General features: G+C 63.7%; 185 protein-coding genes, 6 tRNA genes, 2 rRNA genes and 2 pseudogenes. 88 read left to right on the top strand and 107 right to left on the bottom strand.

From position 1 onward, the window contains the following. The first annotated feature begins 4 nt into the window (after positions 1-4). Positions 5-931: a LysR family transcriptional regulator gene (locus tag ACJJV2_RS01575; RefSeq protein ID WP_192839139.1), complete on the top strand. Its 927-nt coding sequence runs from the start codon at positions 5-7 to the stop codon at positions 929-931. 6 nt (positions 932-937) lie between these two features. On the opposite strand, the gene ACJJV2_RS01570 is transcribed toward ACJJV2_RS01575, so the two are convergent. Beyond that, positions 938-1,627 (bottom strand): tRNA (guanine(46)-N(7))-methyltransferase TrmB, encoded by a 690-nt coding sequence (locus ACJJV2_RS01570; RefSeq protein ID WP_405277847.1) that lies wholly within the window; start codon positions 1,625-1,627, stop codon positions 938-940. Between the two features lie 466 nt (positions 1,628-2,093). On the opposite strand from ACJJV2_RS01570, the gene ACJJV2_RS01565 reads away from it, so the two are divergent. From ACJJV2_RS01565 to ACJJV2_RS01550, 4 genes are all read left to right on the top strand, one after another. Next, positions 2,094-3,968 (top strand): beta-ketoacyl synthase, encoded by a 1,875-nt coding sequence (locus tag ACJJV2_RS01565; RefSeq protein ID WP_405277900.1) that lies wholly within the window; start codon positions 2,094-2,096, stop codon positions 3,966-3,968. A gap of 227 nt (positions 3,969-4,195) precedes the next feature. Then, complete coding sequence (coaD, locus tag ACJJV2_RS01560; protein WP_043334599.1) at positions 4,196-4,705, top strand: pantetheine-phosphate adenylyltransferase; 510 nt, start codon at positions 4,196-4,198, stop codon at positions 4,703-4,705. Positions 4,706-4,715: 10 nt separating this feature from the next. Continuing rightward, complete coding sequence (locus tag ACJJV2_RS01555; protein WP_043334597.1) at positions 4,716-4,973, top strand: YfhL family 4Fe-4S dicluster ferredoxin; 258 nt, start codon at positions 4,716-4,718, stop codon at positions 4,971-4,973. Between the two features lie 527 nt (positions 4,974-5,500). Then, positions 5,501-8,431, top strand: coding sequence for an MASE3 domain-containing protein (locus tag ACJJV2_RS01550; protein ID WP_405277844.1), 2,931 nt, complete (start codon positions 5,501-5,503; stop codon positions 8,429-8,431). A gap of 107 nt (positions 8,432-8,538) precedes the next feature. Here the strand turns inward: ACJJV2_RS01550 and ACJJV2_RS01545 are convergent, their stop codons facing one another. Next, entirely contained in the window at positions 8,539-8,820 is a 282-nt protein-coding gene (locus tag ACJJV2_RS01545; protein ID WP_234368090.1) for a hypothetical protein, read from the bottom strand. Positions 8,821-9,093: 273 nt separating this feature from the next. Here ACJJV2_RS01545 and ACJJV2_RS01540 point away from each other — a divergent pair, with 273 nt between their 5' ends. From ACJJV2_RS01540 to ACJJV2_RS01525, 4 genes are all read left to right on the top strand, one after another. Continuing rightward, positions 9,094-10,428 carry an MATE family efflux transporter gene (locus tag ACJJV2_RS01540; protein WP_303594902.1) on the top strand — a complete coding sequence of 445 codons (1,335 nt, stop codon included), beginning with the start codon at positions 9,094-9,096 and terminating at the stop codon, positions 10,426-10,428. Between the two features lie 168 nt (positions 10,429-10,596). After that, complete coding sequence (locus tag ACJJV2_RS01535) at positions 10,597-11,907, top strand: short-chain fatty acid transporter (protein ID WP_303594904.1); 1,311 nt, start codon at positions 10,597-10,599, stop codon at positions 11,905-11,907. A gap of 259 nt (positions 11,908-12,166) precedes the next feature. Further along, positions 12,167-12,691 carry an acyl-CoA thioesterase gene (locus ACJJV2_RS01530; RefSeq protein WP_043332919.1) on the top strand — a complete coding sequence of 175 codons (525 nt, stop codon included), beginning with the start codon at positions 12,167-12,169 and terminating at the stop codon, positions 12,689-12,691. A gap of 150 nt (positions 12,692-12,841) precedes the next feature. Continuing rightward, positions 12,842-14,131, top strand: coding sequence for a methylated-DNA--[protein]-cysteine S-methyltransferase (locus ACJJV2_RS01525; protein WP_405277840.1), 1,290 nt, complete (start codon positions 12,842-12,844; stop codon positions 14,129-14,131). 13 nt (positions 14,132-14,144) lie between these two features. Here the strand turns inward: ACJJV2_RS01525 and ACJJV2_RS01520 are convergent, their stop codons facing one another. Further along, positions 14,145-15,596 (bottom strand): PLP-dependent aminotransferase family protein, encoded by a 1,452-nt coding sequence (locus ACJJV2_RS01520; protein ID WP_405277838.1) that lies wholly within the window; start codon positions 15,594-15,596, stop codon positions 14,145-14,147. Positions 15,597-15,752: 156 nt separating this feature from the next. On the opposite strand from ACJJV2_RS01520, the gene ACJJV2_RS01515 reads away from it, so the two are divergent. The 6 genes from ACJJV2_RS01515 (at position 15,753) to ACJJV2_RS01490 (ending at position 19,860) form a co-directional block, all read left to right on the top strand. Continuing rightward, a complete protein-coding gene (locus ACJJV2_RS01515) occupies positions 15,753-16,355 on the top strand; it encodes a LysE family translocator (RefSeq protein WP_405277836.1) in 603 nt (200 codons plus the stop codon). Between the two features lie 133 nt (positions 16,356-16,488). After that, positions 16,489-17,094 carry a glutathione S-transferase family protein gene (locus ACJJV2_RS01510; protein ID WP_043332924.1) on the top strand — a complete coding sequence of 202 codons (606 nt, stop codon included), beginning with the start codon at positions 16,489-16,491 and terminating at the stop codon, positions 17,092-17,094. A gap of 44 nt (positions 17,095-17,138) precedes the next feature. Further along, a complete protein-coding gene (locus tag ACJJV2_RS01505) occupies positions 17,139-17,582 on the top strand; it encodes a GNAT family N-acetyltransferase (RefSeq protein ID WP_153636581.1) in 444 nt (147 codons plus the stop codon). Positions 17,583-17,705: 123 nt separating this feature from the next. Beyond that, entirely contained in the window at positions 17,706-18,110 is a 405-nt protein-coding gene (locus tag ACJJV2_RS01500) for a DoxX family protein (protein WP_043332928.1), read from the top strand. Continuing rightward, complete coding sequence (locus tag ACJJV2_RS01495; RefSeq protein ID WP_405277833.1) at positions 18,110-18,694, top strand: DNA-3-methyladenine glycosylase I; 585 nt, start codon at positions 18,110-18,112, stop codon at positions 18,692-18,694. The genes ACJJV2_RS01500 and ACJJV2_RS01495 overlap by 1 nt, the downstream gene beginning before the upstream one ends. A 50-nt stretch (positions 18,695-18,744) precedes the next feature. Continuing rightward, positions 18,745-19,860: a metal-dependent hydrolase gene (locus ACJJV2_RS01490; RefSeq protein ID WP_405277831.1), complete on the top strand. Its 1,116-nt coding sequence runs from the start codon at positions 18,745-18,747 to the stop codon at positions 19,858-19,860. An 85-nt stretch (positions 19,861-19,945) separates the two neighbouring features. Here ACJJV2_RS01490 and ACJJV2_RS01485 read toward each other — a convergent pair whose 3' ends face one another. The 3 genes from ACJJV2_RS01485 to ACJJV2_RS01475 all read right to left on the bottom strand — a co-directional run bounded on the left by ACJJV2_RS01485 (position 19,946) and on the right by ACJJV2_RS01475 (position 23,643). Then, complete coding sequence (locus ACJJV2_RS01485) at positions 19,946-21,265, bottom strand: sodium ion-translocating decarboxylase subunit beta (protein WP_166018651.1); 1,320 nt, start codon at positions 21,263-21,265, stop codon at positions 19,946-19,948. Between the two features lie 70 nt (positions 21,266-21,335). Continuing rightward, the gene (oadA, locus tag ACJJV2_RS01480; RefSeq protein ID WP_405277829.1) at positions 21,336-23,171 is read right to left on the bottom strand and encodes a sodium-extruding oxaloacetate decarboxylase subunit alpha; all 1,836 of its coding nucleotides are present in this window, start codon (positions 23,169-23,171) and stop codon (positions 21,336-21,338) included. 205 nt (positions 23,172-23,376) lie between these two features. Further along, positions 23,377-23,643: an OadG family protein gene (locus ACJJV2_RS01475; RefSeq protein ID WP_215823509.1), complete on the bottom strand. Its 267-nt coding sequence runs from the start codon at positions 23,641-23,643 to the stop codon at positions 23,377-23,379. 256 nt (positions 23,644-23,899) lie between these two features. Between ACJJV2_RS01475 and ACJJV2_RS01470 the strand changes: the two genes are divergently transcribed. Beyond that, positions 23,900-24,976: a tRNA dihydrouridine synthase gene (locus ACJJV2_RS01470; RefSeq protein ID WP_405277898.1), complete on the top strand. Its 1,077-nt coding sequence runs from the start codon at positions 23,900-23,902 to the stop codon at positions 24,974-24,976. A 333-nt stretch (positions 24,977-25,309) separates the two neighbouring features. Here the strand turns inward: ACJJV2_RS01470 and ACJJV2_RS01465 are convergent. The 9 genes from ACJJV2_RS01465 to ACJJV2_RS01425 form a co-directional block, all read right to left on the bottom strand. Then, positions 25,310-25,386: transfer RNA gene (locus tag ACJJV2_RS01465), tRNA-Arg, on the bottom strand. Positions 25,387-25,482: 96 nt separating this feature from the next. Further along, positions 25,483-25,559, bottom strand: a tRNA-Arg gene (locus ACJJV2_RS01460). 22 nt (positions 25,560-25,581) lie between these two features. After that, positions 25,582-25,674, bottom strand: a tRNA-Ser gene (locus ACJJV2_RS01455). A gap of 463 nt (positions 25,675-26,137) precedes the next feature. Next, positions 26,138-26,329 carry a carbon storage regulator CsrA gene (csrA, locus tag ACJJV2_RS01450; RefSeq protein WP_043332937.1) on the bottom strand — a complete coding sequence of 64 codons (192 nt, stop codon included), beginning with the start codon at positions 26,327-26,329 and terminating at the stop codon, positions 26,138-26,140. Between the two features lie 358 nt (positions 26,330-26,687). Further along, positions 26,688-27,935 (bottom strand): aspartate kinase, encoded by a 1,248-nt coding sequence (locus ACJJV2_RS01445; RefSeq protein WP_043332939.1) that lies wholly within the window; start codon positions 27,933-27,935, stop codon positions 26,688-26,690. A 109-nt stretch (positions 27,936-28,044) separates the two neighbouring features. Next, positions 28,045-30,648, bottom strand: a complete 2,604-nt coding sequence (alaS, locus tag ACJJV2_RS01440; protein ID WP_405277826.1) for an alanine--tRNA ligase — start codon at positions 30,646-30,648, stop codon at positions 28,045-28,047. Positions 30,649-30,890: 242 nt separating this feature from the next. Then, positions 30,891-31,535 (bottom strand): regulatory protein RecX, encoded by a 645-nt coding sequence (locus tag ACJJV2_RS01435; RefSeq protein WP_389382498.1) that lies wholly within the window; start codon positions 31,533-31,535, stop codon positions 30,891-30,893. 172 nt (positions 31,536-31,707) lie between these two features. After that, positions 31,708-32,775, bottom strand: a complete 1,068-nt coding sequence (gene recA, locus ACJJV2_RS01430; protein WP_043332943.1) for a recombinase RecA — start codon at positions 32,773-32,775, stop codon at positions 31,708-31,710. A gap of 215 nt (positions 32,776-32,990) precedes the next feature. Next, a complete protein-coding gene (locus tag ACJJV2_RS01425; RefSeq protein WP_405277823.1) occupies positions 32,991-33,527 on the bottom strand; it encodes a CinA family protein in 537 nt (178 codons plus the stop codon). A gap of 166 nt (positions 33,528-33,693) precedes the next feature. Between ACJJV2_RS01425 and mutS the strand changes: the two genes are divergently transcribed. Together mutS and fdxA are read left to right on the top strand one after the other, a co-directional pair. Then, positions 33,694-36,273: a DNA mismatch repair protein MutS gene (gene mutS / locus ACJJV2_RS01420; protein ID WP_405277821.1), complete on the top strand. Its 2,580-nt coding sequence runs from the start codon at positions 33,694-33,696 to the stop codon at positions 36,271-36,273. 279 nt (positions 36,274-36,552) lie between these two features. Further along, positions 36,553-36,876, top strand: a complete 324-nt coding sequence (gene fdxA / locus ACJJV2_RS01415) for a ferredoxin FdxA (protein WP_043333067.1) — start codon at positions 36,553-36,555, stop codon at positions 36,874-36,876. 1,182 nt (positions 36,877-38,058) lie between these two features. Here the strand turns inward: fdxA and eno are convergent. The 12 genes from eno to pilM all read right to left on the bottom strand — a co-directional run bounded on the left by eno (position 38,059) and on the right by pilM (position 55,477). Next, entirely contained in the window at positions 38,059-39,348 is a 1,290-nt protein-coding gene (eno, locus tag ACJJV2_RS01410) for a phosphopyruvate hydratase (RefSeq protein ID WP_043332946.1), read from the bottom strand. A 102-nt stretch (positions 39,349-39,450) separates the two neighbouring features. Next, positions 39,451-40,302, bottom strand: a complete 852-nt coding sequence (kdsA, locus tag ACJJV2_RS01405) for a 3-deoxy-8-phosphooctulonate synthase (RefSeq protein WP_192839151.1) — start codon at positions 40,300-40,302, stop codon at positions 39,451-39,453. Between the two features lie 131 nt (positions 40,303-40,433). Then, a complete protein-coding gene (locus tag ACJJV2_RS01400; RefSeq protein ID WP_043332948.1) occupies positions 40,434-42,074 on the bottom strand; it encodes a CTP synthase in 1,641 nt (546 codons plus the stop codon). A 194-nt stretch (positions 42,075-42,268) separates the two neighbouring features. After that, positions 42,269-43,684, bottom strand: a complete 1,416-nt coding sequence (locus ACJJV2_RS01395; protein WP_043332950.1) for an FAD-dependent oxidoreductase — start codon at positions 43,682-43,684, stop codon at positions 42,269-42,271. A gap of 77 nt (positions 43,685-43,761) precedes the next feature. Then, positions 43,762-48,213 (bottom strand): glutamate synthase large subunit, encoded by a 4,452-nt coding sequence (gene gltB / locus ACJJV2_RS01390; protein ID WP_405277817.1) that lies wholly within the window; start codon positions 48,211-48,213, stop codon positions 43,762-43,764. A 507-nt stretch (positions 48,214-48,720) separates the two neighbouring features. After that, positions 48,721-49,827, bottom strand: coding sequence for a 3-dehydroquinate synthase (aroB, locus tag ACJJV2_RS01385; protein ID WP_054556505.1), 1,107 nt, complete (start codon positions 49,825-49,827; stop codon positions 48,721-48,723). Between the two features lie 69 nt (positions 49,828-49,896). Next, positions 49,897-50,439 (bottom strand): shikimate kinase AroK, encoded by a 543-nt coding sequence (gene aroK / locus ACJJV2_RS01380; protein WP_054556506.1) that lies wholly within the window; start codon positions 50,437-50,439, stop codon positions 49,897-49,899. Continuing rightward, the gene (locus tag ACJJV2_RS01375; protein ID WP_404325432.1) at positions 50,439-52,496 is read right to left on the bottom strand and encodes a type IV pilus secretin PilQ; all 2,058 of its coding nucleotides are present in this window, start codon (positions 52,494-52,496) and stop codon (positions 50,439-50,441) included. Before ACJJV2_RS01375 ends, aroK begins: the two co-directional genes overlap by 1 nt. Positions 52,497-52,648: 152 nt before the next feature. Beyond that, positions 52,649-53,200 carry a pilus assembly protein PilP gene (locus ACJJV2_RS01370; protein WP_405277813.1) on the bottom strand — a complete coding sequence of 184 codons (552 nt, stop codon included), beginning with the start codon at positions 53,198-53,200 and terminating at the stop codon, positions 52,649-52,651. Beyond that, entirely contained in the window at positions 53,197-53,829 is a 633-nt protein-coding gene (locus tag ACJJV2_RS01365; protein WP_153636591.1) for a type 4a pilus biogenesis protein PilO, read from the bottom strand. Before ACJJV2_RS01365 ends, ACJJV2_RS01370 begins: the two co-directional genes overlap by 4 nt. Further along, positions 53,826-54,416 carry a PilN domain-containing protein gene (locus tag ACJJV2_RS01360; RefSeq protein ID WP_405277811.1) on the bottom strand — a complete coding sequence of 197 codons (591 nt, stop codon included), beginning with the start codon at positions 54,414-54,416 and terminating at the stop codon, positions 53,826-53,828. The genes ACJJV2_RS01365 and ACJJV2_RS01360 overlap by 4 nt, the downstream gene beginning before the upstream one ends. After that, on the bottom strand, positions 54,413-55,477 hold the full coding sequence (gene pilM / locus ACJJV2_RS01355) for a type IV pilus assembly protein PilM (protein ID WP_175089640.1): 1,065 nt from the start codon (positions 55,475-55,477) through the stop codon (positions 54,413-54,415). Before pilM ends, ACJJV2_RS01360 begins: the two co-directional genes overlap by 4 nt. A gap of 248 nt (positions 55,478-55,725) precedes the next feature. Between pilM and ACJJV2_RS01350 the strand changes: the two genes are divergently transcribed. Then, on the top strand, positions 55,726-58,242 hold the full coding sequence (locus ACJJV2_RS01350; RefSeq protein WP_405277808.1) for a penicillin-binding protein 1A: 2,517 nt from the start codon (positions 55,726-55,728) through the stop codon (positions 58,240-58,242). Between the two features lie 225 nt (positions 58,243-58,467). Continuing rightward, the gene (locus ACJJV2_RS01345) at positions 58,468-59,229 is read left to right on the top strand and encodes a YdiY family protein (RefSeq protein ID WP_043332961.1); all 762 of its coding nucleotides are present in this window, start codon (positions 58,468-58,470) and stop codon (positions 59,227-59,229) included. A 195-nt stretch (positions 59,230-59,424) separates the two neighbouring features. Here the strand turns inward: ACJJV2_RS01345 and ACJJV2_RS01340 are convergent, their stop codons facing one another. Continuing rightward, complete coding sequence (locus ACJJV2_RS01340; RefSeq protein WP_054556560.1) at positions 59,425-60,693, bottom strand: malic enzyme-like NAD(P)-binding protein; 1,269 nt, start codon at positions 60,691-60,693, stop codon at positions 59,425-59,427. A 555-nt stretch (positions 60,694-61,248) separates the two neighbouring features. Then, positions 61,249-61,461 carry a 50S ribosomal protein L31 gene (gene rpmE / locus ACJJV2_RS01335; protein WP_054556509.1) on the bottom strand — a complete coding sequence of 71 codons (213 nt, stop codon included), beginning with the start codon at positions 61,459-61,461 and terminating at the stop codon, positions 61,249-61,251. A gap of 240 nt (positions 61,462-61,701) precedes the next feature. Here rpmE and ACJJV2_RS01330 point away from each other — a divergent pair, with 240 nt between their 5' ends. From ACJJV2_RS01330 to tatC, 13 genes are all read left to right on the top strand, one after another. Continuing rightward, positions 61,702-63,960, top strand: a complete 2,259-nt coding sequence (locus ACJJV2_RS01330; RefSeq protein WP_405277805.1) for a primosomal protein N' — start codon at positions 61,702-61,704, stop codon at positions 63,958-63,960. A gap of 240 nt (positions 63,961-64,200) precedes the next feature. Further along, the gene (argS, locus tag ACJJV2_RS01325; protein WP_404325437.1) at positions 64,201-65,886 is read left to right on the top strand and encodes an arginine--tRNA ligase; all 1,686 of its coding nucleotides are present in this window, start codon (positions 64,201-64,203) and stop codon (positions 65,884-65,886) included. 3 nt (positions 65,887-65,889) lie between these two features. Then, positions 65,890-66,543 (top strand): SPOR domain-containing protein, encoded by a 654-nt coding sequence (locus ACJJV2_RS01320; protein ID WP_043332968.1) that lies wholly within the window; start codon positions 65,890-65,892, stop codon positions 66,541-66,543. A gap of 331 nt (positions 66,544-66,874) precedes the next feature. Further along, complete coding sequence (gene hslV / locus ACJJV2_RS01315) at positions 66,875-67,396, top strand: ATP-dependent protease subunit HslV (protein ID WP_043332970.1); 522 nt, start codon at positions 66,875-66,877, stop codon at positions 67,394-67,396. A 1-nt stretch (position 67,397) separates the two neighbouring features. Further along, positions 67,398-68,723: an ATP-dependent protease ATPase subunit HslU gene (hslU, locus tag ACJJV2_RS01310; protein ID WP_043332972.1), complete on the top strand. Its 1,326-nt coding sequence runs from the start codon at positions 67,398-67,400 to the stop codon at positions 68,721-68,723. A gap of 350 nt (positions 68,724-69,073) precedes the next feature. Continuing rightward, the gene (locus ACJJV2_RS01305; RefSeq protein WP_043333080.1) at positions 69,074-69,433 is read left to right on the top strand and encodes a gamma-butyrobetaine hydroxylase-like domain-containing protein; all 360 of its coding nucleotides are present in this window, start codon (positions 69,074-69,076) and stop codon (positions 69,431-69,433) included. 147 nt (positions 69,434-69,580) lie between these two features. After that, positions 69,581-70,327 (top strand): bifunctional demethylmenaquinone methyltransferase/2-methoxy-6-polyprenyl-1,4-benzoquinol methylase UbiE, encoded by a 747-nt coding sequence (gene ubiE, locus ACJJV2_RS01300; protein ID WP_043332974.1) that lies wholly within the window; start codon positions 69,581-69,583, stop codon positions 70,325-70,327. Between the two features lie 7 nt (positions 70,328-70,334). Further along, entirely contained in the window at positions 70,335-71,003 is a 669-nt protein-coding gene (locus ACJJV2_RS01295) for an SCP2 domain-containing protein (protein WP_131432768.1), read from the top strand. Then, positions 71,000-72,628 (top strand): ubiquinone biosynthesis regulatory protein kinase UbiB, encoded by a 1,629-nt coding sequence (gene ubiB, locus ACJJV2_RS01290; protein WP_405277800.1) that lies wholly within the window; start codon positions 71,000-71,002, stop codon positions 72,626-72,628. Before ACJJV2_RS01295 ends, ubiB begins: the two co-directional genes overlap by 4 nt. Before the next feature lie 201 nt (positions 72,629-72,829). Then, a complete protein-coding gene (locus ACJJV2_RS01285; protein ID WP_043332980.1) occupies positions 72,830-73,165 on the top strand; it encodes a phosphoribosyl-ATP diphosphatase in 336 nt (111 codons plus the stop codon). A 109-nt stretch (positions 73,166-73,274) separates the two neighbouring features. Then, complete coding sequence (gene tatA / locus ACJJV2_RS01280) at positions 73,275-73,529, top strand: Sec-independent protein translocase subunit TatA (RefSeq protein ID WP_043332981.1); 255 nt, start codon at positions 73,275-73,277, stop codon at positions 73,527-73,529. A gap of 5 nt (positions 73,530-73,534) precedes the next feature. Further along, on the top strand, positions 73,535-73,933 hold the full coding sequence (gene tatB, locus ACJJV2_RS01275) for a Sec-independent protein translocase protein TatB (protein WP_043332982.1): 399 nt from the start codon (positions 73,535-73,537) through the stop codon (positions 73,931-73,933). After that, positions 73,933-74,724, top strand: coding sequence for a twin-arginine translocase subunit TatC (tatC, locus tag ACJJV2_RS01270; protein WP_131432770.1), 792 nt, complete (start codon positions 73,933-73,935; stop codon positions 74,722-74,724). Before tatB ends, tatC begins: the two co-directional genes overlap by 1 nt. Before the next feature lie 187 nt (positions 74,725-74,911). On the opposite strand, the gene elbB is transcribed toward tatC, so the two are convergent. Next, on the bottom strand, positions 74,912-75,598 hold the full coding sequence (elbB, locus tag ACJJV2_RS01265) for an isoprenoid biosynthesis glyoxalase ElbB (RefSeq protein ID WP_284726899.1): 687 nt from the start codon (positions 75,596-75,598) through the stop codon (positions 74,912-74,914). A 665-nt stretch (positions 75,599-76,263) separates the two neighbouring features. On the opposite strand from elbB, the gene hemB reads away from it, so the two are divergent. Beyond that, positions 76,264-77,283 carry a porphobilinogen synthase gene (gene hemB / locus ACJJV2_RS01260; protein WP_405277796.1) on the top strand — a complete coding sequence of 340 codons (1,020 nt, stop codon included), beginning with the start codon at positions 76,264-76,266 and terminating at the stop codon, positions 77,281-77,283. A 48-nt stretch (positions 77,284-77,331) separates the two neighbouring features. Beyond that, a complete protein-coding gene (ppk1, locus tag ACJJV2_RS01255; protein WP_405277794.1) occupies positions 77,332-79,617 on the top strand; it encodes a polyphosphate kinase 1 in 2,286 nt (761 codons plus the stop codon). A 203-nt stretch (positions 79,618-79,820) separates the two neighbouring features. Here ppk1 and ACJJV2_RS01250 read toward each other — a convergent pair whose 3' ends face one another. Both ACJJV2_RS01250 and ACJJV2_RS01245 read right to left on the bottom strand, forming a co-directional pair. Next, positions 79,821-81,962: a PhoX family protein gene (locus tag ACJJV2_RS01250; RefSeq protein WP_405277792.1), complete on the bottom strand. Its 2,142-nt coding sequence runs from the start codon at positions 81,960-81,962 to the stop codon at positions 79,821-79,823. Positions 81,963-82,216: 254 nt separating this feature from the next. Beyond that, positions 82,217-83,377 carry a 3-deoxy-7-phosphoheptulonate synthase gene (locus ACJJV2_RS01245; RefSeq protein ID WP_405277790.1) on the bottom strand — a complete coding sequence of 387 codons (1,161 nt, stop codon included), beginning with the start codon at positions 83,375-83,377 and terminating at the stop codon, positions 82,217-82,219. 727 nt (positions 83,378-84,104) lie between these two features. On the opposite strand from ACJJV2_RS01245, the gene ACJJV2_RS01240 reads away from it, so the two are divergent. Both ACJJV2_RS01240 and ACJJV2_RS01235 read left to right on the top strand, forming a co-directional pair. Next, positions 84,105-84,659, top strand: coding sequence for a sigma-70 family RNA polymerase sigma factor (locus tag ACJJV2_RS01240; RefSeq protein ID WP_043332989.1), 555 nt, complete (start codon positions 84,105-84,107; stop codon positions 84,657-84,659). Next, complete coding sequence (locus ACJJV2_RS01235) at positions 84,638-85,348, top strand: anti-sigma factor domain-containing protein (protein WP_405277787.1); 711 nt, start codon at positions 84,638-84,640, stop codon at positions 85,346-85,348. Before ACJJV2_RS01240 ends, ACJJV2_RS01235 begins: the two co-directional genes overlap by 22 nt. A 142-nt stretch (positions 85,349-85,490) precedes the next feature. Here ACJJV2_RS01235 and folM read toward each other — a convergent pair whose 3' ends face one another. The 5 genes from folM to trxA form a co-directional block, all read right to left on the bottom strand. After that, positions 85,491-86,204 (bottom strand): dihydromonapterin reductase, encoded by a 714-nt coding sequence (gene folM / locus ACJJV2_RS01230; protein WP_405277785.1) that lies wholly within the window; start codon positions 86,202-86,204, stop codon positions 85,491-85,493. 53 nt (positions 86,205-86,257) lie between these two features. Continuing rightward, a complete protein-coding gene (locus tag ACJJV2_RS01225; RefSeq protein WP_043332993.1) occupies positions 86,258-87,052 on the bottom strand; it encodes an FAD-binding oxidoreductase in 795 nt (264 codons plus the stop codon). A gap of 86 nt (positions 87,053-87,138) precedes the next feature. After that, the gene (gene ubiD, locus ACJJV2_RS01220) at positions 87,139-88,608 is read right to left on the bottom strand and encodes a 4-hydroxy-3-polyprenylbenzoate decarboxylase (RefSeq protein WP_175089660.1); all 1,470 of its coding nucleotides are present in this window, start codon (positions 88,606-88,608) and stop codon (positions 87,139-87,141) included. Positions 88,609-88,778: 170 nt separating this feature from the next. Further along, positions 88,779-90,038 (bottom strand): transcription termination factor Rho, encoded by a 1,260-nt coding sequence (gene rho / locus ACJJV2_RS01215; protein WP_043332997.1) that lies wholly within the window; start codon positions 90,036-90,038, stop codon positions 88,779-88,781. A gap of 596 nt (positions 90,039-90,634) precedes the next feature. Next, positions 90,635-90,961, bottom strand: coding sequence for a thioredoxin (trxA, locus tag ACJJV2_RS01210; protein WP_043332999.1), 327 nt, complete (start codon positions 90,959-90,961; stop codon positions 90,635-90,637). Positions 90,962-91,367: 406 nt separating this feature from the next. Here trxA and ppx point away from each other — a divergent pair, with 406 nt between their 5' ends. After that, complete coding sequence (gene ppx / locus ACJJV2_RS01205; protein WP_405277782.1) at positions 91,368-92,927, top strand: exopolyphosphatase; 1,560 nt, start codon at positions 91,368-91,370, stop codon at positions 92,925-92,927. 41 nt (positions 92,928-92,968) lie between these two features. On the opposite strand, the gene tilS is transcribed toward ppx, so the two are convergent. From tilS to rpsB, 18 genes and pseudogenes are all read right to left on the bottom strand, one after another. Beyond that, positions 92,969-94,477, bottom strand: coding sequence for a tRNA lysidine(34) synthetase TilS (gene tilS / locus ACJJV2_RS01200; RefSeq protein ID WP_405277780.1), 1,509 nt, complete (start codon positions 94,475-94,477; stop codon positions 92,969-92,971). A gap of 159 nt (positions 94,478-94,636) precedes the next feature. Next, positions 94,637-95,590, bottom strand: a complete 954-nt coding sequence (accA, locus tag ACJJV2_RS01195) for an acetyl-CoA carboxylase carboxyl transferase subunit alpha (RefSeq protein ID WP_043333001.1) — start codon at positions 95,588-95,590, stop codon at positions 94,637-94,639. A 276-nt stretch (positions 95,591-95,866) separates the two neighbouring features. Then, positions 95,867-99,367 carry a DNA polymerase III subunit alpha gene (gene dnaE, locus ACJJV2_RS01190; RefSeq protein WP_405277777.1) on the bottom strand — a complete coding sequence of 1,167 codons (3,501 nt, stop codon included), beginning with the start codon at positions 99,365-99,367 and terminating at the stop codon, positions 95,867-95,869. Positions 99,368-99,756: 389 nt separating this feature from the next. Beyond that, positions 99,757-100,401 (bottom strand): annotated as a pseudogene (gene rnhB / locus ACJJV2_RS01185) (ribonuclease HII); the annotation flags it as partial. Positions 100,402-100,502: 101 nt separating this feature from the next. Further along, positions 100,503-101,654 (bottom strand): lipid-A-disaccharide synthase, encoded by a 1,152-nt coding sequence (lpxB, locus tag ACJJV2_RS01180; RefSeq protein WP_107335918.1) that lies wholly within the window; start codon positions 101,652-101,654, stop codon positions 100,503-100,505. A gap of 2 nt (positions 101,655-101,656) precedes the next feature. Then, complete coding sequence (gene lpxA / locus ACJJV2_RS01175; protein ID WP_043333008.1) at positions 101,657-102,424, bottom strand: acyl-ACP--UDP-N-acetylglucosamine O-acyltransferase; 768 nt, start codon at positions 102,422-102,424, stop codon at positions 101,657-101,659. Further along, positions 102,421-102,864, bottom strand: coding sequence for a 3-hydroxyacyl-ACP dehydratase FabZ (fabZ, locus tag ACJJV2_RS01170; RefSeq protein WP_043333010.1), 444 nt, complete (start codon positions 102,862-102,864; stop codon positions 102,421-102,423). The genes lpxA and fabZ overlap by 4 nt, the downstream gene beginning before the upstream one ends. Positions 102,865-103,057: 193 nt before the next feature. Further along, the gene (gene lpxD, locus ACJJV2_RS01165; RefSeq protein ID WP_043333012.1) at positions 103,058-104,095 is read right to left on the bottom strand and encodes a UDP-3-O-(3-hydroxymyristoyl)glucosamine N-acyltransferase; all 1,038 of its coding nucleotides are present in this window, start codon (positions 104,093-104,095) and stop codon (positions 103,058-103,060) included. Between the two features lie 92 nt (positions 104,096-104,187). Beyond that, the gene (locus ACJJV2_RS01160; protein ID WP_043333014.1) at positions 104,188-104,700 is read right to left on the bottom strand and encodes an OmpH family outer membrane protein; all 513 of its coding nucleotides are present in this window, start codon (positions 104,698-104,700) and stop codon (positions 104,188-104,190) included. Positions 104,701-104,845: 145 nt separating this feature from the next. Further along, a complete protein-coding gene (gene bamA, locus ACJJV2_RS01155) occupies positions 104,846-107,182 on the bottom strand; it encodes an outer membrane protein assembly factor BamA (RefSeq protein WP_192839168.1) in 2,337 nt (778 codons plus the stop codon). A gap of 245 nt (positions 107,183-107,427) precedes the next feature. Next, on the bottom strand, positions 107,428-108,783 hold the full coding sequence (rseP, locus tag ACJJV2_RS01150) for a sigma E protease regulator RseP (protein WP_043333016.1): 1,356 nt from the start codon (positions 108,781-108,783) through the stop codon (positions 107,428-107,430). 88 nt (positions 108,784-108,871) lie between these two features. Beyond that, a complete protein-coding gene (ispC, locus tag ACJJV2_RS01145) occupies positions 108,872-110,074 on the bottom strand; it encodes a 1-deoxy-D-xylulose-5-phosphate reductoisomerase (protein WP_192839201.1) in 1,203 nt (400 codons plus the stop codon). Between the two features lie 53 nt (positions 110,075-110,127). Further along, positions 110,128-110,931 (bottom strand): phosphatidate cytidylyltransferase, encoded by an 804-nt coding sequence (locus tag ACJJV2_RS01140; protein WP_054556524.1) that lies wholly within the window; start codon positions 110,929-110,931, stop codon positions 110,128-110,130. Beyond that, on the bottom strand, positions 110,931-111,674 hold the full coding sequence (uppS, locus tag ACJJV2_RS01135) for a polyprenyl diphosphate synthase (protein ID WP_043333020.1): 744 nt from the start codon (positions 111,672-111,674) through the stop codon (positions 110,931-110,933). The genes ACJJV2_RS01140 and uppS overlap by 1 nt, the downstream gene beginning before the upstream one ends. 54 nt (positions 111,675-111,728) lie before the next feature. Then, positions 111,729-112,286, bottom strand: a complete 558-nt coding sequence (frr, locus tag ACJJV2_RS01130; protein WP_043333023.1) for a ribosome recycling factor — start codon at positions 112,284-112,286, stop codon at positions 111,729-111,731. 4 nt (positions 112,287-112,290) lie between these two features. Beyond that, positions 112,291-113,028 carry a UMP kinase gene (gene pyrH, locus ACJJV2_RS01125; protein ID WP_225347344.1) on the bottom strand — a complete coding sequence of 246 codons (738 nt, stop codon included), beginning with the start codon at positions 113,026-113,028 and terminating at the stop codon, positions 112,291-112,293. Positions 113,029-113,144: 116 nt separating this feature from the next. Then, positions 113,145-114,014: a translation elongation factor Ts gene (gene tsf / locus ACJJV2_RS01120; protein ID WP_043333025.1), complete on the bottom strand. Its 870-nt coding sequence runs from the start codon at positions 114,012-114,014 to the stop codon at positions 113,145-113,147. Positions 114,015-114,192: 178 nt separating this feature from the next. After that, a complete protein-coding gene (gene rpsB, locus ACJJV2_RS01115; protein WP_043333027.1) occupies positions 114,193-114,927 on the bottom strand; it encodes a 30S ribosomal protein S2 in 735 nt (244 codons plus the stop codon). Positions 114,928-115,242: 315 nt separating this feature from the next. On the opposite strand from rpsB, the gene map reads away from it, so the two are divergent. The 7 genes from map to ACJJV2_RS01080 all read left to right on the top strand — a co-directional run bounded on the left by map (position 115,243) and on the right by ACJJV2_RS01080 (position 123,411). Then, complete coding sequence (gene map, locus ACJJV2_RS01110; RefSeq protein ID WP_043333030.1) at positions 115,243-116,034, top strand: type I methionyl aminopeptidase; 792 nt, start codon at positions 115,243-115,245, stop codon at positions 116,032-116,034. Positions 116,035-116,039: 5 nt separating this feature from the next. After that, positions 116,040-118,751, top strand: coding sequence for a [protein-PII] uridylyltransferase (locus ACJJV2_RS01105; protein ID WP_043333097.1), 2,712 nt, complete (start codon positions 116,040-116,042; stop codon positions 118,749-118,751). A 185-nt stretch (positions 118,752-118,936) separates the two neighbouring features. Beyond that, complete coding sequence (gene dapC / locus ACJJV2_RS01100) at positions 118,937-120,136, top strand: succinyldiaminopimelate transaminase (protein WP_348471231.1); 1,200 nt, start codon at positions 118,937-118,939, stop codon at positions 120,134-120,136. An 84-nt stretch (positions 120,137-120,220) separates the two neighbouring features. Next, positions 120,221-120,577 (top strand): ArsC family reductase, encoded by a 357-nt coding sequence (locus tag ACJJV2_RS01095; protein ID WP_405277768.1) that lies wholly within the window; start codon positions 120,221-120,223, stop codon positions 120,575-120,577. Positions 120,578-120,617: 40 nt separating this feature from the next. After that, entirely contained in the window at positions 120,618-121,643 is a 1,026-nt protein-coding gene (dapD, locus tag ACJJV2_RS01090; protein ID WP_225347346.1) for a 2,3,4,5-tetrahydropyridine-2,6-dicarboxylate N-succinyltransferase, read from the top strand. A 158-nt stretch (positions 121,644-121,801) separates the two neighbouring features. Then, the gene (gene dapE / locus ACJJV2_RS01085) at positions 121,802-123,001 is read left to right on the top strand and encodes a succinyl-diaminopimelate desuccinylase (RefSeq protein WP_405277766.1); all 1,200 of its coding nucleotides are present in this window, start codon (positions 121,802-121,804) and stop codon (positions 122,999-123,001) included. After that, positions 122,998-123,411 carry a hypothetical protein gene (locus ACJJV2_RS01080; protein ID WP_043333036.1) on the top strand — a complete coding sequence of 138 codons (414 nt, stop codon included), beginning with the start codon at positions 122,998-123,000 and terminating at the stop codon, positions 123,409-123,411. The genes dapE and ACJJV2_RS01080 overlap by 4 nt, the downstream gene beginning before the upstream one ends. Positions 123,412-123,507: 96 nt before the next feature. On the opposite strand, the gene ACJJV2_RS01075 is transcribed toward ACJJV2_RS01080, so the two are convergent. Continuing rightward, positions 123,508-123,972, bottom strand: a complete 465-nt coding sequence (locus ACJJV2_RS01075; protein WP_043333039.1) for a cold-shock protein — start codon at positions 123,970-123,972, stop codon at positions 123,508-123,510. 584 nt (positions 123,973-124,556) lie between these two features. Between ACJJV2_RS01075 and ACJJV2_RS01070 the strand changes: the two genes are divergently transcribed. Further along, the gene (locus tag ACJJV2_RS01070; RefSeq protein ID WP_284893202.1) at positions 124,557-124,808 is read left to right on the top strand and encodes a SlyX family protein; all 252 of its coding nucleotides are present in this window, start codon (positions 124,557-124,559) and stop codon (positions 124,806-124,808) included. Between the two features lie 145 nt (positions 124,809-124,953). Here ACJJV2_RS01070 and trxB read toward each other — a convergent pair whose 3' ends face one another. The 3 genes from trxB to ACJJV2_RS01055 form a co-directional block, all read right to left on the bottom strand. After that, a complete protein-coding gene (gene trxB / locus ACJJV2_RS01065; RefSeq protein WP_043333042.1) occupies positions 124,954-125,910 on the bottom strand; it encodes a thioredoxin-disulfide reductase in 957 nt (318 codons plus the stop codon). Between the two features lie 469 nt (positions 125,911-126,379). Beyond that, positions 126,380-126,982 (bottom strand): peroxiredoxin, encoded by a 603-nt coding sequence (locus tag ACJJV2_RS01060; RefSeq protein ID WP_043333044.1) that lies wholly within the window; start codon positions 126,980-126,982, stop codon positions 126,380-126,382. A gap of 297 nt (positions 126,983-127,279) precedes the next feature. Next, the gene (locus ACJJV2_RS01055) at positions 127,280-127,645 is read right to left on the bottom strand and encodes a CPXCG motif-containing cysteine-rich protein (protein ID WP_405277761.1); all 366 of its coding nucleotides are present in this window, start codon (positions 127,643-127,645) and stop codon (positions 127,280-127,282) included. Positions 127,646-127,992: 347 nt separating this feature from the next. Between ACJJV2_RS01055 and acnA the strand changes: the two genes are divergently transcribed. Next, on the top strand, positions 127,993-130,752 hold the full coding sequence (acnA, locus tag ACJJV2_RS01050; RefSeq protein WP_405277759.1) for an aconitate hydratase AcnA: 2,760 nt from the start codon (positions 127,993-127,995) through the stop codon (positions 130,750-130,752). Between the two features lie 146 nt (positions 130,753-130,898). On the opposite strand, the gene ACJJV2_RS01045 is transcribed toward acnA, so the two are convergent. From ACJJV2_RS01045 to radC, 11 genes are all read right to left on the bottom strand, one after another. Further along, the gene (locus tag ACJJV2_RS01045; protein ID WP_043333048.1) at positions 130,899-132,578 is read right to left on the bottom strand and encodes an NAD-dependent malic enzyme; all 1,680 of its coding nucleotides are present in this window, start codon (positions 132,576-132,578) and stop codon (positions 130,899-130,901) included. A 311-nt stretch (positions 132,579-132,889) separates the two neighbouring features. Then, positions 132,890-134,134, bottom strand: coding sequence for a YeeE/YedE family protein (locus ACJJV2_RS01040; protein ID WP_405277757.1), 1,245 nt, complete (start codon positions 134,132-134,134; stop codon positions 132,890-132,892). A 250-nt stretch (positions 134,135-134,384) separates the two neighbouring features. Further along, on the bottom strand, positions 134,385-135,398 hold the full coding sequence (locus ACJJV2_RS01035; RefSeq protein ID WP_043333050.1) for a tryptophan--tRNA ligase: 1,014 nt from the start codon (positions 135,396-135,398) through the stop codon (positions 134,385-134,387). Between the two features lie 186 nt (positions 135,399-135,584). Beyond that, positions 135,585-136,706 carry an alanine dehydrogenase gene (gene ald, locus ACJJV2_RS01030; RefSeq protein ID WP_405277754.1) on the bottom strand — a complete coding sequence of 374 codons (1,122 nt, stop codon included), beginning with the start codon at positions 136,704-136,706 and terminating at the stop codon, positions 135,585-135,587. 143 nt (positions 136,707-136,849) lie between these two features. Continuing rightward, positions 136,850-137,356: a thioesterase family protein gene (locus ACJJV2_RS01025; protein ID WP_216060563.1), complete on the bottom strand. Its 507-nt coding sequence runs from the start codon at positions 137,354-137,356 to the stop codon at positions 136,850-136,852. Further along, positions 137,353-137,709 (bottom strand): DUF2007 domain-containing protein, encoded by a 357-nt coding sequence (locus ACJJV2_RS01020; protein ID WP_405277752.1) that lies wholly within the window; start codon positions 137,707-137,709, stop codon positions 137,353-137,355. The genes ACJJV2_RS01025 and ACJJV2_RS01020 overlap by 4 nt, the downstream gene beginning before the upstream one ends. Before the next feature lie 192 nt (positions 137,710-137,901). Then, complete coding sequence (locus ACJJV2_RS01015; protein ID WP_043336266.1) at positions 137,902-139,092, bottom strand: class I SAM-dependent rRNA methyltransferase; 1,191 nt, start codon at positions 139,090-139,092, stop codon at positions 137,902-137,904. Between the two features lie 130 nt (positions 139,093-139,222). Continuing rightward, a complete protein-coding gene (gene mutM / locus ACJJV2_RS01010) occupies positions 139,223-140,038 on the bottom strand; it encodes a bifunctional DNA-formamidopyrimidine glycosylase/DNA-(apurinic or apyrimidinic site) lyase (protein ID WP_043336268.1) in 816 nt (271 codons plus the stop codon). A 156-nt stretch (positions 140,039-140,194) separates the two neighbouring features. Continuing rightward, complete coding sequence (rpmG, locus tag ACJJV2_RS01005; RefSeq protein ID WP_016417370.1) at positions 140,195-140,350, bottom strand: 50S ribosomal protein L33; 156 nt, start codon at positions 140,348-140,350, stop codon at positions 140,195-140,197. A gap of 92 nt (positions 140,351-140,442) precedes the next feature. Further along, on the bottom strand, positions 140,443-140,679 hold the full coding sequence (gene rpmB / locus ACJJV2_RS01000; RefSeq protein WP_043336270.1) for a 50S ribosomal protein L28: 237 nt from the start codon (positions 140,677-140,679) through the stop codon (positions 140,443-140,445). A gap of 441 nt (positions 140,680-141,120) precedes the next feature. Next, positions 141,121-141,795 (bottom strand): DNA repair protein RadC, encoded by a 675-nt coding sequence (radC, locus tag ACJJV2_RS00995; protein WP_043336272.1) that lies wholly within the window; start codon positions 141,793-141,795, stop codon positions 141,121-141,123. 289 nt (positions 141,796-142,084) lie between these two features. Here radC and coaBC point away from each other — a divergent pair, with 289 nt between their 5' ends. The 5 genes from coaBC (at position 142,085) to slmA (ending at position 147,354) form a co-directional block, all read left to right on the top strand. Then, the gene (gene coaBC, locus ACJJV2_RS00990; RefSeq protein WP_405277748.1) at positions 142,085-143,470 is read left to right on the top strand and encodes a bifunctional phosphopantothenoylcysteine decarboxylase/phosphopantothenate--cysteine ligase CoaBC; all 1,386 of its coding nucleotides are present in this window, start codon (positions 142,085-142,087) and stop codon (positions 143,468-143,470) included. After that, positions 143,471-143,929, top strand: coding sequence for a dUTP diphosphatase (dut, locus tag ACJJV2_RS00985; protein WP_405277746.1), 459 nt, complete (start codon positions 143,471-143,473; stop codon positions 143,927-143,929). 163 nt (positions 143,930-144,092) lie between these two features. Further along, a complete protein-coding gene (locus ACJJV2_RS00980) occupies positions 144,093-145,475 on the top strand; it encodes a phosphomannomutase/phosphoglucomutase (protein ID WP_043336277.1) in 1,383 nt (460 codons plus the stop codon). Between the two features lie 231 nt (positions 145,476-145,706). Then, positions 145,707-146,624: an acetylglutamate kinase gene (gene argB / locus ACJJV2_RS00975; RefSeq protein WP_043336279.1), complete on the top strand. Its 918-nt coding sequence runs from the start codon at positions 145,707-145,709 to the stop codon at positions 146,622-146,624. Positions 146,625-146,736: 112 nt separating this feature from the next. Next, positions 146,737-147,354 (top strand): nucleoid occlusion factor SlmA, encoded by a 618-nt coding sequence (gene slmA, locus ACJJV2_RS00970; RefSeq protein WP_043336281.1) that lies wholly within the window; start codon positions 146,737-146,739, stop codon positions 147,352-147,354. 142 nt (positions 147,355-147,496) lie between these two features. Here slmA and ACJJV2_RS00965 read toward each other — a convergent pair whose 3' ends face one another. From ACJJV2_RS00965 to ftsY, 5 genes are all read right to left on the bottom strand, one after another. Beyond that, a complete protein-coding gene (locus tag ACJJV2_RS00965) occupies positions 147,497-150,127 on the bottom strand; it encodes a putative bifunctional diguanylate cyclase/phosphodiesterase (protein ID WP_405277743.1) in 2,631 nt (876 codons plus the stop codon). Positions 150,128-150,322: 195 nt separating this feature from the next. Continuing rightward, positions 150,323-151,198, bottom strand: coding sequence for an RNA polymerase sigma factor RpoH (gene rpoH, locus ACJJV2_RS00960; RefSeq protein ID WP_043336284.1), 876 nt, complete (start codon positions 151,196-151,198; stop codon positions 150,323-150,325). Between the two features lie 258 nt (positions 151,199-151,456). Next, positions 151,457-152,539: a permease-like cell division protein FtsX gene (gene ftsX, locus ACJJV2_RS00955; RefSeq protein ID WP_405277741.1), complete on the bottom strand. Its 1,083-nt coding sequence runs from the start codon at positions 152,537-152,539 to the stop codon at positions 151,457-151,459. Beyond that, a complete protein-coding gene (ftsE, locus tag ACJJV2_RS00950) occupies positions 152,536-153,204 on the bottom strand; it encodes a cell division ATP-binding protein FtsE (RefSeq protein WP_043336289.1) in 669 nt (222 codons plus the stop codon). The genes ftsX and ftsE overlap by 4 nt, the downstream gene beginning before the upstream one ends. Then, positions 153,201-154,439 (bottom strand): signal recognition particle-docking protein FtsY, encoded by a 1,239-nt coding sequence (gene ftsY / locus ACJJV2_RS00945; protein ID WP_405277895.1) that lies wholly within the window; start codon positions 154,437-154,439, stop codon positions 153,201-153,203. The genes ftsE and ftsY overlap by 4 nt, the downstream gene beginning before the upstream one ends. A gap of 628 nt (positions 154,440-155,067) precedes the next feature. On the opposite strand from ftsY, the gene rsmD reads away from it, so the two are divergent. Together rsmD and zapB are read left to right on the top strand one after the other, a co-directional pair. Next, the gene (rsmD, locus tag ACJJV2_RS00940) at positions 155,068-155,742 is read left to right on the top strand and encodes a 16S rRNA (guanine(966)-N(2))-methyltransferase RsmD (RefSeq protein WP_405277738.1); all 675 of its coding nucleotides are present in this window, start codon (positions 155,068-155,070) and stop codon (positions 155,740-155,742) included. A 182-nt stretch (positions 155,743-155,924) separates the two neighbouring features. Next, positions 155,925-156,185, top strand: a complete 261-nt coding sequence (zapB, locus tag ACJJV2_RS00935) for a cell division protein ZapB (protein ID WP_054556544.1) — start codon at positions 155,925-155,927, stop codon at positions 156,183-156,185. A gap of 193 nt (positions 156,186-156,378) precedes the next feature. Here zapB and ACJJV2_RS00930 read toward each other — a convergent pair whose 3' ends face one another. The 6 genes from ACJJV2_RS00930 to prfB form a co-directional block, all read right to left on the bottom strand. Further along, complete coding sequence (locus tag ACJJV2_RS00930; protein WP_405277736.1) at positions 156,379-156,882, bottom strand: GNAT family N-acetyltransferase; 504 nt, start codon at positions 156,880-156,882, stop codon at positions 156,379-156,381. After that, entirely contained in the window at positions 156,879-157,850 is a 972-nt protein-coding gene (locus ACJJV2_RS00925; protein ID WP_405277734.1) for a hypothetical protein, read from the bottom strand. Before ACJJV2_RS00925 ends, ACJJV2_RS00930 begins: the two co-directional genes overlap by 4 nt. 2 nt (positions 157,851-157,852) lie before the next feature. After that, on the bottom strand, positions 157,853-158,164 hold the full coding sequence (locus ACJJV2_RS00920) for a BolA family protein (RefSeq protein ID WP_405277732.1): 312 nt from the start codon (positions 158,162-158,164) through the stop codon (positions 157,853-157,855). Positions 158,165-158,394: 230 nt separating this feature from the next. After that, the gene (locus tag ACJJV2_RS00915) at positions 158,395-158,778 is read right to left on the bottom strand and encodes a hypothetical protein (protein WP_043336300.1); all 384 of its coding nucleotides are present in this window, start codon (positions 158,776-158,778) and stop codon (positions 158,395-158,397) included. A gap of 367 nt (positions 158,779-159,145) precedes the next feature. Beyond that, a complete protein-coding gene (gene lysS / locus ACJJV2_RS00910) occupies positions 159,146-160,684 on the bottom strand; it encodes a lysine--tRNA ligase (protein WP_054556548.1) in 1,539 nt (512 codons plus the stop codon). A 164-nt stretch (positions 160,685-160,848) separates the two neighbouring features. Continuing rightward, positions 160,849-161,947, bottom strand: a protein-coding gene (prfB, locus tag ACJJV2_RS00905) for a peptide chain release factor 2 (protein ID WP_107335890.1) whose coding sequence is annotated in 2 segments (ribosomal slippage) — positions 160,849-161,871 and positions 161,873-161,947 — 1,098 coding nt in all. Because the reading frame shifts where the segments join, the coding sequence is not laid out codon by codon here. A gap of 419 nt (positions 161,948-162,366) precedes the next feature. Here prfB and ACJJV2_RS00900 point away from each other — a divergent pair. From ACJJV2_RS00900 to ACJJV2_RS00875, 6 genes are all read left to right on the top strand, one after another. After that, a complete protein-coding gene (locus tag ACJJV2_RS00900) occupies positions 162,367-163,992 on the top strand; it encodes a peptide ABC transporter substrate-binding protein (protein WP_405277729.1) in 1,626 nt (541 codons plus the stop codon). 150 nt (positions 163,993-164,142) lie between these two features. Further along, positions 164,143-165,780, top strand: a complete 1,638-nt coding sequence (locus ACJJV2_RS00895) for a peptide ABC transporter substrate-binding protein (protein ID WP_405277727.1) — start codon at positions 164,143-164,145, stop codon at positions 165,778-165,780. A gap of 59 nt (positions 165,781-165,839) precedes the next feature. Next, the gene (gene oppB, locus ACJJV2_RS00890; protein ID WP_043337152.1) at positions 165,840-166,766 is read left to right on the top strand and encodes an oligopeptide ABC transporter permease OppB; all 927 of its coding nucleotides are present in this window, start codon (positions 165,840-165,842) and stop codon (positions 166,764-166,766) included. Positions 166,767-166,780: 14 nt separating this feature from the next. Next, positions 166,781-167,704, top strand: a complete 924-nt coding sequence (locus tag ACJJV2_RS00885; RefSeq protein ID WP_405277724.1) for an ABC transporter permease — start codon at positions 166,781-166,783, stop codon at positions 167,702-167,704. Positions 167,705-167,851: 147 nt separating this feature from the next. Then, positions 167,852-169,447: an ABC transporter ATP-binding protein gene (locus ACJJV2_RS00880; protein ID WP_405277893.1), complete on the top strand. Its 1,596-nt coding sequence runs from the start codon at positions 167,852-167,854 to the stop codon at positions 169,445-169,447. Positions 169,448-169,800: 353 nt separating this feature from the next. Next, on the top strand, positions 169,801-170,883 hold the full coding sequence (locus ACJJV2_RS00875; RefSeq protein WP_347421929.1) for a porin: 1,083 nt from the start codon (positions 169,801-169,803) through the stop codon (positions 170,881-170,883). A gap of 170 nt (positions 170,884-171,053) precedes the next feature. Here ACJJV2_RS00875 and ACJJV2_RS00870 read toward each other — a convergent pair whose 3' ends face one another. Continuing rightward, entirely contained in the window at positions 171,054-172,307 is a 1,254-nt protein-coding gene (locus tag ACJJV2_RS00870) for an OmpP1/FadL family transporter (RefSeq protein WP_405277722.1), read from the bottom strand. A 444-nt stretch (positions 172,308-172,751) separates the two neighbouring features. Between ACJJV2_RS00870 and ACJJV2_RS00865 the strand changes: the two genes are divergently transcribed. Further along, positions 172,752-173,207, top strand: a complete 456-nt coding sequence (locus ACJJV2_RS00865; protein ID WP_043337156.1) for a MerR family DNA-binding protein — start codon at positions 172,752-172,754, stop codon at positions 173,205-173,207. Beyond that, complete coding sequence (locus ACJJV2_RS00860) at positions 173,204-176,050, top strand: heavy metal translocating P-type ATPase (protein ID WP_405277719.1); 2,847 nt, start codon at positions 173,204-173,206, stop codon at positions 176,048-176,050. Before ACJJV2_RS00865 ends, ACJJV2_RS00860 begins: the two co-directional genes overlap by 4 nt. Before the next feature lie 784 nt (positions 176,051-176,834). On the opposite strand, the gene rrf (ACJJV2_RS00855) is transcribed toward ACJJV2_RS00860, so the two are convergent. From rrf (ACJJV2_RS00855) to ffh, 11 genes are all read right to left on the bottom strand, one after another. Beyond that, positions 176,835-176,950 (bottom strand): 5S ribosomal RNA (gene rrf, locus ACJJV2_RS00855). A 430-nt stretch (positions 176,951-177,380) separates the two neighbouring features. After that, the gene (locus tag ACJJV2_RS00850) at positions 177,381-179,186 is read right to left on the bottom strand and encodes a single-stranded-DNA-specific exonuclease RecJ (protein ID WP_405277891.1); all 1,806 of its coding nucleotides are present in this window, start codon (positions 179,184-179,186) and stop codon (positions 177,381-177,383) included. A 159-nt stretch (positions 179,187-179,345) separates the two neighbouring features. Further along, complete coding sequence (gene thrC, locus ACJJV2_RS00845) at positions 179,346-180,737, bottom strand: threonine synthase (RefSeq protein WP_043336430.1); 1,392 nt, start codon at positions 180,735-180,737, stop codon at positions 179,346-179,348. A gap of 115 nt (positions 180,738-180,852) precedes the next feature. Beyond that, a complete protein-coding gene (locus ACJJV2_RS00840) occupies positions 180,853-182,169 on the bottom strand; it encodes a homoserine dehydrogenase (protein WP_166017814.1) in 1,317 nt (438 codons plus the stop codon). A gap of 172 nt (positions 182,170-182,341) precedes the next feature. Next, the gene (locus ACJJV2_RS00835; RefSeq protein WP_405277714.1) at positions 182,342-183,112 is read right to left on the bottom strand and encodes a DsbC family protein; all 771 of its coding nucleotides are present in this window, start codon (positions 183,110-183,112) and stop codon (positions 182,342-182,344) included. Between the two features lie 39 nt (positions 183,113-183,151). Beyond that, positions 183,152-184,057 carry a site-specific tyrosine recombinase XerD gene (gene xerD / locus ACJJV2_RS00830; protein WP_405277889.1) on the bottom strand — a complete coding sequence of 302 codons (906 nt, stop codon included), beginning with the start codon at positions 184,055-184,057 and terminating at the stop codon, positions 183,152-183,154. Positions 184,058-184,327: 270 nt separating this feature from the next. After that, on the bottom strand, positions 184,328-184,684 hold the full coding sequence (rplS, locus tag ACJJV2_RS00825; protein WP_043336437.1) for a 50S ribosomal protein L19: 357 nt from the start codon (positions 184,682-184,684) through the stop codon (positions 184,328-184,330). Between the two features lie 196 nt (positions 184,685-184,880). Continuing rightward, positions 184,881-185,633: a tRNA (guanosine(37)-N1)-methyltransferase TrmD gene (gene trmD, locus ACJJV2_RS00820; RefSeq protein WP_043336440.1), complete on the bottom strand. Its 753-nt coding sequence runs from the start codon at positions 185,631-185,633 to the stop codon at positions 184,881-184,883. Positions 185,634-185,658: 25 nt separating this feature from the next. Continuing rightward, positions 185,659-186,225, bottom strand: a complete 567-nt coding sequence (rimM, locus tag ACJJV2_RS00815) for a ribosome maturation factor RimM (protein WP_082388946.1) — start codon at positions 186,223-186,225, stop codon at positions 185,659-185,661. Between the two features lie 7 nt (positions 186,226-186,232). Next, positions 186,233-186,484 (bottom strand): 30S ribosomal protein S16, encoded by a 252-nt coding sequence (rpsP, locus tag ACJJV2_RS00810; RefSeq protein WP_043336448.1) that lies wholly within the window; start codon positions 186,482-186,484, stop codon positions 186,233-186,235. Positions 186,485-186,707: 223 nt separating this feature from the next. Next, positions 186,708-188,153 (bottom strand): signal recognition particle protein, encoded by a 1,446-nt coding sequence (gene ffh, locus ACJJV2_RS00805; RefSeq protein WP_405277708.1) that lies wholly within the window; start codon positions 188,151-188,153, stop codon positions 186,708-186,710. Between the two features lie 384 nt (positions 188,154-188,537). Between ffh and ACJJV2_RS00800 the strand changes: the two genes are divergently transcribed. The 3 genes from ACJJV2_RS00800 (at position 188,538) to ACJJV2_RS00790 (ending at position 192,265) form a co-directional block, all read left to right on the top strand. Further along, a complete protein-coding gene (locus ACJJV2_RS00800; protein WP_153636634.1) occupies positions 188,538-189,335 on the top strand; it encodes an inner membrane protein YpjD in 798 nt (265 codons plus the stop codon). A 99-nt stretch (positions 189,336-189,434) separates the two neighbouring features. Further along, positions 189,435-190,712 (top strand): HlyC/CorC family transporter, encoded by a 1,278-nt coding sequence (locus ACJJV2_RS00795; protein ID WP_043336457.1) that lies wholly within the window; start codon positions 189,435-189,437, stop codon positions 190,710-190,712. Between the two features lie 317 nt (positions 190,713-191,029). Further along, a complete protein-coding gene (locus ACJJV2_RS00790; RefSeq protein ID WP_405277703.1) occupies positions 191,030-192,265 on the top strand; it encodes a multidrug effflux MFS transporter in 1,236 nt (411 codons plus the stop codon). Between the two features lie 122 nt (positions 192,266-192,387). Here ACJJV2_RS00790 and ACJJV2_RS00785 read toward each other — a convergent pair whose 3' ends face one another. After that, entirely contained in the window at positions 192,388-194,280 is a 1,893-nt protein-coding gene (locus tag ACJJV2_RS00785) for an MFS transporter (protein WP_405277700.1), read from the bottom strand. Beyond that, positions 194,277-194,921, bottom strand: coding sequence for a TetR/AcrR family transcriptional regulator (locus ACJJV2_RS00780; RefSeq protein ID WP_043336466.1), 645 nt, complete (start codon positions 194,919-194,921; stop codon positions 194,277-194,279). The genes ACJJV2_RS00785 and ACJJV2_RS00780 overlap by 4 nt, the downstream gene beginning before the upstream one ends. Positions 194,922-195,216: 295 nt before the next feature. Between ACJJV2_RS00780 and ACJJV2_RS00775 the strand changes: the two genes are divergently transcribed. After that, on the top strand, positions 195,217-195,927 hold the full coding sequence (locus ACJJV2_RS00775) for an SOS response-associated peptidase (RefSeq protein WP_405277696.1): 711 nt from the start codon (positions 195,217-195,219) through the stop codon (positions 195,925-195,927). A gap of 140 nt (positions 195,928-196,067) precedes the next feature. Next, positions 196,068-199,052: an insulinase family protein gene (locus ACJJV2_RS00770; RefSeq protein ID WP_405277693.1), complete on the top strand. Its 2,985-nt coding sequence runs from the start codon at positions 196,068-196,070 to the stop codon at positions 199,050-199,052. Positions 199,053-199,216: 164 nt separating this feature from the next. Here ACJJV2_RS00770 and sbcB read toward each other — a convergent pair whose 3' ends face one another. The 4 genes from sbcB to minC form a co-directional block, all read right to left on the bottom strand. After that, positions 199,217-200,692 carry an exodeoxyribonuclease I gene (gene sbcB, locus ACJJV2_RS00765; RefSeq protein WP_043336470.1) on the bottom strand — a complete coding sequence of 492 codons (1,476 nt, stop codon included), beginning with the start codon at positions 200,690-200,692 and terminating at the stop codon, positions 199,217-199,219. Between the two features lie 166 nt (positions 200,693-200,858). Next, positions 200,859-201,119, bottom strand: a complete 261-nt coding sequence (gene minE / locus ACJJV2_RS00760) for a cell division topological specificity factor MinE (protein ID WP_043336475.1) — start codon at positions 201,117-201,119, stop codon at positions 200,859-200,861. Then, positions 201,116-201,934, bottom strand: a complete 819-nt coding sequence (gene minD / locus ACJJV2_RS00755; RefSeq protein WP_054557277.1) for a septum site-determining protein MinD — start codon at positions 201,932-201,934, stop codon at positions 201,116-201,118. The genes minE and minD overlap by 4 nt, the downstream gene beginning before the upstream one ends. 82 nt (positions 201,935-202,016) lie before the next feature. Next, positions 202,017-202,775: a septum site-determining protein MinC gene (minC, locus tag ACJJV2_RS00750; RefSeq protein ID WP_405277687.1), complete on the bottom strand. Its 759-nt coding sequence runs from the start codon at positions 202,773-202,775 to the stop codon at positions 202,017-202,019. Positions 202,776-203,300: 525 nt separating this feature from the next. Here minC and ACJJV2_RS00745 point away from each other — a divergent pair. Continuing rightward, a complete protein-coding gene (locus ACJJV2_RS00745; RefSeq protein ID WP_248381071.1) occupies positions 203,301-206,144 on the top strand; it encodes a DUF349 domain-containing protein in 2,844 nt (947 codons plus the stop codon). A 145-nt stretch (positions 206,145-206,289) separates the two neighbouring features. On the opposite strand, the gene phbB is transcribed toward ACJJV2_RS00745, so the two are convergent. Continuing rightward, positions 206,290-207,036: an acetoacetyl-CoA reductase gene (gene phbB, locus ACJJV2_RS00740; RefSeq protein ID WP_213114768.1), complete on the bottom strand. Its 747-nt coding sequence runs from the start codon at positions 207,034-207,036 to the stop codon at positions 206,290-206,292. A gap of 370 nt (positions 207,037-207,406) precedes the next feature. Between phbB and ACJJV2_RS00735 the strand changes: the two genes are divergently transcribed. From ACJJV2_RS00735 to ACJJV2_RS00715, 5 genes are all read left to right on the top strand, one after another. Further along, a tRNA-Met gene (locus tag ACJJV2_RS00735) sits at positions 207,407-207,483 on the top strand. A 53-nt stretch (positions 207,484-207,536) separates the two neighbouring features. After that, positions 207,537-207,613 (top strand) — tRNA-Met (locus tag ACJJV2_RS00730). A gap of 43 nt (positions 207,614-207,656) precedes the next feature. Beyond that, positions 207,657-207,733: transfer RNA gene (locus tag ACJJV2_RS00725), tRNA-Met, on the top strand. Positions 207,734-207,902: 169 nt separating this feature from the next. Then, positions 207,903-208,382: an EVE domain-containing protein gene (locus tag ACJJV2_RS00720; RefSeq protein ID WP_216059990.1), complete on the top strand. Its 480-nt coding sequence runs from the start codon at positions 207,903-207,905 to the stop codon at positions 208,380-208,382. 134 nt (positions 208,383-208,516) lie between these two features. Continuing rightward, complete coding sequence (locus ACJJV2_RS00715) at positions 208,517-209,482, top strand: tetratricopeptide repeat protein (protein ID WP_043336518.1); 966 nt, start codon at positions 208,517-208,519, stop codon at positions 209,480-209,482. A gap of 611 nt (positions 209,483-210,093) precedes the next feature. Here ACJJV2_RS00715 and ACJJV2_RS00710 read toward each other — a convergent pair. Continuing rightward, the gene (locus ACJJV2_RS00710; RefSeq protein WP_043336521.1) at positions 210,094-211,248 is read right to left on the bottom strand and encodes a MalY/PatB family protein; all 1,155 of its coding nucleotides are present in this window, start codon (positions 211,246-211,248) and stop codon (positions 210,094-210,096) included. A 120-nt stretch (positions 211,249-211,368) separates the two neighbouring features. On the opposite strand from ACJJV2_RS00710, the gene ACJJV2_RS00705 reads away from it, so the two are divergent. From ACJJV2_RS00705 to ACJJV2_RS00665, 9 genes and pseudogenes are all read left to right on the top strand, one after another. Further along, complete coding sequence (locus ACJJV2_RS00705; protein ID WP_405277680.1) at positions 211,369-211,794, top strand: hypothetical protein; 426 nt, start codon at positions 211,369-211,371, stop codon at positions 211,792-211,794. A 621-nt stretch (positions 211,795-212,415) separates the two neighbouring features. Further along, a complete protein-coding gene (locus ACJJV2_RS00700; protein WP_043336528.1) occupies positions 212,416-212,853 on the top strand; it encodes a universal stress protein in 438 nt (145 codons plus the stop codon). A gap of 80 nt (positions 212,854-212,933) precedes the next feature. Beyond that, positions 212,934-214,475, top strand: a complete 1,542-nt coding sequence (locus ACJJV2_RS00695) for a sodium:alanine symporter family protein (RefSeq protein WP_054557282.1) — start codon at positions 212,934-212,936, stop codon at positions 214,473-214,475. Between the two features lie 215 nt (positions 214,476-214,690). Beyond that, complete coding sequence (locus ACJJV2_RS00690; protein ID WP_405277675.1) at positions 214,691-215,713, top strand: zinc-binding dehydrogenase; 1,023 nt, start codon at positions 214,691-214,693, stop codon at positions 215,711-215,713. Further along, positions 215,710-216,531: a hypothetical protein gene (locus ACJJV2_RS00685; RefSeq protein WP_043336537.1), complete on the top strand. Its 822-nt coding sequence runs from the start codon at positions 215,710-215,712 to the stop codon at positions 216,529-216,531. Before ACJJV2_RS00690 ends, ACJJV2_RS00685 begins: the two co-directional genes overlap by 4 nt. A gap of 47 nt (positions 216,532-216,578) precedes the next feature. After that, a pseudogene (locus tag ACJJV2_RS00680) lies at positions 216,579-216,968 on the top strand (acyl-CoA thioesterase); the annotation flags it as partial. Between the two features lie 95 nt (positions 216,969-217,063). Continuing rightward, positions 217,064-217,543 (top strand): aminoacyl-tRNA deacylase, encoded by a 480-nt coding sequence (locus tag ACJJV2_RS00675; protein WP_107335869.1) that lies wholly within the window; start codon positions 217,064-217,066, stop codon positions 217,541-217,543. A gap of 64 nt (positions 217,544-217,607) precedes the next feature. Next, entirely contained in the window at positions 217,608-217,937 is a 330-nt protein-coding gene (locus tag ACJJV2_RS00670) for a hypothetical protein (RefSeq protein ID WP_043336543.1), read from the top strand. Beyond that, positions 217,915-218,442, top strand: coding sequence for a DUF501 domain-containing protein (locus tag ACJJV2_RS00665; protein WP_043336547.1), 528 nt, complete (start codon positions 217,915-217,917; stop codon positions 218,440-218,442). Before ACJJV2_RS00670 ends, ACJJV2_RS00665 begins: the two co-directional genes overlap by 23 nt. Before the next feature lie 97 nt (positions 218,443-218,539). Here ACJJV2_RS00665 and ACJJV2_RS00660 read toward each other — a convergent pair whose 3' ends face one another. Further along, complete coding sequence (locus ACJJV2_RS00660) at positions 218,540-219,880, bottom strand: sodium-dependent transporter (protein ID WP_192839475.1); 1,341 nt, start codon at positions 219,878-219,880, stop codon at positions 218,540-218,542. A gap of 317 nt (positions 219,881-220,197) precedes the next feature. On the opposite strand from ACJJV2_RS00660, the gene ACJJV2_RS00655 reads away from it, so the two are divergent. Further along, positions 220,198-220,740: a TIGR00730 family Rossman fold protein gene (locus ACJJV2_RS00655; protein WP_043336551.1), complete on the top strand. Its 543-nt coding sequence runs from the start codon at positions 220,198-220,200 to the stop codon at positions 220,738-220,740. Positions 220,741-220,874: 134 nt separating this feature from the next. Here the strand turns inward: ACJJV2_RS00655 and ACJJV2_RS00650 are convergent, their stop codons facing one another. After that, entirely contained in the window at positions 220,875-222,656 is a 1,782-nt protein-coding gene (locus ACJJV2_RS00650) for a GNAT family N-acyltransferase (RefSeq protein ID WP_405277667.1), read from the bottom strand. 212 nt (positions 222,657-222,868) lie between these two features. Between ACJJV2_RS00650 and ACJJV2_RS00645 the strand changes: the two genes are divergently transcribed. Continuing rightward, positions 222,869-223,837, top strand: coding sequence for an NAD(P)H-quinone oxidoreductase (locus ACJJV2_RS00645; RefSeq protein ID WP_043336555.1), 969 nt, complete (start codon positions 222,869-222,871; stop codon positions 223,835-223,837). 173 nt (positions 223,838-224,010) lie between these two features. On the opposite strand, the gene ACJJV2_RS00640 is transcribed toward ACJJV2_RS00645, so the two are convergent. Then, positions 224,011-224,511 (bottom strand): hypothetical protein, encoded by a 501-nt coding sequence (locus ACJJV2_RS00640; protein WP_043336558.1) that lies wholly within the window; start codon positions 224,509-224,511, stop codon positions 224,011-224,013. A 266-nt stretch (positions 224,512-224,777) separates the two neighbouring features. Beyond that, a complete protein-coding gene (locus tag ACJJV2_RS00635) occupies positions 224,778-225,263 on the bottom strand; it encodes a tetratricopeptide repeat protein (protein ID WP_043336560.1) in 486 nt (161 codons plus the stop codon). Positions 225,264-225,580: 317 nt separating this feature from the next. Between ACJJV2_RS00635 and ACJJV2_RS00630 the strand changes: the two genes are divergently transcribed. From ACJJV2_RS00630 to yaaA, 3 genes are all read left to right on the top strand, one after another. After that, positions 225,581-226,612: an NADP(H)-dependent aldo-keto reductase gene (locus ACJJV2_RS00630; protein WP_405277661.1), complete on the top strand. Its 1,032-nt coding sequence runs from the start codon at positions 225,581-225,583 to the stop codon at positions 226,610-226,612. Positions 226,613-226,692: 80 nt separating this feature from the next. Further along, positions 226,693-227,145, top strand: coding sequence for a DMT family transporter (locus ACJJV2_RS00625; protein WP_043336565.1), 453 nt, complete (start codon positions 226,693-226,695; stop codon positions 227,143-227,145). A 107-nt stretch (positions 227,146-227,252) separates the two neighbouring features. After that, positions 227,253-228,041: a peroxide stress protein YaaA gene (gene yaaA, locus ACJJV2_RS00620; protein WP_405277657.1), complete on the top strand. Its 789-nt coding sequence runs from the start codon at positions 227,253-227,255 to the stop codon at positions 228,039-228,041. Positions 228,042-228,068: 27 nt separating this feature from the next. Here the strand turns inward: yaaA and ACJJV2_RS00615 are convergent, their stop codons facing one another. Beyond that, positions 228,069-228,674, bottom strand: coding sequence for an isochorismatase family protein (locus tag ACJJV2_RS00615; RefSeq protein WP_235507073.1), 606 nt, complete (start codon positions 228,672-228,674; stop codon positions 228,069-228,071). A 74-nt stretch (positions 228,675-228,748) separates the two neighbouring features. Between ACJJV2_RS00615 and ACJJV2_RS00610 the strand changes: the two genes are divergently transcribed. Further along, a complete protein-coding gene (locus ACJJV2_RS00610; RefSeq protein WP_107335863.1) occupies positions 228,749-229,648 on the top strand; it encodes a Tim44 domain-containing protein in 900 nt (299 codons plus the stop codon). A gap of 919 nt (positions 229,649-230,567) precedes the next feature. Here the strand turns inward: ACJJV2_RS00610 and rrf (ACJJV2_RS00605) are convergent. After that, positions 230,568-230,683 (bottom strand): 5S ribosomal RNA (rrf, locus tag ACJJV2_RS00605). Positions 230,684-230,686 lie beyond the last annotated feature (3 nt).

Below are 230,686 nucleotides of genomic sequence, written 5' to 3'. Positions count from 1 at the left end.
GGCAATGAACTGGACACTGGAGCAACTGCAGACACTGCGCTGCGTGGCGGAGACGGGCTCGTTCTCGGCGGCGGCGCGGCGTCTGGGTCGCGCGCAGTCCGCGGTCAGCACCGCCATCGCCAATCTGGAGCTGGACCTGGGCTGCGAGCTGTTCGATCGCCGCCCTCGTACGCCGGTGCTGACGCCCGCGGGCGAGGCCATGCTGCATGAAGCCAACAGCGTGCTGATGCAGTGCCAGCGCCTGGAGGCACGCGCCCGTACCCTCAGCCAGGGGCTGGAAGCCAGCCTGACGCTGGCGATCGATGAGGCGCTGGTAGAAATGCCGCCGGTGATGGCGGTGCTGGAAAAGATGGCGGTGCAATACCCGACGCTGACGCTGAATCTGCTCAATGGCGCGCAGGATGAGGTGGCCCGCTGGGTGGAGCAGCACCAGGCCAATCTCGGCATCCTGTTCTATCAGCCGCTGGGTGTCATGGCGCTGGAGCGCGAGGCGCTGGGGCGATTGGAGCAGGTGCTGATCGTGGCACGCGATCACCCGCTGGCGCAGCTCGAGAGCCCGACCCACAGCGATCTGGCCGATCACCGCCAGCTGATGATCGGCCAACGCCAGCAACTGGAACCCGGCCACGAGGGGCCACGCTCACAGCGCTTCTGGCAGCTCAACAGCTTCTATGCCATGGCTGAGCTTACGACGCGCGGACTGGGCTGGGCGCAGGTTCCGCGCCATATCGCCCACTACCCGCCCTTCCAGCAGCGCCTGAAGATTCTGGACTTGAGCGCGCTGGGCGCCACCGCCGACATCGATATCGAACTGATCTCGCGCCGCGACAGCCCTCGTGGCCCCGCGGCCAGCTGGCTGCGCCAGTCACTGCGCGACACCTTCCACAACAGCCACGCCGCTATCGCCAACCAGAACCTGCCACCGGCGTGATTCGCGTCAGACCTGCAGCGGGTAGCGCTCGGGCGTGTGTTCCAGCTGGCATTCGAGTCGCCACAGCACCTGGCCAGACTCGTGATACTTGCGCTCGAAGTGCGTCAGATAATCGCCCTGCGGCTCGAAGCCGTGCGCCGCCACCTCGACACCGGTGGCATGCCCGATGGCCTGGGCGAATTCCCGGGCGTAGATCTCCCAGTTGGTGCGCAGCTCAAGCTGACCGCCCAGCGCCATGATGATCGGAAATACCGGGTGGCCCTGCCAGCGCATCTTGAGATGACGCGCCTTGGGATAAGGATTGGGGTACAGCAGGGTGTGATGCGCAGGTGCCCAGCCCGCGGCGAGCGCCAGGCGCCAGAAGTCGACGAGGTCTGCGCGCACCAGCAAGGCGTTGTCCGGCAGCTCGCCATGCTTGCGACTGAGACGGTCTTCGCTGCGGTCCACGCCGATGACGGCATGGTCCGGATGCGCCAGTGCCAGCTGGCGAGTCGATCGCCCGACGCCGCAGCCACTGTCCAGCCACAGGGGCTTCGCCTGAGCCGACAACCACTGTTGCGCTTGCAGGAACGCTTCGCGGGTATGTTCCGCCACGGGTTTGCGCAGCGGATGCGCCATCGCACGGCGCACGCGACGCTCGATATCCTCGTGGGGGCCGGTCTGGGGAGAATCGATCTGGCGGGAGTTGGCGTACATCAGCAGTTCCGATAGCAACGGGCAGGAAAATCACGCGCGGAGTCTAGCAGATGCGCCTGCATCGGGCTGCGCCATGTGGCGTACAGCCCATCCGGGGCCGGCGGCGCAGGAAGGTCTGGGCACAAAAAAAGGCGCCTGCCTCGCGGCACGCGCCTACACCAACTCAAACAGCCACGACAGAATGGCAGCTTGCGATTCGAAAATCAAACAAACGTTTAATCACGGTCATGCCGTGCCACGACGAGTACAAAAACAGGCCGGCGAGACTCGCACTGAGCGCAGAGATATCGCACAGTGTTCGCAGCAAGCGCTCGCGTAGAGGCAGGGGTGCATGACGCCTGTATTGAGGGGGTGTTATCATCCGCCCATCATTTGGACGAATATCCGCAGAGGTATCGCCCAGACCAACGACTCACAGTATTTTTACGAGGAAAGCGGCTTGTCACACTTACCGGTGATCGTCGGCATGGGCGGCGTCAATGCCGCCGGCAGAACTTCGGGCCATCAGGCGTTCCGACGCACGGTGCTCGACTCCCTGCCGGAGACAGACCGTCAAGAGACCCTGCTGGGTCTCGCGTCGCTCATGAACCTCGCCCGCTGCGATGATCAGGGCCAGTGGTTCGATGCCGAAGGCCAGCCCGCCGAGGCTCAGGCGCTTGCGGAGCGTCTGGCAGACCAGGTGCTGTCCCACACCCTGATTCGTCGCATTGAAGACGAGCGCTTCAACGCGACCGGCATTCCTGCCAATCGTCAGTCAAAGCTGACGCTGGGCCAGGACTTGACCTTCACGCTGCGCAGCCGCCAGCTGCCGGAACAGCCGCCCGCTGACTGGCAGATCCGCGAGCTGGACAACCGTCATGTCGAAGTCACGGTACCGGCCGGCGAATTCGATGTCCTGCTGCCCGATCATCGTCAGGCGCTGGTGCGTGCCGCGGGTCAGCTGCCCAGTGGCTTCGCGCCGGAGCAGCTCTATCGCAGCGTGCATCACCCGCGCGGCCTGTCGATGACCATCTTCGGTGCCAGCGATTGCCTCGGCGACAGCGGCCTGGACTGGGATGCGCTGCGCGATAGCCTCGATCCGGACGATATTGCCGTCTACGCCGGCAATTCCATCGGCCAGATGGACGCCGAAGGCTGGGGCGGACTGATGAAGTCCTTCGTGGCCGGCGAGCGCGCCACCTCCAAGCAGATGCCGCTGGGCTATGCCCAGATGCCCGCCGACTTCCTCAATGCCTACGTGCTGGGCAATGTCGGCGGCGCCGGTGCCGCAATGGGCGCCTGCGCAAGCTTCCTCTACAACCTGAAGCTGGGCCTGAATGACATCCGCAGCGGCCGTCGCCGTGTGGTGATGGTCGGCACCGCCGATGCGCCGATCACGCCGGAGGTCATCGAGGGCTTCCGCAGCATGGGCGCCCTGGCCGATGACGAGAGCCTCAAGGCCCTCGACGCGCTGGAAGTGCTTACCGACAGCGATTACCAGAAGGCCTGTCGCCCGTTCGCGCGCAACTGTGGCTTCACCATCGCGGAAGCGACCCAGTTCGTGATCCTGATGGCGGATGATCTGGCGCTGGACGCCGGCGCTCGCATCATCGGCAGCGTGCCGGACGTGTTCGTCAATGCCGACGGCTGGAAGCGCTCCATCTCGGCACCCGGCGTCGGCAACTACATCACGCTGAGCAAGGCGGTGGCGCTGGCGCGCGATATCGTCGGCGATGAAGGCGTGCGCCAGCGCAGCTTCGTGCACGCCCATGCCACCTCCACGCCGAAGAACCGCACCACCGAGTCCCACGTGCTCAATGAAGTGGCTCGCGCCAACGACATCCAGGCCTGGCCTGTGGTGGCGGTAAAATCCTTCGTCGGCCACAGCCAGGGCAGTGCCGCGGGCGATCAGGCGGTGTCGGCGCTCGGCAGCATGGCGACCGGCATTCTGCCGGGCATCCCGACGCTGGATGCCATCGCCGATGACGTGCATCACAGCCACCTCGACATCCGCCGCGAGGCGCGCGAGTTCACCGCAGACGTCGCCTTCATCAATGCCAAGGGCTTCGGTGGCAACAACGCCAGTGGCGTGGTGCTGTCGGCAGACGTCACGCTGAAGTTGCTGGCGGCGCGACATGGTGAGGAGGCACTGGCCGCCTGGCGTGAACGCAGCGGTCTCTGCGAGCAGCGTCGCGTCGACTATCTGGACAAGGCACAGCGCGGCGAATTCACGCCGACCTATCGCTTCGGTGAAGGTGTGCTCGAAGGTCCGGAGCTGGAGATCACGGATCGCGAGATCCGTATCCCCGGCTATGCGAAGCCCGTCTCGCTCAATGTCGACAACCCCTTCGGTTCGCTGTAAGCCAGGCTCGCTGCAAGACCGGCTCGCTACCCCTCCCGGGTTGCGCACTCGCTGACGAATCCCCTCCCGCGACTGGCAAGCCGCGCGAGGGGTTCTACACTCGGCGTACCGGGGGAGCCGGCGGCGCGACAGCCACTGCGTCCCGGCCTTCTGCGGCTCCTCATCCTTCGTCGTCCACTGCAGCCGGTCACCAGGCTGACCCGCTGCCGACAGAGCTCGAGTTCGTCATGCCCAAGAACATTGCCGTCTATCCCGGCACCTTCGACCCGATCACCAATGGCCATACCGACCTGATCGAGCGCGGCGCCCGCCTGTTCGACAAGGTGGTGGTCGCGGTGGCTTACAGCCCCAGCAAACGCCCCGCGCTGCCGCTGGAGATGCGCATCGATCTGGCGCGCCGGATTCTGGCGCATCTCGACAATGTCGAGGTCATCGGTTTCAGCTGCCTGCTGACAGAGCTGCTTGAGCAGCAGAATGCGCGTATCATTCTGCGCGGCCTGCGTGCGGTCTCCGACTTCGAGTACGAACTGCAGCTGGCCAACATGAACCGGGCCCAGGCACCGCACGTCGATAGCCTGTTCCTGACCCCGGAATTACAGAACTCCTACATTTCATCGACCATCGTGCGCGAGATATCGCGTCATGGCGGTGATGTGTCGCGTCTGGTGCATCCGCTGGTGGCCGAGACCCTCGCCCGGCATTTCTCCGCTACCGACGACGACACTGCCACAAGCTGAGGACAGCATCATGGCCCTGATCATCACTGATGAGTGCATCAACTGCGACGTCTGCGAGCCGGAATGTCCCAATGGGGCCATCTCGCCGGGGGAAGAGATCTACGTCATCGACCCGGACCTGTGCACCGAATGCGTCGGACACTTCGATGAGCCGCAATGTCAGCAGGTCTGCCCTGTCGACTGCATCCCGCTCGACCCGGCCAACAAGGAAAGCCAGGAAGAGCTGATGGACAAGTACCACATCATCACGGCCGCACTCGGCAACTGATTGCCGCCTGCTCCGGCAGCCGTCATGACGATGACATGGCCTGTACTGCGCCACATCCGTCGTGACGGCTGCTGCTTGCTTCTTGCCTGACACCTCCTGCTTTCTCCGCAAGCCCTCTCTATAAGCTCTTTCCTCAAGCTCTGCCCTGACTGACGCTTCAGCGCCTGATTCGCCAACGCGACGCCTCTTGCCGCGAGACACCAACGGGTAACGTAACCGACTGGCAGTAACACCGACTGGCAAAGACGCCGGCTGGCGACACACTTCGTTCGCGATCAAGACCTCCCGCTCTACCCGCCATTGCCAGCTCCCGCCGGCCTCCCTACTGGCCCCAGTGCTGACCCCGCTGCTGACATGGCCAGACAGATTCGTGGCTACCAACCTGCTCTCGGCCCCTGCCTAAACGGCTACGCAATTAATACCAAACGCTACGTCAGGTTATTTCCTGTTAGGATAATGTAAACAATCTATTCTATCCTGTAGTTAACCAGTCACCGGTCATCCCCTTTCACGCGCACGGATTGCCCATGTCCTCTCGCTCTCTCTCTACCGTTCTCAAGCGCCCCTTCCTGCAAACACGGACCTCCCTGCCCAATGCCGGCACGGGGATGCTGCTTGGCATGCTGGCAATCATGGCGGCCTTGATCGTGGTGCCGCGTCCGCAGCTGTTCAGCTCGATCGGTCAATACCTCGTCCCGCATTCGCTGGTGGAAATGAGCGCGATATTGGTGGCACTGATGTCTGCCGTCTCCATCTTCCAGGGGCATCGCCGAACGCTGCCGACCAGCTTTCTGGTCATGGGGTGTGCATTTCTGCTCTCCGCTTTCTTCGACGTGGTGCACATCTTCAGCTATGACGGCATGCCCGACTTCGTCAGCGAAGCCTCCGTCAGCAAGGCCATCCACTTCTGGCTGGCAGGGCGAACCGCCTTCATCATCGCATTGCTGGCTCCCTGCCTGCTGACATCCCGCCCCGTCCCGCGACGCTATCTGCCCGTGGCCTTTGGCTTGACGCTCGCCATCGGACTACTGGTGAGCTGGGCAGGCCTCTATCATCTGGAGTCTCTGCCAGAGACCTTCATCGTCGGCAGCGGCCTGACCGCCTGGAAGATCGGCTACGAGTGGGCCCTGGCGCTGAGCGCTGTGCTGGCCGCGGTACTTCTGCTCGGCGCGCGCCGACTGCCTGAAGGCACCAATGCCGGCTGGCTGGCGGTCGCGGCGCTGGCCACGGGGATTTCCGAACTGTGCTTCACGCTCTATGCCAGCGCCTTTGATGTCTTCAACCTGCTCGGCCACCTATACAAGGTGGTGGCCTACGCGATGATCTATCACGCCATCTATTCATCGCGCATGACCTACCCCTATCAGCAGCTGCAGAAGATGAGTGACGCCCTGGGCGAAGCCGAACAACGCTGGCAGTACGCGCTGGAAGGCTCAGGTGCAGGCGTCTGGGACTGGAAGCAGGATACCGATCACGTCTTCTACTCTCCGCAGTGGAAGGCGACGCTCGGCTTCCAGGAACACGAGATCGGCAGCAGCTTCGATGAGTGGAAGTCACGCATCCACCCTGATGACATGCCGCGCACCCTCGACGACCTGAAACAGCACTTTGAAGGCCACAGCGCAGAATATCGCAACGAGCACCGCATGCTGACGCGCAACGGTGAATGGAAATGGATTCTCGATCAGGGGCGCGTGGTGGAACGTGCCAAGGACGGCAGGCCCCTACGCATGATCGGTACTCACAGCGATATCGACTGGATCAAGGAGCAGCAGCAACGCCTGATCAGCAGCCGTGCCCGACTGCGCTCCATCTATCATTCCGCACCGGTCGGCATCATCGTCGCTGACCGGGATGGCACCATCGCGGATGCCAACTCGGCCATGCATGCCCTACTGGGAAAGAGTGATATCGAACTTTTCCAGCAATCTCTATGGGGTCTGTTCTCACTGGAAGAAGTCAGTCGCATGAAGCGTGCCTGGGGCCAGCTGCAGCGCGAAGGTGGTAGCTTCCAGGACGAATACCACATGCAGACTGACACGGGTCAGATGTTCTGGGCAGAAGTTACGCTCACGCCATTGGAAGGTGAGGAGCGCACCCTGGTACTGATCAACAATATCGAGGACCGCCGCCGCGCCATCGAGTTGCTCGAAGAGAATGCGACCCTGTACCAGGAAGTCTTCAGCACCGGCAACGCCATCAAGCTGCTGATCGACCCGGAGCTTGCCGAGATCATCGATGCCAACCCGGTCGCTGCCGACTTCTATGGCTACAGCATCGGCGAGATGTGCGGCATGCCACTGGGCCGTATCAACGTGCTGGCCAGCCAGTCGCTCTCCAAGCGCATCCGTGCGGTCGTCAACCGTACCGACAACCACTTCGAGGCCAGCCATCAGCTTGCCAACGGTGAATTGCGTGATGTCGAGATCTTTACCGGCCCGGTGGACCTGAACGGCCGCACCCTGCTGTTCTCCATCGTTCACGACATCACCGACCGCAAGCGTGCCCAGCGCGACCTGCAGGCCGCCAACCTCAAGCTGTCGCGACTCTCCGAGAGCCGCAGCCAGATCCATCACCTCGCGGAATGCCTGCTGACCTGCTCCCAGCTCGATGAGATCATCACCCAGCTCAATGTTCGTCTGCCCAGCCTGTTCGCCGGCTGCGAAGGCAACGTGACCCTGCATGACCCGAATGACATCAATCAGACGATGCATATCAACTGGGGGTCACCGCCCACCGACGCTCGTCACCTCAAGCAGACGCTGACGGTCGGGGATGGCCAGGTGGGGGAATTCGTGCTGCTGATCCCGCCGGAAGAGGACAGCCTGGAGCGCCTGCAGCCCCTGGCGGAAGATGTCAGCCACCTGGTGATGCTGGCACTGGCCGACCTGCAGCTGAAGCGGGGTCTGGCACATGAGGCGCGCAAGGATACGCTGACGCGCCTCTTCAATCGTCGTCACCTCGATGAGGTGCTGCCCCAGAAACTGGCCGAGGCTAGCATCGGCAACCCGCTGTCCCTGGTGGTGCTGGATCTCGACCACTTCAAGCAGGTCAACGATACCTACGGCCACGAGATGGGCGATCAGGTCCTCACGCGTCTGGCCAATCTGATACGTGAGTCGCTGCGCAGCTCCGATGAAGCCTGTCGCTACGGTGGCGAGGAGTTCGTGATCCTGATCCCCGGTGCCAGTGCAGCGGTGTCACGCGCACGCGTCGAGGCCATTCTCGAAGCCTTCCACGAAGAAGTCTTCGAGCATGAGACCCTGGGGCCGCTGACCGGCTTGAGCTTCTCCGCCGGGGTCGCCAACGCGCCGCATGACAGCCAGGCCACCGACGCGCTGTTCAACATGGCCGACAATGCGCTCTACCAGGCGAAACGCGCCGGACGCAAACGCGTGCTGTGCTTCAACTCACTGCCGCCCGCAGCCGATAGCCACGCCAGGCAACCCGCGCACTGACCGCCGCTTTCACCGCCCTTCAGACACGACAACGCCGACCCTCGAGGTCGGCGTTGTCGTGTCCAGCCATGAGCGGCGCGTGCTCACCAGCCGCGATCAGGACATCCTCAATCCCAATCGACCCGCGTGGTCTTGCAACCCAGGCAGCGAGCGAAGGTCGCCTGCGCCGGGGTCGCGACCAGTACGCGCGCCGTCTCATCGATATTCTGCCCCATGGCCGCGAAGGGAGCCGACACGACAAAGATGGCAGCACCGACGACGGTCGTGGCCAGCAACAGTGGACGCCCGATAAGGGCATCGGCCACCATCATGCCTGCGCTGGGTGTGTCGTCACCCTGCTCGCTGGGCAGCTCGATGGCCTGCACCGGCGTCGCCAGCACCAGCGTCATGCCAGCTGCTGCAAGCCCAGTGCGCAATCGCGTGCTTCGCTGAAGAATCGTGCGTTTCATAGTCAGTTCCCTTGCGTCCGGACGCTCCATGCGTCCCTGTTATGAGTCTTCGCGCCAGTGGATCTCTCGGCTGGCGCATGGCAGGCCTTGCCATCAAGTCACCAGAACTAGATTAGCGCTCCAGCGCCATTACGCCCAGCCCTGCCAGGCCTTATCCTGATCAACGCGACCGCTCCCGGCTGACGTTACCTTCACCCCTCATTCGGACCCAACATGCCCGCCCCTTCCCTGAAGACCGCCACACTGCCTTCCGCCGATCGCCATATGTGGCGCCTGGCCTGGCCCATCATCCTTTCCAACATTTCCGTGCCGTTGCTGGGGCTGGTGGATACCGCCGTGGTCGGGCATCTCGAGGATGCGGTGTATCTGGGCGCGGTCACGCTGGGCGCGGTCCTCTTCAGCTTCCTGTACTGGGGCTTCGGATTTCTGCGCATGGGCACGACCGGCATGACGGCACAGGCCCATGGCCGTGAAGACCACGATGGCCTGCGCACCTTGCTGGGCCAGGGCATCGGGCTGGCGCTGGCCATCGGGCTGGTGTTGATCATCGCCGGCTCGCCGCTGATCACCCTGGGGCTATCGCTGATGGAGGCCAGCGAGACCACGCGCGCCCTGGCCCATGACTACGCCAGCATCCGTCTGTGGTCGGCACCGGCGGTGCTGATCAACTACGTGATCCTGGGCTGGTTCCTGGGGCTGGGGAATTCGCGCGTCACGCTCGGCATCCTCGTGCTGACCAATGGCGTCAACATCCTGCTCGACCTGGCCTTCGTGCCCGGGCTGGGCATGACCAGCGATGGCGTGGCGCTGGCCAGCGTGATCGCCGACTACTGTGCGCTGGCCACGGGCCTGTGGCTGGTCGCCCGCCAGCTCAGACGCATGCCGGGGCGCAGTGATCGCGCAGCGCTGCTGTCTCTCCCCGCCTGGGGCGCGCTGATTCGCGTCAATCAGCATCTGTTCGTGCGCACCCTGTGCCTGCTGGGCGCGACGGCCTATTTCACCTCGCAGGGTGCCAGCTTCGGCGATGACGTTCTGGCGGCCAATGCTGTGCTGCTGCAGTTCGTGATGATGACGTCCTATGCACTGGATGGCTTCGCCCAGGCGGCGGAGTCAGAAGTCGGGCGAGCCGTCGGCCAGAACGACTGGCAACGCTTCGCGCGCAGCGTGGGGGCGGCAACCCGTTTCTCCTTGATCACCGCGACAGCGGCCAGCGGCCTGCTCTGGCTCTGCGGGCCGGCGTTGATCCACCTGCTGACCGACATTCCCGAAGTGCGCACGCTGGCCACCCTCTATCTGCCCTGGATGGTCGCCATGCCCCTGGTCGCGGTGTGGAGCTACCTGCTGGACGGCATCTTCATCGGTGCCACGGCGACGCGTGAAATGCGCAATACGCTGGTGGTATCCCTGCTGGCCTTCATCGGCCTGTGGCCGCTTCTCGAAGGCTTCGGCAATCATGGACTGTGGCTGGCCTTCCTGCTGTTCACCAGCGTGCGCTCTGCCGTACTCGGCGGCTACTACCTGCATCATCGCCGCCATCATTGGCGCTGATGCCATGCCAGTTGAAGCCTCCAGCAGGTTGATGCAGCGCTGAAAGGCTTGCCGCTAGCATTGGCGTGCCACTCGACCATCGCGCGATATTCTCCTGATAGTGAATGGACTAATGTGAGCGTGCCAACCCGTTTCCCATACTGATAAAAAGCCGACAGGGACTCTCACATGCTGCAATCGCTATCACGGCCAGCCGTCAAGCTGGTTGAGCGCTATCTGCCTGACCCCTATATCTTCGTCTTGTTGCTGACCGTCGTTGCAGCGGCAGCCGCCATGCTCATCGAACAGCGCTCCCCCACCGAGGTGATGCGCTATTGGGGCGATGGCTTCTGGAATCTGCTGACCTTCTCGATGCAGATGCTGCTGGTGTTGATCTCGGGCTTCATGCTCGCCAACACTCCGCCGGTGAAGAAAGGCCTGGCCAGCATCGCCTCGCTGGCCAGAACGCCCGGCAGCGCCATCATGCTGGTCACCTTCGTGTCGCTGATCGCCAGCTGGATCAACTGGGGCTTTGGGCTGGTCATCGGGGCACTGTTCGCCAAGCAGCTGGCCAAAATGATCAAGGTCGATTACCGCCTGCTGATCGCCAGTGCCTACTCCGGTTTCGTGATCTGGCATGCGGGCATCTCGGGCTCGATTCCGCTGACCATCGCCACCGCGGGCCACTTCACCGAGGACAGCATCGGCATCGTGCCCACCTCGGACACCATCTTCGCCTTCTTCAATATCGCCATCGTCGCGGCGCTCTTGATCATCATGCCGCTGGTCAATCGCGCCATGATGCCCTTCGAGAAGGAAAGCGTGTACGTGGACCCGGCCATGCTCGAGGAGAAGCACACCGAGATCAGCGACCAGCCTCGTCCCGCCGAGCGTCTCGAGAACTCGCCGATTCTCGCCTGGGTCGTCGGGCTGTTCGGCCTCGCCTGGCTGGTGGATCACTTCGTGATTCGTGGCGGCGGACTGAACCTGAACGTGATCAACTTCAGCTTCCTGTTCCTGGCCATCGTGCTGCATGGCACGCCGCGCAAGCTGCTGGACAGCCTGAATGAAGCCATCAAGGGTGGCGCAGGCATCGTCATCCAGTTCCCCTTCTACGCCGGCATCATGGCGATCATGGTGCAGTCGGGACTGGCCGCCACGCTGTCCGAAGGCTTCGTGTCGATTGCCACCGCCGACAGCCTGCCGTTCTGGTCCTTCATCAGTGCCGGCATCGTCAATCTGTTCGTGCCCTCCGGTGGCGGCCAGTGGGCCGTGCAAGCACCGGTCATGATTCCCGCCGCCCAGGCATTGGGTGCCGACCTGTCACGCGTCGCCATGGCCGTCGCCTGGGGCGATGCCTGGACCAACATGCTGCAGCCCTTCTGGGCATTGCCGGTGCTCGCCATCGCCGGCCTCAAGGCCAAGGACATCATGGGCTTCTGCCTGGTGCAGCTGCTGGTGACCGGCATCATCATCTCGCTGGGTCTGACGCTGCTCTGATACCCACCTGACGGCGGCGTCAGCTAGCCATTCAGATAGCCTTACCGATAACCCCGCAAGCTCCTTGCCCCCACAGGCGACTGTGGGGGCAAGGTCGTTTATAGATAGCTGATATGCCGCTCACGGGGTGCCAAGACGTCACGAATCCCGCAGACTAGCCATTATCCCTCTCTGCGCGGCATGCCAGAGCCATTGCTTCACCTGAGAGCCCCTGACAGCTCCCACTCACCTGACAGGCCCGTGCCTGAAGGACGCCCCCATGAGCGAGAACCAGCCAGAACAGACCGCCCTCAACGAAGCTCTGCCCGGCCAGCATCAGTTGATCATGACCGAGCTGATGACCCCCGACATGGCCAACTTCAGTGGCAAGGTGCACGGTGGCGCCATCCTCAAGAAGCTGGATGAAGTCGCCTACGCCTGTGCCAGTCGCTACAGCGGCAGCTACGTCGTCACCCTCTCGGTCGACCAGGTGCGCTTCAAGCAGCCGATCCACGTCGGCGAGCTGGTGACCTTCCTGGCCTCGGTCAATCACGTCGGCCGCTCCTCGATGGAGATCGGCATCAAGGTGGTCGCCGAATCCATCCAAGGTCGCCTGATTCGCCATACCAACAGCTGCTATCTGACCATGGTCGCGGTCGATTCCAACGGCCAGCCGGTGCCGGTGCCGCCACTCAACCTGGAAACCCAGGAACAGAAGCTGCGCTTCCACAAGGCCGCCATCCGCAAGAAGCTGCGCAAGCAGGCCGAGGAAGAAGAGAAGCGCCAGGAATCCATCGAGTTCTGAGCGACTCCCGGCAAATGCTACGAGCGCAATCCTGACAGTCAGCACAAGATACGGAGTGCACCGCCCCGAGCGGATGGCGATACTGATCGTGAACCTTGCACAGCGAGATGAACGATGACATCAGTGTCCGGCGAAAAGACAGCGGTAGGCATGACGGCACCACCTGCCGCTGGCGACGCTCAAGGGTGCGATGAGGCCATCTGGCAGCGTCTGCTGGCGCGCCAGCCGATCGCCGGGGAGGCGCTGCGCTACGGCGTGATCACCACTGGCATCTTCTGTCGCATCGGCTGCCCATCCCCGGCGCCACGCCGCGACAACCTGCGCCTGTTTGCCGATTGCCACGCGGCGCGAGCCGCGGGCATGCGCGCCTGTCGGCGCTGTCATCCTGAGCAGCCCGACAAGCCTGATCGCCCTCACGCCGACAAGCAGACCCGCCATCCCGTCAGGGCCACGCCTGGAGCACCGATGATGCCGGAATCGAACGCCCCACTTTCACACACCTCCACTGCCGCCCGCTCGACACCTGCAGATACTGTCTCAGCCCCCGCCTCGCCCTGGCCGCTGGCGGTATGTCGGCAGCTGGAGCGGGCCGTCGCCGCAGGCGAGCCCACCCCGACACTCGCAAGCCTGGCGGCGGAGCACGGGATAAGTGCCTCGCATCTTCAGCGCCGCTTCACGGCGCTGCTGGGCCTGTCACCTTCCGAGTACTCGGCGGGTCTGCGCCAGATGCAGTTCCATGCGCTGCTGGAGGAAGGCCATGGCGTGACCGAGGCGATCATCGCCGCCGGCTATCGTTCCAGCAGTCGCGCCTATGCGCGCAGGGACGGCATCACGCCCAGTGCCCGCCGCTCCGGCGGCAAGGGAGAAGACCTGCTGGCCCTGCATTGGCCGTGTCGCTTCGGGATACCGGAGCAGTCCTGCTGGCTGAGCGCAGGACTCAGCGCGCGTGGCGTGGTCGTCATTCAGCTCAGCGACAGTCGTGAGGCGGGCCAGCAGGCGCTGGAAGCACGTCTGCCCAAAGCCAATTGGCAGCAGATGGAGGCAGACGAGCAGGACGGCAGCGGTCACGCGGCCAGTCGCCTGCTGCATGCCTCACTGGGGGCACGGTTGCTCGCGCTGTGTGAGCAACCGGAGACCAGCCATGCGCTGCTGCTCGAACTGCCGCTGGATGTGCGTGGCACCGCCTTTCAATTGAGCGTCTGGCAGCAGCTCAACGCCACCATGAGTGGCGATACCCTTACCTACCGCCAGCTGGCCGAGGCGCTCGAGCGGCCGACCGCCAGCCGCGCCGTCGCCAATGCCTGTGGTGCCAATCCGCTGGCTCTGCTGACGCCTTGCCATCGTGTGGTACGCGGCGATGGCGGGCTCGGCGGCTATCGCTGGGGCGTGCCGCTCAAGCAGGCCAGATTGGCGCAGGAGTCCGGCACCCGCCGGGAGTGAGAGCGGCGATGTGCTAGAGCGTCATGGGGCGCAGCGCAGGCGGCGCCTGCAGCTGCTCGCGCACGATTTCCAGCGCGTGGGTCAGCGCCTCACGGCTCTCGGCGGCGCTCAGGCACAGCCGGATGGCCTGCGGTGGAGGCTCATTGCCGACACAGAAGGGCTCGGCGCTGGTGACGTGCACCCCCCGCTCGGCCAATGACGCGACCATCGCCTGACTGCGCTGCCCTTCGGGCAACTCGAGCCACAGATCGAACGAGGACGGCCGCGCCGCCGGCGACCACTCCGCCAGCAGCGTGCGGGCCAGTCGCTGGCGCGCGCGCATCTCCTCCATCTGCCACTCCACCAGCTGTCTCGCGTTGCCGCTGGTCAGCCAGGCACAGACCGTCTCCATCAACAGCGGCGCCACCATCCAGCTGTGGCTGCGCAGCACTGCGCCGATGCGGGTCAGTACCTCCACCGGCGCTCGCAATACGCCCAGGCGCAGGCCGCCGGCCAGCAACTTGGAGGTACTGAAGACATACAGGGTGCGCTCCGGCGCCATCTGATAGAGCCGCGTGCCGCACTCCTCGTCGGGCAGATATTGCACCCCATCTTCCAGAATCCAGAAGTCATGTTGGCGTGCGAGGGCGACCAGGGCCTCGCGCCGTGTATGAGACAACTGCGCCGCGCCCGGATTGTTCTGCTCGGCCATCACATAGACCATTCTGGGCGCCTGCTGACGACACAGCCGCGCCAGCGCCTCGACATCCATGCCGTCCTTGTCCAGCGGCACCCGCAACAGCTTGAGGCCACGTTCGGCGCTGGCGACGATCAAGCCGGGATAGGTCAGTGCGCCGGTAACCACGGCATCCCCGGGTGCCAGCAGTGCCGACAACGCCAGCGTGATGCCATTCTGGCCGCCCTGGGTCAGCATCAGCTCCTCGGGGTCGACCGGCATGCCGAGCTCGCCCATCCAGCTCGCCAGCAACTGACGGTGGCTGCCGTCGCCGAATTCATTCTGATACTCGACACTGCGCAGCAAGGCCTCGGGTGACTGGCTGATCGCGGCCAGCGCCGCCGCCATTCCCTGCTGCCGCGCGGGGTGAGGCGGTGGCAGGCTCATGGTGAGATCGATCACGCCGGATGCCGCCGGCAGCGCTCCCTCCTGTTCTGGCGCCAATCCATAGGCCTTGCTGGCACGCAGAGCATGCCCGAAGCTTCTGAAGGATCCATGCGCGCTCCGGGTGGCGCCGTTGATGTAGGTGCCGCTCCCGACACGCGCCGACACCAGGCCACTCCGCTCGGCCTCGGCGTAGCCTCGCGTCACCGTGCCGATGGTCACGCCCAGCGCATCCGCCAGCCGCCGTTGAGGCGGCAGTCGCTCGCCTTCCTTGAGTTGGCCCGCGGCGATATCGAGGCGGATGGCCTCCGCCAGCGCACGGTAACGCGGCATGGCGGGGTCCAGGGTCGGAATCCATATTGTCATGGTGACAAAAAACCTATTGACGGTAATTGTCATCAGATTATGCTCAAAACATGCCGCCAACAAGCCACAAAACACGGGAATATGCCGGCATCGAAAATTGAACCCATACAATTAGACACGCCATCTCGACAACGCCCACCACGCTGAAGGACACCCATGGAATCCCTCGCCTTTCTGGCCCCCGCCACGCTGTTCATGCTGTCGATGACCCTGACGCCCGGCCCCAACAACGTGATGTTGACGGCCTCGGGGGCCAACTATGGTTACTGGCGCACCCTGCCGCATATCTTCGGCATCCTGATCGGCTGCCTGGTGCTGTTCATCGCCATCGCGCTGGGGCTGGGGCTGGTCTTCGAGCGATATCCCATCGTGCAGACGCTGCTGAAGGCGCTGGGCAGTGCCTACCTGCTCTACCTGGCCTGGAAGATCGCCACCGCCCCGCCCCCTGACTTCGCCAGCCAGCAGGATGCGCGTCCGATGACCTTCCTCGCGGCGTGCCTGTTCCAGTTCGCCAACCCCAAGGCCTGGGTGATGGGCATGGCGCTGATGGCAAGCTTTCTGCCCGAGGAAGGCCCGGCACTGCTCAACGCCGTATTGCTGGCAGGCTTCGCGGAACTGGTCGCGCTGCCGTGCATCTCGCTGTGGGCGGGCTTCGGAACGGCCATCGGGCGCCTGTTGAATACCGAGCGTGCCTGGAAGATCTTCAACCGCGTGATGGGCGTACTGACCGCTTCCTGCGTGGTGATGATCCTCGGCTGATCCACAGCCTGCGCCTGGAGCACGCGAATGACACCGGAGCGTCGAACACTGTTCGAATAATCACTGTTCATGCAGGCGAGGTTGGTTAGACTGTCGAGACGCCAATTCCACGCTCGCACAGGACGCTCCCTGCATGCTGACACTCTACGGTGATCGCCGCTCCGGCAACTGCTACAAGGTCGAGCTGCTGCTGCACCTGCTCGAACGCCATCATCACTACATCGAGGTCGACATTCTGGCCGGCGACACCCGCACGCCGGAATTCCTGACCCGCAACGTCAATGGCAAGATTCCGCTGCTGGAGCTGCATCGCGGCGAGACGCTGTCAGAGTCGAACGCCATCCTGAATTACCTCGCCGATGGCAGTGACTATCTGCCGAGTGACCCCTTCCTGCGCGCCAAGGTGCTGCAGTGGCAGTTCTTCGAGCAGTACAGCCATGAGCCGTACATCGCCACCGCCCGCTTCATCAATCGCTACCTCGGTCTCCCCGATGAACGCCGCGCCGAGTACGCCGCCAAGCAGGATGGCGGCAAGCGCGCCCTGCGCGTGATGGAGCACCATCTCGCCGAGCATGACTGGCTGGTCGGGGACCGATTCACGATTGCCGATATTTCCCTTTATGCTTATACGCATGTTGCCGATGAAGGCGGCTTCGCGCTGGATGACTATCCCGCCATTCAGGCGTGGCTGGCACGTGTCGCGGCGCAGCCGGGGCATTTCGATATCCCGCGGGACTGATAGGATATGGCATCCCCGACGACCGCCGTTTGCCAGGACACACGATGCCAACCTTGACCTATCGCCCGATGACACCGGAAGACCACCCTGCCTTCATCGCCATGATGGAGGCGACCCCGGGCGTGGTCATCCGCGATGCCGACCGCCATGCCCCTGTCGCCCGCTATCTGGCGCGCAACCCCGGCATGAGCCACCTGGCCTTTCTCGATGAGCGCCTGGTCGGCTGCGCCATGGCGGGCCATGACGGCAAGCGCGGCTATCTTCAGCATGTGATGACGGCGCCGGACATGCGTGGCCAGGGCATCGCCAGCACGCTGGTCGACCGCTGTCTGGCGGCCCTGGCCTGCGAAGGCATCGACAAGGTGCATCTGGATACCCTGCACGACAACCATGACGCTCATCGCTTCTGGGAGCGTCTTGGCTGGTCCAACCGCAATGCCGAGATCGTGCGCTTCTCGCGCATTCTGGTGGACAACCCCAACGCCTGAGACAACCTTCTATCCCGACGACCGCTGAGCAAGCCCGACAACCGCTGAGCAAGCCCGACGACTACTGAGCAAGCCCGACGACTACTGAGCAAGCCCGACGACTACTGAGCAAGGAGCTCTACCGTGCAATTTCTCGAAAATGACGACCTCGGCAAGCTGATACTGCGCCTGATGCTGGGCCTGCTGTTGCTGTTTCATGGCCTCTCGAAATTGCTCGGTGATGGCGGCACGCTGAGCTGGATCGCCGGCGAGCTCGAGAATCTGGGCATCCCGGGTGTGGTGGCCTATGGCGTCTACATCGGCGAGATCATCGCGCCCATCATGCTGGTGCTCGGCGTGCACTCGCGCATCGCCGGACTGATCGTGGTCGCCAACATGCTGTTCGCCTTTGCCGTGGCGCACATGGGCCAGCTGTTGAGCCTGTCGCCCTCCGGCGGCTGGGCGCTGGAGCTGCAAGGCTTCTTCCTCGCCAGCGCCCTGGCCATCGTCTTTCTCGGCAGCGGCCGCTTCGCGGTACAGGAGGACTGATGGCCGACGTCGTCACCGCCAGCACCTATTGCGAGAATGCTCCCCAGCACCCGATTCATGGCCCATATCATGATCATGAATACGGCTTTCCGGTCAGCGATGACCGGGTGCTGTTCGAACGCTTCGTGCTCGAGATCAATCAGGCCGGCCTCTCCTGGCTGACGGTGCTCAAGAAGCGCGCGGCCTTCCGCGAGGCCTTCGAGGATTACGATATCGCGCGCATCGCCGCCTACGGGGACGAGGACCGCGCGCGCCTGCTCAGCAATGCCGGCATCATTCGCAACCGACTCAAGATCAATGCCGTGATCCACAACGCAGGCGTGGTGATGCAGCTCAAGGACTCCCACGGCAGCTTCAGTGCCTGGCTGGATGCCCACCATCCACAACAGCTGTCAGCCTGGATCAAGCTGTTCAAGAAGACCTTCCGCTTCACCGGCCCCGAGATCGTCAACGAGCTGCTGATGAGCTGCGGCTATCTGCCCGGCTGTCATCGTGATGACTGTCCGGTGCAGGCACGCGTGCTGGATGCCGGCCCGCGCTGGGCCGAGCCGGGCGCCCTGGCGGCGATCCGTGCAGATGACTGACGCCTGCTCCCACGCCTCCCGCTCTCTTCTTCCTCACAGGTAGCCCACGCATGGACTCCCTTACCCAGATCTGCCTCGGGGCCGTCGTTGGCGGCGCCGTCATGGCGCCGGCCATTCGCCGCCTGCCCAGCCCGAAACGCGGCGCGGCCATCCGCTATGCACTGCTCGGCGGCGCGGCGCTCGGCACCCTGCCCGACCTCGACGTGATGATCGACTACGGCGACGCGGTCGCCAATTACACCCATCACCGCGGCTTCAGCCATTCCCTGCCGGTGCTGGCGCTTTTGGGCATCGTGCTCGGCTGGCTGCTGGCGCGCCTGCCACGTCTGGCGAGCCTCGGCCGTGGGCGGCTGATCGCCTACTGCGTGCTGTGCCTGGTCACCCACCCGCTGCTGGACAGCTTCACCACCTATGGCACCCAGCTGCTGTGGCCGTGGCCCAGCCGCCCCATCAGCCTGGCCAGCGTCTTCATCATCGACCCGCTCTACACCCTGCCGCTGCTGATCACTGGCCTGTGGGTGGCGATTCGTGGTCGCGCCGGGCACCTGTTGAGCGCGGGCCTCATGCTCTCGAGCCTCTATCTGGGTTGGGGACTGGCCGCCAAGAGCTGGGTCGAACATCGCGTGGCGCCGCTGCTGGCCAGCCAAGGCTTCGCCGACGCCCCGCGTATGGTGCAGCCGACTCCCTTCAACAGCCTGCTGTGGCGTGTCAGCGCAACCACGCCGCAGGCGGATCACGAGTGGATGGTCAGCGTGTTCGACTCCGACGCGCAGCTGGCGTCTCTCGCACGCCGTGATTTTCCGCGCCATCCGACGCTGGATGGCGAGGTCGCGAAGCTGGAGGACGGCCAGCGTCTGCGCTGGTTCGCGGCGCCCTATCTGCGCGCGAGCCGTGAGCAGACCCCGGAAGGTGAGACGCTGCTGGCAGTGACCGATACACGCCTGGGCTCACCCGGCTACCGCCCCTTCCGCTTTGCCCTCGCACGCCAGAACGCCGCGGGAAAATGGCAAGGGCTCGAGGACAGCCAGCGGCTGCCCAGCCGGCCTGTCGATCGCGCCGCCCTGCTAAGCCTCTGGCAGGCCGTCCACGACCCGCATACGCGCATGCAGCCGAATCAGCGCACCGTCTCTGCCACGCCCTCAAATCCCTCGGCCGAGACAAGATAAAGCGCCGCTGATGAAGGCCCGAGATACGACAACGCCCGCCATGGTAGCCATGGCGGGCGTTGTCGTATCAGTGCTGCAAAGACGATCAGCCGAGGTACTTGATCATCACCCCCGCGGCAACCGCCGAGCCGATCACACCGGCCACGTTCGGCCCCATGGCATGCATCAGCAGGAAGTTGTGCGGGTTGTACTCGAGCCCGACCTTGTTGGAGACACGTGCCGCCATCGGCACCGCCGAGACACCGGCCGACCCGATCAGCGGATTGATCGGTGTCTTGGAGACCTTGTTCATCAGCTTGGCCATCAGTACCCCGCAGGCCGTGCCGATACCGAAGGCGACCACGCCGAGGGCCAGAATGCCCAGCGTCTCCACCGCCAAGAACTTGTCGGCCTGCAGCTTGGAGCCCACTGACAGTCCCAGGAAGATGGTGGTGATGTTGATCAGTGCGTTCTGAGCGGTATCCGACAGACGCTCCACCACACCACACTCGCGCATCAGGTTACCGAAGCAGAACATGCCCAGCAGCGGTGCGGCGTCCGGCAGCAGCATCGCCACCATGATCAGCAGCACCAGCGGGAACAGGATCTTCTCGGTCTTGGACACCGGCCGCAGCTGGGTCATGACCAGGCTGCGTTCCTTGGCGGTGGTCAGCGCGCGCATGATCGGCGGCTGGATCATCGGCACCAGTGCCATGTAGGAGTAGGACGCCACGGCGATCGCGCCCAGCAGCTCCGGCGCCAACAGGCTGGCGACATAGATGGAAGTCGGACCGTCCGCACCACCGATGATGCCGATGGCCGCCGACTGCTGCAGGCTGAAGTCCATCAGGCCCATCGAGGTCAACGCCACCGCGCCCAGCAAGGTCGCGAAGATGCCGAACTGCGCCGCCGCGCCGAGGAACAGGGTCTTGGGATTGGCCAGCAGCGGGCCGAAGTCCGTCATCGCGCCCACGCCCATGAAGATCACCAGCGGCGCGATGCCGGAGGCGATCGCCACGCTGTAGAAGCTGTAGAGCATGCCGTTGGAGAAGCCGCCATCCAGCGCCATGTTGCTGGCCTGCTGCTTGAGCGCGGCGGGAATCTCGCCATGCAGCGCCTGCTCCACCGCGTGGCGTGCCTCATCCAGCGGCAGGCTGGCGATGTTGACGTTGAGCAGATTGGCCATCGCAGCCAGCAGCTCCGGCTTGCCGAGATGGGCCGCCTGCTCGGCTGCAGACAGCGCCAGCCCCGCTTCCGGGATGTTGGCCAGAATGCCGCCGAAGCCGATCGGCACCAGCAGCAGGGGTTCGAAGTTCTTGCGGATCGCCAGATAAAGCAGGCCAAGGCCGATGACGATCATCGCCAGCTGGCCGAAGCTCATGTTGTAGAGCCCCGAGCCGTGCCAGAGGTTGAGTATCTTGTCCATGTCGTGTCGCCTTGCAGAGGAGCATCACCGACCGGCCCGCCGCGCATGACGACGGGCCGGACACACCGGCTCAGAGGGTGATCAGAACGTCGCCGACACTGACACTGTCGCCTTCCTTGACCTTCACCGCGGAGACGGTACCGGCCTGGTGGGCACGGATCTCGGTCTCCATCTTCATCGCCTCGAGGATGATGACCACATCCCCTTCGGCCACGCTGTCACCGACACTGACATTGACCTTGAAGATGTTGCCCGCCAGCGGCGCACTCACCGGCTCACCGGAGGCGGCCTGTGCGGCAGGTGCCGCCGCTGCGGCTGCCGGAGCAGGCGCCGCTGGCTCGCTGGCCTGCACCTGGGTGATGTCTCCGCCTTCGGCGACCTCGACCACATACTGCTTGCCGTTGACGTTCAGGGTGTAGGTCTGTGGACCGCTGGACGCGGCTGGAGCACTGACGGCTGGAGCACTGGAGACCGGCGCTGCGGCAGCCTTGGACGCCTTGTCATCGACAGCCTGCGGGGCGGGCTCGAAGGCATCCGGGTTGCCACGGTTGCGCAGGAACTTGAGGCCGATCTGCGGGAACAGCGCGTAGGTCAGCACGTCATCGGTCTCGCGCTCGCCGCCTTCCAGCGTGACGCCCTCTTCACTGGCCTTGCCCTTGAGCTCCTCACGCAGACGCTCCATCTCCGGCGTCAGGTTGTCGGCCGGGCGGCAGGTGATCGGCTCGCCGCCTTCCAGCACGCGGGACTGAAGCTCGCTGTCGAAGGGCGCCGGTGCCGCGCCATATTCGCCCTTGAGCAGCGCCTGCACTTCCTTGGAGATCGACTTGTAGCGCTCGCCCATCATCACGTTCATCACCGACTGGGTGCCGACGATCTGTGAGGTCGGGGTCACCAGCGGGATATAGCCCAGGTCCTTGCGCACCCGCGGAATCTCGGCGAGCACGTCATCCAGCTTGTCACCGGCGCCCTGCTCCTTGAGCTGGCTTTCCATGTTGGTGAGCATGCCACCCGGCACCTGCGCGACCAGGATGCGCGAGTCGATACCGCGCAGACTGCCCTCGAAGGCCGAGTACTTCTTGCGCACTTCGCGGAAATAGCCGGCGATATCCTCGAGCTTCTCGAGATCGAGCCCGGTATCGCGCTCGGTCCCCGCCAGCATCGCGACCACGGATTCCGTCGGGCTATGGCCGTAGGTCATCGACATGGAAGAGATGGAGGTGTCGACGTTGTCGATGCCCGCCTCGATGGCCTTGAGGGCCGTGGCGGTGGAAAGCCCGGTGGTGGCGTGGCACTGCATGTGGATCGGGATCGACAGGCTCGCCTTGAGGCGCGAGACCAGTTCAAAGGCGGTGTACGGGGTCAGCAGGCCTGCCATGTCCTTGATCGCCAGTGACTGGGCACCCATGGACTCGATCTTCTGCGCCAGCTCGACCCACATCTCCAGGGTGTGCACGGGGCTCACGGTGTAGGAGATGGTGCCCTGGGCATGCTTGCCCTGATCCAGCACCGCCTTGAGCGGACGCTCTAGGTTGCGCGGGTCATTCATGGCATCGAAGACACGGAAGACATCGACACCGCTGGTCGCGGCACGCTTGACGAAGGTATCCACCACATCATCGGCGTAATGACGATAGCCGAGCAGGTTCTGGGCGCGCAGCAGCATCTGCTGCTGGGTCTTGGGCATCGCTTCCTTCAGGGCACGAATGCGCGCCCAGGGGTCTTCGCCCAGGTAGCGAATGCAGGCGTCGAAGGTCGCGCCGCCCCAGCTCTCCAGCGACCAGAAGCCGATGTCGTCCAGCTTGGCGGCGATCGGCAGCATGTCATCGAGGCGCATGCGCGTGGCCAGCAATGACTGATGCGCGTCGCGCAGTACCACATCCGTGATGCCCAGCGGTTGCTTGTCCATGAGTGATCCCTTGTTCTTTATATTGTGGATATCGAGTTCTGCACGCGCTGCAGGCAGCCTGTTGCGTCAGCCTGCAACACAGAATATTGCACTCGGGGGGAGGTCTACCCACCGTACTGCTCGTGATAGAATCGCCGCCTGCTACTCTCGGCAGTGGTCAGACGCTCGGCAGAGCCCAGACGCTAACGGCGAAGCCGCGAAAGCGTCAGTGCTTGTGCTGGTCCTGCCGGAAGCGGTGAATCGCCGCGGCCATGACGGCCGTCAGTTCGCTGTCGTCCTCTGCCGCAGGGGCCGGGGCAGCCGGCGCCCGCGCAGCACCTGGCGCAGCGGGCACTGGTGCAGGCGCGAAGCGATCCACCAGCCTGGCCATCGCCATCATGGCGACCACCAGCAGACTTAGAAACACGAACACGAACCCCATCCCGAACACCATCAGGTTCAAGCCTTCACCGAGCAGATCATTCTCTTGCATGCCAGTGTCCTCGAGTCTTTCTCGTTATCGAGCCGCACTACGGCGCAGCGCCTGCGCTGAACGCCAATGTCTTCGGTCACGCCGGACACGGCACGACGGATAGGCTCCGCCGCCGATAGCCTCTGTCGGTATGCCCATGCAGCTGCATTCAATGCTTGTTGGTCGCTCTAAAGTGCCTGATTCCACGGCAATTGCAATGACACCATCGTTGACCCCACAGGCCCTCGCGCGGGCCGGCCGCATCGGCATCGCGCCGATGGAAGGCGTGATAGATGACATCACGCGCGAATGTCTCACCGGCCTTGGCGGCTACGACTGGTGCGTGACGGAATTCGTGCGCGTGACCCACGTCAAGTTACCGCCGCGCGTCTTCAAGCGCATCTGTCCGGAGCTGCTCGACGCCCCCCCGACACAGACGGCACGAACACGACACGAGACCCCGGTCGCCCTGCAGCTGCTGGGGGCCGACCCCGAGGCACTGGGCATCAATGCCCGGGTCGCTGCGCGTCTGGGTGCGCCAAGCGTCGATATCAATTTCGGCTGCCCGGCCAAGACCGTCAACCGACATGATGGTGGCGCGGCACTGCTACGCTCGCCGGAACGCGTCTTCCGCGCGGTGGAAGGCGTGCGCAAGGCACTCGAGGGGACGGGCGTACCGGTCACCGCCAAGATTCGTCTCGGCTTCAATGATCGGCGCCTGGCGCTGGCCTGCGCTCAGGCGGCCGAGGCAGGCGGCGCGACTCAGCTGGTGGTACATGGGCGTACCAAACAGGAAGGCTATCGCCCGCCGGCGCACTGGGAATGGATCGGCAAGATCACCTCTGAGCTCTCCATTCCGGTGGTCGCCAATGGCGATATCTGGGATATGCACTGCTACTGGCGGGCGCGCTCCCTGTCCGGCTGTCGCGATGTCATGCTGGGGCGTGCCGCCCTGGCTGACCCCTTCCTGGCGGCGCGCATCAAGCATTGGCAGGCGACCGGAGAGCTGCTGCCCGAGACGGACTGGACGCAGCGTGCGCAGGTGCTGCTCTCCCATGCTGAGCGCTGCGCTCACCTCCCCGACAAGGTGATGGTGCCGCTGCTCAAGCAGTGGATGAACATGATGCGCCAGAGCGGCAACGCGGAAGCCGAAAGCCGTTTCCAGGCCATCAAGCGCCACAAGGGGCGTGCCGAGTTCTTCACCGGCCTGGTGGCCGGCACTGCGCTGGAGCTGGCGCCGAGTCTTCTCACCTCAGTGACTCGCATGCCGGAACCGGCTCAGGTACCAGAATCGCCTCAGACATCGGAATCGACCCAGGCATCAGAAACGGAAGCCGTGAACACCCTGGCCTGAGCCTGCACCTGAATATCAGCACCGGCCAACACCCGATCCGGTCGCGGCCTCGATCAGCGAACCAAAAAAAGGGCGCCCCTCGCGAAAAGGGCGCCCTGGCGATCGTCCGCCCGAAGGCGTGACATCACAGTCAATGAAAGCGGTAGAACACTCAGATCGTCAGCAATGCGGGGATCGGGGCCGTGCAGGCGGCGATCACTCGGCGCTGACCTTGCCTCATAGACTTGCTTCAGAGCCTTGTTTCAGGACCTGGCCTCAAAGCCTGGCTTCTTTCATTGCCTGACTTTTCTTCAGACGAAGAAAAACCCGCTTCAGTGAAGCGGGTTTTTCAATTGGCGCGCCCTGGAGGATTCGAACCTCCGACCGCCTGATTCGTAGTCAGGTACTCTATCCAGCTGAGCTAAGGGCGCATAAACCTTGAAATCTGTGGCCTGAGCATTTCAAATGACTTCAGGGCTTTATCGTGCGAGTACTGCGTCTTTCCAACTTCATGTCTTTCGTTGCAGTGGCGCGCCCTGGAGGATTCGAACCTCCGACCGCCTGATTCGTAGTCAGGTACTCTATCCAGCTGAGCTAAGGGCGCATCTTACTGCATTTGTACCTAATGGCGGAGAGAGAGGGATTCGAACCCTCGATAGGGCTATAAACCCTATACTCCCTTAGCAGGGGAGCGCCTTCAGCCACTCGGCCACCTCTCCTCATCAGGTACGGCGCATATCTTACTCATTTGATTGGGCTTTGTCCAGCCCCTGTGTCGATTTTTTGGCTTCGATGCTGAACATCTCATCACCACTCGACAACAGGCTCGAGGCTGCGCGCCCCCAAGCAATCTCCCCGCATGAACCAGAACATGACGATGGCTAGCCTGTCGTCGCGTCTCGTTCGAGGGAGCGGGCATATTACCGAACCAGAATCGACTTGTCTCCCCCTTTTTGAGAAAAAAGCCAAATTTTTCCCTTACGGAACACAGACTTGAACAAGCCACCCTCTCATCACCCCGCATGAGCCGCTGCTCATGGAGGTAAGTACGCCGTTGTTCATGAGCTAGGCGGGCCACCCTCGCCTGCGCCAGGCCCACACACGCGAACGCCAGCCATGGGGACAATGGCTGGCGTTCATCGGGTCGTGCAGGGTTGTGCGACGTGCAGGCGCAGCATGCCGTCAGGCGATGGCATCGCCATTGTCTTCTTTCTCACGCTGGATGCGCTGATAGATCTCTTCTCGATGGACGGCAACGTCCTTGGGCGCGTTCACACCGATACGCACCTGATTACCTTTCACTCCGAGAACGGTGACAGTGATGTCGTCTCCGATCATCAGAGTTTCACCCACTCTACGGGTCAGGATGAGCATGACTGATCTCCTTGTCAGAAATTCAAAACAGCTGGGACTTCAACGGGATGTGGAGGCGGCGATCGACCGGGACAAGTCGACCACCCTGATGCATGAAGCTCGAATTATGCGCTATGCATGCTCCGACGGCCAATGCCATACCTTCATCACACCCGATAGACACGTTGAATGAAAGCGCCCGATGCACAGACTGACATTCAGAAGAATGACAGAAAATGCATCGGGCGCTATCGACTTCACGTGCCGCACGTCTGCCAGACCAATATCCCCGGTCTGGGCACCGACGCTTCACGACTTGGGCAAGTCATTGATTGTCGGTGTCTTTACGACTTCCTTGCTGCACGCTCCGTGGTGAGACTCAGGCAGTCTCGTCGCTGATCGCTTCTGCATCCAGCCCGAAAGCGGTGTGCAGGGAGCGAACCGCCAGCTCCATGAATTTCTCGTCGATCAGGACGGAAATCTTGATCTCTGAAGTGGAGACCATGCGGATATTGATGCCTTCTTCCGCCAGTACGCGGAACATCTTGGAGGCGACACCGGCGTGAGAACGCATGCCGACACCGACCAGCGAGACCTTGGCGATGTTGTCATCACCGCGCATCTCGCCACCACCGACGGACGGAATCACCGTCTCGGTCAGGATGCGCTGGGTCGCCTTGAAGTCGGTCTTGGCGACGGTGAAGGAGAAGTCAGTGGTATTGCCGTCCGGAGAGACGTTCTGGACGATCATGTCGATTTCGATGTTGGAATCGGCGATCGGGCCCAGAATCTTGGAAGCGACACCCGGGATATCCGGCGTGTTGAGCAGAGTCAGCTTGGCTTCGTTGACATTGAAGGCGATGCCGGAGATCAGCGGTTCTTCCATGTTGTCTTCTTCCTCAGCGACGATCAGGGTACCCGGGCCATCCTCGAAGGAAGACAGCACACGCAGGGGAACATTGTACTTGCCGGCGAATTCCACCGAACGGATCTGCAGGATCTTGGAGCCCAGGCTCGCCATTTCCAGCATTTCCTCGACGGTCACCGTTTCCAGACGACGTGCCTTGGAGCACACGCGCGGGTCAGTGGTATAGACACCATCGACATCGGTGTAGATCTGGCACTCATCCGCCTTCAGTGCGGCAGCCAGCGCGACACCGGTGGTGTCAGAGCCACCACGACCCAGCGTCGTGATGTTGCCCTCTTCATCGACACCCTGGAAGCCTGCCACCACGACCACCTTGCCATCGTCGAGGTCTTCACGCAGGTCATCGGTATCGATGTGCTGGATACGCGCCTTGGTGTGCGCGCTATCGGTGCGGATTCCCACCTGCGCCCCTGTGTAGGAGGTCGCGTCGACGCCGATCTTCTGCAGCGCCATGGCCAGCAGGGAAATGGTGACCTGCTCGCCAGTGGAGACCAGCATGTCCATCTCGCGCGGTGTCGGGTCATCATTGATCTCGCTGGCGAGACCGATCAGTCGGTTGGTCTCGCCACTCATGGCAGAGACGACCACGACAATCTGATGGCCTTCATCGCGGAATCGCTTGACCTTCTCGGCGACGGCCTTGATCCGCTCCACCGAGCCGACCGAAGTGCCTCCGAACTTCTGAACGTATAGCGCCATGTGCGTTTCCGTTATCCGTGTCCGTTTGCGTTGTCCCCACATGAAGCTCATGTGAGCCCAAAAAGAGGCCGGGTCTCCCCAAGAGGAGCCCGGCCTTCATCTTGTACTGTCAGCCCAGCTGGGCGTCTACCCATGATGGCACACCGGCCAGTGCGCCCGGAAGCGAGGCGGCGTCACTGCCACCGGCCTGGGCCATGTCAGCACGACCGCCACCCTTGCCACCGACCTGCTCGGCCACGTGACGCACCAGGTCACCCGCCTTGACGCGCGAGGTCAGGTCGTCGGTGACACCGGCGATCAGACTGACCTTGTCACCGTCCGCGACGCCGAGCACCAGGATGCCGGAGCCGAGCTTGGACTTGAGGTCATCCATCAGGCCGCGCAGCTCCTTGCCGGAGACGCCTTCGACCTGCTTGGCCAGCACCTTGATGCCCTGGACATTGGCGATGTCGCTGAGCATGTCGCTGGCCGAAGCGGAGGCCAGCTTGGCCTTGAGGCGCTCAAGCTCCTTCTCGAGGCCGCGGTTGCGCTCCAGCAGGCTGCCGACGCGCTCCTCGACCTGCTCCGGCTTGGCCTTGAGACGCTCACCGAGGCGAGCCAGAGTCGCTTCCTGCGCGAGCAGGAAGTCACGCGCGGCGCGACCGGTGATGGCCTCGATACGACGCACGCCGGACGCGATGCCGGTCTCGGCGAGAATGTGCATCTGGCCGATGTCGCCGCTGCGCTTGACGTGAGTCCCGCCGCACAGCTCGATGGAGAAGGCATCCTGACCGATGGTCAGCACGCGGACTTCCTCACCATACTTGGCATCGAAGAGTGCCGCTGCGCCGCGCGCCTTGGCCTCATCGAGGCTCATGAACTCGATGGTGGTCTCGGCGTTGGCCAGGATCTGCGCGTTGACGATGCGCTCGACCTCGGACAGCTGCTCGGCCGTCATCGCCTCAAAGTGGCTGAAGTCGAAGCGCAGACGCTCGGCCGTGACCAGCGAGCCCTTCTGCTGAACGTGCTCACCCAGCACCAGACGCAGCGCTTCGTGCAGCAGGTGCGTGGCGGAGTGGTTGCGCACGGAAGCCGCGCGCAGCTCGGCATCGACCTGCGGACGCACCTTGTCACCGACCTTGAGAGCGCCTTCGATCAGCACACCGTGGTGCAGGTGATGGCCGGTCTGCTTCTGGGTATCGCTGACCTGGAAGCGGCCGCCATCCAGATGCAGATAACCGGTGTCACCGGCCTGGCCACCTGATTCGCCGTAGAACGGGGTGGTATCGAGCACCACGATGCCCTTGGTGTCCACCTCGAGCTGCTCGACGGCATTGCCTTCGGCGTCGAACAGCGAGGTGACGGTGGCTTCCCCTTCCAGCTGGTCGTAACCGGTGAAGACGGTCTCGCCTTCCAGCACCAGGTTGGCGGAGTAGTCGCCGCCGAAGTTGCTGGCCGCACGGGCGCGATCACGCTGTGCTTCCAGGGCCGCCTGGAAACCTGCCTCATCGAGGATCAGCTCGCGCTCGCGGCAGATGTCGGCAGTCAGGTCATAGGGGAAGCCGTAGGTATCGTAGAGCTTGAAGATGGTCTCGCCGTCGAGGGTGTTGCCCTCGAGGCCAGCGATGGCTTCTTCCAGAAGCTTCATGCCATGTTCCAGCGTACGCGCGAACTGTTCCTCTTCCTTGAGCAGCACACGTTCGATCTGCTCGCGTGCGGTGCGCAGTTCCGGATAGGCATCGCCCATCTCGCTGTCCAGAGCCGCGACCAGCTTGTAGAAGAAGCTGCCACGCGCCCCCAGCTTGTGGCCGTGACGCACGGCGCGACGGATGATGCGACGCAGCACGTAGCCACGGCCTTCGTTGGACGGCAGCACGCCATCGGCGATCAGGAAGGCACACGAGCGGATGTGGTCAGCCACCACGCGCAGTGACGGCGTGGCGATGTTGTCGTGACCGATGATCTCGGCCGCGGCGGCCAGCAGATTCTGGAACAGGTCGATCTCGTAGTTGGAGTGCACGCCCTGCATCACGGCCGCGACACGCTCCAGGCCCATGCCGGTATCGATGGACGGCTTGGGCAGCGGGTGCAGCGTGCCCTCGGCGTCACGGTCGAACTGCATGAAGACCAGGTTCCAGATCTCGATGTAGCGATCGCCATCTTCGTCCGGGCTGCCCGGCGGGCCACCGGCGACATCTTCGCCGTGGTCATAGAAGATCTCGGAGGACGGGCCGCACGGGCCGGTGTCGCCCATCTGCCAGAAGTTGTCCTCGTCGAGACGCGAGAAGCGGTTCTGATCGATGCCGACCTCGTTGAACCAGATGTCACGGGCTTCGTCATCGCTGACGTGCACGGTGACCCACAGCTTCTCCTTCGGCAGGCCGAGTTCTTCGGTCAGAAACTTCCAGGCGAACTGGATGGCTTCGCGCTTGAAGTAGTCGCCGAAGCTGAAGTTGCCCAGCATCTCGAAGAAGGTGTGGTGACGGGCGGTATAGCCGACGTTGTCCAGATCATTGTGCTTGCCACCGGCGCGCACGCAGCGCTGCGCGGAGGTCGCACGGCTGTAGCCACGCGGATCACGGCCCAGGAAGACATCCTTGAAGGGCACCATGCCGGCGTTGGTGAACAGCAGAGTCGGGTCGTTGTTCGGCACCAGGGAGCTGGTGGGAACGATGGTATGGCCCTGCTTCTCGAAATAGGTCAGGAAGGCGTTTCTGATTTCTGCGCTTTTCATAGAGGTTCCGTAGCGATGTGCGTAAAGACGCTCCGGGGGTCTTCTGCATGACTTCCGCATGGTTTCTGCATATTCATCCATGTGGGTATGCATGGAGGTGCAATGAAAAGCATGAAAGAAGGCGCCTGCCCCGTGCCGTCGCAAGACGACCTAGTATAACGCCTGTTCGCGCAAGCTAAAGGGGGGGAAATGTCTTGAAGCGCCGGTTTGCGCGTCATGAGAGCCAAACAGTTGCCCGCCAGCTAGCCTTCTTCGCCCTCATCACTCCAAGCGGACTCCATGGCATAGCGCAGCTGCTCATAGTCGAAGCCGCGCTGGAGCAGAAAGCGCTCGCGCCGTGCGCGCTCCTTGTGCCCCTCGCCGGGGCCGGAAAAGCGCCTGGCCAGCGTCTCGCGCGCCAGTTCGAAGAAATCCACCGCCTCGACATGACCGAAGGCATCCGGCGTCGGGTCACTGGCGGCACGCATCACGGCATTGAGCGTCTCGCTATCGATACCACGCTGGCGCAGCTCCTGCTGGATACGCCTCGGCCCCTGCCCGCGCAGCACTCGCGTCCGCAGGAAGCTGGCGGCAAAGCGCTCATCGGATTGCAGGCCCTCCTCGGCCATGCGCTCCAGCACCTCCTCGATCAGCAGCTCGACCTCATCGCGACTCAAGGCCGCCTGTGCGCCCTCCTCGCCCGCGGCTTGCCGCTGTGCCAACTCGTCATCGCTGACCGCCCGCAGGTAGTCACGCTCCTTGAGATAGTCGTGCAGCTCGCGGCGGCTATGCTCGCGACGTGCCAGACGCGCGATGGCATCATTGCGCGCACGCCGTTGCGGCGTCATCGCGCCTGAGTCGAGCGGTTGATACTCAGGCCCACCCATTTCAGCGCTGTCATCGTGCATGGTCATGCTCCCCGGGGTTGAGCAGAAGGACATCGATGGACGTGAACGCAAGGCGCCCGCCTCCGAGTCATCGGGGCGGGCGCCTTGGGATCATCTCACCGGGTCGGAAACGACACGGTGCGATGACGCCAGCCTGGCGGCTGGCGCTCTTGCTCTTTCTTCTGGACGAACCTCAATCGAGATCGATATCCAGGTCGTCTTCACTCTCGGCGGCCGCGGTCTCTTTCGGCTCTTCCTTGGCTTCCGGTGCTGCCAGCAACTGGGCACGGATCTGGGTTTCAATCTCCTCCATGATGGCGGGATTGTCTTCCAGGTACTGGGCGGAATTGGCCTTGCCCTGACCGATCTTGCTGCCCTGATAGCTGTACCAGGCGCCAGACTTGCCGACCAGACCACACTGTACACCCAGGTCGATCACCTCACCGGCGTGATAGATGCCCTTGCCGTAGAGAATCTGGAACTCGGCCTGACGGAACGGCGGCGCGACCTTGTTCTTGACGACCTTGACGCGGGTCTCGTTACCGGTGACTTCATCACCGGACTTCACGGAACCGGTGCGACGGATATCCAGACGCACACTGGAGTAGAACTTCAGTGCGTTACCGCCAGTCGTGGTTTCAGGGCTGCCGAACATCACGCCGATCTTCATGCGGATCTGGTTGATGAACACCACCATGCAGTTGGCGTTCTTGATGTGACCGGTCACCTTGCGCAGTGCCTGGGACATCAGACGCGCCTGCAGGCCGACGTGAGAGTCGCCCATCTCGCCTTCGATCTCGGCACGCGGCGTCAGTGCCGCCACGGAGTCGACGATGATGACGTCAACACCGCCGGAGCGTACCAGCATGTCGACGATCTCGAGCGCCTGCTCACCGGTGTCCGGCTGGGAGACCAGCATCTCGTCCAGATTGACGCCCAGCTTCTCGGCGTAGGACGGATCCAGTGCGTGCTCGGCATCGATGAAGGCACAGACCTTGCCCTGCTTCTGCGCCTGGGCGATGACCGAGAGGGTCAGTGTCGTCTTGCCCGAGGATTCCGGGCCATAGATCTCGACCACGCGCCCGAAGGGCAGGCCACCGATGCCGAGTGCGATATCCAGCCCCAGAGAACCGGTGGAAACCGACGGGATGGCCACACGCGGGGCATCGCCCATGCGCATGACGGCGCCCTTGCCGAACTGGCGCTCGATCTGGGACAGCGCCGCGTTCAGCGCCTTGGTACGATTGTCGTCCTTTGCCATGTGGCCTCCTGTCGAACGGCGGAGCCACACGGGCTGCCACCTGGAATAGAGAATTCTGTCACTGAGAGCTGAGCAGACACCGTCAGACTAGCGGCTGAGGTGTCGTGGCAAAACCCTGTATACATGGACAGTATAATGCCGCAAGTTGCGTCACTCTGCCAGTCCGGTGATGCGCTTTTTCAGGCAGCACCCTCAACGCGGGGCTTGCATCGGGCTCACGAGTCTTCGGTGCCGATCTGCAAGGCCTCCACGCGCTCGATCAAGCCCTGCAACGCTTCCCGCACGGCGGCGTCACGCACGGCCTGCCGGTCGCCGGGAAAGTGACAGCAGCGTGCCTGCTGGCGCGCCTCGCTCCCCCACGCCAGCCACACGGTGCCGACGGGCTTCTCGTCACTTCCCCCGCCGGGGCCGGCCACACCGCTGATCGCCACCCCCAGCTCAGCGCCGCTTTCGCGACAGGCGCCCCGCACCATCTCGCACACGACCGCCTCTGAGACGGCACCGAACTCTTCAAGCGATGCCTCACTGACCCCCAGCAGGCGCTGCTTGGTGGCATTGGAATAGGTCACGTAGCCCGCATCGAAATAGCTGGAGCTGCCGGCAATCGCCGTGATCGCCGCGCTCACCCCGCCCCCGGTGCACGACTCGGCGGTGGTGACGCGCACCCCGCGCGCGACCGCCAGCGCCTGCAACTGCTCAGCCAGGGCATTCGCGCACTCAGCCTCAGGGGTCGTACCAGTCAATTGGCTCACGAACTTTCTCCTTGTGGAGGTCATCGGGTGAAAAGGGCAGCGAGCATGAGACATCACAGGCATTGGAGCCGGCCGCGCCAGTCCGTAGAATATCGCGCATCCCGCATGCCGTGCTCTCGCATGTGTGCTTTTTCCCATTGCAGTGCAGTCAAGGAAGTCCATGGCCATGGCCAAGAACAGCGCGCCCCAGATGACGCCGATGATGACGCAGTACATGAAGATCAAACGCGAGCACCCCGGCGTGCTGCTGTTCTATCGCATGGGCGACTTCTATGAACTGTTTCATGAGGACGCCAAGCGCGCAGCACAACTGCTCGACATCACGTTGACGGCGCGCGGCAGCTCCGGCGGCTCACCGATTCCCATGGCAGGGGTGCCCTACCACAGCGCTGAAGGCTATCTGGCACGCCTGGTCAAGATGGGCGAATCGGTGGCCATCTGCGAGCAGATCGGCGACCCGGCGACCAGCAAGGGGCCTGTCGAGCGCAAGGTGGTACGTATCGTCACACCGGGGACGCTGCACGATGAGGCGCTGCTGGATGCCAGCCGCGACAACCTGCTGGTGGCGCTGCACCGTGATGGCGAGACCTGGGGCCTGGCCGCTCTCGAGCTCTCCTCCGGTCGCTTCAGCGTGCTCGAGGTCAGTGGTGATGACGAGCTTCTGGCCGAGATCCAGCGTCTGTCGCCTGCCGAAGTCATGGTCGGCGAAAGCCGTACCCTCCCCGCCAGCCTGGCCTCGCGCCCGGGCCTGACCCGCCAGAGCGATTGGCACTTCGATCACGAGACTGCCTTGCGCCTGCTGTGCGATCAGTTCGGCGTCCAGGACCTCAACGGCTTCGGCTGCAGCCACCTGACGCGCGCCGTCACGGCAGCCGGCGCTCTGCTCGACTACGCTCGCGACACCCAGCGTACCGGCCTGCCCCACGTGACCGCGCTGGCCGTCGAGAGCCGCGATGACTCGGTGGTGATCGATGCCGCCAGCCGTCGCAACCTCGAGATCGATACCAACTTGGGCGGCACCAGCGACAACACGCTGGCCAGCGTGCTGGACGTCACCGCGACCGCGATGGGTTCACGCCTGCTCAAGCGCTGGCTCAACCGTCCGCTGCGCGATCAGCTCCAGATCGGCCAGCGTCAGGCGGCGGTGCAACGTCTGCTGGATGGCGACTACCCCTTCGAACTGCAAGGTCTGCTCAAGCGCATCGGCGATGTGGAGCGCATCCTCGCCCGTGTCGCACTGCGCAGCGCACGCCCCCGTGACATGGCACGCCTGCGCGATGGCCTCAACACCCTGCCCGAGCTGCGCGCCGTGCTCGCCAGCGTCGAAAAAGGCAGCGCAATCGATGACCTGCGCGATGCCATCCGCCTGTTCCCGGCACTTTCCGCGATGCTCAGCGAGGCGCTGGTCGAGAATCCGCCGGTGGTGCTGCGCGATGGTGGCGTGATCGCCGATGGCTACGACGATGAGCTGGACGAGTATCGCGGCCTGTCCGAGAACGCCGGCCAGTATCTGGTCGCACTCGAGACCCGCGAGCGCGAGCGCACCGGCCTGAGCAACCTCAAGGTCGGCTACAACCGCGTGCACGGCTACTTCATCGAGCTGCCGCGCTCGCAATCGGCCGAGGCCCCGCCGGAATACATCCGTCGCCAGACCCTCAAGAATGCCGAGCGTTTCATCATCCCCGAGCTCAAGGAATTCGAGGACAAGGCGCTGTCCGCCAAGTCCAAGTCATTGGCGCGCGAGAAGCTGCTGTACGAGCACCTGCTGGATGACCTGAATACCGAACTGGATGGCCTGCAGCAGACGGCCCGCGCGCTGGCGTCACTGGATGTGCTGACCGCCTTCGCCGATCGCGCTGCCGCGCTCGATTTCGTACGCCCCGAACTCAGCGAGACCCCGGGCATCGATATCGAAGGCGGACGCCATCCGGTGGTCGAACATGTCAGCGATCATCCCTTCGTTCCCAACGATGTGCGCTTCGATGATACGCGGCGCATGCTGGTGATCACCGGCCCCAACATGGGCGGTAAATCCACCTACATGCGCCAGACGGCACTGATCGCTCTGCTCGCGCATACCGGCAGTTTCGTGCCGGCATCGCGCGCCTGCATCGGCCCGCTGGACCGTATCTTCACGCGCATCGGCTCATCGGATGACCTGGCCGGCGGACGCTCGACCTTCATGGTCGAGATGACCGAGACCGCCAGCATCCTGCACAACGCCACTGACGAGAGCCTGGTGTTGATGGATGAAATCGGCCGTGGCACCTCGACCTTCGATGGTCTGTCACTGGCATGGGCCAGCGCCGAGCATCTGGCGCGCACGCGTGCTTTCACCCTGTTCGCGACCCATTACTTCGAGATGACGGCGCTGCCCGAGCATGCCGATGCCGTCGCCAACGTGCACCTGACGGCCGCTGAGCACGGCGATGGCATCGTCTTCATGCACCGCGTCGAGGAAGGCCCTGCCAGCCAGAGCTATGGCCTGCAGGTGGCCCAGCTGGCTGGGGTGCCGCAGAGCGTCATTCTGCGCGCGCGCGAGAAGCTGACCAGCCTGGAGCAGCAGGAAGTCGATCGTCCGCAGGTGGCGCGCGAGGATGCGCTGGGCCAGCCGGTACCGCAGCAGAATGACCTGTTCGCGGCACCGCCGCATCCGGTCGTCGAGGCCCTCAATGGCCTAGACCCGGATGATCTGAGCCCCAAGCGAGCGCTGGAGCTGATATACGAATGGCACCGTCAGCGCTGAGCGCCGTCACACCGGGCCAGCGTTGGCGCGCCTGGCTCGAGAATGAGTGGCAAGGCCCGAGAGTGAGCGGCAAGGCTCGACAGCAACCTTCGGGCATAGCACCATTCCAAAACGATCCGCCCCTGCTGATTGCGGGGGCGGCAGAGCGCCACTAGAATAACGCCTTATAACATCTGCGCCGCTTATAACCTGAAGACCATGATGTCGCCGAGACGACACATGGGGGGCGCCTGGACCACGACCTACGAGAGAGACGCCAATCCGCGTCAGGAGACCTGCATGGCATTCATCGTCACCGAGAACTGCATTCGCTGCAAATACACCGACTGCGTGGAAGTCTGCCCGGTGGATTGCTTCTACGAAGGCCCGAACTTCCTGGTGATCAACCCGGATGAGTGCATTGACTGCGCGCTGTGTGAGCCGGAATGCCCCGCCGAAGCCATCTTCTCCGAAGATGAAGTGCCGGAGAACCAGAAGGAATTCATCGAGCTGAATGCCGATCTGGCCGAAGTCTGGCCGAACATCAGCGAGAAGAAGGACGCCATGGAAGACGCCGAGAAGTGGGATGGTGTCGATGGCAAGCTTGAGTATCTGGAGCAGTAAGCCCCTCAAGCAACCCGCATTTCGCGTGGCAAGCGGCTTGCCCGCCCTGACCGGGCAAGCCCGGCTCTCACGACAGAAACGGCAGCGATTCCTCCGGGAGCCGCTGCCGTTTCTATATCTGATGCCGGAAGCCGGTGCCTCAAGCTCATGCCAGGAGCTCAGCACCCTGACATCCGGGCATAAAAAAGGGCGACCCCGTAAGGTCGCCCGCTCCAAGCGTGTCCCTGTCGATCCATCCTGGATCGCACTCCTGAGTGCTGTCCCTGCCCTTCACGACATCCTGTCATTCGGGGCGCACCGTCACGCGTGGCGGGCATTGCAGCACTGCTCGCGCAGCTGTCCCACCGCAATGCCCGTTAGTGCAGATATTTGCCTGTCCTGCTGTCCTGCCCATGCATTGCCCGGCGTCCTGCCTGTGCAGCTGACAGCCTCACGACATTCCTTGTCCGACCATCCTTGTCGTGGCTTCCTGCCACTTGATGCTGCCGCTGTCTGCCCCATCATTCCTGACTGCATATCAGAGCCTGAGGCTCTTCGACACTCCGTGTCGTTATCGTGCTTCCTGCCTGTGTGGCGCTTCCCATCGCCGACGGATCATCCTGATCCTGACACACTCCGGTGTCATGCCCGCTATCCTTGCTTCCCTGGCATCTCTCGCCTGACTCCTTCAAGCGAAGATATGCAGCTCTCTGCTACCGACGTCCATGTCAGGTCCTTTTCCGCCGAGCGTCCTGCTCAGCGGGGCGAAACGTCCTGTCTCGCCATCAAGTCTTTTCTGATCATCCCGTTGGCATCCTGCCGAGACTGCGGTGTCCCGCCGCACCCTCACGTCCATGCAGCCATTCTGGGCAGCATTCGCCGGCGAGGCAACTAGCCAAACCGCTTAACCCGCTATACCTGAACAGGCCGTCAAAGAAAATATATTCAATAAAATCAAATAGATATTGAAGAGCATACGTTCATATCCGCAGGCGACTCGCAGCCAGTGTCTCGATTGTCCTGCGGGATTTGTAAGAGATGGCTTACACGAAATCAGTACCTGAAAGCGGCCTGTTTCCTGCATCCCCCTCAAACGCACTCAATCATCGCCTGCAATGCACAACGGGGCCGTGCCAGAAGGCACGACCCCGTTGCAAGTTACCTCTGCGATGCTGGGCGTTGAGCCCCTCACATCACAGGCGATTACTGACCCTTGATCTCTTTCAGGCCGTTGTAAGCCACGTCACCCAGCTGCTGCTCGATCACCAGCAGACGGTTGTACTTGGCGACACGGTCAGAGCGGCACAGAGAGCCGGTCTTGATCTGGCCAGCACAGGTACCGACGGCGAGGTCGGCGATGGTGGTGTCTTCGGTCTCGCCACTGCGGTGGGAGATGACCGCGGTGAAGCCGGCGGCCTGCGCCATCTTGATCGCATCCAGGGTCTCGGACAGCGAGCCGATCTGGTTGAACTTGATCAGGATGGAGTTGCCGATGCCTTCATCGATACCACGGCTCAGGATGCGCGTGTTGGTGACGAACAGATCGTCGCCGACCAGCTGCACCTTGTCGCCCAGCTCGTCGGTCAGCATCTTCCAGCCTTCCCAGTCGGACTCGTCCATGCCGTCTTCGATGGAGACGATCGGATATTCCGCGGCCAGGCCGGCCAGATAGTCGACGAAACCACGTGCGTCGAAGCTCTTGCCTTCGCCGGACAGGTTGTACTGACCGTCCTTGTAGAACTCGGAAGACGCGCAATCCAGCGCCAGGGTCACATCGGTGCCCAAGGTGTAGCCTGCATCGCTGACGGCCTGCTTGATGACGGCCAGTGCTTCGGAGTTGGACGCCAGGTTCGGTGCAAAGCCACCTTCATCACCCACGGAGGTGCTCAGCTCGCGACCCTGCAGCACCTTCTTCAGCGCGTGGAAGATCTCGGCGCCGGTGCGCAGTGCTTCACGGAAGGTCGGCGCGCCGACCGGCTGGACCATGAACTCCTGGATGTCGACATTGTTGTCGGCATGCTCACCGCCGTTGATGATGTTCATCATCGGCACCGGCATGGAGTACTGGCCCGGCTGGCCGTAGAGCTCAGCGATATGAGCGTAGAGCTCGATGCCCTTGGCCTGCGCTGCCGCCTTGGCAGCCGCCAGAGAGACGGCAAGAATCGCGTTGGCACCCAGCGATTCCTTGTTCTCGGTACCGTCAAGCGCCAGCATGGCATCGTCCAGCGCGCGCTGGTCGAGTGCATCCATGCCCACGAGGCGCTCGCGGATCGCGCCATTGACGGCTTCGACTGCCTTCAGCACGCCCTTGCCCAGATAACGGCTCTTGTCGCCATCACGCAATTCCAGCGCTTCACGCGAACCGGTGGAGGCACCGGAAGGAGCGCAGGCACTGGCGCGTTGGCCACCTTCCAGCACGACCTCGGCCTGTACGGTCGGGTTACCACGGGAATCGAGCACCTCAAGGGCGCGGATTTCGACGATATTGGCCATCTTGTGTCGTCCTCTACACGGGGGATTGAAACACCACGACGGGCATCTTGCCCATAGTGCAAAAAGGCCGCTCACACAGGGGTGAACGGCCAGTAGTCCTGCTCAACGAATGTCCAGCGGCGCGAAGCCCTTGACCAGCGCATCCAGCGATTGCAGCTGGCGCAGGAAGGGTTCGAGCTGATCCAGCGGCAAGGCGCAGGGGCCGTCACACTTGGCGTTGTCCGGGTCCGGATGAGCCTCGAGGAACAGACCCGCCAGTCCCAATGCGACACCGGAGCGTGCCAGATCGAAGACCTGCTCACGACGCCCGCCAGCGGAATCGGCTCGCCCGCCCGGGCGCTGCAGCGAGTGGGTGACATCGAACAATACCGGCAGGCCGCTATCCTTCATCTCGGCCATGCCGAGCATGTCGACCACCAGGTTGTTGTAACCGAAGCTGGAGCCACGCTCGCACAGCAGAATCCGGTCATTGCCCGCTTCACCGCACTTGGCGACGATATGGCGCATCTCGTGCGGCGCGAGGAACTGCGGCTTCTTGACGTTGATGACGGCGCCGGTGCGCGCCATGGCCACGACCAGGTCCGTCTGCCGCGCCAGGAAGGCCGGCAGCTGGATGACATCGGCCACTTCCGCCACGGCTGCCGCCTGATGTGGCTCATGCACGTCCGTGATGATCGGCACACCGAAGCGCGACTTGATCTCGGCCAGAATCTCGAGCCCCTTCTCCATCCCGGGACCGCGGTAGGAGTGCATGGAGCTGCGGTTGGCCTTGTCGAAGCTGGCCTTGAAGACGTACGGCATGCCCAGGCGTGACGTCACTTCGACGTACTGCTCGGCGACTTCCAGCGCCAGCTCCCGCGATTCGAGCACGTTCATGCCACCGAAAAGCGTCATCGGACGATCGTTGGCGACTTGCAGACCCGCAAAATCGATCACGCGTTGTTCGTTGCTCATCTCTGCACCGTCCATCAAATCGTTGTCCATCGGCAGTCTGCCTGAGGATGCTCTGGCGAACATCAAGACATGCAACCACCGCGGAGAAGACCTACGGGCGCCACCCGAGGTGGCGCCCGCTCAACACCCTATCACTCGCCGCGAGTACGCGCCGCCTTGTGATTGAGCGCGGCATTCACGAAGCCGGTGAACAGCGGATGGCCATCACGCGGCGTGGAGGTGAATTCCGGGTGGAACTGACATGCCACGAACCACGGGTGATCCGGCAGCTCGACCATCTCGACCAGCGAGTTGTCGACGCTGCGACCGGAGAAGATCAGGCCCGCTTCTTCCAGGGCCGGCACGAACTGGTCGTTGACCTCATAGCGGTGACGGTGACGCTCGACGATCTCATCGCTGCCGTAGGCCTGATGCGCCTTGGAGCCGTTGAGCAGGCTGCAGGCCTGGCCGCCGAGACGCATGGTGCCGCCCAGATCAGACGCCGCGTCGCGGGTCTCGATCTTGCCTTCCGGCGTCAGCCACTCGGTGATCAGACCGACCACCGGGTGCTGGGTGTCATGGGTGAACTCGGTGGAGTTGGCATCGCTCCAGCCCGCCACGTTACGCGCGAACTCGATGACGGCAACCTGCATGCCCAGGCAGATGCCTAGATACGGCACCTTGTTCTCACGCGCGAAGCGCGCAGTGGCGATCTTGCCTTCCACGCCACGCTCGCCGAAGCCGCCCGGCACCAGCACCGCGTCCTTGCCGATCAGACGGTCGGTGCCGTTGCGCTCGATTTCCTCGGAGTCGATGAAGTCGACGTTGACCTTCACACGCCCCTGGATACCGGCATGGATCAGCGCCTCGTTCAGCGACTTGTAGGCGTCGAGCAGCTCCATGTACTTGCCGACCATCGCGATGTTGATGGTCTTGAGCGGGTTGAGCTTGGCGTCGAGCACCGCGACCCACTCGGACATGTCGGCCTCTTTGGCCTCCAGGCGGAACTTGTCGCAGACGATCTCATCGAGGCCGGCTTCGTGGAGCATCAATGGAATGCGATAGATGGTGTCGGCATCCTGCAGGGAGACGACGGCACGCTCTTCGACGTTGGTGAACAACGAGATCTTGCGACGCTCGCTTTCCTCGATCTCGACTTCGCTGCGGCAGATCAGGATATCCGGCTGGATACCGATGGAGCGCAGCTCCTTGACGCTGTGCTGGGTCGGCTTGGTCTTGGTCTCGCCGGCCGTCTTGATGTACGGCACCAGCGTCAGGTGCATGAAGAGCGCACGCTCGCCACCCAGCTGCGCACGCAGCTGACGGATGGACTCCAGGAACGGCAGCGACTCGATGTCACCCACGGTACCGCCGATCTCGACCAGTGCGACGTCATAGCCTTCACCGCCGGCGATCACGCGACGCTTGATCTCGTCGGTGATGTGCGGGATGACCTGCACCGTTCCGCCGAGGTAGTCACCGCGGCGCTCCTTGCGCAGCACGTGCTCGTAGACGCGACCGGTGGTGAAGTTGTTGCCCTGGGTCATGCGCGAGCGGATGAAACGCTCGTAGTGACCGAGGTCGAGGTCGGTTTCCGCGCCATCTTCGGTGACAAAGACTTCGCCGTGCTGGAACGGGCTCATGGTGCCCGGATCGACGTTGATGTACGGATCCAGCTTGAGGATGGTGACCTTGAGGCCACGGGCCTCGAGAATAGCCGCCAGCGAAGCGGATGCGATGCCCTTGCCAAGCGAGGACACAACGCCGCCCGTCACGAAGATAAATCGTGTCATGGAAACCTGCCGAAAACGTGAGCTGTAGGAGAGATCCGGGGGAACGGATCAGGATGGGTCGCCAGTCTAGCGGAAAGGCTGCTCCGGCTCAATTTGAATGCCACCACCTGCCCATCTCGCGTCGCCATCCGATGCACCCGCCATAACGCATCAGACCCGCCGTGGCGGGCCTGATGCGTGACGTCACATGACCTTTACACTTCCAGGAAATCAAGAATCCCTTCAGCGGCACGGCGACCTTCATCGATGGCGGTCACCACCAGATCGGAGCCGCGCACCATGTCACCGCCAGCGAACACCTTGGCATTGGTGGTCTGGAAGGCATGACGCTCGGCGCTGGTCGCGATGCGGCCACGCTCATCGACGGCGATGTCGAAGTCGGCGAACCACGGCGCAGGGCTTGCCTGGAAGCCGAAGGCCACGACCACGGCATCCGCCGGCAGAATCTCTTCAGACCCCGGCACCACTTCCGGACGCTGACGACCATTGGCATCCGGCTCACCCAGGCGGGTGCGCACGACCTTGACGCCTTCGACCTTGCCATCGCCGACCACTGCCACCGGCTGACGGTTGAAGAGGAAATCGACGCCCTCTTCGCGGGCATTGGTCACCTCACGACGTGAGCCCGGCATGTTGGCCTCGTCACGACGGTAGGCACAGGTCACGCTTTCCGCGCCCTGGCGGATGGAGGTGCGGTTGCAGTCCATCGCGGTATCACCACCGCCGAGCACCACGACCTTCTTGCCTTCCATGGAGACGTAATCCGCCGGGTCCTTCTCGAAGCCCAGGCAGTGATTGACGTTGGCGATCAGGAAGTCGAGCGCCTTGTGCACGCCCGGCAGATCCTCGCCCGGGAAGCCGCCACTCATGGCGTTGTAGGTACCCATGCCCAGGAAGACGGCATCGTATTCCTCGAGCAGCGCATCGAAGGTCACATCACGCCCCACCTCGACGTTGAGACGGAACTCCATGCCCATCTCTTCGAAGATCTCGCGGCGACGCGTCATCACGCCCTTCTCGAGCTTGAACTCCGGGATGCCGAAGGTCAGCAGACCGCCGATTTCCGGATGGCGATCATAGATCACCGGACGCACGCCATTGCGCACCAGGATATCGGCGGCACCGAGACCCGCCGGGCCTGCACCGATGATGGCGACGCGCTTGTCGGTCCAGCTGACCTTGGACATGTCGGGGCGCCAGCCCATCGCGAAGGCGGTGTCGGTGATGTACTTCTCCACCGAGCCGATGGTGACGGCACCGAAGCCGTCATTCAGGGTGCAGTCGCCCTCGCAGAGACGGTCCTGCGGGCAGACGCGACCACAGACTTCCGGCAGCGAATTGGTCTGGTGCGAAAGCTCGGCGGCTTCGAGGATATTGCCCTCGGAGACCAGCTTCAGCCAGTTGGGAATGTAGTTGTGTACCGGGCACTTCCACTCACAGTAGGGATTGCCACAGCCCAGGCAGCGATGTGCCTGGCTGGCGGCTTCTACCGGCTTGAACTCGGCATAGATCTCGTTGAACTCACGTGCGCGCACGCGAGCATCTTTCTTCTGCGGGTCCTGACGACCCACATCGATGAACTGGAAGTCGTTGGCGAGCTGATTGGCCATGATGAATCCTCCTTCAAAATCCGGGCACCGTCGCGGTGCGGGCCCTCACCCGGGACATGCTGGGGTGAGGGGTGCGATCACTCCGGCTGACGCCGTGACTGGTCCAGCAGGCCGTTGAGGCTTGCCGCCTTCGGCTTGACCAACCAGAAGTGACGCACGAAGTCAGGGAAATCACGCAGGATGTCGCGCCCGCGCTCGGAGCCGGTCTCGGCCACATATTCCTCGATGACTTCGCGCAGATGGCGACGATAGGCCTCCATGGCTTCGGTATTGATGCGGTGGATTTCCACCAGCTCGTGGTTGTACTTGTCGACGAAGTCGCGATTCTCGTCCAGCACGTAGGCGAAGCCGCCGGTCATGCCCGCACCGAAGTTGACGCCTGTCTCGCCCAGCACGCACACCAGACCGCCGGTCATGTACTCACAGCAGTGGTCACCCGCGCCTTCGATCACGGCGTGCGCACCGGAGTTGCGCACCCCGAAGCGCTCGCCGGCGGTGCCCGCGGCATACAGCCGTCCGCCGGTCGCGCCGTACAGGCAGGTGTTGCCGATGATGGCGGTCTTGTGGCTCTCGAAGCGCGAACCACGCGGCGGCACGATGGTCAGCTTGCCGCCGTTCATGCCCTTGCCGACATAGTCGTTGGCGTCGCCTTCCAGATGCATCTCGAGTCCGTGCGCGTTCCAGACACCGAAGCTCTGGCCTGCCACACCGGTCAGGCTGACCTTGAGCGGCGAGCCTGCCAGCCCGGCCTCGCCATAGCGCTTGGCGATTTCACCTGAGACACGCGCGCCCACCGAGCGATCGCAGTTGGTGACATGGAAGCTGAACTCGCCACCGCTGCGGCTGTCGATCGCCGACTCCATCGCGGCCAGCATCTCGAGGTTCTTGGCACCGGGATCATGCGGCTCGTTGCGGCTGACCTGGCAGAACTGCGGCGCGTCCTTGGGCACGAAGTCATTGCCCAGCAACGGCGTGAGGTCGAGACGACGCTGCGCGTTGGTCTCACCTTCCAGCACTTCGAGCAGATCGGCACGACCGATCAGGTCGGTGATCTGACGCACACCCAGCAGTGCCATCAGCTCGCGCACTTCCTCGGCGATGAAGCGGAAGTAGTGCTTGACCATCTCGACGGTGCCGCGGAAATGCTCGTCACGCAGCGCCTGGTGCTGGGTCGCGACACCGGTGGCACAGTTGTTCAGGTGGCAGATACGCAGGTACTTGCAGCCCAGCGCGACCATCGGCGCGGTGCCGAAGCCGAAGCTCTCGGCGCCCAGGATCGCGGCCTTGACCACGTCCAGGCCGGTCTTGAGGCCGCCATCCGTCTGCAGACGGATCTTGTGGCGCAGCTGGTTGATGCGCAGCGCCTGATGCACCTCGGGCAGCCCCAGTTCCCACGGGGAACCGGCGTGCTTGATCGAGGTGATCGGGCTGGCCGCGGTGCCACCGTCATAGCCGGAGACGGTGATCAGGTCGGCGTACGCCTTGGCGACACCGGTGGCGATGGTGCCGATCCCCGGCTCGGAGACCAGCTTGACCGAGACCTGCGCCGACGGATTGACCTGCTTGAGATCGAAGATCAGCTGCGCCAGATCCTCGATGGAATAGATATCGTGGTGCGGCGGCGGCGAGATCAGTGTCACCCCCGGCACGGCGTAGCGCAGGCGTGCGATCAGGTCGTTGACCTTGCCGCCCGGCAGCTGACCGCCTTCACCGGGCTTGGCACCCTGTGCGACCTTGATCTGCAGTACCTCGGCATTGACCAGGTACGCCGGCGTGACACCGAAGCGACCGGAGGCGATCTGCTTGATCTTGGAGGAGCGCACGGTGCCGTAACGCGCCGGGTCTTCACCGCCTTCACCGGAGTTGGAGCGCCCACCGGCCTCGTTCATGGCCTGGGCCAGCGCTTCATGTGCCTCGGGAGACAGTGCGCCAAGCGACATGCCGGCGCTGTCGAAGCGCGGCAGCAGTGACTCGACGGACTCGACTTCCTCGATCGGCAGCGGCTCGGCGACCGGCTTGAGGGTCAGCAGGTCACGAATGGTCGCCACCGGACGCTCGTTGACCAGGCGCGCGAATTCCTTCCACTTGCCGTAGTCACCCTGCTGCACGGCCTGCTGCAGCTTCACCACCACATCCGGGTTGTAGGCGTGGTATTCGCCGCCATGCACGTACTTGACCAGCCCGCCCTGCTTGATGCGCTTGCGCGGCAGCCAGGCTTCACGGGCCAGCAGCTCCTGCTGGAACTGCAGCTCGGCAAAGCCGGCGCCTTCGATGCGCGAGGCCATGCCGGTGAAGCACATGTCCATGACTTCACTGTTGAGACCGACCGCCTCGAACAGCTGCGAGCCACGGTAGGAGCCGATGTGCGAGATGCCCATCTTGGACAGGATCTTGTAGAGCCCCTTCTGCATGCCCTTGCGATAGTTCTCGCGGGCATCAGCCGGGTTGCCGGACAGCTCGCCGGTGCGATGCATGTCAGCCATGACCTGATAGGCAAGGTACGGGTAGACCGCCGTGGCGCCGACCCCGAACAGCACTGCCATCTGGTGCGCGTCACGCGCATAGCCGGTCTCGATCACCAGGTTGACGCGCGGGCGCAGGGCCAGTGCACCGAGGTGATGATGGATGGCGCCGGTCGCCAGAGCGGCGTGGATCGGCAGCTGCCCCTTCTTCAAGCCACAGTCGCTGAGTACCAGAATCACCTTGCCATTGCGCGCCGCTTCCTCGGCCTGCTGACAGAGGCCCTTGAGCGCCTGCTTGAGGGAGTCCTGCGCCGGATCGTAGTGCAGCTTGAGCGTCTGCGAGGTGAAGGCCGGATCTTCGTGATTGACCAGCGCATTGAACTTGCGCGGTGACAGCACCGGCGTGGTCAGGATCAGGCGATGCGCGTGTTCCGGCGTCGCGTCGAAGATGTTGAGCTCGGCGCCACAGCAGGTCTCCAGCGACATCACGATCGCTTCGCGCAGCGGATCGATCGGCGGGTTGGTGACCTGGGCGAACTTCTGACGGAAGTAGTCGGTCAGTACGCGGTTCTGGCGCGACAGCACGGCCATCGGCGTGTCATCGCCCATGGAGCCGACCGCCTCCTGACCGCTCTCGGCCAGCGGGCGCAGCAGCTGATCGCGCTCCTCGAAGCTGACCTGGAACATCTTCTGGTAGACGTCCAGCTGATCGGCATCCATCGGCTGGAAACGCGCCAGCTCGGTCAGTGCAGACTCGAGATAGTTGGCGTTCTCACGCAGCCAGCGCTTGTAGGGATGCGCGCCCTTGAGGCGCTCACTGACCTGATCGGTGTGCAGCACTTCACCGGTCTCGGTATCGACACCCAGCACCTGACCCGGCCCGACGCGCCCCTTGGCGACGACATCTTCCGGCTTGTAATCGTAGGTGCCGATCTCGGAGGCCAGGGTGATGAAACCATTGCGCGTGATGACCCAACGCGCCGGACGCAGGCCGTTGCGGTCCAGCATGCACACGGCGTGGCGACCGTCGGTGAGCACGATGCCCGCCGGGCCGTCCCAGGCCTCCATGTGCATGGAGTTGTATTCGTAGAAGGCACGCAGATCGGAGTCCATCTGCTCGACGTTCTGCCATGCCGGCGGCACCATCATGCGGATGGCGCGATAGATATCCATGCCACCGGTCAGCAGGACTTCCAGCATGTTGTCCATGCTGGAGGAATCGGAGCCGACAGTGTTGACGATCTCGTCCAGCTCGGCGATCTCGGGCAGCTGCTCGGAGACGAAGTTCTCCTTGCGCGCGTTGGCCCAGCCGCGGTTGGCCTCGATGGTGTTGATCTCGCCATTGTGGGCGAGGAAGCGGAACGGCTGGGCCAGCGGCCAGCGCGGCGCGGTGTTGGTCGAGAAGCGCTGGTGGAAGACACAGATCGCGGTCTCGAGGCGCGGGTCGCCCAGGTCCTTGTAGAAGCGCGGAAGATCTTCCGGCATCACCAGGCCCTTGAAGGAGATGACCTTGCCGGAAAGCGAGCAGACGTAGAAGTCCTCTTCGCTCTTCAGCGCCTGCTCGGCATAGCGACGCGCCATGAACAGATCGACATTGAAGGCGATGTCGGTGCGCTCGTCGGCGGCGCCGACGAAGACCTGACGGATGCGCGGCAGGCAGTCGCGGGCCATCGGGCCGCACACGCTGTCATCTACCGGCATGTCGCGCCAGCCCAGCACCTCGAGATTGCGCGCGCTCAGCGCCGACTCGAAGGCGTCACGCGCGGACTGTTCACGCGCGTCATCATCAGGCAGGAAAAGCGTGCCGACGGCATAGCGAGCGCCCAGTTCCAGCCCGAGGGTTTCTCGAGCGATCTGGCGCATGAAGCCGTCCGGCATCTTGAGCAGCAGGCCACAGCCATCGCCGGTCTTGCCGTCAGCGGCAATCCCGCCACGGTGGGTCATGCAGGTCAGGGATTCAATGGCGGTCTGCAGCAGTTCATGGCTCGCCTGCCCTTCCATATGGGCGATCAGACCGAAGCCGCAGTTGTCGCGGAACTCTCCCGGATGGTGGAGACCTTTGTTCATGGGGCGTGCCTCACGGAGAAATCATGTGTCCAGATGCTTTTTTTCAAGCATTTTCCCGGTTATAGTTATCGGTTATCTTTATTTTTATACCTGCCGATAGTGGCGCCATCAGTGTCGCTACACGACGCCAGATTTCCCTCGAGCATATCCCCCAGCTTCCCGCCTGCGCAATTCTCCACAGGTCGCCCATCGACCAAAAAAACCTGACAAAACCGAAGGTTAGAAGAACATTCAACCAAAAAACCCTGTAGGCTCAAGCGCTTAGCGGGTAGACATGCCTCATGAATTTCGCCTTGCAACTTTAGTATTGGTTAAATAAAAAACAGCGTTTTTATTCGATTTACCCCATACCGATTACGCATACGGCATACCAATTCAGGAATCACGCTCCACCAATGACTCCGTCACGGCGCGCTGACACCCGCCAAAAGAAAAGCCGCCACCCAGAGGGTGACGGCTTGCGTGGTCGTGCAGCGCCCATGAACCAGCCGCTGGCTGGCCGGGATGTCAGCGAGAGCTGCGTGGCCAGTGCTCCAGCATGTCGGCCAGCACACCGGCTGGCGCCTCTTCGGTAATCACCGCTCGGCCGATGCGCTCAAGCAGGATCAGGCGCAGACGACCGTCGACATTCTTCTTGTCCAGTTGCATGTGCTTGAGGAAGTCCTCGACGCCCATGTCTTCCGGAGCCGCCAGCGGCAAGCCTGCCTTGGCGATGATGTGCGAGACACGCTCCACATCCGCACTCGACAGCCAGCCCATGCGCGCCGAAAGCTCAGCCGCCATCAGCATGCCGGTGCCGACGGCTTCGCCGTGCAGCCAGACGCCATAGCCCTGGTCCGTCTCGATGGCATGCCCGAAGGTGTGGCCCAGATTGAGCAGCGCACGCACGCCCTGCTCGGTCTCATCCTGCGCCACGACATCCGCCTTGATGGCACAGCTGCGGCGAATGGCTTCACCGAGCAGGGTTTCGTCCAGCGCCATCAGGGCCGTCATGTTGTCTTCCAGCCAGCTCAGGAAGCTTTCATCCCACAGCAGACCATATTTGATGACCTCGGCCATGCCCGCTGACAGCTCACGCTGCGGCAATGTCTTGAGGCTTGCGGTATCGATCAGCACCAGGCGCGGCTGCCAGAAGGCGCCCAGCATGTTCTTGCCACGCGGATGGTTGACGCCGGTCTTGCCGCCCACCGAGGAATCCACCTGCGACAGCAGCGTGGTCGGCACCTGGATGAAGGCCGCGCCCCGCTGATAGCAGGCCGCAGCGAAGCCGGTCATGTCACCGATCACGCCACCACCGAGGGCGATCAAGGTACAGCGGCGATTGAAGCCGGCCTCGAGCAGGGCATCCCAGATCAGGCCGATGCTGGCCATGTGTTTGGTCTGCTCGCCGTCGTCGAGGATGACCTCGCGGATATCGAGCCCCTCACCCAACGAGGCCTTCAGTGCGTCCAGATACAGCGGTGCCACCACGGTGTTGGTGACGATCATCACCTGACGCCCCGCAAGGTGCTCACGAATCAGATCACCACGTGCGGTCAGGCCCGGCCCGATATGAATGGGGTAACTACGCTCGCCGAGCGCGACATCAAGACGATGAGCAGGTGCCAGGGACATCAGAATTCTCCTTGGGCGAAACAGATGACAGCGACTGATACCCGCCAGGGCCACCAGCCGCTGATGAGACTAGCCAGGGGCGTGCAACGGGTCCGCCAGCGCCTTGATGCGGCGACGGATCTCGTTGGTGACCGCCCGAGGACTGCGCCGATCGGTACGCACGATGATATCGGCCGTCTCGCGGTAGAGCGGGTCACGCAACTCGAACAGGCGCTTGAGCACCCGCCCGGGGTCATCCTGCTGCAACAGCGGACGATTGCGATCACGGCCGGCTCGCTTGAGCTGCTGTTCGACAGGCGCGTAGAGATACACGACAGTGCCGCGTTCGCGCAGTACGCGCCGATTGGCTTCCGCCATGATGGCGCCGCCACCGGTGGCCATCACGACTTCCCTGAGCGAGGTCAGCTCATCGATGACAGCCTGCTCACGCTCACGAAAGCCGGACTCGCCCTCGACGTCGAAAATCCACGGAATACTGGCTCCGCAGCGGTCTTCAATCACATGGTCGCTATCGCAAAATTCACGATGCAAGTCGGCCGCCAGCAGGCGGCCGATAGTGCTCTTGCCGGCCCCCATGGGGCCGACAAGGAATACGTTGGGAATCACATGCATCAGCGCACCGCCAGGCCGTCCTCGATGATCTTCGGGGTAATGAATACCAGCAATTCTACCTTCTCGTTGGACTCTTCGGTATAGCGGAACAGATTCCCGATCACCGGCAGGTCCCCGAGGAAGGGCGTCTTGAAGACGCTGCGAATCTGCTCAGAGGTCAGAATGCCACCCAGCACCACGGTTTCGCCGTCATTGACCAGCACCTGCGTCTCGATTTCATTGGTATCGATGGCCGGTTCGCCATTGAAGCTATCATCGGAGACATCGTCATTGTTGATCAACAGATCCATGATGATGCGGTTGTCAGGCGTTATCTGCGGCGTCACTTCCAGCGCCAGCACCGCTTCCTTGAACTCGATGTTGGTCGCACCGCTGGAGGTCGCCTCCTCGTAGGGAATTTCCTGACCCTGCTTGATGACGGCCTTCTTCTGGTTGGCGGTGATGATCTTGGGCTGGGAAATGGTCTGGCTCTTGCCTTCGCTTTCCAGCGCCGAGAGCTCCAGGTCCAGCAGGATATCGCCGGACAGGTAACCGAAACTGAAGGTGCTTCCCGGACTGCTGTCATCACCCAGATCTACGCTCAGACCACCGTTGCTGGTCGTACCGGTCGACGCGCCTTCCAGGCCGAACTTGCCGTTGCTGCTGTTGGAAAGCCCCCAGTTGACACCGATCTCGCTGGAGACGCTGCTGCGCGCGATGACGATGCGCGCCTCGATCTGCACCTGACGCACCGGGATATCGAGATATTCCAGCGTGCCGCGAATGGACTCGAGCGTATCGCGGGTATCCTGGATCAGCATGGTGTTGGTGCGCTCATCGACCATCACGCGTCCCCGCTCGGACAGCAGACCGATACCGCCTTCACCGCGCAGCAACGCCGCCAGGTCCGCCGCCTTGGCATAACGCACCTGGATGTATTCGGTGGTCATCGGCGCCAGCTCCTTGACCTGCTGGTTCGCCTCGAGCTCCTTGCGCTCCAGTGCCGCCAGCTCTTCGGCCGGCGCGACCATCAGCACGTTGCCCATGCGACGACTGGCCAGACCGTTGGACTTGAGCACCAGATCCAGCGCCTGATCCCAGGGCACTTCCTTCAGGTTCAGGGTCACGTTGCCGGTGACGTTGTCACTGGCGACCAGATTGAGCCCCGTGAAGTCAGCGATGATCTGCAGCACGGAGCGCACTTCGATGTTCTGGAAGTTGAGCGAGATCTTCTTGCCGGTGTAGGGGAACTTGTCCTTGATGCGCTCCGCCTGCTCTTCACGCGTCAGCGGCTTGACCTCGAGCACCAGCTCGTTGCCTGCCTGGGTGGCCAGCTGGGTGTAGTAGCCACTGGCGTCCACCACCATGCGCACGCCATCACGGGTACGCTGCGGATCGATACGCGTCACCGGCGTGGCGAAATCGCCGACATCCAGCACCTGATTCATCTCCGGCGGCAGCTTCACGCCCTTGATGTCGACGTAGATCTTGCGCCCGCGCTCGGTGACACGTGACTCGACGTTGGAGCGGTTGAAGTTGATCACGACGCGACCTTCACCGTCCGTGCCACGACGGAAATCGATACCACTGACGGCCGGCTCGCTGGCCACTTCCAGGGCACGGTTGTCCGGCGGCACGCTGGCGGCGTTCGCCTGGGAGGCAGCCGCAGGCTGAGCGCCCGGCGCACCACCCTGCTCGCCGATGATGACGTAGAGGCTGTTGCCCTCGGTGCGCGTGACGTACGGCTTGGACTGGTTGAGCTTCATGACCAGACGCGTGCGCGAGCCGGCCTCCAGCGCCACCAGTTCGTCCACGCCGCTGAGCCCCAGATCGAAGCGACGCTTGTCGAGCTGACTGCTGGTATCCAGGAGGTCGATGGTGATGCGCGGCGGCGTCTCGATACGGTAGCCCTTGACCTCCGGCACTCCGCCGACGAAGTCGAGCTTGAGCTCCATACGATCGCCCCCGAGGGCGGTGAAGTTGAGATCCTGCAGCGACGACGCAGCCATCGCCACATTCGCCATCAGGCTACCGACTGCCGCCAGCCCCAGCAGACTCATTCGTTGCAATCGCGTCATGTTCCCTAGTCCCCTGTCTCGCCGTGGCTCCGTTCAACCGTCGGGCTGATCGCGCCTTATTCTTATCGAAGCGTTATGGTGTCGGTCGCCATCTCTTGCGGGTCGACCGTTCGTCTTCCGTGACAATATGGCTACTGCCAACGCCAGTGATCTCAACCACCTGTCGACACGGGCTCTTTCAGCGCCATGGCGCGAGACCGCTCGATCCAACCGCCCTGACCATTGGGCACGATTTCCACCATATCGATCTGCGTATCACCGATACGGGTGATCCTGCCGAAGTTGCTGCCCATATGGTTGCCGACCCGCACACGCTGGACTTCCTGCTCCGGCGTCAGAATCAACGCCGAACGCGCGCCATCGACATCCAGCGTCCCGACCATGCTGAGCTGCTCCATCGGCCAGGCTTCCAGTGGTTCACGAGGGCGATCGAGGTCCGGTCGCACACCGTTGTCGACGGCCGTCAGCTCCTCTTCGGGCTCCGGCAGACGTGATTGGAAAGGACTGCGCGCATCCGCCATGTCATAGGTGACGGGATGATACTCGGGTTGCGGCGGCAACTCCTGCACCTTGCCGGAAGGACGTCCTCTCAAGGACTCGAGCTCCCCCTCCAGCGCGCCCAGCTGCGGATCTCCACAACCCGCCAGCAGAGTGACCAGCAACACACTTCCCATCACGGTATTTCGACGTGTCATCAGGCTCATTGCTTGCCTCCTGACGTTGCCGGGGTCTGGCGATAATTGTAGGTCTTGGCCAGTAGCGACAGCTCGAGATCATCGCTGTTGGCGACCGGCGTCAGCACGAAATCATGCAGCGTCACGATGCGTGAAAGCCCCGCGACCCCGGAGATGAAGGCTGCGATACGATGATAGTCGCCGCGCACCTTGATATCGAAAGGCTGCTCGACGTAGAAGTTGCGATTCTCCGCCGGCTTCAGACGAATGTATTCGACCGCCAGCTGGTTGTTGATCGCCGTCTCGCTGATGTCATCCAGCAGCGCCGGGACTTCCGCGTCGGTGGGCAGCATTTCCAGCAGCTGCCCCATGCGGGACTCCAGCTCCACCATCTGCTCGCGCATGGCCGGCAGGTTGGCGGCCTTGAACGCCTTGCTCTCGAATTGCTGAAGCAGCTGATTTTCCTGGGCGCGCAGACGCTCGAGGTCTTCTGCCTTGGGCGCCGCAAGGAACCAATGGGACGCCCAGAACAGGGCGCCCAGCACGATAAGCGCCAGCACGGCCTGCAGCGTGACCGGCCAGATGCCGGCTTCCTTCAGGTCAAGATCACGAAAATCCGTCGACTTGAGGCGGCGGATTTCAGCATCGATGAAACTCATCGCCGACCTCCTTTCTTGTCATTTTCCGCTTCGGCAGCGTTCAGCGCCGACCCCGTCGGGCGCTCCGGAATCATGATATTGAAGCTGCGCTGATCGTCGTCATTGCTTTGCACATCGGAGAGCGTCGGGGTGCCGAAGGAATCCGACAGGGCAATGGCGCGCATCAGGCCCGAGACCTGACGCGTGCTTTCCGCCGTGCCATTCGCCTTGAGCTGGCGCCCGCTGCGACTGATGCTCTGATACCAGGCGCCGTCCACCAGAGACGTCACCAGCTGATTGAAGACCCGCACCGTTTCCGGACGCGAGAACTGCAGACTGCGGATCAGCTCTATCTGATCGAGCATCTGGGTTCGGCGTGCCTCGATGTCCTCGACTTCCTTGATGTCACGATTGAGACGGGCCATTTCCTTCTCGATGAAGGCATGGCGCTGCTGCTGCGCCTCAAGCTGGCTCTGGTAATACTCGCTCATGCCATAGCCGCCACCGATGCCAACGACAGCCGCCAGCGCCAGTATGCCCATGAAGCGCTTGCTGCGCTTCTCACGTCGGTCTTCACGCCAGGAAAGCAGATTGATCTCGATGGTCATGAGCGCTTCCTCATCGCAAGACCGCAGGCCGTGAGCATCGCCGGGGCATCGCCCGCCAGCGCCTGGATATCGACGCGCGGATTGACGCTCATGTGAGTGAAGGGGTTGGCCATGATCACTTCAAGCCCGGTGTGCTCCGCCAGACCTTCACGCAGCCCCGCGATGGCGGCCGTACCACCCCCGAGCAGGATACGCTGCACCTCTCGACGCTTGCCGGCGGTATAATAGAGCTGTAGCGAGCGCGCGATCTGCTGGATGAGCGTCTCGCGGAACGGACCCAGTACTTCGCTGTCATAGGTATCCGGCAGACCGCCACGCTTCTTGGCCAGGCCCGCCTCATCATTGGAGAGATCAAAGCGATTCATGATCTCGTCCGTCAGCTGACGCCCCCCGAAGACGGCGTCGCGACTGTAGACGATGCGGCCATTCTGGATGACGTGGAAGGCAGTCATCGTCGCACCGATATCGACGACGGCAACGCACTCTTCGTTGTCGTAGGTCGGCGGCAACTGATGACGCAGCTCGCCGAAGGCGCGCTCGAGGGAGAAGGTCTCGACATCGACGGCAGCCGGCTCGAGGCCGGCCTGGGACAGTGCCGAGGTCAGCTGATCGACGTCCAGGCTGCGACATGCCACCAGCAGCAGATCCTGCTGATCGGGATTGCGCGGATTGACGCCCAGATGCTGGAAGTCGAACGCGACATCGTTCAGCGGAAAGGGGAAGTGCTTCTCAGACTCGAGCGCGATGCGCTGCTCGATCTCGTCATCGGCGAGATTGGCCGGGAAGCTCAGCGTCTTGGTGATGGCGGCGCTCGCGGGAACCGCGACGACAGCGCGCTTCGAGCGCGGCTGCGCCTGCTCGACGGCACGCTTGATGGCCAGCACGACTTCGTCCATGTCTCGGATACGTCGCTCGACGACTGCGCCTTCCTTGAGTGGACGCACCGCATAGCTATCGATCTGGTATCGATTTCCTTGCCTGGACAGCTCCAGGAGCTTCACCGTGGCCGACGTGATATCGACCCCGATGAGTCCCTTGCCGGCGGATTTGAGTCCCAGCAATTGGCGTTCCCCTGCTCTGATGACGATCTTGCCAGACTGGCTGGCCGCCGGTTCCCTGACGACGTTGCCGCGACACCCTCTATCATTCCAGGATGTTACATTATGTTTCCCAGAATAACACAACAGACGCGCAAGTCAGGGTTCAACGCTGGCCGCATCTGAACCCGCTACTTATAATGCCCCAGCAATGGAATTGCCAATCCCCGCGCAGCCACTCGCTTTTCTTACCCACGGACCCTGTCTTGCCCATGAAGCTATTGAGACGACTATTTTCGCCAGTGTTCTGGCTGCTGCTATCACTATGTGCCGCGGGACTTCTGGCCATCGTTGGCGCTTCGCTGTACTTCTCGCCGGGCTTGCCCGACGTCCATCAGCTTCAGGATACCAAGCTGCAGACGCCGCTGCGCATCTATACCCGCGATGGCAAGCTGATCGGCGAATACGGTGACCAGCGCCGCATCCCGGTCACCTACGACGAGATCCCCGAGACCTTCGTTGACGCCCTCCTCGCCGCCGAGGACAGCAACTTCTTCTCCCACCCGGGCATCGACCCCAAGGGGCTGGCGCGCGCGGCCGTGCAGCTGGCCTCCAGCGGCAGCATCCAGTCAGGCGGCAGCACCATCACCATGCAGGTGGCGCGCAACTATCTGCTGACACTGGACCAGACCTTCACGCGCAAGATTCGCGAGATTCTGCTGTCGCTGCAGATGGAAGAGATCCTCTCCAAGCAGGAGATCATGGAGCTCTACGTCAACAAGATCTTCTTGGGACATCGCGCCTACGGGATCGCCGCTGCTGCGCGCACCTACTACAACAAGTCCCTGGATGAACTGACCCTGGCCGAGCAGGCCATGCTGGCCGGCCTGCCCAAGGCGCCGTCGAGCTTCAACCCGCTGACCAACCCGCAGCGCGCACTGATCCGTCGCAACTGGATCCTGCTGCGCATGAAGGAGCTGGGTTACATCGAGCCGCAGGCCTATGACGAAGCCGTCAAGGCGCCGATCACCGCGGCACGCTATTACTCAAAACCGGAGGTCCAGGCACCCTACGTCGCGGAAATGGCACGCAGCTTCGCCGTCGATCGCTTCGGAGACAAGGCCTACACCGACAACGTCCGCATCACCACGACGCTGGACAGCTCACTGCAGCCGCAGGCACGTGATGCCCTGATCAAGGGGCTGATCGCCTACGATACCCGCCACGGTTGGCGCGGGGTCGAGGAATCCGACATCGCCGCCTCCCTGGCAGAAGCCCAGGACCAGACCGATCAGGCCGGCCTCGAAGAAGAGCTCTCCAAGTCGCCGGAAGTGCTGGAAACCGCCAAGCAGGCGGCTCAGAAGAGCGAGAAGCGCATCGCGGGCATCGATCGTGATGTCTCGAACTGGCTGAAAGTGCTCGACCGCACCCCAGACTACGGCCCACTGAAGGCCGCCATCGTGGTGGAAAGCACTGGCAAGCAGATGAAGGTACTGCTGGCCGACGCCACAGCCGTGACCCTCGACTGGGAGGGGCTGAAGTGGGCGCGCGAGTACAAGAGCGCCAAATGGCGTGGCGGCGTGCCGGGGTCGGCCGCCGAGATCGCCAAGGCCGGTGACCTGGTGCGCGTGATCAAGCAGGACGACGGCTACCGTCTGGGCCAGCTGCCGGACGCGCAATCCGCCATCGTCTCGCTGGACCCGGAAAGTGGCGCCATCCTCGCCCTGCAAGGTGGCTTCAGCTATTCCGCCAGCAAGTTCAACCGCGCCATTCAGGCACGCCGTCAGGCAGGCTCGATCTTCAAGCCTTTCGTCTACCTGTCCGGGCTCGAGCAGGCCGGCATGTCACCGGCGACCATCATCAACAACGCCCCTGTCGTGCTTCAGGATGGCGGCAAGGTGTGGCGTCCAGAAAATGCCGGCGGCAAGTTCACCGGCCCGACCCGCGTTCGCGTTGGCCTGTATCGTTCGCTGAACCTGGTCTCCGTGCGCCTGCTGCAGACGGTCGGCCTCGACAAGACCCTCGACTTCCTGGTCAAGCTGGGCTTCCAGCGCGACGAACTGCCCAATGGCCTGTCGCTGGCACTGGGCAGCGCCTCGCTGACCCCGCTGGAAATGGCGCGCGGCTATGCCGTGCTCTCCAATGGCGGCTTCCGTGTCGAGCCCTGGTACATCGACACCATCACGCGTGGCGATGACGAGACCGACTATGAAGCGCATCCGGCGGTTGCCTGCGCCAACTGCGCGCCGGGCATGGTCACCGTCAATCGTGACGGGCGCCAGTACCCGCTGGCCGAGCGTGTCGCCTCCCCCGAAGCCATGTATCTGATCCGTGACATGATGCAGGATGTCATCAAGCGCGGTACTGGCCGTGGCGCCCTCGCGCTGGGTCGTGATGACCTGGCCGGCAAGACCGGCACCACCAACGATCAGCGTGATGCCTGGTTCTCCGGCTTCAACAGCAAGCTGGTGGCCACGGTCTGGGTCGGCAAGGACTCCAACGACACCTTGGCCGAGTATGGCGCCCAGGCCGCTCTGCCCATCTGGGTCGACTACATGCGTGGTGCCCTCAAGGGTATGCCGTCCTCCACCATGGAACGTCCGGACAGCATCGTGACGGCGACCATCGACCCGGACACCGGCAAGCGCCTGCGCAGCGGTCAGTCCGGCGGCATCAGTGAGCTGTTCCGCAAGGATAATCTGCCGCCCTACCAGGAACGCACCATCCGCAAGGAACTGGAGCAGGAAAGCGGTTCAGAAGGTACCGGAACTTTCGAGGCCATCTTCTGATCTGATCTCCAGACCTCGCCTGCCAGCCTCATCGGCAGGGGAGAGAGCCCAAGGAAGAGCGGCCGCTGGTCGCTCTTCTGCCATCTGAGCATTCGCACGGCTCCCCCGTATCGCGATCCACTGGTAGCGTCCGGATGACGCGCCAGGCCGCCTCGCTCAGCAAGCGTCATCTCGCAAGCCATATTCCCGATGATGATGTCATGCCTCAAACATGCCGGAGTTCGCATGCTTCACCCATTGCCCACACTGCGCAGGACCGCGTTTCTGTGCCTGGCCCTGCTTCCCCTCGACACGGCTGTCGCAGACGACCTCTTCTATGCACCGCCACCCGCCAGCGAGGACTCTGAGCCCTTCAGCGGCCAGGCCGAGCTGGGCTTCACCAAGCTGTCGGGCAACTCGAACAGCGAGACCCTGCTGGGCAAGACCAGCCTGTCCTGGCACCTGAAGCCCTGGACCCACACCTTCCGTGTGGAGGCCAAGCATGTCTCCAGCAGTGGCGAGACCACGACCGACAAGTACCTGGTCGGGCAGCGCGAGCGCTATGACCTCAGCGATGACCACTACGCCTTCGGGCTGCTGCGGTGGGAGAAGGAGCGCTTCTCCGGCTACAACCACCAGGTCACCTCCATCGTCGGTGAGGGCATCACGATACTGGATGGCCCCGAGCACAACCTCTCCCTCGAGGCCGGGCCGGGCTATCGCTTCGATGACATCACGGCGGGGGATCACGAGAACTACCTGCTGGGCTATGGCGCGATGGACTACCGCTGGCAGCTGTCCGACACCTCCAAGTTCGAGCAGCAGTTCTCGGCAGAGGCCACGCGCGAGAACGTGATCAGTCGCAGCTATACCGCGCTGACGGTCGCCATCAATGCAAGCCTCGCTCTCAAGCTCTCGCATGAGATCGAGAACAACACCAACCCGCCCGACGAGTCGGATGCCAAGACCGACACCACCACGGCGGCCTCCATCCTCTACAGCTTCTGAGCAATGGTCTGACGCCTGCCTGCCCAGGCGCCAGTCGCTGGTGGCTCATGGCTCGCGGTTCATGGCTCAAGGCTCTAGGCTCAAGGCTGAAAGCAGCCACCAACAAAAAGCCCTCGCCGGAATCTCCGACGAGGGCTTTTTCATGTCTTGCGTCGCTTCAGAGACGCCGCCAACCGGCCATTCGACCGCTGACGCTTAACCGTAGACCTGATCCGTGCTGGTCAGCGGGTAGTGCGCCGGGTACGGCTTGCGTGCGACACCGGAATCGATGGCCGCTTGGGCCACGGCGGCCGGCAGACGCTCGAGCAGACGCGAGTCCATCGGCGTCGGGATGATGTAACCCGGGCCGAATTCGAGGCTGTCGATCTCGTAGGCATCCAGCACATCCTGGCTGACCGGCTCACGCGCCAGGTCTTTCAGGGCGTGAACGGCGGCCAGCTTCATCTCTTCATTGATGCGCGTCGCACGCACATCCAGCGCGCCACGGAAGATGAACGGGAAGCCCAGCACGTTGTTGACCTGGTTCGGGTAGTCGGAGCGACCTGTCGCCATGATGACGTCCGGGCGTGCTTCGCGAGCGGTATCCGGATGAATCTCCGGATCCGGGTTGGAGCAGGCGAAGACGATCGGGTTGGCGGCCATCTTCTTGAGCTGCTCTGCCTTGAGCAGGTTCGGGCCGGACAGACCGACGAAGACGTCGGCGCCATCGATGGCGTCGTCCAGCGTGCGCAGCTCGGTCTCGGTGGCGAACATCGCCTTGTACTGGTTCAGGTCGTCACGGCCGCTGTGGATCACGCCCTTGCGGTCGAGCATGAAGATGTTCTCGACCTTGGCACCACTGGCCACCAGCAGCTTCATGCAGGCGATGGCGGCAGCGCCGGCGCCCAGGCAGACGATGCGCGCGTCTTCCAGCTTCTTGCCGGCGATATCCAGGGCGTTGAGCATGCCGGCCGCGGTGACGATGGCGGTACCGTGCTGGTCGTCATGGAAGACCGGGATATTGCACTGCTCGATCAGCGCCTGTTCGACTTCGAAGCACTCCGGTGCCTTGATGTCTTCCAGGTTGATGCCACCGTAGGTGGTGTGGATGCGACGCACGGTGTCGATGAAGGCCTGTGGGCTTTCCGCATCCACTTCGACATCGACGGAGTTGATGCCAGCGAAGCGCTTGAACAGCACGCCCTTGCCTTCCATGACCGGCTTGGAAGCCAGCGGCCCCAGGTTGCCCAGGCCAAGGATGGCAGTCCCGTCAGAGATGACCGCGACCAGGTTGCCCTTGCCGGTGTACAGGTAGGCATTTTCCGGGTCGGCGGCGATTTCGCGGCACGGTTCGGCAACGCCCGGGCTGTAGGCCAGCGCCAGGTGCTTGGCGGTCTCGGTCGGCTTGGTCAGCTCGATGGAGAGCTTTCCGGGAATCGGTTCGGCGTGATATTGCAGTGCTGCTTTCTTCATGGCATCAGACATGCGTGTCATCCGGTATTTTGGCGGGGGGTTGGCTGCTCCAGAATATAGAAAAAGACACCTCTGAACAACCGACGCAACTTGCTGTTATGCATGACTTTAAAACGTTCGTTTAAAAAATATTTTAGCCATTCGTCTAACGTTATGGATGCCCTACCCAGCCATAAACCTTTCCTTATCGCTGACCGGACTTCGCGTCGATTTCGGCCCGAGATGACGCCACGATTCGCGCAAGATCCTCGATTTTCGACCGTTCGCTGACGCAACCCGCCATTCCGGCGCGCTTGATGCAGAGGCAGAGCAGAAAAAGTGCCAAATCGGAAACAATCTTTCCTTTCAGCAAGCGCAGCGCAGGGGTGAAATCTTCGCAAGGGCATCACGGCAGACCATTGCGACCAGATCATCACGACAAGGACATCCCGGGCCGGCTGCCATGGTCGCGGCTCTCTTCAGGGTGGTCTGAACGACAGGCACAAAAAAACCCGCTCGTGAGCGGGTTTTTCGTCCATGACGCTGCAAGATGCGCAGCGCCATGAAAGCGACAAGCAGCTGAAGGTATCAGCGCTTGATGGCAGCACCGAAACGCTTGTTGAAGCGCTCGACGCGACCACCGGTGGTAGCCTGCTTCTGCTTGCCGGTGTAGAACGGGTGGCACTCGGAGCACACGTCAAGCGCGAAAGTCTGCTTGGAAGTGGTACCGATTTCGTGCTGCGCGCCGCAGGAGCAAGTTGCGGTCTGGCGCTGGTAGTCCGGATGGATACCCTGTTTCATGATGTGTAACCTCAGGTCGCTGTGCACCGCCACCTGATCACTTGCCAGGCACCGTACACGGGTTTTGGATTGAACCGGTCATTCCGCCGTTTCCGACGGAAGGCCGCGCATTTTACCAGTCATCTGCCGCAAGACCAAACTTTGTGCCGTTTATTGCGGGCAACACTCTGTAGACTGCGTGCCACGGCATATCCCCGTTTTACTGAACGCCTCATATCACCTCATATCCGGATACCTTGCGTGCCTGACACTACCGACAAGACTGCGACTCACCTGCCGGGACGTGTGCTGGGCATCGCGATTCCCGGCCCGCTGCGCGATCTGTTCGACTACCTGCCATCCCGCCAGCCGCCTCGTCACGGCTGGCAGGTGGGCCTGCGCGTGCGCGTCGAATTCGGGCGTCGCCAGCTGGTCGGGGTGATCGCCGAGCTGCGCAGCGACTCAAGCTTCCCCATCGACAAGCTCAAGCCTGTCAGCGAAGTCATCGATGACGAACCGCTACCGGCCGACTGGTTGTGGATATGTCAGTTTACCGCGCGCTATTACCAGCACTCGCTCGGCGACACCTTCGCCCAGGCGATGCCCTCGCTGCTGCGTCAGGGGCGCGCCCTCGAGGCGCGTACCCGTGAGCGCTGGACGCTGACCGAGCAAGGCCGCGCCACCGAGCCGGCAAGCCTGGGGCGAGCCACCCGCCAGATCGCGTTGCTGGAGCTGCTTGCTCAGCATCGTCATGGCCTGGTGCACAGCGCCATCACCGCCCAGGGCTTCACCCGCCAGCAGCTGGAGACCCTGCGCGGCCGCGGCTATATCGAATCCCGTGAGGAGCCGGTGACCGGCGCCACGCCGGAGCAGGCCAACAAGGGCGTGCTCGCCGAACCCGGCCTGGCCCTCAATGATGAGCAGGGTCGCGCCCTCTCGCGTCTGCATGAGGGCCTGAGCCGCTTCTCGCCCACACTGCTGGAAGGCGTGACCGGTTCCGGCAAGACCGAGGTCTACCTGCAATTGATCGAGGCGGTGCTGGACCGCGGCGGCCAGGCGCTGGTGCTGGTGCCCGAGATCGGCCTGACGCCCCAGACGCTGGAGCGCTTCCGCAGACGCTTCCGCGTGCCGCAGGTGATGCTGCACTCCGGCGTCAGCGATGGTGAACGCCTGGATGGCTTCGAAGCCGCCCGCAGCGGCCGGGCGCGCATCGTGATCGGTACCCGCTCCGCCATCTTCACGCCGATGGCCAGACTCGGCGTGATCATCGTCGACGAGGAGCACGACGGCTCCTTCAAGCAACAGGACGGCCTGCGCTATCACGCCCGCGATCTGGCGCTGGTGCGCGGCAAGCAGGAAGGCATACCCGTGGTGCTCGGCAGCGCCACGCCGTCTCTGGAAAGCCTGCGTCATGCTCGCGAAGGACGCTTCACGCATCTGCACCTGCATCAGCGCGCCGGACGCAGCCAACCGGCCCGACTGCACCCGGTCGACCTGCGCGGCCGCATGACGCTGGGCGGCCTCTCGACCCAGAGTCTGGAGGCGATCGAGAAGCGCCTCGCCCAGGGCGATCAGGTGCTGGTGTTCATCAATCGGCGTGGCTTCGCGCCGACCCTGACCTGCCATGCCTGCGGCTGGATCGCCGAATGCGACAACTGCGATGCCCGCATGACCCTGCATCGTCATCCACCCCAGCTGACCTGCCACCACTGCGAGCGCACCCGCCCGCTGCCGGATGCCTGCCCGGCCTGTGGCAGCGGAGATGTTCGCCCGCAGGGCGCGGGCACCGAGCGCACCGAAGAACTGCTCGGTGAGAAATTCCCCGACGTGCCGGTGCTGCGCATCGACCGCGACAGCACCCAGCGCAAGGACGCCATGAGCGAGGCGCTGGCGGTGATCCGGCGTGGCGAGCCCTGCCTGCTGGTCGGCACCCAGATGCTGGCCAAGGGCCACCACTTTCCCCACGTCACCCTGGTGGTGGTGGTCAACGCCGACAGCGGCCTCTATGCCGCCGACTTCCGGGCGCTGGAGCAGTCCGCGCAGCTGCTGGTGCAGGTCGCGGGGCGTGCCGGACGCGCCGAGCGCCCCGGTGAGGTGTTGATCCAGACCCGCCACCCGGAAGACCCCAACCTGCTGACGCTGATTCAGGCTGGCTACCCGCAGCTGGCGGGGGAATTGCTCGAGGAGCGCCGCATCGCCCAGCTGCCACCGTTCAGCCATCTGGCGCTGCTGCGCGCCGAGGCCACTGACCAGCAGCAGGTCGAACAGTGGCTGTTGAAGGTCGGTGGCGCCCTGCGCCAGCACCTCGAGGCTGCCAATCTCAAGGTGGATTGCCTCGGCCCGGTACCCGCACCGATGGAGCGTCGCCAGAATCGCTATCACGCCCAATTGCTGTTGCGCTGTGCGAAACGCGGCCCATTGCATGAAGCGGCGGCCTGGCTGGTGACGCTCTGCGAGCAGGACCGCGACGCACGCCGCCTGCGCTGGTCGCTGGATGTCGATCCCGTCGGCATGGCCTGAGTGATACGCAAGCGGTATGGCAGCCCTTCACGCCGCTTGCGATGAACTGACCACTATCCCTGCAGGGCGCGGAATGCGGCGCGATTGATCACGACGGTTTATGCAAGCCGCAGGATCGGTGATAATGCCCGCCATCGTGCAGCGACATCCGCACTCCCCCATTGCCCGCAGGCCTGATGCCTGCAACCGCCTGCTGTATGGCACGCGGTGCGACCCGAGCCGTGAAGAGACCGATATTCCATGAAAGAGACGATCATCGAACTGCTGGGCCAGGCCCTGGAAACCCTCAAGGCCGACGGCACCCTGCCCGCCGACGCCAGCCCGCAGATCAAGGTCGACCCGACCAAGGACAAGAGTCACGGCGACTACGCCAGCAATCTGGCGATGATGACGTCCAAGGCCGCCGGCATGAAGCCGCGCGATCTGGCCGAGAAGCTGATTGCGGCGCTGCCGGCCTCCGATGCCGTCTCCAAGGTCGAGATCGCCGGCCCCGGCTTCCTGAACTTCTTCGCTGATACCGGTGCGGTAGCCGATATCGTGCGTCGCGTCTTCAGCGAAAGCGACAGCTTCGGTCACAGCGACGTGGGTGCCGGCGAGAAGGTGCAGGTCGAGTTCGTTTCCGCCAACCCGACCGGCCCGCTGCACGTCGGTCACGGCCGCGGTGCCGCGGTCGGCGACGTGCTGTGCCGCCTGCTGGCCGCCACCGGCCACGACGTCACCCGCGAGTTCTACTACAACGACGCCGGCGCCCAGATCAACAATCTGGCGCTCTCCGCCCAGGCGCGCGCCAAGGGCCTGGGCCCGGATGATGCCAGCTGGCCGGCCGATGGTTACCGCGGTGACTACATCAGCGAACTGGCCGCCTCCTACATGGCCGGTGACACCGTCGAGGCCGATGGCAAGCAGGTGACCGGCGCCGCGGACCCCGATGATCTGGACGCCATCCGCGTCTTCGCCGTCGCCTATCTGCGCCACGAGCAGGATCTCGACCTCAAGGCCTTCGGCGTCGAATTCGATGTCTACTTCCTCGAGTCCTCGCTCTACAGCGACGGCAAGGTCGAGGAGACCGTCAAGCGTCTGGTCGACAACGGCTACACCTATGAAGACGATGGCGCCCTGTGGCTGCGCACCACCGACTTCGGCGATGACAAGGACCGCGTGATGCGCAAGCGTGACGGCGGTTACACCTACTTCCTGCCCGACGTCGCCTACCACCTCGACAAGTGGCAGCGTGGCTTCACCCAGGTCATCAACGAGCAAGGTGCCGATCACCACTCCACCGTGACCCGCGTGCGTGCCGGTCTGCAGGCTCTGCAGGCGGACATCCCCAAGGGCTGGCCGGACTACGTGCTGCACCAGATGGTCACCGTGATGCGCTCCGGCGAGGAAGTGAAGCTGTCCAAGCGTGCCGGCAGCTACGTGACCCTGCGCGACCTGATCGAGGAAGTTGGCCGCGACGCGACCCGTTACTTCCTGGCGGCACGTCGCGCCGACTCCCAGCTGACCTTCGACATCGACCTGGCGCGCTCCCAGTCCAATGACAACCCGGTCTACTACATCCAGTACGCTCATGCCCGCGTGCACAGCGTGCTGCGCAAGGCCAGCCGCGAAGAGAAGCCCTTCGACGAAGCCCTGGCCATGGCGCAGCTCACCCTGCTGACCAGCGACCAGGAAAAGGCCGTGATGAATCGCATGGCGCAGTTCCCGGACGTCGTCGCCCACGCCGCCAAGGTGCGCGAGCCGCAGCAGGTCGCCCAGTACCTGCAGGACCTCTCCTCCGACTTCCACACCTGCTACAACGCGGTGAAGGTGATGGTCGAGGACGACGCGACCCGCAATGCGCGCATGGCGCTGGGTCTGGCGACCGCTCAGGTCATCCGCAACGGCCTGGCCCTGCTGGGTGTCAGCGCTCCCGAGGAGATGTAAGCCATGGCTGCTCGCCGCCCCGCCAACAAGAAGCCCGCCTCCCGCCAGGGGGCGAGCCCCCGCCGGCAACCCGCTGCCAGCCAGAGCCGTGGTCTGCCCGGCTGGCTGTGGGGCATCATCGGTCTGATCGCCGGCTTCGCTCTCGCGCAGTACTTCGAGAAACAGGCCCCGCGTCTGCCGGTCGCGGCCATCGTGCCCAAGGCCAACACGCAGCAGAACGGACAGCAGAACGGGCAGCAAGCCGCCAAACAGGGCAACCAGCAGCAGAAGGAAGCCCCCGAAGAGTCCGCCGGCAACATGCCGACCTTCGAGTTCTACACCCTGCTGCCGGAAACCGAGGTGATCGCGCCCAAGGTGGATGAGTACAAGTCCACGCCGCGTCCGGGCAGCGCCGAGAGCACCAAGAAGTCCGAGGCCTCGCTGACCAACTACATGTTGCAGGCCGCGTCCTTCCGCGAGATGAGCGATGCCAAGAAGCTGGCCGGCAAGCTCAAGGACCTTGGCCTGCTGGCCAAGGTCAGTGACGTCAACGCCTCCGGCGGCACCGTCTGGCACCGAGTGCAGGTCGGTCCCTACAAGGACACCCGCGAGCTCAATCGCGCCCAGGACCTGATGAACACCCAGGGCATCGAGCCCTTGTTGATCAAGCTGCAGTAAGCCAGGCGTGAGCCTTGCGACAGACGGGCCCGCTCATTTTTGAGCGGGCCCGTTGCATGAGGGCGCAGACCAGGGCCGATCGCAGTCAACGCTGAGTCGCCGATGACTTGAAACCCGTATCGGCGCCCCCATCTACAGCATTCCGGTGAGATATCAGGCCCGCGTGCCGCCCGTCAGGCGGTGCAGGATCGCGGCAAGCAGTGGCAAGCGCCAGGCTGACGATCACCACCCGTTTTACGCGACGAGGCCACGGCCTCGTCTGCCCAGAAATGCCATGCCCGGCCCCGTTCACCTTATTCCAATCGCCGGCATGCTCTCTCAGGAGTTATCCATGACCACGATCGTCTCCGTGCGTCGCAACGGCCAGGTCGCCCTGGCTGGTGACGGCCAGGTATCCCTTGGCAACACTGTCATGAAAGGCAACGCCGCCAAGGTGCGTCGTCTGTATCGCAATCAGGTGCTGGCCGGTTTCGCCGGTGGTACCGCCGATGCCTTCACGCTGTTCGAACGCTTCGAAGCGCAGCTCGAGAAGTATCAGGGCCAGTTGGTGAAGTCCGCCGTGGAGCTTGCCAAGGAGTGGCGCTCAGACCGCGCCCTGCGCAAGCTTGAGGCCATGCTGGTAGTCGCCGACAAGCACGCCTCCTTGATCATCACCGGCAACGGTGACGTGGTCGAGCCCGAGCACGGCGTACTGGCCATCGGCTCCGGCGGCAACTACGCCGAGGCCGCTGCCCGCGCCCTGATCGAGAATACCGAGCTTTCCGCCCGCGAGATCACCGAGAAGTCCATCTCCATCGCGGCCGATATCTGCGTCTTCACCAACCACAATGCCATCATCGAGGAGCTGTCCTGAGATGTCCCAGATGACCCCGAAGGAAATCGTCAACGCCCTCGATCAGCACATCGTCGGCCAGCCTGAAGCCAAGCGCGCCGTGGCGGTTGCCATGCGCAACCGCTGGCGCCGCATGCAGCTCGATGACGATCTGCGCCCGGAAGTCACGCCGAAGAACATCCTGATGATCGGCCCGACCGGTGTCGGCAAGACCGAGATCGCCCGTCGCCTGGCCAAGCTGGCCGGCGCGCCCTTCCTCAAGATCGAGGCGACCAAGTTCACCGAGGTCGGCTATGTCGGCCGTGACGTGGAATCCATCATCCGCGACCTGGTCGAGGTCGCGATGAAGCTGGTGCGCGAAGACGCCATGAAGGAAGTGCGCGACAAGGCCGAAGATGCCGCCGAAGAGCGCATCCTCGACGCCCTGCTGCCGCGGGTGCGTGGCGAAGAGTACGACGCTGCCGCCAACAACAGCAGCACGCGCCAGATGTTCCGCAAGAAGCTGCGCGAAGGTCAGCTGGATGACAAGGAAATCGACATCGAGCTGAGCCCGGCCAGCCAGAGTCTCGATTTCGCCACCCCGCCGGGGATGGAAGAGATGACCAGCCAGCTGCAGTCCATGTTCTCCAACATGGGCAAGCAGCAGAAAGAGAGCCGTCGCATCACCGTCAAGGAAGCGCTCAAGCTGGTTCACGAGGAAGAAGCGGCCAGAATGGTCAGCGATGAAGACCTCAAGAGCCGTGCCATCGAGGCCGTCGAACAGAACGGTATCGTCTTCCTCGACGAGATCGACAAGGTCGCCAAGCGTGGCGAATCCGGCAGTGGCGGCGACGTGTCCCGCGAAGGCGTGCAGCGCGATCTGCTGCCGTTGATCGAAGGCTCCACCGTGTCCACCAAGCACGGCATGGTCAAGACCGACCACATCCTGTTCATCGCCTCCGGTGCCTTCCACCTGTCCAAGCCGTCGGACATGATCCCGGAGCTGCAGGGTCGTCTGCCGATCCGTGTCGAACTCAACGCCCTGACGCCGGAAGACTTCAAGCGCATCCTGACCGAGCCGTCCGCCGCCCTGATCCGTCAGTACAAGGCATTGCTGGCGACCGAAGGCGTCGAGCTGAGCTTCGCGGATGACGCCATCGAGCGCATCGCCCAGATCGCCTATCAGGTCAACGAAGGCACCGAGAACATCGGCGCCCGTCGTCTGCACACCGTGATGGAGCGTCTGCTGGAAGAGATCTCCTACGAGGGTGGCGATCAGCCCGGCGAACTCAAGGTCGATGCCGCCTACGTCGATGCCCGCCTGGGTGATCTGGCGCGTGATGAAGACCTGTCGCGCTACATCCTCTGACGACACGCTCACGCGCCTGACAGCCCCTCATGGAAGCCAGTCCCGTTCCTGAGGGGACTTCTGACGCCCGATCCGGCTTGGCCCGGATCGGGCGTCAGTGCATCATGCGCACAAGACACATCGACCGGCCAAGCGCCGTGCTCGACGCCTATCTGCCTTCGCCATGCCGCCCTGCGCCCTACGCCCTACGCCGCCGCGCGGCATGCAAGCCCGAGGATGCCCCGATGAGCCACGACACTCCCAAGGACGCCGCCGCGTCCCACGACGCTGATACCAGCGGCCAGCAGCGCGACTACCGCCTCAACGAGCGCCATGCCCGCGATGGCGAAGAGGCCCCGGTACCGACGCGCGTGCACTACCACAAGTCAGAGCGCGAACTGGAGCTGGGCTACGCCGATGGCCAGAGCTTCCGCCTGAGCACCGAATTCCTGCGCGTGATGTCGCCGTCGGCGGAAGTGCGTGGCCACGGTGTCGGCCAGGAAACCCTGCAGGTCGGCATGCGCTACGTCGGGCTGACCAACATCACCCAGAGCGGCCGCTACGCGCTGAAGCTGCACTTCGATGATGGCCATGACAGCGGCCTGTATACCTGGGAATACCTGTGGGAACTGGCCAATCGCCGCGACGCCATGTGGGCCTACTACCTGCGTCAGCTGGAAGAGGCCGGCGCCTCGCGCGAGCCACTGGGCATTCCGCTCAACCAGCTGTAAGCCACTGATGCCACTGGGCGCGGCAAGATGTCCGAGTCGACGTCTTGCCAAAAGACAGCCCGCTGGCCAGCGGTTACAATCGAGCCACTGCGAAAGCTCACCATATTGTGCTGACGTCGCCACGGCGGCGTCACAACAGGGGAAGTCATGGACAAGCGTACGACTCACTTCGGTTATCAGGAAGTTGCCGTGGACGAGAAGGCAGGCCGCGTCGCGGATGTCTTCCACAGTGTCGCCGCCAAGTACGACGTGATGAATGACCTGATGTCGTTCGGCATCCACCGTCTGTGGAAGCGCATCACCCTGGAGCGTGCCGGCGCCCGTCCCGGCCAGTCGGTGCTGGACATCGCCGGCGGCACCGGTGACCTGACGCTGAAGTTCTCGCGTCTGGTCGGCCCGAAAGGCCGCGTGGTGCTCGCCGACATCAATGCCTCGATGCTCAACGTCGGCCGCGACAAGCTGCTCGACCGTGGCGTCGGCGGCAACGTCGAATACGTGCAGGCCAATGCCGAGGCCCTGCCCTTCCCGGACAACACCTTCGACATCATCACCATCGCCTTCGGGCTGCGCAACGTCACCGACCAGGCCAAGGCCCTGCGCTCCATGCAGCGCATCCTCAAGCCGGGCGGCCGTCTGCTGGTGCTGGAATTCTCCAAGCCGGTCAATCCGCTGCTCTCCACCGCCTATGACCAGTACAGCTTCCGGCTGCTGCCCAAGATGGGCGAGATGGTCGCCGGCGACGCCGACTCCTACCGCTACCTGGCCGAGTCCATCCGCATGCACCCCGACCAGAAGACGTTGGCCGGCATGATGGAAGAGGCCGGTCTCGAGCGCGTCGAGTACACCAACCTGACGGGCGGCATCGTCGCGTTGCACCGCGGTATCAAGCTCTGAGGCTGTCATGGCATTGCTGACCCCCCTGCTGTTGGCGACCGCTGAGCGGACGCTGAATCAGCTGCTTGCTCGCGACCCGGCCTCGACGTCGCGCCTGAATGCACTGGCAGGCCGACGCCTGCTGGTGCGTGTCGAACGCCCCGCCTTTGACCTGCTGGTGCACTTCGACCTGCAGGGCCTGCACCTGTTGCGCCTGCCCCAGGCCAACGAGAGCGATGGCGATGTGGTGGTGGAGCTCGACATGGAGACCGCCGCCGCCCTGCTGTCCGGTGAATCCATCGAGCGCCTGATGTTCGAGGGTCGCCTCGCCGTGCGTGGGCGCATCCATCTGCTGGAGAGCGCCCGTGACCTGGTGATGGACCTCGACCTGGATTGGGAAGGCGCGCTCAGTGAGTGGTTCGGCGAAGCCCCCGGCCATAGCCTGGCCAGCGGCCTGCGCAGCCTCGGGCGTTTCGGCCTGATCAGCCGCCGCGAGCTGGAGCTGGACCTGCGCGAGTACCTCACCGAGGAGGCGCGCTGGCTGCCCGGTCAGGCGCAGATGCGCGTCGCGCGCGACGAGCTGACCGAGCTGACCCAGTGTCTGGACCGCACCGAAGCACGTCTGGCGCGGCTGCGCCGTCATCTCGAGGCCGCCACCTCCCATCAACCTGCCGAGCGGGAGTGCCAGCCGTCGTGAGACTCTATCGCCTGCTGAGCATCCTGTGGGTCATCGCCCGCTACCGCCTCGACGACCTGGTGCCGCCGGGGCGCGTGCCGGCCCTGCTGCGCCCGCTGCTCAAGCTGTCGCCGCTGCGTCTGTTCCCCATCGGCAGACGCACGCGCGGCGAGCGTCTGCGTCTCGCGCTCGAGGCCCTCGGCCCGATCTTCATCAAGTTCGGCCAGATGCTCTCGACGCGCCGCGACCTGCTGCCGCCGGACATCGCCGACGAACTCAAGCGCCTGCAGGATCAGGTGCCACCGTTCGAGAACCAGGTCGCGCGGGAGCTGGTCGAGCAGGAACTCGAGATGTCGGTCGAGGAAGCCTTCGCCGAATTCGAGGCCCAGCCTCTGGCCTCCGCCTCCATCGCCCAGGTACATGCCGCACGACTGCACGATGGCTCGGACGTGGTGGTCAAGGTCATCCGGCCGCGCATCGAGGAAGTGATGCGCAAGGACATCGGCCTGCTCTACATGTTCGCGCGCCTGTTGATGAAGGTCTCGCCGGAAGCCCGTCGCCTGCGCCCGGTCGAGGTCGTCGCCGACTACGAGGCGACGCTGTTCGACGAGCTCGACATGCACAAGGAGGCTGCCAACACCTCCCAGCTCAAGCGCAACTTCCTCGACTCGCCGCTGCTCTACGTCCCGGCCATCCACTGGCCACTGACGCGCCGCCGCGTGATGGTGCAGGAACGCATCCGCGGCATTCCGGTCGCCGATATCGAGGAGCTGACGGCGCAGGGCACCGACCTCAGGAAGCTGGCCGAGCGCGGCGTGGAGATCTTCTTCACCCAGGTATTCCGCGACAACTTCTTCCACGCCGACATGCACCCCGGCAACATCTTCGTCTCGCGCGAGAACCCGCACGACCCGCAGTTCATCGCCATCGACTGCGGCATCGTCGGCAGCCTGACCCGCGAGGACCAGGACTACCTGGCGCGCAACCTGCTGGCCTTCTTCCGCCAGGATTACTACGAGGTCGCGGCGCTGCACATCGAGTCCGGCTGGGTCGGCGAAGGCACGCGCGCCAACGAGTTTGCCGCGGCCATCCGCGCCGTCTGCGAGCCGATTCTCGAGAAGCCGCTCAAGGACATCAGCTTCGGCCAGGTCCTGCTGGGGCTGTTCCAGACCGCGCGCCGCTTCAACATGGAAGTCCAGCCGCAGCTGGTGTTGCTGCAGAAGACCCTGCTCAACATCGAGGGCCTCGGCCGCCAGCTGTATCCGGACCTGGACCTGTGGGCCACCGCCCGCCCCTATCTGGAGCGCTGGATGAAGGAGCGCGCTGGCCCCAAGGCGTTCTGGGCCGAGATGGTCAAGCAGGCACCGGAGCTGTCGCATCAGCTGCCACAGCTGCCGGCGATGGCCTTCCAGGCCATGGAGCGCATCGAGGACGAGCATCGCGCCCGTCAACGCCAGACAGAAGCCATCACCACGCTGCGCGACCGGGTCAATCACGCCTCCAGCACCAGCTGGCGGCTGCGCGCGGGCCTGCTGCTGGTGGCCGGCGCGTTCGGTTGGCAGCCCCTGATGGCCTGGGCGGAGACCCAGTCCGTGGCGGTACTGGTGGGCGCAGGACTGGGAATCGTGTTATTGCTGTGGCGCTAGCCGCAGGCAGACATGATGGCCTGACTGGCCCGGCGCGCAACGACACTTGCCGCCCCATGGGACGCAGTGCAATATGAATGACATATAACACTTGCATCCTGAGTCGCCTGCCCACGCCGTGCCGTTTGCCGTGCAAGGTGTGACGTCAGCGCAGAACTCGATGACTTAACGCAAGACCCAAGCTTTCAGGAATGATGATTCATGAGTGATATTCTCAACCGTCTGTCAGTGGTACTGGCAGAACGGCGCGACGCTGACCCGACCTCCTCCTATGTCGCGAGCCTGCATCACAAGGGCCTCAACAAGGTACTGGAGAAGATTGGCGAAGAGGCGACCGAAACCGTACTGGCCGCCAAGGATTTCGCTCACGACGACGTGGACTCGCAGCGTGCCGTGATCGGTGAGACCGCTGACCTGTGGTTCCATTCACTGGTCATGCTGTCGCATCTGGGGCTGGATCATCAGGAAGTGCTGGATGAGCTGGCACGCCGCTTCGGTGTTTCCGGCCATGATGAAAAGGCCGCTCGCGGTCAGTGAAGGACCCGTATTCTTCCGGCGCAAGTCGGCTTTCCGGCAGCGGTGCCAGCACCCTGCAAGTCTCAAGGCCCAATGACCCGGTGTCAGCGGCCCAAATGGAGAATTTCCCATGTTAGGTGGCATCAGTATCTGGCAGCTTCTCATCGTGCTCGGCATCATCATCCTGATCTTCGGGACCAAGAAGCTGCGCAACGTCGGCTCTGATCTCGGCGGTGCCGTGAAGGGCTTCAAGGGCGCGATGAAGGAAGAAGAGAAGAAGAGCGACGAGCCGACTGCCCAGCAGAAGGTCGCGCATGAGGAAAAGCGTGGCGACACCATCGATGTCGAGGCCGAGAGCCGCGATACCGCTGACAAGCGCTCGTAACCCGCATGTTCGATATCGGCTTTTTTGAACTGGCATTGATCGCGCTGCTGGCGCTGATCGTGCTCGGCCCGGAGCGTCTGCCCCGGGCCGCCCGCACTGCGGGTCTGTGGCTGGGACGCATCAAGCGCAGTGTCTCGGGCATTCAGCAGGAAATCAGTGCCCAGCTGGAAGCCGAGGAACTGCGTCAGACGCTCAACGAGCAGAAGAAGCAGCTCGATGAGACGCTCGCTCATGCGCGCAACGAGGCACGCGATGTCGAGCGCGGCATCACCGAGTCCAGCACGTCCCGCGATGCAGGCGCCTCCGGCGCCGAGACCAGCCCCCGCCCTGCCGAGAATGGTGCGCCGGCCACCGAGCCGAGCACTGCTTCCGACACCCGTGAATCACGAGAGCCACGTTCCTGATGAGTGATCCACATGCCTCACCGTCAGGTGGTCAGGGCGACGCCGCACATGCGCCGCTCATCGAGCACCTGATCGAGCTACGCTCGCGCTTGCTGCGCGCCACCCTGGTGGTGCTGGTGGTTTTCGCCGCGCTGTACGGCTTCTCCAACCAGATCTACCTGTATGTCGCCGAACCGCTGATGGCATTGCTGCCACCGGGTTCGCAGATGATCGCCACCGAAGTGGCCTCGCCCTTCCTGGCGCCCTTCAAGCTGACATTGGTGGTGGCGCTGTTCCTGGCGATTCCCGCCGTGCTCTATCAGGCCTGGGCGTTCATCGCGCCGGGCCTCTATGAGAACGAGAAGGCGTTGGCCCTGCCGCTGCTGGCCTCCAGCATCCTGCTGTTCTATGCCGGTGCGGCCTTCGCCTACTACGTGGTGTTCCCGCTGCTGTTCCAGTTCTTCACCACCACGGGCCCCGAGAACGTGGCGATCATGACGGACATCAATCAGTACCTGAATTTTGTCCTCAAGCTGTTCTTCGCCTTCGGGGTGGCCTTCGAGATTCCCATCGCCACCTTCCTGCTGATCTGGACCGGTGCGACCACGGTGGAGGCTCTGAGCAAGAAGCGCCCCTATATCGTGATCGCCTGCTTCGTGGTCGGCATGCTGCTGACACCGCCGGACGTGATCTCGCAGTCACTGCTGGCGATCCCGATGTGGCTGCTGTTCGAGGTCGGCATTCTGGCCTCGCGCCTCTTCAAGCGCCGGCGTGCGGCCTCAGACGATGAGGCATCGCAGGACACGCCCTGAACGTGGCTGCCAGCAGTTGGGCATCAGAAACAGGGCGCCAGAAACAGTGCCTCAGAATCACAGCATCAAAACAGAAAGCCCCGCCGGGTCACCGGCGGGGCTTTCTGTTTCTGGGGGCTTTGTGTTTCCAGGGAACTTGCTCACACCAGCCACGCGCTATCACGCCAGACGCACAGGCGTGTCGAGATCAGTCCTGCTCGGCGGCGCGCGCCTTGTCGTCCTCGATCCAGCTATCGATGCGCTCGACCAGCTTGAAGATGCCCTGGGCCGCTTCGCTGATGCGCTCCGCCAGCAGGTAGGCCGGGGTGGTGACGACACGGTTGGCGGCGTCGACGACGATGTCCGTCACCTCACAGCTCTTGTGCAGGCCGCCCTGGGCGCTGATCGCCCCGGAGACACTGGCATCGTTGCCGATGGTGACCGAGATGCCCTCCCCCAGCAGCTTGGGCACCATCACCGGCGCGATGCACATCACGCCGATCGGCTTGCCGGCCGCGTGGAAGGGCTGCACCGCTTCCTGCAGGCCCGCGACGAGCTCGAGGTCCTCACCCTTGACGGCAAAGTCACACAGATTCTTGGCGGCGCCGAAGCCACCGGGCAGGATCAGTGCATCGAAGTCGTCCGCTGACAGCTCTTCCAGCGGGCGCACCTTGCCACGTGCCAGACGCGCGGACTCGACCAGCACGTTGCGGGTCTCCTCCATCTCGTCGCCAGTGCCGTGATTGATCACGTGATGCTGCGCGACATCCGGTGCAAAGCACTCATAGGCAATGCCCAGCTGATCGAGACGCAGCAGCGTCAGGGTAGTTTCATAGATCTCGGAGCCATCAAAGACACCGCAACCGGAAAGGATCAGGGCTACCTGCTTGGTCATGGGTTACTCCATTGACGATGAGCTGTGCGCGGCGATTGCCGGACAGGTCAGAAAAGACTAATACAAGCGCGTGACTGATTCGAATGCCGAGCCTCATTTCATGCCCAGCGTCATGCCCGGCGTCATGCCAGGCGCGAGACGCTTCAGCGGCACCGAAGATGCGCGACCGCCACGCGGCAGACAGTGACAGGCGTGCAGGCGAGGCATGTCACAGCGCATCCTCTCAAGACTATGGGCGGCCCTGGCACAACTCAAGTGCTGCTCCTCGTCCACTCGCATGCCATCAAGGCTCTGGTGCCGGAGGCTTGCCGCGGTGTCCGGACTCGTCTTGCAGCCCCACACACCCGCCCCATACGGGGCGTGCATGAGGCGCGACACCGCGACACATCTCCTGCGCCTGTGGCCACAAGTCAACGCTGATATACTCAATTGACCCTGCCACAGGGACGACGGCTCCCGTCACGGGCCACCCACTTGCAGGCCGCAAGCCAGGCCTTCTCGTCGCCCGACAGACGCCTTGTCGTCATGTTCAGCCCCTGCTGGCACCTCACGTGACCGGCCTTGCCCCATGACCGCTGGCATCACTGTAATATTAATGAAATATTATAGACCTAGACTGCCTGCGACCATCACGGGAGCGGACCACCCGACCCGGAGAGCATTTCTTGAGCCAACGTACCCCGCGCCAGTTTCCTGCGACTCGTATGCGCCGTATGCGCAAGGACGACTTCTCTCGCCGCCTGATGCGTGAAAACCAGCTGACGGCCGATGATCTGATCCTGCCGGTCTTCGTTCTCGAAGGCTCCCAGCGTCGTGAAGCCGTGCCCAGCATGCCGGGCGTCGAGCGCCTGTCCATCGACCTCATGGTCGAAGAATGCCGCGCCGTCCACGCACTGGGCGTGCCGGCCATCGCGCTCTTCCCGGTGGTCGATGCCGATGCCAAGACGCTGTATGCCGAAGAATCCTACAACGCCAACGGCCTGGTGCAGCGTTGCGTGCGCGCCTTGAAGGAAGCGCTGCCGGAGCTAGGCGTCATCACGGATGTCGCGCTCGACCCCTACACCGTTCACGGTCAGGACGGCATCCTCGACGAAGACGGCTACGTACTCAACGACCGCACCGTCGAGACCTTGATCAAGCAGGCGCTGTCACACGCGGAAGCCGGTGCCGATGTCATCGCGCCCTCCGACATGATGGATGGCCGCATCGGCTCCATCCGCGCCATGCTGGAACAGGAAGGCCTGATCAACACGCGCATCATGGCCTACTCGGCCAAGTACGCCTCCAACTACTACGGCCCGTTCCGTGACGCAGTCGGTTCGAGCGGCAATCTGGGCAAGGCCGACAAGCAGACCTACCAGATGGACCCCGCCAACAGCGACGAAGCCCTGCATGAGGTGGCAATGGACATCGCTGAGGGCGCTGACATGGTGATGGTCAAGCCGGGCATGCCCTATCTTGATGTGGTAACGCGTGTGAAGCGCGAGCTGGAAGTGCCGACCTTCGCCTATCAGGTCAGCGGTGAGTACGCCATGCACATGGCGGCTTTCCAGAACGGTTGGCTGGATGCCGACAAGGTCATTCTCGAGTCGCTGATGTGCTTCAAGCGTGCGGGTGCCGACGGCATCCTCACCTATTTTGCTCGCCAGGCGGCCGAATTGCTGGCGCAGAAAAACCGCCTTTGACAACCCCGGCCATTGCGGATGCGGCTGACCGGGATCATGGAGTTGATGATGGAACAGACGCCCAAGCAAGACACCGACAACAACACGGCGACCCTGCCGGAAGTCGCTGACAGTCGCGACAAGGATGCTGCCCCCAAGGCAGCATCCACCCCACGGGAAGGCGAGATCGAGCTGGCGGCGGATGAGCCGCCGGCTCAGGAACCGCTGCCCCTGCGCGTCAACCGGACGCGTACCGGTATCCATGCCAAGGCCACCCCCTCCCCCGAGGCTGATCTCGCTGATCCGGCGCTGTACTTCAATCGCGAGCTGTCCAACCTGCAGTTCAACATCCGCGTACTTGAGCAGGCCAAGGATACCTCGCATCCGCTGCTCAACCGCTTGATGTTCCTGCTGATCTTCACGTCCAACATGGACGAGTTCTTCGAGATTCGCGTGGCGGGTCTCAAGCATCAGATCGCCTTCGATCGCACCGACCCCGGCTGTGACGGCATGCTGCCGAGCAAGGTGCTCGATGAGGTGTCCCGCATCACGCATGAGCAGGTCGAACGCCAGTACCGCATGCTCAACGAGGACCTGATCCCCGCGCTGGAAGAGCAGCACATCCGCTTCCGTCGCCGCAATCAGTGGAACGATGCCCAGAAGGCCTGGGTGCGCGATTACTTCGAGGAAGAGATCCAGCCGGTCATCAGCCCGATCGGTCTCGACCCGTCGCACCCGTTCCCGCGCCTGGTCAACAAGAGCCTCAACTTCATCGTCGAGCTGGAAGGCAAGGATGCCTTCGGTCGTGAAGGTGGCCTGGCCATCCTGCCGGCCCCGCGCTCGCTGCCGCGTCTGATCCGCATCCCGGATGGCCTCGTCGAGCCGGGGTACACCGAATACGTCTTCCTGTCCTCGATGATCCACGCTCACGCCCAGGAGCTGTTCCCGGGCATGAAGATCAAGGGCTGCTATCAGTTCCGCCTGACCCGCAACGCCGACCTCTCGGTAGATGCCGAGGATGTCTCCGACCTGGCCTCCGCGCTGCGCGGCGAGCTGCTGGCGCGCCGCTACGGCGACGGGGTGCGTCTCGAGGTGGCGGACAACTGCCCGGAGGCGCTCTACACCTTCCTGCTCAAGCAGTTCGATCTGGAGACGCGCGACCTCTATCAGGTCAAGGGCCCGGTCAACCTCAACCGCCTGATGGAAGTCATCGGCGACGTCGGCCGCGAGGACCTGCTCTACGCCCCGTTCACCCCGGGCATTCCCAAGGCGCTCAAGGGCGACAACAGCCTGTTCGATGCGATCCGTCGCGAGGACATCCTGCTGCATCACCCCTTCCAGTCCTTCTCCCCGGTCGAGAACCTGCTCGCCGAGGCGGCGCGCGACCCGAACGTGCTGGCCATCAAGCAGACCCTCTATCGCACCGGCGCCGACTCCAACATCGTCTCCTCGCTGGTGGAAGCCGCACGTCAGGGCAAGGAGATCACCGTGGTGATCGAGCTGCGGGCGCGCTTCGATGAGGCCGACAACCTGCAGCTGGCCTCACGCCTGCAGGAAGCCGGCGCCATCGTCATCTACGGCGTGATGGCCTACAAGACCCACGCCAAGATGCTGCATATCGTGCGACGTGAACACGGCGAGCTGCGTCACTACGCGCACCTGGGCACCGGTAACTACCATGCCAAGACGGCGCGTCTGTATACCGATTACAGCCTGCTGACCGCCAACGAGACGCTGTGCGAGGACGTCCACAAGGTCTTCCAGCAGCTGACCGGCATGGGCAAGCAGCGCAATATCGAGAAGCTGCTGCACGCGCCCTTCACGCTGCATGAGCGCATGGTGGAGATGATCAACCGTGAAGCGCGCAACGCCGAGAAAGGCAAGCGCGCCCACATCATCATCAAATGCAACTCACTGACCGAGCCCAAGCTGATTCGTGCCCTCTACCGCGCCTCGCGGGCTGGCGTGCAGTGTGACCTGATCATCCGCGGCGTCTGCTGTCTGCGCCCGGGCGTGCCGGGGATTTCCGACAACATCCGCGTACGCTCGGTGATCGGTCGCTTCCTCGAACACACGCGCACCTTCCACTTCCACAATGCCGGTCAGCCGGAAACCTGGTGCTCCAGCGCGGATTACATGGAGCGCAACATGTTCCACCGCGTCGAGACCTGCTTCCCGCTGCTCGACAAGAAGCTGGCCCAGCGTATCCGCAAGGACCTGGACACCTATCTGGTCGACAACTGCCAGAGCTGGCGTCTGGAAAGCGATGGCCACTACACCCAGCTGGATGCCGGCGACGCGGAGCCGATCAGCGTGCAGGAAACCCTGCTGTTCGCCTACGCCGCCAAGGCCTGATCGCGCTCGACGAGGTCAGGACAGAACAAAGCTCATGAACTCTCGGCCCTCACGCTTGCGTGGGGGCCGTTGTCGTTGGCCCTCCCCACCCGCTTGATCGACCAAGCGCCCTCAAGCGAAGCGGGGCCAGGTTCAGGCGCATGAAAAAGCCCCCGTATCATCGATACGGGGTCTTCGCGTTCACACCTGACGCGCGGCTTACATCAGACGCCGATCTGGCCGCCATCTTCGCGCTGGATGACCACGGTCGCGGCGCGGGCACGCACGCTGCCATCGGTCTCGGCGGTGGCATCATCGCTCTGCGGCCAGTTGGCCGGGTGCTGGATGTTGATGAACATCGCGGTCTTGTCCGGGGTGGTGAAGATCCCGGTGACTTCACAGCCGTTCGGGCCCACCGCGAAGCGCTTGAGCTGCGCCTGGTTGTCGGCACCGATCACGGCCGCGTCTCCCTCGGCCTGCTCGAGTCCTGCCGGCACGACCGCCAGCAGCTGGTCATTGGTGACCTCGGTGATGCCTTCGTAGCCGTTGTCCGTCTGGATCCACAGGATGCTGTCCTGTCCTTCGCGGCCATCGAAGTAGAGGCCATCGGGACTGGCGAACTCGTTCATCTCGGTCAGGCCGGACAGGTTGTCGGCATCGCTGGCCGCTGCGCCGAACACGAAGATCTCCCAATCGAAGGCCTTGTGATCGCCCGCTTCACGCCAGCGGATGATCTGACCCGCCTCGTTGTTGCCACGCGGATTGGCCGCGTTGGTCGGCGCCGTCTTGTAACCGACACCCGGCTCCTCGATGGCGGTGCCATCGTTGGTGAAGGCGGCGTCAGTGCCTTCCTCGGTACGCTTGGAGTTGTTGGTCAGCGTCATGTAGACCTCACCGGACACCGGGTCCACCGCGCCCCACTCCGGGCGGTCCATCGGGGTCGCGCCCATCAGGTCAGCCGCATCGGTGGTGTGGATGATGATGCCAGCCAGGTCATCGGCCGCCAGCCCCAGTGCCTCGGCCAGGGTGCGACCATCCTTGGTCACGGCGTCCGGGGTCAGCTTGAGCCACGTGCCGGTGCCATCGGCGGAGAACTGGGCGACATACAGCGTGCCCTTGTCCAGATACTTGTCGCCGATCGCCAGACGGTCCTTGAAGTCACCGGCGCCACGGGCATCAGCGGCGTCCCACTTGGCGTCCGACACGAACTTGTAGATGTACTCGTTGCGCGAATCGTGACCGGAGTAGAAGACCACCGGCTCACCCTCGACCAGCTTGCCCGGCCAGCAACCTTCGTGACGGAAGCGGCCCAGCGCGGTGCGCTTGATGGCCTGCTCGCCGGTGTAGGGGTCGATCTCGACGATATAGCCGAAGGTGCGCGGTTCGTTGCGGTAATCCTTGTCGGCGGTGTCTGCCGTCGGCGTGTTGTCGAAACGCGCGAACTCGCCATCGACTTCACTGGCATCCCCGGCGGCGGTTTCCCAGCCATAGCGGCCACGCTCGGTCTCGATGCCGATGCGGTTGTCATCGAGCTGACGATCGCTGCGCTTGACGAAGTAACCCGGCCAGTTCTCTTCGCAGGTCAGGTAGGTGCCCCACGGGGTGTAGCCGTTGGCGCAGTTGTTGTTGGTACCACGGGTGCGCATGCCATCCGGCGAGAAGGCCGTCTTGACGTAATCGCTGCCCGCCACCGGGCCGCTCAGCTTCATTTCGCTGGCGCTGGTGTAGCGGCGGTTGTAGCGCGAATCGCCCACCACTTCCCACTTGCCGTTGCTGGCCTTCTTGACCTCGACGATGGTCACGCCATGGGCATTGATCTCGGTGCGCACTTCATCGGCCGGACGCTTGCCGGAATCCGCATTGGTCGCGCCGCCCTTGGGTGCCCACAGAGCATCCTGATCGATGTATTCGTTGTTCATGACCAGCAGGAAGTTGCTGGAGGCCGTGTCGTCACTCAAGGCGAAGTTGTGCATGCCATCGTGATGCATGCCGACGGTATTGAGCTGGATCTCCGGCGTCATCGCCAAATCCTTGCTCCACTTGGGTGCCTTGGCATTGAGCGGCGTGCCCCACGGCGCCAGCACCTGTGCGGTATACCCCTTGGGAACCACGACTGCATCCGTGCGTGAACCCTTGATCGATTCGAAGGCCAGTGCCAGAGCCGTCTTCTCGCCCGCAGCGGTGCTGGCGGCGTTGGCCGTGGTGCTCAGCCCCGCAAGACCGAAACCACCCAGCATGCTGGCAGCCGCCATGCCCAGGCCACCCTGCAGGACACGACGACGCGAGATGTGTCGTTCGATGACGGATGAGAACGTCTCGTTGCTGCTGGGATTAAGCAGGCGATGGTCTTCGATTTCCTTGCTCATGTCGCTTCCCCGTAGTCAGGTTTCGGGTTGTTCTGTTCAGGCACGCCCACTGAAGCATGCCGAAGGCAACAAGAGTGATACGCGAGCCCGATGACAATACCGTGACGAACGGGCAACAAGGACGAGAGACGACAGCGCCCAACGGCCTTTCGACCGTTGGGCGCTGGGGACTTCAGGACAAGCCGACAAATTCAGCAAACATCAGGCAAGCGCGACGCCATCCTTCCATCGAGGCGCGAGTCTGGCGTTTGATCTCAGGCCTCGCGCAGGCGCTCGGCAGCCAGGCTCAGCAGGTGCTCGGTGGTTTCCCAGCCAAGGCATGCATCGGTGACGGACACGCCATGACGCAGCTGGGAGAGCTTCTCCGCTGCCGGCAAGGTCTGCTTGCCTTCATTGAGGTGGCTCTCGAGCATCACGCCGATCAAGGCATCATCCCCCGCCAGGCGCTGAGAGAGCACATCCAGCATCACTTCGCTCTGGCGGCGGTGGTCCTTGCGGGAATTGGCGTGGCTGCAATCGACCATCAGGCGCGGCGTCAGGCCAGCGCCTTCCAGCTCACGCCGGCAGGCGGCCACCGAGGCGGCGTCATAGTTGGGCTGGCCATGGCCGCCGCGCAGCACCACATGGGTATGCGGGTTGCCCGCGGTCTCGATCAGCGCCGGACGTCCGCTGTCATCCATGCCGAAGTGGCGATGCCCATGCGCCGCCGCCCCGATGGCCTGCACGGCGACCTCGACGCCTCCATCAGTGCCGTTCTTGAAGCCCACTGCACAGCCGAGGCCGGAGGCCATCTCGCGATGGATCTGCGACTCGGTGGTGCGGGCGCCGATGGCCGCCCAGCCGAGCAGGTCTTCCAGGTAGGCGGCGGTCAGCGGCTGCAGCAGCTCCGTCGCCACCGGAAGGCCCAGCTGGTTGATCTCGCGCATCAGCTCGCGTGCCTGACGCAGGCCGGTAGCCATGTCATCGCTGCCATCCAGATGCGGATCATAGGCCAGCCCCTTCCAGCCCACCGTGGTGCGCGGCTTCTCGACATAGACACGCATCACCAGCTTGAGGCGATCACGTACCTGCGGCTCGATCACCGCCAGGCGCTGGGCGTACTCGCGCGCGGCCTTGAGATCATGGATGGAGCACGGCCCGACCACCACCAGCAGACGATCATCGTCGCCGGCGAGAATGGCGTTGATCTCATCGCGATGCTGGCGAATCTGGCCGGCCAGGGCGGCGTCCACCGGCAGCTGCTCGCGCACTTCGCTGGCGCTGGGCAGGGCTTCACGACTGATGCGTCCGGGTGTGGTCAATGTCTGGGCGGCATCAGAGCGGGTCACGGTGGCGTTCTCGGCAGTCAAGGGGTCAAAAGTGGCGTCGGCAGTGTGCGGGTTGGCGGTCAACACGCGTTCAAGGCTGGCGTTCATGGTCTTCTCTCCTGTGATGAAGCCTCTGCTCCATCACGCAATATTCATTCTGACAGACAGGGACTTCGCGAATCGTCACCCCGGTGTTGCTCGCCCTGCCCCGCGGTGACAGCGGAAAGAGGCAGGACGCCGCTAAATCGCCAGCGCCAATAACCATGCACGACCCGAGCGGAGGCAAGAGAAAAGCGGGTAGTCAGGATAGTGGTGCGCATGGTCATTCCTCTCGTCATTCATGCTGCAATCATTGTCGGCACGTTAGGGTGACATGCCTCTCGTCATGGATTTCGCAAGGCCCGAAACGCAAGAACCCCCGGCCGTGGCTGCGACCGGGGGTTCTTCAAGGTGGTGGCAGCCCGTACGAGACAGGCGCGCCGTAACCTCAGGCACGCCCCTGTGTAAACCAATACCAATAGCCGGCCGCACACGCCGCCGTCACGACCTGGCCCGAAGGGCAGGCAGCGACAGTGAACGGGCGGTGGCTGGTGGTCTGATTCATGGGTCGGGCCGGTATCCAGTAGTGACGATGAAAATGGTGATAGGCCTATCCTTGCACTCCAGATCGTCCTGCGCAAGCGTGAACCGGCAACAAACCGTTGCCCGCACGCATAAAGAAGGGCTATCAGCCTGAAGTGGCATCAGTATAATCTTTGGTTGTCGAGCAACATGATCGGCAACACGCATTCGTCCAGCGGTGCCTGACACCGCGCCCACAGCTTGGAATGCATGCATGCAGGATTCCCGAAATGATGCACTGATTGAGTATCTGTCGGGATGCGCCCGGCAGGATGCCAAGGCACTGGATCAGCTCTATCGAGCGACCAGTGCGCATCTATACGCTCAGTTGCTGCGTATCTTGAGACATGAGGCATCCGCGCAGGATTGTCTTCAGCAGGTCTACATCCGGGTATGGGCCGCCGCCGCTCAGTATGACGCCGGCCGCGCCCGCCCGATGACCTGGCTCGGCACCATGACCCGCAACATCGCCATCGACTGGATACGTCGACAGCGACCCAGCGAGCATGACAGCGATGAATTGATCGCCGCCATGCCGGGGCGGAGTGATATCGAGGCAGATGTCGACCTGGCCCAGCACAGTGGTGAACTCCACCAGTGCCTGGCCGAGCTGAATGACGATCAACGCCGCGCCCTGGAACTGGCCTACTTCGAAGGCCTCACCCACCAGGATCTGGCCAATCAACTGGACCAGCCCTTGGGCACCGTCAAGAGCTGGGTCCGTCGTGGACTCGAGAGGTTGAAGACATGCATGAGTCATTTGATCTGAGCGACCCGGAACTGCGCGAAGCCGCAGCGGGCGAATATGCGCTCGGCACATTGACACGCGACGAGCGCGCGGCATTCGAGTCACTGCTGGCCGTCAGCCACGACCTGCAACGTGATGTGGAGCGCTGGCGCGAGCATCTCAACGTGTTCAATGAACAGCTTCCCCCCGTCACGCCACCGGCCCATGTCTGGCAAGGCATCGCCGAGGCGACGGGCACCGCCCGGCAGCCCTGGTGGCGTCGCCTGGGTCTGTGGCAGGGCATGACCGCCACGGCGTTCAGCCTGGCGCTGGCAGTCACCCTGACCTTCAGCCTGGGGCACAACGCGGGCATGGAGAGCGACTACGTGTTCGTGGTCCACAACTCTGACAGCAGCCCCGGCTGGATCGTCAACGCCTCCCATTCGGGCGAGATGATGGTGCAGGCCGTCAGGCCCGAAGCACCGGCCCCCGGCAAGGTCTGCGAGCTGTGGCTGATGGCCAAGGATGGCAAGGAGCCGATGTCACTGGGCATCCTGCCGCACTCCGGCACCATGAAGGTCGAGGTGCCCAAGGAGTATCTGGCCGCCTTCCCCGACAGCGATCTGGTGATCACGCTGGAAAACCCGCAGGGCGCCCCCTCCGGCAACCAGATGGGCCCGACCCTCAAGAAGGGTCAGCTGACGCCGGTCGAAGGCCGCCACATCCTGTAAGCGCTTCGCTAGTGCAGAATGTCGCGCCAACGAAAAAAGCCCCCCGCTTCTCAGCGGGGGCTTTTTTGTGCAGTGCTCATGTGGCGCATGTCGTGTCGGGAATATCAGGAACGATAACCGAAAGACCCGCTGACCCAAGCTATCAGCGCAGGTGGCGGCCACCATCCACTGGCAGGGTCGTGCCCGTGACATAGGGACTATCCAGCAGATAGCGCAGTGCCTGCCAGATGACGCCGGGCCCCGGCACCTGCTGCATCAACGACTTGGCGCGCGCACGCTCGGCATAGTCATCATCATCGTCCGGGCGCAGCATGATCAGCGCTGGCGCGATGGTGTTGACCTGGATGCGTGGCGCGAACATCGACGCGAACGACAAGGTCAGGTTCTCGAGTCCCGCCTTGCTGGCCGCGTAGGCCGCATGCTTGCGCGAGCCCTTCTGGACCACGAAGTCACTCATGTGGACGATGTCCGCCTGCGTCTCGACTCCGGCTTCCAGCAGATCGCGCAGCGCCAGATTGATCAGGTACGGCGCCTGCATGTGGACACGGAACAGATGCTCGAACAGCTCGCCCCGCCCCTCGCCGTCGCCATCCGGCGCCCAGTCGCCGGCATTGTGCACGATGGCCCGCAATGTCGGAGTCAGCTCACGAATCGCCGCGATGAAGGCCTGGATGCCTGCCTCGCTGGAGAAATCCGCCTGCACGGTGCGAATGCCCAGCGCGCGCAAGGCGTCGAGCTCTTCCCGCTCGCGTCGATAGCTGATGATGACCGGATGACCATCATCGATCAGTCGCTCGGCACAATAGCGCCCCAGACGCTGGGCGCCACCGGTGATCAGTATCGGGGACTGACTCATTCACTCGACTCCTTCAGGCAATGTCAGGCAGCTTCAAGCAATGTCAGGCTGCTTCAGGCGGAGACCAGCGCCGGGTCCAGCAGCGGCTCGCGTGGCGCATAGCTGAACACATCGGAGCTCAGCGCGCTGGCCTCGACACCCAATGGCGTCAGCGCATCGACACAGGCATAGACCATGCCCGGCGAACCGGACAGATAGACGCGCTTGCCCGCCATGCTGCCCGCGTGCTTGCGCAGTGCCTCATCGATACGCCCCAGATGGCCATTGAAAGCGGCCTCGACACCGGCCGCTTCCAGCGCGCGATGGTGGGCATCACCGACTTCCGGCGCTTCTTCCAGCACCGGGAAATAACGGAAGTTGGGCTGACTGGCGGCCCAGTTGAGCGCCGCGCTCTCCAGGTACAGATCACGCCGCTCGCGCGCCGCCCACCACAGCTCGATGGGCTGGGTCAGGCCACGCGCAAACGCCGCCTGCAGCATGGCGTGCATCTGCGAGAACCCGGTGCCGGCACAGATCAGCACGATGGGGCTGGGGTCGTCGAGGTCCAGCACGCACTCGCCACTGGGCAGACGCAGCTCAAGTTGATTGGCCGCGACCAGCAGGCTGCGCAGACGCGCGGAATTGCTGCGCTCCGGCCAATGCTGGATATGCAGTTCGAGCACGCCATCATCACTGGCGGCATTGGCGATGGAGAACGGTACCCAGGTGGTGTCATCGAGCTTCATCTCGAGATACTGGCCCGGCGCATGCGCCAGGGCCTCGGGACGTGCGGCGAAGCGCACACGAAACACGTCCGGGGTCAGATCTTCCACACTCTCGACATGACAGGTCAGGGTCCGCGCCGTCATCGTATCCTCTTGTTATCTGATGCCTGCCGCCAGCGCGCCGCGCAACGACAGGGTAAATGCATGGGTGTTGATGGTCTGTCGCGGAATCAGTCCAGAATGCCCAGACTGTCCCAGCGTTCATCGACACGGGATGTGATCTCTTCGCTCATCACGATGGGCTCGCCCCACTCGCGGTCCGTCTCACCGGGCCACTTGTTGGTCGCGTCCATGCCCATCTTGGAGCCAAGACCCGCCGTTGGCGAGGCGAAGTCCAGATAATCGATCGGCGTATTGTCGACCAGAACGGTATCACGGCTCGGGTCCATGCGCGTGGTGATGGCCCAGATGACATCTTCCCACTTGCGGGCATCGACATCATCATCCAGCACGATCACGAACTTGGTGTACATGAACTGACGCAGGAAGCTCCAGACCCCCATCATCACGCGCTTGGCGTGACCGGGGTACTGCTTCTTCATCGTCACCACCGCCATGCGGTAGGAGCAGCCTTCCGGCGGCAGATAGAAGTCGACGATCTCCGGGAACTGCTTGCGCAGAATCGGCACGAAGACTTCATTGAGCGCCAGACCGAGAATTGCCGGCTCATCCGGCGGACGCCCGGTATAGGTGGAGTGATAGATCGGGTCGCGCCGATGGGTGATGCGCTCGATGGTGAAGACGGGGAAGGTCTCCACCTCGTTGTAATAGCCGGTGTGATCGCCGTAGGGGCCTTCCGGCGCCACGTCATCCGGATACAGATAGCCTTCCAGGATGATCTCGGCGCTGGCCGGGACTTCGAGATCCGACAGGCCGCATTTGACCAGCTCGGTGCGCGAGCCGCGCAGCAGACCGGCAAAGGCATACTCGGAGAGTGAATCCGGTACCGGCGTGACAGCGCCGAGGATGGTGGCCGGATCGGCACCCAGTGCCACCGCGACCGGGAAGGGCTCGCCCGGATGGGCCTTCTGCCACTCGCGGAAGTCCAGTGCGCCGCCACGGTGTGCCAGCCAGCGCATGATCAGGCGATTCTTGCCGAGCTTCTGCTGACGATAGATGCCGAGGTTCTGGCGCTCCTTGTGCGGACCACGGGTGATCACCAGCGGCCAGGTCACCAGCGGCGCGGCATCTCCGGGCCAGCAGTGCTGGATCGGAATCATGTCGAGATCGACATCCTCCCCTTCCAGCACGATCTCCTGACAGGGCGCACGCTTGACCTTCTTCGGCCCCATGCTCATCACCTGCTTGAAGATCGGCAGCTTGTCCCAGGCATCCCGGAAGCCCTTGGGCGGCTCCGGCTCCTTGAGGAAAGCCAGCAGCTCGCCGACTTCGCGCAGCGCCTCGACGGATTCCTGGCCCATGCCCAGCGCCACGCGCCGCGGCGTGCCGAACAGATTGCCCAGTACCGGCATGCTGTGGCCCTTGACGTTCTCGAACAGCAACGCCGGACCACCCGCCTTCAGGGTGCGATCGCAGATCTCGGTCATCTCCAGATAGGGGTCCACCTCGGCACGAATGCGCTTGAGTTCGCCCTTCTCTTCCAGCGCCGCGATGAAATCGCGTAAGTCTCGATACTGCATGGGAGTTTCCGCTCGGCTTGATCAAGTCCCGAGCATACCATTGCCAGCCGGCACTCGGCAGGTCAGCAACGCAGGACGCCCACTTCCCGAGCGGGAAGTGGGCGTCCTGGCAAGCACATGGCAAGCACCTGTCGAGAGCATGGCCAGCCAGCCGGCTGGGCCAGTGTCGATCAGCGGCGCTTCATGGCCTCGAAGAACTCGAGATTGGTCTTGGTATCTTTCAGGCGATCGATCAGGAACTCGGTGGCTGCCACGTCTTCCATCGGGTTGAGCAGCTTGCGCAGGATCCACATGCGCTGCATTTCATCCTCGGACGCGATCAGGTCTTCACGACGCGTGCCGGAGCGACGGATGTTGAGGGCCGGGAAGACACGACGCTCGGCCAGCTTGCGGTCGAGGTGAGCTTCCATGTTACCGGTGCCCTTGAATTCCTCGAAGATGACTTCGTCCATCTTGGAACCGGTATCGACCAGCGCCGTGGCGAGGATGGTCAGGCTGCCGCCTTCTTCGATGTTACGCGCGGCACCGAAGAAGCGCTTCGGCTTCTCGAGCGCGTGAGCGTCGACACCACCGGTCAGCACCTTGCCGGAAGACGGCACCACGGTGTTGTAGGCACGCGCCAGACGGGTCACGGAATCGAGCAGGATGACGACATCCTTCTTGTGCTCGACCAGACGCTTGGCCTTCTCGATCACCATCTCGGCGACCTGGACGTGACGGGCCGGCGGCTCATCGAAGGTGGAGGCCACGACTTCGCCACGCACGGTGCGCGACATCTCGGTGACTTCCTCGGGACGCTCATCGATCAGCAGCACGATGAGGTGACATTCGGGATTGTTGCGCGTGATGGAGGCGGCGATGTTCTGCAGCATCATCGTCTTGCCCGCCTTGGGCGGCGAGACGATCAGGCCACGCTGGCCCTTGCCGATCGGCGCGGTCAGATCAAGGATGCGCGAGGTGATGTCTTCGGTGGAACCGTTGCCGATTTCCATCAGCAGGCGCGACTGCGGGAACAGCGGCGTCAGGTTCTCGAACAGGATCTTGTGCTTGGCATTCTCGGGGCGGTCAAAGTTGATCTGATTGACCTTGAGCAGCGCGAAGTAACGCTCCCCTTCCTTCGGCGGACGAATCTTGCCGGAGATGGTGTCGCCCTTGCGCAGGTTGAAGCGACGGATCTGGGACGGTGAAACGTAGATGTCATCAGGACCCGCGAGGTAGGAAGAGTCTGCACTGCGAAGGAAGCCGAAGCCGTCCTGCAGGATTTCCAGAACGCCGTCGCCGTAGATGTCCTCACCGCTTTTCGCGTGCTTCTTGAGGATGGCGAAGATGATGTCCTGCTTGCGCGAACGTGCCAGATTATCGATGCCCATCGTCTGGGCAAGTTCCAGCAGTTCGGGGACAGTATTTTGCTTGAGTTGGGTAAGATTCATCGGCTTTGTTTGAACGTGGCTCAGGTCAGCAGGGCTGATAGATAAGAAGGGAATCGAGAAGACGGGCAGAAGGCAAGGACCGGCACTGCAAAGGTGCAGACAGAACTCGACAGCATTCCCGGAGGCAAGCGCCTGAGCTGGATGAAGACAGGTGCCAAAAGTTCAGGAAAGATCACTCACCACGGCCGAACAACGAATTCAGCAACGGAGTGTCGAGCTACGGATGTCCAGCGACGACGGACCGGTCGAAGGGACACGGAGCGTCATGCTTCCTGACAGAAAAGTCTTCTCGATATGGAATCTAGCGGTATGAATCGCCTGGTGGCTGGCCGGCGTGTCGCGGGCAGCATTACCAGAGGGCTGGCTGACAACTGGGGGACCGTGGGACGGTCGACATGACGCAATCAGAGAGCGTGTAATCAGGCGAACGCCTCGATGGTAGTCAAGCCGGCCCCTGAACGCAAGCCCCGGCGGCCTGGTGGCGCACCCGGCGCTGCCTGAAGCGCTCACCACCGGCCAGCCAGCGCTGCGATAGCCGCCGCTGACATGGCGCTTTCACTGGCGTCTCAAGGCACCCGACGGCGGCAAGGCCCGTCTCACAGATTGGCATCCAGAAAGGCTGCCAGCTGCGCGCGCGGCATGGCGCCCACCTTGCTGGCTTCGACATTGCCGCCCACAAACAGCATCAATGTCGGCACACCGCGCACGCCGAAGCGGGCGGCGAGTTCAGGGGCTTCATCGACATCGACCTTGACGATCTTGAGCTGCCCTTCGTATTCCTCGGCCAGGGATTCCAGCGTCGGCGCCACGCTCTTGCACGGCCCGCACCAGGAAGCCCAGAAATCCACCAGCACTGGATGCTCGCTCTCCAGCACCACGGATTCGAAGTCCCTTTCTGCAATCGGTACCACACGTTCGCTCATCGCGACGTTATCTCCCAGACCCGGTTGGTCTTGCTGATTGTGCTGCGTGATGGCTTGCGACTCATTGAGCGTGATGATGACCCGCGACTTCGTCGTTCTGTCATATCACGCCGCTAGAATAGCATGCCCCATGCGCTGAATGTGCCGCCAGCCCCTCGTGGTGATGGCGCCGTGTGTGCCACCGGTTTGACACCTCTGGCCAGTCGCCGCAATCTTGCGAGAGTCGCCGCCGCGACCTGCTGCCAGCGTCATCTTCCCGCAGCAGGCTCGCGCCCGGTGGCCGCCCACGCTCACGACAACTTCATTGCGCCATGGTCGCTATGCAAGGAAGCCGTCGCAGGAGTTGGCGTGAAGGAGGCAGTGCATGATGCCTGCCATGAATGACCCGCCGTAAAGGACTCCGCCCTTGAGTGAATCAGCACCCTCCCAGCAGCCGCAACCCACCGCCTCTGATGAAGGCAGCGCCGGCAATGAGGCCCCGCTGCTGAAGCTGGCCGCCATCGATCTGGGTTCCAACAGCTTCCACCTGCTGCTGGCCAACCATCAGGCGGGGCAATTGCAGGTCGTGGCCAAGCAGGGTGAGAAGGTCCAGCTGGCGGCAGGGCTGGACGAAGACGGCATGCTCAGCGAGGAAGCCATGGAGCGCGCCCTCAACTGCCTCGCCCAGTTCGCGCCCTTCATCGATGGCATCGAGGCCGACCATCTGCGGGTCGTGGGCACCAACGCCCTGCGCGCCGCGCATAACAGTGAAGAACTGATCGAGCGTGCCGAGGCCCTGCTGGGGCATCCCATCGAGATCATCGCCGGGCGCGAAGAAGCCCGCCTGATCTATCTGGGCGCGGCGCATGCACTGGCCGATGTGCACGGCAAGCGCCTGATCGTCGATATCGGCGGCGGTTCCACCGAGTTCATCATCGGTGAGCAGTTCGAGCCCCAGCTGCTGGAAAGCCTGCACATGGGCTGCGTCGCCTATACCAAGGCCTTCTTCCAGGACGGCGAGATCAGCGAGAAGCGCATGCGCCGCGCCGAGCTGGCCGCACGCTCGGAACTGGCCAGCATCCAGCGCACCTATCGCGAGATGGGCTGGGATGACCCGGTCGGCTCCTCCGGCACCATCAAGGCCGCCGCCAACGTGCTGGAAGCGCACGGCTGGGCCCCACATGGCGTGGTCACACGTGAAGGGCTGCACAAGCTGCGCGCGGCACTGCTGGAGTTCAAGCGCCTCGACAAGGTCAGCCTGCCGGGCCTGAAGAGCGATCGCGCCACCGTCTTCCCGGCGGGCATCGCCATCCTGTGCGGTGTCTTCGAGGCACTGGGACTGGAGCAGATGCGCTACTCCGACGGCGCGCTGCGTGAAGGCGTACTGTTCGATCTGATCGGGCGCAACACGCCGGAGGATTCACGTCTGTCGGCCATCGAGTCGCTGCAGCGTCGTTACGGCATCGATACCCGCCACGCCAGCAATGTGCGCGACACCGCCCTGCAGCTGTTCGATCAGGTCGCCGGCGACTGGGCGCTGGGGGCGACGTCACGTCAGCTGCTGAGCTGGGCCGCTGACCTCCACGAAGTCGGCCAGGCGATTTCCCACAGCCAGTTCCATCGCCATGGCGCCTACCTGCTCGAGCATTCCGACCTGCTCGGCTTCTCGCGTCCGGAACAGCGTGCGCTGGCCTTCCTGGTCCGCGCCCACCGTCGCAAGTTCCCCAAGAACGAGCTGGCGGCGCTGCCGGAGCCGCAGCAACCACGTCTGGCGCGTCTGGCACGCTTGCTGCGCATGGCGGTGATGCTCAACCATTCACGCTCGGAAGCACCGGTGCTCGGCATGCATCTCAGCGCCGAAGGCGACGACCTGACGCTCAATCTGACCGAGGAATATCGCGATCACAGCCTGATCAACGATGACCTCAGCCAAGAAAGCGAGTTGCAGAAAGCTGCCGGCATGACGCTGACACTGGCCGATGCCTGAGCGAGCACTGCGCAAGACATCGGCGAGACCGCCCGCTGGCCTCACTGCTGTGTGAGTGCGGCCAGTAGCCACCAGCCCCGCGAGGGATGCCACAGCCCCGCGATTGTCCCGTCGTGCATGCGTGCCACACGCAACTGGTCACGCTGCCACGGCGGGATGTCGGCTTCCTGCAGCAAACGCTTGAGATCGCGCCGCCCCCGCCCTGCCACTCGCAGTACATCTCCCGGCTGACGCGATGTGAAGGCAACATGCTCTTCCCCCCTCCCCAGCGCCCGCCATGCCTTGCGCGCCTCAGCATCCCACTCAGAGGAAAGCGTCTCACCGGGTTGGCGACCACTTCTCGCGTAGCCGGTATTGCCTTGTCGATGACGCACACCCTGCTCAATAACGGTATCTGACACCTGCCACCACAACTGGCCGCGCCACGCGCGCACGCTGACGGCATATTCGGCGTTGGCCCAGTGCACCTCGGCCACCGAGTCGGGCGGCGTGGCGATCAACTGCTGCAGGCTCATCAAGCGCCCCCGCGGCGGTACCGGCCAGCCACGCGACTGGCATAGATGGCGCAGGACCAGCCGCTGACGTGACTCACTCAAGCCTGCCAACTCCGCCAGTGACAGCTGCGTCTCGTGCGCCCGCCCCTGATCCAGGCCCTGATCAAGTCCCTGCTCATGTCCTTGAGCTTCGCGCTCCGCGCCTGACACCTGAACCTTCGCCAACAGCTCGGCCGCCAGCTCATCAAGCAGTGACTGCTCTTCCTGCAACTGCTGCGCCGAACGCGCCAGGCTGGCCACGGCCTGCGGCCAGCGCGCCTGCAGCAGCGGCACGACACTGTGGCGCAGGTAGTTGCGATCAAACTGCTGATCGACATTGCTGGGGTCTTCGCACCAGTCGCGCCCGGCCTGCAAGCCCTGCTGGCTCGCCAATGTCAGGATTTCATGGCGCGGGATGCCCAATAGCGGCCGGAGTAGTCGTGCCCGCCCATGGGCGAGCTGGTCTTGCCCCGGGGACGCCTCGTCCACGGCCAGCGCCCGCTCAGGCGGCATGGCCGCCAGCCCGCGCCCGCCACTGCCACGCAGCGCGTTGAGCAACAGCGTCTCGGCCTGATCATCCTGATGCTGCGCCAGCCACAGGCTATCCCCCGCCATCAGACAGGCGCTCAGTGCCGCCAGCCGCCCTTCGCGCGCTGCCGCCTCCAGCCCTCGCGACTTGAGCGCTGTCTCCGCCAGTGTCAGATGACGCACGCTCAGCGGCAGCCCAAGACGCGAGGCCAGCCTGCTCGCCAGCTGCTCGAAATCATCGTTGGCCGCCTGCAGGCCGTGATGCACGTGCACCAGCCGCAGTCGACGCGGGCAGTCCTTGACCGCGCGTGCCGCCAGCCGCGCCAGCATTACCGAATCCAGCCCGCCCGAGAGCGCGATCCACACCGTGCGCCTGGCATCGCTGGCCTCGAGCGCCTCGCGCACGGCGACGAATGCCCGCGACTCCGCCATCTCGCTCAGCGGTTGAGCACGCAGGCACAGCGAATCCAGTGAGGGGGACAGAGACATGTCGGGCTCCTGTCGCGAAGCGGATCAAGGAAGTGGTGGAGAAAAGGAAGTGGAGGAGAAAACGCCGACCCTGAACGCAAGAACGCCCCCGGAAGAATCCGGAGGCGTCCTGGTCACACGGGCATGAGCCGATCGCGCATCACGCGAGAGGGACCGGGATCATGCCGGGGCGCCGTAGCTCATCAGGCGCTGGTAACGACGCTCCAGCAGGGCATCGGTATCCAGGGCGCCAAGACGCTCCAGACCTTCGCCCAGCGCGGCCTTGATGCTGTCGGCAGCGGACTGCGGGTTGCGGTGTGCGCCACCCAGCGGCTCCTTGATCAGGTTGTCGACGAAGCCCAGCTCCTTGAGGCGCGAGGCAGTGATGCCCATCGCATCAGCGGCATCGGCGGCACGTTCGGCGCTCTTCCACAGGATGGAGGCGCAACCTTCCGGCGAGATCACCGAGTAGGTGGAGTACTGCAGCATGTTCAGCTCGTCACATACGCCGATGGCCAGTGCGCCGCCGGAACCACCCTCACCGATGACGGTGGAGATGATCGGCGTCTTCAGGCGAGACATCACCGCCAGGTTGTAGGCGATGGCCTCGGACTGACCACGCTCCTCGGCACCGATGCCCGGATAGGCACCCGGCGTGTCGATGAAGGTCAGGATCGGCATCTTGAAACGCTCGGCCATCTCCATCAGGCGGCAGGCCTTGCGGTAGCCTTCCGGACGCGGCATGCCGAAGTTGCGACGCACCTTTTCCTTCACGTCGCGGCCTTTCTGGTGACCGATCACCATCACCGGCTTGTCGTCGAGACGCGCGATACCGCCGACCAGCGCTTCGTCGTCCGCGTAGTGACGGTCGCCGTGCAGCTCATCGAAGTCCGTGAACAGGTTCTCGAGATAGTCGAGGGTATACGGGCGCTGCGGGTGACGTGCCAGCTGAGATACCTGCCAGGCGCCGAGGTCCTTGAAGATGGACTCGGTGAGCTTGGTGCTCTTTTCCTGTAGGCGAGCGATCTCGTCAGACAGGTTGACCTGGGAGTCGTTACCGACCAGACGGAGTTCCTCGATCTTGGCCTGCAGCTCGGCGATCGGCTGTTCAAAGTCCAGATAATTGGGATTCATAAGGCGTTTCGTTCGTCGTCTCGGGCAGCCAGGAAAGCGAGTCGGCCGGGTCACTCCCCCTGAGCACACGCTCAGGCGATCTGTGGCTCGCGGCGGTCACAGTCGGCATGGAATTGGGTACGGAAAAGATGGACAGGCATTATCGCACCCTGTTCGACAGGTGCAAACCTTGCCCGCCTGTTAGGCGTGGATTAACTCTGCGCCCACGCCGTTCATCTCGGTGCTGCGCCTGCCCCGCCGCTTGGCGAGGCAGGCACCATCCTGTCGGCCAGCACCTCAGTCACGGTACTTGAGGCGCACACCGCGCTGGCCTTCCACCTCACCCAGCTGGATCAACAACTCATCACTGGGCGCAACGCGCCATTGCTCGCCCAGCTCCAGCCAGGCCTCCGCCGCGGCGTTGCGATAACGCAGGCGCATCGGCAGGCCTTCACTGGCCAGGTGTGGCGTCAGCAAGGTGGTCAGCTGCTGGGTGAAGCGACCGCCGATGTCCTCGGCGGCGATACTCATCTCGACCGCCTCACCGAAGCGCGCCCGCGCATCGATGATCGGCGTGACGTCCTTGCCGCGCAGACGCAGGCCACCGGAATAGTCATCCTGGCTGACCTCGCCCTCGACGATCACCACGCTGTCAGGCACCAGCTTGTTGCGCACCTGATCATAGAGCTCACCGAACATCGAGGCCTCGATGCGCCCGGTGCGGTCATCCAGGGTCACGAAGGCCATGGTGTCGCCCCGCTTGGACTTCATGGTGCGCATGGCGATCACCAGCCCGGCGATGCGCTGCGGCTCACGCGACGGCTTGAGGTCACTGATGCGCGCATTGATGAAGCGCTTGAGCTCCCCCTCGTACTCATCGATGGGATGGCCGGTCAGATAGAGCCCCAGCGTGTCCTTCTCGCCGGTGAGGCGCTCCTTGTCGGTCCACTCGCGCGCCTTGCGATAACCGGCGTAGACATCGGTTTCCGGCTCGCTGAAGGCGTCGCCGAACATGTCAGTGATGCCGACATCGTTGTTGGCGTGGTTCTGGGAGGCGGCCTTGAGCGCATCTTCCACCGCCAGCATCAGCACCGCACGCGACGGGCCGATGTTGTCCAGCGCGCCGGAGCGGATCAGCGCTTCCAGGGTGCGCTTGTTGATCTTCTTGGCGTCGATGCGCTTGCAGAAATCGAAGATGTCGCTGAACGGGCCACCCTCGGCGCGCGCGCTGACGATGGCATCGATCGGGCCCTCGCCGACGCCACGGATGGCGCCCAGGCCGTAGACGACGCGCCCTTCCAGGTCGACGGTGAACTTGTAGCCGCCGATGTTCACATCCGGCGGCGTGACCGTCAGACCGATATGACGGCACTCCTCGATCAGCGGCACCACCTTCTCGATGGTCTGCATCTCGGTCGAGATCACCGCGGCCATGAACGGCCCCGGATAGTGCGCCTTCAGCCAGCCGGTCTGGTAGGAGACGAGACCATAGGCCGCCGAGTGCGACTTGTTGAAGCCGTAACCGGCGAATTTCTCCACCAGGTCGAAGATGTTGCCGGCCAGGTCCTTGTCGATGCCCTTGCCCGCACAGCCTTCCATGAAGCCGGCGCGCTGCTTGGCCATCTCTTCCGGCTTCTTCTTGCCCATCGCGCGGCGCAGCATGTCGGCCTGACCCAGCGTATAGCCGGCCAGCACCTGCGCGATCTGCATGACCTGCTCCTGGTACAGGATGATGCCGTAGGTCGGCTCCAGTACCGGCTTGAGCAGCTCATGCTGGTAATCCGGGTGTGGATAAGACACTTCGGAACGGCCGTGCTTGCGGTTGATGAAGTCATCCACCATGCCGGACTGCAGCGGGCCGGGACGGAACAGGGCCACCAGGGCGATCATGTCTTCCAGGCAGTCGGGCTTGAGCTTCTTGATCAGCTCCTTCATGCCGCGGGATTCCAGCTGGAAGACGGCCGTCGTCTCCGCCTTCTGCAGCATGTCGAAGGTCTTGGCGTCATCCAGCGGGATGTCATCGATATCCAGCGGCGCCAGCCCTTCCCGCTCACGGATCTTGTCGACCATCTCGGTCGCCCAGTCGATGATGGTCAGGGTGCGCAGACCCAGGAAGTCGAACTTGACCAGCCCGGCCTCCTCGACGTCGTTCTTGTCGAACTGGACCACCAGACCGCTGCCGTCTTCATCACACAGCAGCGGCGCGAAGTCGGTCAGCTTGGTCGGCGCGATCACGACGCCCCCGGCGTGCTTGCCGGTGCCGCGCGTGGTGCCCTCGAGCTTGAGCGCCATCTCCCAGATTTCCTGGGCTTCCTCGTCGTTGTCGATGAATTCCTTGAGCTGCGGCTCCTGCTCAATCGCCTTCTCGAGCGTGATGCCGACCTCGAAGGGAATCAGCTTGGAGAGCTTGTCACCCAGCGAATAGGGCTTGCCCTGGGCACGCGCCACGTCACGCACCACGGCCTTGGCGGCCATGGTGCCGAAGGTGACGATCTGCGAGACCGCGTTGCGCCCGTAGCGCTCGGCCACGTAATCGATCACGCGGTCACGCTTCTCCATGCAGAAATCGACGTCAAAGTCGGGCATGGAGACACGTTCCGGGTTCAGGAAGCGCTCGAACAGCAGGTCATATTCCAGCGGGTCCAGATCGGTGATCTTCTGGGCGTAGGCCACCAGCGAGCCGGCACCGGAACCACGCCCCGGTCCGACCGGCACGCCGTTGTCCTTGCCCCACTGGATGAAGTCCATGACGATCAGGAAGTAACCGGGGAAGCCCATCTGCAGGATGATGTCGAGCTCGAAATTCAGCCGCGTGCGGTAGCGCTGCTCGATCTCGGCCCAGGCCTCGCTGTCGCGCGGATGCCTGGCATGGGGATACAGCTTGTCGAGGCGCTCCGTCAGGCCATCATGCGAGACCTTGCGGAAGAACTGGTCCATCGTCATGCCTTCCGGCACCGGGAACTCGGGCAGGAAGTAGGTGCCCAGCTGCACGGTCACCGAGCAGCGCGCCGCGATCAGCACACTGTTCTCGAGCGCCTCGGGAATGTCGGAGAACAGCTCGCTCATCTCCTCGGCGCTCTTCAGGTACTGCTCATCGCTGTAGCGGGTCTCGCGCCGCGGGTCATCCAGCGCCTTGCCTTCACCGATGGAGACGCGCGTCTCGTGGGCCCAGTAGTCCTCGCGCTTGAGGAAGCGCACATCATTGGTGGCGACCACCGGCGTATCGGTGGCCTCGGCCAGCGCCACCGACAGGTGCAGGCACTCTTCCTCGTATTGACGCTGGGTGCGGGTCAGCTCCAGATAGAAGCGATCCCCGAACACCGCCTTCCATTCACCGAGCAGCGCCCGGGCGCTGTCTTCGTGGTCCGACAGCAGATGACGGCCGATCTCGCCTTCACGGCCACCGGACAGCACGATCAGCCCCTCGGCCTGCTCGAAGATCCACTGTTTCTCGAGGTAGGCGCGGTCCTGCTTCTGGCCATCGGTCCAGCCGCGCGAGATCAGCTCGGTGAGGTTGCGATAGCCGGTGTCGTTCATCGCCAGCAGCGTGAGGCGATACGGGCGCGTGGCATCCTGGGGATTGATCAGCCACATGTCAGCCCCGATGATCGGCTTGATGCCGGCAGCGCGCGCATTGGAGTAGAACTTGACCAGCCCGAACAGGTTGGCCTCGTCAGTCACCGCGACAGCCGGCTGGCCCGCCGCGGCGGTCGCCTTGATCAGCGGCTTGACGCCGGGCAGACCATCGACGAGGGAGAACTCGGTGTGAACGCGCAGGTGAACAAAGGGCGTGGTCATGGAATCGGCTCGTGAAGTCGGCGTGACGGTGAAGGATTCGGTTGCGGCTGGTGCTGTCGTCGCTGTGGGTGCCGGCAGCTGCGAGGCTGAAGGCTCGGGCTCGGGCTCGGGCTCGGGCTCGGGCTCGGGCTCGGGCTCGGGCTTCAAGGATAGCCTGTCAGCGCCATCGTCTGAAGGCATAGCATCTGAAGGCGCAGCATCCGCCCGGGCAGGCTCGACTGACGGGGATGCCGTGGTCTCACTGGCATCAGTCAGACCACGGCTGGCGGCTTTTTTTCCGTGGGCTGCTGGTTCGTCTCGCTTGTCGCACTCGGCTCTGTCTGCGGGGCCGGAAGCGCGATCAGCGCGTCCGGCGGCACGGCCTGTGGCACGTGCCCCGACATGAACAGTCGCTTGACCGGTCCGAAGCTCTTGCGATGCAGGGTGAGGATGCCATGTTCCTCGATGGCGGCCTGATGCTCGCGGGTCGGGTAGCCCTTGTGACGCGCGAAGCCATAGGCGGGGAAGTGTGAATCCAGCGCCGCCATCTGGGCGTCACGATGCACCTTGGCCAGAATCGAGGCCGCGCCGATGGCAGCGTGGCGCAGGTCGCCCTTCACCACCGCCATGCCGGGAATCTCGTGTCCCGGCAGGCGGTTGCCATCCACCAGCAGGTATTCCGGGCGCACGCCCAGTGCATCGATGGCGCGCCGCATGGCCAGGTGCGTGGCCTGATAGATGTTCAGCTCATCGATCTCGTCACTGGTGGCCTCGGCGATCGCCCACGCCCAGGCACGGGCCCGAATCTGCTCGTAGAGGGCCAGACGCTTCTTCTCGCTGAGCTTCTTGGAGTCGGTGATGCCCTCGATGGGGTCATTCGGGTCAAGAATCACCGCTGCCGCCACCACCGGGCCGACCAGCGGCCCACGCCCGACCTCATCGATACCGGCCAGCAACTGCCCCTGATAGGGAATCACCAGCGGCGGAAAATCATCGGCGGGTTTACGCTTGCGCGCAGAAGACGTAGTGGCGTGGCTGTCGGCAGAGTCGGTCATGATATCTCGAGGCGTAAGACAACAGGCAGAGCGCCAATGCGATCTGCCTGTCGAGGTGATTCAATCAAGGGTAGCGCAATGTCTGGCGGCGACACGCGGGATCAGCGTCCGGCCAGTTCACCGATGGCGATGGCGGCCGCGGCGCTGGCATCACAGGTCAGTTCACGATGCATGGCGGTGAAACGCTCACGCAGTTCTCGTTGGCGGGCGACGTCACCGGCGGCACGCGACAGCAATGGCGCAAGGCTTTCCTCGATGGACTCCGGCGTGGCGGCGTCCTGGATCAGCTCCGGCACCAGCGTCTCGCGGGCGATCAGATTGGGCAGGGAAATCCACTCGGTCTTGACCATATGCCGCGCGATGCGATGCGTCATCGGCGCCATGCGATAGGCCACCACCATCGGGCGATGACAGAGCAGACATTCGAGCGCCGCCGTGCCGGAAGCCAGCAGCACGGCATCGGCAGCGGTCATCGCTTCACGCGATTGGCCATCCACCAGATGGATGCGACTGCGATCCAGCCCTTCGCGCTCCGCCATCAGGGACTCGAGCTCGGTGCGCCGCAGCGGTGTGGCCGCCGGGATCACCACCTCAAGGCCGGGGTAACGCTGACAGAGACGCTCGATGGCGGCCAGGAAGGTCTCGCCGAGAAAGCGGATCTCGTTGGCGCGGGAGCCCGGCAACACCGCCAGCAGCTGCACTTCCGGGTCGATCCCCAACTGCCCACGGGCAGCAGCGCGATCATCCTCGAGCGGCAACTCATCGGCCAGCGGATGGCCGACGAAGGTCACCGGTACCTGATGCTCACGATAGAAGGCGGCCTCGAAGGGCAGGAAGGTGAGCATGCGATCGACGGCGCGGCGAATGGTCTTCACGCGCCCCTGACGCCAGGCCCACACCGAGGGACTGACGTAGTGTGCAGTGGTGATGCCCTGCTTGCGCAGGCGCAGCTCGAGCCCCAGATTGAAATCCGGGGCATCGATGCCGATCATCACGTCGGGTTGCCACTCAAGGGCGTCGCGCAACAGATGGCGACGCACCTTGATCAGCGCCGGCAGATGCTTGAGCACCTCGACCAGCCCCATCACCGACAGGGTTTCCAGCGGATAGAGGCTGTCGAAGCCCTCGGCCTGCATGCGCGGACCGCCGATGCCACGGAACTCGACATCGGGATAGCGCGCCTTGAGCGCGCGCATCAGGCTGGCACCGAGGATGTCACCGGAGAGCTCGCCGGCTACCAGGTAGATGCGCATGCTCAGCGAGTCAGGCCGCGAGTGGACGCCTTGAGCGAGGCGATGAAGACATCGCGCTCGGCCAGCGGCGGCTCGGCTTCCAGCTGCTCGAGGGCCTGGGCCAGCGTCAGACCCTGACGGAAGACCGTCTTGTAGGCCGTGTTCAGCGCGGAGATGGTCTCGCGACTGAAGCCACGACGCTTGAGGCCGACGCTGTTGAGACCATGCGCTTCCGCCGGATGGCCATTGACCATCACGAAGGCCGCGATGTCCTTGGTGATGATGGAGCCACCACCCGCCATGGCATGTTCGCCGATATGGCAGAACTGATGCACCGCCGACAGGCCACCCAGAATGACGTGGTTGCCGAGATGGACATGGCCACCCAGCGTCGCCTGATTAGCCATGATGCAGTCGTCACCGATGATGCAGTCATGGCCGACATGCGAGTAGGCCATGAACAGGTTGCGACTGCCGATACGCGTGAGGCTGGCATCCTGGACGGTGCCGCGATGCAGGGTCACGCCCTCGCGGATGACGTTGTCATCCCCGATTTCCAGGCGCGTCGGCTCACCGGCGTACTTCTTGTCCTGACAGTCCTCGCCCACTGACGCGAACTGGAAGATACGGTTGCGCTCACCGATGACGGTGGTGCCCTTGATGACGACATGCGGCCCCACCACCGTGCCAGCGCCGATCTCGACATCAGCCCCGATCACGCAGAACGGGCCGACCTCGACATCATCGGCCAGGCGGGCGCCGGGATCGACAATGGCAGTAGGATGTATCAAGCGACCTTCCTCTCGGCACAGATGATTTCGGCCTCGCAGACCAGATCGCCGTCGACCTTGGCCTGACAGGCGAATTTCCAGATGCCACGCTTCTCGCGCAACACGCGGGCGCTGATCTCGAGCTGGTCACCCGGCATCACCGGGCGCTTGAAGCGCACATTGTCGCTTCCGACGAGATAATAGATGTAGCCATCGGCGGGACGTTTGTCGACGGTCTTGAAGCCGAGAATACCCGCCGCCTGAGCCATGGCTTCCACGATCAGAACGCCCGGCATGATCGGGTGCTCCGGGAAGTGACCATTGAAGAACGGCTCATTGATGCTGACGTTCTTGCGCGCGACGATGAACTCGCCAAGGGTCAGGTCCATGACACGATCGATCAGCAGGAAAGGATAGCGGTGCGGGAGATACTCACGGATCTCGTTGACGTCCATAACCATTGGCTTGCAACCTCTGAAATAACGAAATGCCTGCCGCTCGCGGGCAGGCATGTAATGACGGTCCGGACCGCCGTTCGGGCAATGGCGCGCATTATAGCGTCCTTGCGCGTGGCTGGCAGCCGCTCATTGCCCGACAGTGCGCCAAGCAGGTGCGAGACTCTGCTCTGGACAGGTACTACCCGGGCTTGCAGTACTACTTGTCCTTCAAACTCTTCTCGACCTGATTCAAGCGTCGCGCCAACTGATCCAACTGCTTGAAACGTACGGCATTTCTGCGCCACAGGCCGTTGTCCATCGCGCCAGTGCCGGAGGAATAGACGCCCGGCTTGGTGATGGAGTTGGTCACCAGACTCATGCCGGTCACCTGCACGCCATCAGCGATTTCCAGGTGCCCCGCCAGACCCACGCCACCGCCCATCAGACAGTAGCGACCGACCTTGGTGGAGCCGGCGATGCCGACACAGCCCGCCAGCGCCGAGTGGTCACCGATCTGCACGTTGTGCGCGATCTGGACCTGGGAGTCGATCTTGACGTCATTGCCGATGATGGTGTCGCCGAGCGCGCCACGATCGATGCTGGTGCAGCTGCCGACTTCGACATCATCGCCGATCAGCACGCCGCCGAGCTGGGCGATCTTGTGCCAGCCCTTGCCATCGTGGGCGAAGCCGAAGCCATCGGCACCGATCACGCAGCTGCTGTGGAGTACCGCGCGCGCCCCGATCACCACGCCATGATAGAGCGTGACATTGGGGTGCAGCAGACAGCCCTCGCCCAACACGCTGTCAGCCCCGATCACGCAACCCGCGTGAATGCGCGTGTTGTCGCCGATGCTGACGCCCGGACCGATCACGACCTGCGGGCCGACCTCGACATTGGCCCCCAGGGTTGCGGTCTCGTCGATGACGGCACTGGCGTGCACGCTCGCCTGAGGCTCGACCGCCAGCGGATCGAACAGACGCGACAGCTCAGCGTAGGCCAGATACGGATTGTCCAGCACGAGGGCATTGCCCTTGCACTCTTCAAGATGGCTTTCATGCAGCAGCACGGCAGTCGCGGCGGTTTCCCCGAGATACTTGAGGTAGGCACGATTGGCGAGGAAGGCGATATCGCCGGGCTCAGCATCGACCAGCGTCGACAGGCCGGTGACCCGGACAGCCGGGTCACCGACGAGACGAGCGCCCAGCCGCTGAGCCAGATCCTCGAGAGTGTAAGAGAATTGTCGCTTTTTCATTCTGTCTCTGGGCGCTGAGCGCCTCTGGCTCGCATTCGCGTTGGCATGCTCGGATGCAACACATCCCGCACGCTTGCGCGCGCGGGATGCACTCAGTTGAGCGAGTTGAACACCTGAGTCACTTCATTGGTCAGGTCCATACCGTCCTTGCTGTAGACCGTCGCATTGCGGTCGACCAGCAGCTCGATGCCATGCTTGTCGACGACCTGCTGGATGGCCTTGTCGAGCTTCGGCTTGGACTGCTTGAGGAAGGTCTGCTCCGCCTGTTGCTGCTGCTGCTGGACCTGGCCACGCAGCTGCTGGAACTGGCCGCCCTTCTGGCGCAGCTGCTGCTGCACGGACTGACGCTCGGAATCGGACATCACGGCGCCGTCCTTCTGCAGCTTGGCCTGCAGGGATTCCAGTTCCTTGGCGAGTGCCTTGGCCTGGTCCTGCTTGCCGGCCAGCTGATTCTTGAGCTGGTTCATGGAAATCTTGGCCGAGTCGGAACTCAACAGCGCCTGGCGCCAGTCGAGGACCGCGACTTCGGTGGCCTGTGCCAGCATCGGAGTCGCCATGGCGGCAAGGCCACCAGCCAGACACAGGGCGCGGGTCAATTTACGCATCACACAAACTCCTTGTAGGCCTGTTGTTCAGTCACTGATGACTCAGCGACCGACGGTGCGAGGACCGGCGACGGAACAGGGACAACGCCGCCGGTGGTCGTGACGAAGGCCGCACCGGCTCAAGCGGGTGCGGCCTCGTACGGCCTTAGAAGGTCTGGCCCAGCGAGAACTGGAAGATCTCGGTGTCATCGTCGTCATCGTCACCGATCGGCTGGGCGACACTGAAGGTCAGCGGGCCTACCGGCGTGATCCACGACAGGCCGATACCGGCACTGTAATTCAGCTCGCCCAGGTCGACGCCGCTTTCACAGCTGCTGGTGTCACTGGAGCTCACGTCGTAGCACGACGTCAGATAGGTGTTACCGGCATCGACGAAGAACGACGGCTGCACAGAGCGCTTGTCCTTGATGAAGGGCATCGGGAAGATCAGGTCCACCCCACCTTCGATCAGGATGTTGCCGCCTATGGTATCGTCGTCGCCATCGTTCTGCTCAGTGGTGGACTGCCCCAGGGTATTGGAGCTGTAGCCACGCACGCTGCCCAGACCACCGGCATAGAAGTTCTTGAAGAACGGATAGGTATCGCCGGAGAACGAGTTGGCATAGCCCAGCTCGGTACGGAACTTGAGTGACCAGTCCTGACTCAGCTCGAAGTACTTGGATCCCTTGTAGCGGAGCTTGTAGTAATCCGCATCGGAGCCCGGCACCGCCACTTCCAGCGACAGCAGCTGAGAGCTGCCCGCCGTGGGCAGGATGCCACGGTTGAGGTTGTTGCGTGACCAGCTGGCCGTCAGCTTGTAGAGGTTGAAGTCTTCGCCTTCATCCTCGATGAACTGGGTGACCTCCGCCGGGCTGTCGTCGAAGTCCTTGACGCGCACGAACTCGTAACCGCCGCCGAAGTTCAGACGTGACAGCTCGTTGATCGGGTAACCGAAGTTGATCCCGCCACCGAAGCTGTCGGTCGCGTAGCTGGCGACGTCGTCATCATCGTCGTAATCCACCTTGCGGTAGAACATGTTGTAGCCGCGCGAGATGCCATCCAGCGTCCAGTACGGGTCGGTATAGCCGAAGCTGACGTTGGTGTAATCGTCCGACTTCTGGGCGTTGATGTTGACTTCGTTACCGGTGCCCAGGAAGTTCTTCTGCGACAGGCCCACCCCGTAGATGACACCGTCACCCTGGGAGAAACCGACCGACGCCGAGATCGAGCCTGACGGCTGCTCCTCGACGTTGTAGTTGACGTCCAGCTGGTCCGGCTCGCCGGCGACAGGACGCGTGTCGACATCGACCTGCTTGAAGAAGCCGAGGCGCTCAAGCTTCTGCTTGGACTGCTTGATCTTGTCAGTGGAGGCCGGTGCACCTTCCAGCTGAGTCATCTCACGACGCAGCACTTCGTCTGCGGTGGTGGTGTTGCCCTTGAAGTTGATGCGACGCACGTAGGCACGCTTGCCGGGGTCGACCGCGAAGGTCAGATCGACGGTGTCGCTCTCTTCGTTGACCTCCGGCACCGCGTTGACCTTGGCGAAGGCGAAGCCGTCGGCACCCAGTGCCTGGCGCAGCGCCTCGCTGGAAGCGGTCACATCACGCTGGGAATAGAGGGCATCCGGGGCGAGCTTGACCAGATCGCGGGCGCGCTCTTCCTTCATCTTCAGGTCACCGGCAAAGCCGATATTGCCGATCTTGTACGGCTTGCCTTCATCGACGTTGATGGTGACGAAGATCTCGGACTTGTCCGGCGAGATGGACACCTGGGTCGAGCGCACCTGGAAGTTGACGTAACCACGATCGAGATACCAGGACTTGAGGGTCTCGATATCGCCGGTCAGCTTCTCACGCGAGTATTCATCATCGGAGAACCAGCCGAAGAACCAGCTCGGCTTGTCTTCCAGCTCCAGCTGTTCGCGCAGGGTCTCGTCATCGAAGGCATCGTTGCCGACGATGTTGATCTGATGAATCTTGGCGATCGCGCCTTCCTTGACGTCGATATTGACCTGTACGCGGTTGCGCTCGAGTTCCTCGACGGAGGTCTCGATACGCGCGCTGTAGCGGCCCTGAGCCTGGTAGACACGCTCGAGCTCACGCTGCATCTCTTCCAGCGTGGAGCGCTGCAGAACCTGACCCTCGGCCAGCCCTGCTTCCTTGAGGCCCTTGCGCAGGTCTTCGTCGGGAATCTGCGAGTTGCCGTCAATCTCGATCTTGGAGATCGTCGGGCGCTCGACCACATCGATGATCAGGACATCGCCATCGCGCTTGAGGCGGATGTCGTCGAACAGGCCCGTATCGAACAGCTGACGCGCTGCCGAGGACAGGTCCTCTTCTTCCACATTCTGATCCGCGGAGACGGGGAAGGCGTTGAAGACGGTGCCCGCAGACACGCGCTGGAGGCCCTCTACCCGGATGTCCGAAATTTTAAAAGATGCGGCCAAGGCGCCCTGACTGGCCCCGAGCAGCGCAGCTGCCAATCCAATGGTCTTGAGTTTCATGCAGTCGCTTCGCTTCTCTGGATTCCGCCCGCTTGGGTGAACAGGCACCTTATACACAACCCCCTGCAACTGACAAGACAGCTACGAGTGAGGATCGGCAATCGGGGCCGAAGTCGTGTGGGCATGATGACGGGAGTTGATCGCATTGACCAGCCCGTGCAATGAATTGACCCCCATGGGCATCGACAGTTCAGATTCGGTTCATCCTGCGGGAGCCATCACGTGCTGATGACTCCCCGAATCCGTCACCAAAGACGCATGAGATCGAAGTAGATGGCCATCAGCATGAGGGAACCGACCAGCGCCATGCCGATCTTCAGCCCCGCATTCTGGACCTCTTGCGAAAGTGGTTTGCCGCGCACGGCTTCCACCAGATAGAACAGCAGGTGACCGCCATCCAGCACCGGAATCGGCAGCAGGTTGAGGACACCCAGGCTGATGGAGAGATAGGCCATGAAGCCGAGGAAGGCCTCGAGGCCGGAGCGCGCCGTGTCGCCGGCGATACGCGCGATGGTGATCGGACCAGACAGGTTGGACGGTGCGATCAGACCGACCAGCATCTTGCGGATCGAATCCAGCGTCAGCACCGTCATCTCGCCGGTCTTGCCGACGGCCTGCCCCACTGCCGCCAGCGGCCCGAAGCTGAGCTCGCGCTGATACTGCTCGGGCCAGCTGACGTTCTCGACGCCGGCACCGACCTGCCCCACCACACGCCCGTCATCGAGCGAATTGCTGGCGGGGGTCAGTGACAGCGTCTCTTCCTTGCCATCTCGCGCCACCAGTACCGACAGCGTCTCGCCCGGCGCACCGCGCACGCGCTCGACGAAATCGATCCAGTCGACCACCAGGGTGCCATCGATGCTGACGATGCGATCACCGGCCTGCAGGCCTGCCGCCTGAGCGGCGCCACCGTCCAGCACACGCCCCAGCACCGCCGGCAGCTGAGGACGCCAGGCCGTGATGCCCAGCGTCACCAGCGGACGCGGCGGATCCTGATCGACCAGGAAGCGTGTCACGTCGAGGGACTGCTCACGCGTGGCGCTGGCACCTTCGGCACGTGTGGTGAGCGTCAGGCTGTCATCGCCGATCGCACCGATCAAGCGCAGGTTGACCTCATCCCACGAGGGAGTGGCCTGACCATTGATGGCGACGATCTCGGTCTTCGGCGCAAGGCCAGCGCGGCCAGCCGGCGAGTCCGGCGCCACGGCACCGACCATCGGCACCACCGTGGTGGTACCGGCGACGAACAGCGCCCAGTAGGCGACGATGGCCAGCAGGAAGTTGGCCAGCGGGCCCGCCGAGACGACGGCGATACGCTTCCACACCGACTTGGTATTGAAGGCCAGATGACGCTCGGCCGGATCGACCGGCCCTTCGCGCTCATCCAGCATCTTGACGTAGCCACCCAGCGGGATGGCGGCGACCCCGTACTCGGTGCCGTGGCGATCGGTCCACGACCAGAAGGGTTTGCCGAAGCCGATGGAGAAGCGCAGCACCTTGATGCCGCAACGACGCGCGACCCAGAAATGACCGTACTCATGGATGGTGATCAACACCCCCAACACGACGATCACGGCAAGAATATTCTGGATCACACCCATCACGCGCTCCTGGAGATTGGTGCCCGAGATGGGCAGCCTGCCTTGCCACGCTCACGAAGAAAGTGACAAGACAGTGCAAGATAGGATTTCAGGGCCCGGCGAGGGCCAACTCGGCGGCAGCCAGCTCACGCGCCGCCGCGTCTTCGGCGAGAATCACCTCGAGGCCATCCACCGCCAGTGGCGGACGCGCCTGCATGACGGCCTGCACCACTGCCGGGATACGATCGAAGGCCAGGCGACCCTCGAGGAAGGCGGCCACTGCCACCTCGTTGGCGGCATTCATCACCGCAGGCCAGGTGCCGCCTGCCGCGATAGCCTCGCGCGCCAGCCGCAGACACGGGAAGCGCGTCTCGTCGGCGGCACGGAAATCAAGGCGCGCGACCTGAAACAGGTCCAGCGGCTCGACGCCGGCATCGATACGCTCCGGCCACGCCAGCGCATAGGCGATCGGCGTACGCATGTCCGGATTGCCCATCTGGGCCAGCACCGAGCCATCACTGTAGGCCGCCATCGAGTGAATCACGCTCTGGGGATGCACGACCACCTGAATGTCGTCCGGCCCGCAGGCGAACAGCCAGCAGGCCTCAATCAGCTCCAGGCCCTTGTTCATCAGGGTGGCGCTATCGACGGAAATCTTGCGTCCCATCGACCAGTTGGGATGCGCGCAGGCCTCGTCCGGCGTCACCGTGGCCAGTCGCTCGGCAGGCCATTCGGCATCATCGCGGAACGGGCCGCCGGAGGCGGTCAGCAACAGCTTCTCGACGCCGATCGGCGCCAGGCCATCACGATGCTGGGCCGGCAGGCACTGGAAGATGGCATTGTGCTCGGAATCGATCGGCAGCAGGGTCGCCCCGTGCTGCTTCACCGCATCCATGAACAGCTGCCCGGCACACACCAGCGCTTCCTTGTTGGCCAGCAGCACGCGCTTGCCGGCCCGCACCGCCGCCAGTGTCGGCAACAGGCCAGCCGCACCGACGATGGCGGCCATCACGCTATCGACTTCAGGTGCCTCGCTGATGTCGACCAGCGCCTGCTCACCATGGCGTACCTCGATGGGCGTGCCCTGATAGCTCTCGACGCCCTTGAGGGCCTCACTGAGCCACGCAGCCGCCTCGCGCGAGGCGATCACTGCCACCTGCGGGCGATGCGTCAGGCACAGTTCCAGCAGCGCCTCGTGACGCGTGGCAGCGCTGAGCGCATGCACCCGATAGCGCTCGGGATGGCGCGCGATCACATCCAGGGTGCTGGACCCGATGGAGCCGGTCGCGCCGAGGATGGTGATGCGCTGCAGCGCAGGCGCCTCATGAGGAGTCTCGTGGTTCACGCTCACGTTCACATTCGTGCTCACGCACCACCTCCCAGCACCCACGGCAACAGCAGGGCAAACAGCGGCACCGCTGCGGTCAGGCTGTCGATGCGGTCCATCACGCCACCATGACCGGGCAGCAGATGGCTTGAGTCCTTCATCTGACGCTGGCGCTTGAACATGCTCTCGAGCAGGTCACCCAGCACCGAGACGGCCGTCACGCCCAGCGTGACCAGCAGCAGCGGCAGCCAGTCGGCCAGCCCCGCCAGCGCATAGCCGGTCGCCAGCAGACCGGTGGCCACCAGACCACCGTAGACGCCCTCCCAGGACTTGCCCGGGCTGACGCGCGGCGCCAGCTTGCGCTTGCCGAAGCGCTTGCCGGAGAAGTAGGCACCGATATCCGCCGCCCACACCATCAGCAGCACATACAGCAGCCACTCGCCGCCACTGGCCTTGAGCTGCACGAAGCCGAACCAGGTCGGCAGCAGTGCCAGCACGCCGACGCCCAACCGCACGCCGGTCGCCTGCCATTCCTGACTGGCGGCCGGATAGCGCATCACCCAACGCAGATTGACCAGCCATGCCAGTGCGGCCAGATACAGCGGCCAACGCGCAAGAGCGCCATCGAACTGCCAGACCAGCAGCATCAGCACGCTGAGCACCAGCGGGAACAGCAGGCGCGCCATGCCGGCACGCACGCCAGACAGGTTGGACCACTCCCAGGCGGCCAGCGCGACGACAGCGCCGGTGAAGGTGGCAAAGGCAGCACCGTCGAGGCCGAACAGCCCCCACAGCGCCAGCGGCGCGAGAATGAGCGCGGTGATGATTCGTTGTCTGAGCACTAGAGCCCCTCGGCGTCGAGTTGTTCGCTGGTCATGCCATAACGACGCTGACGCAGGGCGTAGGCGCTGAGCGCTTCATCGAAGGCCGCCGCATCGAAATCAGGCCACAGCACGGGCGAGAAATAGAACTCGGCATAGGCCAGCTGCCAGATCAGGAAGTTTGAGATACGCTGCTCGCCGCTGGTGCGGATACACAGATCCACCTCCGGCAGTTCGCTCAGGCACACTTCCGCCCCGAGACGTGACTCGTCGATGTCCGCAGCCTTGAGTTCGCCGCGCTCGACCTGCTCCGCCAGACGGCGGGCGGCCTCGGCGATATCCCAACGGCCGCCATAGTTGGCGCAGATCACCACGTGCATGCCGCGATTGCCGCGCGTCATGTCTTCGGCGCTCTGGATATGCTTTTGAATCGAATTGGAAAAACGGCTGCGCTCGCCGATGACCGAGAGTCGGATATCGTGGCGATGAAGCTTCTTGACCTCGCGCTTGAGCGCCAGCAGAAACAGCTCCATCAGCGCACTGACTTCATTGGCCGGGCGCTTCCAGTTCTCACTGGAGAAGGCAAACAGGGTCAGCACTTCCACGCCCTGCTCTGCAGCGCGACGGATGGTACTGCGGACGGTTTCGGCACCGGCGCGATGGCCGCGTATGCCAGCCCAGCCGCGGGACTTCGCCCAGCGGTTGTTGCCGTCCATGATGATCGCCACATGGCGTGGCGTGGAGGGGGAATTCGGTGACGTCATGGGGTCTCGCTACGAGCACCGGATGCCGCCGGCAAGCGCCGGCGGCAGACCCGATCAGACCTGCATCAGGTCGGTTTCCTTGTGCTCCAGAGCACTGTCGACTTCCGCCACATACTTGTCGGTCAGCTTCTGGATCTCGTCTTCTCCGCGACGTGCATCGTCTTCGGAGATGTCCTTGTCCTTGAGCAGGCTCTTGATGTCGCCATTGGCGTCACGACGCACATTGCGGAGCGCCACGCGGGCGTTTTCCGCTTCTGCACGCGCCTGCTTGGTGTAACCGCGACGCGTCTCTTCCGTCAGCATCGGCATCGGGACGCGAATTACGTCACCGGCGGTGGACGGGTTGAGACCCAGGTCAGAAGTCATGATGGCCTTCTCGACCTTCGGCACCATGGGCTTTTCCCACGGCACGACAGTCAGGGTGCGCGCATCTTCGGTGGTGATGTTGGCCACCTGATTCAGCGGTACCTGGCTACCATAGTAATCGACCGTCACGGCATCCAGGATGCTGGGATGCGCACGACCCGTACGGATCTTGCCGAAGGCGGCACCGAGGGACTCGATGGTCTTCTTCATGCGTGATTCGGCGTCTTTCTTGATGTCGTTGATCACAGTCTTACCCTCTATCAATCAGCGTGCCTTCCTTGCCACCCACCACCAGGTTGAGCAGCGCGCCTGCCTTGTTCATGTTGAACACCCGCACCGGCATGTCATGGTCACGTACCAGGCAGATGGCGGTCAAATCCATCACGCCAAGCTTCTGGTCCAGCGCATCATCGTAGCTGAGACTGTCGTACTTCACGGCATCCGGGAACTTGACCGGGTCCTTGTCGTAGACACCATCCACCTTGGTTGCCTTGATGACGGCATCCGCGTCGATCTCGATACCGCGCAGACAGGCAGCGGAATCGGTGGTGAAGAACGGGTTGCCGGTACCGGCGGAGAAGATGACCACATCGCCAGACGTCAGATAACGGATGGCGGTACGGCGATCATAATGTTCTACCACGCCACTCATCGGGATGGCAGACATCACGCGTGAACGGATGTTGGAGCGTTCCAGCGCATCACGCAGCGCCAGACCATTCATCACGGTCGCCAGCATGCCCATATGGTCACCGGTCACACGCTCCATGCCGACTTCCTGCAGGGCTGCGCCACGGAACAGGTTGCCGCCACCGATGACGATGCCGACCTGGACGCCGATGCCCACCAGCTGACCGATTTCCAGCGCCATGCGATCCAGCACCTTGGGGTCGATGCCGAAATCGCCATCGCCCATCAGGGCCTCACCGGAAAGCTTGAGCAGTATGCGCTTGTACTTGGCATTGCGTTCAGCGGAAATGGTGGCCATGCGAATCTCTCCTGATACTGACATACGGGGAACGGGGCGGCCCGAAGGCGGGGGCCAGATACACGATGGCGTGCGACTATGCGCACGCCATCATGAGAAGCGAAAACAGTCAGCCCTTACGCGCGGCTGGCCTGCTCACGGACTTCAGCTGCGAAGTCGACTTCTTCCTTCTCGATACCTTCACCGACTTCCATGCGTACGAAGGATACCACTTCACCACCGGCTGCCTTGACGAACTCGGCGACGGTCTGGTTCGGATCCTTGACGAACGGCTGTTCGGTCAGGCTGTTCTCAGCCAGGTACTTCTTCAGACGACCCTGGGACATCTTCTCGGCGATTTCCGCCGGCTTGCCTGCCATGTCCGGCTGAGCAAGGATGATGGCCTTTTCAGCGTCCATCTGTTCCTGCGGCATGTCGGACGGACGTGCACAGACCGGGTTGACGGCTGCGACGTGCATGGAGACGTCCTTGGCTGCTTCACCAGTACCGCCGTTCAGCAGGGTCAGCGCAGCGATGCGGCCGCCGTGGACGTAGCCACCGACGACGCCGCCAGCCGGCGCTTCGACCAGCTCGGCACGACGAACGGAGATGTTCTCACCGATCTTCTGAACCAGCTGACCACGGGTGTCTTCCAGCTCGCCTTCCATCAGGGAAGCGATGTCGGTGTTCTTGGTAGCGAACACACGATCGGCGATCAGCTGGGTGAAGGCCTTGAAATTGTCATCACGAGCGACGAAGTCGGTCTCGGAGTTGATTTCGACCATCACGCCATAGCTGGCGTCGTCGGCGACCTTGATGACGATGGCGCCTTCAGCGGCCACGCGGCCAGCTTTCTTGGCGGCCTTCAGGCCGGAGTTCTTGCGCAGGTTCTCGATCGCCAGCTCGATGTCGCCACCGGCTTCGGTAAGAGCCTTCTTGCATTCCATCATGCCGAGCGCAGTACGCTCACGCAGTTCCTTGACCATAGATGCGCTGATAGCTGCCATGGGATGAAACCTCTGTCGTGTCGACGTCTTTGAATACGGGAATTCGGTCACGACCGCTGAACGGTCGCAAATAAGGGGGCCGTGGCCCCCTCATTGCCTGACCTGACTGCCACCTGGCTAGGCCATGCCGCACTTAGTGTAGCGCAGCGTTTGTGACAGTCAGATCAAGCCGCCAGGATCACTCTGCTGCGTCTTCTTCAGAAGCAGTTTCGACGAACTCACCGGCCAGCTCTTCTTCCTTGTTCTTGCCACAGGCGCCTGCAATTGCCTGGACATAGATCTGGATGGCGCGGATGGAGTCATCGTTACCCGGGATGACGTAGTCCACGCCGTCCGGGTTGGAGTTGGTATCGACGACGCCGATGACCGGGATGCCCAGCTTGTTGGCTTCGTTGATCGCGATGCGCTCGTGGTCAACGTCGATCACGAACATTGCGTCCGGCAGGCCGCCCATGTCCTTGATACCGCCGATGGAGCGCTCGAGCTTGTCCTGCTCACGAGTGGCCATCAGGACTTCTTTCTTGGTCAGCTTCGCGAAGGTACCGTCTTCATGCATCTGCTCGATTTCACGCAGGCGCTTGATGGACTGACGGATGGTCTTGAAGTTGGTCAGCATGCCGCCCAACCAGCGATGGTTGACGTACGGCTGGCCAGCCTTGCGAGCTTCTTCCTTGATGATCTTGCCGGCAGCGCGCTTGGTGCCCACGAACATGATCTTGTTGCCATTGGCAGCCATCTTCTCGACCACTGACACGGCTTCGTTCAGCGCCGGCAGGGTGTGCTCGAGGTTGATGATGTGGATCTTGTTGCGAGCGCCGAAGATGAACTTGGACATCTTCGGGTTCCAGTACTTGGTCTGGTGACCGAAGTGTGCGCCTGCCTTGAGCAGATCGCGCATGTTGACTTGCGCCATGTGAATATCTCCTGGATATCGGGTTGGGCCTCCACGTCCCCCATGGATCCGACCGCTTGCGCGGCACCCGGGACCATGTGACGGAACGTGTGTGGATTGGGGTTATGTACGTCAGTCCTTCAATCTCGCCTCGGCCAGGCGCCCGGAGGTGGCCGATCGAGGAGAATTTGCAGGAAAGCGCGCGGCTTTATACCATAGCTCGACCACGATATGAAGTCGCCACTGCCCGACGCGGCATGCGATGCGTCGCGCCATTCCCCCGTCACGCGCGGCCTGGCGGCGTTTCATCCCTCTTATCTCCTGCCTCGAGTCCTCATGAACATTCCCATCAAGACAGCTGAAGAAATCGACAAGATGCGCGTCGCCGGCCGTCTGGCGGCTGAAGTGCTGGAGCTGCTCGACGAGCATGTCCGTCCCGGCGTCACCACGGGCGAGCTCAACCGCATCGCGCACCACCACATCACCGAAGTTCAGGGCTGCATTCCGGCGCCGCTCAACTACCACGGCTTCCCGAAATCGATCTGCACCTCGATCAATCACGTGGTCTGTCACGGCATCCCCGATGACAACAAGAAGCTCAAGAAAGGCGACATCCTCAACATCGACATCACCGTGATCAAGGACGGCTATCACGGCGACACCTCGAAGATGTACATCGTCGGCGAGCCGAGCATCCAGGCCGAGCGTCTGTGCCGCGTCACCCAGGAATGCCTCTATAAAGGCATCGAGCTGGTACGCCCGGGCGTACGCCTGTCAGAAATCGGTCGTGCGATCCAGAAGCATGCCGAAGCGGCAGGCTACAGTGTCGTGCGTGACTTCTGCGGCCACGGCATCGGCGCCGGCTTCCATGAAGACCCGCAGGTGCTGCACTATGACGGCTACGAAGCCCGTGCCGACGCCGAGCTTCTGGAAGGCATGTGCCTGACCATCGAGCCGATGGTCAATGTCGGTGGCTACAAGGTGAAGGTCCTCAAGGACGACTGGACAGCCGTCACCAAGGACAAGAGCCTCTCGGCCCAGTGGGAGCACACCCTGCTGGTCACCGCCACCGGCGTCGAGGTACTGACACGTCGCACGGAAGAGGACCTCTCCTTCCTCGAGGGTTGATCAAGATGCTCCTGCACCACTATCACTTCGTCGAGCGTGAAGCGCTCTACGATGCCGTCACCTTCGACGGCGAGCTGGCCACGACGAAGACACCCATCCCGCTGTTCAAGCGGGCTCTGGCACAGGTACAGGAGCGCCTCGAGGCTCGCTTCAAGGCGGGTGCCGACATCCGCGACCTCATCCATGGTCGTGCCCGCGCCATCGACCGCCTGCTGGCCATCGCCTGGCAGCGTCAGACCTGGCCGGATGACGGAATCGCCCTGCTCGCCGTGGGCGGCTACGGCCGCGGCGAGCTGCACCCGCATTCCGACATCGACCTGCTGCTGTTGCTGGAGCAGGACGACGACACGCCCTATCGTGAGGCGCTGTCCGACTTCATCACCTTCCTGTGGGACATCGGTCTCGAGATCGGCCAGTCCGTGCGCTCGCTGAGTGACTGCGAGCGTGAGGCACGCGCCGATGTCACCGTGATCACCAACCTGCTGGAATCCCGCGTCATCGCCGGCCCTCAGCGGCTGCGCGAGGCCATGCGCGAACGTCTGGCCACCGACCGTCTGTGGCCGGCTGAAGCCTTCTTCGAGGCCAAGTGGCAGGAGCAGATTGCTCGCCACCACAAGTTCGCCAACACCGAATATCACCTCGAACCCAACATCAAGTCGTCGCCCGGCGGCCTGCGCGACATCCAGATGATCGGCTGGGTCGCCAAGCGTCACTTCGGGGTCGAGCGCTACGACAACCTGGTCGCGCTGGGCTTCATGAATGATGCCGAACTGCGCATTCTCAGCCAGGGTCAGGCCTTCCTGTGGCAGGTGCGCTTCGCGCTGCACATGCTGGCCGGACGCGCCGAGGACCGGCTGCTGTTCGACCACCAGCGCACCATCGCCGAGCTGTTCGGCTTCCGCGACACGCCCGAGCATCTGGCGGTCGAGCAGTTCATGAAACGCTACTACCGCCATGTCACCGCCCTGGCGGGCCTCAACGACATGCTGCTGCAGCACTTCGACGAGGCCATCCTGCGCCATGACGAGCCGGTCAACATCGTGCCGCTCAATCCGCGCTTCGAGATCCGCAGCGGCTACATCAGCCTGCGCGAGGAAGGCGTGTTCCGCCGCCGCCCCGCCGCGCTGCTGGAGCTGTTCCTGCTGATGGCGCAGCACCCGGAGATCGAGGGTGTGCGCGCCGACACCATCCGCGCGCTGCGTGATCATCGCCACCAGATCGACGATGCCTTCCGCGACGACGTGCGCCACCAGAGCCTGTTCATGGAGCTGATGCGCTGTGGCGGCAACGTGCCCCGCGTACTCAAGCGCATGGCGCGCTACGGCATTCTCGGCAAGTACCTGCCGGCCTTCGGGCGTGCCGTGGGGCTGATGCAGCACGACCTCTTCCACGTCTACACCGTCGATGCGCATACCCTGCGCCTGCTCAAGGTCGCCCAGGAATTTCGCGCCCCCGATGCCGAGGAGGAATTCCCGGTCGCCGCGACCCTGATCCGCGAGCTGCCCAAGCTGGAGCTGCTGTGGATCGCCGGGCTCTATCACGACATCGGCAAGGGCCGTGGCGGCGACCACTCCGAGATCGGTGCCGAGGAAGTCGAGGACTTCGCGCGCCGTCATGACCTCAGTCCGCGCGACACCCGCACCCTGAGCTGGCTGGTGCGCCACCACCTGCTGATGTCGATGACCGCCCAGAAGCAGGACATCGCCGACCCCGAGATCATCACGCGTTTCGCCGAGATCGTCGGCGACGAGACGCACCTCGATTATCTCTACGTGCTGACGGTGGCCGACATCAACGCCACCAACCCGTCGCTGTGGAACGGCTGGCGTGCGGCACTGCTGCGCCAGCTGCACATGGAGACGCGCCGGGCGCTGCGCCGTGGCCTCGAGCATCCGCCGGAGCGCCACGAGTGGATCACCGAGACCCGTGAGGAAGCGCTGTCCCTGCTGGCCGGCATGGGCACCACCCGCACTGACGCCGAGGCGCTGTGGGCCAGCCTCGGCGACGACTACTTCGTGCGCTATGCGCCCAGCGAGGTGGCCTGGCACACCCAGGGCATCCTCGCGCGCCAGGCAGCTCCGCAGCTCGACGAGCATGGCGAGCCGCTGCCACTGGTACTGACCAGCGCGCCCACCGAGGAGATGACCGAGGGCGGCACCAAGGTCTTCATCCACACTCGCTCGGTGGACAACCTGTTCGCGGCCACCGCCGCGGCGCTGGAGCAGCTGGGGCTCTCGATCCACGATGCACGCATCGCCACCTCCAGTCACAACTGGACGCTCAACACCTTCATCCTGCTCGACGATGACGGCGAGCCGATCCGCGACGCCGCACGCTTGGCCGATATCCGCACCCATCTGGTCGAAGAGCTGGATGACCCGGATGACTACTCGGTGATCGTCAATCGCCACACGCCGCGCCAGCTCAAGCATTTCCGCATCGCGCCGCGCATCACGCTGAGTCAGGACTACACCAACGGCCGCAGCGTGCTGGAAGTGATCGCCTCGGACCGCCCGGGCCTGCTGGCGCGCATCGGCCGCGTGTTCATGGAGCACGAGATCGCCATCGATGCCGCCAAGATCGCCACCCTCGGCGAGCGCGTCGAGGATATCTTCTTCATCACCGACCGCGCCGGCGAACCCATCACCGACCCCGAGCGCCAGACACGCCTGCGTGACGCCCTCACCGAAGTCCTCGAGGTCGGCGAGCGCGGCTGAGACGCGTGACGGCACGTGACGAGAGTACAGAGGGAAAGCGCCGGCCGGCACCCCGCGATTGAGGGGACCGGCCGGCTTCCCTATAATCGCGAGTCGACCTGCATGGCAGTCCGGTGACTCGCGGACGCCTTCCTCCCTGCTCGGCCGGCAGCCTGACTGCCACGGCCATCACCCATGGAACGTGCATGAACCCGGATCTCGACCAGCTCAAGCCCTACCCGTTTGAAACTCTGGCCAAGCTGCGCGAGGGCGTCGTGCCCAATCCCGCCCTGGACCCGATTGCACTGACCATCGGCGAACCGCGTCACGCGCCGCCCGAGTTCGTGCTCGACACCCTGCGCGAGCACATCATGGGCGTGGCCAAGTACCCCGCCACCGGCGGTCTGGGGGAATTGCGCCAGGCGATCGCCGACTGGCTCGCGAAGCGCTTCTCGCTCAACGCCACGCCGGATATCGACCAGCAGGTCCTGCCGGTCACCGGCACCCGCGAGGCACTGTTCGCCTTCATCCAGGCCTCGCTGGACAGCACGCGTCCGGCGCGCGTACTGGTGCCGAACCCCTTCTATCAGATCTATGAAGGCGCGACGCTGCTGGCCGGCGGCGAGGTCACCTACCTGCCCTGCCCCGCCGAGAATGGCTTCCGCCCCGACTACGCGGCGGTGCCGGCCGAGGTGTGGCGTGATACCCAGATCGTCTTCGTCTGCTCGCCGGGCAATCCCACCGGCGCCGTGACACCGCTGGAGGACTTCCAGCAGCTGATTCGCCTCGCCGACGAGCACGATTTCCTGATCGCCTCCGATGAGTGCTACTCGGAGCTCTATCTCGACGAGTCCACGCCGCCGCCGGGCCTGCTGCAAGCCTGTGCCGCCATGGGCCGCGATGACTACGCGCGCTGTGTGGTCTTCCACTCGCTGTCCAAGCGCTCCAACCTGCCGGGCCTGCGCTCCGGCTTCGTGGCCGGCGATGGCGAGGTGATCCGTCGCTTCCGTCACTACCGCACCTATCACGGCTGCGCGATGCCGCTGCATCACCAGCACGCCTCCATCGCTGCCTGGAATGATGAAGCCCACGTGCTGGCCAATCGCGATGCCTACCGCGAGAAGTTTGCCGCCGTGACCGAAATCCTCGCGCCGGTGATGGACTTCCCAACTCCGGAAGCCAGCTTCTACCTGTATCCCGCCGTGCCCGGCGGTGACGACGCCGCCTTCACCCGCGAGCTGCTGCGTGAAGAGGCGGTCGGCGTGCTGCCGGCAAGCTACATGGCGCGCGAGGTGGACGGCGTGAATCCGGGCGCCGGACGCATTCGTCTGGCGCTGGTGGCCGAACTGGAACAGACCGTCGAAGCCGCCCAGCGCCTGCGTCGCTTCGTCGAACGCCTGCGCTGAACGCCAGGCTCGCACGGGCTGACAGCAGCCCAACACTGGATGACAGCCCCGCCCGGCGGGGCGGATTGGCTCAAGGAGACCGCCATGCACGTGCTCTACGGCATCAAGACCTGTGATACCTGCCGCAAGGCGCGCCGCGCCCTCGACAACCGGGGCGTGCCCTATCGCTGGCATGACCTGCGCGAGGATGGCCTCTCCGCCAGCCTGCTGGAATCCTGGCTGGAGCAGACCGCCTGGAGCAGCCTGCTCAACAAGCGCAGCACCAGCTGGCGCAACCTGAGCGATGAACAACGTGACAGCCTCGATGCCAATTCGGCACGCGCATTGATGCTGGAGCACCCGACCCTGATCAAGCGTCCCATTCTCGAGCGTCATCCCGCCGACAATGAGATGGATCTGGTGATCGGCTATGACAAGGCGGTCTACGAACCGCAGGACTGAGCTACCCCTTACACCACTGGACACCCCGGAGATTGACACGATGTTGAGCCTTGCCCTCGGAATCGGCACCCAGAACACCACCGGCGACTGGCTGGAAGTCTACTATCCTGCCCCGCTGTTCAAGCCGACCGCTGCCGTTGCTGACGCCGCTCGCAAGGCACTGGACGCACCGGCTGGCACCACCGCCACCAGCTTCCTGCCGGAACACTGCGCCGCCCTGGCCAGCGCCCTGCGCGACGCCGGTGACAACGCCCAGGCCGAACTGGCCGAGAGCCTGGCCGCCAGCCAGCGCCCGCTGGTCGCCATGTTCATCGAGGAAGACGCCGCCCCGCAGAGCGTGCCGGAGGTCTACCTCAAGCTGCACCTGCTGTCTCACCGCATGGTGCGTCCGCACGGCATCGACCTGACCGGCATGTTCGGTCTGCTCAAGAATGTCGCCTGGACCAGCGAAGGCGCCATCGACATCGAGGAGCTGCCGGCGCGTCGCCTCAAGGCCCGTCTGGAAGGTCGCACCCTGTCCGTTGACTGCGTCGACAAGTTCCCGAAGATGACCGACTACGTGGTGCCGACCGGCATTCGTATCGCCGACACCGCGCGTGTGCGTCTGGGCGCCTACCTGGGCGAAGGCACCACCGTGATGCACGAAGGCTTCTGCAACTTCAATGCCGGCACCGAAGGCCCGGGCATGATCGAAGGCCGCATCTCCGCGGGCGTCTTCGTCGGCAAGGGCTCTGATCTGGGCGGCGGTTGCTCCACCATGGGCACCCTGTCCGGTGGCGGCAACATCGTCATCAAGGTCGGTGAAGGCTGCCTGATCGGCGCCAATGCCGGTATCGGCATCCCGCTGGGCGATCGCTGCACCGTGGAAGCTGGCCTGTACATCACCGCCGGCACCAAGGTCATGGTCTTCGACAACGAAGGCCAGGAAGTCGAGACGGTCGCGGCCCGTGAGCTGGCGAGCCAGGACGACCTGCTGCTGCGTCGCAACTCCGTCACCGGCCGTGTCGAATGCCGCACCAACAAGAGCGCCATCGCGCTCAACGATGCCCTGCACGCCCACAACTGAGGCGCGTGACGACGACCTGTCAGAGACTGCATCTCTGGCAGGCCGTCGTGGCATTTCCCGGCTCGGGCAGCAGTGTCCGAGCCGGCGTGAAGACACTTCGTCTCTCCCCCCGAATTTCGCGCTGTCGCTCCTCGCGATGACGCCTGCAGCGATGGCCCATGATGACTGATTCAAACGCACCGCTTCCGCCACGCCCCGCCGATCTGTCTCCGACGCTGGAGCTGGCCTTCGATCTCATCTCACGCCCCTCGGTCACGCCGGACGACCTGGACTGCCAGACCCTGATGATCGAACGCCTCGAGGCGCTGGGCTTCACCATCACGCGGCTGCCCTTCGGCGATGTCGACAACTTCTGGGCGGTGCGCGGCCATCATGGTCCGGTGCTGGCCTTCGCCGGCCACACCGATGTCGTGCCGACGGGCCCGGAAGCCAACTGGCAGTATCCGCCGTTCTCGCCGTGCATCGATGATGCCGGCTTCCTGTGTGGCCGTGGCGCCGCCGACATGAAGGGGTCGCTGGCCGCGATGCTTACCGCCACCGAGCACTTCGTGACCGCCAACCCGGACCACGAAGGCCGCATCGCCTTCTTGATCACCTCCGATGAGGAAGGCCCGGCGGTTCACGGCACCCGTGCGGTGGTCGAGTATCTGCGCGAGCATCACGAGCGCCTCGACTACTGCATCGTCGGCGAGCCGTCCTCCACCGACTACGCCGGCGACGTGATCAAGAATGGCCGTCGCGGCTCGCTGGGTGCGGTCATGCACGTCAAGGGCATCCAGGGCCATGTGGCCTACCCGCACCTGGCGCGCAACCCGATCCACGAAGCCGCCCCGGCGCTGGCCGCCCTGGCCGCCGAGCATTGGGACAACGGCAACGACTTCTTCCCGGCGACCAGCTTCCAGATCTCCAACATCCGTGGCGGTACCGGCGCGACCAACGTCATCCCCGGCGAGCTGGAAGTGGTCTTCAACTTCCGCTATTCCACCGAGCTGACCGCCGATGACCTCAAGCGTCGCACCTATGAGATCCTCGAGAAGCACGGTCTGGACGTCGAGATCGAGTGGAACCTGAGCGGCGAGCCCTTCCTGACGCCGGAAGGCGCGCTGGTCGATGCCGCCGTGCACGGCGTGGAACGCGCACTGGGGCGCAAGCCGGTGCTGTCCACCTCCGGCGGCACCTCCGATGGTCGCTTCATCGCCACGCTCGGCACTCAGGTCGTCGAGCTGGGGCCGGTCAATGCGACCATCCACAAGATCGATGAACGCGTCATGGCCAGCGATCTGGACCGACTCTCCAGCGCCTACGAGCACATCCTGGAATACCTGTTTGTCCCCGCGACCCAAGAGACCACGGCATGAGCGACACCCCGCACAATGACGCCGATGAGCAGTACCCAGACATCGAGATCTACCTCAAGCCCTTGAGCCTGGAGGCGCTGGGCGCCTGGCTGGGCGAGCAGTTCGGTCAGGTCGTCGTCTTCCAGCCGGCCGGCAAGCTGCAGCACCGTACGCGCCTCACGCGTGATGGCGCCGAGATCGCGGTGCTGGTGGTCGAGAAAGTCGCCGATGGCTTCGCCAGCCTGTGGTTCGACAGCGCCAGTACCCCCTGGGCGCGCGATGTCGACTGCGCACGCGCCGCCGCCCGGGCCCTGCAGGTCGAGACGCGCTGCTCGCTGGGCAGCTGGCAGCCCGGTGATGAGCCGGACCGCTTCTTCCGTGTCATGGCCGACGGCAGCGAAGAGGCCTTCACCTGGCCGGACAAGGGCTGAGTGACCCGTCTCTTCTGGTGAGACAGACCATGAAACGACAACGCCCCGCAGGCTAGCCTGCGGGGCGTTGTCGTCTTTCACTGAGCGAGTCAGCGATCAGGTGATGACCGTCACGTCATCCGCCTGCAGGCCACGCTCATTGCTGATGACGTGGTAACGCACTTTCTGACCTTCGGCCAAGGTACGGTGGCCCTTGCCACGAATGGCACGGAAGTGAACGAAGACATCTTCACCACTTTCACGGGTCACGAAACCGTAGCCCTTGTTGACGTTGAACCACTTGACCTCGCCGATCTCACGATCGTCGTCCTCGACTTCAGCCAGTACTGCAGAACGCGGAGACAGCACCGGAATGGCAAGCGTCGCGATCAACAGCAGGATGAACACGGCCGCGACGGCAGCCGCGTACGCCAGCTCGAAGCCCTCGACGCTAAGCGCCTGGCTCAGGGTGTCGGCCAGCTGGCCGCCGGTCAGGGTGATGAAGACGGCAATCAGCAACGGTGCCGGCAGTGCCAGCAGCAGGCTGATGATGAAACAACGGAAGAACGTCTTGGAACTCATCAAGATAAACTCTCTAGGTAATGGGTGGAGGTGTAACGCGAGGGCAGAAATGAGTGCTTCGGATGATCCCTATCAGAATGTTCTGCCCTTGATCGCAATGGACAGCGCCTGACCGCACGACAGGGTTACAGCAGCTATCGTCAGTCGGGAAACTGCCTGAATGCAGCGCCTCACGGCGGTGCCCGTCACCGTCACTGATACATGCGAAGATGCCTGTGCATCGCTCTGGTGACGTCGTGGCTCGTGATGCAGGTAACTCCACATCAGTCGATGGAACCGGCCCTGTCAATGACGCGCGAAGCGCAGGCAATCGAAGGCCGTCAATGGGTGCGATATACGAAAAATAAGTCAATCGCACTGTCAACAGTCTATCACGCCTCTTCCTGATGCGTCTGAGGCAACTCAGTGACAACCCTTCAACACTTTGCGGTAATTCGACAACGATCCAGGCAACGACCGCAGCAACGATTCGGCGTGCCATCGCTCAGAAATCGTGGCATGAGTCGTCATCCAACGGCGGCTGCCTGACCCTCCTCCCCCACTGCCCACGCGGACCATTCCCTCACCCTCTGGAGCCCAGATGCATGACAACCTCGACTGATCCCGGCCTGGAAGCCCGACTGGAAGCACTGGAATCGCGCCTCGCGCATCAGGATGACTGGCTCGAGACCCTCGATCGCACCGTCATCACCCAGCAGCGCCAGATAGAGACACTCGAGCGCCTCACCGCGCTGATGGCCAGCCAGCTACGCACCCTGCGCGAACAACAAGGCGATGCAGACTCGACAGCACCTTTCAGTGCGCAGCCACACGACGAGCTGCCGCCCCATTACTGAGCTGTCAGCAGCACTCAGCTCTCCCGGCGCAGACCTGGCAGGGCCCTGAACGCAAACCGGCCCCGCAGCGAGGCTGCGGGGCCGGTCGGGCAGTGCTGAATCAGACTTTCTCGAATCAGACAGTGTTGCTACAGACAGGGCGATCTCAGGCGATGAGACCGTCCAGATAACGCTCGGCATCCAGCGCCGCCATGCAGCCGGTACCGGCAGAGGTGATCGCCTGACGGTAGACGTGGTCCATCACATCGCCACAGGCATAGACGCCGGGGATGCTGGTCTGGGTGGCATTGCCTTCCAGGCCCGACTGGACCTTGAGATAGCCGCCCTGCATGTCGAGCTGGCCTTCGAACAGGCTGGTATTCGGACGGTGACCGATGGCGATGAACACGCCCATCGAGCTCAACTCCTTGGTGGCACCGCTCTCGACATGACGCAGACGCACGCCGGTGACGCCGGAGTTGTCGCCCAGCACTTCATCGAGGGTGTGGTGCCATTCGACCGCCATGTTGCCGTTCTCGACCTTGTCGAACAGCTTGTCCTGCAGGATCTTCTCGGCACGCAGGCTGTCACGGCGATGCACCAGCGTGACCTTGGAGGCGATGTTGGACAGGTACAGCGCTTCCTCGACAGCGGTGTTGCCACCACCGACCACCACGACTTCCTGATTGCGATAGAAGAAGCCATCGCAGGTCGCACAGGCCGAGACGCCCTGGCCCATGAACTGCTGCTCACTCGGCAGGCCCAGATACTGCGCGCTGGCACCGGTGGCGATGATCAGGGCATCACAGCTGTAGCTGCCGTTGTCACCCTTGAGCAGGAACGGACGCTCGCCGAGGGTCACTTCGTTGATGTGATCGAACAGGACTTCGGTCTCGAAGCGCTCGGCGTGACGACGCATGCGCTCCATCAGCTCCGGTCCCTGCACGCCAGCATCGTCGCCGGGCCAGTTGTCGACGTCGGTGGTGGTGGTCAGCTGACCACCCATCTGCATGCCGGTGATCAGGAGCGGCTTGAGATTGGCACGTGCAGCGTAGACGGCAGCGGTGTAACCCGCCGGGCCGGAACCAAGAATGATCAGACGTTCGTGACGGACATTGCTCATGGATGACCTCAGTGACAGATGAAGGCGGAGGATTTCACCAGCAGCAATGGCAGCTGCTGGCGATCAATGTACTGAACGATACCGACAGCGCTGCAGACGGCGCATGCGATCGGCATGGTTCAGGACACGGCGTGATGGTCCGGGCCGGCTGGCGCCCATGCAGACTTCCCGCTGGAAGCACTTGTACTCGCTGGCTGACTGGCTCGCCAGGCTGGTTGAGGCGAACAAGGACTGCGCAGAGTAGCGCAGACGCCGCCAGCTTTCAGCACCGGACTCAGACCGGCATCGCAGAAGCTTATGCTCAAGCACGAGCCCGCAGGATGGCATTGCCCAGATGCGCGGAAGCCGCCGCCAGGGGCGACGGCTTCCGGTTCGCCTACCTCTCGAGACACTCATTACCGAAGGTTCGAAAGGCAGTCGCGGGATCAGTCAGCGCGAACGCGTGAGCTGATCTCGTCCAGGCAGCGACTTACAGGCTGCTGGAGTGGCCTGCCAGGTACTTGGCAACACCTTCAGCGGTGTCCTTCATACCTTCCTGACCTTCTTCCCAGCCTGCCGGGCAGACTTCGCCGTTGGTCTGGTGGAACTGCAGAGCCTTGACCATGCGGACCATCTCGTCGACGTTACGGCCCAGCGGCAGGTTGTTGACGACCTGGTGCTGAACGACACCGTCTTCGTCGATCAGGAAGGAAGCGCGCAGAGCGACGCCAGCTTCCGGATGCTCGATGCCGTATGCCTGGGTGACTTCGTGCTTGACGTCAGCCACGATCGGGAAGCCGACTTCACCGATGCCGCCAGCGTCCGGAGAGGTCTTGCGCCATGCGTGGTGAGTGAACTGGGAATCGATGGACACACCGATGACTTCGACGCCGAGTTCCTTGAACTTCGCCAGACGGTTGTCGTGGGCGATGATTTCAGACGGGCAAACGAAGGTGAAGTCCAGCGGCCAGAAGAACAGCACGCGCAGCTTGCCGTTGGAATCAGACAGCTTGTAGTTGTCGACGATGGTACCGTCGCCCAGCACTGCTGCGGCTTCGAAATCCGGGGCCTGACGTCCGACCAATACGCTCATGGTGATCTCCTGAGGAATAATGATGATAAAGGCAGCGGACCGCCTTTGTGATGAATCGCCACACAGACTAATCGCCACGTGTGGCAGATGCCAAATGTTTGCTGCAATCACCACCATAGAGATTGCCTATGGCAGCGCGATGACGCCAACAGCGGGTGTCGGGATCATAAGTGACCTTGACCGCAGAATACAGCATCTACCGCGCCCTGCCCCTGCAAGCCTGTCACTTTGCGTCACTGACGCCTGCCGGCGCCGGTTCCAGCGTGCCGAGCAGGTGAGATGCCGTCACAGATGCCGTCACAGCACGTCGTCATCCTGGCCGATATCCAGCCCTTCGAGCTCACCACTGACCGGGTCGACCTGCTGGCGCACCTGGATCGGCTGACAGCAACGCTCGCAGTCGATGATGTTGATCAGACTGCCCTCGTCCAGATCCAGGAACACCGTGAAGGGCGTGTCGCAGTAGGGGCAGTTGATTTCCGCCTCATGCAGCGCCTCATTGACCGCTCCTTCCTGCTTGTCTTCCAGCAACTCATGGCCCGGCCATTCATCGGACTGCCCCGAGGAATGCTCCGCCAGCCATTGCTCGACCGCCGCATCCAGAACCTCATCATCTTCCGGCAGCTCGCCGGATTCGCTCGGCCTGCGCCCTTGTTCGTTCATGACAGCCTCCGTTGTGCCTGATGGTGAACGCGACGGACGTTGCGGGTGGCACCGTTTCGGATGCCATTGCATTGGATACCCTAGAGGCCGCATTCACGCCGCGCGAGAGTCGTGGCGGCAAACTCTATGGCAGCGAACGCGACGCAGGGTTCCTTGCTTCACACTATCCTCGATGATGGTGTGCGCTTGAATTCCTGTCACATGATGACCATAGCCTTATGTAGGCAACCATCCGCGACCTGGCAGTCGCTCTCGCGACGCGTCGCATCCGGCCGAGGCACCTGACGCGCCTGTTGAACGACACTTCAGCAGTCTGGCCGGTGAAGACAACGACAAGGAGGAGAATCATGGGTTCCCAGCGCTCTCAGTCACTGGATTCGCTTGACACCCTCTCCGAGCTGGAAGTCGGAGACAAGCGCTATCACTACTACTCGCTCAAGAAGGCGGCCGACACGCTTGGCGACCTGACGCGACTGCCCTTCACGCTCAAGGTGCTGCTGGAGAACCAGCTGCGCTTCGAGGACGGTGAAACCGCGACCAAGGAAGACATCAAGGCACTGGCCGACTGGCAGAAGACCGCCTCCAGCACCCACGAGATCGGCTATCGTCCGGCGCGCGTGCTGATGCAGGACTTCACCGGCGTGCCCGGTGTGGTTGACCTGGCTTCCATGCGTGACGCCGTCAAGAAGCTCGGCGCCGACCCCGAGAAGGTCAATCCGCTGACTCCGGTGGACCTGGTCATCGACCACTCGGTGATGGTGGACCACTACGGCGATCCGAGCGCCTTCAAGGACAACGTGCGCATCGAGATGGAGCGTAACCGCGAACGTTACGAATTCCTGCGCTGGGGCCAGCAGGCCTTCGACAACTTCTCCGTCGTCCCGCCGGGCACCGGTATCTGCCACCAGGTGAACCTGGAATATCTCGGCCGCGCCGTCTTCACCCGCGAGGAAGATGGCAAGACCTTCGCCTATCCCGACACCCTGGTCGGCACCGACTCCCACACCACCATGATCAACGGCCTCGGCGTGCTGGGCTGGGGTGTCGGCGGTATCGAGGCGGAAGCCGCGATGCTCGGCCAGCCGGTCTCGATGCTGATTCCGGAAGTGGTCGGCTTCAAGCTGACCGGCAAGCTCAACGAAGGCATCACCGCGACTGACTTGGTGCTGACCGTCACCCAGATGCTGAGAAGCCGTGGCGTGGTCGGCAAGTTCGTCGAGTTCTACGGTGACGGCCTGGATGACCTGCCGCTGGCCGACCGCGCGACCATCGCCAACATGGCGCCGGAGTATGGTGCTACCTGTGGCTTCTTCCCGCTGGATGACGAGACGCTCAACTACATGCGTCTGTCCGGTCGCTCCGATGAGCAGGTCGCGCTGGTCGAGGCCTATGCCAAGGAGCAGGGCCTGTGGCGCGAGCCGGGCCACGAGCCGGTCTTCTCCGATACGCTCGAGCTGGACATGACCGAGGTCGTCGCCTCCCTCGCCGGCCCCAAGCGCCCGCAGGACCGCGTCGCCCTCACCGACATCAAGCAGACCTTCGAGAAGATCCTCGGCGATCAACTGGGCGAAGTGCCGGACATCGAGGACGGCAAGTGGCTGTCCGAGGGTGGCCAGACCGCCGTCGATGTCGAGCAGAGCTACGACAAGCAGAGCGAGGTGAAGAACGGCGATTACAGCGAGCTGAATGGTGAGACCTTCCGCCTCGATCACGGTGATGTGGTCATCGCCGCCATCACCTCCTGCACCAACACCTCCAACCCCAGCGTGATGCTGGCGGCTGGCCTGGTGGCGCGCAAGGCACGCGAGAAAGGCCTGAGCAGCAAGCCGTGGGTCAAGACCTCACTGGCGCCGGGCTCCAAGGTCGTCACCGACTACCTGGCGACTGCCGGCGTGCAGGATGACCTCAACGAGCTGGGCTTCAACCTGGTCGGCTATGGCTGCACCACCTGTATCGGCAACTCCGGCCCGCTGCCGGAACCGGTCGAGGACGCCATCAACACGCGTGACCTGACGGTCGCCTCGGTACTGTCGGGCAACCGCAACTTCGAGGGTCGCGTGCATCCCAACGTGCGTACCAACTGGCTGGCGTCGCCGCCCCTGGTGGTCGCCTATGCCCTCGCCGGCACCGTGCGGGTCGACCTCTCCAAGGAGCCGCTGGGCAAGGACACTGACGGCAATGACGTCTTCCTCAAGGACATCTGGCCGAGTCAGGCCGAGATCGCCGAGGCCGTCGAGCAGGTGCGTACCGAGATGTATCGCAAGGAGTACGCCGAGGTCTTCGACGGTGACGAGACCTGGCAGGCCATCGACGTGCCGCAAGCCGAAGTGTATGAGTGGAAGGATTCCACCTACATCCAGCATCCGCCGTTCTTCGAAGGCATGCAGCGTGAGCCGGAAGCCGTTCAGGATGTCGAGAATGCCCGCGTGCTGGCGATGCTCGGCGACTCGGTGACCACCGACCACATCTCTCCGGCCGGCGCCATCAAGCCGGACAGCCCGGCGGGTCGCTACCTCAAGGAGAACGGGGTCGAGGTCAAGGACTTCAACTCCTACGGCTCGCGTCGCGGCAACCACGAAGTGATGATGCGCGGCACCTTCGCCAACGTGCGTATCCGCAACGAGATGCTCGATGGCGTCGAGGGCGGCGAGACCCGCCACGTGCCGTCCGGCGAGCAGATGGCCATCTACGATGCCGCCATGAAGTATGCCGAGGAAGGCACGCCACTGGTGGTCGTCGCCGGCAAGGAGTACGGCACTGGCTCCTCGCGTGACTGGGCCGCCAAGGGCACCCTGCTGCTGGGCGTGCGCGCGGTGATCGCCGAGTCCTACGAGCGCATCCACCGCTCCAACCTGATCGGCATGGGTGTGGTGCCGCTGCAGTTCCCGCAAGGCGAGAGCCGCCAGTCACTGGGGCTGACCGGTGATGAGGAAATCAGCATCAGTGGTCTGAATGACCTGACGGCCGGTGGCAAGGTCGAGGTCACCTTCAAGAGCGACAAGGGTGAGCAGAAGATCGAGGCGCTGTGCCGCATCGATACCGACAACGAGCTGGAGTACTACCGCCACGGCGGTATTCTCCACTACGTGCTGCGCGGCATGCTGTAACCCGCCAGCCGCTCACCGCAGCGCTGACTGCAATACAAAAGCCCCCGCAGGCATGGCCTGCGGGGGCTTCTTCATTTACGCACTCTGTTTCATGCAACTTGTTTCATGCAATCTGCTTCATGCGCTCACTGACGGCGCAGGCGCGATCAGAACGCCTTGCGACGGTAGGCGCGGTAACGCGGCTGCCAGAAGTTCTTCTCGATATTGGCCTGGATGATCTCATCGCTGGAGGTCAGTGCCACACCATCGGTCTGGGCCTGACGCGCCACGTCGAAGGCGATCTGACGGCTGATGTCCTGGATGTCGCCCAGTGACGGCAGCAGCGCGCCCTCGCCCTTCAGGACGATGGGGGCGTTGTTGGCCAGCGCATTGGCGGCGGCCATCAGCATGTTGTCGGTGATGCGCGAGGCGTTGGATGCCAGCACACCCAGACCGATGCCCGGGAAGATGTAGGCGTTGTTGCACTGGGCGATCGCGTGGGTGTGGCCATTGTGCTCAACCGGCGCGAACGGGCTGCCGGTGGCGACCAGCGCCTTGCCGTCGGTCCACTCGATGACTTCCGCCGGCGTCGCTTCGACGCGTGAGGTCGGGTTGGACAGCGGCATCACCAGCGGGCTCTCGCAGCCGGCCTGCACGGCACGGATCACGTCTTCGCTGAACAGGCCACGTTGGCCGGACACACCGATCAGCACGCTCGGCTTGGCGGCCTTGACCACATCCAGCAGACCGCGGTCACCGAAGTCGGCCACGCTGTCGATATCGTGGGCCAGACGGCTCTGGAAGTCGTAGAGGCCTTCCATGTCGCTGGTCAGCAGACCGAAGCGATCGACCATGAAGACGCGCTTGCGGGCCTCGGCTTCCTCCATGCCTTCCTTGACCATCGCCACCACGATCATCTCGGCAATACCGCAGCCGGCGCTACCGGCACCCAGGAAGGTGACGCGCTGGTCGGAGAGCTTCTCGCCCTTGGCCTTGCAGGCCGCCATCAGGGTCGCGACCACGACGGAGGCGGTGCCCTGGATGTCGTCATTGAAGCAGCAGACTTCATCGCGGTAACGCTCGAGCAGCGGCATGGCGTTGGCCTGCGCGAAGTCCTCGAACTGGATCATGGCCTTCGGCCAGCGACGCTTCACGGCAGTGATGAACTCGGCCACGAAGGCATTGTAGTCATCACCGGTGACGCGCTCGTGACGCCAGCCCATGTAGCGCGGGTCGTCGAGCAGCTTCTGGTTGTTGGTGCCAAGATCCAGCGAGATCGGCAGGGTGTAGGCCGGGCTGATGCCGCCACAGGCGGTGTACAGCGACAGCTTGCCGATGGGGATGCCCATGCCGCCGATGCCCTGATCGCCCAGCCCCAGGATACGCTCGCCATCGGTGACGACGATGACCTTGACGTTGTCCTTGGTCGCGGAGCGCAGGATGTCATCCATGTGCTCGCGGTCCGGGTAGGAGATGAACAGGCCGCGGTGGTTGCGGTAGATGTTGGAGAACTCCTCGCACGCCTGACCGACGGTCGGGGTGTAGATGATCGGCATCATCTCCTCGAGGTGTTCCTCGATCACGCGGAAGAACAGGGTCTCGTTGTCGTCCTGCACCGAGCGCAACAGGATGTGCTTGTCGAGGTCGGTGGCGCACTGCTGATACTGGCTGTAGACGCGCGCGACCTGCTCTTCGATGCTCTCGACATTCTGCGGCAGCAAGCCCATCAGATTGAAGCTGACACGCTCCTCGAGGCTGAAGGCGCTGCCCTTGTTGAGCAGCGGCATCTCGAGCAGGCTCGGGCCGGCGTAAGGAACGTACAGGGCGCGCTTGGAAGTATCCGTCATGGCGAGACTCTTGAATCAGTGGGGACGACCTCACGCTCGGCAAGCTTCTCGGCATGCCGGCAGACAAGCGCAGCATGCCCGCTGAAGCACCGCAGAAGACCTGGTGGCAACCGAGCGTCCGAGGGACCTTTCGACGTGCAGTTTCCACGTGCGAACAAGGCATGATGATAGCACGCGCAGTGCTATCTCCGGCAGCCTGTGCAAGGTCGGCGTGCGTTGCGCAGACAAGGGTACTGCATGACGAGAAACGCCCCGCTCATCCCCCTGACGGGGAAGGAGCGAGGCGTTCGCGGTCACGTGCGGGGAATGGCTCAGGCCAGATCGGCACGCGATGCCGGCTTGCGCGGCGCAAGGGCGAAGAAGGGACGCAGCTTCACGCCAAGCATGTTGCCGGCGAAGGCCATCACCAGCCACAGCCAGCCATGCAGGCTGCCGGAGGAGATGCCGCCGAAGTAGGCGCCGATGTTGCAGCCGAAAGCCAGGCGCGCGCCGTAACCCAGCAGCAGGCCACCCAGCACGGCAGCCACCAGCGAGCGCAGCGGAATGTTCCACTTCGGCGCGAACTTGCCGGCCAGCAGCGCCGCCGCCAGCGCTCCGACCACGATGCCGATGTTCATCACCGTGGTGATGTCCGTGTAGAGCGGTGCCGCCAGCGCCTTGGCATTGCCCGCCGCCTGCCAGTAACCCCAGTCACTGACATCGAAGCCCAGCGTGGTGTAGACCTTGGTGCCCCACAGCGCGAAGGCCGAGGTGATGCCCCACGGACGCCCGGCCAGCGCCAGGGTGGCGAAGTTGAGCAGCGCCAGCGCCACGGCACCCGCCAGCAGCGGCCAGGGGCCGCGCAGGAAACGTGACAGGCCGCGCGGCTGGCTGTCGGTCACGGCGGCCTTCTCGAGCTCACCGTGACGACGCTTCTCCAGCGTGCGCGTCACCAGCACGATGATGGCGAACAGCACCAGGCTGACGATGATGCCGCCCAGTGCGCCGAAGCTGTCCACCAGCGAGACGGCAGGCAGCGACGGCAGGCTCTGCCACCAGCTGAAGTGCGCGGTGCCGATCACCGAGCCGACGCAGAAGAAGATCAGGGTGATCACCATGCGCGCATTGCCGCCGCCGACGGTGAACAGCGTGCCCGAGGCGCAACCGCCGCCCAGCTGCATGCCGAGGCCGAACAGGAAGGCGCCGACCACGACGGAGGTGCCCAGCGGCGAGACGAAGCCGGAGACGTCCTGTCCCCACAGGCTGCCCGCTGCCAATACCGGGAAGAACAGCACCACGGCAATCGCCAGCATCAGCATCTGCGCGCGCAGGCCGCGGCCACGGCGCTCGGTGATGAACACTCGCCAGGCGGAGGTGAAGCCGAAGGCCGCGTGGTAGAGCACCACGCCCAGCGCGCCGCCGATCAGCAGTAGCAGGCCCTGGCGCCAGCCGGCGACCAGGCCCAGCAGCACTGAGGCAATGACCAGCAGCCCACCCGCCCAGACGGCGCGAGGGTTGATGGTGGTAGATGGCTGGCCAGGCTCACTGGCCTTGCCTGGCATCGCGTGTTGACTCATGTCATACCCCCTTGTGTATTCAGCATGCTTGAAGCATTGATGCGGCAAGCCTAACGCGTCGCTTTATAGCTGTGAATGAATTTCCAGCACGCTTTTCATTCCCCGCAGATATATGCCTGACATCACGCCCCGGGTGCCATCAGCCCGACAGCCCCGATGACGTCATCCTCTGAAACGACGGCGCCAGTAACAGAAACCCCCGCCATCCGGGAAGATGACGGGGGCCGATCGAGCAGCGTGGACGGGCGACCTAGAGGAAGTTGCCCAGGCCGACGGCGCGACGCAGGCGCTCCATCATCGGTGCGGCCTCTTCGCGGGCCCGCTCGGCGCCACGCTTGAGGATCGCCTCGACATGCGCCGGGTCTTCCATCAGCTCGACGTAACGCTCGCGCGGCGCCTTGAGGTGGTCATTCAGGTATTCGAACAGCTGGTTCTTGGCGTCGCCCCAGCCGATGCCGGCCGCGTACTGCTCACGCATGGCGGCGACTTCCGCCTCGGTGGCGAAGGCCGAATAGATCTGGAACAGCGAACAGGTATCCGGGTCCTTCGGCTCGCCCGGCTCCAGCGAGTTGGTCTTGATCTTGCGCACGCTCTTGAGCAGCTGCTTCTCGGTGCCGAACAGGGGGATGGTGTTGTTGTAGCTCTTGGACATCTTGCGCCCGTCGAGGCCCAGCAGCAGCTGGGATTTCTCGTCGGTCACCGCCTCGGGCATGGTGAAGTAGTTGCCCTTGAAGAGGTGGTTGAAGCGCCCGGCCATGTCGCGCGCCATCTCGATATGCTGGATCTGGTCACGCCCCACCGGCACCTTGTGCGCATTGAACATCAGGATGTCCGCCGCCATCAGCACCGGATAGCTGAACAGGCCCATGCTGATGCCGCGATCGAGATCCTCGATGCCGCTCTCTTCGTTCTCGGCCACGGCGCCCTTGTAGGCATGCGCACGGTTCATCAAGCCCTTGGCGCACACGCAGTTGAGCAGCCACATCAGCTCCGGGATTTCCGGCACGTCCGACTGGCGATAGAAGATGGCGTTGTCGGTGTCCAGACCCAGTGCCAGCCAGGTGGCGGCGATCTCACGACGCGACTCCTGCACGCGCTTCGGGTCCTGACACTTGATCAGGGCGTGGAAGTCGGCGAGGAAGTAGAAGGACTGGACCGTCGGGTCCTGACTGGCTTCGATGGCAGGCTTGATGGCGCCGACATAGTTGCCGAGATGAGGGGTGCCGGTGGTCGTGATGCCGGTAAGAACGCGGGTCTTGGTCATGGATGCACTTCTTGGGCGTCTGGGTCGGGAGGTCGTGCCGCGGGGCTGCACTCGCTCACAATGGATCACGACAGGTCGCGGCAGCGCCCGCTCGAAGTCCTCGAACGCAGCCACCATGACCTGTCGCTATATGCCCCACATCTTACCCTGAGGCGTGCAGCCTTCGTAAGGGCCGGCGCGCCCGGCTCACTCCTTCGCCAGTGCCTCGGCGAGTGCAGTGACCGGCATGTCGAAGGCCTCGCCGACTTCCGGCAGGATCAATTGCCCCGCGTGCACATTGAGGCCTGCGGCAAAGTGGCTGTCCCGGCTCAGCACCTCGCGATAGCCGCCATTGGCGAGGCGCACGATATACGGCAGCGTCGCACTGGTCAGCGCCTGGGTCGAGGTACGCGCCACCGCGCCGGGCATGTTGGCCACGCAGTAATGCACGATGCCATCCACCACGTAGGTCGGCTCGGCGTGGGTGGTCGCCTGGCTGGTCTCGAAGCAGCCGCCCTGATCGATGGCGACATCCACCAGCACGGCGCCCGGCGTCATCTTGCGCAGATGCTCGCGGCGAATCAGCTTGGGGGCCGCCGCCCCGGGCACCAGCACGGCACCGATGATCAACGCCGATTGCCGCACCGCTTCTTCCAGCGCCTCGGAGGTCGAATAGACGGTACGAATCTGGCCCTGATAGCGATGATCCAGCGTCTCGAGGCGCGCCAGTGAAGTATCGAGAATCACCACCTCGGCGCCCAGCCCCAACGCCATGCGCGCGGCGTTCTCCCCCACCACGCCACCGCCGATCACCGTGACCCGCGCCGGCGGCACTCCGGGCACGCCGGGCAACAGCACGCCCATGCCGCCCTGCGCCTTCTCCAGCGCGTGCGCGCCGGCCTGGATCGCCATGCGCCCGGCGACGCGACTCATTGGCGCCAGCAGCGGCAGGCCCCCGTCGGCATCCGTGATGGTCTCGTAGGCGATGGCCGTCACGCCGCTCTCCAGCAGGCTCTCGGTCAGCTCACGAGCGGCGGCCAGATGCAGATAGGTGAACAGGGTCTGACCGCGGGTGAGCCGCGCGACCTCGGCCGGCTGCGGCTCCTTGACCTTGAGAATCAGCTCGGCGTCGCGAAAGACCCGCTCGACGTCCGACTCGAGACGCGCGCCCACGCCCTGATATTCGGCATCGGGGTAGCCACTGCCCTCCCCGGCACCAGACTCGACGATCACCTCATGTCCCTGGGCGATCAGCTCACGCACACCGGCAGGTGTGAGGGCGACGCGATACTCGTGGTTCTTGATTTCCTTCGGCACGGCGATCTGCATGGCGGACTCCTTGCACTGCTGGCGGAATACACTGACGTCATTACGACGCCTGCTACAAGCACAGCAGACTCGTCAGCGTCTCGCCAATCAGATACCAGCAAGATTCACCAAAACACACCAATGATGCAGTGGAATGCGAGGAATCATCGCTGACTGGCAGTTTCCTCACTCACCAGCGCCGCCGAATAGCATTCACGATAGGCGCCGGGCATGCGCCGGGCCCGTCCACTCGAGAGCTCGATACAGACAAAGCGCGTGCGCGCCTCCAGCAGCGTCTGGCCATCCGAGCAACGGCGCAGCTGGAAGCGACGCGTCAGACTCAGGCGACCATCGCAATCCACCAGCCAGGTCGCCAGCATCAGCGAATCGCCAAGTCGCGCACTGGCCAGATAGTCGATCTCGTGACGGTGCACCGCCATGCCGCGGTCCTGCTCACGGTAGTGCGCCAGGCCAAGCCCCAACGCTTCGGAGTGTGCCCAGCTGATGTCCTCCAGCCAGCGCACATACTCGGCATTGTTGACGTGACCATAACCATCCAGCGCCTTCTTCTTCACGCTGATCGGCAACAGGAACGGGCGTGGTAGTGCCCAGCCGGGGGAATCTTGCGTCAACGGCGGCGCGTCGCTCGCCTTCGGGGTGCCTTTGCTCATGCCACGAACTCCGGGTCCTCATCGCGCGGGCGCGCCTGTGGCGCGGGCTGCTGCGGCGCGCTTGCCCCACACGCCCAGCACTCGCTGAAGCAGCCCTCGAGATGTTCGCCACAGGCACACTGCCAATCCGGCAGGGCCGGCGCGGCCTCGATGCTCGCCAGCAGGCGGCGGGCATGCGCAAGGTCATGCTCTGCCACCCACAGCTGGGGCTCGCAGTCGAGCACGGGCAACTCGCCCGCGGCCGAGCCGAGCAGGCGATTGCGCAGCTCACAGGGGATGCCCTCACTTTCCAGCAGGTTGCGCCAGTGATCGAGCAGCACGAGATTGTGATGAGATGTCAGTCGTCTATACATGCCGTCAGACTATCAGAGTCCATGAGCCATGGACGATTAGCCAAAAGCGAGCTGCAGTCGATAGACAAGCCATAGCCGACACTCAAGCCACAGACGACTCACAAGCCACAGACGACAACGCCGCCCCGAAGGGCGGCGTTGTCGTCGATACCGGATGGCACAGCCATCAGACCTGATATCCGTCAGGCGTCATCAGTCGCGATAGACGCGCACACCGAGGGCCTTGAGGTAGGACGTCTCGGGGATGGACGGGTGCACCGGGTGGTCGCTGGCCTGATGGCCCTGGAAGATGACCTGACCGTGGCGGTCCTGGTGACGCACGGCGCCACGCACCACATCCATCAGGCGCTCCGGCGCCAGATGCATGGAGCAGGAGCCGGACATCAGCAGGCCGTCACGGCCCAGCAGGCGCATGGCTTCACGGTTGAGGCGTGCATAGGCGCGCTCGCCGTTGGTGATGTCCTTGCGCTTGCGGATGAAGGCGGGCGGATCCGCGATGATGACGTCGAACTGCTCGCCTTCAGCACGCAGGGCCGAGAGGGCCTCGAAGACATCCGATTCCGCGATGGAGACGCGGTCCTCGACACCGTTGAGCACGGCGTTGCCCGAGACGCGCTCGAGTGCCGCGCCGGAAGCATCGACACACAGCACTTCGCTGGCGCCATGCGCCGCCGCCTGCACGCCCCAGCCACCGACGTAGCTGAACAGGTCCAGCACGCGCTTGCCTTCGACCTGACGGTTCAACCAGGCACGGTTGGCGCGGTGGTCGTAGAACCAGCCGGTCTTCTGGCCGTCGAGCACCGGCGCCGTGAACTGGACGCCGTTCTCTTCCAGCAGCACGCTTTCCGGCAGCTCGCCGTAGACGACTTCGACGTTGCGCTCGAGCTGTTCCTGGCGGCGACCGCTGGAATCGTTCTTGAAGACGATAGCCGTCGGCTTGACGACCTTGAGCAGCGCATCGACGATCACTTCCGCCAGACGCTCCATGCCGAAGGTGTTGAGCTGACAGACCAGCACGTCGCCGAAGCGATCGACGATCAGGCCCGGCAGCAGGTCGCCTTCACCGTGGACCAGACGATAGAACGGCTTGTCATAGAGGCTCTCGCGCAGCGACAGCGCCTGGTTGAAGCGGTGCACCAGCAGCGAGCGATCCAGACGCTGTTCCGGGTTGCGCGACACGATGCGCGCGCAGATCAGCGAGTTCGGGTTGACGTAGGCAACACCCATCGCACGACCATTGCTGGCCTCGATGATGGCCTGGGCGCCCGGCTCGAAGTTCTTGAGCGGCGTCGCGACGGTATCGACTTCATTGGAGTACAGCCACAGATGGCCGGCCTTGAGGCGGCGATCAGCATTCTTCTTCAGGCGCAGACGTTCAGTCACGGGAAATATCCAGAAAGCAGAGGAAGGGACAGGACGACGACAGGACGCGCCCGAACGGGCCTATTCTAGTCGTCATGGCGGCCCCGGTCACGGAGCCCCCGGTCAAGCAGTGGTCTGATGCGGCTCGCCGCTAGCGCTGACAATACGGGCAGAAGCAGCTGGCGCGCTGGCCCAGCACCAGACTCATGATCTCGTGGCCGCATTCGCGGCATGGCTCGCCACCTCGCCCGTAGACGTTGAGGCTTTGCGCGAAGTAGCCCGGCTTGCCATCTCCGCCGACGAAGTCACGCAGCGTGGTGCCGCCCTGGGCGATCGCCGCGGCCAGCACGCTGCTGGCGGCGTTGGCGAGGCGCTCGCACTCCTCGCGCGTCACTTCACCGGCAGGACGACGCGGGTCGACACCCGCCATGAACAGCGCCTCGCTGGCGTAGATATTGCCCACGCCCACCACATTGGCGTTGTCCATCAGAAACGGCTTGATCGCCACGCGGCGCTTGCGGGAGCGCGCAAAGAGGTGCTCGCCATTGAAGGCATCGGACAACGGCTCCGGGCCGAGTCGCGCCAGGCGCGTATCGGCATGCGGGTCACCACGCACGAAGTCGACGAAGCCGAAGCGACGTGGATCGTGATAGCGCAGCACATGGCCATTGCCGAGCACGACATCGACATGATCATGCGTGCGTGGCGGTGTGCCGATGGGCACCAGTCTGAGGCTACCGGACATGCCCAGGTGCCAGAGCAGATGGCCATCGGCAATCGGCAACAGCAGGTACTTGGCGCGACGCGCAAGCGTGCCGAAACGCTGACCCACCAGCCATTCGGCGAGCTCGCCGGGCACAGGGGTCCGCAGACGCGGCTGACGCACGATCACCTCGGTGACCTCCTGGCCCTCGACCAGCGGCGCGATACCGCGGCGGGTCGTCTCGACTTCCGGTAATTCGGGCATGTTCTCTCCTCGACTGACCGCCAGACGCACAACAGGGTGACGACAGAAGCCGCCACCCTGTTGCAGGATGCCCAGAACAGCGACATCCAGATACTCGAAAACCCGGTCAGGACCGGGTTTTCGAGGGTTCCGACAGCACGCTGGCGGGAGACAAGATCACTTGATCTTGGCTTCCTTGTACATCACGTGCTTGCGAACGACCGGATCGTACTTCTTGAATTCAAGCTTGTCCGGAGTGTTACGCTTGTTCTTGTCGGTGGTGTAGAAGTGGCCAGTACCGGCACTTGACACCAACTTGATCTTGTCACGCATTTTCAGTTTCCTTCCACAGTCGCATTCACCGAACGATTGAGAGCGCTGCCCTCGGCTCGGTTGCCATTGCTACAGGGGCTGTCTTCTAGTGTTTAGAAGCGCTCGCCACGTGCAGTGAGGTCCTTGAGGACTTCGTCGATACCCTTCTTGTCGATGATGCGCATGCCCTTGGTAGAGACGCGCAGCTTGACGAAGCGCTGCTGGGATTCAACCCAGAAACGGTGGGTGTGCAGGTTCGGCAGGAACCGGCGACGAGTCTTGCGCTGGGAGTGAGAAACATTGTTACCAGTCACCGGGCGCTTGCCGGTAACCTGACATACTTTGGACATTGGAGCCTCCAACCGCTGCGTTGGCTAAGTTGTTCAAAACCTGTCGGGCAAACCGGAAGTGGCAGGCGCCGCCTCATGCCCTGATTTCAAAGTGTTTACGTCCGTTCCGGAAGACAAGCTTTCGGGTGCTGGAACGTGCAGGCGCAGCATTTTACCCGAAGAGGAACGTGAAAGCACGTCCTATACGGATTTTTTTCGCCAGCACGCCCATGCCCGACGTGTCACATCGGTACAGACGCTTCTCAGCCAAACGCTTCACTCAGCCAATGTCGGCCAGAGTGGTCGCGAATTCTGTGGTGGGTGATACGGGAGGCGCAACATTACCACAACCAGTGCCCTGGTTTGCAATCCCTGCGCATTTCTCACGCCAGCGGCGACCGCATCTGGCGGGGGCTGTGCCGTCATCGAGCACTCAGCGCCTCAGCCTCCTCGACGCCCCAACTAGAGCCAGCCACGCTCGGCAAACGAGACCACCTCGCCGTCTCCGACCACGAAGTGATCCAGCACGCGAATATCGAAAAGCCCCAGCGCCTCTTCCAGCCGCTGCGTGATGCGTCGGTCAGCTTCACTGGGCTCCGCGACGCCGGAGGGATGGTTATGGGCCAGGATCAGGGCGCCGGCATTGAGCGCCAGCGCCCGCTTGACCACCTCGCGCGGGTAGACGGCGGCGGCATCCAGCGTGCCGGTGAAGAGTGTCTCGAAGCGGATGACGCGATGCTGACTGTCGAGAAACAGCGCGGCGAACACCTCATGCGGCAGGTCGCGCAGATGCGAGGACAGATAGCGCCGCACCAGCAGGGGCGACGTCAGGGCGGCCCCGCGCATCAACAGACTCTCCAGATGGCGACGCGACAGCTCCAGCGAAGCCTGCAGCTGCACATACTTGGCATCACCCAGTCCGCGCGCCGCGCAGAAGTCCTGCTGGGTCGCCTCCAGCAATGGCCTGAGACCGCCGAAGGTGTTCAGCAGGTCGCGCGCCAGATCCACCGCCGAGCGTCCTTTTATGCCTACGCGCAGAAAGATGGCCAGCAGCTCGGCATCTGACAAGGCCCCTGCCCCTGACGACAACAGCTTCTCGCGCGGACGCTCCCCGACCGGCCACTCTCGAATCCCCATGCACTCTTCTCCCATCGCCTGTCGCCCCGAATGGCTGACAGTCCAAAGCATGAGAAGCGTGGTCAGATGCCGCCTCTTTCGCCATTGTGAGCATCAACGCTTGCCGCCCCGGGGGCCTGCGTCTGGCCCCTGCATGCCACTCGAGAGGAGCCCCCGCCCCATGAAGCGAGCGCTTGGCGACACTCGGCGTCGCGGGCCAGCGGCGCTACGCAAGGTTGCATCACGGTGATATGGTAAAGGGCAAACGCGCGAGCGTAGCAATCGACGCATCAGGGACGCAGGACACACCATGCATTCACTCGCCGGACGGCGCATTCTGCTGGGCATCAGTGGCGGCATCGCGGCCTACAAGGCCGCTCTGATCACCCGCCTGTTGAAAAAGGCGGGCTGTGAAGTGCGCATCGCCATGACCGAAGGGGCTCAAGCCTTCATTACACCGCTGACCTTGCAGGCGTTGTCGGGCAATCCAGTGCACACCTCCCTGCTGGACCCCGAGGCCGAGGCCGGCATGGGACATATCGAGCTGGCACGCTGGGCGGAGGTCATCCTGATCGCGCCTGCCACCGCCGATCTGATGGCCCGCCTGGTGCATGGGCATGCCGATGATCTGCTCACTACCCTGTGCCTGGCCAACAGCGCGCGCTGGGTGATGGCCCCGGCGATGAATCAGGCCATGTGGGCGCACCCCGCCACCCAGCGCAATGCCCGCCAGCTCAGTGCCGATGGCTGGACGCTGCTCGGCCCCGCCAGCGGCGAACAGGCCTGTGGCGACGTGGGCGCGGGTCGCATGCTGGAGCCGGAAGAGATCGTCGCGGCGCTGAGCGACCTCATGAGCCAGAGCGACCTCATGAGCCAGAGCGACCTCATGAGCCAGAGCGACCCCGGCCGCCAGAGCAATGAGATGTCATTGCCGGCCGCAGGCCTGACGGTGACCATCACCGCCGGCCCGACCCGCGAGCCACTGGACCCGGTGCGCTACCTGAGCAATCACAGCTCCGGCAAGATGGGCTATGCGCTGGCCGCCGAGGCCGCGGCGCTGGGCGCCAGTGTGCGCCTGATCAGTGGCCCGGTGGCGCTGGCGACCCCGGCTGGCGTCGAGCGCATCGATGTCGAATCCGCGCTGGACATGCAGGCCGCCGCCGAGGCAGCCGCCAGCGAGAGCGACCTCTTCATCGGCTGCGCGGCAGTCGCCGACTTCCGCCCGGCCACGGTCGCCGACCACAAGCTCAAGAAGCAGTCGGGCGAGGAGCAGATGCAGGTCACGCTGACCCGCAATCCGGATATCATCGCCGGTATCGCCGCCCAGACGCAGGCACGCCGCGCCGCCGGTCAGCGGGCGCCACTGGTGATCGGCTTCGCCGCCGAGACCCGCGATGTGCTCCGCTATGCACGCGACAAGCTTGCACGTAAACAGCTCGACATGATCGTCGCCAATGATGTGAGCACGCCGGGCCTTGGCTTCGGCAGCGACAGCAATGCCGCCACCCTGCTGTGGCAGCCGCTCGATCAGAACACGAACACGCAACACGAACAGGCCATCGCGGCCTGTCCCAAGACGGAACTGGCGCGCGCGATTCTGAAGCGCGCCCTGGCACTCCATCAGCACAGGGTCAGCCTCGACCCTGCCATCCAGACCGTTACACCGACTGTCACCGACGATCAGGAAGCACCTTAGATGACCCGCCCCCGGCTCGAACTCAAGATTCTCGACGAGCGCGTTCGCGATTACCCGCTGCCGCATCACGCCACTCCCGGCAGCGCCGGCATGGACCTGCGCGCACTGCTCGACGCGCCGCTGACCCTGGCGCCGGGCGCCTGTGAGCTGGTGCGTACCGGGCTGGCGATCCACATCGCCGACCCCGCACTGGCCGGCATGATCCTGCCGCGCTCCGGTCTGGGGCACAAACACGGAATCGTGCTGGGCAATCTGGTCGGCCTGATCGACTCCGACTACCAGGGCGAACTGATGATCTCGGTCTGGAACCGTGGCGAGAGAGAGTTCGTGCTGGAGCCCGGCGAGCGCCTGGCACAGTACGTGCTAGTGCCAGTGGTACAGGCGGAGCTGGTGGAAGTCTCTGAATTCGAGGCCAGCCAGCGCGGCGAAGGCGGCTTCGGCCACTCCGGTCGCCACTGATTGACCCGTCATGCCAGAGGGCAACCGAGCGGCAGGCTCGCGCCGGCTTCCGGTCAAAAGGAAGCCATGCAGGTTTCCACACTGATCGTCATGCAGCGATAGCGTTCGAGACGCATGACGCCTCAAGCGACTTCACGATTGATTCAACCGACAGGGATGCACCATGAGTCAGGTACCCGCTTCAATTTTCCGCGCCTACGATATCCGTGGCATCGTGGATGAGACCCTCACCGAAGACGGCGTGCGCGCCATCGGCCAATCCATCGGCAGCGAAGCCGCGGCACGCGGCGAATCCACCGTCGTGGTCGCGCGTGACGGCCGTCTCTCCGGCCCGCGCCTGTCCAAGGCGCTGATCGCGGGCCTGCGCGATGCCGGCCGTGATGTCGTCGACATCGGCATGGTGCCGACACCGGTGCTCTACTACGCCACCAATATCCTGGAAGGCACCCGCTCCGGCGTGATGCTGACCGGCAGCCACAACCCGGCCAACTACAACGGCCTGAAGATCGTGCTGGCCGGCGAGACCCTGTCCGGTGACACCATCACCGACCTCTACCGTCGCCTGCAGGAAGGCGATCTGACGCAAGGCGAAGGCAGCCTGCGTGAAGAGGACGTGCGCGAGCGCTATCTGGAGCAGATCACCGGTGATGTGGTCGTCAAGCGCCCGCTCAAGGCCGTGGTCGATTGCGGCAACGGCGTGGCCGGCGAGCTGGGCCCGGAGCTGATCCGTCGCCTGGGCGTCGACACCGTGCCGCTGTTCGACGAGATCGACGGCAACTTCCCGAACCACCACCCGGACCCGGGCAAGCCGGAAAACCTGCAGGACCTGATCAAGACCATGCAGGAAACCGGCGCGGACATCGGTCTGGCCTTCGATGGTGACGGCGACCGTCTCGGCGTCGTGACGCCCAAGGGCGAGATCCTCTACCCCGACCGCCTGATGATGGCGCTGTCGGAAGACCTGATCGAACGCGTGCCGGGCGCGCGCATCATCTTCGACGTCAAGTGCACCGGCAACCTGGCGACCGTGATCGAGAAAGCCGGCGGCACGCCGGAAATGTGGCGCACCGGCCACTCGCTGATCAAGGCACGCATGAAGGAAACCGGCGCGGCACTGGCCGGCGAGATGAGCGGCCACATCTTCTTCAAGGAGCGCTGGTTCGGCTTCGATGACGGCATCTACGGCGCCGCGCGCCTGCTGGAAATCCTCGCCAAGCAGGATGTCGATGCCGACACCTTCTTCGCCCGTTTCCCGCAGGACCTCGGCACCCCCGAGATCAATGTGGAAGTGACCGACGAGAACAAGTTCGCTATCGTCGAGCGACTGGCCAGCGAAGGCGACTTCGGCAGCGACGGCGTCAAGACCACGCTGGACGGCATTCGTGTCGACTACGCCGATGGCTGGGGCCTGTGCCGTGCCTCCAACACCACGCCGATGCTGGTGCTGCGCTTCGAAGGCAAGTCGGAAGCCGCACTGGAGCGTATCAAGGACAGCTTCCGCGCCGCGCTGAAGCAGGCCGAGCCGAGCATCCAGGCACCGTTCTGATCCCGCTCTCGCTCGCCATCGACAGGATGGCATGAGCCGCAACGGGGGCGGCGGTCTGCCGCTTGATCGCCGCCCTCGCCTTGCCAGGCACTGCAGCCGCTCATCCGGGCGCATCAGGTGCCTGAAGCAACCGATTTGCATGACAGCGCGCACCGCGCGCGCTGAAAGACCGTTTCGAGTGACAGTGTCCGGACTCTCTTTCCGGACCATTTTCTGTGGAGTGATACGCTGATGAGCCACGCCAACCGCGACCCGCATCAGGTGGTCGAGGTCCTGTCCGAAGCCCTGCCCTATATCCAGCAGTTCTCGGGCAAGACCGTGGTGGTCAAGTACGGCGGCAACGCCATGACCGAAGAAGCCTTGATCGACTCCTTCGCTCGCGACATGGTGTTGATGAAGGAAGTCGGCATCAATCCGGTGGTCGTGCATGGCGGCGGCCCGCAGATCGGCGCGCTACTCGAGAAGCTGAACATCGAATCGCGCTTCGTCGATGGCATGCGCGTCACGGATTCCGAGACCATGGACGTGGTCGAGATGGTGCTGGGCGGCCTGGTCAACAAGGGCATCGTCAACCTGATCAACCAGAGTGGCGGCAAGGCCATCGGCCTGACCGGCAAGGACAGCGGCCAGATTCGCGCCCGCCAGCTCAAGGTCAGCGGCCAGACGCCGGGCATGAATGCCTCTGAAATCATCGACATTGGCCATGTCGGTGAAGTCGAGCATGTCTCCACGGACCTGATCGAACTGCTGACACGCAACGATTTCATTCCCGTCATCGCACCCATCGGGGTCGATGCCGAGGGTCGCAGCTACAATATCAATGCCGACCTGGTCGCCGGCAAGGTCGCCGAGGCACTGGGCGCGGAGAAATTGATGCTGCTGACCAACGTGGCTGGCCTGATGAACGCACAAGGCGAAGTCATGACCGGTCTGACCACCGAGGCGGTGGATGGCCTGATCGAGGATGGCACCATCTACGGTGGCATGCTGCCCAAGATCAGCTGTGCACTGGACGCCGTGAAACAAGGCGTGCGCAGTGCTCACATCATCGATGGCCGCGTGCCACATGCGACCCTGCTGGAAATCTTCACCAATGCCGGGGTCGGCACGTTGATCAGCAACGCGGAAGCGGACACTGACAAGGCGTAAGGTGACAAGCCGGGGCTCGGCCCCGGTGTTTCGCGCGAGGCAAGCGACATGCCTCAGGACACGGACCCGCCCGTAGCACACTGCTGCAGGCCGCGATAAACGACAAGATTCCATGACGCAGGCGAATCCAAAACAATCACGTCGCGAACAGATCCTCCAGGCACTCGCTCTGATGCTGGAAGAGGACAGCGGCAAACGCATCACGACTGCAGCACTGGCACGACAGGTCGGTGTCTCGGAGGCGGCGCTCTATCGCCACTTCCCCAGCAAGGCACGCATGTTCGAAGGACTGATCGAATTCATCGAGAGCACGCTGTTCGAGCGTATCGCGCTGATCATTCAGGACAACGACACCGCGCATGCCAGGGTGCATCACATCCTGAGCCTGCTGCTGGGCTTTGCCGAGAAGAATCCGGGGCTGTGTCGCCTCCTCAATGGTGATGCCCTCACCGGCGAGACGGCACGCCTGCGCACGCGCATGGCGCAGCTGTTCGAGCGTCTCGAGACGCAGATCAAGCAGGTGCTGCGTGAAGCCGAGCCTCGCGAGGGACTGCGACCGGCCATCACCGTCACGGCAGCGGCCAACCTGCTGCTGGCGTGTGCGGAAGGTCGCATCGGCCAGTACGTGCGCAGCGACTATCGCAAGCGCCCGACCGAGCACTGGGAAGACCAGTGGCAGCTGCTGAGCCGCGACCTGCTGCTGAGCAGTCAGGAGCGCATTGCCGTCTGAGGGGCTTGCCCCGCGCGCATGCGCCGCACCAAGACGAACGCCCCGCCTGCAGTCATTGCAGGCGGGGCGTTTTTTCTGGGTCAGGCCTTCTCATGTCACCACCGGGTGGGGTGGGATGGAATCGGACTGCACGGACGGCGCCTCAGGCGTTGACGCTGAAGCGCTCCAGTATGGCCTCGGCGGACATCGGCCGCGCCAGCAGGTAGCCCTGATAGGTGTCGCAGCCCAGTCGCTTGAGCTCCTCGAACTGCACGTCCGTCTCGACTCCCTCGGCGACGATCTCATGGCCCAGCGAGTGCCCCAGGCTGATCACGGCACCGACCAGCTGGATGGCCTGCTGATTGGGACAGCGGATACCGCCGTCAGAGCCGGCGACCGCATCCATCTTCATCACGAAGCTGCGGTCGACCTTGAGCACATCCAGCGGCAGGGATGACAGATAGGACAGCGACGAATAGCCCTGCCCGAAGTCATCCAGCGCCACACGCACGCCCAGCTCGCGCAGCGCGCCGAGCACCGCAAGCCCCCCTTCCATGTCCTGGATCAGCAGCGTCTCGGTCACCTCGACTTCCAGCCGCGTCGGCGACAGCTTCTGGCTTTCCAGCACGCCGAAGACTTCGTTCTCGTAGCCCGAGGTCAGCTGGCGCGCCGACAGATTGACCGCCATGCGCGGCATGTGAAGGCCGGCGTCCTGCCAGCGCACCATCTGGGCACAGGCTTCCTCGAGCACGAACCGTCCGAGGCGGAAGATCAGACCGGTCTCTTCGGCCAGCGGAATGAACTGGGCCGGCGAGATCATGCCCAGCTCCGGATGCTGCCAGCGCAGCAGCGCCTCGACACCCTGCAGCTCGCCGTGGCTATCCAGCTGCGGCTGGTAATGCAGATAGAGCTGCTCGCTGCCGATGGCCTGACGCAGGTCCTGCTCCAGCGTCATGCGCGAGGCGACGTGCTTGTCCAGCGACGACTCCCAGCGCAGCGCATGATCGCCGCGCGACTTGGCGTGATAGAGCGCCACATCGGCATTCAGCATCAGCGCCTGGGCATCGCCATTGGTCTCGGACAGCACATAGCCTGCCGTCAGACTGATGATCAGCGGGCGCCCCAGAATCGTGAAGGGACGCTCGACCTTCTGCTGGATCTCCTCCACTACCTGCGCTGGATCATCATTGCCATGCGGCAGGTAGAGGCCGAACTCATCGGCCCCCAGGCGCGCCACCAGACCGCCCGGCGGCAGCAGACGACGCAGACGCTCGCCGACCGCGACCAGCAGCTGGTCACCGGCTTCATGACCCAGACCATCGTTGACGGTCGAGAAACGGTCGATATCGGCGTAGATCATCAAGCCACCCGCCGCGACGCGCTCGTCGGCCGCCGCCATGAAGGCCTTGCGGTTATAGAGCCCCGTCAGGGCGTCATGGCGCGCCAGGAAGTCGAGCTGACGCTCGGATTCCTTGTGCGCACTGATGTCGAGCAGCAGGCCTTCCCAGTAGCGCACGCCATCCTCGCCCTCGATCATCACGCTGCGGTCCAGCACCCAACGCTCATGGTCGGCGATGATGCGGAAGACCTGCTCATGGCGCATCTGCGCGCACATCGCCCAGTGGCGGGCGGCGCTGACGGACTGACGGTCTTCCTGATGGATCAGCTCGGTCAGGGTGATGCCGGTGCCGACCAGTGATTCGGCCGAGCGGCCGAACAGCTCGGCCGAGCCGTTGCTGATGAAGGTCAGCACTCCGGTGTTGACCTCGATGCGATACACCACACCCGGCAGGTTATCCATCAGCGTCACCAGGGTACGAGAGCGCGCCGTCATCGACTCGAGTGCGCCCTCCAGCTCATCGTGGCGCTCAGCGCGCTTGCGCTCGGCACGCGCCACCACGACCACCAGCACGACCAGGAAGATGCCGCCGAGCAGCATGCCGAACCAGATACGATTCCACCACAGCCACCACAGACTGGAGAGCGGCTGACTCACGACGCTGAACAGCTTGAGCGGTGCGATATAGCTGCCCGCCGCCATGCGCGGCCGGCCGTCGAAGCCCGGCACATGGTAGCGACGCACACCACGCTCGGAGATGTACTTGCCCATGTTGGCCATCGAGGACAGCGGCAGCTTGCCGGTCACACCCAGCGCATGCTCCTGGGGGCTCGAGAACAGCAGCAGACCGTTGGTGGAAAACAGGCGCAGGCGCTGCCCATCATCGGAATTCGGGTTGGCCAGCAGGCTGCGTGACTCGGAGAAGTCCAGGCAGCCGATCATCAGCCAGGACATGCCTTCGATATCCATGTGACGGTAGAACGGCAAGCCCGGCTGACCGGATGCCAGCGGCAGTGCCGAGCCGAACAGCAGGCTGCTGCGCCCGGGCAGCGCCTGGGCTTCCGGCTGGGTCAGCTGCCAGCTGCAACTGCGCCCCACGCCGATCTGACGCAGGCTGCTGCCGCGGTAATCGGCAAACGGCACCACCATCAGCGAGACCAGAGAGGGATGACGGCCCAGCGCGCTGTCCAGCGAGCCACGCCACAGCTCCTTGCCTTCACTGCTCAATACGCGCTCCAGCACCATCATCTCGCGCGAGACATTGGCGATCAGCTGCTCGGTGGAGATATGCAGCTGGGTGTCCAGCAGCTCCAGGCGACGCATTTCCTGTTCACGCACATCAAACCATTGGCTGGCCAGAAACAGGCCACCCAATACCACCATCAAGGCTGCATTGAGCCCAAAGATTCGCCACAGCGAATGTGTGCCATTGACGTGCGAGGAGGTCGGGTCCACGGGGTCACCAGTAGAAATGTTTCATGTCTTAGTGTGACAGAATGAAACATTGTGTTGCACTGTTCAACCAATAACGACGGATTCATCGGGATCCACTCTCCCTCAACGAAAATGCCCCGCCGGGAAACCCGGCGGGGCATTTTCACGTGACAGCGAGCCTGAAAATCGCGGGCTCATGTCATGGGGTCATCCAGCTCAGGCAGCGAAGCCTTCGCTCATGTCACCCATCGATTCACGCAGCTTCTTCATCGCGTTCTTCTCGAGCTGACGGATACGCTCGGCAGAGACGCCATAGATGTCAGCAAGCTCGTGCAGAGTCGACTTGTTGTCGCTCAGCCAGCGCTGCTGGAGGATGTCGCGTGAGCGCTCATCCAGTGCCGCCAGCGCCTTGAGCAGACGACCGTGGGAGTCGTCTTCCAGGTCCTGCTGTTCCACCTGGGCAGCCGGATCGAGGCTGTGATCTTCCAGATAGTTGGCCGGCGCCTGATAGGCAGAGCTCTCGTCGTCGCTGGGGCCGGCGTCGAAGCCTGCATCGTGGGCGGAGAGACGGCTTTCCATCTCACGCACCACGGCAGGTTTGACGTCCAGATCGCCCGCGATGGCATCCACTTCATCGTTGTTCAACCAGGCAAGACGCTTCTTGGCGCCACGCAGGTTGAAGAACAGCTTGCGCTGAGCCTTGGTGGTCGCGACCTTCACGATGCGCCAGTTGCGCAGCACGAACTCGTGAATCTCGGCCTTGATCCAATGCACGGCAAAGGAGACGAGGCGTACGCCCTGATGCGGATCGAAGCGCTTGACCGCCTTCATCAGGCCGACATTACCTTCCTGGATCAGGTCCGCCTGCTGCAAGCCATAGCCGCTGTAGCTGCGCGCGATATGCACGACGAAGCGCAGGTGCGACATGACGAGTCGACGGGCCGACTCCAGATGATTCTCTTCATGCAACCGCAGGGCCAGCTCATGCTCTTCTTCGGCAGTAAGCACAGCGATACGGTTCACCGACTGAATATAGCCGTTTAGATCTTGACCCGGTGACAGGTGGCCAAGTGGCTGAAGACTGGTGCTCATAGTGCAGATGTCTCCATGGTTGCCTAACACGCATGCAAGTAGTGAGACTGTGAAGGGTGGGACAGGTTCCCGTCAATAGCTGTACATGGCGTGTACAATTGTCATGACGAGTAGCACTTCGTAACGCTGTCGGGTGTGTGGTGCGTTTAACCACCCACCAGCCCCCTTCACTGACGCCCGACATGAATGTTGTCGGAACGTAACTGTTGACCTTCCTGGGCAGAAATACTGGCTGAAAACCGCGAAAAATAATCGGAATCAGCGCGGAGAAATACTCGCCAGATGACGTCCGACCGCGATCCAGGCCCCTATCCAGCCCAATATTGTACTCGAAAACAGCAGCGTGGCACCCCCTGCAACGCCCAGCGCGGGCAACACATAGTTGCCGCCATAACTTTGTACAAGGGCCGTCACGGGTGCCGCCAGCCAGTTGCCGCCAAGCGCCAGGATTCCGCAGGCCAGCAGCCCTCCTCCCAGGCCGTACCAGGCACCGCTGTAGAGGAAGGGACGCCGCACGAAGGCGTGGGTCGCCCCGATCAGCGTCACGACCTCGATCTCCTGGCGGCGACTCTCCACGGACAGGCGGATGGTATTGCCCACCACCAGCAACACGCCCAGCCCGAAGAGTAACGCGAGTCCCAGCGTCACTTTCTGACCCAGCTCACCCAACTGACGCAGGCGCTCCAGCCAGGCGAGATCCAGGCGTGCGCTGGCGACACCCGGTTCGCCCTCGAGGCGCGTGGCCAGGGCGCGGACGGACTCCGGCGTGGTGTCCAGCGGCGTGATGACGATGCTGGCCGGCAGGGGGTTGTCATCCAGCAGGCTCAGCGAGCGCTTGAGGTCCAGCGCCTGGGCGAATTCCTGCATGCCCTCGGCGGCGGTAATCAGCCGCACTCCCCCGACACCGGCAGCGTCGCGCAGCGAGTCCGACAGCGTCAGCGCCTGGCTCTCGTCGACCGAGGTCTCGAGATAGAGGGTGAGCTGGGCGCTGTCATTGAGTTCATTGTCGAGCAGGCGTGCGCTGTCCAGTGCCAGCCACAGCGCCGCCGGCAACGTCAGTGCGATGGCGATGGCCAGCATGGTCAGCAGGCTGGCGATGGGCGCGACCAGCAGGCGGCGTGCGCTGTCGCGCGCCATGGCAGCGTGATGACGCAGCCAGCTGCGATAGCGGCTCTCGACCGAGACACGACTGGAGCGCGCACCCTTGCGCGCCGCACGCTCGGCGGCCTCCGATGATTCAGGCGCCTGCGCGGCGGCCTTGCGGGTACGCGTCTCGGCGCGGGACTGGCCACGCTCGCGTGAAGAAGAGGGAGACTCGTTGCGGGAACGCGGGGGGCTCATCGGGCATCCTTGTCGGCGATCAGACGACCATCGGACAGCTCCAGCGTGCGATGGTGCAGGCGGGCGATCAGCGCCAGATCGTGACTGGCAATCATCACCGTGGTACCGATGCGATTGAAGTCCTCGAACAGACGCATGATGTCGGCGGACAGTGCCGGGTCCAGATTGCCGGTTGGCTCATCGGCCAGCAGCAGGGCGGGCTTGTTGACCACGGCGCGCGCGATGCCGACCCGCTGCTGCTCACCACCGGACAGCTCGATCGGCAGCGCCTTCTCACGATGCAGAAGGCCGACCTTGTCGAGCGCCGCCCGCACCCGCCGCGCCTGTTCACGCGGCGGAACCCCCTGGATCATCAGCGGCAGGGCCACGTTGTGGAAGATGTTGCGGTCGGTCAGCAGCTGATGGTCCTGGAAGACCACGCCGATCTGGCGGCGGTAATACGGCACCTGGGAGGTATGCAGCCGCCCGATATCATGCCCCGCTACCAGAATGCGCCCACGCGAGGGGCGCTCGAGGAGCATGATCAGCTTGAGCAACGAGCTCTTGCCGGCACCGGAATGGCCTGTCAGAAAGACCATCTCGCCACGCTCGACCCTGAAGTCGAGCCCGGCCAGTGCATCGAAGCGCCCTCCATAGCGCTTGCCGACATGCTCGAAGGCAATCATGCCTCGCGCGACTCGGCGCTGGCCTCTTCGCTTGCCTCATCGCCAGCACGTGCAAACAGGGCACTGACGAAGTCATCAGCCGCGAAGGGACGCAGGTCATCGACACCTTCCCCGACACCGATATAGCGGATCGGCAGATTGAGCTGCTTGGCCAGCGCGAAGATGATGCCGCCCTTGGCGGTCCCATCCAGCTTGGTCAGCGTCAGGCCAGTGATGTTGACCGCTTCATGGAAGGTGGAGGCCTGTGACAGCGCGTTCTGGCCGGTACCGGCATCCAGCACCAGCATCACCTCGTGGGGCGCGGACACATCCAGCTTGGCCATCACGCGCTGCACCTTCTTGAGCTCTTCCATCAGGTGGCTCTTGTTGTGCAGGCGCCCCGCGGTATCGGCGATCAGGATATCGACGTTACGCGCCTTGGCGGCTTCCAGGGCGTCATAGATGACCGAGGCACTGTCGGCGCCGGTATGCTGAGCGATGACCGGTACCTTGTTGCGCTCGCCCCACACCTTGAGCTGCTCCACCGCCGCGGCGCGGAAGGTATCGCCCGCCGCCAGCATCACGCTGCGGCCCTGGCTCTGATAGCGCTTGGCCAGCTTGCCGATGGTGGTGGTCTTGCCGACGCCGTTGACGCCGATCATCAGGATCACGAAGGGGCCGCTGCCCTTGGCCGGCAGCTCCAGGTCCTTGGCGACCGGCGCCAGCATCACGCGCAGCTCTTCCTGCAGCGCTTCGTAGAGCGCCTGCGGCTCCTTCAATTCCTTGCGCGAGATGCGCGCGGTCAGGTTGTCGATGATCTCGGTGGTCGCCTCGATGCCCACGTCTGCCATCAGCAGCTGGGTCTCGAGGTCTTCCATCAGCTCATCATCGATCTGCTTCTTGCCGAGGAACAGGCTGGCGACGCCCTCGGTCAGATTGGCGCGTGTCTTGCCAAGACCGGCCTTGATGCGCGCGAAGAAACCACGCCGCGGCTTTTCCCGACCATCGCGGGCCGTATCACGCGCAGCGTCATCCTCGACCACGGCGTCTGCGCCAGCGGCGGCAGCCTCGGCGGCACGTGCTTCCTCTTCCTGGCGAGCCTGTTCCAGCGCGGCCTGCTCTTCGGCCTCGATGGCGGCCAGCTGCGCGGCGGCCTGATGCTCTTCTTCCTCGCGAGCCGCGATACGCGCCTCTTCGGCACGCGCTTCACTGGCGGCTTCTTCCGCACGGGCCTGAGCGGCCTGTTCGGCAGCGATGCGCTCGGCCTCTGCCTGGGCGGCCTGCTCGGCAGCCAGACGTTCCGCCTCTTCCCGAGCGGCCTTTTCGGCGGCGACGCGTTCTGCAGCAGCCTGCTCCTGGGCGATGCGCTCGGCTTCGTCTCGGGCGGCCTGTTCCTGAGCGGCCTGCTCCTGCGCTGCGCGTTCCTGGGCGATGCGCTCGGCCTCTGCCCTGGCGGCCTGGTCGGCAGCCGCCTGCTCAGAGGCGCGGCGCTCGGCTTCAGCTTCGGCTTTCTGCTCTTCGCGCTTCTGAGCCTCGGCCTGCTGCTCTTCGGCCTTCTGAGCCTCGACCCGAGCGGCCTCTTCACCGGCAAGGCGCTCTGCCTCTACCTTCTCGGCCTCGAGACGCTTCGCCTCGAGCCGCGCTGCCTGCTCGGCATCGGCTTGCTCGTGGGGCGTGGCGTCTTGTGTCTGTTCAAGAGCCTGTTGCTCGAGGGCCTGCTGCTCGGAGGCTTTCTGCTCCTGAGCCTTGTGTTTCTTGCGCTTGAAAAAACCGAACATGGCGAGACAGTCCTGAACTCGTGAAAGTGGCGTCATCCTACCATCCCTTCGGGGCTGAAGGTACGCACCGCGCGGCATCCGGCGTCGCACATGCTAGACTCGCGGCATGAAAAAACGCGCATCCTCCCAAGGCCCCGCACGGGGCAAATCCAACGCGCCCTCGCGCGCTGACAAACAGAGCGGCAAGCGTGGCCAGGCCGCCGGCGGGCCAGGTCGCCTGCGCATCATCGGCGGGCGCTTCAAGCGCCGCCTGCTCAACGTGATCGACGCACCGGGCCTGCGCCCGACGCCCGACCGCGTGCGTGAGACGCTCTACAACTGGCTGGGCTTTCATGTCGGCGGCGCCCGCGTGCTTGACCTCTATGCCGGCAGCGGCGCAGTGGGCCTAGAGGCGCTGTCGCGTGAGGCGGCGCATGTCACCTTCGTGGAACGCGACAGCCGCGTCGCGCGCGCGCTCGAGGCCAATCTCGCGACCCTCGCCAACGGTGACAGCCTGCCAACACAGGTGGTGACCGGCGATGTCCTGCACTGGCTCGAGACGGCCACTCCCGCCGCAGGGGGCATGGACCTGGTGCTGCTCGACCCGCCCTTCCGGCTCGAGCTGGCCGCCGCGAGCTGCGCACTGCTCGAAGCGCATGGCTGGCTGAGCGATGACGCCATGATCTATCTGGAAGTGGAATCCGGCCTCGACCCCGTGGTGCCCGCCAACTGGCAGCTGCACCGGGAAAGCCGTGCCGGCGACAGTCATGGCCGCCTGTATCGGCGCCATCCGCCCGCCTGAGCCACCTTCCCACTTGTGTCGACTCAGGCGGCGTCGTAGTCTGCCTGCAGGCGGGTATCGCTGCGCCATCCGGCAAGGATTCCCGACATGGCCGATATTCATCGCACCAGCATTTACCGCATACCTTTACCGCCCTCAACGAACCCCCTCGGGCCACGACCGTGACTCGACAAGGAGATAGCATGAGCACAGAACTCTTTACCCAACTTGAGCAGAAAGTCGGCCAGGCCATCGACAGCATCGAGATGCTGAAGATGGAAGTCGAAGAGCTGAAGGAAGAGAACCAGCGCCTGACCGAAGCCAAGACAGGTCAGGGCGAAGAGCTGGAACAGCTGCGCCAGACCAACGCTCAACTGCAGGAAGAGCGTGACCAGTGGGCACAGCGTCTGGAAGCGCTGGTCGCACGCTTCAGCGAGACCGAGAGCGAAACCCAGAGCGCCTGAGGCTCCCGCGCGTCCTGCGCGCTGGGCCGCGTGAACATGCACTCTTGAACAATGGCTCTTGAACAGGAGCTCCTGAACAAGAGTTCATGAACAGGGCCTCATGAAAACGCCGCCAACAGGAGACTGTCGGCGGCGTTTTCGTGTCGGCACCAGCATCAGAGCGATGCCGGAGCCCAAGACAGAAGGGCCAGGATCACACCAGCGGCAGCGACATGAGCCAAGCATCTTCTCGCCCGCCATCCGCCAGCGGATAGTAGCCCCTGCGCACTCCATCCCGGGTGAACCCGGCCTTCGCATAGAGGGCTGCGGCGGCGGCATTGCTGGTGCGCACCTCCAGCAGCAGGCGCTCAAGCCCCGAGTCACGTTGCCAGTCACGCGCCTGCGCGATGGCGGCGGCCAAAAGGCGTGCACCTACGCCCTGCCCGCGCTGCGCGGCGTGCACGGTGATCGCCTCGATCTCGGCCTCGAAGGGCCCGCGCGCCAGCACCACGAAGCCGATCAGCTCTGCGGTCGGCGACTCACAGGCCTGCCACCAGGCGCCCAGCACGCAGCGCGCGTCATCGTTGAACACATCGACCAGCTGTGACTGGCTCAGGCCGTGTGCCTGGCTGGCCTCGATAGCCTCAAGCGCCGTCAGGGTCGCTTGCTCATCGGCCAGCTCACGCAGCTCGAGGCGCCGGGAAACTGACTCGCTCATGAGGCGTCCGTCTGCGGCGATGCCGACTGCCACTCGCGTCCCCAGCGGATCAACAGCGGCCACAGTTTGCGCTTGGCGTCACTTGAGCGCGCCAGCGCCGACAGCGCCGATCCCTGCCAGACCGGCAGGTTCAGCAGACTTGAAGTCGCCTCACCGCGCTCGGAAGCGGTGATGCCAAGCACCTCGCGCAGCGTCTCGCTGGCCTCATCGCTGCCGAAGATCAACAGCCTCTCCGGCTGCCAACCACAACGCGCTGGGCCGCTCAGGAAGGCATGCAAACCTTCGCGAGCTTCTTCGAGTGGCGCACTGGCCTTGAGGTTGGGCAACAGCGGCCAGCGGAAGTGGCTGAAGGTGAGCCCTGATGCCGCCTCGATGCCGGCGGCGCGCCACAACGCCTTGAGCAAGGCTTCCCCTTCCAGATGCGGTGCCTCGTCACCGGGCAGCATGATCAACCAGCGCCCTTCCAGCGCCGCCAGCTGAACGCTGAAGCGCAGTGGCGGCTTGTCTGCCGCTGGTGGCGTCACTGCCTCATCTGCTGCCGGCGCCTCAGCCGAGACCTGCGTCGGCGGCGTCCCCCACGAGGCGGTGCTGCTGGTCTCGGCAGCGCCGGGCGTCGGCGAGGCAGCCGCAGCGGGGGCTTCGACCGCCGCCGGCGCCATGCCCAGCAAGGCGCGTGCACTCGAGGCCGGAGAAGGCCCTGCCGGGCGTGGCGTCGCGCTGCCGGCCATGCCGCCAGCCTGAGCGGAGGAGGCGTGACTGGCATCCGCCGTCTGGTGGGCAGCAGGCGGACGCGGCGCCTCATCGATCAGCGCGTGCAGGCGCGCCTGGGGCGCGACCGCCTCCGCCGCTTGCGGCTCGGGCCAGTCACACGCCTGGGTGGGCAAGGCATTGGGCAGCTGATAGCGACCGACCCAGGCGGTCAGTCCCATCGCGTCCAGATATTGCAGGCGTTGCGGTTCAGGGGTCATGGTCAGTGCTTGCCGCCGCCCAGACAGTTAGGGGAATCCGGAATCTCGCCACCGCGTGCCGCCCACTCCTGCGCGGTGTACAGATGCAGTGCCAGTGCGTGCACCGGGCCACCCAGCTCTTCGCTGAGCAAGGCATACAGCTGCTGGTGACGCTTGACCCGTGACAGGCCGCTGAAGCGATCGCTGACCAGGGTGACCTTGAAGTGGGTCTCGGAGTTGGCCGGCACGCTATGCATATGGCTCTCGTTGACGACTTCGACCATCAACGGGTCAAGCGTCGCGAGCTTGGTGTCTATCTGGGTCTGGATGCTCATGCGCAATCTCCTTGAAGGGGGGGAAGCCGCACGACGGACATGCGGAAAATTGAGGGTGACGATGCGATCGCCACAACGCAAATGGCCTCGGGCATTATGCCCGAGGCCATTGTAGCGTCTGTCGCCATCACTGACAGTCATTGCTGACGGCACTGGCTGACAGCTCTTGCGGAAAGTACGGCGACGACGGCCATCACGCGTCTGACAATCTGCGCGAGCATGTTAGAGCTTCAGTCAAGATCGGCCAGCAGCTCGTCATCGACTTCGCTGACTTCCAGCGGCGCCTCGTCGTCCAGGTCGACCGCCAGATAGCTGTGCTCGACAGTCAGGAAGCGCTCGAAGAGTGCCTTGTCCATCGGCTCCGGCCAATGGCGGGTGTCTTCTTCCCAGGCGCGCAGCTCGCTTTCCAGCACGTCCAGCCAGCGCTCGGAGACGAAGCCGTCCAGCGCCTCACGCGTGTCCATCTCGGGAATCAGGTAGACGGTGCTCTCCTGATTGACATCCTCCAGCGCCAGATCCTCGCCTCCCTCGCCTTCGGATTCCAGCGAGTTGATCCAGTCGACAAACGCCTGGGTCGGCTTGACGCTCAGGGCGGAACGGTTAAGCAGCTTCATTCTGCACTCTCCAGGACATTCAGGGACAATTCCGAGACAGGACACACCGTGGATGGCAGCGCCGCTCATAAAGCAGGCACGCGATGCGGGTGAGCCTCGAGGCGTCCAGCGCGTCACCCTGGCAGTGCCAGGGCGCCAGCAGACTGGACGCCGACCATTATGGCCGCTCGCGGGCAACAAAGCCAAGCGCCACCTTGCCTCATCGGCACCGATCATGCCCCGCGAGGCACTCGTCGTCAGTCATTCGTGTGAGGCAGAGACCACAACGCCCCCGATCAGGGATCGGAGGCGTTGTGGGTGCCCTCAGCGTGGCCTGTCACGATGGCGCGTCATGATGCGCCATCGTGACGGGCTGGCGGCCGACTGCTCAGCCCTGCTGCGGACGCATCGCCGGGAACAGCAGCACGTCGCGGATGGAGGCGCTGTCGGTCAGCAGCATCACCAGACGGTCGATGCCGATGCCTTCACCGGCGGTCGGCGGCATGCCGTATTCCAGCGCGCGCACGTAGTCGGCGTCGTAGAACATGGCTTCGTCATCCCCGGCGTCCTTCTCGGCCACCTGGGCCTGGAAGCGCTCGGCCTGATCTTCGGCGTCGTTGAGCTCCGAGAAGCCATTGGCGATCTCGCGGCCACCGACGAAGAACTCGAAGCGATCGGTCACGTGCGGGTTGGCATCGTTGCGACGCGCCAGCGGGCTGACTTCGGCCGGATATTCGGTGATGAAGGTCGGCTGGTCGAGACGGTGCTCGGCGACTTCCTCGAAGATCTCGGTCTCGAGCTTGCCCAGACCCCAGATCGGCTTGACCTGGATACCGAGACGCTCGGCCGTGGCGCGCGCGGCGTCGTAATCGGCCAGGTCGGCTTCGGTGATGCCATCGCCGTACTTGATGATCGACTCGCGCATGGTCATCTGGATGAACGGCTGGCTCAGGTCGTACTCGCTGCCCTGACAGGTGATCTGCGTGGTGCCGAGCACTTCCTGGGCGGCAGTCCGGATCATGTCTTCGGTGAGCGCGATCAGGTCACGGTAGTCCGCGTAGGCCCAGTAGAACTCGAGCATGGTGAACTCGGGGTTGTGACGCGTCGACAGCCCCTCGTTGCGGAAGTTGCGGTTGATCTCGAACACGCGCTCGAAGCCACCCACCACCAGACGCTTGAGGTACAGCTCCGGCGCGATGCGCAGGTACATTTCCATGTCCAGCGCATTGTGGTGCGTGATGAACGGACGTGCGGTCGCGCCACCCGGAATCTGCTGCAGCATCGGCGTCTCGACTTCCATGAAGCCGCGATCGCTGAGGAAGCGACGGATGGAGGCGACGATGCCGGCACGCAGCGCGAAGGTGCGGCGTGACTGCTCGTTCATGATCAAGTCGACATAACGCTGGCGATAGCGCATTTCCTGATCGGACAGACCGTGGAACTTGTCCGGCAGCGGACGCAGGTTCTTGGTCATCAGCTGGGCGCTTTCGATCATGACGTACAGATCGCCCTTGCCGGATTTGTGCACCGGGCCACTGGCACCGACGATGTCACCGATATCCCAGCTCTTGATGTCCTCGAGCAGCGCTTCCGGCAGGCCCTTCTTGTCGACGTAGAGCTGAATCTGGCCGGAGACTTCCTGCAGCACGATGAAGGGGCCACGTTTGCGCATGATACGCCCGGCGACGGCGGCCTTGCGGTCCAGCGTCTCCAGCTCGGCCTTGTCCTTCTCGCCCAGCTCTTCCATCAGGTCAGCGGCGAGGCTGTCACGACGGAAATCATTCGGGAAGGCACTCTTGCCTTCGGCGGCGGCCTGCTCACGGCGGGCGTTCAGCTTGGCGCGACGTTCGGCGATCAGGCGGTTCTCTTCCTGAGCCTGTTCGGCGGCCTGCTGCTCATCAATGGCGGGGGTCTGCTCTGTCGACATGGAGGGGCCTGTCTCGTGTCAAAGGGTCATGGCCTGGGCCACGACAGATCATGATCAGCCTGACGATTGTGACCATCAGTGCTGACCGCGATACGGGGATTCGTGGCCTCCGCCGGCGAGACCGGCGGAGGCGAATAGGCGCTGGGCCGCGAGGGTACTCGCGCTCAGAGCCCCATCTTGAGGCTGGCGACGATGAAGTCATCGAGGTCGCCGTCGAGCACCTTGTCACAGTTGCTCGACTGGACGCTGGTCCGCAGGTCCTTGATGCGCTGGTCATCGAGGACGTAGGAGCGGATCTGGCTACCCCAGCCGATATCGGACTTGGAGTCCTCGAGTTCCTGCTTGGCGGCGTTGCGCTTCTGCATCTCGGCTTCGTAGATACGCGCCTTCAGCATCTTCATGGCGCGGTCACGGTTGGAGTGCTGGCTACGCTCGGTCTGGCAGGCCGCCACGATGCCTGTCGGCACGTGGGTGATACGTACCGCGGAGTCGGTGGTGTTGACGTGCTGACCACCGGCGCCGGAGGAGCGATAGGTATCGGTGCGCAGGTCGGCCGGATTGATGTCGATCTCGATGTTGTCATCGATTTCCGGCGACACGAACACGGACGCGAACGAGGTGTGACGACGGCCGCCGGAGTCGAAGGGACTCTTGCGGACCAGACGGTGCACGCCAAGCTCGGTGCGCAACCAACCGAAGGCGTAATCACCCTCGACGTGGATGGTCGCGGACTTGATGCCGGCGACTTCACCGGCGCTCGCCTCGACGATCTCGGTCTTGAAACCGTGATGCTCGGCCCAGCGCAGGTACATGCGCAGCAACATGTTGCCCCAATCCTGCGCTTCGGTACCGCCGGAGCCTGCCTGGATGTCGAGGTAGGCGTTGTTGGCGTCCATCTCACCCGAGAACATGCGGCGGAACTCGAGCTTCTCGAGACTGGCCTTGAGCTGGTCCAGCTCGCGGACGACTTCGTCCACGGTGCCTTCGTCCTCTTCCTCGACCGCCATTTCCAGCAGGTCGGAGCAGTCGGACAGACCGTTGCTCATGTCGTCGAGGGTCTTGACGACCAGCTCCAGCGACGCACGTTCCTTGCCGAGCTTCTGCGCGTAGTCCGGGTCATTCCAGACATCCGGATTCTCGAGCTCGCGAGTGACTTCCTCTAGCCGATCCTGCTTTTCGGCATAGTCAAAGGTACCCCCTCAGGACTTCTGCCCTTTCGGACAGGTCCTTGATGAGGTTGGTGATCGGATTGATCTCTTGCATGGTCGTCCTGTCTTGAGGCGATGATGCGTGAATGGGTGCGCGGCGATCCTGTCGCAAGCGACGGGCTCCGCCACATGCCACCCGAGGGTGCATGTGCAGATCGACAGCGCGCAAAGCCCGATATTGTAGCCATTTCCCGGCGTGGCGACCATGCCCGGCCCATCATCCGTGGCCAGCGGGCAAGCGACGGCTCTCGGCTGCCAGGCATGCCGCCCATCAGCGGGCAGGCGGCGAATACGACCAAAGTGATTCAAAGGCCCGCCTGCCCCGAATGGCCCGAGTTTCCACGCCTTGCATGACGTTTATCGAATGCATGCATAAGCCATCCATTTTTTAACATGGACAGCGGGCAGGAAAAGATTCGATGGTAGAAGGCGACACTCGTATTACCCCTAACAACAATAGCGAGCTTCCCTATCATGGCACGACTGCACTCCCCCTCTCACACCCCGGTGCTCCCCGGACGCTTCATGCTCAAACGCCTGGCAGGCTCTCTGCTGCTGGCCGGGGGCATCGTTGCCTCCCAGGGCATCATGGCCGACACGCTCAAGCTGGCGATCATGGGTGAACCGGCCTCGCTGGACCCGCAGCAGATCTCCGGCACCTGGGAAAATGACGTGGTGGGCGACCTCTTCGAGGGCCTGGTCACCGAAGCCGCCGATGGCGAGCGCATCCCCGGCGCGGCCGAGTCGTGGCAGATTTCCGACGATGGCAAGACCTATACCTTCACGCTGCGCGAGGACGGCAAGTGGTCAGACGGTGAGCCGGTGACCGCCGAGGACTTCGTGTACGCGCTCAAGCGCATCATGACGCCGGAAAATGCCTCGGATTACGCCTACATCCTGTATCCGATCAAGAACGCCAAGGCCATCAACAGTGGCAAAGCCGAGCCGGACACCCTCGGCGTGCGTGCCGTGGATGACCACACCCTCGAGATCACCCTCGAGCGCCCGACGCCCTACTTCCTGGATCAGCTGTCGCACTACACCGCCTACCCGCTGCCGAAACATGTGGTGGAGAAGTACGGCAAGGACTGGACCGACCCCGGCAAGATGGTCTCCAACGGTGCCTTCGAGCTGAGCGAGTGGCAGCCGCAGACCCGCATCGTCGCGCTCAAGAATCCTGAGTTCCACGATGCCAGGGAGGTCGCGCTGGATGAGGTGATCTACTACCCCATCGAGGAGCGCAACAGCGCCCTGAAGCGCTTCCGCACCGGCGAGATCGACATCGCGCGCGAATTCCCGACCCAGCAATACGGCTGGCTGAAGGACAACCTGCCGGACGCCACCCACGTCGCGCCCTACCTGGGCATCTACTACTACGTGCTCAACTCGCGCGATGGCCATGCCACGGCAGACCCGCGCGTGCGTGAGGCGCTCAACCTCTCCATCCGCCGCAACATCATCACCGACAAGATTCTCGGCACCGGCGAAGTGCCGGCCTACAGCTTCGTGCCCACCGGCGTGAACCATTACGACATCCAGGAGATGGCCTTCAAGGACATGTCGATGGATGAGCGCATGCAGAAGGCCAGGTCCCTGATGGAAGACGCCGGCTACGGCCCGGACAACCCGCTGGAGCTGACCCTGCGCTACAACACCAGCGAAGACCACAAGAAGGTGGCCATCGCCGCCGCCGCGATGTGGAAGCCACTGGGCGTGAAGGTCAATCTGTTGAATGCCGAAGTCGCGGTGCACTACGAGGACATGCGCCAGGGCAAGTTCGATGTCGGCCGCGCCGGCTGGATAGGCGACTACAACGACGCCCAGAACTTCCTCAACCTGCTGGAAAGCGGCGTGCCCAACAACTACGGCGCCTATTCCAACAGTGCGCTGGATGACGACATGCAAGAGGCTGCCAATACGCTCGACATGGAGGATCGCGAGGCCCTGATGCAGGACGCGGAGCGCAAGGCGCTGGATGACTACGCCGTGCTGCCGATCTACTACTACGTGTCGCGCAATCTGGTGAACCCCAAGCTCAGCGGCTGGAAGAACAACATCGAGGATACCCACCGCTCGCGCTGGGTCTCGTTCTCCGAGTGAGGCGAGCCCTGTGAGCCTCTGAGCTGGCTCGCCGCTCTCTAGATCGTCATGGGTCCACGCTTGTGTCCGGCAGGGCAGGAGCGTGGCATCTGCCAAGGATGGCACCAGAAGATGACGTCGCGCCCCACGGGCGTGACAAGGAGTTCATGCATGTCCCCCACCTCACCGATGCAATGCGCGGCAAGCCTCAGCGCAGGCCTGCTGCTGTCCGTTCTTTCCCTCTCCCTTGGCGCTTCCGGCAGCGCCATGGCCGCAGAATCTACAAGCCGCGGCGAGCAGATCCTGCGTATCGCCAATGGCGCCGAGCCCGGCTCGCTGGACCCGCAACAGACCAACGGCACCTGGGAGACACGCATCACGCGTGATCTGTTCGAGCCGCTGATCGCCTACTCCGCCGACGGCAAGCTGGTTCCCGGGCTGGCAGAGCGCTGGGAGTCGTCCGCCGATGGGCTGAGCTGGACCTTCCATCTGCGCGAGGGGCTCGAATGGTCAGACGGCACGCCGTTGACCGCCGAGGATGCCGTCTTCGCGCTGCGCCGCCTGCTGACACCCGCCACCGCGGCCCACAACGCCACGCTCTACTACCCGATCGTCAATGCCCGCGCGGTGAATACCGGTGAGCTGCCCGCGGAGAAGCTTGGCGTTGCCGCACCGGATGCGCAGACGCTCACCATCACTCTCAGCCACCCTTCGGCGACGCTGGAGCAGACGCTGGCGATGAGCGAAGCCGCTCCGCTGCCACGCCATGTGATCGCGGCCAAGGGCGCTGGCTGGACGCGGCCGGCCAACATGGCCACCTCGGGCGCCTTCGTGCTCAAGACCTGGGCGCCCCAGGCCGAGATTCGCCTGACGCCCAATCCGCGCTATCACGCGGCGGACACGGTCGCGCTCGATGAGGTGGTCTACCTGCCCATCGAGGAGAGTCATGCCGCGCTCAATCGCTTCCGCGCCGGCGAGGTCGAGATCGCCTACGGCGTACCCGCCAGCCATTACACCTGGATCCAGGACAATCTGGCCGCTGCCCTGCAGACCTACCCGATCCTCGGCGAGTACTTCTATGTCTTCAATCTGCGCGAGGGCTCGCCGGTGGCCGACCAGCGCATCCGTCGCGCGCTGAATCTGGCCACGCGCCGTGAGGTGATCACCGAGCGCATTCTCGGCATGGGCCAGATTCCCTCCTGGCACTTCGTGCCGAAGGCATTGGGTGAGCATCAGGGCGCGCGCTTCGATTTCGCTGACTGGTCGATGGACAGGCGCATGGCGAAGGCGCGCGAGCTGATGGCAGACGCGGGCTACGGCCCGGATACCCCGCTTGAGCTGACCCTGCGCTACAACACCCTGGAAGACCACAAGAAGATCGCCGTGGCCCTGGGCGCGATGTGGAAACCGCTGGGCGTGAAGGTGACGCTGACCAACACCGAGGCCGCGGTGCATTACCGCGATCTGGCGCTGGGCGATTTCGAGGTCGGTCGTTACGGCATGATCGCCACCATCGCCGATGCCTACGACTTCCTGAACGCCTTCAGCAGCGACAACACCTCCAACGCGCCCGGGCTCAGCTCACCGACCTACGATGCGCTGATCGAGGCGACGGCGCGTGAAGGAGATGTCGGCACCCGCCAGCGCCAGCTCCACGACGCCGAGCAGTATCTGCTCGACAACAATGTGGTGCTGCCGCTCTACGACTATGTCACCTCCAGTCTTGTCGACCCCGCCATCAGCGGCTGGGCGCCCAATGCGTTGGACGTGCACCCGAGTCGCTATCTGCAGCTCGATACCTCGCACTGACAGACGACAGTCACCAATAACAACGACACACCCGGGCAGCGGCCCGGACGGAGCACTGGATGCTGAGCTACACCCTCAAACGGTTGCTGCAGGCGATTCCCACCCTGCTGATCGTGATCACCCTGTCGTTCTTCCTGATGCGGGTCGCCCCGGGCGGCCCCTTCGATGGCGAGCGCCGTCTGCCCCCGGAAATCGAGCAGAACCTGCGCGCGGCCTATCACCTGGATGAGCCATTGCCGATGCAGTATCTGCGCTATCTGGGCGATCTGGTGCAGGGCGATCTCGGCCCGTCCTTCAAGTACAAGGACTTCGATGTCAGCGAGCTGATCAGCCAGGGCTTCCCGGCCAGTCTGGAGCTGGGCATGTGGGCGATTCTGGCCGCGCTGCTGATCGGGGTTCCGCTGGGGGTGATCGCGGCCATCCGGCGCAACTCGACGGCGGATTACGTGGTGATGAGTACTGCGCTGGCGGGGATCGCGGTGCCCAACTTCGTCATCGCCCCGCTGCTGGCGCTGGTGTTCGGCGTGCTGCTCGGCTGGTTGCCGGCCGGCGGCTGGAACGGCGGCGCCTGGCAGAACCTGCTGCTGCCGGTGGTGGCGCTCTCCATCCAGCAGATCGCCTACATCGCCCGCATGATGCGCGCCAGCATGATCGAGGTGCTCGGCAGTCACTACATCCGCACCGCCCGCGCCAAGGGGCTGAGCGAGTGGAAGGTGATTCTGCGCCATGCATTGCGACCGGCGATGCTGCCGGTGGTCTCGTACCTCGGCCCGGCCATCGCCGGCATCATCACCGGCTCGGTGGTGATCGAGCAGATCTTCGGCATTCCCGGCATCGGGCGCTATTTCGTGCAGGGTGCGCTCAATCGTGACTACACCCTGGTGATGGGCACGGTGGTCTTCTATGGCGCCTTGATCCTGCTGCTCAACCTGATCGTCGATCTGCTCTACAGCATGCTCGACCCGCAGATCCGCTACGACGACTGACCCGAGGCCCTGACATGTCACAGACAACTCCCGCTTCCCACGGCACCGGCGGTGCCAGTGCCTTCGACGGCCAGCCCCCTGCCGCGCCGGCAGGCGACAGCCTGACCCGCGACGCCTGGCGTCGTCTCAAGCAGAACCGCGCTGCCATGTGCAGCCTGGTGGTGATGGCCGTCATCGTGCTGGCCTGCCTGATCGGCCCGTGGCTGACGCCCTTCGAACTCGATGAAGTCGACTGGAACGCCATCGGCACCGGTCCGGACCTGGCCTCCGGCCACGTCTTCGGCACCGACGTCAACGGCCGCGACCTGCTGACCCGCACCCTGCATGGCGGCCAGATCTCGCTGTCGGTGGCGCTGGTCGCCACCTTCGTCAGCCTGGTGATCGGCGTGCTCTACGGCGCCGTCTCCGGCTACTTCGGCGGACGCACCGACAACCTGATGATGCGCTTCGTCGACATCATGTATTCGCTGCCGTTCATGTTCCTGGTGATCCTGCTGATGGTGGTGTTCGGTCGCAATATCTTCCTGATCTACGCTGCCATCGGCGCGGTGGAGTGGCTGGACATGTCGCGCATCGTGCGCGGCCAGGTGCTGGCGCTCAAGAAGCGTGAATTCGTAGAGGCGGCGCATGCGCTGGGCGTGCGCGACCTGCAGGTGGTCACCCGCCACCTGATCCCCAATGCGCTGGGGCCGGTGATCGTCTACGTCACGCTGACGGTGCCCAAGGTCATCCTGCTGGAAAGCTTCCTGTCGTTCCTCGGCCTCGGCGTGCAGGAACCGCTGACCTCATGGGGCGTGTTGATCTCCGAAGGCAAGGACATGATGGAGACCGCCCCCTGGATGCTGCTGGTGCCCTCGGCCTTCCTCGCCGCGACCCTGTTCTGCCTCAACTTCCTCGGCGATGGGCTGCGTGATGCCCTCGACCCCAAGACTCGCTGAACCGGAGCGCTGATCATGACTTCTTCACCCTCTACCTCCGGCACCTCCTCCAGCCTGCCGCCAGCACGCAACGCCGCCGACCAGGCCCGCGCCGACACCCTGACCCGCCTGGGACTGGCCGCCGAGGCGCCGGGCACGCCGCCGCTGATGGAGATCGATGACCTCAAGGTCGACTTCCAGCTGCCGGACGGCGCGGTACCCGCCGTCAAGGGTGTCAGCTTCACCCTCAACAAGGGCGAGACGCTGGCGCTGGTCGGCGAGTCCGGCTCCGGCAAGTCGGTCACGTCCACCGCCATCCTGCGCCTGCTGCCGGAACTCGCCGAGATCAAGGGCGCCATCCGCCTGCGCGGCGAAGACCTGCTGAGTGCCTCCACGCGGCGCATGCGCGAGCTGCGCGGCAACCGCATCGCCACCGTCTTCCAGGAGCCGATGACCTCGCTCAATCCGCTGCACCGCATCGGGCGCCAGATCATCGAGGTACTGGCACTGCATCGTGACCTCAAGGGCCGCGCAGCCCGCCACAAGGCGTTGGAACTGCTCGAGCAGGTCGGCATCCCGGAGCCGGCGCGACGTATCGACAGCTATCCCCATGAGCTGTCCGGTGGCCAGCGTCAGCGCGTGATGATCGCCATCGCGCTGGCCTGCGAGCCGGACCTGCTGATCGCCGATGAGCCGACCACCGCGCTGGATGTCACGGTGCAGGCGCAGATCCTGCGGCTGCTCAAGTCGCTGCAGCAGCGCTACGGCATGGCGATCCTGTTCATCACCCACGACCTGAGCATCGTGCGCCACTTCGCGGACCGCGTCTGCGTGATGCGTCACGGCGAGCTGCTGGAAACCGGCGCCACCCACGACGTCTTCGAGAGTCCGCAGCATGCCTACACCCGCATGCTGATCGATGCCGAACCGGCCGGCGAGAAGGCGCCGGTGGCAGCGGATGCACCGGTGCTGCTGTCGGCGCGCGATGTGCGTGTCAGTTTCACCATCAAGCGTCCGCTGTTCGGCCCCAAGGTCGCCTTCGAGGCGGTGCGCGGCATCGATCTCGAGGTGCGACGCGGCCAGACCATCGGCATCGTCGGCGAGTCCGGTTCCGGCAAGTCGACGCTGGGGCGCGCCCTGCTGCGCCTGCTCAAGAGCCAGGGCCAGATCAGCTTCGATGGCGTCGATATCATGCCGCTGGACAAGCCAGGCATGCGCCCCTTGCGCTCGCGCATGCAGGTCGTCTTCCAGGACCCCTTCGGCTCCCTGTCGCCGCGCCTGACCGTGGGCGAGATCATCAGCGAAGGCCTGCGCGTGCATCACCCCGAGCTCAAGCGCGCCCAGCGCGATGCGCGGGTCTGCGACGCCCTGAGCGAGGTCAGCCTCGACCCCGGCATGCGCAATCGCTATCCACATGAATTCTCCGGCGGTCAGCGCCAGCGCATCGCCATCGCCCGTGCCCTGGTGCTCAAGCCGGAATTCTTGCTGCTGGACGAGCCGACCTCGGCGCTGGACCGCTCGGTACAGGTCACGGTGATCGACCTGCTGCGCGACCTGCAGGCGCGCCACGGCCTGACCTATCTGTTCATCAGCCATGACCTGGCGGTAGTCCGTGCGCTGTCAGATCACCTCATCGTGATGAAGGAAGGCGAGGTGGTGGAAAGCGGCAGTACCCACGCCATCTTCGAGGCACCCCGTGAGCGTTATACGCGTGAATTGATGCAGGCTGCCTTCGCCCCGGACCTGGGCCAGACGCACCACTGACACCCTGAAAAGACGACATGCCTGATGGGCGCTGAGGCGCCCATCAAGACCCCGCTTTGCCTGAGAAAAGGCGCATGGCCTCATCACTGCCTGTCTGAAGGGTGGCGATGAGCGCCCGGCCTCGCCCCGGGCAAGGGCAGCCGGGTCGCTCACGCGGATCGGCATTGGCTGCCAACCGGGTGCTTGCACCCGACCGAGGCCGGAGCAGGACGCTCCGGCATGACCCACACCGATGGAAAGACATGCACAGGATGACGATGCAACCTACAACAACAGCCAGCATCCCCCTCCACACTCACTCACGACTGCGTCACGCGATTGGCGCAGCCCTGCTCGGCACGGGACTGCTGAGCATGAGCCCCATGGCCCAGGCCATCGAGGTCTACAAGACGGATACCGACCGCGTCGAGTTCAGTGGCCGCCTGGCGGCGTTTGCGGTGATCCAGGATGGCGCACACGACGAGATCTACAACGGCGGCTCGCGGGTGCGCCTGATCCACGAGCATCAGTTCGAGCAGGGCTGGAGCTCCATCATCCGCGCCGAATGGGGCTTCGATCCCTGGTTCAAGGACGGCACCGATGCTCACTACAAGCGCATGCTCTACGCCGGAGCGGCCCACGAGAAATGGGGCAGCTTCACGGTCGGCAAGCAGTATGGCCCCTGGTACGACATGGTGGCCGTCAACACCGACTGGTTCTGGATCAATGGTGGCGAGGCGTCCGGCACCTTCGAAGGCCGCAGCGGTGATGGTGGCCTGCATGGCACGGGGCGGCCGGACAACTCGCTCTACTGGAAGAAAGGCTTCGACGATGTCACTGTCGGCCTGCTCTACCAGCTCGGCCATGATGGTCAGCACAGCAACGAGACCTCACTCTTCGAGGATGGCGTCTTCACCACCGAGACCGAGTATTCGGGGTATGAGCGTGACTACAGCTATGAAGCCGCGCTCAACTGGCACCCGAACGAGGACTTCACGGTGGGCGGGGTCTTCCACCATACGGAGCTGAGCGACTACGAGAGCGGCAACAGCGAGAACGGCGATATCGATGCCTGGCTGCTCGGCGGTCACTGGTCACCGGGCAACTGGTACATCGCCCTCGTGGGCGGGGAATATCGCAACCACATCGCCGGCAGCACCCTGGACTCCTCGGAAAGCTTCGTCGACAAGGCGCGCGGCGCGGAATTCGTGGTCAACTACAAGTTCAAGGAGGTCATCTGGGGCGATGACAGTGTCGAGCTCTACGGTGGCTTGAATCACCTGGAGGACGCCGACAGCGAAGCACGCTACGCCTATCAGATTCTGGGCGCGGCCTGGCGGGTCAAGGACCTGACGCTGGCCACCGAGTATCGCTTCGACAACAGCCGCCAGTCAGACGGCAGCGAGTACAGCGCCGACCGCGACCAGCTGATGTTCCTGGCGCGTTACGACTTCTGATCGTCATGTCATACGCTGGTGACGGTTCGCCAATGCTCGCGCTGAGGCGATAGTTCCGCCCTTGCCTGATGAACCCGGCAGGGACGACAAAAAACGCCCGGTCATATGACCGGGCGTTTTTTGTATCGGTTGTCGTGAGATCAGCTCAGCGCTTCAGGGCGCTGCCATGCTCAGAAGCGATAGGTCGCGCCGAGACCGAAGCCATGCGCTTCATTCTCGTAATCGGCTTCATAGGTGCCACGGTTGGGCTCGCTCAGGCTGACGGTGGCCGTCTCTTCCCACAGGTAGGTGTAGGCCATGTCGATGGTCAGCTCCGGCATCGGCGTCCAGCCGGCCCCCAGCGAGAAGATGGTGCGATCACCGGACGGGATACGCGCGCTGCGATGCTCATCCACGGTCGGGCTGTCATCGAAGGCCATGCCGGTGCGCAGCACCCACTGCGGATTGAGCTGATAGCTCAGACCCACCGCGTACTGCCAGCTGTCTTCGTAGCCCTGCTCCTCGACGATGTCGTTCATGTTGTCGACTTCCACCGCGATCTCATCGAAGCGGCTCCAGTGCACCCAGGTCACGCCCGCCATCAGCGTCCAGCGATCATCCAGCTTGTGCGTCACGGAGAAGTCGATGCTTTCCGGCAGGGTCACGTCCAGCGACGCATCCTGCTCGGTATTCGCGAAGCCCGTGCCAGTGAAGACATTGTTGTACTTGGCCTCGCCTTCCAGGCTGTAATCCACCTTGGAGCGATAGGACAGACCGAGACGGGTACTTTCCACCGGCTGGAAGATGACCCCGACGTTGTAGCCCCAGGCGGCATCGTCGCCCTTGATCTTGACCTTGCCATCGCCTGTGCCAGCATCGAGAGTATTCGACGTCAGCTCACCCTTGACGCTGTTGTAGGTCACACCGGCGCCGATGGCCCATTTGTCATTGATGCGGTAGGAGATGGTCGGCTGGGCGGTGACCACCTCGACTTCACTGTAATTGGCGAAATAGCGGCCGCGGAAATCAGAACCATAATCGGTGATCACACCAAAGGGCGCGTAGACCCCGAAGCCCAGTGCTACCCGGTCGTTCATCGGCTGCACGTAATAGAAGGAAGGCACTGCCGCCCCCGGCACCATGTCGCCGTCATCACTCCCTGATACCGGGCGGCCGAGTGCATCATTCGCGGTGGCGACATCAATATCGGTATTGACGTCCAGATAGGTCACACCGCCAGTGATCTGGGCACGATCCAGGAAGGACATGCCGGCCGGGTTGCCGAACACGGTAGAGGCATCATTGGCATTCGAGGCGCGCCCGGCGAAGGAGGTGCCCTGGGTGCTGACACTCTGCTCGTTCAGCTGGAAGGCCCCCGCGTGAACGCCACCGGCATAAGCCGTGGCTACCGTTGCCAGAGCGACCCCGAGGGTGAGTTTGTTCATCTTGTTTTTCATTATGGATGGCGTCCCATTGCAGATGGCTTGGAGAGCTGCATGTTGTTGTTATCGTTCGTTGATGCATAGCCCTGTCACTTACGTTTTGGGCGAGTCGATCGTTCAAGTCAAGGGCGAACGTTTGTTTGAATAGGGAGATTTCTAGTATTCAGGGAACTTTCATTCATGTCTGCACTGTCTCGTGCTGCTAAGCCCATGACCTGACGACGATTTAGTGCCTCGTCGCCAGCGTTTAAAACACGACAGCCCCCTCTGCTCCCCCCTCTAGCCTATTGGTCGAACATCAGCTTTTTCGTATGTATCGCCTCGCTTGACCTATGTGCAACACATAAGTCTTACACTGATGATCAGTCACGGAACATTGGCTGCCGACAGACCTTCAGGGCAGCCGAATGCTCTCTCCGCCACTCTTGATCACCAGGAGATGATGCAATGAAAGTCGCTGAACTGGCCCGCGCGGGGGGCGTCACCGCCGAAACCGTTCGCCATTACACGCGCCAGGGGCTGATCACGGCCCGACGTGATCCCGTCAACAACTACCAGCGCTTCGATGAGCAGGCGCTGGTACGCCTCAAATTCATCAGTCAGGCACGCCAGCTGGGCTTCAGCCTTGCCGACATCAAACAGATTCTCGAGCAGGCGGACCAGCACGACTCGCCGTGCCCGCTGGTTCGTGACCTGCTGCGACAGCACCTGCCGAGAGTGCGCGAGCGCATTCGTGAGCTGGAAGCCCTCGCAGAGCGCATGGAGCATGCGCTGGATTGCTGGCAGGACCTTCCGGATGGCGTGCCGGACGGCAACAGCGTGTGCTGTCTGATCGAAGGCTTTCCGCAGGACATGCCCGACACCGCTTCCACTTCCAAACGCCGCGACGGGGGGCAATCATGATGACTACATCACTTCCCGAGACACGCCTTCTGCAGGCGCCAGGCATCCATTGTCAGGGCTGTGTCAGCAGGATTCGTCGTGCCCTGCAGGCGCAGGACCCGCAGGCCGAGTTGCTCGGCGCACCTGATGCAGAGCTGTTGCTGATGCACAGCCAGTTGTTATCCACGGCACTGCAGGAAGTCGCGGACGACTGCGGCTACCCCCTCAAGGAGGAAGCCCTGCCGGAACGCGCCCATCACGATCTGTCGGTGTACGGCATGCACTGCCAGAAGTGCGTCGCCAGATTGCGCGAGGCCATCCAGCACTGGGATGACACCGCGCAAGTCAGTGGCACGCCGAAAGAAGACACTCTCGACGTGGACACCTGTCTGCCGCGCGGGCTGCTCGAGAGAATCATCCTCGAGACGGACTATTCGCTTGAGGCCCCCGCCGAGGCGGATGAAGCTCAAGCCGCGCCGGCTGCTGATACGCCGGCCGTTGCGAGCAAGTCAGGCGCTGCGAACGCGTCAGGTACTGCAAACAAGGCAGCGACTGAGAGCCAACTAGCCGATAGCGCAAGCGCCGAGTTCTCACTGTCCGGCGTCACCTGCGCCAGCTGCGTGGCGACGATCCAGAAGGCACTGGATGGCCTGGATGGAGTGGAGCAGGCGCAGGTCAACTTCGCCTCGCGCACCGCCCAGGTCACGAGCCGCCTCGCTCCCGACGAGATCGTCTCGGCCATCGAAGGCGTCGGCTACGGGGCAAGCCTGGTGGAAGACGCGCAGGCCGGTGAGCAGCAACAGCAAGAGGACGCCGATCAGGAATATCGCTCTCGTGTCCGTGACAGCGTGCTGTCACTGGGCATCGGCATCCCCCTGATGATCAGCATGTTCTTCCATCATCCCGGCTTCGACGGGCTCGAGCGCGGGGTGTGGCTTGCGATCGGCGTCGCCGTGCTGGGCGTGCTCGCCACGGCAGGACGCAGCTTCTTCACCAGCGCCTGGAAGGCCTTCACGCATCATCAGGCCAACATGGATACGCTGGTGGCGCTCGGTACCGGAGCGGCATGGATCTACTCCATGGGCGTGCTGCTGTTCCCCGACAGCGTGCCCCCGGCGGCGCGCGGGCTCTACTTTGAAGCATCGACCATGATCATCGGCTTGATCAGCCTGGGGCAGGCGCTGGAAGTCCGCGCCCGGGGCCGCACTCAGCAGGCGCTGCGTGCGCTGCTGGATCTGCAGACCCGCACGGCCCGCGTGATCCGCGACGGGGAAGAGCGCGAGATCGATATCAACGAGGTCCGCAGCGGGGACCAGGTGCGCATCCGCCCCGGCGAGCGCATCCCGGTGGATGGCCGGGTCATCGAGGGCCAGAGCCATATCGATGAATCGATGCTCAGCGGTGAGCCACTGCCCGTGTCACGCGGTATCGGCGACGAGGTAGCCGCCGGTACGCTCAATACGCGTGGCAGTCTGGTCTTCGAAGTCGAGCGAGTCGGTAGCGAGACTCGCTTGGGCCGCATCATCAGCCAAGTGCGTCAGGCGCAGAATTCGCGCCCGCCGATCGGCCGGCTGGCTGACACCATCTCCGGCGTGTTCGTGCCCAGCGTGATGATCATCGCCATCGTCGCGGCGCTGGTGTGGTTCAACTTCGGACCTGCGCCGACCGGCGTGCATATGCTGGTGGTCGCGACGGCGGTACTCGTCATCGCCTGCCCGTGTGCGCTGGGCCTGGCGACGCCGATCTCGACTATGATCGGGGTCGGCAAGGCGGCGGAACATGGCGTACTGGTACGCAGCGGTGAGGCACTGCAGACCGCCAGTCGCTTGACCGCACTGGTGGTCGACAAGACCGGCACCCTGACGCGCGGCAAGCCGGAAGTCACCGAGGTCTCGCTCCTCGAAGGGGAAGACGAGGAAGCCGTGCTGGATGCAGCATATGCACTGGAGCGGGGCTCCGAGCACCCGCTGGCCGCGGCGCTGCTGGCACATATCGAAGCCAGACGCCCCGAAGCCTCGCGCAGCAAGGCCTTCCATGACTACCAGACCATCAGCGGGCGCGGCATTCAGGCCCAGGACGATGCAGGTCGCACCTGGCGCATGGGCAACGCTGCCATGCTGGAAGAGGCAGGCATCAGCCTGGCTCCTCTCAGCGAGCAGATCACGGTGCTGGAAGACAATGCGCGCACCCTGATACTGATGGCTCGCGACGATGAATTGCTCGCCGTCTTCGGCCTGGCCGACCCGCTGCGTGACGATAGCCGCGATGTCATCGCTCGCCTGCATGCCATCGGCCTCAAGGTGATCATGCTGACCGGTGACAACCCTCACACAGCAGCGGCCGTGGCGCGCGAGACCGGTATCGATGATTACCGTGCCGGCGTCTCACCGGATGACAAGCACGATGAGATTGCGCGGCTGCAGCAGGAAGGTCATGTGGTGGGAATGGTCGGCGATGGCATCAATGATGCGCCGGCGCTGGCGCTGGCCGATGTCGGCTTCGCGATGGGCGAAGGTACCGACGTCGCCATCGAGACCGCCGGTATCACGTTGATGCAGCCGTCGCTGGGCGGGGTCGCGGATGCGATCGCGATCAGCCAGGCCACCCTGCGCAACATCAAGCAGAACCTGGTGGGAGCCTTCGGCTACAACCTGATCGGCATCCCGATTGCCGCAGGCATCCTCTACCCCTTCACGGGCATGTTGCTGTCACCGGTCATCGCGGGGCTGGCCATGTCCTTGTCCTCGGTCACCGTCGTGACCAATGCCAATCGTCTGCGCCGATATACGCCCCCGAGCGCAGCTGGATCCGCAACGAGTAACCCCGAGAATACCGCCACCACCTCACAAGGAGCGTCAGCATGATCTGCATGGCCATCAATCTGCTAGGGTTCGGCCTGATCGCCGCCATTGTCTGGTGGTTCTGGCTCGCCAAGTCATGAAACACACTCCAGGACTTGCTCTATAGGCGCTGAAATAGAGCAAGATGATCGCACAAGACAATCGCGCAAGATCATCACCTCCAAGCCCTGTCACACGCTGTGTGGCAGGGCTTTTTTCGTGACCACTTCCTGCCTAAAAGAGCACCAGACGGCTCTCGCAAGACTCGCAACGATAGCGCTCATGGCATGTCACCCAGCAACTCCGAGGCCTGGGCACCCGGCAGCACATTGGAGGGAAAACAGCTGTCGCGAGGTCTTGTGGATAGCTCCTGCACTGCCGAATCTTGAGTTTTCCACAGCCGCTTTGCTCTTCTTTACCCCGCGTGCCTCTTCTTTATCCCGCTTGATCAAGGTGCTGAGAATGCAAAAACGCCCCTGCCACATCGGTGACAGGGGCGTTTCCTTTGGCCTTCTTTCTGCACAACTTTTGCTCGCACAACTTTTCCTGAGCACAAAGAGAACCGCCCCTGCAGCAAGGCTACAGGGGCGGTTCGGTATAAGTGCCTGACGAGGATCGGGGCGGCCATCCGCGACTCTTGCAGGGAGAAACCCTACCTGGCGGGTCTATCACACCAATGATCTAGCAGCTTTCATCAGCAATTCTCGGCACATTTTGCTTGCACGAGGCTTTTCTTTTGCGCCAATTTTTCCTGCGCACAAAGAGAATCGCCCCTGCAGCAAGGCTACAGGGGCGGTTCGGTATAAGTGCCTGACGATGACCTACTCTCACATGGAGAAACTCCACACTACCATCGGCGCTAAGCGGTTTCACTTCCGAGTTCGGCATGGGATCGGGTGGTTCACGCTCGCTATGGTCGTCAGGCGAGTGAGAGGCTTGCTCCGATATTTGGTGACCTTGTCACCACTCATCGGCAAGCGCTCACACGAATTACCTGATCAAATTTTTAAAGAGCGTCGCTGTTAAGCGAGGAGGCATATTCTACCCGGAACGCTTGAGAAGTCAAGCACTTGATGATGAGTCAGTCGACTGCCTCTAAGCATCATCAAGCGGTGAGGAGCGTTGCTCAATCACCTGTTCCGTAAGGAGTGCGGCGTATTCTAGCGAATCGCCCGGGATTGTCAATCGATGAACTCGAAGCGGACTTCAAAAACATCAAGAAAAACAATCACCTGCAAACCTCTTTCACCGCTGGTAACGCCATGCGTCCCCGGCAGCGGATGCGTACTTTACGCAGGAATCGGTTTGATGGCAAGGGCTTTTTGGCCAGATATCGCTGTCAATTCAAACAAGCTCATGCAGGCACTGCGTGCTCCAGCATCAACTGCAGTGACTCTCTCCCCCGCCAGCGATTGCGCGACAACTTGTAAGCACACTTCAGAGAGGCCCCCACGCCAAATGCCGGTGATTCCCCCGGTGACAGCGCACGGAACCAGATCGCCTTGAGGCGTGTACGCCCGAGCGAGAGCTCCAATGACAGGTGCGTGCCATCGGCGCCTACCGGCCTGAGGCTCTCGACCAGGAAGCTGCCCTCGAAGAGAGGCGCCTCGAACTCACGCCCGAAAGGCGCCAGACGCTCGAGCTCATCCAGCGTCTCCAGACTCAACTGCCCTTCCAGCAGCTCACCATCGCTGAGAATCAAGGGATTGAGCGCCCTCTCCCCCAACTGCTCCGCGGCTGCCTGTTGCAGGGCACGAGTGAAGGTGTCCTTTTCCGTCAGCGGCAAGCCCACCCCGGCGGCGCCGCGATGCCCACCGAAGCGCGGCAGACACTGCGGCGCGAGATCATGGGCGCGCTGCAGCGCATCCCGCAGGTGCAACCCTTCGATGGAGCGCCCGGAGCCCGTCAACATGCCGGGCACCGCAGCTGGTGTCAGCACGACGGTCGGTCGCCCGAACTGCTGCACTAGGCGCGAAGCGACAATGCCTTGCACCCCGGGATGACCATCCTCCAGGTGGACCACGATCACCTGATGCCCTTCCCGCAAGGAGGTAAGCGCCAGGGCACGCGCCGACTCGACCATCTCGGCTTCGATCGCCTTGCGGGACTGGTTGTCCTGATCGAGCACTTCCAGCGCACGCTGCGCCGCGTCATCTTCCCGCGCCAACATGAAATGCAGCGCGGCGTACGGGTCATCCAGACGCGAGCGGGCGTTGATACGCGGCCCCATCTGGAAGGCCAGCGTCTCGGCATTGAAGGGCACGCTATCCGCCCCGAGCCGCTCTGCCATCGCGCGCCAGCAGGGTTCCTGCATGCGGTTGATCAACGTGAGGCCGAGATTGACCACCGCACGATTGATCGCACTGCCCCCCAGTGACACACAGTCCGCCACCGTCCCCAGCGCCACATACGACAGCCACGGCGACAGCTTGGGGGCATCGCTCGGCAACCTGCCCTGTTCGATCAAGACGTTACGGGTCAATGACATGGTCAGCCAGGCGACCATGCAGCCGGCAATGGTCGCGTCGGGATAGGCGCAGTCATCTCGTGTCGGATTGACGGTCGCGTAGGCGGAAGCCGGCGGCCCTTCCTGAGGCAACGCATGGTGATCCGTCACCACCACCTCTATCCCCGCCTCCTTGAGCAACGCCAGACGCGCCTCATCACTGGAGCCGCAGTCCGCGGTCACGATCAGAGACGGGCGCGGCGACAGCGTCATGATGCGCTCGACCAGCGGCAGACTGATGCCATAACCATCATGGATGCGATGGCCGATCAGGCTGTGCACGCGATCGTAAGGCACATCGAACAGCTCGGTCAGCGTGCGCAGCATCACCACATGCGAGGTGATGCCGTCCACGTCATAGTCGGTGAGGATGCCGATATGCTCCCCCTCGGCGACGGCGCGCGCGATGCGCTCTGCCGCGCGCCGGCCATCGGCCAGCCGTTCGGGATGCTCGATATGCCGGAGTGCCGGCGTGACCAACGCCTCCAGGGGCGCCTTGCAGCTCTCCAGCGTCAGACGCCCTGCCAGCACACGTGCCTGCAATTCGCTGAGCCCGGTCGCGATGCCCTGTTGATAGAGACGCTCGTCACGCACGCGCGGCTGAATGACCCGCGCAATGCTGGCCGCAAGCGTGCGCTCGTCCGGACGACTCATGGAGTCTTGCGAGAATGGGGGCGACACGGGGGAAGTGACAGACATGAAGAGCTCCTGGCAAACGACATGGCCGTCATCTCGGCAGCGGACTGCAGACATGACGGCCATGAAAAGATGACTGCCGATCACCCCGAGCGGGCCAACCGGCAGTTGTTGCAATCACCCGCGGCGATTCTCGCGCACGAAGTCCTGCACTGCCGCCAACTCCGCCGGCAGTACGCTGTAACGCTCCTCGCGCTCCAGCAGGTCATGCAGATGCGGCGGCAGATCGACGCCAGCAAAGCCGGCACGCGCCACGGCTTCGGCAAACTTGGCCGGATGCGCCGTCGCCAGCGTGATCATCGGCGTCGCGCTATCGGTGCGACAGACCTCAGCCGCACGATAGCCGGTTGCCGTATGCGGATCGAGAATCTCGCCGGTGCGATGGTGCGCCTCACGGATGACCTCGAGGATCGTCTCGTCATCGACACTGTGACTGGAGAACAGCTCACGCAGCTTCGCCAACGGGGCATCCGCCAGTGCTGCCGGTTCCCGCGAGAAGTGCTCGAGCAGCTCACGGATCGCCTGACCATCGCGGCCATAGGCCTCGAACAGCAGGCGCTCGAAGTTGGAGGACACCACGATATCCATCGACGGTGCCAGCGTCGCCTTCAGCTCCTGACGCGAGAAATCATTGGAGGAGATGGTACGATGCAGGATGTCGTTGGCGTTGGTGGCGATCACCAGCTGGCGCACCGGCAGCCCCATGCGCGAGGCCAGATAGCCGGCAAAGATGTTGCCGAAGTTGGCCGACGGCACCGTGAAGCTGACCTGACGCGCCGGAGCGCCCAGCGCCACACCGGCGGCCACGTAGTAGACGGTCTGGGCCATGATGCGCGCCCAGTTGATCGAGTTGACCGCGACCAGACGCGTGCCGTTCAGGAAGTCCTGATCGGCGAAGCTGGCCTTCACCATCGCCTGGGCATCATCGAAGTTGCCTTCGATGGCGATGTTGAAGACGTTGGGCGCCAGCACGGAGGTCATCTGGCGACGCTGCACTTCGGAGACACGGTTGTGCGGATGCAGAATGAAGATATCCACATGATCGCAGGCACGGCAGCCTTCGATGGCGGCGGAGCCGGTATCGCCGGAGGTCGCCCCCATGATCACCGCACGCTCGCCGCGCTTGGCAAGGAAGTGATCCAGCAGGCGACCCAGCAGCTGCAGCGCGACATCCTTGAAGGCCAGTGTCGGGCCGTGGAACAGCTCCAGCAGGTAATGGTTGCTGTCGAGCTGATTGAGCGGCACGACGGCATCGTGACTGAAGGTCGCGTAGGTCTCGCGCACGATGTCGCGGAAGGTCTCGTCATCGATGGCGCCATCGACGAAGGGCTTCATGACACGGAAGGCGATTTCCGCGTAGGACTCACCGGCCATCGCCGTCAGTTCTTCGGCGCTGAACTGCGGCAGGGTTTCCGGCACGTACAGACCGCCATCACTGGCAAGCCCAGTGAGAACCACATCTTCAAAACCGAGCGCCGGCGCCTGGCCGCGCGTGGAGATATAACGCATGTCGTGTCTTCCCGTGGCTCTTGCCACCGTTATGATTCTTGCTCTTCCGGCCTGCGCCGGCTGCCCAGCGGGGCGGTGCCATCACCGTCGATAGCCCCGCCCCGTTTGCCCGCGATCAGGCGTTGTCGTCGAGATCCTCGACACGAATGCGCACCACGGAACCGGCGACATCCACCAGCGCTTCCAGCTGGCGAATCGCTTCGTTCATGTGCAGTTCGCGCGCACGGTGCGTGAGCAGAATGATCGGCACCAGCTCCCCTTCGGTGGCTTCCTTCTGGATGATCGCCTCGATGGAGATGCCCTGCTCGGAGAGGATCGACGCGACACGCGCCAACACGCCCGGGCGGTCCACTGCGTGCAGACGCAGATAGCAGGCCGTCTCGATCTCTTCCATCGGCAGGATCGGCAGGGTATCGCCGTGCTGATTGATCTCGGCGAAGGCCAGATACGGCACGCGGTAGCGGTGGTCGGTGGCGATATCGCGCGCCACGTCGAGCAGGTCCGCGACCACGGCAGAGGCCGTCGGCTCTGCACCGGCGCCGGCGCCGTAGTAAAGGGTCGGGCCGACAGCGTCGCCCATCACCTCGATGGCATTCTTGACGCCATGCACGTTGGCCAGCAGACGTTCCTTGGGAATCAGCGTCGGATGCACGCGCAGCTCGAGGCCCTTGGCCGTGGCGCGGGTGATGCCCAGATGCTTGATGATGTAGCCCAGGTTATCGGCCTGCTCGATGTCCTCGGCCGTGATGCGCGAGATGCCTTCGGTGTAGGCCTTGTCGAACTGCAGCGGCACGCCGAAGGCGATCGAGGCCAGGATGGTCAGCTTGTGCGCTGCATCGATGCCTTCGACATCGAAGGTCGGATCGGCTTCGGCATAGCCCAGCGCCTGCGCCTCGGCCAGCACGTCCTCGAAGCTGCGACCTTCATCACGCATCGCGCTGAGGATGAAGTTGCCGGTGCCGTTGATGATGCCAGCCAGCCACTGGATGCGGTTGGCACCCAGGCCTTCACGCAGCGACTTGATGACGGGAATGCCACCGGCCACTGCGGCTTCGAAGGCCACCATCACGCCCTTCTCGGCCGCGGCACGGAAGATCTCGTTGCCGTGGACGGCGATCAGCGCCTTGTTGGCGGTCACGACATGCTTGCCGTTGGCGATGGCTTCCATCACCAGCTGATAGGCGACATCGTAGCCACCGATCAGCTCGACCAGCACGTCGATCTCGGGATTGCGCGCGACCTCGAAGATGTCGTGCGTGCGGCTGACGCCGGTGATATCGCAGTCAGGATTGTCGCGTCGTGCGCCGACCTGTTCGACGATGATCGGGCGTCCAGCACGACGCGCAATCTCATCGGCATTGCGAATCAGCACGTTATAAGTGCCGCCGCCTACGGTCCCTAGACCACAGATTCCTACTTTCACCGGTTTCAACGTCGCTTTCCTCTCTTGTTACGGTATCCAGCCTTGAGGGCCGCGCCACTGTCAGCGACGGCCTTGCCGATCTCACGTCGGTCTATTATCCAGACATCCTGCACGTACGTCTGTCGTGACCACGGTAGCAAGGCAGGACGCCCTGTCAACGCGCAGTCTTGTCGCCTGTGATTCAGTCATCGATGCCCAGCATGCTGGCAAGACGCTCCACCGGCAGGTAGCCCGGCACCATCTGGCCATCCGGCATCACGATGGCCGGGGTACCCTGCACTCCCATGCGCGTGCCCAGCTGATACTGGCTTTGCACCGGCGCATCGCAGCTGGCCGCCTGCTTGGGCACTTCGCCCTCATTCTTGATCTGGTTCATCGCCTCGGTGGGGTTGTCCGCACACCACACCTGCGCCAGTTCACGCGCGCCCTGCGAGCGCATGCCACCGCGCGGGAAGGCCAGATAGCGCACTTCGATGCCACGTGCATTGAGTTCCGGCACTTCCTGGTGCAGCTTGCGGCAATACGGGCAGGTGGTATCGGTGAAGACACTGATCACCGCCTTGACCTCACCCGCCGGGCGGAAGATGACCATATCATCTTCACTGACCTCGGCCAGCAGCTCGAGGCGCTCGCCATTGGCCTTCTGCTCGCTGAGATTGACCAGCCCCTTGTCGCCATCGTTGCGGTACATCTCACCCACGATCAGATGCTTGCCGTCGATATCGGTAAAGAAGCTCTCGCCACTGGTCAGACGCACCTCATAGAGGCCGTCGATGGGGCTTGAGGCCAGTGATTCGACCGGCAGCGGCTGGCCATTGACGACGAGCTTGTCGCGCAGATCATCCAGCGCATCAGCCTGGGCCAATGGCGCCACAAGCGTCAGCATGGCACTGGCGCTCAGGAGGCGGATCGCACGGGACAGGGCCTGCGGACGACGGAAAGACTTGCTCATCAAACACTCCTTGGCGTCCGCGCGCAGAGGGAAGGACACTCAGCCACGCGGATGATGTTCGGCATGCAGACGCTCCAGACGCGCCTGGGCCACATGGGTATAGATCTGGGTCGTGGAAAGATCACGATGTCCCAGCAACAGCTGCACGACACGCAGGTTGGCACCGTGATTGAGCAGGTGCGTGGCGAAGGCATGGCGCAGCGTATGCGGTGACAGAGGCTTGCTGATGGCCGCAGTCACGGCGTGACGCCGGATGCGATGCCAGAAGGTCTGTCGCGTCATGGCCTTGTCGTGTCGGCCGGGAAACAGTGCCGGACGCGTCTGGTCGGCCATCATCGCAGGTCGGCCAACGGACAGCCAGCGTGACAACCAGTCACAGGCCTCCTCGCCCAGCGGCACCAGCCGCTCACGATCGCCCTTGCCGGTGACACGCACGACACCCTGGCGCAGATTGAGCGCATCGACACTCAGGTTGACCAGCTCGCTGATGCGCAGGCCCGCTCCATAGAGCACTTCGAGCATGGTGCGGTCGCGCAGCCCGATGGGCGTGTCGAGATCCGGCGCCTCCAGCAGGCGCTCGACCTCCTCCTCATCCAGCGTGCTCGGCAGGCTGGGAATCACGCGCGGCAGGCGCACCTCATGCAGCGGGTCCGCCTCGATCACGCCTTCGGCCAGCGCCCAGCGATAGAAGCGCCGCAATGCCGACAGCAGGCGCGCCGTGGAGCGCAGCGCATGCGACTCACGCCGCGAGTCACAGAAGGCCTGCACCTGCTGCGGTGCCACGCTCAGCAACGGCACCGCGTCAGCGCCCGTCTCCGCCTGATCGGCCAACCAGCGCCGCCAGGCCGTGAGATCACTGCGATAGGCGCCGAGCGTATTGTCACTGGCACCCCGCTCTAGCCACAACGTATCGAGAAAGGCCTCGACCAACGCATCGTCGTCCATCATTCCCGCTTCCCCGTCCTCAATGACGCGTCATCCGCGCTCGCCGTGGCCGTCATGTTCCGCGGCACCTGGCCTGCGTGAGCCTCGATTCTACCGTGATGCCCTGACGATGAAATGAACCCGCTGCAAGTCACAGCGGATTTCCCAGGTGCACAAACACGAAGACCCCGCCATGCGATGCATGGCGGGGTCTTCATATGGCGGAGGAGCAAGTGGCAATTCGCTCCCCCGCAGTACTGCCGAGTTCTGCAGTCAGGGAATGCGGAGCGCTTAGCCCAGCTTTTCCTTGATGCGTGCAGACTTGCCGCTACGCTCACGGAGGTAGTACAGCTTGGCCTGACGGACGTCACCACGACGCTTGACGTCGATAGCGGCAACCTGCGGGCTGTAAGTCTGGAAGGTACGCTCGACGCCCACACCGTGGGAGATCTTGCGGACGGTGAAGGCGGAGTTCAGACCGCGGTTACGCTTGCCGATCACCACGCCTTCGAAGGCCTGCAGACGCTCGCGAGTACCTTCGACGACCTTGACCTGGACGACGATGGTGTCGCCCGGTGCAAAGGCCGGGATTTCCTTGGCCATCTGCTCGTTTTCGATCGCCTGGATCAGTTTATTCTTGCTGCTCATCGCTAGCTCCAAATTCGTTAGCATCAATCCTGGGATTGATGTTCGTCATGACCCCGGCACCGCAAACGGCCTTGAACACGGGGATCGACCTTGTGTGTGACGCGCCACGGAACTCCCGCAAGATGACTCCGGGCCGTGCCGCACCTCCGCCACGGTGGCGGCCTTCTCCTGACAGCGAACTTTCGGTTCGCAGCGGTCAGGCCTTGCCTTTCCGGGCGTGCTGCGCGATGAACTCGTCGAGCAGCTTGCGCTCCTCACGAGTCAACGTGCGACTCTCCAGCAAATCCGGACGCCTGAGCCAGGTACGTCCCAGAGACTGCTGCAACCGCCAGCGCTTGATCAGGGCATGATTGCCACTGAGCAGAACATCCGGCACCCGCTTGCCGTCGATGACTTCAGGGCGGGTATAGTGCGGACAATCGAGCAGGCCATCGGTGAAGGAATCCTCCTCCGCGCTGGCTTCATGCCCGAGTACGCCCGGCACCAGGCGTGCCACCGTATCGATCAGGACCATGGCCGGCAGTTCCCCGCCAGACAGGACGTAATCGCCGATCGACCACTCCTCGTCGATCTCCTCTTCCACCACGCGCTCATCAATGCCTTCATAGCGTCCGGCCACCACGATCAGACGCTCTTGCGTCGCCAGTTCGCGGGCACCGGCCTGATCCAGCTTGCGGCCTTGCGGGGAGAGATAGATCACACGAGCGTTGTCACCGCCAGCGGCGCGGGCGTCACGAATGGCGCCACGCAGGGTCTCGACCTTCATCAACATGCCGGGACCACCGCCGTAGGGACGATCATCGACCGTACGGTGCCTGTCGGTGGCGTAGTCGCGAGGATTCCAGAAATCGACCTCGAGCAGGCCCTTGTCGACCGCTCGGCCGGTCACGCCACTGGCGGTAATCGCCGTGAACATTTCCGGAAACAGGCTCACTACACCAATCCACACAGGCGTCAGCTCTCTGTGCTTAACATCAGAATTCGGGATCCCAGTCGACGCTCATGCGCCCAGTGGTGAGATCCACATCGCGAACCACCTGATCGGGAAGGTACGGCACGAGCCGTTCCTTCTCATCGATGCTGTCGTCGTTCGGCTTTATCACCAGAACGTCGTTGGCACCGGTTTCCATCAGGGTGCTCACTTTCCCGAGGCGCTGGCCATCCAGCGTTACCACCTCGAGACCTTCCAGTTGATGCCAGTAGTACTCACCGACTTCCAGCTGCGGCAGGTGCTGCTTGGGCAGGAGAATCTCCGCCCCGGCCAGCTCCTGTGCTGCTTCGCGACTGTCGATACCTTCGAGCTGTGCCACCAGGCCCTTGCCATGGCGACGTGCCTGAGCGAGGCGGGCGGGAATCTGCTTCCCGTCCAGCTTCAGCATCCAGCCAGCGTAATCGAAGATGCCGTCAATCGGGCTGGTGTAGGAATACACCTTGAGCCAGCCTTTGACGCCATAGGGGCTGGTAAGCTTCCCCATTACCACGACATCATCGTCATGCGATGACGCTGCGGTCGGCTGCGGGTTGTTCGGTTGAGTAGGCATCCTGGAATCAAGCCTGCTGCTTGCCAGCTTCCTTGATCAGCTGAGCGACACGGTCAGAGACCTGTGCGCCCTGCTGCTGCCAGTGAGCGACGCGCTCGAGATCGACGCGCAGACGCTCTTCCTGGCCGCGAGCGACCGGGTTGAAGAAGCCGACGCGCTCGATGAAGCGGCCATCACGGGCTGTGCGGGAATCAGCCACAGCGAGGTGGTAGAAGGGACGCTTCTTGGCGCCACCACGTGCCAGACGAATGGTAACCATTGCGTAATCTGTCCTTCGTGTTGAAGTGAAAATCGTGCCACAGAACTCGTCTTCGCATGGAGGGTCCACACGAAGAGGCGACATTCTACGGAAATTGGCAAGCCTTGGAAACCTTTTTCCAAGGCCATACACACGCTCCGCGACACGGGACGTGCCACGGAGCGCAATTCCTGGTGTCAGCGCCCATGTCTCATCAGCGCTGCATCGGGCATCGGGTCAGCAATCAGCGACGCGGGAAGCGTCCGCCGCCCATGCCGCCGGGGCCACCCATACCGCCCATGCCACCCATACCGCCGGGGCCGCCGGGGCCGCCAGGACCACCGCCACCGCCCATCATGCCGGACATGCCACGCATCATCTTCTGCATGCCACCTTTCTTGCCGGCCTTCTTCATCATCTTGGCCATCTGCTTGTGCTGCTTGAGCAGACGGTTGAGGTCCGGCACCTGGGTACCGGAGCCCATGCAGATGCGGCGCTTGCGCGACCCATTGATGAGATCCGGGTTACGGCGTTCCTTGGGCGTCATGGAGTTGATCATCGCCTCGAGCTTGCCCAGCTCCTTCTCGCTGGCCTGGCTCTGGGCGACTTCCGCCAGCTGACCCATGCCCGGCAGCTTGGACATCAGGCTGCCCATGCCACCCATGTTCTTGAGCTGCTGGAGCTGGTCACGGAAGTCCTCGAGATCGAAGCCCGAGCCCTTCTTGACCTTGTTGGCCAGCTGCTCGGCCTTGCTCTTGTCGACGGTGCGCTCGGCTTCCTCGATCAGCGACAGCATGTCGCCCATGCCGAGGATGCGCGAGGCGATCCGGTCCGGGTGGAAGGGTTCGAGGGCGTCGACCTTCTCCCCCATGCCCATGAACTTGATCGGCTTGCCGGTGATGTGACGCACGGACAGGGCCGCACCGCCACGCGCATCACCGTCGGCCTTGGTCAGCACGACACCGGTCAGCGGCAAGGCTTCATGGAAGGCCTTGGCGGTGTTGGCGGCATCCTGACCGGTCATCGCATCGACGACGAACAGCGTCTCGTCGGGATTGACGCTGCGGTGCAGGGCGGCGATCTCGTCCATCATGTCGGCATCGACATGCAGGCGACCGGCGGTATCGACCAGCACCACGTCGTGGAACTGGATACGCGCGTGCTTCATCGCCGCTTCGGCGATGGCCACCGGCTGCTGGGAGGAGTCGGAGGGGAAGAAATCGACCCCGACTTCCTTGGCCAGCGTTTCCAGCTGGTCGATGGCGGCCGGACGATAGACGTCGGCCGAGACCACCAGCACCTTCTTCTTCTCGCGCTCGCGCAGGTAGCGTGCCAGCTTGGCGACGGTGGTCGTCTTGCCCGCACCCTGCAGGCCTGCCATCAGGATGACGGCCGGACTGCCCTTGAGCGTCAGGCCTTCATTGGCTTCGCCCATGATCGCTTCCAGCTCCTGCTGGACGATCTTGACGAACTGCTGGCCCGGCGACAGGCTCTTGGACACTTCCTGACCGACGGCACGTTCGCGCACTCGCTCGATGAAGGCCTTGACCACCGGCAGCGCGACATCGGCTTCAAGCAACGCCTTGCGCACTTCGCGCAGGGTGTCCTTGATGTTGTCTTCCGTCAGCTTGGCCTGGCCGGTAATCGACTTCAGCGTATGCGACAGGCGATCACTCAAACTTTGAAACATGGGCCTCTCCGGCTAGGGACGTCTGGGGTCCGCGCTGCGGGGACGAGGGCGTAAGCCACCTCGTGACCGGCGCACGGCATGACGCCCCAGCGCGTGAATGGTTATCCTGTCGCGCATTATACGCACAGGGCGGCCGTGTCTCCATGCATGCAAGACTTGCAAGTCGCCATCCTGGCGATGACATGCATGAAGGAAGCAGCGCCGACAATCGTCATGCAATGCGGAGTCTGTCGCCGCGCAGGCCTCATCGCCCGCGAGAGCACGCGACAGGACACCGCGAGTGGATGCAATCCCGGCGGCGCATTCGGTATAGTCTCTGCAGATAGACAGTGCCTCATGCGAGGCCTGATCTCCCGCTACCCTCCGGCACCTGGACAACAGCACATGCAGGCTCTGCCTTTTGCCTTTCTGGCCATCATCTTCTATCTCGGCGCCGGCCTCTGGCAGGGCCTTACCCTGACACGCCGCGTCCCGGCACGCACGCGTCTGGTGCGCAGTCTGGCGCTGATCGCCGTCGCCTGCCATGCCGTCATCGTCTGGGTCACGCTCAACCACGGTGGCGCGCTGCACCTCGGACTGTTCGAGAGCGCTTCGCTGGTCAGCTGGGCCATCTGCCTGCTGCTGGTGACCGCCAGCCTGTTCAAGCCGGTGATCGCCGGGGGCGCGGCGCTGTTCCCGGTCGCCGCCGCCTGCGTGCTCGGCGTGATGAACCTGCCGAGCGCCACCACCGAGAACCCGCTCTCCCCCGGTCTGGTCGCCCACATCTTCACCTCGGTGGCGGCGCTGGCCTTCTTCAGCATCGCGGCCATGCAGGCCGGGCTGCTGTCGCTGCAACAGCACGCGCTCAAGAAGCGCCATACCCGCGGCATCGTCCAGGTACTGCCGGCACTAACCAGCATGGAACGCGCGCTGTTCGAGCTGATCTGGGCCGGCATGATCCTGCTCAGCGTGTCGATCATCAGCGGCACCATCTATCTGGACAACATGTTCGCCCAGCATCTGGCTCACAAGACGGTGCTCAGCCTCGGTGCCTGGATCATCTTCGCCGTGCTGCTGTTCGGGCATCACGTGCTGGGCTGGCGCGGCCAGCGTGCCGCCCGCTGGACACTGGGCGGCTGCCTGGTACTGGCGCTGGCCTTCTTCGGCACCAAGTTCGTGCTGCAAGTGGTATTTTCCCACTAAGCCCTGCCACCCCGACAGAGATCGCTCGCTGCGCCTGATGCATTGCAGCGAGCGTGTCAGTATCATGCGCCTAAATCCGCCACCGAGGACCCTTCACTCTTGAGCGACGACACCCCGTTGGGGCTGCTGTTCGGCCTACTGGTCATCCTGATCATCCTGTCTGCCTTCTTCTCGAGTTCCGAGACCGGCATGATGTCGATCAACCGCTACCGTCTCAGTCACCGCGCCAAGGGCGGTGAGCGCGGCGCCAAGCGTGTTACCCGCCTGCTTTCCCGTCCGGACCGCCTGATCGGCGTCATCCTGATCGGCAACAACTTCGTCAACAACCTGGCCGCCTCGCTGGCGACCATCATCGCGATCCATTACTTCGGTGATGTCTCGGGCCCGGCCGTCTCGACCGCCGTGCTGACCATCGTGGTGCTGATCTTTGCCGAAGTGACGCCCAAGACCATGGCCGCCGTGAACCCGGAGCGCATCGCCTATCCGGCCTCGCTGGTGCTGGAACCGTTGCTCAAGCTGCTCTACCCGCTGGTCTGGCTGGTCAATGGCATCTCCAATGGCCTGCTGCGCCTGTTCGGCGTGCGCGATGTCAGCGGCGGCGCCGACAGCCTGACCCGCGACGAGCTGCGCACCGTGGTCCACGAAGCCGGCAGCATGATCCCGCGTCGCCACCAGGGCATGCTGCTGTCGATTCTCGATCTCGAGAACGTCACCGTCGATGACATCATGGTGCCGCGTCAGGAGATCTTCGGCATCGACCTGGACGATGACCTCGACATAATCCTCAGCCATATCCGCGCCAGTCAGCACACGCGGGTGCCGGTCTACAAGGGCGACATCAACAACATCATCGGCATCCTGCACCTGCGCAACGCGGCGCGTTTCCTGTCGCTGGACGAGGTCACCAAGGCCTCCATCATCCAGGAAGCCCGCGAGCCCTACTTCATCCCGGAATCCACGCCGCTGCACACCCAGCTGCTCAACTTCCAGAAGCAGAAGCGCCGCATCGGCATCGTGGTCGACGAGTATGGCGATGTGCAGGGGCTGGCAACGCTGGAGGACATCCTCGAGGAGATCGTCGGCGAGTTCACCACCGATGTCGCCGGTACGCATCAGGAGATCCACCCGCAGGACAACGGCAGCTACGTGATCGAAGGCACCGCCAACATCCGCGAGATCAACAAGGCCATCGGCTGGCAGCTGCCGACTGACGGCCCCAAGACGCTCAACGGCCTGATTCTGGAACATCTGGAATCCTTCCCGGATGCCCCGGCCAGTCTCGCCATCGGCACCACGCGCATCGAGATCCAGCAGGTGAAGGACAACCAGATCACCTCGGCACGCTGCTGGCAGGCGGCTCGCACCACGCGCAGCTGACGCCCACCCGCATTGCCACGCAGCACGGCACTCTCGACGACAGGCCCGCCAATTGGCGGGCCTGTCGCGTCTGGGGCACGGCAACTCGCCCAGGTGCTCATTTGCAGGTACTCATTTGCAGGTGCTCAGACACAGCTGCTCAGGTGCAAGAACCAGCTGCAATACGGTGTTGCAGACCACGACACGCAAGCGGCCCGAACCCACGCTATGCTGTGCGCGTTCGCGCTGCCCGCCAGCGCCAGACGTCACGGACCTGCGCCAGAGCAGGCTGACTCACCGCTCCCCCTGCAATGCCCCACAACCTTCGAATGGCCCTCATGACTTCAGCTTCCGCCCCAACGACGACACCCGCCCTGCATCGACAACCTCACTTCACCGTGCTGCTGGCCCTGATGGTGGCGCTCGCCCCGCTATCGATGGATGCCTTCCTGCCCGCTATCCCCGCCATGGCCGCGGAATTCGGTGTCGATCACTCCCGTCTCGGTCTGACCATCACCTTCTTTTTGGCCGGCTACGCCTTCGGTCAGCTGAGTGGTGGCCCGCTGTCGGACAGCCTGGGCCGTCGCCCGATCGCGCTGGGCGGCATCGTGCTGTTCTTGATCGCGAGTCTCGGCTGCGCCATGACGCATAGCCTGGAATGGCTGATGGTCTTCCGTGTCCTGCAGGGGATCGCGACCGGCATGACCGGCGGCGTCTCTCGCACCGTGGTGCGCGATGTCGCGACCGGCAAGGACGCCGCGCGCCTGATGACCAACGTCATGATGGTGCTGATGGCAGCACCGCTGGTCGCCCCCAGCCTCGGCGCTCTCATCCTGGCACTGAGCACCTGGCAGATGGTCTTCATCGGCCTGGCCGTCTATGGCGTGATCGCCGGAGTCGCCATTCGCCAATGGCTGCCGGAGACCCTGCCTGCCAGCGAGCGTTCACCGCTCAGCCTGCGCGGCGCATTGGCCAGCTATCGCACGGTACTGACCACGCGCGGCGTCCCCGGGCACCTGATGCTGCTGCTGTGCGGACCCGGCATCATGTTCACCTTCCTGACCAACGCGAGCTATCTCTATCAGGGCGTGCTGGGGCTGAACTCCGGTGAGTTCGCGCTGGCCTTCGGCGCCAATGTCGGCGCGATGCTGATCGGCAACCGCCTCAACCACTTCGGCCTCAAGCATCTGCGCACGCGCAAGCTGGTTCAGGTGGCGCTGTGCATGCAGGGGATCGGCATCACCTGGCTGATCTCGCTGGTCATCACCGACAACGTCCAGGTCGCCACCCTGATTCCGGGCATCCTGTTCGTGCTGGGCGCCGGCGGCATGATCACGCCCAACGTGATGGCCGACTACCAGTCGCTGTTCGCACGTGGCCATGGTGCCGCCAATGCCATCTCCGGCACGGTGCTGTATCTCGGCGGCGGTCTCTATGGCGCCCTGGCCAGCCTGTGGCTGAGCGGCGATGACATGCTGGCGGTGCCGCTGGTCATGCTGGGCGCCTGGGCCATCGGCGGCTTCGGCTTCTGGGTCACGCGCCACACCGCTCCCTCCGAGCAGTCCAGCGACTGACGCGACGCCGCGCTCACCACCAGTGGCTATCTGCTGGTCGCCAGAACGTGAAATGCCGCCCCTGCCTGACGATCGTGTCGGCATTGGCGGCATTTTCATGCAGCACTAAAAAAATTGAAGGGCTAGCGGGAGCGCGCCAGCCGTGTCGCCTTGCGATGCAGATCACGCACCGCCTCTTCGAGCTCCACCGCCTTGGTGCCGACAGGGTCAAAGGTACGCCCGACGCACAGCTCTACCCGCCCGCGCAGGCGCCGCGGAAACTTGGCGAAGGCAGGCCCGCCGCCGTGGGAAAACCAGGAGCCCCACAGACCGCCCAGCGCCATCGGAATCACCGGCACCGGATCACGCGCCAGAATCAACTCCAGCCCGCGCCGGAAGCGACCGACCTCACCGTCACGCGTCAGCTTGCCCTCGGGGAAGATCATCACGACTTCTCCCTCGCGCAGCGCCTTGCCGACTTCCTCCAGCGAGCGGCGAACGCCGGCCGGGTCCTTGCGCGAGGAGTCCACCGGAATCGCCCCGGCGATGCGGAAGAACCACTTCAGCCACGGCGAGTGATAGATCTCGGCATCCATCAGGAAACGCAGCGGGCGTGGACTGGCCCCGCCCAGAATCAGCGCATCCATGAAGCTGACGTGATTGCACACCACCAGCGCCGCCCCTTCCGCCGGTATCCGCCAGCGCCCCTTGAGGTGCAGGCGATACATCAGATGGATGAGGATGAAGATATTGAGGCGCAGGAAGGGTCGCGGGTCACGCAGCATGCAGACCACCGCGATCAGCCCGCTGATCAGGGACAGCAGCAGCAGGAAGTCCGGGATATCGCGCCCCATCACGCCCAGCACCAGAATGCCGGCACCGGCCGACAGCACCATCAGCAGGGCATTGAGCACGTTGTTGGCCGCGATCATGCGCGCGCGGTGATCTTCAGGACTGCGGATCTGCAGCAGGGTGTAAAGCGGCACGATATAGAGGCCGCCGCCGAAGCCGATGACACCGAGATCCAGCCACATGCGCCAGAAACCGGCGATGCCCAGCAGCTCGATCAAGGGCGTGGCCATCTGTGCCTCGGCCAGTGCCGGGCGCAGGGCAAGATCCACCCCGCCAGCGAAGATGATCAACGCGCCGAAGGGCACCAGTCCCGTCTCGAGACGCCCGCGCGAGACACGCTCACAGGCCAGCGACCCCAGCCCGATACCGATGGCAAAGGCCGCCAGCAAGGCAGAGGTCGCCCCTTCAGCCCCATGCACGATATCGCGCGCATAGGCCGGCAACTGCGTCAGATAGCTGGCGCCGAGGAACCAGAAGGCACTGATGCCCAGCAGCGCCCAGCGAAGCCGGCGATTGCTCAGCCCTTCACGCATCACCGCGATGCTGCCGGAGAGCGGACGCCACGGCACGGGGCCGGGCGAAGCGGAGGGGGCCGGCGGAATCTTGCCGGCCGCCATCACGCCCAGAAGGGACAGGGAGACCAGCGACGCGGACAGCGCCCAGCGTGCCAGCTCGCCGCCCAGTGCCATCAAGGCCGCGGCGGCAAGGGTACCGATCAGGATGGCGAGGAAGGTGCCCAGCTCGACCCAGGCATTGCCGCTGACCAGCTCATCCGGCTTGAGGTGCTGGGGCAGGATGGCGTACTTGACCGGACCGAAGAGCGCCGACTGGGTGCCCATCATGAACAGCAGCGCCAGCAGCAACTCCCAGGCTTCGAAGATCAAGGCGCCGGCCGCCACGCTCATGGTGGCCAGCTCCAGCCACTTGAGTCGCACGATCAGGCGCTGCTTGTCGAGGCGATCAGCCAACAGGCCGCCCCAGGCGGAGAACAGCAGAAAAGGCAGGATGAACAGACCGGCCGCCAGGTTGTTGACGATGCCGGTGTCCCAGCCCCGCTGCTCGATGACCACGAAGGTCATCAGCAGCAGCAAGGCGTTCTTGAACAGATTGTCATTGAAGGCCCCGAGGGCCTGGGTCCAGAAGAAGGGCGCAAAGCGGGGTCGCCGGAGCAGTTCTCGACTCATTTGCCAGCTTCCGTGGCATCCCCCGCACACGCAGCCTCGCTGCGTACCTTGAGCCCCGCCAACATGGTGTCCAGCAACTGATCGAGCAGCTCCGTCACTTCCAGTGGCTGCCCCTGCCAGAGTCCCAGACGCTCGTTCATGCCCAGCTGCACCAGACCGTGCACGCTACCCCACAGCGTGCGCGCCATGCGCTTGGCCTCGACGGACTCGACGCGTGGGGCGTACTCGACCAAGGCCCCCTCCACACGTTCGAACAGCCCTTCGATCATCGCGTTCTGACGCTGGTCCAGCTCCCCTTCCTGCGCGAGCGGGAAGTCGAACAGCAGCTGCCAGCGGTAAGGGTCGCGCTGGGCGAAGCCCCAGTAGGCGCGCGCCAAGGCCTTGAGGCGCTCCGAAGGACTCGGCGTCTCCTGTCCGGCTATCGCATCGCGCAGCCTGTCCAGCGTCGCCAGATTGACGTGCTGGAGCAGGTTGCCGAAGCTGCCATAAAGCTTGAGCAGGGTGCTGGGCGCACAACCGACTTCGCGAGCCAGGTTGCGCAGAGACAGGGCGTGAACGGGCTGCTCTTTGAGCCATTCATCGCAGGTCTCCATTACCCGCGCATGCAGCGCTTCCGGTGCATGCTGACGTGGACGGGCCATCGAATTCCTCTGATGCTTGAGATGCGTTACCGCGTAGCGAATCTGACGCGGTGTGTGTTCGGACAGCACGGGTGGGCAAAGGGTTGCGACGCCTTGCGGGCATCTCTTGGAGCACCCCGTATCGGTCATTGAATCGAACAGTGTTTCCGTCCAGCATATCGAGACTGAGCACAAACGCAAGCACCACCAAGGTGTGGCATGCTGGCATCCGTGGCGTGCAGCGCGATCCACACCCCATCTCAGGCAGCAGCTGCCGCTGCATGTTCCCTTCGCCTCATCGCCTCAAAGGATTCTCGTGGCCGGTCGTCTGTATATCCCCCCCTACCCCGCTGACCTGCCCCTCGACGAACTGTTCGGGTCGCTGGCGACTCCCGCGCTCGAACGCCAGTTGCGCAGCGAACTGCTGGTCAGCGCCAATCGCGCCCCGCGCATGCCCGCCTCGATGCTGCGCCTGGAAGGCCCCCGCCTGCGCCTGGTGCCGGCACTCTGGGGCCTGACACCCAGCTGGCTGGAGATCATGGACCACGCCCCGCACGTGGCGCGGGCAGAGTCGCTGGAAACGCGACGCATGTTCCGCGAGTCGTTCATCAGCCAGCGGGCACTGATCCCCGTCGGCGGTGTCTATGTGTGGAAGGAACAACCGCGCATGAAGCAGCCGTTTCTGGTCACGCACCCGACCCGCGCCCCGCTGTTGCTGGCCGCCCTGTGGACGCGCCACTTCAGCGCCCCCCTGATGGAGGGGCTGCCCCCCGAGGGTCGCGACAGCTTCGCGCTGATCAGTGTCGAGTGTGCCGGGGTCACGTCACGCCTGACCGATCGCATGCCCGCCGTGATTGCGCCGCATCAGGTACGCGACTGGCTGAATGCCGAGACGCCGCTGGAGACGGTACGCAGCATGCTGACGCCGAACGCCAGCCTGGCCGCCTTCCCGGTCGCACGCCTCGTCAACGACCCCGAGCATCAGGAGTGGAGCGTCGCGCACCCCACCGGCCCGATGCTGACCTGAATCCGCCTGCGCCGACGGCACGTATCGAGGATGGCGGCACTGCATCGCTCTACCGCCTCGCGCGCATGTTCGCCCAATGAGAACCATCACCGAGTCAGCGCCACCTGCCCGAGCAGCGGTGGCATGAATCAGGAGAGAAGATGTCACTGCCTTCAGGATTTCGCCCTCTTGCACTGAGCACGGCCATTGCCGCCATCGTCATGAGTGGCCTGGCGCCGGCCATCAGCCATGCCGATACCCGCCCGGCTTCCGCGCCCGCGTCGTCCCTCGCGCCGGCCGCCAACTCCGCCTCAAGCACGGCGCCCGCCAGAGCCGAGCAGGCCAGTCCCGTCATCAAGAGCGAGAACGACCAGCGACTCTATCGCAGCCTGACCCTCGACAACGGCCTCAGGGTCCTGCTGGTCAGTGATGCCAAGGCCGACAAGGCCGCCGCCGCCGTCGATGTCGAAGTCGGCAGCGCCCAGGACCCCGACGATGTCCCGGGGCTGGCACACTTCCTGGAGCACATGCTGTTCCTCGGCACCGATCGTTATCCGAAGCCGGATGCCTACCAGGACTTCATCACCAAGCATGGCGGCCAGCACAACGCCTTCACCGCCAGCCAGGACACCAACTACTTCTTCGACATCGACCCGGATGCCTTCGATGAGGCACTGCCGCGCTTTGCACGCTTCTTCGTCGCCCCGCAGTTCAATGCCGACTACGTGGATCGCGAGCGCCATGCGGTCAATTCCGAGTATCAGGCACGCCTGCAGGACGATGGCCGGCGCATCTACGAGGCTGTCGAGGCGGCCCTCAACCCGCAACACCCCTTCAACCGCTTCAGTGTCGGCAGCCTCGAGACCCTCAAGGACACCGAGGCCGGCAGCCTGCGCCAGCGACTGGTCGACTTCTATCAGGCTCACTACGGCGCCAACGTGATGCGCCTGTCCCTGGTCGGGCCGCAGTCGCTGGAAACGCTCGAACAGCTGGCACGCGACAACTTCAGTGATGTGCCCGACCGCGGGCTGTCGCGCCCCGAGATCACCACGCCCCTGGCCAGCGGTGACGAGCTGCCGGCACGCCTCGAGGTCAAGGCGCTCAAGCAGGAGCGCAAGCTGTCGTTCATGTTCCCCATCGACGACCCGATTGCCCACTACCGCTCACAGCCGGTCAGCTACCTGGCCAACCTGATCGGTCATGAGGGCGAAGGCAGTCTGCTCGCGGTGCTAAAGGACAAGGGCTGGGCAGATGGCCTCTCGGCCGGCGGTGGCCTCAGTGATGGCGAGCATGCCCTGCTCAGCGTCGACATCAGCCTGACCCCGGAAGGCGCGCAGCATCAGGCGGAGATCCGTGCCGCGCTGTTCGACTATCTGGCGCTGATCCGCGCTGAGGGCATCAACGACTGGCGCTATACCGAACAGGCACAGCTGGGCGAGCAGAGCTTCCGCTTCCAGCAGCGCAGTTCGCCGGTCAATCTGGCCAGCAATCTGGCGATGATGATGACGCGCTATCCGATCGAGGACGTGCTGGCGGCGCCCTACCTGATGCAGGACTTCGATCCGGACCTGATCAAGGACACCCTCGCTCGTCTGACACCCGACAACCTGCTGGAGGTCTACTCCGGCCCACAGGTGGAGGGGGATCAACAGGGCGAGTGGTTCAAGGCGCCCTACACCCTGACGCGCCTGACGGCGGATGCCACTGCTCAGACCGCCGGCGGCGACCCCCTTGCCAGCCAGCTGGCGCTGCCCAGTCCCAACCCCTATCTGGCCAAGGACTTCCGCGTACTCGACCTGCCCGACGCCAAGCCGAGTCAGTTGATCGATGAGCCCGGTGCCGAGCTCTGGTATCAGGGTGATGCGAGCTTCGGCGTGCCGAAGGCCGAATGGCGCTTCGGCCTGCTCAATCCCGACGTCAGTCGCTCGGTGGATGACCAGGCCATGAGTCAGGTGCTGGCGGCATGGCTGAATGACAGCCTCAACGCGCGTCTGTATCCGGCACGTCTGGCCGGGCAGGATGCGCTGGTCTATGCCCATGGACGTGGCATCACCCTGCAGTTCAGTGGCTGGCGCGATGGTCAGCAGCCGGAAATGCGTGAAGTGCTCGACCAGCTGGTGAATGGCGAGATGGCCCCCGCCACCCTGGAGCGCATCACTCAACGCCTGCGTCGCAGCCTGCAGAACCGCGTTCAGGCACCGCTCTACACGCGCCTGGGCCGCAGCCTCAGTGAAACGCTGGTCGGCCTGCCGAGCACCGCCGCGCAACAACTGGCGGCCCTGGACAAGATCGACGCCCAGTCACTGGACAGCTTCCGCAAGCGCTTCCTTGCCAAGCTGCACGTGCAGGCGATGGTGACCGGCAATCTGACCGCCGACCAGGCCCGCGAGACCGGCCAGCTGGTGATCAACGGGCTTGCGCCGCGCATCACGCGCGAGGCGGTGCCAGACCTGGAAGTGCGTCAGGTCACACAGCACACGGTACTGCGCCCGGACAGCACACGCGGCGATGCCGGCGCCCTGCGCTACCTGCAGGGCAAGGACCGCACGCTGCAGTCCCAGGCACGCATCGCGGTGCTGGGTCAGCTGCTCGAAGCGCCCTTCTACAGCCAGCTGCGCACCGAGGAGCAACTCGGCTATATCGTCTCCGCACGCTATTCGCCCATGCTGGATGCGCCGGGGCTGAGCCTGCTGGTGCAGTCGCCATCCAAGGACAGCAAGACGCTGTTTTCGCGCATGGATGCCTTCCTCACCCGCTTCGACAGCCACGTGCAGTCGCTGGATGAGGCCGCGCTTGCCAGCTACCGTGACGCCGTCGTCGACAGCCTGACCCAGAAGCCCCGCAAGCTGTCCGAGCTGGCAGCGCGCAACTGGAGCGAGCTGAGCTTCGGCTGGACAGGCTTTGACCGCCGCCAGCAACTGGTCGCGGCCGTCGAACAGGTCAGCGCGCAGGATATCCGCGCCATCTGGCAGCAGCTGAATGACTCCAGCGCGCTGGAACTGGCCTTCGACCCCGGCACGCCCAGCGACTTCGACCAGCGCCTCACGGAACTGGACCTGCCGCCGCTGCCCGAGGCGCCGCGCGCCGAGACAGGCGCGACCCTGGCGGCACCCTCAGCCGAGGCCAGCGGCAATGCTCAGCATTGAGTCTCGACGGCCCGCCAGCGGCTTGACGGGCAAACAAGGCGCCGATCCTCACCGGATGGGCGCCTGAAACGACAAGACCCCGACGAGGTGCAGTTCAATAACCGCGTCGGGGTCTTGTTCATTCATGCCTTGCCGGCAAGTACTGCAGGCCGGCTAGCCCGTCATCAGCCGAAGGCCTGCGGCGGCATGATGCCTTCCACGTACATCGCCAGTTCTTCGAGAATCTGCACGCGGTCCGGGTCCTGTTCGCTCTGGGCCAGCCGCTGGATCTCGCTGACGAAGCCCTTCACGGTCAGGCTCGCGACCTGTTCATCGTTCATGCGCTCCCAGCGCCACTGCTCCCAGCGTTCGCGCTCGGCGGAGTTGAGCGTGTAGCCGTAGCTGCGCGCGCGATAGCGGAACAGCATCTCCTCGAGCCGTCCATCCTGGAAGGCGAACGGCGTATCGTCGAGCGCCTCGGGATGGGTGGCGCGCACACGCTCCATCTCCTTGCGGTCCGCGGGCGAGAAGAAGCCACCGGAATAGAGCATCAAGTCCGGATCAGCCGGGCCGGCCGGCGGCGCCTCGGCGAATACCTGCGCCACCTTCACGCCGACACCGGCGTTGTCCTTCAGCCACTTCCAGTGCACGCGACACTGGGCGGGGTCGATCTTGAAGCGCGCGGCGATCTCGCCGTACTCGCCCTCATGCGGCCCGGACACATCCTTGAGCGCATTGGCCGGCAGCAGCACCGGACTCTTGTTGAGATGGATGACCTTGAGCGGAATCCGCTCCTCGCCTTCCGCGAGGTCATCGGCACTGGCGAAGACACGGGCACGTATCTCTTCCGGTGACAGCTCCATCAACGGTGCCGGGTCTACCGAGAGGTCATAGACGATCACGCCATTGGCATTCGAAGGATGCTCCGCCAGCGGCACCACCAGCGCGCCACAGGCCCGCGAGGCCGGATAGCGACGCGAGATGTGCAGCATCGGCTTGCGTGCGCCGATATCCAGCAGGCTGGCGACATGGCGCTTGTTGCGCAGCTTGAGCAGGTAATCGAACAGCCGCGCATTGCGCGACTTGAGCAGGCGTGCCAGCGCGATGGTGGCGCGCACATCCACCAGCGCGTCATGCGCGCCGGCGTGCTCGATGCCATTGGCCGCCGTCAGATGCTCCAGACGGAAGCTGGGCGCACCATCTTCACGCTTGGGCCATTCGATGCCTTCCGGGCGCAGGGCATGGAAGGCGCGCACGACATCAATCAGGTCCCAGCGCGAATTGCCGTTCTGCCACTCACGTCCGTAGGGGTCGAGGAAGTTGCGGTAGAACAGATGACGGCTGACTTCATCATCGAAGCGCAGGCTGTTGTAGCCCAGCGTGCAGGTCCCCGGCACGCTCATCTCGTCATTGATGCGCCCGGCGAACTCGGCCTCGGGGATGCCGCGACGCTCGGCCTGCTGCGGGGTGATGCCGGTGATCAGACACGCCATCGGCTGGGGCAGGAAGTCATCGGCCGGCTTGCAATAGAGGGTCAGCGGCTCGCCGATCTCATTGAAGTCAGCATCGGTACGGATGGCCGCGAACTGCGAAGGACGGTCACGGCGCGGGTCGGCGCCGAAGGTCTCGTAGTCGTGCCACAGGAAGGTGGGCTCTGCCACAGGATGTCTCCACGCGGGCGGTCGAAAAATGAACGTGCCAGAGCACCGTCTCCAGCAAGGCTGGCACGGTGCTCTGGCAGGCAATGGGCATGGGCTGGGTCGGGACGTCGCAGGCGATGCCCGCTCGGCAACGCCTCAGGTGGCAAGCACCCGACGCCCCGCGAACTCAGGCCTCGCCGGGGCGCGGCAGAGTGACGTTGAGTTCCAGCACCGAGCAGTCGTCTTCGCGGTCCAGCGAGATGTTGATGGCATCCTGGTCGACCTGCACATACTTGCGAATCACCTCGAGCAGCTCACGCTCCAGCATCGGCATGTAATCCGGCTGGTCACGCTGGCTACGCTGGTGCGCGACGATGATCTGCAGCCGCTCCTTGGCGACATTGGCGGTCTTCTTGCGCTCTCGCTTCAGAAAATCCAGTAATTTCACTTGCGCCCCCCTCCAAACATTCTGGCCAGCAGACCGCGCTTCTCGACTTCATGGAAACGCAGCTGCACTTCCTCGCCCAACAGGCGGGACACGCAATCCACGTACGCCTGGCCGGCATCGCTCTTCTGGTCATGCGTGACCGGCACACCCTGGTTGGACGCGCGCAGCACGGCGTCGGATTCCGGAATCAGGCCGATCAGCGGGATCGACAGGATTTCCTGGATATCGGTCAGGTTGAGCATGTCACCGCCGGTGACGCGCGCCGGATGGTAACGGGTGATCAGCAGGTGTTCACGCACCGGGGTGTCGCCATTCTCGGCGCGACGCGTCTTGGAAGACAGCAGACCGATGATGCGGTCGGAGTCACGTACCGAGCTGACTTCCGGGTTGGTCACCACCACGGCCTCGTCAGCGAAGTACATCGCCAGCTGGGCACCGCGCTCGATACCGGCCGGCGAGTCACAGATGACGTAGTCGAACTCCTCGCGCAGCGCGTCGAGCACCTTCTCGACGCCTTCCAGCGTCAGCGCGTCCTTGTCACGGGTCTGGGAGGCCGGAAGGATGTGCAGGTTGTCGATGCGCTTGTCGCGGATCAGGGCCTGCTTGAGATTGGCTTCGCCCTGGATGACGTTGACCAGGTCATAGACCACACGGCGCTCGCAGCCCATGATCAGGTCCAGGTTACGCAGGCCCACATCGAAATCGATCACTACGGTCTTGTTGCCGCGCAAAGCCAGTCCGGTGGCAATGGCGGCGGCGCTGGTCGTCTTGCCGACTCCGCCCTTGCCTGACGTCACTACGATAATCTTGGCCAAAGGTATCTTCCTTGCTGAGAGTCCCTCGCCGAGCGAGGATCACCTGTAAATATTGGATATCGTTCAGAACACAGTGCTGGGGTCAGCCGAGTCGTGCGATACAGAGTTGGTCGTGTTCAAGCACGACTTCGACATTGGCACCCAGCAGGCGATTGTCGATGTCATCGAGCCGCTTGTAGGTTCCGGCCACCGAGAGCAGCTCGGCGTGCAGTTCCTTGCAGTAGATGCTGGCGTTGCGATCGCCATGGATACCCGCCAGCGCGCGGCCACGCAGAGCGCCATAGATGTGCACACTGCCGGCGGCCAGGATCTCGGCGCCGGCATTCACCGCGCCGATGATGACCAGATCGCCCTCCGGTGCGCTGACCTGCTGGCCCGAGCGCACCGTGCCGCGATACACCTTGCTGGCGTGGGCTGGCTCCGCTTTCTCGGCCGCACTGTCCGCGACTGCCTCGGCAGGTTCGGCGACCGGTTCAACGGCCACCGGCGGCACGGACTCGAGGGAGCGCCCGCGATTCTCCTGCGGCGGGAACCACCCCAGCCCCAACGCCCAGGCGGACTGACGCACCGGGTCTCCACCGCCACGCACCGCGACCGGCAACAGCTTGTGGCCACGGCAGACGGCACAGATGCGCTCCAGCGCCAGATGCGGCTCGTCGAGCTTCTCGACGCTCAGCACCACCGGCGTATGTTGAAAGAAGGCCGGCGACTGGCTGAGCTTGCTGGCCAGCTGAGCACGGATCTGCTCCGGATCACCGCTGACCAGCTCCATGACCGTCATCGGCAGCATGCCGCCCTTGAAGGTGAAGGCCTGAGGGGCCCTGTCCGTACTGAGACTCATGACCTGACTCCGGTTGCGTAAGGAGTGTCGAAGCCCTCCGACACTCTTGATGATGCACGTGCTGTTCACGGCATCCTCAAGGCGACCCTCGATTGGAAAGGCCACCTGAATAACATAGCTCGCCGTCGCACACGGCACAGCGACTGCTTGATAGGCGCCGAGCATGAATGACAGACACTGAATGGCATAGCGGTAACGTACAAAACTATGTGAGCGAACACAGTGCTGCAACTGATGATACGGCCAGCAGCAGGCACTGTCAGGTGTCGCGAGCCTACGACGTGGCTCACTTGCCGACCTGTCACCCGCCGCCGGTCGCCCTGCACGCCGCCGCGCGCGTGCAATAAGGCACATCGATCGACATGCGATACCACACAACGGGGGGCTGTGACTGGTAAGATAGCGGGGTGACGAAATTCATGCGCCGTCACTCCGCCCACTCCGTCGTGCCCACCCGATTGCACCCGCCGAGTGTGCGGCCAATTGTTGCGCCCCTCTATTTTTTGCCTGGATAACCGCTCTCTCATGACCGGACTGCTCTCCCGCCTCACTGGCCGCCTGTTCACTCCTCGCTGGCAACACGCCAACCCTGCCATTCGCTCCGCTGCCACTGACCAGCTTGATCCGGAGATTCCAGACCAGCGCAAGATCCTGGAGACCCTGATTCTCGAAGATGATGCCCTGGAAGTGCGCCATGCCGCCCTGACGCGCATGCAATCTCCCGAGCGTCTGCTGCCGCTGCTCGACCGCGCCGATGGCCTGGTACGCGAGCGCCTGATCGAACTGTTGAGCGGCGGCCAGGATGCGCCCTCACTGTTGAGCCGTGAACAGCTGGTCGAGCGCCTGGACGATAGCGAACTGCTGTCGGCCGTGGCATCCCGCGGCGACAACCAGCAACTGCGTCTGACCGCACTGAGCCGTCTGGAAGATGAAGAGGCGCTGATCCATCAGGCCTGCCACAACACCATCGCCGCCGTGCGCCATGCCGCTGCCGCCCGCATCACCAGCCAGGCCGGCCTCGAGCGTCTGGTGCGCGATGCCAAGCGAGACCGTCACGTGCAGCGTCAGGCGCGCGACACCCTCGCCCAGCGCCGTGCCGATGCCCAGCAGGCCGACGCGCTGGCCGCCAGCCGCGACAACCTGCTGCGCCAGATGGAGAAGCTGCCGCGTCAGGCGTGGGAAGACAGCGTGCCCTCGCGTTACCGCTCGCTGCTGCGCGAGTGGGAGCGTCTGCCGGCCGCGGACTACGAGATTCAACAGCGCTTCGAAGAGGCGCGCCAGCAGGCGCACAAGGTCATCAGTGACCATGAGGCCCGCGAGGAAGCCATTCGCGCCCATGAGCGCCTGAGCGCCAACCTCAACACGCACCTGGAAGAGATTCTCAGCGCCGTGGATCAGGCGCGGGAAGACCTCTACAGCCGCGACTGCGTCAATGACCACGACTTCGCCAGCCTGCAGGCCCAGCGCCGTCTGCAGGGAGAGCGCTGGAGCGAGTTGACCGACCAGTTCTCGGCCCCGGCCGAACTGCTCGAACGTCAGCAGCGCCTGCAACAGCAGCTGCAGGATGCCCTCGATGCCTGGCATCGCCATCAGCTGTGCCAGGGCGAGCTGGATGCCGCGCTGGTCGACAATGACATCGACCAGCTGCGTCGTCTGGAAAGCGAAGTGGCCTGGCCTGCGGGTCTGCCGCAGACCGCCAGCCTGAGCGCGGTACGTCAGGCAATCAGCGCGGCGCAGCCGGAAGAGCCGACAGAGGCAGCGCAGGAGCAGGACGCGCTCGATGGCAGCCCTGCACAAGACGCCGAGTCAGCTGACGCCTCCCGCGCGGCCGACGGCAAGGCGAGCCTGGATCTGGACGCACTGGATGCCGAACTGGCTCGCCTGGAAGCGGATCTCGATGCCGGCAAGCTCAAGCCGGCCAGCCGCCTGCATCGCTCATTGCGCGATCGCACCGAAGGCCAGCTCGACAATGCCCGCCAGACCCGCCTGCGCCAGCTGGGCGCGCGTGTCGCGGAACTCCGTGACTGGCAGAACTTCGTCGCGGCGCCCAAGCGCGAGCAGCTGCTCGAGGCCATCACCACCCTGAGCGAGCGCGATGACATCAGCGATGAGCAGCGCGACCGCCAGCACCAGCAGCTGATTCAGCAATGGCGCGAGCTGGGTGATGCGGCCGCCAGCCGCGATGCCAGCCAGGCCTTCCGCACCGCCTCTGACGCCATCAAGCTGCGCCTGCGGGATTACCGCGAATCGCGCAAGCAGCTGCGTGAACACAATCTGGCCATGCGCGAAGCGCTCTGCGAGCAGCTCGAATCACTCAACGGCCACGCCATGGACGATGCCGACCCCGACTCCCTGCGCCAGATCCGTGATCGCGCCCGTGAGGAATGGCGTCGCCACACGCCGGTGCCCGCAGGCCCCGGTCGCCAGCTGTCGCATCGCTTCGGTGAGGCGCTGACGGCACTGCAGGGGCTGATCGACAGCCGCGCGGGCCAGATCGCCGCCGCCAAGCAGGCACTGGTCGATGCCGTCGAGGCGCTGGCCAACGAGGACTCACCGGCACGTGCCCGCGCCGAACAGGCCAAGGCACTGCAGAGTCGCTGGCGCGAGATGGGCCGCGCGCCCAAGGGCGAAGAGCAACGCCTGTGGGCCGCCTTCCGCGCGGCGTGTGACCGTATCTTCGCTGCACGCGATCAGGACCGCGAAGACCGCGACAGCCGCGAGCAGGCACGCCTGGATCAGTGGCAGGCGCTGATCGAGCGCCTCGACAGCTGGGAGCCGGAGACGCTGGAAGACGCCGCCCTGCTCGATGACGCCCTGAAGGAAGCCGACACCCTCGGCCCGCTGCCGCGCGGCAAGCGGGGCGACGGCATGCGTCGTCGCTGGACCGGCATTCTCAAGCGTCGCGAGCAGCGTCTGGATGAACTGCACGCCCTGCAGCTGCGCGAGGAATGGCAGCAATGGCGTGATCTGCTCGAACAGCACGCCGTGGCGGATGCCAGCGCGCGCAACGGCGACGTGCAGGATGTCGAGCTGCCGAACACCTCGGCCTTCGACGACAACAGCCGTCAGGCCAATGCGGCGCGCAACCAGATGCGCCAGGCCCTGCCGAGCAACTGCAGCGCCGCCAACGAGCGCCTGGCCGAGCTGCGTGTTCATCTGGCCATTCTGTTCGAGGCCCCGCTGGGCAGCGAAGATGAATCACGCCGCCTGACCGTGCAGGTCGCGCGCATCAACCAGCAGCTGGGCGAGCGCATGGAGCGTGAAGAAGAGCTGGATGAGGTGCTGGATGCGCTGCTCGCCAACGGTCCGCTGGACTGGGACGCCTGGCAGACCGAACTGCCGCGCTTCGATGCGCTGTTCAATCACTGAGCCAGTGCTCTTGAGCTGGTGACGACGCGCTCGCAAGAGCGAAGTCATGGCAACGAAAAGCCCCCGTCTCGATAGAGACGGGGGCTTTTCGTTGCCAGAGGGGGCCGGGTGCCAACCCTGCTCTGGCTCGCGCTAGCGCAGAGCATCAGCCCATGAACTGGCCGCCATTGATATCCAGGTTGGCACCGGTGATGAAGCCGGAGTTCTCGTCGGCCAGGAAGGCGACCGCACGTGCGATCTCGTCCGGCTGACCATAACGCTTGACCGGGATGGTCTCGCGGATCGATTCACGGATCTCTTCGGGGATCTTCATGATCATGTCGGTGGCGATGTAGCCCGGTGACAGGGTGTTGACGGTGATGCCCTTGGTCGCGGTTTCCTGCGCCAGCGCCATGGTCAGACCATGCATACCCGCCTTGGCGGCCGAGTAGTTGACCTGGCCGAACTGGCCCTTGCGGCCATTGATGGAGGAGATGTTCACGATGCGGCCGTACTTGTGCTCCAGCATGTCATTGATGACGGCACGGCAGGTGTTGAAGACGCTGTCGAGGTTGCAGTTGATGACTTCGCGCCACTGCTCATAGCTCATCTTGCGCATGGAGGTATCACGCGTGATGCCGGCGCAGTTGACCAGTACCGCGATCGGGCCGAAGCGCTCGCGGATTTCGTTGACGCCTGCCTGACAGGCTTCGAAGTTGTCCAGCTCGATGCCGGACAGTGCGATGTTCTCGAACCCGGCAGCGCGCTGTTCCGACAGCCACCCCTCTGCCTTTTCCTTGTTCCTGTAACCCGCAATTACCTGATACCCCTGGTTCGCCAGCTCGCGGCAGATAGCGGAACCAATGCCACCGGTACCACCGGTAACCCATGCGACGGGTGCTGTTTGTGTCATCTTATTGTGTCTCCCTAATCCTGGAACGTCCTGTGTCCTTGGCTTGGGCACAGCTTGGCGAATCTGCGGACACCCCCGCCCTGAGAAAACGAGAATGCCTGCAACGACAACAATGACCCGCGTCTCTAACAGCCTGATGACAATCGTGCACTCTGTGACGCCTGCCATCCGCCTGTGCGAGGCGCGTCACCCTCAGTATGGACAGGATGCAGCGGGAATGTATGTAGCAGATCTCTCACACAAGATGCCGATAATCGCTCAAGAGGCGCAGACGGGTTGGTGACGTCTCACCGGACACGAGAAGTTTGCGTCAATTACGGGATAACGGTTGACGCAGCACTGTATATCCTTATACTACGCCCCACGTTGATGCGGGGTGGAGCAGTCTGGTAGCTCGTCGGGCTCATAACCCGAAGGTCATCGGTTCAAATCCGGTCCCCGCTACCACTGACAAGTCGTTGCCTATCAAGGTAATTGCCGGTCAGACACCAACGTGATGTTGCGGGATGGAGCAGTCTGGTAGCTCGTCGGGCTCATAACCCGAAGGTCATCGGTTCAAATCCGGTTCCCGCTACCAACCTCTGATGCGTCAGAGTTGGAGCAAAGGCAGTACCCAGTGTTGCGGGGTGGAGCAGTCTGGTAGCTCGTCGGGCTCATAACCCGAAGGTCATCGGTTCAAATCCGGTCCCCGCTACCAAGAATTCGAAAGGCCTGATGCCATGCATCAGGCCTTTTTCGTATGCGTGAAATTCCTGTGCGATGATGGCGAGGAAGCCGGTTCACGGGCCTGGCTACCCCTATCCACACTCGGCCTCTCCACACCGGGTCCTTCACACTCATCATGTCAGTCCCAAGGGAGTGCCTGCATGCGCCACTGGCTGGTCAAGACCGAACCCGATGCCTTCTCGCTGGATGACCTGCGCCGCGAATCACCGGCGCTCTGGGATGGCGTGCGCAACTATCAGGCGCGCAACTTCCTGCGCGAGATGCAGCTCGGTGATGTCGTGCTCATCCAGCACTCCAGCTGCAAGGTGCCTGCGGTGGTCGGACTGGCCGTCGTCAGCGAACTCGCCCTGCCCGACCCGACGGCCAGTGACCCCGAGCACAAGGGCTTCGACCCACGTCAGGTGGCGGATATCGATGCCGACAAGCCTCCGCGCTGGGTCGCCCCGCGTCTGAGCTACCTTCGCCCGCTGCGCACCACCCTGCCCATCGCGCGCCTGAAGGCCCGGCCCGAGCTGGCGGATAGCCACTTGGTGCGCCGCGCACGCCTGTCTGTGATGCCGCTCAGCGAGAGCGAAGCCGCCTGCATCGCCAGCATGGCCGGCGACACCCTGCTGCCGTGAACCGACGCGCCCGGGACGCTCGCGCGAGGAAGTGTCCGGCAGCGCCTTGAACTCCACTGCGACGGGCCGCATCATCAGGCCAACCGGCTCGCGCGCGAGCCTTGAATCGCAGACAGAATTTCGGGGCATGCACCATGATCATCGATCCCAATACCGGCCAGCCACTGACCGGCAATGACACCACCGCCGCCCAGCCACAAGGGGTGGTCGGCGGCGGTGCCGCCAGTGCACCGCGCCAGGCAGAAGACGCCAACACCTACATCATCGATGTGGACATGAGCAATCTTCAGCAGGTGCTGGAAGCCTCACAGCAAGTGCCGGTACTGCTTGATTGCTGGTCGCCGCAGAGCGAGCACTGCCTCGTTCTGACGCCGATCCTCGAGAAGCTGGCGCGTGAATATGCGGGCGGCTTCATCCTGGCCAAGCTGAACGCCGAGGAGCAGCAGGACATCGCCGCTCAGCTGGGCGTGCGCTCGGTGCCGGACGTCAAGCTGGTCATCCAGGGCGGTCTGGCAGGCAACTTCACCGGCGCACGTCCGGAAGCCGAGATTCGCCAGTTCCTCGAGCAGCACAAGGTCCAGCCGGCGGCAGGAGCAGGCCCCAGCCTCGCGGAGCAGGCGGCCACTGCACTGGAAAGCGGCGACCTCGTCACCGCCAAGGCGCTGTATCAGCAGCTGGCGCAGGAATCCCCCGAGACACCGGAATACCGCATCCACCTCGCCTCGGTGCTGGTCGCCGAAGGCAATGGTGAAGAGGCCCGTCAGCTGCTGGACTCCCTCAAGCCGGAAGACCGTGACGGTGCCCAGGCGCGTGGCGTACGCGCACGCATCGACTTCATCGCCGAGGCACCGTCTCCCGAAGAGGTGCAGGCGATGATCGAGCGGGACGACAGCGAAGCCCGCTACCAGCGCGCCATGCGTGATCTGGCGGATGGCCACTACGAGCTGGCGCTGGATGCCCTGATCAGCCTGGTGAAGACTGACCGCCAGTACGGCGATGATCTGGCACGCAAGACGCTGCTGCGTGTCTTCGACGCCCTCGGTGCGACCCATGAGCTGACCGTGCGCTTCCGTCGCCAACTGTTCGCTCTGATGTACTGATCGTGCTGATGCGCTGATCGTACTGCTGACCGTACTGATGAGCTGAACATGCCACGCAGACGACAAGGCCCCGCCTCCGGTTAAGGAAGCGGGGCCTTGTCATTGAGGGCCAGCCGTCGCGCTGACTCAAGGGCTAACGACGGCTCCAGCCCTTGAGAAGCGAGGGACGGGCACGCGATTCGCGCACGCTGGGCGGAAAGTCCACCTCTAGTTCCTGGCCCGCAGACTTCACGGCGTCTGGCGCAGGCGGGGTGGCTGATGACGCCGCGGAAGCACGGCAGCGGGAAGATGGCGGCGATGAACGCGCCAGGCGCAGGCTCCCGCCCTGACAACACCATTCACGACAGGCCGTCACGCCTGCATCCCTGCTTGCTGGCCGCCCCTGTCGCGGCGTCTCTGCCACCTCATGTCTCATCGTCGCATCTCCTGATGACAAGCCCCTCCCGATGAGCGGCCTGACTTCAGAGTTGACGATAATGATTCTCAATTCAAGTTTGCAATGAGCGATAGCTGCCAACGAAACGCCGCAGACTGACCCAGATCAACTCCGGTACTGTCGACTGCCCTTCTCGGCCGCTTCGCTCGCCCCCCTCTCGATCTCTTCGCCAACCTCAGCCTTTCTGCAGGCGCTCATCCATCTGCTGCAGCGCCTTCTCCAGCTGCACGCGCGTGGTGCCGTAGTTCAAGCGCACGAAGCCCGGCCAGCCGAAGTCTGCGCCATCCGACAGCGCGACATCGCATTCCTCGAGCAGGGTCTGCTGCGGAGACTCCCCGAGCCCTGCCTTGCGCATATCGAGCCAGGCCAGATAGGTGGCCTGCGGGCGCGACATGCTGACGCCGTCCCAACGTGCCACATGGCTTTCCAGCAGATCGAGGTTGTCACGCAGCACGCTCAGCAACTCCTGACGCCACGGCTCGCCCTCGCGCCACGCCGCTTCGGTCGCGGCCATGCCCAGCACATTGGTATCGGGCATCAAGCCATTGGCGGCGCCGGTGAAGCGTGCACGCAGCTTGGGATCGGTGATCACCGCGCAGGCGAATGTCAGCCCGGCGGTGTTGAAGGTCTTGGAGGGCGCCCACAGGGTCACGCAGCGCGCCGCCAGTCGCTCGCTCAGGCTGGCCAGCGGAATATGGCGGGCCGTCGGGTCCACCACCAGATCCGCATGCAGCTCATCGGAGACCACCAGCAGATCGTGACGCTCGACCAGCTCCGCCAGCGCCTCGAGCTCTTCCTCGCGCCAGACGCGGCCGGTAGGATTGTGCGGGTGGCACCATAGCAGCAGCTCGGTCTCGGGCGTGATGGCCGCTTCCAGCGCCTCCAGATCTAGACGCCAGGGGCCGCCTTGTGTCTCGGGCTCTGCCAGCGGTGCCATCTGCGCCAGTCGCCCGGTCTTCTGGGCCACCTTGAGGAAGGGCGGGTAGATCGGGGTCGTCGTGACCACGCCCGCGCCGGGAGAGGTCAATGCCAGACTGGCCAGGTGCAAGGCCGGCACCACGCCCGGCAGCCAGACGATGGCGTCACGCGGCACCTCCCAGCCATAATGCTCGCGACTCCAGTCACACAGGCTGTCATCGAGGCCCTCCGACGGCTTGGCATAGCCGTAGACCGGGTGCGCCACTCGCTCGGCCAGCGCTCGCGTCACAGCGGGCGGGGCGCTGAAGTCCATGTCGGCGATCCAGAGGGGCATGACGTCCGAGGCGTAGCGATCCCACTTCTGGGAAGGATACTGGCGTCGATCGAGCGGGGTGATGAAATCGAATGGCAAGATGGAGTCTCCCTGTGGCGGGCAAATTTGGCAGGCAACGCGAGCAGTGCTCTCGACTCACGCCGCCTTCGGGCGGCGAGAAGAATACCTGTGGACCAACTACAGCATAAGGCTTTGTGCATGTCTGAAGACACCTTTTACCCACAGGCCCAGCGCGGGCTGCCCGGTCTGTTGCGTGCCTGGCTGACCCATGGCCGCGGCGACAGCGAGCGTCTCGCCGTGCTGCTGGCCGATACCGCGCGCGTCGCAAGTCTTGGCCAGCCCGCCAGCAATCCCGATGGCGAGACGCTGGAGCAGTGGGCCGCCGAGGGCGGTGCGCCGCTGTGGGCACCCAAGGCAGCGCTGTTCCTGTTGATGCAGATGCCGGCACGCCCGGTGCCGCAGGGCCCGGATGACGCCTGCGCCTGGGCCTATTGCTGGTTGCGCATGCGCGAACACGACAGTCCCACGGCCGCCCTGGTGGCGCTGCCGGAACACCTGCGTCAGCCGCTGGCCTGGCCCATCGAAGCCGCCTGGCAAGACCTGACGCACCAGCGGCTGATCTAGCCGCGTCGATTTTGAACACTCGCAGCGCTGTTGGTGAGCAGCGCTGCGTTTCTCTCTGCTCTGCTCTCCTTCCTCACCTCCCCATCCTCTGCTTTCCCTCCCCTGCTTACCCTCTCTTGCCCGCTCTATTCTCTTGTCCGCTCTATTCTCTTGTCCGCTCCCGCCCGTTCCTGTCCGCTGTGCTCTATCTCGGCCCGCACTCTCCTTGCGGCTCCCTCTCCTGCGGCTCCTTCTCCTTGCGACTCCTACTCCTTGCCCCTGCGTCACTCCCGGGTCACATCCTCTTCACTCCCGCTCCTCCCTGCCACTGATGGCGATTCTGATGGTGACCCTGCTGGCGCCCTAAAGGACAGCTCGTCCCACTCTCGCCATTGCTGACAGCCATGGGTAGCAGTTTTCTCAGCGAATATCGTCACCACTGGCTAATGGCGTAGCGGAAACTCGAGACTCGTCAACGCGTAACTGACGCTATTTCGTTTAATCATCGTTTTGTGAAGCGATACACCCGAAGGGATTTCTTGTGTGAGCGAGGAGTAAAGTTCTTTCAACCGCAACGAAACGGTAATTCAACAAGAATCCGCTGGCGCGACACGACGACCAGCAAGCTTCAGGAGAAGCTCCATGACCACCTCCCTGATTGTCGGACTGGATGGAACCCCGGGCGGCGACAGTGCCATTGCCTATGCCAAGCGCGTCGCCTCTCTGGTGGGCGCGGAAACCAGGATCATTCTCTGCTACGTGGTCGAATGGTCGCCCTACAGCTTCAACACGCCGGAAGAGAACGCCCAGCGTGCCAGCCGCCGTGAGAACGAGATCAAGCTGGCCCGCGAGCGTGTGCTGGCGCCTGCCATCAGCGAGCTGGAAAAGGAGGGCTATCAGGTCGAGGGCCGTGTCCGCCACGGCGATGCCGCCGAGATCCTCAGCCTGCTGGCGCGTGAAGTGAATGCCGAGCAGATCATCGTCGGCCGCAAGGGGGAAAGCGTGCGCTCACGCATCTTCGGCAGCGTCACCGCCCATCTGATTCAAGAGGCCTCGGTGCCCGTCACCATCGTTCCCTGAGACAGGTGCCTCCCGCACCCGCCGCCTGCAGAGATTCGCACCAGACAATAACGACAATTCGCTTTTCGAGGTTACCTCTCATGAGTCGATTCCGCTCCCTGGCCCCCTGGGCTGCCGCGATGGCAGCCCTCATGGCCGCAAGCTCTGCCCGTGCCGAAGGCATGGACCAGGCCATCAGTGACATCGTCGGACCGATCGTCAACCCGATCGTCTCGACCATCTTCTATTCCGTGCCGGTGGCCGGCACCCAGTTCCCGTTGATCGTCGGCTGGCTGATCATCGCGGCCGTCATCTTCACGCTCTATTTCGGCTTCGTGCAGTTCCGCCTGTTCGGCCATGCCATCCGTCTGGTCAAGGGCGACTACACCGACCCGAAGGATGAAGGCGAGGTATCCCACTTCCAGGCTTTGGCCACGGCGCTGTCCGGCACGGTCGGCCTTGGCAACATCGCCGGCGTCGCGGTCGCCGTCTCGCTGGGCGGCCCGGGCGCGACCTTCTGGATGATTCTGGCCGGTCTGCTCGGCATGGCCTCCAAGTTCTGTGAATGTACGCTTGGCGTGAAGTACCGCAACGTCAACGCGGATGGCTCCATCTCCGGCGGCCCGATGTACTACCTGTCCAAGGGTTTCGCGGAAAATGGCAAGGCGGGTCTGGGCAAGATTCTGGCGATCTTCTTCGCCATCTGTGCCATCGGCGGCTCCATCGGCGGCGGCAACATGTTCCAGGCCAACCAGTCCTATCAGCAGGCCGTCAACGTCACCGGCGGTGATGCCAGTTTCCTGGTCGGCTACGGCTGGCTGTTCGGTCTCGTGATGGCCGCCATCGTCGGCATGGTCATCATCGGCGGCATCAAGTCCATCGCACGTGTCACCGAGAAGCTGGTGCCGATGATGGCTGTCATCTACGTGATCGCGGCACTCATCATCCTCGGCTTCAACTTCAGTGCGATTCCGGCCGCCTTCGGCGCCATCATCGAAGGTGCCTTCGCACCGGTCGCGGTCGGCGGCGGTATCGTCGGCGTGCTGATCCAGGGTTTCAAGCGTGCTGCCTTCTCCAATGAAGCCGGTATCGGCTCCGCGGCCATCGCCCACTCTGCCGTCAAGACCTCCCAGCCGGCGACCGAAGGGATCGTCGCCCTGCTCGAACCGTTCATCGATACCGTCGTCATCTGCACCATGACCGCGCTGGTCATCGTCATCACCGGCGCCTACCAGGTCGAAGGCCTCGGCGGCGTCCAGCTGACCTCCTACGCCTTCGAGACCGCCTTCCCGTGGTTCCCGTATGTACTGGCCCTGGCGGTGCTGATGTTCGCCTTCTCCACCATGCTGTCCTGGTCCTACTACGGCCTGAAGGCCTGGACCTACCTGTTCGGCGAGAGCAAGGGCTCCGAGATCGTCTACAAGCTGATCTTCCTCGCCTTCGTGGTCATCGGTTCCTCCATGAGCCTCGGCCCGGTCATCGACTTCTCCGACGCCATGATCTTCGCCATGTCCATCGCCAACATCATCGGCCTCTACTACCTGATGCCGGTCGTGAAGCGTGAGCTGGCCCAGTACATGGCCAAGCTGAAGTCCGGCGAGATCGCACCGGTCGACAAGGAGGCCAAGCGCCAGAACGCGTGATCCCCATCACGCCCAGGCGGGCCTGACACAGCCGTCAGCCGCCGCATGACCCAAGCCCCTGCCCATCGGCAGGGGCTTTTTCGTTGTCGATCATGCAATTCCGTGCATTGGACGGCTGAAACCACCCAAGTCGGATTGCCGCAACGCAGCGCAATGGGTAGGGTGTGGCGCTCACTGGCCACACTGGCCGGAACCCGTATCAACGAGGACGTCTCATGCTCGCTTCCATGCATGCCATGGTGCTGCGCAATCCCGGCCCGGATGCCGACTTCGTGGCGACCGAATGCCCGCTGCCCACTCCCGGCTCCGGCCAGGTGCGCATTCGCGTCGCTGCCTCCAGCGTCAATCCACTGGATCTCAAGCTGGCCAGCGGCCAGGTGCCTCTCCTGCCGCCAGCACCCTGCGTGCTGCACGGCGACGTGGCCGGTGTGATCGATGCCGTCGGTGATGACGTGCTGGCCTTCTCGCCCGGCGACGAGGTGCTCGGCTTCGCCGGCGGTGTCGCCGCTCATCCGGGCGCACTGGCGGATTACATGCTCGCCGATGAGCGCCTGATCACCCGCAAGCCGCGCCGCCTGAGCTTCATGGAAGCCGCCGCGTTGCCGGCAGTGTTCATCACCGCCTGGCAGGCACTGGTGGAGCGTGGCCAGCTGGAAGCGGGGCAACGCGTGCTGATCCACGGCGGCGCCGGTGGCGTCGGCCATGTGGCATTGCAGATCGCCCGTTGCATCGGCGCGGAAGTCGCCACCACGGTGTCCAGCGATGACAAGGCCCGGGCGGCACGCGACTGCGGCGCGGACCACGTCATTTGCTACCGCGAGGAAGCCGTGGCCGATTACGTGGCCCGGCTGACGGGGGGCGAGGGCTTCGATCTGGTCTTCGATTGCGTCGGCGGCGACAACCTGGCCGCCAGCTTCGCCGCCAGCAAGCTGGGCGGGCGCATCGTGACCATCAATGCGCGCACCACGGTGGATCTCTCGCCGCTGCACGCCGGCAGCCGCAGTCTGGAAGTGCTGTCGATCCTGCTGCCGCTGACCGCTGGCATCGGGCATGAGCAGCAGCGCCAGGCACTGGGCAAGCTGGTGGAGCTGGTCGAGGAAGGCGAATTCAAGGTGCGCCTCGATGAGCGCCAGTTCGACTTCAGCGAGGTCGCCGAGGCCCATCGTCATCAGGCCTCCGGCAAGGCGGTGGGCAAGATCTCGCTGGTGCGTCGTCAGTTCTGGGACGCCGCCCAATGAGCGCAGCGCTTCAGGGTGAGCTGGGCCTGCAACTGCTCAAGCTGCTGATCTCGGTGGCGGTGGTGATCGGGCTCTCATTGATCGCGGAGCGTCTCTCGACGCGCATGGCCGGACTGCTGTCCGGCTACCCGCTCGGCACGGCCATCACGCTGGGCTTCATCGGTGTGGAGATCTCCCCCGAGTTCGCCGGCCAGAGCGCCGTCTACACTCTGGCCGGCTTCTCCTCGACGCTGGCGCTGGGGGTCGGCTACTGGCTATGCGGGCGTGCACAAGGACTGCGTGGCGTCATCAATGGCACCCTCGGCGGCCTGCTGGGTTGGCTGCTCGCCAGTCTGGTGCTGGCGCAGTTCGAGTTCACGCGCGTCAGCGGCGTGATCGTGACGCTGATCGCCATCGTGCTGTGCATGCGCCTCTATCGCGGCGTACCGGAGAGCACGGCGCGCAAGTCGCCCTTCTCCTGGGTCTCGCTGCTGGCGCGCGCCGGACTGGCCGCCGGCATCGTGTTCGGCATCACCGCGCTGGCCCATCTGCTGCCACCCTCGTGGGCAGGCCTGGTGGCGGCCTTCCCGGTCACCATGTACCCGCTGCTGGTGATTCTGCATCTCACCCAGGGGCCAGTGGCCGTCGCGACCGTCATCAAGCACTACCCGGCCGGCCTTGGCTCGCTGCTGTGCTATGCGCTGGTGGTCTCGCTCAGTTACCCCGGCATGGGGGTCGGCCTGGGCACCCTGCTCGGTTTCATCGTGGCGACGGCGTGGCTGGGCGTGTTCACGCCGTTGCAACGTCGACTAGCCTCACGACGTACAGCCAGCGCCTGAGCTTCCTGATAGGCTGAAATGCCGCATGGATGCCCAGGAGCGATGACATGTACTTCAAGACGCTGGAACCGGCCTTCTACGACACCGATGCCCTCGGGCACGTCAACAACACGCGCCTGCCGGCCTGGTTCGAGTGGGCGCGCAATGACCTGTTCCGCGTCTTCGTGCCGGACCTCGACCCGCGCAAGTGGACGCTGATCATGGCGCGCATCGAGGTCGACTTCCTCGCCGAGCTGCAATATGGCCAGCCGGTGGAGATTCGCACCTGGCTGTCGCGTCTCGGCGGCAGCTCCTTCACCGTGACCCAGGAAGCGTGGCAAAGCGGCGTCTGTGGCGCGCGCGGCCACTGCGTGCTGGTGCAGTTCGATCATCATGCCAAGCAGTCGCTGCCCATCGAGGGCGAGCTGCGCGCGACCCTGGTCAGCCATGTGCACGAGCACACCGACAGCGCCGAACTGGATGTCCCCGCCCTGCGCGCGGCCGCCCGGGCACTCGGGACGCACAGCGCCACCTCAGAGGGGAGCGTGCCGGCATGACACCCGCGCTCAAGCTGCTCAAGGGCAAGCCGCACCGCACACTCGAGTATGCCCACGACCCGCGTGCTCCCGCCTACGGGGAAGAGGCCGCCCGCACGCTGGGGCTTGAGCCCGCCCAGGTCTTCAAGACCCTCGTCTGCCAGCTGGAAGGCGGCAATGCACGGCAGCCGCTGGTGGTCGCCGTGGTGCCGGTCAGCGGTACGCTCGACCTCAAGGCACTGGCACGCGCCTGCGGGGCACGCAAGGCGGCGCTGGCCGCGCATGAGGCCGCCGAACGTGCCACCGGCTATGTGGTCGGTGGCATCAGTCCGCTGGGCCAGAAGAAGCGTCTGCCACTGTGGGTCGATGACAGCGCCGCGACACAGGCGGAAATCTTCATCAGCGGCGGCCGTCGTGGACTGGAGATAGCGCTCGCCCCCACGTTACTGTGTGAGCTGGGCAATGGTCAGTTCGCCCCGCTGGCCCGTGACGACTGATGACCACGGGCCAGGCACACCATGGCAGACACCCGCCACAGCACCGCGTCAGCGAGGAGGCCCGATGGGCATTCGCTACAGCAAGTGGATCTACCCGGACATGACCGAGCTGCATGCGCAGGTCGAGGCGGCGCTGGAGCACTGGTTCAGTGAGCGCTTCGCCGACTACCCGCACATCAGCTTGCCGGGCCTTGACCCCTACGATTATGATGGCTGGTTCAATCGTCTGGCCCCGGAGCTGATGGCGCGCGGCAGTGACTACTGCGAGCGTGAGTGGCATGGCTATGTGCCGAGCCCCCAGCAGCTCAACCAGGCTTTCTTCCGGGCCGTATCCCGGTCCAACAAGTGTGTGCTGGAGCCTGACCGCAAGCATGGTGATCCTGACCAATCATAGTCCCGACGCGCGGGAGCTCGAGATCATCGAGCGCCAGCTCGGGCGCAAGCCGCGCGGCATCCAGGCCGTGGCCGCCACCGATGGCGAGGGCACTCCGCTGGTGCTGCGCATGCATTCGCTGGTGGACGGCAAGCCCTTCCCGACCCTCTACTGGCTGTGCGATGAACGCCTCAAGATCTCGCTGTCACGCATCGAGGCCGAAGGCGTCATCAAGGGGCTGGAAGAACGCCTCAAGACCGACGAGGAACTGCTGGCGCGCTATCGTGCCAGCCATGAGGCCTACGTCGCCGAACGCTGGAGCTTCATGAGCGAGGCTGAGCGCAGCGCCATCGAGTCCCAGGGCTTCGCCGACCTGATGCGTGAACGTGGCGTCGGCGGCATCCGTGACTGGAATCAGGTGCGCTGCCTGCACACCCAGTACGCCCAGCATCTCGCCTACGCCGAGGGCAACGCCATCGGTCACTGGGTCGATGCCCATTACGACGTGCTGTCCGAGCTGCCCTGAGCCCTGGTGACGATCGAGCCGATGCCGTCGGCTTGAAGGCAGAAGACGAAGAAGCCCGCCAATTGGCGGGCTTCTTGCGTCGGGACGAGCGTCAGGCCTACAGCGAGTGCGCGAAGACCAGCGCGATGCACAACGGGCAGATCAGGCGCACGTACCACGGCCAGATCTTCCAGAACAGGCTGGACTCGATGTCCGGCGCCCCGCTCTGGATCTCCTTGAGCAGCGCATGGCGCGACATCGCCCAGCCGACCAGCAGGCACATCACCAGCGCGACCAGCGGCTGGCTGTACTGGGTGGTCAACATGATCACCAGGCCGAACAGTGCCCCGAAGTTGGCGGCGATGGTCAGGCTGATGGCCATGATGGCGGCACCGACGGCCAGGGTGGCGGCACGCCGACCCAGCCAGCCACGCTCGACCACGAAGGATACCGGCACTTCCAGCATCGAGATGGAAGAGGTGATGCCCGCCACGCTCATCAGCGCGAAGAACGCCACCATCAAGACGTCACCTGCGCCGCCCATCTGGCCGAACAGCGCCGGCAGTGTGTCGAACAGCAGGGTGTCCGAGCTCTTGAGCAGGCCATCGGCATCGAAGATCTCGACGCCCAGATGACGCGCGGCGTACATGGCCGGAATCACCAGCAGGCCGGCGAGGAAGGCGATGCCGACATCGATCAGCGTCACCAGTACGCCCAGACGCGGCAGGTTCTGCTCCGGCCCCAGATAGGAGCCGTAGATCAGCATCGCGCCCACGCCGAGAGACAGCGAGAAGAACGCCTGGCCCATCGCGCTCAGCATCAGGTCGGCATCGAAGATGCGGTCCCACTGCGGCGTCAGGTAGACACTCAGGCCTTCATCGGCGCCCGGCAGGGTCAGCACGTAGCCGATCAGACCGACCAGCAGCATCAGCAACAGCGGCATCAGACGCGTGGACCACTTCTCGATCCCGCCGCGCACACCACCGACCACGATCGCCATCGTCAAGGCGAGGAAGACCGCCGTCAGCGAGACATTGCGCGTGAAGTCGAAGGTGGTCAGCCAGCTGGCGGCGGAGCTCATGCCCAGCGCCTCGCTGACCGGTGCGGCGGTATAGCCCAGCAGCCAGCCCGCGACGATGGCATAGAAGGCCAGGATCAGGCTGGCGGTCAGCATGCCCGCCCAGCCCGCCAGCGCGCCGAAGCGCTTGGTGATGCCTCGACCGAGACTCATGCTGGTGACGATGTTGGCCTGACCATGACGGCCGATGACAAGCTCGGCCATCAAGGCCGGCCATGCCAGCAGGAAGGCCAGCACCAGATACATCACCACGAAGGCCCCGCCTCCGTTGTTGGCCGTCTGGGACGGGAAGCCCCATACGTTGCCAAGTCCTACTGCCGAACCAGCGGCGGCCATCAAGAAGCCCAGCCGACTGGCAAAGCGTCCGCGCACCTGCGCCATCTGCCTCTCCTGCCTTGTTGTTCCGCGTCCGTCGAAGACGACGTCGCGATGAGTTGGGGTGCATCCCGATGCAAGCTCACGGGGCGCCAGCGCCCGCCAGCCGTCGCCTGCGGGGGCGGCAAGGGTAGCAGAGCAGGCCCGCGAATGCAGGCGACAACGCCGATAGTCAGCACGTACCCGCGTTGGCCACGGGGCAATGCCGAGTTCCTCACCGGCGTCATAGCGTCGCCGCACAACTCGCGTAGGATAGGAAGGACATGACATCAAGGCACGGCAGCCAGCAGTGAGCGCCGCCGAGAAACATTCAGGAGAGCAACATGCATCGCATCTGTGTCTATCTGGGCTCCCGCGAGGGCGTCTCCCCACAGCACCGCCAACTGGCCGAAGCCCTGGGCACTGCCATCGCCGAGCGCGGCTGGGGACTGGTCTACGGAGGCGCGCGCGCCGGGCTGATGGGGGCGCTGGCAGATGCCGCGCTGGCAGCGGGCGGTGAGGTGATCGGCGTGATCCCCCAGGCACTGGTACGCAACGAGAAGGCACATACCGGTCTGACGCGCTTGATCGAGGTGGCGGACATGCATGAGCGCAAGGCGCAGATGGCCGCACTGGCGGATGCCTTCGTGACCCTGCCCGGCGGGATTGGCACCCTGGAGGAATTGTTCGAGACCTGGACCTGGCAGTACCTGCGCTTTCACGCCAAGCCGATCGCCGTCCTCGACAGTGACGGCTTCTTCGCGCCCCTGCTCGAGTTTCTGGACCGCACCGTCGAGGCGGGCTTCCTCGATGCGGACACTCGCGCACGCCTGATCAGTGAGCGCGAGATAGCGCCCCTGCTGAAGCGACTGGCGCCCGAGACGTAAGGCATGAGACGTAAGACCTGAGACCTGACAGGCTGGCGCGTCACTCCCCATCAAGCGCATGACGCCGGCGCCATGGGGAGTGACTCTGCGAGCGGCCGTCTCAGCTCAATGCGCCATCTCAGCAGGGCGCCACCTCAGTTCAGCGCCGTCTCACCAACAGCCTCAACGGCGTCGTCCGAGGCGGCCTGCTGCTGAACGGGGTTGCCGATATAGCGCGCCCGTTTGCTGGCGGTGACCTGCTCGACATCGACCATCACCAGGCCGTCGATGCAGTAACCGAAATCGGCGTCGACACTGAAATCGAGGAAGCGGGTGCCACCGGGCTCGGTGACCTCGGCGTACTGCTTGTAGAGCGTCGGCACCGTCACACCCATCGCATCCAGCTGGGCACGCAGGCGGCGGAAATCGCCATCGGCGTCCTGACCATCGAACAGGCGCTCCGCTTCATGGGCGGCGCTGCCCGGCACGCTCTGGGCAACCGGTGCCCGCGCACGCGCCAGCCCCTCATCATCCCCGTAATAGTGACGGTAGTAGCTGACGATCAGTGCCCTGGCGGCCTCCGGATAGCTGTTGGAGAGCGTGACCGGACCGAACAGCCAGCGAATCTCGGGATGACAGCGCAGATAGGCGCCCAGCCCCTGCCACAGGTAATCGAGGCTGCGCCGCCCCCAGTAGCGCGGCTGCACGAAGCTGCGTCCCAGTTCCAGACCGTCCTGCATGCGCTCGAACATCTCCGGCGTGAAGCGGAACAGGGTCGGGCTGTAGAGCCCCTTCTCGCCATGTGCCGCCATGATCTTGCGTACCTCTCCGATGCGATAGGCACCGGCGATCTCGAGATCGGCGTCATCCCACAGCACCAGATGCCGGTAGTGGGCGTCATAGCGATCGATATCACGCCGCTCGCCGGTGCCCTCGCCGACCCGCCGGAAACTGATCTCGCGCAGACGACCGATCTCGCGCATCACGCTGGAGCCGGGGAAGGCATCGAACAGATAGATCTTCTTGCCGTCGCGGGTCTCGCCCAGCAGTTCACAGGGCGTCAGTTCCTCACGCAGCGCCTGGCGCTCCTCCGGATGGCCGATAGCCTTCTCGGTCACGAACAGGCCACGCTTGCCGCGCCCGATGCGATACAGGTGCTTGCGCAGCAGGCGCGTCTTGGCGTTGGTATTGAGGGCATCACTGTCGAGGCGCTCCAGCGGGATCAGCTCGCCGATGCGCAGCTTGAGCTGCCGCTCGCGCTGACGAAACATCTCGTGGGCCAGCAGGGGCGTACCGAAGCTGCGGTTGATCGACGACAGCGCATAGAAGAGCGTCGAGTTGCGCCCGCTGACGTGGATAGGCAGCACCGGCGCGTTGGTCTTGCGCGCGAAATGCAGGAAACCCGACAGCCACTTGCCATCGCGTGGCCCGGTCGGGCCTGCACGCGAGACCTCGCCGGCCGGGAAGATGATCACGGCCTCTTCATTCATCAGCGCATCGCAGATCTGACCACTGCTCTTGCGATAGCCACGGCGACTGAGGTTGTCCAGCGGCAGCAGCAAGGGTGCCAGCGGCTCGACCTTCATCAGGATGTCATTGGCGACGATCTTGACGTCGCGGCGCACTTCGCCGACCAGCTTGAGCAGCGCGAGGCCATCCAGTGACCCCAGCGGATGGTTGGCGACGATGACGACACGCCCGTAAGCCGGAATGTTCTCGCGCTCCCGCGAGGACACCGAGTAGCCGAAGGAGAAGTGATCGAGCACGCGGTCAATGAAGTCGAAGCCGCGCTGGTCCGAGTTCTCGCCGAGGAAGGCATTGATCTCGCCCTCGTGCACCAGGCGCCGTAGCATGGCCAGAGCTGGCCGCCGGATCAGCGGGTGACGTTTGGCAAAGGCAGGATACTTGGCAGCGATGACGCGGGCAGTATCGATCATGCTCTCTCCTTGGCCGCACGGAGTGCGGAACGCGATGTCTGGATCATGGGGCTTGATATCACGTCAGGTTCGCGCCACTTCATGACAGATGCGTCACAGTCCCCGTACAGTGAGATGACAGTCGCCCACGTGGTCCGCGGCCGATGCGCCCCGGCACGGAGATCATCCGCGTACGAACAGGCAGCGCGACTGCCACGCTAAGGAGAGAGCGAATGTTTGCGATAGCCGTCGAGAATGAATCACTGGTCTGGCAGGAAACCGAGGCCCCGCACGGGATCGCCTCGGATGAGGTGCGTATCGAGGTGGCCTGGGCCGGCGTCAACCGCGCCGACCTGATGCAGCGCGCCGGGCAGTATCCGCCCCCCGAAGGTGCCAGTCAGATTCTGGGGCTGGAGGTCAGTGGCACCATTCGTGAGGTCGGCCGCCACGTCGAGCGCTTCAAGGTCGGTGATCCGGTCTGTGCGCTGCTGTCCGGTGGCGGCTATGCCGAGGAAGTGGTCGTCAACGCCCTGCAGGTGTTGCCGGTGCCGGAGGGCTATAGCCTGCGAGACGCCGCCGCGCTGCCGGAGATGTTCGCCACCGCCTGGCTGAACCTGTTCATCGAGGGCAACCTCAAGCACAAGGAGCGCGTGCTGCTGCACGCCGGTGCCAGCGGCATCGGTACCACCGCCATCCAGCTGTGCGGACTGTTCGGGCATCCGTGCTTCGTGACCGTCGGCAGCCAGGAGAAGCTGGAGACTTGCCTGCGCCTCGGCGCGGATGCCGGCTGGAACCGCCACGATGGCAGCTTCGTCGAGGCCGTGAACGACTGGGGCGGCGCCGACATGATTCTCGACCCGGTGGGCGGCGGCTATCTGGCCGACAATCAGCAGGTGCTGAAGCAGGATGGCCGCATGGTGCTGATCGGCCTGATGGGCGGGCGCATGGATGAGCTGGATCTGGGTCGCATGCTGATGAAGCGCCAGCGCCTGATCGGCTCGACCCTGCGTTCGCGCTCCCCCGATGGCAAGGGCATGGTGCTGGATGCGCTCTACGTGCATGTGTGGCCACGCCTGGCACGGGGTGAGCTGCGCCCGCATATCGACAAGAGCTGGCCGATCCAGGAAGCCGATGCCGCGCATGCCTATGTGCAGGACAACGCCAGCACCGGCAAGGTGCTGCTGGCGGTGACGGGCGCCTGAGCCTCGTCATGACGCTGATGACATCAGCATGAAAAAGCGGCAGCCCAGTGGGCTGCCGCTTTTTTGGCTTTATTGGCGCTATCTCGTGCTCACTGCTCCGCCTGACAACACCCGGCCTGACGTCAGTGACGCTCATGCCGCCCGCCGTAGACCCCGAGACACCTGGCAGAGGCTTATTCGCTACGCCCGATCGACTGGGCTTTCTGCCAGGTGAGTTGCAGCAGACGGGCGTCGTCTCCGGCGCGATGGCGCTGGATGCCACCCTCGGCGATCACCGCTTCCTTGAGCTCCGCCCAGCAATTCAGCTGCTCCTCATCGAGCAGCCGTCTGAGCGCCTCGAGACGAAAGCGCGGCAGCATGCCGGCATGATAGAACAGCAGCGAGAGCCAGGTATTGTCGTAGCCCCAGCTGTCGCTATAGGCGATTCCCGCCTCACCCAGCTCATCATTGACCCACTGCGCCACCTCACGCACTGGCCGCCCTTCGCGTGCCAGCCGTGCCCGTGAGATGCCATGCAACAGCTCCGCCTTGGGGTCCCAATGCACCCACTCATCAAGAGGCTGTATCAGGAAGGCGCAACTGCTGCCGTCGGCACGCGCCAGCCCGATCTCGATCGGATAGCTACCACGGCCAAAGCCGGAGGCTTCAATATCGAGCAGAATAGGCAGCGTCACACGAATCTCCCAAGGTATCTCAGGCAGACAGGGCCCGGGCGAGAAGAGGTTGAATGTCCTCAGGTTACGGGAATTGCCCCCTGCTTGGCGAGTCCTGAGCGCGACGCTGTCAACGCAGGCATCAGGTCGATCTGCTCCATCACGCTGGCATCACGTTCAAGAGACGCGCATGAGAGGGCCAGAGACGACAACGCCCTCACGAAGAGGGCGTTGTCAGTGGCAGCGAGAGCAGTACATCAGCTGGTACATCCGGTCAGTACATCAGCTCAGTGCAGGTCTGCCTCACCACCCGTGCGGGCGTGGGCTTCCCACTGCTCGGCCTTGTGCGGGCAGACCGCCAGACCGAGGGAGCCTTCACGATAGGCACGCGCCAGGCGCTGGGCCGCGAGAGCATGGCGGCACTCGGCGGCACGTGCGTACCAGGTCACGGCCTTGGCCGGATCGCTCTGATACTGGGCACAGCCATACTCATAGATACGCGCCGCCTGATACTGAGCATGCACGTCGCCGGCCTGCGCGGCCTTGATGACGAAACGCGCGCCCTTGGCCTTTTCCTGAGCGGAGTTGCCGCGCTGGAACAGCATGTGCCCGTACAATGACAACGCACCGGTGTGACCGGCATTGGCGCAGTGATTGAACAGACGCATGGTCAGACGATGCTTCTGCTGAGAGCCGGACAGCCAGGAGGCGTGGAACAGACGCTCCGCCAGGCGGTATTTCAGTCCAGTCATCAGGGTTGGGGCCTGCGGCATGACGAGTAACCTTGATACAGAATAAGAGGGGTGACGCCGTGTCCTGGCCCGATCCTGAGCCCGCGACGCTATTCTCCTTGCCAACACTGTCAGTTTGCCCTTGCGGGCGGCCTAGAAAGACTGCTCCCCTGACAGCGGGGCGCCAAGCATACTCGCGCAATCGGGGGGACTCAAGCCCGCCTTGTGGGTTTTTGTTACGCTGCTAATATGTGCGCCATCCTTGGGGTAAAGTACGCGCGCGAACCGTGCGCCACGCGCGTGCTGGAAGCACTCGTCCTGCCCGCTACATTGACACCTACCCGATAGGGGAATCCTGCATGCAACGTAGAGCTCTTGGCCGTACTGGCATCGACGTCAGTCTGCTATGCCTTGGCACCATGACCTTCGGCGAGCAGAACAGCGAAGCCGATGCCCACCAACAGCTGGACCGCGCGCTCGACGCTGGCATCGACTTCATCGATACCGCCGAGATGTATCCGGTGCCCCCGAATGGCGAGACCCAGGGCCGTACCGAGGAATACGTCGGCAGCTGGCTGGCGGCACGCGGCAATCGTGATCAGGTCAAGATCGCCACCAAGGTCACTGGCCCGGGCATGGATTACCTGCGCGGTGGTTCACGCCTGACGCGAGAGCAGATCATCGCCGCCTGTGACGACAACCTGCGTCGCCTGGGCACCGATTACATCGACCTCTATCAGCTGCATTGGCCGGACCGCAAGACCAACTTCTTCGGCAAGCTGGGCTACCAGCCGACCGAAGACGAAGACATGACGCCGCTGGAAGAAAGCCTGTCGGCACTCGGCGAGCTGGTCACCGCCGGCAAGATTCGCGCCGTCGGCCTGTCCAACGAGACGCCGTGGGGCGTGATGCAGTGCCTGAATCTGGCCGAGCGCCTGAACCTGCCGCGCGTGGCCAGCGTCCAGAACCCGTACAACCTGGTCAACCGCAGCTTCGAAGTGGGTCTGGCCGAGTTCGCGCACCGCGAAGATGTCGGCCTGCTGGCCTACTCGCCGCTGGCCTTCGGCACCCTGTCCGGCAAGTATCTGGACGGCGCCCGTCCGGAAGGCGCTCGCCTGACGCTGTTCGAGCGTTTCCAGCGCTACAACGCCGAGCCGGCTCAGCACGTCATCGCCTGCTACGTGGACATCGCGCGTCGTCACGGCCTGAACCCGGCCCAGATGGCTCTCGCCTTCGTCAACACTCGCCCGTTCCTGACCAGCAACATCATCGGTGCCACGACGATGACCCAGCTGGAAAGCAACATCAAAAGCCTCGAGGTGGAGCTGAGCGAGGAAGTGCTGGCCGAGATCGAGATGATCCACAACACCGCGCCCAACCCGTGCCCCTGAATCGCCTCTGACCCGTAACGGATACACAACCCCGACAGGCCGGTCATCATGACCGGCCTGCTCGTGACCAAGGACCCCTCATGAATCCCGCTGAATTGAGCATGATCCTCATGGCTGTCGCCGCCGGTGCCATGATGCCGATTCAAGCTGGCGTCAACTCCACGCTGGCCCTGCAGACCCACAGTTCGCTCATGGCTGCCATGGTCAGCTTCGTGGTCGGCTCGATCGCGCTGGTCGTCATCGTGCTGGCCATGCGCCTGCCCATGCCGGGCGTCGGCGCTCTGAAAGCGGCCCCCTGGTGGAGCTGGACCGGCGGTCTGCTGGGCGCCTTCTTCGTCGCGGCCAGTGTGATACTGGTGCCCAAGCTGGGTGCAGCCACCATGATGGCCACCTTCCTGGCGGGGCAGCTGACGGCCTCGGTGGTGTTGGACCACTTCGGCTGGGCGACCTTCCCGCAGCATGATCTTTCGCTGGGGCGCGTGGCAGGCGTATTGCTGCTGTTCGCGGGGGTCTTCCTGATCCGCCGCTATTGATGCCTCTGGCGTCACGCAGTGCAATCTATGGCCCCGATAGTCCTGGCGGACTCGGGGCCATCTTGTCTGCCTGATATACTGAGACCTTTCCCTGCCAGGAGGTCTACATGCTGAGTGTGATTTCGCCCGCCAAATCGCTGGATTTCGACAGCGCCCCCGTGACCTCCCGTCATAGCCAACCCGATTTTCTCGAGCAGGCTCAACCGCTGATCGACATCCTGCGCGAGCAGTCGCCGCAGGACATCGCAAGCCTGATGAAGCTCTCCGACAAGCTGGCCGGCCTGAATGCCGCTCGCTTCCAGGAATGGCAGCCGCCCTTCACGCCGGATAACGCCAAACAGGCGGTGCTGGCCTTCCAGGGGGATGTCTATCAGGGCATGGCGGCGGACTCGTTCAACGAGGAAGATTTTGAGCGCGCACAACGCAAGCTGCGCATTCTCTCCGGCCTCTATGGGCTGCTGCGCCCGCTGGATCTTATCCAGCCGTACCGTCTCGAGATGGGCACGCGTCTGAGCAACCCGGCCGGCAAGGACCTCTACGCCTACTGGCGCAAGACGCTGACACCAGCACTGGAGCAGGCGGTGGAAGATAGCGGCACGCCAATACTGGTCAACCTGGCCTCCAATGAATACTTCAAGGCCATCGATGCCAAGGGGTTCCGCCACCGCATCGTGACGCCGGTGTTCAAGGACGAGAAGAATGGCCAGTCCAAGATCATCAGCTTCTACGCCAAGCGTGCACGCGGCCTGATGAGCGCCTGGATGCTCCAGCACGACATCGAGACAGCCGAGGACCTCAAGGACTTCGACGTGGCCGGTTATCGCTTCTCCAATGCCGCCTCTGAGGGCGATACGCTGGTCTTCACGCGCAGTGAGGCCGACGCGGCACGCGCCTGATACGTGACCGCCGGGTCACTTAACGCCTCATCCGCCCAGCCCAGGGAAAGTCAGATGTTCTGCGGCACGCGGTTTGAGGTAACGGCGATGAATATCGCCGAACAGGACGTGATCTGCACACCCAAGCCATTCATACGCCACCATCTCGGCACTGACGATACTGGCGCCCGCGGCCTCGCAGCGGGCCACCCCCAGCGCCGCCTCCCGCGGGCGGCGACTGGCGACCCCATCGGCGACCAGCGCCACTCGATAGCCTGCGCCACACAGGGACAGCACGGTCTGCATCACACAGACGTGCGCCTCGGCACCACATACCACCAACTGGTCACAGCCACTCTGCTCCAATGCCTTGCGAAAGTCCTGCGCATCCAGCGCGCTGAAACTGCGCTTGGTAAAGCAGCGGGTGCGCTCGCTCAGTAGATGCGTCATCGGAGCACTTGCGCCCAACTTGTCGGGGCAGTGCTCGGTCAGCCAGACGGGAATTTCCAGCGCCTGGGCGATTCCGCCCAGCCAGATGGCACTGTTGATGGCCTCGGTTCCGCCACTCAGAACCGGCATCAGGCGAGCCTGGAAATCGATCAGCAACAACAATGATCGCCTCGCCATCAGGTGTTGAGACTTTTCGTCGTCCATTGGTCCTCCCACGACGATTCTAAGGCTAGAATGGAGCTTCCACTTACACGCTAGCGCATCCAAGGAGATCCCACATGCGCCATCTGTTCATCATGCTGATGGTCGGCTTGCTCGGCTTCGGTCTGAGCGTCGAACACGCAGAGGCCAAGCGCCTCGGCGGCGGCAAGAGTTTCGGTAGCTACTCACGATCCGCTGACAGCGGAAAATCCTCCAGCTCACTGTTTGGCAGCAACAAGGCCACCAACAGCAGCACCGCAGCGAAGTCCAAGCCCTCCAGCGGCCTGTCCAAGTTTGCCGGACCTCTGGCAGGCCTGTTGGCAGGCGGCCTGCTGGCATCGCTGTTCTTCGGCGGCGCCTTCGATGGTCTGCGCATGACAGACTTCCTGATCATCGCGGTGATCGCCTTCATCGCCTTCAAGTTCCTCAGCGCGCGCAAGAAGGCCGCCATGGCGAGCGGCGGGCCGGCAGGTAGTGGTGGTGGTTCCTCTACACGCCACGATGACCAGCCGCGCAATGTGCAGGCGCGTGAAGCGCATCAGCCGCAAGGCGAGTCGCTGGCTCCGGCCGGTGGTATCGGGGCAGGCCTGACAGGCGGTGCCCCGACCAGCGAACCGGCCTGGTTCGACAAGGAGCAGTTCCTCGGCGGCGCCAAGGAACACTTCATGACGCTGCAGCGCGCCTGGGACAACAACGACCTGCCGCGCATTCAGGAGTACGTCACGCCAGAGCTCTACAATCTGCTGCGTGAAGAGCGCGCTCAGCAACCGGCCAACAACCGTACCGAGATCGTGCGTCTGTTTGCTGAACTGGGCAGCGTGCAGGAGATTGGCAAGCAGGCGGAAGCGACGGTCCTGTTCCACGGCGTGCTGGATGAAAATGGCGAGCAGAACGAGTTCAACGAGACCTGGCACCTGGTCCGTGAACTGCGTGATGGCGCCGATTGGCACATCCAGGGCATCGAGCAGAACAGCTAAGACGCTCCTCTCACTGACGTGACCTTCACTCCGTGAGGGCCACATCAGATGCCAAAGCGGCCGGATGATCACTCATCCGGCCGCTTTTTTGTGTCTCGCTGCAGGTGACCTACCAGGGTTTTGCAACAGCTCGCCGAAGACCACAAAGGCACCGTCAGAATGACAGGCATAAAAAAACCGGCCACTGGGGAAGTGACCGGCGGATAGGCTGCTCGACTGCAAGGCAGGAGCGCCAGATCGCAAAAAGTCTGCTGATGGGATAGCACAGACAAGTTTCTAAGCAAGGGAACGTCGAAACTCACATACTCAGAGTCGCCGATTGAGCTTTAGTTCAGCCTGATCGTAAAAAACATGAGCAACCCTGAGGTGCAGAACCCGCGACGCCTGATCAGCCCCCACCATCAGCCGGCTGTACCCAAGGTTTCAGCAAGGCTTGCCTACCCCAGGAAACACCTCATGCTCGCCAAGCTCTTGTGGATAATTCAGGTGCCGCTCCCAGATTCCGCTTGTCCACAGGCGGATCTCTGCGTACCTCCCTTCCTCAGCAGGGCGCCTTGCACCCCCTATGCACTGCCACAGACAGCACCGCCCCTGCAGCAAGGCGACAGGGGTGGTGCGGAACAAGTGCCTGACGAGCTTTTCATGACCGCCCTTGGTACAGGCCTCCCATGAGGTGGCCATCCGTGGACTTTCTGCGCGCCAATTTTCCTCACCACAAAGAGAACCGCCCCTGCAGCAAGGCGACAGGGGCGGTGCGGGACAAGTGCCTGACGAGCTTTTCATGACTGTCGTGGGGCGGCCATCCGCGGCTCTTGCAGGGAGAAACTGTTCTAGCCGCATTCTTTCCTGAGCACAACTTTTCCTGAGCACAAAGAGAACCGCCCCTGCAGCAAGGCTACAGGGGCGGTTCAGTATAAGTGCCTGACGATGACCTACTCTCACATGGAGAAACTCCACACTACCATCGGCGCTAAGCGGTTTCACTTCCGAGTTCGGCATGGGATCGGGTGGTTCACGCTCGCTATGGTCGTCAGGCGA

Origin of the sequence: Cobetia sp. Ld8 (assembly GCF_045066615.1) — a bacterium.
Lineage (GTDB): Bacteria > Pseudomonadota > Gammaproteobacteria > Pseudomonadales > Halomonadaceae > Cobetia > Cobetia amphilecti.
The sequence above is the reverse complement of the archived record's forward strand: the minus strand, read 5'-3'. Positions and strand labels throughout refer to the sequence as shown.

Bases quoted from the DNA above. Each gene is read 5' to 3' on its own strand.
- ACJJV2_RS00880 (WP_405277893.1), top strand. From the start codon at position 167,852: ATGGAGATCGATGACCTCAAGGTCGACTTCCAGCTGCCGGACGGCGCG.
- rho (WP_043332997.1), bottom strand. From the start codon at position 90,038: ATGAATCTTACCCAACTCAAGCAAAATACTGTCCCCGAACTGCTGGAA.
- ACJJV2_RS00745 (WP_248381071.1), top strand. From the start codon at position 203,301: ATGACCGGACTGCTCTCCCGCCTCACTGGCCGCCTGTTCACTCCTCGC.
- rpmB (WP_043336270.1), bottom strand. From the start codon at position 140,679: ATGTCCAAAGTATGTCAGGTTACCGGCAAGCGCCCGGTGACTGGTAAC.
- lpxD (WP_043333012.1), bottom strand. From the start codon at position 104,095: ATGAAAAAGCGACAATTCTCTTACACTCTCGAGGATCTGGCTCAGCGG.
- ACJJV2_RS01340 (WP_054556560.1), bottom strand. From the start codon at position 60,693: ATGTCTGATGCCATGAAGAAAGCAGCACTGCAATATCACGCCGAACCG.
- ACJJV2_RS00715 (WP_043336518.1), top strand. From the start codon at position 208,517: ATGATCATCGATCCCAATACCGGCCAGCCACTGACCGGCAATGACACC.
- bamA (WP_192839168.1), bottom strand. From the start codon at position 107,182: ATGAAACTCAAGACCATTGGATTGGCAGCTGCGCTGCTCGGGGCCAGT.
- ACJJV2_RS00885 (WP_405277724.1), top strand. From the start codon at position 166,781: ATGTCACAGACAACTCCCGCTTCCCACGGCACCGGCGGTGCCAGTGCC.
- ACJJV2_RS01370 (WP_405277813.1), bottom strand. From the start codon at position 53,200: ATGAGCCTGATGACACGTCGAAATACCGTGATGGGAAGTGTGTTGCTG.
- aroK (WP_054556506.1), bottom strand. From the start codon at position 50,439: ATGCATGTGATTCCCAACGTATTCCTTGTCGGCCCCATGGGGGCCGGC.
- ftsX (WP_405277741.1), bottom strand. From the start codon at position 152,539: ATGAGCCCCCCGCGTTCCCGCAACGAGTCTCCCTCTTCTTCACGCGAG.
- ACJJV2_RS00850 (WP_405277891.1), bottom strand. From the start codon at position 179,186: ATGAGTCGTCCGGACGAGCGCACGCTTGCGGCCAGCATTGCGCGGGTC.
- ACJJV2_RS01510 (WP_043332924.1), top strand. From the start codon at position 16,489: ATGCTGACACTCTACGGTGATCGCCGCTCCGGCAACTGCTACAAGGTC.
- dapE (WP_405277766.1), top strand. From the start codon at position 121,802: ATGATGACTGATTCAAACGCACCGCTTCCGCCACGCCCCGCCGATCTG.
- ACJJV2_RS01020 (WP_405277752.1), bottom strand. From the start codon at position 137,709: ATGTATAGACGACTGACATCTCATCACAATCTCGTGCTGCTCGATCAC.
- ubiE (WP_043332974.1), top strand. From the start codon at position 69,581: ATGGACAAGCGTACGACTCACTTCGGTTATCAGGAAGTTGCCGTGGAC.
- zapB (WP_054556544.1), top strand. From the start codon at position 155,925: ATGAGCACAGAACTCTTTACCCAACTTGAGCAGAAAGTCGGCCAGGCC.
- ACJJV2_RS01295 (WP_131432768.1), top strand. From the start codon at position 70,335: ATGGCATTGCTGACCCCCCTGCTGTTGGCGACCGCTGAGCGGACGCTG.
- ACJJV2_RS01025 (WP_216060563.1), bottom strand. From the start codon at position 137,356: ATGAGCAAAGGCACCCCGAAGGCGAGCGACGCGCCGCCGTTGACGCAA.
- ACJJV2_RS00915 (WP_043336300.1), bottom strand. From the start codon at position 158,778: ATGAAGCTGCTTAACCGTTCCGCCCTGAGCGTCAAGCCGACCCAGGCG.
- radC (WP_043336272.1), bottom strand. From the start codon at position 141,795: ATGGGGATTCGAGAGTGGCCGGTCGGGGAGCGTCCGCGCGAGAAGCTG.
- lysS (WP_054556548.1), bottom strand. From the start codon at position 160,684: ATGTCGACAGAGCAGACCCCCGCCATTGATGAGCAGCAGGCCGCCGAA.
- ACJJV2_RS01055 (WP_405277761.1), bottom strand. From the start codon at position 127,645: ATGAACGAACAAGGGCGCAGGCCGAGCGAATCCGGCGAGCTGCCGGAA.
- ACJJV2_RS01565 (WP_405277900.1), top strand. From the start codon at position 2,094: ATGGGCGGCGTCAATGCCGCCGGCAGAACTTCGGGCCATCAGGCGTTC.
- ACJJV2_RS00875 (WP_347421929.1), top strand. From the start codon at position 169,801: ATGAGCCCCATGGCCCAGGCCATCGAGGTCTACAAGACGGATACCGAC.
- ACJJV2_RS00625 (WP_043336565.1), top strand. From the start codon at position 226,693: ATGAATCCCGCTGAATTGAGCATGATCCTCATGGCTGTCGCCGCCGGT.
- ACJJV2_RS00895 (WP_405277727.1), top strand. From the start codon at position 164,143: ATGTCCCCCACCTCACCGATGCAATGCGCGGCAAGCCTCAGCGCAGGC.
- ACJJV2_RS00870 (WP_405277722.1), bottom strand. From the start codon at position 172,307: ATGAACAAACTCACCCTCGGGGTCGCTCTGGCAACGGTAGCCACGGCT.
- ACJJV2_RS01250 (WP_405277792.1), bottom strand. From the start codon at position 81,962: ATGAGCAAGGAAATCGAAGACCATCGCCTGCTTAATCCCAGCAGCAAC.
- hslU (WP_043332972.1), top strand. From the start codon at position 67,398: ATGTCCCAGATGACCCCGAAGGAAATCGTCAACGCCCTCGATCAGCAC.
- ACJJV2_RS01045 (WP_043333048.1), bottom strand. From the start codon at position 132,578: ATGACGGATACTTCCAAGCGCGCCCTGTACGTTCCTTACGCCGGCCCG.
- dapD (WP_225347346.1), top strand. From the start codon at position 120,618: ATGTTGAGCCTTGCCCTCGGAATCGGCACCCAGAACACCACCGGCGAC.
- ACJJV2_RS00675 (WP_107335869.1), top strand. From the start codon at position 217,064: ATGACACCCGCGCTCAAGCTGCTCAAGGGCAAGCCGCACCGCACACTC.
- ACJJV2_RS01570 (WP_405277847.1), bottom strand. From the start codon at position 1,627: ATGTACGCCAACTCCCGCCAGATCGATTCTCCCCAGACCGGCCCCCAC.
- eno (WP_043332946.1), bottom strand. From the start codon at position 39,348: ATGGCCAATATCGTCGAAATCCGCGCCCTTGAGGTGCTCGATTCCCGT.
- ACJJV2_RS00610 (WP_107335863.1), top strand. From the start codon at position 228,749: ATGCGCCATCTGTTCATCATGCTGATGGTCGGCTTGCTCGGCTTCGGT.
- ftsE (WP_043336289.1), bottom strand. From the start codon at position 153,204: ATGATTGCCTTCGAGCATGTCGGCAAGCGCTATGGAGGGCGCTTCGAT.
- argS (WP_404325437.1), top strand. From the start codon at position 64,201: ATGAAAGAGACGATCATCGAACTGCTGGGCCAGGCCCTGGAAACCCTC.
- acnA (WP_405277759.1), top strand. From the start codon at position 127,993: ATGGGTTCCCAGCGCTCTCAGTCACTGGATTCGCTTGACACCCTCTCC.
- ACJJV2_RS00655 (WP_043336551.1), top strand. From the start codon at position 220,198: ATGCATCGCATCTGTGTCTATCTGGGCTCCCGCGAGGGCGTCTCCCCA.
- coaD (WP_043334599.1), top strand. From the start codon at position 4,196: ATGCCCAAGAACATTGCCGTCTATCCCGGCACCTTCGACCCGATCACC.
- ACJJV2_RS01445 (WP_043332939.1), bottom strand. From the start codon at position 27,935: ATGGCGCTATACGTTCAGAAGTTCGGAGGCACTTCGGTCGGCTCGGTG.
- ppk1 (WP_405277794.1), top strand. From the start codon at position 77,332: ATGGAACAGACGCCCAAGCAAGACACCGACAACAACACGGCGACCCTG.
- csrA (WP_043332937.1), bottom strand. From the start codon at position 26,329: ATGCTCATCCTGACCCGTAGAGTGGGTGAAACTCTGATGATCGGAGAC.
- ACJJV2_RS01375 (WP_404325432.1), bottom strand. From the start codon at position 52,496: ATGACGCGATTGCAACGAATGAGTCTGCTGGGGCTGGCGGCAGTCGGT.
- mutM (WP_043336268.1), bottom strand. From the start codon at position 140,038: ATGCCCGAATTACCGGAAGTCGAGACGACCCGCCGCGGTATCGCGCCG.
- rseP (WP_043333016.1), bottom strand. From the start codon at position 108,783: ATGGGTGTGATCCAGAATATTCTTGCCGTGATCGTCGTGTTGGGGGTG.
- ACJJV2_RS00705 (WP_405277680.1), top strand. From the start codon at position 211,369: ATGTCTGAAGACACCTTTTACCCACAGGCCCAGCGCGGGCTGCCCGGT.
- ACJJV2_RS01095 (WP_405277768.1), top strand. From the start codon at position 120,221: ATGCACGTGCTCTACGGCATCAAGACCTGTGATACCTGCCGCAAGGCG.
- ACJJV2_RS00835 (WP_405277714.1), bottom strand. From the start codon at position 183,112: ATGAGCAAGTCTTTCCGTCGTCCGCAGGCCCTGTCCCGTGCGATCCGC.
- ACJJV2_RS01485 (WP_166018651.1), bottom strand. From the start codon at position 21,265: ATGGACAAGATACTCAACCTCTGGCACGGCTCGGGGCTCTACAACATG.
- ACJJV2_RS00785 (WP_405277700.1), bottom strand. From the start codon at position 194,280: ATGAGTCGAGAACTGCTCCGGCGACCCCGCTTTGCGCCCTTCTTCTGG.
- ACJJV2_RS00685 (WP_043336537.1), top strand. From the start codon at position 215,710: ATGAGCGCAGCGCTTCAGGGTGAGCTGGGCCTGCAACTGCTCAAGCTG.
- ACJJV2_RS00800 (WP_153636634.1), top strand. From the start codon at position 188,538: ATGCAGGCTCTGCCTTTTGCCTTTCTGGCCATCATCTTCTATCTCGGC.
- minC (WP_405277687.1), bottom strand. From the start codon at position 202,775: ATGAGTCTCAGTACGGACAGGGCCCCTCAGGCCTTCACCTTCAAGGGC.
- ACJJV2_RS01520 (WP_405277838.1), bottom strand. From the start codon at position 15,596: ATGACAATATGGATTCCGACCCTGGACCCCGCCATGCCGCGTTACCGT.
- ACJJV2_RS01525 (WP_405277840.1), top strand. From the start codon at position 12,842: ATGACGGCACCACCTGCCGCTGGCGACGCTCAAGGGTGCGATGAGGCC.
- dapC (WP_348471231.1), top strand. From the start codon at position 118,937: ATGAACCCGGATCTCGACCAGCTCAAGCCCTACCCGTTTGAAACTCTG.
- dnaE (WP_405277777.1), bottom strand. From the start codon at position 99,367: ATGACCACGCCCTTTGTTCACCTGCGCGTTCACACCGAGTTCTCCCTC.
- ACJJV2_RS00860 (WP_405277719.1), top strand. From the start codon at position 173,204: ATGATGACTACATCACTTCCCGAGACACGCCTTCTGCAGGCGCCAGGC.
- ACJJV2_RS00660 (WP_192839475.1), bottom strand. From the start codon at position 219,880: ATGGCGCAGGTGCGCGGACGCTTTGCCAGTCGGCTGGGCTTCTTGATG.
- ACJJV2_RS01075 (WP_043333039.1), bottom strand. From the start codon at position 123,972: ATGAGTTCCAAGACGTTCTTCCGTTGTTTCATCATCAGCCTGCTGCTG.
- ACJJV2_RS01505 (WP_153636581.1), top strand. From the start codon at position 17,139: ATGCCAACCTTGACCTATCGCCCGATGACACCGGAAGACCACCCTGCC.
- ubiD (WP_175089660.1), bottom strand. From the start codon at position 88,608: ATGCAGTATCGAGACTTACGCGATTTCATCGCGGCGCTGGAAGAGAAG.
- tatB (WP_043332982.1), top strand. From the start codon at position 73,535: ATGTTCGATATCGGCTTTTTTGAACTGGCATTGATCGCGCTGCTGGCG.
- alaS (WP_405277826.1), bottom strand. From the start codon at position 30,648: ATGAAAAGCGCAGAAATCAGAAACGCCTTCCTGACCTATTTCGAGAAG.
- lpxB (WP_107335918.1), bottom strand. From the start codon at position 101,654: ATGCGCATCTACCTGGTAGCCGGCGAGCTCTCCGGTGACATCCTCGGT.
- rsmD (WP_405277738.1), top strand. From the start codon at position 155,068: ATGAAAAAACGCGCATCCTCCCAAGGCCCCGCACGGGGCAAATCCAAC.
- ACJJV2_RS01470 (WP_405277898.1), top strand. From the start codon at position 23,900: ATGGAAGGCGTGATAGATGACATCACGCGCGAATGTCTCACCGGCCTT.
- rpsP (WP_043336448.1), bottom strand. From the start codon at position 186,484: ATGGTTACCATTCGTCTGGCACGTGGTGGCGCCAAGAAGCGTCCCTTC.
- ACJJV2_RS00900 (WP_405277729.1), top strand. From the start codon at position 162,367: ATGGCACGACTGCACTCCCCCTCTCACACCCCGGTGCTCCCCGGACGC.
- ACJJV2_RS01225 (WP_043332993.1), bottom strand. From the start codon at position 87,052: ATGACGGCGCGGACCCTGACCTGTCATGTCGAGAGTGTGGAAGATCTG.
- ACJJV2_RS00770 (WP_405277693.1), top strand. From the start codon at position 196,068: ATGTCACTGCCTTCAGGATTTCGCCCTCTTGCACTGAGCACGGCCATT.
- argB (WP_043336279.1), top strand. From the start codon at position 145,707: ATGAGCCACGCCAACCGCGACCCGCATCAGGTGGTCGAGGTCCTGTCC.
- xerD (WP_405277889.1), bottom strand. From the start codon at position 184,057: ATGGACGACGATGCGTTGGTCGAGGCCTTTCTCGATACGTTGTGGCTA.
- oadA (WP_405277829.1), bottom strand. From the start codon at position 23,171: ATGGACAAGCAACCGCTGGGCATCACGGATGTGGTACTGCGCGACGCG.
- tatC (WP_131432770.1), top strand. From the start codon at position 73,933: ATGAGTGATCCACATGCCTCACCGTCAGGTGGTCAGGGCGACGCCGCA.
- ACJJV2_RS01105 (WP_043333097.1), top strand. From the start codon at position 116,040: ATGCTCCTGCACCACTATCACTTCGTCGAGCGTGAAGCGCTCTACGAT.
- map (WP_043333030.1), top strand. From the start codon at position 115,243: ATGAACATTCCCATCAAGACAGCTGAAGAAATCGACAAGATGCGCGTC.
- ACJJV2_RS01395 (WP_043332950.1), bottom strand. From the start codon at position 43,684: ATGGCCAATCAGCTCGCCAACGACTTCCAGTTCATCGATGTGGGTCGT.
- ACJJV2_RS00645 (WP_043336555.1), top strand. From the start codon at position 222,869: ATGTTTGCGATAGCCGTCGAGAATGAATCACTGGTCTGGCAGGAAACC.
- fdxA (WP_043333067.1), top strand. From the start codon at position 36,553: ATGGCATTCATCGTCACCGAGAACTGCATTCGCTGCAAATACACCGAC.
- ACJJV2_RS00780 (WP_043336466.1), bottom strand. From the start codon at position 194,921: ATGGCCCGTCCACGTCAGCATGCACCGGAAGCGCTGCATGCGCGGGTA.
- trxB (WP_043333042.1), bottom strand. From the start codon at position 125,910: ATGAGCAATGTCCGTCACGAACGTCTGATCATTCTTGGTTCCGGCCCG.
- ACJJV2_RS00695 (WP_054557282.1), top strand. From the start codon at position 212,934: ATGAGTCGATTCCGCTCCCTGGCCCCCTGGGCTGCCGCGATGGCAGCC.
- ACJJV2_RS00980 (WP_043336277.1), top strand. From the start codon at position 144,093: ATGAGTCAGGTACCCGCTTCAATTTTCCGCGCCTACGATATCCGTGGC.
- recA (WP_043332943.1), bottom strand. From the start codon at position 32,775: ATGGCAAAGGACGACAATCGTACCAAGGCGCTGAACGCGGCGCTGTCC.
- ACJJV2_RS01475 (WP_215823509.1), bottom strand. From the start codon at position 23,643: ATGCAAGAGAATGATCTGCTCGGTGAAGGCTTGAACCTGATGGTGTTC.
- kdsA (WP_192839151.1), bottom strand. From the start codon at position 40,302: ATGAGCAACGAACAACGCGTGATCGATTTTGCGGGTCTGCAAGTCGCC.
- ACJJV2_RS01080 (WP_043333036.1), top strand. From the start codon at position 122,998: ATGAGCGACACCCCGCACAATGACGCCGATGAGCAGTACCCAGACATC.
- rpsB (WP_043333027.1), bottom strand. From the start codon at position 114,927: ATGGCGCAAGTCAACATGCGCGATCTGCTCAAGGCAGGCGCACACTTC.
- ACJJV2_RS01515 (WP_405277836.1), top strand. From the start codon at position 15,753: ATGGAATCCCTCGCCTTTCTGGCCCCCGCCACGCTGTTCATGCTGTCG.
- ACJJV2_RS00690 (WP_405277675.1), top strand. From the start codon at position 214,691: ATGCTCGCTTCCATGCATGCCATGGTGCTGCGCAATCCCGGCCCGGAT.
- ACJJV2_RS01160 (WP_043333014.1), bottom strand. From the start codon at position 104,700: ATGCGTAAATTGACCCGCGCCCTGTGTCTGGCTGGTGGCCTTGCCGCC.
- tsf (WP_043333025.1), bottom strand. From the start codon at position 114,014: ATGGCAGCTATCAGCGCATCTATGGTCAAGGAACTGCGTGAGCGTACT.
- yaaA (WP_405277657.1), top strand. From the start codon at position 227,253: ATGCTGAGTGTGATTTCGCCCGCCAAATCGCTGGATTTCGACAGCGCC.
- rplS (WP_043336437.1), bottom strand. From the start codon at position 184,684: ATGAGCAGCAAGAATAAACTGATCCAGGCGATCGAAAACGAGCAGATG.
- ACJJV2_RS01490 (WP_405277831.1), top strand. From the start codon at position 18,745: ATGGACTCCCTTACCCAGATCTGCCTCGGGGCCGTCGTTGGCGGCGCC.
- oppB (WP_043337152.1), top strand. From the start codon at position 165,840: ATGCTGAGCTACACCCTCAAACGGTTGCTGCAGGCGATTCCCACCCTG.
- rpmG (WP_016417370.1), bottom strand. From the start codon at position 140,350: ATGCGTGACAAGATCAAGTTGGTGTCAAGTGCCGGTACTGGCCACTTC.
- thrC (WP_043336430.1), bottom strand. From the start codon at position 180,737: ATGCGTTATATCTCCACGCGCGGCCAGGCGCCGGCGCTCGGTTTTGAA.
- ACJJV2_RS00650 (WP_405277667.1), bottom strand. From the start codon at position 222,656: ATGATCGATACTGCCCGCGTCATCGCTGCCAAGTATCCTGCCTTTGCC.
- ACJJV2_RS00790 (WP_405277703.1), top strand. From the start codon at position 191,030: ATGACTTCAGCTTCCGCCCCAACGACGACACCCGCCCTGCATCGACAA.
- ACJJV2_RS01060 (WP_043333044.1), bottom strand. From the start codon at position 126,982: ATGAGCGTATTGGTCGGACGTCAGGCCCCGGATTTCGAAGCCGCAGCA.
- ACJJV2_RS01235 (WP_405277787.1), top strand. From the start codon at position 84,638: ATGCATGAGTCATTTGATCTGAGCGACCCGGAACTGCGCGAAGCCGCA.
- ACJJV2_RS01245 (WP_405277790.1), bottom strand. From the start codon at position 83,377: ATGAACGCCAGCCTTGAACGCGTGTTGACCGCCAACCCGCACACTGCC.
- dut (WP_405277746.1), top strand. From the start codon at position 143,471: ATGACCCGCCCCCGGCTCGAACTCAAGATTCTCGACGAGCGCGTTCGC.
- ACJJV2_RS00925 (WP_405277734.1), bottom strand. From the start codon at position 157,850: ATGACCCCTGAACCGCAACGCCTGCAATATCTGGACGCGATGGGACTG.
- ACJJV2_RS01530 (WP_043332919.1), top strand. From the start codon at position 12,167: ATGAGCGAGAACCAGCCAGAACAGACCGCCCTCAACGAAGCTCTGCCC.
- folM (WP_405277785.1), bottom strand. From the start codon at position 86,204: ATGAGTCAGTCCCCGATACTGATCACCGGTGGCGCCCAGCGTCTGGGG.
- ACJJV2_RS01035 (WP_043333050.1), bottom strand. From the start codon at position 135,398: ATGACCAAGACCCGCGTTCTTACCGGCATCACGACCACCGGCACCCCT.
- ACJJV2_RS01550 (WP_405277844.1), top strand. From the start codon at position 5,501: ATGTCCTCTCGCTCTCTCTCTACCGTTCTCAAGCGCCCCTTCCTGCAA.
- ACJJV2_RS01240 (WP_043332989.1), top strand. From the start codon at position 84,105: ATGCAGGATTCCCGAAATGATGCACTGATTGAGTATCTGTCGGGATGC.
- tatA (WP_043332981.1), top strand. From the start codon at position 73,275: ATGTTAGGTGGCATCAGTATCTGGCAGCTTCTCATCGTGCTCGGCATC.
- mutS (WP_405277821.1), top strand. From the start codon at position 33,694: ATGGCCAAGAACAGCGCGCCCCAGATGACGCCGATGATGACGCAGTAC.
- ACJJV2_RS01540 (WP_303594902.1), top strand. From the start codon at position 9,094: ATGCCCGCCCCTTCCCTGAAGACCGCCACACTGCCTTCCGCCGATCGC.
- ACJJV2_RS01345 (WP_043332961.1), top strand. From the start codon at position 58,468: ATGCTTCACCCATTGCCCACACTGCGCAGGACCGCGTTTCTGTGCCTG.
- rpoH (WP_043336284.1), bottom strand. From the start codon at position 151,198: ATGAGCACCAGTCTTCAGCCACTTGGCCACCTGTCACCGGGTCAAGAT.
- coaBC (WP_405277748.1), top strand. From the start codon at position 142,085: ATGCATTCACTCGCCGGACGGCGCATTCTGCTGGGCATCAGTGGCGGC.
- ACJJV2_RS00930 (WP_405277736.1), bottom strand. From the start codon at position 156,882: ATGAGCGAGTCAGTTTCCCGGCGCCTCGAGCTGCGTGAGCTGGCCGAT.
- ACJJV2_RS00920 (WP_405277732.1), bottom strand. From the start codon at position 158,164: ATGAGCATCCAGACCCAGATAGACACCAAGCTCGCGACGCTTGACCCG.
- ACJJV2_RS01555 (WP_043334597.1), top strand. From the start codon at position 4,716: ATGGCCCTGATCATCACTGATGAGTGCATCAACTGCGACGTCTGCGAG.
- ACJJV2_RS01320 (WP_043332968.1), top strand. From the start codon at position 65,890: ATGGCTGCTCGCCGCCCCGCCAACAAGAAGCCCGCCTCCCGCCAGGGG.
- ACJJV2_RS00720 (WP_216059990.1), top strand. From the start codon at position 207,903: ATGCGCCACTGGCTGGTCAAGACCGAACCCGATGCCTTCTCGCTGGAT.
- ACJJV2_RS00670 (WP_043336543.1), top strand. From the start codon at position 217,608: ATGGGCATTCGCTACAGCAAGTGGATCTACCCGGACATGACCGAGCTG.
- ACJJV2_RS01285 (WP_043332980.1), top strand. From the start codon at position 72,830: ATGAGTGATATTCTCAACCGTCTGTCAGTGGTACTGGCAGAACGGCGC.
- ACJJV2_RS00615 (WP_235507073.1), bottom strand. From the start codon at position 228,674: ATGGACGACGAAAAGTCTCAACACCTGATGGCGAGGCGATCATTGTTG.
- trxA (WP_043332999.1), bottom strand. From the start codon at position 90,961: ATGAGCGAACGTGTGGTACCGATTGCAGAAAGGGACTTCGAATCCGTG.
- ACJJV2_RS01350 (WP_405277808.1), top strand. From the start codon at position 55,726: ATGAAGCTATTGAGACGACTATTTTCGCCAGTGTTCTGGCTGCTGCTA.
- ACJJV2_RS01435 (WP_389382498.1), bottom strand. From the start codon at position 31,535: ATGCACGATGACAGCGCTGAAATGGGTGGGCCTGAGTATCAACCGCTC.
- ACJJV2_RS01400 (WP_043332948.1), bottom strand. From the start codon at position 42,074: ATGACACGATTTATCTTCGTGACGGGCGGCGTTGTGTCCTCGCTTGGC.
- ACJJV2_RS00700 (WP_043336528.1), top strand. From the start codon at position 212,416: ATGACCACCTCCCTGATTGTCGGACTGGATGGAACCCCGGGCGGCGAC.
- pyrH (WP_225347344.1), bottom strand. From the start codon at position 113,028: ATGGCCACCATTTCCGCTGAACGCAATGCCAAGTACAAGCGCATACTG.
- fabZ (WP_043333010.1), bottom strand. From the start codon at position 102,864: ATGGTTATGGACGTCAACGAGATCCGTGAGTATCTCCCGCACCGCTAT.
- accA (WP_043333001.1), bottom strand. From the start codon at position 95,590: ATGAATCCCAATTATCTGGACTTTGAACAGCCGATCGCCGAGCTGCAG.
- ACJJV2_RS01365 (WP_153636591.1), bottom strand. From the start codon at position 53,829: ATGAGTTTCATCGATGCTGAAATCCGCCGCCTCAAGTCGACGGATTTT.
- ACJJV2_RS01360 (WP_405277811.1), bottom strand. From the start codon at position 54,416: ATGACCATCGAGATCAATCTGCTTTCCTGGCGTGAAGACCGACGTGAG.
- ACJJV2_RS00635 (WP_043336560.1), bottom strand. From the start codon at position 225,263: ATGCCGCAGGCCCCAACCCTGATGACTGGACTGAAATACCGCCTGGCG.
- ACJJV2_RS01040 (WP_405277757.1), bottom strand. From the start codon at position 134,134: ATGAGTCAACACGCGATGCCAGGCAAGGCCAGTGAGCCTGGCCAGCCA.
- rpmE (WP_054556509.1), bottom strand. From the start codon at position 61,461: ATGAAACAGGGTATCCATCCGGACTACCAGCGCCAGACCGCAACTTGC.
- ACJJV2_RS00630 (WP_405277661.1), top strand. From the start codon at position 225,581: ATGCAACGTAGAGCTCTTGGCCGTACTGGCATCGACGTCAGTCTGCTA.
- aroB (WP_054556505.1), bottom strand. From the start codon at position 49,827: ATGTCCCTGGCACCTGCTCATCGTCTTGATGTCGCGCTCGGCGAGCGT.
- gltB (WP_405277817.1), bottom strand. From the start codon at position 48,213: ATGAACAAAGGTCTCCACCATCCGGGAGAGTTCCGCGACAACTGCGGC.
- slmA (WP_043336281.1), top strand. From the start codon at position 146,737: ATGACGCAGGCGAATCCAAAACAATCACGTCGCGAACAGATCCTCCAG.
- phbB (WP_213114768.1), bottom strand. From the start codon at position 207,036: ATGACACAAACAGCACCCGTCGCATGGGTTACCGGTGGTACCGGTGGC.
- ACJJV2_RS00865 (WP_043337156.1), top strand. From the start codon at position 172,752: ATGAAAGTCGCTGAACTGGCCCGCGCGGGGGGCGTCACCGCCGAAACC.
- ACJJV2_RS01070 (WP_284893202.1), top strand. From the start codon at position 124,557: ATGACAACCTCGACTGATCCCGGCCTGGAAGCCCGACTGGAAGCACTG.
- ACJJV2_RS01535 (WP_303594904.1), top strand. From the start codon at position 10,597: ATGCTGCAATCGCTATCACGGCCAGCCGTCAAGCTGGTTGAGCGCTAT.
- uppS (WP_043333020.1), bottom strand. From the start codon at position 111,674: ATGACGTCACCGAATTCCCCCTCCACGCCACGCCATGTGGCGATCATC.
- hslV (WP_043332970.1), top strand. From the start codon at position 66,875: ATGACCACGATCGTCTCCGTGCGTCGCAACGGCCAGGTCGCCCTGGCT.
- tilS (WP_405277780.1), bottom strand. From the start codon at position 94,477: ATGTCTCTGTCCCCCTCACTGGATTCGCTGTGCCTGCGTGCTCAACCG.
- ACJJV2_RS01575 (WP_192839139.1), top strand. From the start codon at position 5: ATGAACTGGACACTGGAGCAACTGCAGACACTGCGCTGCGTGGCGGAG.
- ACJJV2_RS01495 (WP_405277833.1), top strand. From the start codon at position 18,110: ATGGCCGACGTCGTCACCGCCAGCACCTATTGCGAGAATGCTCCCCAG.
- ald (WP_405277754.1), bottom strand. From the start codon at position 136,706: ATGCAGATCGCCGTGCCGAAGGAAATCAAGAACCACGAGTATCGCGTC.
- ffh (WP_405277708.1), bottom strand. From the start codon at position 188,153: ATGTTTCAAAGTTTGAGTGATCGCCTGTCGCATACGCTGAAGTCGATT.
- rimM (WP_082388946.1), bottom strand. From the start codon at position 186,225: ATGCCTACTCAACCGAACAACCCGCAGCCGACCGCAGCGTCATCGCAT.
- ACJJV2_RS00665 (WP_043336547.1), top strand. From the start codon at position 217,915: ATGGTGATCCTGACCAATCATAGTCCCGACGCGCGGGAGCTCGAGATC.
- elbB (WP_284726899.1), bottom strand. From the start codon at position 75,598: ATGACCAAGCAGGTAGCCCTGATCCTTTCCGGTTGCGGTGTCTTTGAT.
- ACJJV2_RS01545 (WP_234368090.1), bottom strand. From the start codon at position 8,820: ATGACGCTGGTGCTGGCGACGCCGGTGCAGGCCATCGAGCTGCCCAGC.